Here is a 230,686-nt window from a genome sequence, read left to right on the forward strand (position 1 = left end):
TCTATTAAAACCTGTGAATGTCGAACAGCTGCGTGAGGCGGTTTCCAAAGCGCAGCGTCTGAGTAAGCCGCAGCAGCAGTTGTTAACCAAGCAGGATCTGGAGGAGCCCAGTGGCCGCAGCCGTATTAAGGCGATAAGCCGCCTGGGGGTGGAGTTGCTGGATGTAGATTCTATCCGCTGTTTGGTTGCGGACAGCAAGTATGTTGTAGCCCATCACTCCGCTGGAGAGACCATTCTGGATGAGTCTCTAAAAGAGCTTGAGAGTGAGTTTGGACAGCGTTTCGTGCGTATTCACCGCAGCGCACTGGTGGCTGTGCAATATATTGTTGGGTTGCGCAGGGAAGGTACAAATTACCGGGTAGAGCTGGATGGCGTAACAGCAGCGCCGCTGGTGAGCCGGCGCATGCTGCCTTCGGTAAAAGGATTGATCGCAGAGATGTGTTAGAGCTTAAATGCTTCCGCGGATAAAAACAGCGAGTACGGCTGCCACCATTAATACCGCAAAACATACCCTGATTATTCGCGCCTGCCTGGGTTTATGAAAAACCGGCCTCAGGCTTCCTCCTAAGCACAACCAGATAAAATCCACCGCAGCGGCTACCAGTAAACAGACCAAGCCTGTGGCTAAATAGCTCAGGCCACTCTCTTCAATCGGTAGTAAGAATTGGGAGAATATGGCGAGAAAAGCAGCATAGGCCTTGGGATTCAATAAGTTAAAAATAAACCCATCCAGCAGCGACGGAGGCTGAGCCGTCGACGATTCGCCCTGCTCCAGTACCGGGGCCGTGGCAATTTTGATCGCGATATAGCCAATATATAAGGCACCGCAAAGCTGAACCGCCAAGCGCGCTTCTGGCCAGGCTGCCAGTAGTGCGGCGATGCCGGCGGTTGCCCCGACAATGGCGACACTCAGGCCAAGCAGGATGCCGATAAGGAAACCGCCGCTTTTTCTCACTCCAAATGTCGCTCCCGATGCGGCCAGGGCAAGTGGTGCTGGACCAGGGGAGCCGAGCAATAGAGCGGTTGCTGCAATTAGTGAAAAGAGTGCTTCTAACATATTTTTTGGTCCTACTTCCCGCCTGCAACGTCAATAAATGAACCGGTAGTAAAGGTGGATTCATCACCGAGTAGCCAAGCCACAGCTTTAGCCACTTCCTCTGCTCGCCCCCCACGCTTGAGTGGAATCGCAGACTTTACTCGCTCAATTCTGTCTGCTTCGCCACCATCAGCGTGCATTTCTGTATAAATAAAGCCAGGCCTAACACCATTTACGCGAATCCCTTCATCGGCAACTTCCTGGCTGAGCCCGATGGTCAGCGTATCGACAGCGCCCTTACTCGCTGCATAGTCGATGTACTCGTTAGGTGATCCCGAACGGCTGGCAGCAGAGGAAATATTCACGATGGTTCCTCCAGTACCCCCATTTTTGATAGACATTCTTTTGATTGCTTCCCGGCAGCAGAGCAGGGTGCCGGTGATGTTGGTACGCAGGATTTCATTGATACGCTCAGCGTCCATCGTTTCGACGCGCATTTGCGGTTTAATGATTGCCGCGTTGTTAACCAGGCAGCTAATTGGGCCTAGTTGCTCGTCGACCGTATTGAATAGCTGAACAATATCTTTCTCTGAGGAGATATCGGCGCGAACGGCTATTGCTAAAACACCAAAAGATCGAAGTTCAACGATCAGTTCTTCCGCTTGCTGCTTGCGCTGCCGGTAGCTAATGGCAATCTGGTACCCCCTGTGGGCAAGTAATTTGGCTGTCGCGGCACCAATGCCCCGGTTGCCACCAGTGATCAAGGCGACTTTTTTATTCATATTGATTGGTCACTCTTTTAACGGGATATTGCGCAGGAAAATAGAGACTTATTGAAAGGCTATTTTCTTTCAATAAAAATGCTGCAGAAAAGAGCCTGCGATATCATTCAATATCGGGCGGGATCAGCTTTTGCATTGCGGAAATATCCGCAGCGGATTATACCGGGTGAAAACCGTTTACAGGCTGGGGACCTTTGATATGTCTGTAAACGGTTTTGATCTGGCTGGATCGGGGGCTAGTAGAGCTGAGGACCACCGTCTCCGTACTCTGAATCATTTTGTAGACTCAACTCGCCAGCGGCACTATTTAAGTACTCGGCATCGGATTCGGATTTGAGCTTAATCATCAGGCGCAAATCGTTGGCGGAGTCGGCGTGGGAGAGGGCATCCTCATAGGTAATTTCTCCCCCATCGTAGAGCTCGTAGAGTGCCTGGTCGAAGGTCTGCATTCCCTGCTCACCAGAGCGCTTCATCAACTCCTTGATCTTATCCACTTCGCCTTTGCGGATCAGGTCCGACATCAGCGGGGTATTGATCATGATCTCAAGGCAGGCACGGCGGCCATCGCCATCGGGGGTCGGTACCAGCTGCTGGGCCACCATCGCCTTCAGATTGAGGGACAGGTCCATAAACAACTGTTTGTGGCGGTCTGCCGGGAAGAAGTGAATGATCCGATCGAGGGCCTGGTTAGCATTGTTGGCGTGGAGGGTACACAGACACAAATGGCCGGTCTCGGCGAAAGCGATGGCGTGGTCCATGGTTTCGCGGGAGCGCACCTCACCGATCAGAATAACATCTGGTGCCTGACGCAGAGTGTTTTTCAGGGCTACATCGAAAGACTCGGTATCCAGGCCCACTTCGCGCTGGGTCACAATACAGCCGCGATGCTGGTGGATAAATTCGATCGGGTCCTCAATGGTGATGATATGGCCCTTGGTGTTCTCATTGCGGTGGCCGATCATGGAGGCGAGGGATGTGGACTTACCGGTACCGGTGGCGCCCACAAAAATGATCAGCCCGCGTTTGGTCATGGCCAGGTCTTTGAGTACGTCGGGTAGTCCGAGTCCATCGATAGTGGGGATTTTGGTTTCGATGCGACGCAGCACCATACCCACCAGATTGCGCTGGAAGAAGGCCGATACCCGGAAACGCCCCACGTTGCGCACTGCAATCGCGAAGTTCAATTCCTTTTGCTCGGCAAACTCGCGCCGCTGTTTCTCGTTCATGGTTCCCACCACCAGCTCGCGCGCTTTCTCTGGCGTGAGCGCGGTGCTGCTACAGGGCACAACTCGGCCGTGCAGTTTGATGGAGGGCGGGACGCCCGCCGTGATAAATAAATCCGAAGCGCCCTTCTCTACAACCAGTTGTAGAAGTCTTTCAATATCCATGGTGATTACCGCGTTTTATCTCGACTTTTCTTCCCCAGATTGGGGGCGGGTTTTGGCCGTTTAGAAGTTCTCCGGCATCTTGGCTTTTTCGCGAGCCACTTCGCGGCTGATGATGCGGCGTGCCACCAGGTCTTCCAGGCATTGGTCCATGGTCTGCATGCCGACGCTGGCTCCGGTCTGGATGGCCGAGTACATCTGCGCGATTTTGTCTTCGCGGATCAGGTTACGGATGGCTGGGGTACCGCGCATAATTTCGTGGGCAGCGACCCGGCCACCGCCGTTTTTCTTCATTAGCGTCTGGGAGATAACGGCCTGCAGGGATTCCGACAGCATTGAACGCACCATGGCTTTCTCCTGCGCCGGGAATACATCTACCACACGGTCAATGGTTTTGGCGGCGGAAGTGGTGTGCAGGGTGCCGAATACCAAGTGACCGGTCTCTGCCGCAGTCAGCGCCAGGCGAATGGTCTCCAGGTCCCGCATCTCACCCACGAGAATGATATCCGGGTCTTCACGCAGTGCAGAGCGCAGCGCTTCGGCAAAGCCGTGGGTATCCCGGTGCACCTCACGCTGGTTCACCAGGCACTTCTTGGATTCGTGCACAAATTCGATCGGGTCCTCGATGGTGAGGATATGCTCGTATTTATTGTCGTTGATGTAGTCCATCATCGCCGCCAGGGTGGTGGACTTACCGGAACCCGTGGGCCCGGTCACCAGTACCAAGCCACGGGGAGTATCTGAGATCTGTTTAAACACCTGACCCATTCCCAGGTCTTCCATAGTGAGAACCTTGGAGGGAATGGTCCGGAATACGGCGCCGGCACCTCGGTTGTGGTTAAAGGCGTTTACACGAAAGCGGGCGACACCGGGGACTTCAAAAGAGAAGTCTGTTTCCAGTAGTTCTTCGTAATCCTTGCGCTGCTTATCGTTCATGATCTCGTAGATCAGGCCGTGTACCTGCTTGTGCTCCATTGAGGGCAGGTTGATACGGCGCACGTCGCCGTCGACACGGATCATCGGCGGCAGGCCCGCCGAGAGGTGTAAGTCCGAGGCGTTTTGCTTGGCGCTAAAGGCGAGGAGTTCAGTGATATCCATACTGCTACCTTATGGTTCTTGTTTGGGCTCAGGTAAAATCGCCGCTCAAATCGGTAAGGGCATCAGTATATGCGCAAAGAGACAATCGTCGAAAACCTGAATGCAGTAGGTGAGCGGATTGTGACATGCTGCAACAACTGCGATCGCAACCCTGCAGAAATTACCCTGTTGGCGGTTTCCAAAACACGACCGGCGGAAGACCTGCGGATTGCTTTTGCAGCTGGCCAGCATCACTTTGGCGAAAATTATTTACAGGAAGCCCTGCAAAAACAGGATGCCCTGTCCGACCTGGATATTCACTGGCATTTTATTGGGCCGCTTCAATCGAACAAAAGCCGCGCTGTGGCAGAGCGATTCCAATGGATGCACACGGTGGATCGCTTAAAAATCGCCCAACGTCTGTCGGCACAGCGTCCCAGTAATATGGCACCACTCAATATCTGCTTGCAGGTGAATATCGATGGCGAGCAGAGCAAGTCTGGCATAGCTCCACAGGATTTGGTGGCTCTGGCGCGTGAAGTGATGACATTGCCGGGGCTATGCCTGCGTGGCTTGATGGCGATTCCCGCTGCTCGTGACAATGTATTTGAGCAGGAAAAACCATTTATCCAGTTGGCAGGGTTGCTGCAAAGTCTTCGCGAAGAATTTCCTGAGCAGACCTTCGATACTCTATCCATGGGGATGTCTAAAGATATGGAGGCTGCTATTGCCTGCGGCGCCACTATTGTGCGTATCGGCACAGATATTTTTGGGGCACGAAACTATTCTGCATGACAGAATTAGTACGCAAGTAGATTTTTTTGGGATACGGGATGACAAAATCTGGGACTGTAGATGTATTGCTGCTGCTTTTATCAGTGAGCGCGGTGCTATCTCTGTCTGTAACGAATAGTGTACTGGTGACTTGGGTGGCGCTTGAGTGGTTGGCTTTTATCTGCCTGATTGCATTTGTTTCTCCCAAAATCTCATTGGTGACCGGTTTTTTGAATTCGGCAGTTATTGGGATATTCGGAGATAAGAGCCGCTATTGGCTTTGGATATTGGCGATTGTTTTGAACTTGATTGCGATTGTGGAAACATTTCCTTTTTTGTTTAGTTAATCATCAGGGGCTCTTTACATAGTTAAGTTCTAAAAAGAAAACGGCCCTAAAGGCCGTTTTCTTTTTCTGGGAACAAATAATTATTGTTCATTCAAACTGAGCTGCTTTTTTTGATCTTCATTCAGTAGGTGTTCGGCAAAGAAGAGCGCTGTTGCCTGGGTAAAGGCATCACTGTTCTCTTTCTTGCGATAGCCGTGCCCTTCATTGAGTGCGTTCATATACCAGACTTGATTGCCATTCTCACGAAGTGCAGCCACGATTTGCTCAGCCTCGGTGACAGGTACCCGAGGGTCATTTTGTCCCTGCACTACAAACATTGGCACCTGGATCTTGTCCACATTGTTGTTGGGGCTGATTTTTTCGAGGAAGGCGCGCATCTGCGGATCCCGCTCATCACCGTATTCGACTCGACGAAGGTCGCGACGATAGCTCTTGGTATTGGTGAGGAAGGTGACAAAGTTAGAGATGCCTACGATATCCACTGCTGCTTTTAAACGATCGGAGTAGTAAACACTACTGGCCAGCACCATGTAACCACCGTAGCTGCCGCCAAACACAGCAACGCGTTCCGGATCCAGATCAGGCTGGGTAGCAATCCAATCCAGAAGAGCGCCGATATCCCTAACTGAGTCCTCTCGCTTGTAGCCGTTATCCATGGCTAGGTAGCTCTTACCATAACCAGCGGACCCGCGTACATTTGGAGCAATTACAGCAACGCCAAGTTTTTCTAGCCACAGCTGGTATGTGCTGGAAAACATGGGACGGTACTGTCCTTCAGGGCCACCGTGGATTGAAATAACCACAGGTACAGGGCCTTTGGCATTACGCGGCTTATAGACGAATGCGGGAATTTCACGCGGCTTTCCATCCACCTCGTCGAAAGTCGGATAGTGCACCAGTTCGGGTTCGACAAAGCTTTCGCTGTCGAGACCACCGACTTCACTAAATGTCCATCGGGTAAGGTCACCACTGGATAGCGGGCGGCGGCCAAGGTCCATGACAAAGGAATCGGAGGGAGTTTTAGGTGTGTTTAGGGTTAGGGCCAGCTTATCACCTTCGGGGTTAAATTCTATTCCGCCGATAAGACCGATCGGCAGCGAGTCGACCTTGCGGTAGCGGTCATTGCGTGGATCGTATAGATAGAGGGTGGACATACCATTTTCGTTGGCGACAAAAGCGCCGCGGCGACCGTCTTTACTTAGGATAAAGCTGCTGATATCCCAGGGGATATCGGAGGTAATTATCTTTTCACTGCCACTCTCCAGGTCTTTGCGGATCAGTTGGGTAAATTCGCGCCCTTTGTCAGAGATGATATAAACCGAGTGATTGTCATAACTGAAACCCGCTGGGAAATTGCGGGAATCAGCCTCTTCATCGCTCGTGCCGGCGAGTAGTGAGACTTCGCCGCTGTCGAGATCCAGCAAATGGACATTGGATCGAGTGGAGGAGATATATTGCATGACCAAAATTTGGCTGCCGGATTGTGAGAAATCACTGGGCCCCCACCAACTGCCATCCTCAGACTTAAGGATCAAGCGGTCTTCTTTTTTGTCACCGTCGAAAGTGGTTAGCCATATATCATTGGCCCTGCCATCTCGGCGAGTACTCTGGTAAGCGATAGCTGAGCCCTGCTTATTCCAGAGAATACTGCCATTGCGAGATTCACCATCGGTAATCATCTCGCTAGTGCCGTTTTCTGTATCAAACAGGAAAATCTGGGCGTATTCATTGCCACCGGCATCCATGGTGAATGCCAGCTGGCGGTGCTCCGGGCGGGTAGACATACCGCCTATCGGCTCTTCGAAAAAAGTTAGTTGTCGGCGAGCGCCACCCGCATTCTCTACTTTGTGTAATTGAGAAACTTCGCCGAAGCGGGTACTGACATAGATACCGTTACCGTCAATGTCCCAGCCCCGGAAGCTAGCTGAGCGTACGTTTTGATAACGATTGAGCTCATTGATGATAGTTTGGGGAATGTTTGGCACATCTTCGAGTACCAATTGGCCGTTATTTAGCGTGCGAGTTTCTACTGCACCAGCTGCACTGGTCGCAGTGATCAGTGTCGCTATAAGCAGTGAACGCCATCCTTTTTGCATACTGTCCTCCGTTAGGAGCCACTTGGTATGGCTCTCTTGTTATTTGAATCTGGCGGCCACATATTAGCGGAATGCCCCGAACGGGGAAAAGCGACAAAATTTTTGTAACCGCCCAAGGTGATATGAGTGAGTACAGCGAACCCTAAGATGGTTTTTATTGGTGGTGCCGGCAATATGGCGGGGGCAGTGATCGGTGGTTTGGTGGCCTCCGGTTATCCGGCGGACCGGATCACTGCTACAGGCCGTGATCGGGACAAGCTCAATGCTTTTGCCGAGAGCCACGGGGTAGCTATTAGTGACGATAATGTTGCCGCTATTGTCGATGCCGATGTAATTGTGCTGTCGGTGAAACCGCAGGTTATGCGAGAACTTTGTGAGGGACTGAAACCCCATTTGGTGGATCGCTCGCCCTTGATTATCACTTTTGCTGCGGGAATTCCGCTCGCGGCTTACCACCGTTGGATGGGAATGCACCTCCCTATTGTCAGGGCTATGCCTAATACCCCGGCCCTGGTGCAAACCGGAGTTACCGGTCTTTATGCCGATAGCAAGGTTACGGGCGAACAGAAGGAACTCGCCGGGCGCATCGTCGATGCGGTAGGCATCTCATACTGGGTTGAGGAAGAGCGCGGCATCGATCAGGTGATTGCGGTAGCGGGATCGGCGCCGGCTTACTTTTTCCAGTTTATGGAGGCCATGATTGATGCGGCTTCCGCCGGTGGCCTTGCCCGTGCAGATGCGGAGCGCCTTGTGTTGCAAACTGCCCTGGGCGCCGCCAAACTGGCGGTCGCCAGCGATGTTGACGTCGCCCAGTTGAAGCGCAATGTGATGTCACCAGGTGGAACCACTGAGCGCGCTGTTCAACGGTTCGAGAAGGGTGGGTTGCCGCAGTTAGTGGCCGATGCCATGCGCGATTGCGAGGAGCGGGCGACAGAAATGGCAAAGGAATTGGATCGGTAACAGGTTCCGGTCCAATTGGGTAGGTGCAGCGGTGGCTGCTGAAAATCTTTTTGTTTAGGGTTTATCCATGGTCAATACCTTCAGCGATATCGGCGTTTATGTCGTGGGCATACTGGGCATTTTGTTCCTTTTCGCCGTGTTATTGCGTTTCCTATTGCAGTTGGGCCGTGCGGATTTTTACAACCCCATATCTCAGGGCGTTGTGAAGGTTACCAACCCTTTGCTGCTGCCGCTGCGCAAAGTGGTGCCAGGACTTTTTGGCGTCGATATGGCCTCAGTAGTACTGGCGTTGATAGTCGGTTGGGCGATGATTATGGCTTGCGCCATGATCGCAGGTTACGGCCTGGTTAACCCCCTCAGTGCCCTGCTGTGGTCGTTGATCGGCTGTGTCTCCACTGTGATAGCGATGGTGTTTGTCGGCTTATTGGTCTCCATCGTTGCCAGCTGGATTGCGCCGAATAGCGGCCATCCAATTCTAATTTTACTGCACCAACTCCTGGAGCCATTTTGCGGACCTGTGCGACGCTTGATTCCCCCGTTGGGGGTGATTGATATCAGCCCGATTTTTGTCTTTATCCTGCTCACTGTGATTAACAGGCTGCTTATTGGTTTTGCCCAAATGGCCAACATGCCGGCTTTCGTGTACAGCCTGTTTTGGCATATCCCCGGCTTTTAACCGGACTCTGATCACCCCAAAATATCCCCTGCATCTTTCAAGCCCCGCCCTCTGGGGCTTGCGCAGTTGTTCGAAGGTTTCTTAAATTGTGACCGGCTGAACATTTCTTCACCTGTGCGCACTAGATCGTATTTGGCGCGGTGTTAGACTCTTATACTATTGACTGACGGCTCTTTCTCTTGTCTTAGTAGGGGCCGGTAGTTCCGGGTCTCAATAACAAGAACACCGTGAAATGGAAGACGCACTTTTACGCCAGCATATTTCTGACTACGACCGTTGGAAAAAGAATCTCGATCGCCAGTTTGCCCACTTCAGCCAATGGCTTGAACAGCACTTCTCTAATTCCGCTGGTGCCTGCCAGGTTGTACAGCAGGCCCGCGCCCTACTTGCAGATGATCAGTTCACCCTGGTTTTAGTTGGGGAGTTTTCACGGGGGAAAACTGAACTGCTCAATGCCCTGTTGTCGCAAACTTACGGACAGCGTCTACTGCCCTCAAGACCGGGGCGCACCACTATGTGTCCCACGGAAATTTTCAGTGATGGCGGCGAGCGCGCCAGTTTGCGGCTGCTTCCGATTGAGACCCTGGCGACGAATACCAGCCTGGAGAGCTTCCGTCGAATTCCGCAAAAGTGGGTAACTCACGAGTTTGATGCCAATGATCCCGAGGCGACCCGAGAGACTTTATTGAAGGTTGCCTCGACCAAGTCAGTAATGCCGGAAGAAGCCGCTCGCTATGGCTTCGATCGGCGCCACTTGGATGGCAAAGGGAATCTAGTTGAGATCCCCGCCTGGCGTTTTGCTTTGATTTGTCTGCCGCACCCATTGCTGGATCAGGGGTTGCGTATTATTGATACCCCGGGACTGAACGCCCTCGGCAATGAGCCGGAGCTCACATTGAGTACACTGCCTGGGGCCCAGGCGGTTGCCTTTCTGCTGGCTGCCGATGCTGGGGTAAGTGGTACCGATATGAGCATGTGGGAAACTCACCTGGCGCCACTGCAAGAGCATCGCGGAACATCCGTGATGGCCCTGCTCAACAAGATGGATGTGCTTTGGGATGATCCGGAGGAGGATGCTGAGCTGCTGCTGCGACGCATGCGCAGTGAAGTGGCCGGCCTCTTGTCTCTGCCTCAGGAAAGTGTTGCCGGAGTCTCTGCAAAAATGGCTCTGTTGGGGCGCCAGCAGCGGGATGCGGATTTGGTGCGAAGCAGCCGCTTCGGTGAGTTTGAAAGGATGCTGGTTCAGCGCCTGTTGGAGCACCGGCATAAAATGGCCGAGCACCGCTCACTGCATCAAGCTCTCACTCTGATGGCTGATACCCGCGATCTACTCAAGCGTCGTTTGAATAGTGGCCGGGCAGCGTTGGCTCACCTGCAGCGCAATAGTGGCAACACCTCAGAGCAATTGGCAGAGTTGGAACAGTTGCAGACGACCGTGCGCGAGCAGCATAAGATTTGTCATCAGGAATTGCTGACGCTCAAATCCAGCCAGAGAATGCTTACACGACAAAGCACTTCTTTGTTGGCGCCGATATCCAGACAGCAGTTGCAGGCGCTGATTGACGATACCCTGGCTACTCTCAATCGCCGTTGGACGCCCATGGGCATGGCCAGGGCTATCGATACTTTTATGGAAGGGGTAGACCATCAGATGTCTAACCTCGAGCGGGAAGTGGATCAGGCTAATCGCTTGCTCGACGCTGTCTTTGAGCGCTCCAGCTTAAAGAAAGTGGATGATGCCGAGCAGTATTTTACTATCCGCAAATTTCGCTTCGCGTTGCGTGGACTGCATCGCCAGGCCGCTCAGCTGAGGCGATCCCCGCAGCTGTTATTGGCGCGCCGCAGCCGTCTCAGCGAGCGCTTTATTACCACGCTTGCCAGTGAAGTGGGTCGGCTTTACGACGATATGGGTAACAAAGCGGAAAATTGGTTAGAGCAGGCTCTTGAGCCTCTTAAACAGCATGCGCAGTATCAGAAACAATTACTCAATCGCCATTTGATTAAGCTTACCGAGTTGAAACAGAAAACTCGCAGTCGTCGCACGGATCTTCGAACTCTCGAGGATGAGGTTCAGCGCAATGATAAGGCGCTGGTGGCGTTAGAGGATTTACTGCGGCACAACAGCTCTGCACCACAGCCGGTTGCGCCGGCGCCGCGCGCGCACAATGTAACCCCCTTGAAGGCCTCCCATACCACCTGAATTGGGTGCTAATTGATATTGGTTCTGACTGGCATTTGTTATAAGTTGCAGTGATCTTATTCACTGACTGCTTCGGCAATTTGCCAGGCAGCACCTATCAACCTGACAGATACAGTGCCTTGTCAACGGAAAATCCTATCGCTTCTGCGGAAGCCCAAACCGCAACTACCGGTGACCCAGGCTCCGTGGGCCTTGTTGAGCCTAAAAGCCATCACTTTAGTGAACCGCTGGAATTGGCCTGTGGTCGAGTACTGAAAAATTACACTCTGGTTTATGAGACTTACGGTGAACTCAATAGGGAAAAGACTAACGCAGTTCTGATCTGTCATGCTCTGTCTGGGCATCATCACGCTGCGGGGCGACACAGTATCGATGATAAGCGTCCGGGGTGGTGGGACCACTATATCGGTCCGGGTAAGCCGATAGATACTAATCATTTCTTTGTGGTGTCCGTTAATAATCTCGGCGGTTGCCACGGATCTACCGGCCCCGTATCCATCAACCCGGATACCGGCACTACCTGGGGGCCGGATTTTCCATCACTGCGTGTCCGCGACTGGGTCCACAGTCAAGCGCGTCTGGCGGATATGCTAGGTATTCGACAATGGGCGGCGGTTGTTGGCGGCAGTCTCGGTGGAATGCAGGCGATGCGCTGGTCACTGGAATACCCTGAGCGCCTGCGTAATTGTGTGGTGATTGCCTCTGCCATGAAGTTATCTGCACAGAATATCGCGTTTAATGAGACCGCACGCCAAGCGATAACATCCGATCCAGACTTTTGTGATGGGCACTACCTCCAACAGGATAAGTTACCCCGTAGAGGCCTGGCCGTTGCGCGTATGATCGGGCACATCACTTATCTGTCTGACGATGGGTTGGGGCGCAAGTTTGGTCGAGAATTGCGCAGTGGCAGCTTTCAACAAGGATCGGATGAAGAAGTGGAGTTTCAGATACAAAGTTATCTGCGCTACCAGGGAGCCAGTTTTTCCACCACCTTCGATCCCAATACTTACATTCTGATGACTCGAGCGCTGGATTTCTTCGACTTAGCTCGAGAATACGGGGATGACCCGGTAGAGGCCTTCTCCCATGCCAAGTGCCGGTTTTTATTGGTGTCATTTACTTCTGATTGGCGCTTTGCGCCGGAGCGCTCGAGGGAAATCGCCGATGCCCTGATGCACGCGGATATTCCAGTCAGCTATGCCGAAGTAGAGTCAGCAATGGGACACGATGCCTTCCTGCTGCCCAATGGTCGTTATGAAGGTGTATTTCGTGCCTATATGCAGAGAGTTGCGGCAGAAATTGCTGAGGAGGTGTACTGATGCGGATAGATTTGGATGTGATCCAGGAATGGATCGCTCCCAACAGCCGGGTTCTCGACCTCGGCTGTGGCGATGGTGCACTGCTCGATCAGCTGGGGAGAAATAAAAATGTGAAAGGCTATGGCCTGGAGATTGATCCCGAGCAAATAGAGCGATGTGTGGCCCGTGGGGTCAATGTTGTCGAGCAAAATCTGAATACAGGGCTGGGAAATTTTGCTGATGGTAGCTTTGATGCTGTGGTGATGACCCAGGCACTGCAAACCTTGAGTCAGCCTCATTTAGTGGTAGAGGAAATGCTTCGGGTTGGGCGGGATTGCATTATTACGTTTCCCAATTTTGGGCAGTGGAAGGCCCGCTGGCACCTCGCATTCTCCGGGCGCATGCCAGTATCCGACTTATTGCCATACGAATGGTATGACACTCCCAATATTCACTTTTGTACTTTTACAGACTTTGAGGTGTTATGCCGAGAAAATGGCTGGGCGATTCTGCATCGGCAAGTGGTTTCTGAGTCCACGGTTGGACGGGCATTCAAAGACTTTTTACCAAATTTGTTTGGTGAGACAGCCATCTATCATCTAACTCGCTAAACTAAGATTTGCGCCAGCTCTTTTGTGGAGGACTTTGGCGCGATAAATAGATCGAGAGAGGCACTCCTGAGGGGGCCTGACTGGAATTGACCACCAAACCTACCGGGAGAGGTGGCGCCTATAACAACTGGAGGTGGAGCGTGAAACGCATCCTTACCCTGGCTGCTTCTGTGGCCTTGCTATTTTTATCTGTCGGCGCTGCCGCGCAAGAAGCGCGTACGATTAAGAACTATGCTGATTTTGGCGACTATCGAGTAGTCTATTCAGTGTTCAATAGCGATTTTATCCAGCCGGATATCGCCCGTCAGTACCAGTTGGCTCGAGCAAAAGATCGGGCGTATGTAAATGTCTCTGTCGTCAAGAAAGAGGGCGGAACCCATGGCCTCAGCGCTGAGATGTCTGGCACAGCTACCAACCTGATCCAGCAGTCAAGACCACTTAAGTTCAAAGAAATTCGGGAAGGGGATGCTGTTTACTATCTCGCACCCCTGCGCTTTGAGGATGAGGAGACCCTTACCTTTAACGTAGATATCAAGCTGCCCAATGGTAAAAGTGAGACGATCACTTTCCGTCGCAGATTGAACCGATAGACATCTGCCAAGGTTCCGCTGGCTGAGAGCTGGTCGAAACCCCTTCTTTAAGATTCACCGCGGGCCGAGGCCCGCTTTTTGTTTGAAGCAATATGGTAAATAAAATTGTTCTTGCCAGCGGTAATGCCGGCAAACTTCGCGAATTTTCACAGCTGTTCGCCTCATGGGATATACAGGTTCTTCCTCAGTCTGACTTTGGGGTAAGTGACGCTGATGAGACCGGATTGAGCTTTATTGAGAATGCTTTGATTAAGGCCCGCCACGCCAGCCGTATCAGTGGCCTGCCGGCATTAGCCGATGACTCCGGGCTGTCGGTAGATGCATTGAGTGGTGCGCCGGGAATTTACTCTGCACGCTACTCAGGTGCCAGGGCGACTGATGAAAAAAACAATGCGAAGTTATTGGAGGCCATGGTTGATGTTGAATCTAAGCATCGCACTGCCAGTTTCCACTGCGCGCTGGCTTTTGTGCGGCAATGGGACGACCCGGTGCCTTTGGTATCTAGTGCAAAGTGGAGCGGGACAATTTTGCGGGAGCCGGCGGGAGAGCAGGGTTTTGGTTATGACCCGCTGTTCTTTGTTGAATCTGAGGGAATGACCTCCGCTGAACTGCCGAGAGACTTGAAGAATCGACTGAGCCACAGGGCCCAGGCTATGTCTCAATTTGAGCTTTTATGGCAGCAAAATATGCAGGGTGCCGACCTTGCCTGATCAGATTGCTGAATTACAGCTGCCACCACTAAGCCTGTATATCCATATCCCCTGGTGTGTGCGCAAATGTCCCTACTGTGATTTCAACTCCCACCAGGCTGATAGAGACCGGGCTAATTCGGACTACGCCCTACCGGAATCCGAGTATGTGGCGCAGTTGCGCCTGGATCTGATCAGCCAGTTGCCCTGGGTGCAGGGGCGAAAATTGCAGTCCATCTTTTTTGGTGGTGGTACGCCGAGCCTGTTCTCCCCCCAAGCAATTGGGCAGATCCTGGAGACTGCTGAGCAGGTGGTGGGTTTTGCTGAGGGGGTCGAGATAACCCTGGAGGCCAACCCCGGCACTTTTGAACAAGCCAAGTTCACTGGCTATCGATCTGCTGGAGTTAATCGTCTTTCTATTGGAGTGCAAAGCTTCGATTCCAATCAGCTACAACAGTTGGGACGTATTCACAGCGGAGAAGAGGCCGAAGGTGCCCTGGCAATGGCGCGTCGCGCGGGCTTTGACAATATTAACCTCGACCTGATGCACGGATTGCCCAATCAGACCGAGGTGGAAGCCCTTGCCGATTTGCGCCGAGCAATTTCCTTGGCTCCAGAGCATATTTCCTGGTACCAATTAACGATTGAGCCAAATACTGCATTCTACAGTGCGCCACCAGTCACCCCCGGCTCCCAGCTGATCGCCAGTATGCAGGGCAGCGGACGCGAACTACTGGCGTCCGAGGGCTATTGTCGTTACGAGGTGTCGGCTTATAGCAAACCCGAACTTGAATCCCGCCATAATATTAATTATTGGTCATTCGGAGATTATCTGGGGATTGGTGCCGGTGCTCATGGCAAGGTAACCCTAGCTGAAACTGGGCAAATTCTGCGCAGTCGTCGCACACGCACTCCGAGGGACTACTTGTCTATCGCCAGGCAACATCCCGAGCTGCTGCATAGTGCCTTGTCTGAACCCCATACTGACAGGGTTGAGAATGAGGATTTGCCACTGGAGTTTCTTATGAATGCCCTTCGCCTGGCGGATGGTGTTCCCAGTGATACTTTCACCCGCTACACCGGATTGCCGATGTCCGAGCTGCAAAAACAATGGCCTACCCTGATGGCAATGGAGCTTGTAGAGCGTCTGGATAAGCGGATTGCTGCCACGGCTTTTGGCTTTGACTATATCGATGAGATTTTGCAGCGCTTCCTGGAGCAGGCGTAAGTCTGTGGAAGGAAAGACTTGAAATCCCATTTTGCGCCCCAATTTTGAGGGCAATGGTGCATCGCAGCTGTATAACCACCGCTGTGACCGTGAGAAGATGCGTTGGCGGTGCCCACGCATCGAGTAACTAAAGAACAGGAATGCAATATGAGCGAGCACTCAATCGTCAACGTATCTGACGCTGAATTCGAAGCAGAAGTTCTCAAAGCTGAAGGCCCGGTGTTGGTAGATTTTTGGGCACAGTGGTGCGGTCCGTGCAAGATGATCGCTCCAGTGCTGGAAGACCTGGCAGGCCACTACGGCGATAAGTTGAAGATCGTAAAAGTAGACGTTGATGCGAATAAAGAGAGCCCGGCCAAATACAATGTCCGTGGTATCCCCACGCTGCTGCTGTTCAAAGGCGGCAATGTCGAAGGCACTAAAGTCGGCGCACTGTCCCGCGCACAGCTGACTGAGTTTATCGACGGTCAGCTGTAAGACTGTCGTTTCCATCCTGCAAAGGGGGTAAATTTCTTTGCAGGATTGGAAACACCCGTTATACTGGCTGTAATTCTGAAATAGTTCAGCGGTCTTGAATTAAATGAGACGAGCTGACAAAACGCCCCTCCACAGGGTCCCTGACCATCCCCGGCGCGTATACTCCTCGAGTTGAACTTGTTCTGATAATGCTCCATAAATTGATTATGGAGAGCAAAAGTTTACTGAGTACTGTGGTCTTGGTAGGAAAAGGTACCTAGGTGTATCGGGTAAATAAACGAGCTAATCTCTAATATCAAACCCCTCCTCAAAATTTCAGGCGTGTCCGCGCCATATGACAACAGAAACATTAATAAGCAATTGGTATGAATCTCTCCGAATTAAAAACCAAACCCATTGAAGAGTTGATTGAAATAGCCAAAGGCATGGGCCTTGAAAACCTGGCCCGTTCGCGCAAGCAGGATATTATTTTCAATATCCTCAAGCGCCACGCCAAAAGCGGTGAAGATATTTATGGCGACGGCGTATTAGAAATCCTTCAAGATGGTTTTGGATTTTTGCGTTCTGCTGACTCCTCTTATCTTGCGGGACCGGATGATATATATGTATCTCCAAGTCAGATTCGCCGATTTAATTTACGTACGGGTGACTCAATTTCCGGAAAGATTCGCCCACCGAAAGAAGGCGAAAGATATTTTGCCTTATTAAAAGTTAACGAAATTAATTTTGACAAACCGGAAAACGCACGTAACAAAATTCTTTTCGAAAACCTCACTCCTCTATTCCCCAACGATCGCCTCACCCTCGAGTGCGGAAACGGCTCCTCCGAAGACCTGATTGGTCGTATTATTGATCTTGTAGCTCCAATCGGGAAAGGCCAGCGCGGCTTGATTGTTGCGCCGCCGAAGGCCGGTAAAACGATTATGTTGCAAAATATGGCACAGGCCATTACGCGCAATAATCCAGAGTGCCATTTGATCGTACTGCTGATTGACGAGCGTCCTGAGGAAGTGACAGAAATGCAGCGCTCCGTGCGCGGTGAAGTTGTTGCCTCTACTTTTGATGAGCCGCCGGCACGTCACGTACAAGTTGCGGAAATGGTAATTGAAAAAGCCAAGCGCCTGGTTGAGCACAAGAAAGATGTGGTTATCTTGCTCGACTCTATCACCCGCCTGGCTCGCGCTTACAACACAACAGTTCCTAGCTCCGGTAAAGTATTAACCGGTGGTGTTGATGCTCACGCCTTAGAGCGCCCGAAGCGCTTCTTTGGGGCAGCGCGAAATATTGAAGAAGGCGGAAGTCTGTCTATTATTGCTACTGCACTTATCGATACCGGCTCGAAAATGGACGAAGTGATTTTCGAGGAATTTAAAGGTACCGGTAATATGGAATTGCAGCTGGATCGCAAAATTGCTGAAAAACGCGTATATCCAGCCATTAATGTGCGCAGATCCGGCACTCGCCGGGAAGAGCTGTTAATGCCTGAGGGCGAGCTGCAGCGAGTGTGGATTTTGCGTAAGCTGTTACACGATATGGAAGATGTTGCATCGACTGAATTCCTAGTGGATAAATTGAAAGATTTCAAGACAAATGACGAATTCTTCCTATCCATGAAACGGAAATAATTTTTGTATATAAAGTAGCGCCTAAAAAGGCGCTCTTTATTTATTAGGAGCAGAATAAGACGATTAATTGCGTCTATTACTGTTGAAAAGGCGAGCCATTAGGCATATAAAGTTCCACATTGTGGCGCTTGATATGGATTTTAGGCAACGCGCCTTACTGAATTGGCCCAGGGGTTTATTTCTCCGCAAAGGGCCAATCTCAAATGGTTAATCTGGTGGAGCTGGTTATCCATTTGTGACTGCACGACAGCCCACACACCTAGTGAGAACCTTTTGTGAATATCTATATTGGAAATCTGGCCTACGCGGTAACCTCTGACGACCTGCACGAAGCTTTTGGTGCATTCGGAGAGATCTCTCGGGCTACTGTTATCACCGACCGTGAGACTGGCCGCTCTAAAGGCTTCGGTTTCGTAGAAATGCCTAACGACGATGAAGCGCGCAAAGCTATCGAAGAGATGAACGACCAACCGCTGTCTGGCCGTAACATCCGCGTTAACGAAGCTAAGCCTCGCGAAGATCGTCCGCGTCGCCCCCGCTTCTAAGCTGTAAAAAGCTTATTATTTCCGCGGCTCGCAGCCTAGGCTTGCGAGCCGCGACTCCCTCCCGCCTCTCTCTTCATTCCAATTGGTGTGTTGTTACCCATCCTGCGCCTTCTGTTTTACACTGCGCTCTGGTTTATAGTCACGCCTTGTTAGCCCATGAAATATAAAGATCTACGCGACTTTATTAAGTTGCTGGAAAAGCGCGGCCTACTAAAACGAATCAAGCACCCTGTTGACCCCATTTTGGAAATGACAGAAATTTCCGATCGCGTATTGCGAGCTGAGGGGCCTGCATTGTTGTTTGAGAACCCGGTAGGCTTTGAGACCCCAGTTCTTGCCAATCTTTTCGGAACACCAGAGCGAGTCGCCCTGGGGATGGGAAGAGAGAGTGTTGCCGAACTGCGTGAAGTGGGAGAACTGCTGGCTTTTCTCAAGGAGCCGCAGCCACCGGAAAATCTCCGCGATGCCTGGGAGAAGTTGCCGGTCTTTAAGCAGGTCCTGAATATGGGGCCAAAAGTCGTAAAGGGTGCAGTTTGCCAACAGATAGTCCTTGAGAGGGATCAGGTTGATCTGCATCAGCTGCCAATCCAAACCTGCTGGCCGGGAGATGCCGCTCCGCTGGTCACTTGGCCCTTAGTAATTACCCGAGGGCCTGAGAAGAAACGGCAAAATCTGGGCATATACCGGATGCAATTAATCGGAAAGAACCGCCTAATTATGCGTTGGCTCAGTCATCGCGGGGGGGCGCTGGATTATCGGGACTGGTGCAAGAAGCATCCCGGTGAACCCTATCCGGTAGCTGTTGCCCTGGGTGCCGATCCCGCCACAATTCTGGGGGCCGTTACCCCAGTGCCGGATACTTTGTCTGAGTATGCCTTTGCCGGCCTGCTGCGGGGGGATAAGACAGAAGTGACCGATGCCTTACTCAGTGATCTTCAGGTGCCTGCCAGTGCCGAATATGTTCTGGAAGGGTTTATCTATCCCAATGATATGGCTGATGAGGGTCCCTATGGGGACCACACCGGTTACTATAACGAAGTGGACAGCTTCCCTGTGTTTACGGTAGAGAAGGTTACGCACCGTAAAAACCCCATTTACCACAGCACCTATACCGGGCGCCCACCGGATGAACCTGCGATTTTAGGCGAGGCTTTAAACGAGGTTTTTGTGCCAATCCTACAAAAGCAATTTCCTGAAATTGTCGACTTCTATTTGCCGCCGGAGGGATGCTCTTACCGTCTCGCTGTGGTCACTATGAAGAAGCAGTATGCGGGTCATGCCAAGCGGGTAATGATGGGTGTCTGGTCTTTCCTGCGTCAGTTTATGTACACCAAGTTTGTTATTGTCGCTGACGAAGACGTCAATGCCAGGGATTGGAAAGATGTAATCTGGGCGATGACCACGCGTATGGACCCGGCGCGGGATACGGTGATGGTAGAAAATACTCCGATTGATTATTTGGATTTTGCTTCTCCGGTCTCTGGTTTAGGCTCAAAAATAGGTTTTGATGCGACAAATAAATGGGAAGGTGAAACTAGTCGTGAGTGGGGTGTACCTATTGAGCGCGACCCGAATGTGGTTAAAAAGATTGATGAAATATGGTCTAAATTGGGTCTCGAATAAGCACGGCGTTATATTCTCAGTACTCCCGTCCGAATAAGCGCCTCTGGTGGCGCTCAGTACAGTGACCGCTTAGCGGTCACTCTTTATTTTTCCTCTTTCTCTACATATATAATTTTTATTGCTGGCGTCGCAGTTAGGTATGGGCTCGACCGTGGCTCTGAATTAACTATAAGGAATGCTTTAATGAGGAGAATTTATTTAGTACGCCTGATAGAGATAGTTGTTTTCGTATTTTGGTATTAGTACCAAGTGAGCAGGAATAAAATACTGGAAATAATAATATCGAAGAGTTTATATCTGTAGTTATTTGGTATGCAGCCATACCTTGAATAGCCATTGCCAGAATAAAAGTGTGGGGGCTAATCCGAGCGTATTTGTCGCCATTTATTTTTGAATTGGAAATTAAATATAGTTTATCTTCTTGATGAGCAGAGATATGGATATTATGTCGGCCAATGCGATGAAGCGTGTTGCTATTCGTCTCATTAAAATATAAAAAAAACAACTGTGGAATAACCACTCCTGAAATTTCTATTTTGAGGGGGCTTGTTGTGTATTTTTCTAAGGTTGGACGGGAATATGATAGGAAATTTATCAAAACTAGTAGTTCTATTTTTGGGGATAGCAATATTTCAGCCTGTGATTGCCAGCCAGGATAATGATGCAGAGGCAATTTTTGAGAAGATCAAAGGGCTAGCTGGAGAGTGGAGAGAGGAAGGGACGGAAAATGACGATTTTGTTATTAGTTTTACCGGTACAGCTGGGGGAAGTGTAGTACTGGAAAGTTGGCTCTATAACGGGCGCCAACATTCCCTGACGGCCTACCACTTGGATAACGATAATTTAATAGTGACGCACTATTGCCCCCAGGGTAATCAGCCCAGGTTAAGCTGGCAAAATAATAGTGCTGAAAATACTTTGGCATTCTCTTTCAAGGATGTAACTAATTTTACTTTGGATAGTAAGAGTCGTCTGGATAGTCTTTCTTTTACCTGGTTAGGTAACGGCAAGTTACAGCGGGAAGAGACTTACTTGAAGAGCGGGGAGCAGTTACCCTCATCCCTGACCCTGATACGTAAATAAGCTGCCAAATCGTTATTAACTGATAGTTTAGATGTATTATTTCTCAAAGCTGGAGCGAAATTCGCGCCAGCTTTTTTATTTGTGAACTTTATTGTGGTTTTGGTTTATATAAGTATGATTCGCGACTGAATTTGCATGCTGCTGCCAGTATATTGGCATGGGGTGACAATGCAGGCTATGTCCGGGTTGTGTTTTTGCTTATGGCGACATGCTGCATTAAAAACAAGTGGATATCTAATTCCTGGGGTTGGGAAACGGTAGAAGTTGGAAGTGAGTAAATAACTAAAATTAAATGGAGAGGTAACAAATGGAATTAATTATTTTTGTAATTATTATGGTGGCAGTTCTTGTTCTGCCTCTGAAGTTGGCAGCTGCCATGTTGGGGGCGAAAAATACGGGTGTATTTTATTGTCTTTTCGCTTTGCTATTAGCCCTAATTATTCAAAGAATTGTTGGCGGCATGTTGCCGGGTGTGACGGATAGCGCTGGAATTTTAATGACAATTCCCCTGGCTGCTATTGCCTATATGCTGGTACTTGGTACGGGTTTTTTAAAGGCTATTCTAATTGCCCTTTTGCAAGGGGTAATTACATATTTTGCCATGCTACTCTTTGTGGGATTGCCCTGGGCTGTTTAAAAACGAAATAAATTCTCGCAGAAAAGCTGCAAGCGGCGATTTGTTGAATGTTAAATCGCCATTTGCACTATCATTGATTGCTAATAGTCTCCTTGCGTGCAAGCTATAACTTTCTAAACAAGTGGATGCTCTACACATCAGCCTCCGTGCCAATGATATGTTTCCTAGACTGGGTTTCTACTGAGCAGCCTGGAGGTTAGGCTTTTCAACAGGGGCCATAAGAAACTTACTTAAAACATCAATATAAGTTGGAAAAGCTTCGAATTGGGGTAAATGTCCAACTCCTTCCATCTCGACTAATTCGGCTTTGGGGATTTCTGCTGCTGTACGCTTGCCTAATTGATCGTACCGGCCTAATTTTTCTTGTACAGCTTTAGGCGCGCGGGCGCGGCCAATAGCTGTTCGATCTCGGGTACCTATAATCAGTAGGGTAGGTACCTTGATATTGGCAAACTCATAAAGTACCGGTTGAGTGAATACCATTTCGGAGGTTAGGGCATCCACGGTTGCCATATGAGCTGCATCGGGTCCCAGGGTCCAGCCAGCTTGAATATCCAGTAGCGGGTTATATTCTTCGCGCCACTGCTCAAAAAAGTAGGCTTTACTCATGTAGCGTTTGATAGATTCTGGAGTTTGTTTTTTCTCGCGAGCAATGGCTTGGTCCAAAGGTTCATAGGGAACCCATCGCTTCCAGTCTTCAAGGCCTATAGGGTTTACAAGTGCTAACCTTTTGACTCGCTCCGGGTACATTAGGGTAAACCGGGTAGCCAGCATACCTCCCATAGAGTGCCCAACTACCATAACCTCTCTTATTTTCAATTTATCCAATAAAACTTTGGTATTGTTGCTAAGCCCCTGAAAAGTATATTGGGTAAGCGGTTTACTGGATTTTCCGAAACCGATCTGGTCCGGTGCTATAACCCGGTACCCCAGCTGACTGAGTTGGGAAATAGTCTCCTTCCAGTAGGCCGCCGAAAAATTCTTACCGTGCAACAGGAGTACCGTGCCTTTTGCATCTCTACCCTCTGCAGGTGGTACATCCATAAAGGCCATTGCCAGTGGTTGTCCCTGTTGTTCGAAATGAAAGTGATGAACTGGATAGGGATATTCGTAATCAGTTAAGGCTTTATCTTGAGGCGTTACTGAATATTCAGCAGATGCATGGCCGGTAAAAAACACACTGGCGGTAAAAAGTAAGGCAACTATGTAGCGCACACAGAGGGTCACAGCCGTGTCCTTATTGGTAAACGGGAGTTTACTATAGGCGCAATTGGGGAGTGGCTGAAAGGCCCGTCGGCCTTTCAGGGGGAATGACTCAAGCGTGTGCGCCTAATAGGGGAGTGCCTTGGCTGGGCATAGGCAACTGGGGCAAGTCCTTGACTGCTTGCAGCAAACCTTCCTCATAGAGTTTTGCTGCTTTGTCTTTTTCCCCAAGGGATTGAAATAGGCGAGCTAGTTCAGCGGAGGTAGCGGGATCTTGGCGCAACAACAGGCTTTTCTCGAAATACTGCTGCGCTTTGCCCCAAAGTTCATTGCGCATTGAAAGGCGTCCGAGACAGGTTAGCAGTGCGGCACTCTCCCCATACTCTTTCAGCCAACCTTCAGCTGCTGATATTTGTGCCGCAGGGGCGGCCCCCACCAGGCAGCCGTATAGTTCGGCAAGCTTGGGGTCCCAGGCTCGATTGAGTAGCCAGCGCAAATGCTTCTCTGCCTCTGCGTCTTCACCAATCCGATGCAGTTGCTGTGCGTAGAGACTGCGCAGGGCTTCGTTGCGTTGCCAGCGGCCACTCAGGCTTTGCCAGGTATCGTGTAATTTATCGATATCTTTGCGATTAGCTGCTTCGGTCAGCTGATGTTGATAGACCTCGAGTTCAAGCTGGTGCAGCTCAGCTTCGGGCATGTTCGCATGTTTCTCCAATTCGGGCAGTAATGCGCGAAGACGGCTCCAGTCACCCAGAAGGTAATAAGCCTGCTTGAGAAGTTGTAACAGGGCAGGATGTTTCGGCTCGAGCTGCTTGGCGCGCTCCAGGCTGGCAATACACTGCTCGTAATGTTTATCGAGGAGCTGCATACGAGCTTGGCTTAGGGCTACAGCCAGGCGGGTATCTTCACCACAGGCCTCCGCCTTGGCTAGCAGCTCATTGGCCTCCTCGCGAAAGCCCAGCTCAAAGGCGCTGCGCGCTGCCGCCAAATAATTGATCAGCGGGGCTTCAGATCGAGGGGCGCTCTTCAGCAGCTGACGGCGCGCCCGGGACCAGTTGCCCTCCATAAATTCCACCAAGCCGCTGGTCAGGCGTCGGCGCGCTACACGCTGGCGACCAAATCTCAGCCGGTCGACACTACCTCGGAATCCGCGAAAGATACTGCGAGCCAGCCAAATGGCAAAGAACAGGATAATTAGAGCTACTGCCAGCGAGAAAATTGCGAACCAGAGGTTCATCTCGTAGCCTTTATTCAGCTCACCGCCAATACCGATTACCAGGTAGCCGGGATAATTGTTAATAGCCTCCGGTAGAAAAGCGCCGAGCAGCAGTAGTACCAGGGCGGTGAAGAACAGTTTTTTCACTGGTTCTCCTCCTGTTGCGAGGCAGTTGGTGCGGCGGTGCCGGATGTTTTGTGTAAGCGCTCAATGTAATTGCGGAGGGCAAGTTGGGAAGCGCTGAGATCGGGCATTTCGACCTGGATGCGCTGTTTGCTAAGGTCCGCTAGTTGTTGGGCCAGTGCATCGCGCTGCGGACTGGCAGTGCCGTAACTGAGTAGTAGCGACCGCGCACTATCCAGAGCGTCTCTGTAAACCGTGGTATCGCCGCGAAGCAATGCCAGTTGGGCCTGCTCCATATAAAGGCGCAGAGTCTGGCGAAAGCGAGCTTCACTCTGAGGGGACAGCATTACCGGGTTGATGTCTCCATCAATGGGGCGTACCGATTCGCGCATAAAGCGGGTGAAGTTGTGCCACTCCCGCTTCCACAGGGGGGCACTCTCCTCAATGCTGGGCTGCTCTTCACTGGGTTGTTGTTCTGCCGAAGCCATATCGAATTGCGGTTGAATATTTGTGCGGACTAGCTGTTCTTCCAAGGCGCTGAGACGGAGGTATAAACCCTGGCGATCGATGTTTTGGACCAGTTTCAGTGAGGTGATATCGCGGGCAAGTTGTTGGCGTACTCCGTATAGATCCGGTAAGTCCACATCGCGTAATATCTCGTCCACGCGCTCGACAAGCCCCAGCGCAGTGCGACTATCGTCTTCGAGAAGCAGGCGTTGGTTGGCTAGACGCAACAGGTAATCTGCCTCAGCCAATTGCCAATCGTCGCGGCTTACATTTCCCAGCTGACCCAAACGGTTTCCCTGTGCGGTGACACTGCGCTGCATGGAAGCCAGTTGCTGCTGCAGTTGGGCGATAGTGCGATTTTGTCGCTCCAGTTGATTGCGTAAATTGGCATCGGCCTGCTCCAGCTGACTGAACTCCCCGGAATAATCGGGGGTTTGGGGTTCAGTTGGGGCTGGGGTAGCTGCAGGGGTTTCCGAAGTGGTATTGGAGGTCGGCGCTTGGGTGGTGTTTTCAGCGGCAGCCGGCACTTCCGTTGCAGGGGTAATAGTGGTGGTGCTCTCCGGGACTGCCGTTTTTCCGGGTAGATAGTCGAGGTAAGCGCCAAGGTGTTCGCGCAGCTGCGGAGAGTTGAACCAGGCCAGTGAGGCCACAGCAATCAAAATGATGATGAACAGTAGCCACCACCACAGTCCATTGGATTTACTGGCCGCAGCACCGCCGCTGGCTTTACCCGTAGAGGCTTTTTCCTCTGAGGCTTTGGCGAAATTACTTTTGCCTTTTACAGGCTTTGTGTTTTCCGGGGGCTCATTGGTCGCGGCTACATTTTGATCTTTTTTATCGGTCATGGGTATGGCGGCGCAGGTGGAAAATGTCGTCAGATTATAACGAGTGGCGCGAGCCTTAATAGCGGGCTAAACGCCGTTTTAAGATTTTTAGCGCAAAGCGATCGAGAATTCGATTGCAAATCAGCCGAGGGCTTTACACAGTGTTTCCAGCATAGCGTTATCGCCGGCATTTAGCGCGCTATAGCAATGGGCAAAACCAAGCTCATTTGCCCGATTGGCAACTCGTATACTCGGGCAGATAAGAGCGGTTTCAAAGAGTGTATTGCGGTTTATCTGGCGGATACAGGTAACCAGGTTATCGAGTGTTTCACCGCTGTGCACACTGATAATATCGGGTTGGAATTTATACTCAGCCAGGGAGGTTGCAGCCTCCGGTGGCAGCACTCGCCGATAGAGTTCGCAATAAGTTACTCGCGCACCCCTATGACTCAAGGTGTCGCCGATAAGAGGGCGGCCACCGGAGCCGCGAAAAATAAGAACTCTTTTCCCGTCCAACTGCTGTAACCAGGGTAGGCGCAGCAACTCCTCGGAGTTCATCGTATTGCCACTTTGCTCGCAGGGTATACCGCGCTTCTCCAGGGCGCTTGCGGTTGCCGCGCCGATCGCCAGAAAGCGAGGACCCTGGGGAAACTGTGGCCAATAATCTTCAAGCCAGTCTATGCCGTAGCGCACGGCGTTCTGGGAAACAAAGATCGCGACATTCGTTTGATCGAAATCGAGAATTGAGTTTTTTAAGGCCTGTATGGCAGCTTGATCCTCAATTGGCTCTATGCCGAGCATGGGGATGTTATCTACCTGGGCCCCCAGGCCGCGCAGTAGCGCACACCAGTTATCAGCCTGCTGCGTTGGCCGCGTACTGAGAATACGTTTACCCTGCAGCAGGTCGGAGGTGAGATCGCTCATATCAGATAGCGGCGAGGATTTTATCGGCACCATCGGCCAGTAACTGTTCCGCGAGCTCAGTACCCAGGCGCTCTCCCTCAGCGGCAGGGCCACGATTGTCGGCATGTATCATGGTTTTGCCATCGGGACTTCCAACGAGTCCGCGCAACCACAGGGTGTCACCATCTAGCTCGGCGTAGCAGCCGATAGGCACTTGGCAGCCGCCGTTGAGGCGCTTAACTAGGGCGCGCTCCGCACTGAGTCGGGCTGCGGTTTCCGGACAGTGGAGCGGTTGGATCAAGGCTTCCAGTTCGCTATCGCGGCGCGACTCGATACCCACTGCGCCCTGTCCACCTGCGGGGAGCAGGATGTCCGTTGCCAGGAAGCTGCGGATGCGTTCCGGCATTTCAAGTCGCAGCAGTCCGGCCGCAGCGAGGATGATAGCGTCGTAATCGCCGGCATCCAGTTTGGCCAGTCGAGTATTCACATTACCCCGTAAAAAGGTGACTTTGAGGTCCGGGCGACGGGCAAGTAATTGGCATTGTCGGCGCAGGCTGGAAGTGCCGACTACTGCTCCCTCGGGCAGGTCATTAAGGCTGTCATAAAGATTACTGACAAAGGCATCGCGGGGGTCTTCACGCTCGCAAATAATCGGCAGGTGAAGTCCTTCGGGGAATTCCATGGGGACATCTTTCATCGAGTGAACTGCGATGTCCGCACGGCCTTCGAGCATCGCCACTTCCAGTTCTTTAACGAACAGGCCTTTGCCGCCCACTTTGGTTAGTGGGATGTCCAAAACCTGGTCACCCCGGCTGGTGAGGGGCAGTAACTCGATAAGAAGTTTGGGATGCGCCTGTTGCAGGCGGTCTTTGACATAGTTGGCTTGCCACAGAGCCAAAGCACTCTGTCGGGTGGCAATGCGAATACGATCTATAGACATGCGGCTCAATCACTTATTGGTTGAAGCGGCTATTCTAACAGAGTCGCAATGCCATGAGGTTCTCTGTAGCCGAGGGGCTAGCCCCTGGTGCGCAGCCAGTCTTCGAGAATTATCCGTGCGGCTATTGAGTCCACTGGGTCTTGTGCGTAGTTGCCACGATGTCCGCGTTCGTTGGCCTCTTCTTTGGCGGCTCGGGTGCTTAAACGCTCGTCAATGAGCTCTACCGGTAGGCCATAGCGACCGTGCAGGCGCTGGCTGAATTTGCGCGCACGTACGCCAAATTCACTTTCGCTGCCATCCATATTGAGGGGGAGGCCAACCAGTAAAAGGTGGGGCTGCCACTCTTTGATCAGGCCTTCGACGGAATCCCAATTGGGTTTGCCATCTTTGGCGGGCAGTGGGGCCAGTTCCCGAGCTCCACCGGTAAGGCTCTGGCCGTAAGCTACGCCAATAGAGCGGGTTCCAAAGTCAAAAGCTAGCGCTGTGACGGGTTTATTCATAGAGGTCAGTAGTTTTTCTGTTAGGCGTGGCCAGCTTGGGAGCCGAGGCCGGAAAGATCGATGCCGTGGCGGGCGGCGGCGCTTTGCCAGCGTTTTTCGACCGGTGTGGCGAATAGGGTTTCGGGCTCTGCCGGCAGTGTCAGCCAGGCGTTTTCTGTCAGCTCTTGCTCCAACTGACCGGGCCCCCAGCCTGCGTAGCCGAGGGCGAGTAGTACATCGTCAGGGCCGCGCCCTGCGGCGAGGGATTCGAGGATGTCCTTGGAGGCAGTTAGGCTGATATCTGAATTGATTTCGGTGGTAGAGTCGAAGTGCATGCCGGTGCCGTGCAGTACAAATCCCTGCTCTGGTGACATGGGGCCGCCCAGTAGAACTGGTTCGTCACCGCGCAAGCTGAGATCCTCCAAAGACAGCTGCTCGAATACCTCGTGCCAGTGCACTTTACTGGGCATATTGATCACTATGCCCATGGCACCGTCGCTATTGTGCTCAACAATCAGTGCGATAGCGTGTTTGAAGCGCGGGTCCTCCATACCGGGCATAGCCAGAAGGAACTGGCCGCGCAGGTTTCCGTGAGTCAGGTCGCTATCGATATTCGAATTAGGCATAGATCAGTAATAAACCGCCAGTTGAAAGCCCATTTTAGCCTCGCTCGGGCAGATCTCCCTCAGAAGTGGAGAAACCAGTCAAGTCAAAATGCAGTGTTCGGACAATTTCCAGAATATCAGCCTTGTCCTTGATCTCTTTTGGAAAGGGGGCGAAAGGTGCGGCTAAACGGACAATTTGTTGTGCAGCATCATCTAGGATGCGCTCGCCGGAAGACTCAGTGATAACAATTTTCTCGACAGCACCCGTGGACAATAGTCGCACCATTATACGCAGCTTCCCTGTAATTTTATTTTCCAATGCTTTCGCCGGAAAATTATCGTTACCGGTCGCTTCTATTTTCTGGCGCAAAGCATGCAGATATGCAGCATCTGCAGAAGCTTTGGTTGCTACCGAGGTGAGGCGGCGGACCCGAGGGCGCTTGGCATACTTCTCCCGCTGTTTAGCTAAGGTTGCGTTTAAACTGGCAACTTCTTTTCTTATCTGAGCTAGATCGGAAGGAGCACTGCCGCGCTTTTCTTCAGAAAACTTATCTTCCGCTGGAAGTTCAGGGGCTTGAAAAGTGCTATCGCCAATTGTGGTAATCAACTGGCGGCGTTGTTCAGCCGGTCGCGCAGCCTGTTGCTGTGGTAAAGGATTGACATCTTGAATTTGTGTGTCGGTAAACTCAGCACGCCGATTTGTGGATAACTCTTTAGGGGAGTCGGTAGTACCGCTGGCTAATTGGTTATATTGTGCCAGGTAGTCTGCGTCTTCAGGAGCCCGCGTGGAGTGGTATTGGGCCAGGGTAACCTCTAGTGTCGGTGGCGCCTGTGCACCTTTCGGAGCAGCAAAAGCCACTCCGAAAACAATTAGCGCATGTAAAGCGGCGGCTAAAAATAATGAGAACACAAAGCGTTCACGCTGCATTGCATGAAATTGTGTCGCGTTGGCAGAGGAATTCATTATCTATTATCAACTACTACTTATTCGAGCGTGCGTTTCACACAGCCGTGTTCTCAGTGGTAAACCGCCCTGAGAGTTTATCAAACGCCCAGTTTACCTTTTTTGTGCCAGCAGGTGTGTGATGCCGCTCATTAGTCGCGCGCCTATGTCCGTATTGTAAGCGGCATCAATTTCCCGTACACAAGTGGGACTGGTGACGTTAATTTCTGTTAGATAGTCACCAATAACGTCCAACCCGACAAATAACAGGCCTTTCTCCTTCAAAGTGGGCGCGACTTGCTCAACGATCCAACGATCTCTATCGGTCAGGGGGCGTGCTTCGCCGCGCCCGCCGGCTGCAAGATTGCCGCGAGTCTCGCCCGCTTCCGGAATTCGCGCCAAGCAATAGGGAATCGCTTCACCGTTAACGACCAGGATACGCTTGTCACCGTCTTTGATTTCGGGGATGTAACGTTGCGCCATAATCTGCTGGCGACCGTGGTCGGTAAGCATTTCCAAAATTGCTCCAAGGTTGGCGCCATCTGGTTTGCAGTGGAAGATTCCTGCGCCACCCATGCCATCCAGAGGTTTATAAATGACATCTTGGTGAGTTCGGTGAAATTCCCGCAGCTTGGCCATGTCGCGACTAACTAGAACCGGTGGGCAACACTGGGGGAAACTTGTTGCAAAAATTTTCTCATTGCAGTCGCGTAGAGCCTGGGGCTTATTGACTACCGTCGTACCTTCGCGCTCTGCCGCTTCGAGAATATAAGTGGAATAAACATATTCATTATCAAAGGGAGGGTCGACGCGCATCAGGATTACATCCAGGTCGCCGAGTGGCATTTCTCTAGACTCTTCCAGAGAAAACCAACGATTCTCATCATCAAAAACCTGCATAGGGCAGCCGCGCCCAGTTGCGCGTCCATTCTCAAGGTAAAGATGGCTCTGCTCGAAATAAAACAGCTGGAAACCACAATCTTGTGCGGCTTGTAACAGTGCAAGCGTCGTATCTTTTTTAAAATTGATCTGGGCGATGGGGTCCATCACCACACCGAGGGAATAATTCATACGGGTTTCCAAATCGTTGGGTATTTCTATCCCAGTTATCACTGGTTTTGCTCCCAAATTTGTGGCGGCTACCAGCGTTGTTGGATAGATAAGGTAAGAGCAGCTTTGCGAAGGTGCAACCTTCTTAACGCAATACCTCCAATGAATGTATAAGTGGTGATAATTTGAACTGCGTCGCCTGCAGTGTGTCGACTCAGCTAGATTCGCCTGGGGTTCTGTGATAAAAGTTCGTCTCAGCGTGCGACCTTCGCCAGGCTAGGCGCCCGGACCCCGCAAGCGGTTTGAAAAAAGGGCGCAACTAAAGTTTTCGCGTGCCCGAAAATAAGTAAACAGGGGATTCAAAAAAGACTATGGAGCTTAACTGGGAAAGTCTGACTGTCATGGTGATCGACGACAGTAAGACAATTCGCCGCACTGCGGAGACGTTGCTGCAAAAGGCGGGCTGTACCGTGGTCACCGCGACAGACGGTTTTGATGCGTTAGCAAAAATCGCGGACTCCCGTCCGGATGTCATTTTTGTCGATATTATGATGCCGCGCCTGGATGGCTATCAAACATGTGCGTTAATAAAAAATAACAGCGAATTCCGCTCCACCCCTGTTGTAATGTTGTCGAGTAAGGACGGTTTGTTCGATAAGGCAAAAGGGCGTGTTGTTGGTTGCGATCAATATCTGACCAAACCTTTTAGTAAGAGCGAGCTGCTGGGTGCTATTTCCGCTCATGCCAAGCCGCACCATGCCGCATAAGTGGCCTACAGAAAAAGAAAATATAGATAACGGACTCCATTGTGGGCATTGTGCCCACAAGCTCGGTACCAAAATTTAATTAGAGTACAGATTTTCCGGTTGTTACAGACCGGTTGATTTTTGTACCCACACTATCGGTAGTCATAGTGCATCTCGGCACATGCTAGCGAGGATAATCACAACAAAAACCGCCGAGCGCAGTAGTTGTTGCCGAAAAGATGTCATGGGGGAAATGATGGCAAGAGTACTAATAGTTGATGACTCTCCTACAGAAACACATAAGCTGACAACCATTCTTGAAAAAAATGGCCACGCAGTAATCACCGCTCCCAACGGTGAAAGCGGAGTTGAAGTAGCCCGCGCCGAGCGCCCCGATCTGATCCTGATGGATATTGTGATGCCGGGTCTCAACGGTTTCCAGGCCACCCGCCAATTGAGCAAAGACAGCAATACCGGTGAAATTCCGATCATTATGGTAACTACCAAAGATCAGGATACAGACCGTGTCTGGGGTATGCGCCAGGGAGCTAGGGCTTACCTGACCAAACCTGTCGATGAGAGCAAATTGCTGGATGCGATCGGGGAGGTGTTGGCCTAATAGCCAGCTGCGAAAAGTGCAGTCACAAACACCTTATTTAGCTCTGGTTGATATTGCACGGCGCGCCAAAGCGCAGGCCACTGGCCTGCCTGGCCGCCGGGAAATCAAACCCTACTGGACCGGTATCGGTTTCTCTCTTCTGGATAACCACTTTGTCGCCTCCATGGATGACGTTGTGGAATTGCTCGAAGTGCCACAGCACACCTTTATTCCCGGCGTTCAGCCTTGGGTAAAAGGCGTCTCTAATGTTCGTGGTCGCCTGCTCCCCCTTATTGATCTCGCAGCTTTTTATGGCGGCTACCTCTCAGGTCCGCGCCAGCAACGTCGCGTTTTGGTGCTCGAGAGGGATAAGACCTACGTGGGGCTTATCGTGGATAAATTGTTTGGGATGCAGCACTTGGCGTTTGAGTATGCCCGTGAGGCACCGACAGATTTGAGTGAACCATTTGCACCAATGGTGCACGGCCAGTTTGTTTTACAGCAGCATCGTTGGCTCGTTCTCGATATGCGGGCACTGATCAAGGATGCGCGTTTTATGGATGCAGCTTTACGCTGACTAATCCAGTTCTTTCTTTCCGGTAGCCGAGGGTGGTCGACCGGATGGCCCGCAATTAGTGCAGGGATGTACAGCACTGACTGAGGGGTCTTGTCATTAAAGCGTTAAAACTAAAGTGGTATTAAACCGGCCTAATGCAATGGCCCGCTAGGAGTAAATTATGAAACCAGGCTCCCAGAGTTCCTTTTCCGCGCTGCGCAGTAACCCTGCCGCGCTGGTATTAGGTCTACTGGTACTCGCCACGCTGGCGGGGCTTATTGTCAGTATTTATTTGGTACAGACTCGAGACGAGCAGGATAAAGAGTACCTGCAGCAAGTCGCCGAGCTGCGGGCCCTTTCCTATCAGGTAGTTTCCTATGCGCCGGCGGCAACCGCAGGCGATAGTGAGGCCTTTACCGAGCTGGAAAATGTTACCGAAGAAATGGCTAATGCCTGGAACCAGCTTCAGCGAATGGATGACAATAGTCGCCGCGCCCTGGGTGCTCAGCTGTCTGCTTACGATCAGGTTTGGCGCAGCTTGCGCGAGCAGGTCGACACGATTATCGGCAACCAGGAAACCATCGTATTTCTTAACGATATCGCTTCAACGCTGAGTGACTCGCTTCCGGAATTACAGGCTGAGCACAACAATATTGTAGAAATTCTGCTGGCTAACAATGCCCCGGCAAATCAGGTGGAACAGGCCCAGTTGCAGGTTTGGCGTGCGGAGCGTATTGGTCGAAATATCGATAAAATGCTCCAAGGTGGCGATGATGCTGAAGCCGCCGCTGACCAGTTTAATACCGACGCCAGTCTTTTCGGTAAGGTGGTTGACGGTATGAAGAGCGGCGATGTGGTGATGGGGATTTCCCGTATCACCGATGAAGAGGCTCGCCACTCATTGGATGAAATTACTGAGCTGTTCGGCTTTGTAAGCACCTCCGTACGAGATATCTTCGAAGCAACTCCGGCCCTGTTTGCTACCCGCCAGGCCTCTGACGGCATTATCGCGTCATCTCCCCAGCTGATCGAAGCATTGAGTACGCTGAATGACCGAATCGTAAACCTTTCAGATGATCGCCAGCCCAACAACTTGACCATTGCTGCACTGGCTTTGGTCTTCGTTTTGTTGATCTTCGGTATGATGGCGATGGCCTTCTCCGGTACCCGCCGAAACCTGAAAAAAGAGGAAGATACCAACGAGCGTAACCAGCACGCGATTATGCAGCTGCTGGACGAGCTGGCCGACCTCGCCGACGGTGACTTGACCACCTCTGCAACGGTAACCGAAGCCTTTACTGGTGCGATTGCCGACTCCATTAACTTTACTATTGACCAGCTGCGTGTGCTGGTATCGCGGATTAATGGTGCTGCACAGGAAGTATCTGGCTTGTCCCAGGAAACCCAGCAGACTGCCCTGCACCTCGCCGAGGCCTCTGAGCACCAGGCACAGGAAATTGCCGGAGCTTCTGCCGCGGTTAACGAAATGGCGGTCACCATTGACCAGGTATCTGCCAACGCCTCCGAATCTGCCCAGGTAGCCGAGCGCTCGGTACATATCGCAAGTAATGGCGCCAAGGTGGTACAGAACACCATTAAAGGCATGGATAACATCCGCGAGCAGATTCAGGATACCTCCAAGCGAATTAAGCGCCTGGGTGAATCCTCCCAGGAAATTGGCGATATCGTAAGTTTGATTAACGACATTGCCGACCAGACCAACATTCTTGCATTGAATGCTGCGATCCAGGCGAGCATGGCCGGTGATGCCGGTCGAGGCTTCGCGGTGGTTGCGGATGAGGTACAGCGACTTGCGGAGCGCTCTGCAGCTGCAACCAAGCAGATCGAAGGTCTGGTAAAAGCGATTCAGTCCGATACCAACGAGGCGGTAATCTCCATGGAACAAACCACCAGTGAGGTGGTACGTGGAGCTCGTCTGGCCCAGGATGCGGGTGTTGCACTGGAAGAAATTGAAAGTGTATCCAACAACCTGGCATCGTTGATTCAGAACATTTCTAACGCTGCTCGTCAGCAGGCTTCGTCTGCAGGCCACATTTCCAACACGATGAACGTGATTCAGGAAATTACCTCGCAAACTTCTGCGGGTACCCAAGCTACCGCCCAGTCCATTGGTAACCTGGCGCAGACCGCGAGTGCACTGCGCGAATCCGTTGCCGGCTTCAAACTTCCGCAAGAGGAAAGTGTTGAAAGCAACAGCGAGCTGTATGACGTGGAGTTGCCGGAAATGGATACAGATACTTTCGCTATTGAAGGTGAAGATACTCATTCATTGGAGTCCCGCGAAGACCGGGCCCTGGCCTAACCCACACAATAATGCCCGGCCATTATGAAAGTTGGCCGGGCGCAAAAGGGGCGCACGGAATTGCTTCCGATAAATCCGCGAGTTTTTCTCGCAGAAAACTGTAGCGCTTGAGTACTGAATAAATTATTGGGGACTTGGCGTGAGTCACGACAATCCGAACTTCATGGCCTTGGATTGGCTGATCGGTGAAATTAACGAGACTTTGGCACAAGCGCGCCAATTTCTTGAGACGTTCGCTGTAGAACCCGATGCGGGTGCCTCTCTTCTGCAAAACAGCTTGTCGCTAGTGCACCAGGTGCACGGTAGCTTGCATATGGCACAGCTCAGTGGTGCCGCGATGTTAGCAGAAGAGATGGAGCAACTTATCCAGGCCCTGGCTACTGGTGCGGTTGAAAATACTGACGAGACGCGCGAATTTTTGATGCGTGCATTGCTGGAGTTGCCCCTTTATCTCGAAAAGGTTTCTTTTCAGCGTCGTGACAATGCCGTTCTCTTACTTCCCCTGATGAATGACTTGCGCGCAGTGCGCCGCGAGCGATTGATCAGTGAAGGAGCACTTTTCTCGCCAGAATTGTCTTCATTGGCAACGGTGATTGGAAAGCGCCAGCCCCTCGTCGCCGATAGCGCCCGCCTAAATGACCTGGTCACCAAGTTGCGCAAGATGTATCACGTTGCGGCTGCAGGTCTGATCCGCGATGTAAACAGCGGCGAAAGCCTGGCTTACCTCACCAAGATTATTGAAAAAATGCAGCTGCTCTACAGTGGCAGCTGTCGCCAATCCCTCTGGGAAGTACTGTTCGGTATTTTGGAGGCGCTCGGCGAACACCGTATTAATGTGCAGCCCGCACTGCGCCATTTACTGCGCAAGGTGGATATTGAATTCAGGTTGTTACAGGGGCGTGGCGCAAAGGTATTGGATGCACGCCTGGATCAGGACTTTCTGCGCAACCTACTTTTTTATGTCTACCTCGCCGGTCCGAATGGGCCGCACTGCGAGAAACTCTACCAGCGCTTCGCACTAGATAAGGCGGTTCCCGGTACGCCTCGCCCGGATACTGAAGATGTATTGGCGATGGGGCCTGAAGCCCTGGGCAGTGCAATTGCTGCAGTGCGCGATGAACTGCAGTTGGTGCGTGAAGCACTGGAGCCCAGTACAACCGATACAGAACAACCCTCGCTGTCAGATACGGCCGCTGTGGCCAAGCGCCTCGCGGATACACTCGGTATTTTAGGATTGGAAGCGCAGCGGGTTCGCGCTCGCAGTGTCTACGAAGACCTTCGCGACGCCTCCCGTGGCACTGACGTTGAAGAGTACCTGATGCGTGCCGCCGGGGAGTTGGTTCAGCTTGATTCAGCGCTTGCCGCCACCGTCGATCGCAATAAAAAAGTCGACGATGAGCAGCCCATTATGGGCGACGCCACTGACTCTGTATTACGCGAGGCCAGACTGGGTCTGGAAGCGGTAAAAGAAGCAGTCATGGAGTATGTGGCCAGCCACTGGGATATCAGTTACCTGAGTCGTGTGCCACAGCGTTTACAGGAAGTCTGTGGTGGTCTCGAAATGGTGGGTTACCAGCGAGCGGGTGAAATCATCTCCGCTTGCAACCGCTATATTGGCAGCTCCCTGATTGAGGCTGGAGAACAGCCCGAATGGACAATGCTGGATACTCTGGCAGATGCCATTACCAGTGTTGAATACTACCTGGAGCGTCGTGCGGAAGGTCTGGCTGATGCAGAAATGCTTTTGGCACTGGCTGAAGATAGCGTAGAGGCTTTGGGCGTTTCGCTGAAGATCGTCGACGAGAGTGAGGCCGACGCCAGTCTGGAAGCGTCCCCGATATCAGAACCCGAACTGCCAGATCTTATTGATTACGATTTAATCCCCGATGACGAAGCCACTGCGGTTTCTGACGAATCTCTGGACTCTCAAGCTGAAATAAATGCGGAAGAGTCATCTGCCATAACTTTGCAGCTGCCTGTCGATGAAGCAGATTCTGTTGTGGAGTCCGAGCTGGAAATCGATGGAGAGTCTGTTCCGGAAGAGTCTTGGTTCTCTGATGGGGCTCCTCAGGTTGAAGCTGCTCCGGTACTTGAAGTTGAAACTGGGATAGAGGCTCCTGAAGCTGAGGAAGCGCCTGCTGAGATTGCTGACTTCATTGAAGCTGCACCGATGGTAGAGTCTGCTGAGGTTGAGCCGGTTGCTGCAATTGCAGAGGTCGCGGATACGACGGAGGAACTCGGTGATGACACTGAGAGCCTGATTGACGATGAAATTATCGAGATCTTCCTGGAAGAAGCCGGGGAAGTTCTTGCGCATATCAGTTGCTACTTCCCGGAGTGGGCTGCCAATTTTGCCAATCAGGATGCCCTGGTAGAGTTTCGCCGGGGCTTCCATACCCTGAAGGGGTCGGGCCGTATGGTCGAGGCCCTGGATATTGGTGAACTGGCCTGGTCTGTGGAGAATATGCTCAACCGGGTTATCGATGGCAGTGTGAAACCCGGGCCTGCCCATGTATACCTGATTGAGCAGGTGTATCAGAAGTTCCCCTCAATGATTGAGGCGTTTAAACACGGACAGAGCGACCCCGATCAGCAGCTTACCCTGCAGTTACAAGCTTGGGCTGAGCAGCTGAGTGCGGGAGAGATGCCCGCTGATCTGGAAGCCCAAAGTGCAGGCGGTGTCGCGGCAGTTGACGTTGTTGAGGACACCGGAGAAGACCTGGCTCAACTCTGGGAAATTTTTGCCCAGGAGGCAGAGACGCACCTCAATGTCGTAGATGAGTATCTGCTGGATATGCAGGCTGCCGCGCCTTTGTATGGTGTTCCGAGCGATCCAATGCACCGGGCACTCCACACACTAAAAGGCTCTGCACATATGGCGGAAGTCAAAGTGGTTGCCGAAATTATGGCGCCACTGGAGCGCTTCGCTAAAGAGCTGCGTATTTATCAGGTGCCTATCGATGCAGATATTTTTGATCTGATCAATGATAGCGCCACCTATGTGCGTGAAGTGCTGGAACAGATTAGCTCTTCAGAGCCTCTCGCAATAGAGAAATCGGAACAGTTCCTTGCTCGCGTTGCTGAATTGCAGGAGCGCTCTGTAGGCCACTTGATTCGCGAGCGCGAGGCGAATGAACCTCGCGCGGTCGATCCCCAGCTTCTCGAAGTCTTGATGGCTGATGGCATGCGGGTGCTACTTGATGCAGACCAAATGCTGACTGAGTGGCGCGCCGACCCGGCAGATAAAAGTCGTGTTGTATTGGTCGCTGATGAGCTCAATGTTCTGCAGGAGGCGGCCAGCCGAGCGCAGTTGCCGATCCTGGCTGAGCTCGCTGAGCTGTTGCTGAATGTTTATCGCAAAGTCCTTGCTGGTGACCTTGAGCAGGAGCCCGCGCTATGGGCCTCTCTTGAGCAGGGACACAACGAGTTGCTCGATTTAATCGATGCAGTAGCAGCAGCACAAGACCTCCCTGAAGTCAGCGAAGCTGTGGAAGAGGCGCTTCGCTACCTGGCTCAGGGTGAGGAAACCAGTTCATCAGCAGAAGATGACTACGACCTCGATGAACTGGGAATCGATAGCGAAGCACTGGCTATTGCCGAGCCTGAAGAGCAGGCGCCGGAGCCCACGGAAGTAACCGAGCTTCTGGTTTCAGAAACATCCCCTGATGAGTGGATTGAGCCACCTGTATTACAGGTGTCGCACGACGGGGAATCTCTCGATGGCGAGGCTGAGGATTCGGAAATTCCTCAATTGCAGGCCATAGAAGTTGAGGCCGCCGTTGAGGACGTTTCTCAATTTGAAGAACCCTTCTCTGCACCTGATGTTGAACCTGCTGGCGACCTGGCTATCGAGCAACCGGGTAGCGAGGTGTCATCACAGGATTCCGCTCAATCAGTCGATTTACAGAAGTTGTTGGCAGACATTGACCCGGATGTTGTCGATGTCTTTATGGAGGAGGCGGGAGATCTTACCGATGAGCTGGAGGAACTGATCCAGAGTTGGGAAGAGGAGCCGGAAGGCCGCGAGCAAGGTGAGGCCCTGAAGCGTGTATTGCACACCTTTAAAGGTGGTGCACGTATGGCTGGCCTAATGGGGTTGGGTGAAGTAGCTCACCGTTTTGAAACGGTGATCGAAGGCATGCGCGACAACGATCGGCCCTCCGCAGATTTCTTCGCCAATGCCCATGGTATCCACGATCGTCTCGCCGATGGAGTAGAGACAGTTCGCGCCTGGATGGCTGGTGAACAGCTTGATGCTTTTGTACAGCTGGTCAGCACCGATTGGGCGGATCAGAAGCCGGCTAACTCGGCAGCCGCAGAAGCAGTGATTGAATCTGAAGTTTCAGACGAACAACCTCAAGAAACTGTTCTCGTAGCGGATGCGGAACAAGATGATGAAGTCACTGCGGCCGAGAGTACTCAGCCGGATGCTGATGTAGTTGCTACGCAGCTGCCCGAGATCGCTGTAGGTCAGGAAAGCGATAACGTTTTGCCGTTTATCCGCAAGGCCGGTAATGCAGAGCAGGAGGTAGCGGCACCGACCCGGAACCAGCCCCAGGAGATGGTGCGTGTCGCTGCTGAACTTCTGGAGGAGTTGGTAAACCTCGCCGGTGAGACTGCAATTTCCCGTGGTCGTCTTGAAGAGCAGATGAGTGAGTTCGGTCTCGCCCTAGACGAGATGGATGTGACGCTGGTGCGTCTCAACGAACAGCTGCGCCGCCTGGACCGCGAGACCGAGGCTCAGATCCTGTTCCGCCAGGAGCAGTTGGCAGAACAGGACGGCGACTTCGATCCGCTGGAAATGGACCGTTACTCGTCTATTCAGCAGTTATCCCGTTCCCTGCTGGAATCCACATCTGACTTGATGGAGCTGCGCTCCACTCTGAATAACAAGGCGCGGGATACAGAGACCCTGTTGCTTCAGCAGTCCCGAGTAAATACCGAATTGCAGGAAGGTCTGATGCGCAGCCGCATGGTACCTTTCTCCCGTCTGGTACCGCGCCTGCGTCGCATCGTGCGCCAAGTAAGTGCTGAGCTGGGCAAGCAGGTCGAGTTGGGATTCTCCAACGTTGAAGGCGAGCTGGACCGGTCCATGTTGGAGCGTATGGTTGCACCACTGGAGCATATGCTGCGCAACGCTGTGGACCACGGCATTGAAATGCCAGAGGAGCGTTTGGCTGCCGGCAAGTCTGAGCGTGGGCGTATCGATGTGGCGCTGAAAAGGGAGGGCAGTGAAGTTGTCCTCACCATCCGCGATGATGGTGCCGGTGTCAATTTGATCCGGGTGCGTGAAAAGGCGGTGGAAAATGGCCTGATGAGGCCGGATGCTGAGCTCTCGAATAATGAGATTCTTCAGTTCATTCTGCAGGCCGGTTTTACCACTGCAGAAAAAGTTACCCAGATCTCTGGCCGGGGTGTGGGAATGGACGTTGTATCCGCCGAGCTGAAGCAGATCGGTGGCAGCGTCCATATCAACTCAGAGGCAGGCGCAGGAACAGAATTTGTCGTTCGTCTGCCGTTCACAGTTTCGGTTAACCGCGCTTTGATGGTGCGAATTGGCGATGACCTGTTTGCACTGCCGCTGAATACTATCGAAGGTATTGTGCGCCTCAGCCCATTTGAGCTGGAGCACTACTATCGCTCAGATGATGCGCGTTTCGAATACGCTGGAGAACTCTATCAGGTTAGCTATTTCGGTACTCTGCTGAAGTCTGGCGCCCAACCTAAGCTCAGTGTCGATGATATGCAACTGCCCGTGCTGTTGGTGCGCTCTGAAGGGCACGCTATGGCGTTACAGGTGGATGCCATTAAGGGCAGTCGCGAGATTGTAGTGAAAAGCCTCGGCCCGCAGTTCTCCGGGGTTCAAGGGGTATCAGGTGCAACAGTAACTGGTGATGGTAGCGTCGTGGTGATTCTCGACGCTCACGCCCTGCTGCGTCGCCAGGCCACCCAGCTGGCAAGGCCGGAAGTGCCGCAGCTTCAAATTCAGGAAGAGCCTGAAGTGCAGTCCGAGCAGGAGGCGCGCCAGCAGACCGTTATGGTTGTGGACGACTCGGTTACGGTACGCAAGGTAACGACGCGCTTCCTGGAGCGAGAGGGCTATCTGGTTAGCACTGCAAAGGATGGTCAGGATGCTGTTATCCAGCTGCAGGATAAGATCCCCGATCTGATCTTGCTGGATATTGAGATGCCGCGCATGGATGGCTTCGAAGTTGCCCGCCATATTCGCTCCAGCAGCCGCCTGCGGGATATTCCTATCGTAATGATCACCTCGCGTACCGGTAATAAGCACCGCGATCACGCTATGTCCCTGGGAGTTAACCACTACCTGGGTAAGCCTTACCAGGAAGATGTACTGTTGGCGGCTATTCGTGAGTACGCGGATGCCGAAGCTGTAGGAAGCTGAAACGGCAAATATCAGGAATAATATAGAGATAGGCAATGAGTGAAGTTGAAGCGCTGCCGGTAGATGTCCCTCAGGAAGTGAGCAGCCTGTTATTGCCCCTTGAACAGGGGCAGCTGCTGGTGCCGGTGGACAGCCTCTCAGAGGTTGTTGCAATGCAAACGCCGATGGCAGTTCAAGATGTGCCCGAATGGTATTTGGGAGATCTGATCTGGCGGGAACAGCGCCTGCCAGTGGTATCTTTTGAAGTGATGCGTGGCGGTGCCTTGGGAGCAGTTGCAGAAGAGGGGCGTATTGCGGTGCTGAGCACGGGAAATCCCGATGGCGAGCTGCCGTATTTTGCATTGCTCTTGCGCGGCACTCCGCGCCTGGTGCGGGTTACCCCTGAGGAGTTAGCGCTGCGAGAGCAGCCACTAAACCCTGGAGAGTTAATGCATGTGGCGCTTTCTGGTGAGGAGGCGGTTATTCCCGACCTGCAGGGATTAGAGCGGGCCTGCCTGCGCTATCGCAGTGACTGACTTGTTTTGCAGTGTATTATCAAAAAAGGGGCCTGAGGCCCCTTTTTTTTTGATTGGGCTGTTCGTTTAGAACAGCTCTTCCGGTAAAGAATCCTCCCGGCTATCGTGGCTGGGCATATCCATATCTTCATCGGTGTAGCGATTGCGATATGGGTTATACACTTCGCGGCCGGGCACCCGGTTGGTCCTGAATATCTCAAACATGCCCCCGTAAGAGGTGCGCAAGCCATTTTGAGGGTTGATGCGTACCGTAACTATGCCATCTGGTTGAGCCAGGTGGCGCTCGGGAAGACCTTCGAGGGCACTGCTCATAAAATCGATCCAGATAGGCAGGGCGGCTGAGCCACCGTATTCATTTTTACCCAGTTCGCCATAGGAATCGAAGCCAACCCAGGCACTGGTAGCCAGGTAGGGGCTATAACCCGAGAACCACGCATCCCGTGGACCATTGGTGGTACCGGTCTTTCCGGCAATATCACCGCGCTTCATCGCCAGAGCGCGGCGCCCGGTACCCTTTTTGATAACATCTTTAAGCATTGAATCCATTATGTATGCCGTCTCTGCAGACATGGCTCGCGGAGCGCGAGGACGCGCTTGGCTCTTGCTTGGGTCGAGGGGGCCAACGGGCAGTACGTGTAGCTCCGCAGGCTCTTCACCCTGATCGACCCCTTGCCCTTCCAGCTGTAATTCCGCGAGATCGACGGGTTCAGCGGACAGGGTTTCAGAGCCGGTGCCCGGCTCGGGACAGTTATCGCATACCGTGAGAGGCAGTGCCTGGTACAGGACTTCGCCATTAACATCCAATACCCGGTCAACCAGGTAGGGCTCCACTCGGTAGCCACCATTGGCGAAGGCGGCATAGCCTCGCACCATCTCCAGGGGCGTGAGAGCGGAGCTACCCAGAGCAATGGTCAGGTTGCGGGCGAGCTTGCTGCGCTCAAACCCAAAGCCTTCGACAAAGCCAAGGGCGTAGTCCAACCCGAGGGATTGTAGCAACCGGATTGAGACCATATTGCGGGACTTGTACAAAGCCATACGCAGGCGGGTTGGGCCGAGGAAGGTCCCCCCGTCATTCTCAGGCCGCCATACATCTTGCAGGTTGGTTTCCTCAAAGATAATCGGGGCATCATTGATAATGCTCGCCGCTGTATATCCGCGCTCGATCGCCGAGGCGTAAATAAAGGGCTTGAAACTGGAGCCGGGTTGCCTGGCAGCCTGAGTGGCCCGATTGAAGTGGCTCTGGCGGAAGTCATAACCACCGACAAGGGCGCGGATAGCCCCATCTTCCGGCTCAATAGATACCAGGGCGCCCTGTGCTTCCGGGACCTGGGCTAGAACCCACTCCTCGGTCACCTGGGGTTCAGCAGGCTCGGTATCACCGCTCTCGGGATCCGCAAATGGATCGGCGTTAAGAGGCTCATCTACAGCGGTGGCGATCATCTCGCTACTGGAGTTGCTCCCTTTCTTTTCCTTAACGACCTTGCGCAGCCGAATAACATCTCCGGGAGCAAACATTTTTTCAGCGGACTGAAGGCGGGCGCCTCGGGCGCTCTCAGAAATATAGGGCCTGATAGAACTGAGCCCATTGCTCCAAGGCAATTCAATTACGCGCCGATCTCTCAGTTGAACCTGAAGTTTCTTGGGTTCTACTGCAGTGACAACGCCGGGTTCCAGACCGCCGAGAATCGGAATCTCGTTGAGTAAATCGATAAGTTGGTCGCTATCTTGCAGCAATTCCGGTGCAAGACGCTGTTCTGGGCCGCGATAGCCGTGGCGCGCATCGTAGGTTTCCAGACCGTGCTGAAGCGCATTGCGAGCCGACTCCTGCAGGCGACTGTCTACCGTTGTTATGACCTGGTAGCCATCGGTATAAGCGTTGTCGCCAAAGAGGTCTACTGCCTCTTTCCGTGCCATCTCGGCAATATAGGGTGCATCCAGGTCGAGGTCGCGGCTGTGATAGCTGGCTGTTACTGGCGCAGTAATAGATTGGTTATATTGATCCTGATTGATATAGCCAAGGTCGAGCATCCGCATCAGGATCCAGTTGCGGCGTACCAGGGCTCGGGAGGGGTTGGCGAGAGGGTTGAAGGTCGATGGCGCTTTGGGAAGCCCCGCCATCATAGCCCACTGGGCCAGATTGAGGTCCTTGATATCTTTGCCGTAATACACCTGGGCTGCAGCCTGGAAACCGTAGGCGCGGTTTCCGAGGAAGATCTTATTGATGTATAGGGCGAGGATCTCGTCCTTGGTCAGCTCTTGCTCAATTTGCAGTGATAGCAAAATTTCATTGAACTTGCGCACAAAACGCTGTTCTCGGCTGAGAAAGAAGTTGCGCGCCACCTGCATTGTCAGTGTACTACCACCAGACTGGATAGAACCGGTCTTAATCAGCTGCGAGGCGGCCCGCATCAAACCTTTGATGGAGACACCATTGTGGGAGTAAAAGCTGGCATCCTCAGCGGCAAGAATCGCTTTGATAAAGGGTTCTGGCGTTTGCTCGATCGTGATAGGGTTGCGCCGCTTTTCACCGAACTCACCGATCAGTTTCATATCCCGTGAGTAGACCCTCAGAGGGGTCTGTAAGCGGATATCGCGGAGGCTCTCCACTGAGGGCAACCCCGGTTTGAGGTAGAGGTAGATACTGGCTAGGGCCATTGCTGTAGCGGCCACACCGGCAAGGCCGAGCCAAAGCAGTGCGAGCAGACGATTGCGGGCTTTTACGGTCATGAAACTGCTTCTGTGTACTTCATCAAAGTGATTAGGTGAATAATTATACGAATATTGTGCGCTATTACCTATGCAAATGCAGGTTGAAGCGTTAATTTAAAGTGCTATAACATCAAACCCTCATAACCCACGGAAAAGATAAGAAAAAATGGGAATTTTCCCTTTTCTGAGCAAAGGCCCCAAGGCCATGTTGGGACTCGATATTAGCTCTACTGCAGTCAAGTTGCTGGAGCTAAGTCGCAACGGCGACAAATATCGTGTCGAAAGTTATGCCGTGGAACCTCTACCACCCAATGCCGTAGTTGATAAGAATATCAACGATGTGGGGGCGACGGCTGAGGCTATCCGCAAAGTTGTACGACGCTCCAAGACGCGCTTACGCGAAGCTGCCGTTGCTGTGTCTGGATCAGCGGTGATCACCAAGACCCTCGAAATGCCGGCGGACCTCACTGAGGAAGCATTGGAAGCCCAGATCGCAATCGAGGCTGACCAGTATATTCCTTATCCGCTTGAAGAAGTCAGCCTGGACTTTGAGGTGCAGGGGCCTTCCGAGAAGGGGGAAGGTCAAATGGAGGTCCTGCTTGCGGCTTGCCGCACAGAAAACATTGAACAGCGGATCTCTGCGTTGGGTGAGGCCGAACTGGAACCCGGTGTGGTGGATGTTGAGGCTTACGCAATAGAGCGAACTTACACATTGCTGGAAGATCAGCTCCCTCCTCAAGAGCAACTAGTCGTAGCCGTTATTGATATCGGAGCGACGATGAGTGCCCTGTCAGTTCTTGTGGATGGCAAAACAGTGTATACCCGCGAACAACTCTTTGGGGGGCGTCAGCTCACCGACGAGATACAGCGTCGCTATGGGCTCTCAGTAGAAGAAGCTACTCTGGCGAAACGCCAGGGAGGTAGTGGCTTACCAGATGATTATTTTGCTGAAGTGTTGGAGCCTTTCAGAGACGCGGTAGTTCAACAGGTAACCCGTTCTTTACAATTCTTTTATTCCTCTACCTCATATAGTGATGTGGACCATATCCTTCTCGGCGGTGGAGTTGCGGCGATGGAAGGAATTGGTGAACTTGTTAGTGAAAAGCTGGGTCGACCGACATTGATTGCTAATCCATTTCACAAAATGAGTGTGTCTTCACGGGTTAATCGCCAGGCTTTGGCAAATGAAGCCCCCTCACTAATGATTGCCACAGGGTTGGCGATGAGGGAGAAGGACTACTGATATGGCAAAGATTAACCTTCTGCCTTGGCGTCAGGAATATCGTGCACAAAAGCAAAAAGAATTTCAGCAAATAATGGTAGTCGTTATTTTTGCTGTGGCTGCCGCCGTTTTTGGCTGGATGAAAACAGTTGATAAGCAAATAATCTATCAAAATGACGGCAATCAAATCCTGAAAAACAGGATAAGTGAGTTGGACATCCAGGTAAAAGAAATTAAAAACCTGAAAAAACGCCGGCAGGAATTGATTGATCGTATGCGGGTGATCCAGGAGTTACAGGGTAACAGGCCGCTTGCTGTGCGTTACTTTGATGAGTTAGTTCAGGCTACGCCTGAAGGTGTGTGGCTCAGCTCTATGGAGCGAGTGGGCAATAAGTTATCCCTGTCAGGTGTGGCAGAATCTAATAATCGGGTTTCTTCTTTTATGCGAAATCTGGATCAATCTGATTGGTACGAGTCTCCAGCTTTAGCAGGGGTTACTGCTAGTCCGCGACATGGCGAACAAGCGAGTGCTTTCGAGTTGACGGTTAATGTCACAGGTAGAAAGCAGGAAGATGACCAAGGCGCTGCAAAAAAATAAGGGACCGCACCATGGCACTGGCAGATACGCTGAAGCAGATCAATGAGCTTGACCTCAATGATATCGATTTTTCCCGTATGGGAATTTGGCCCTTACCTGGGCGCATAGCCCTGCTGGTTGTTATTTCGGCAATCATTGTTGGACTTGGTTATCACTTTTTAATTAGTGATCGATATCAGCAGCTTGAGCTGGCTGAGAGTAAAGAGCAGCAGCTGTTTTCGCAGTTTGAAGTGAAGCAAGAGCAGGCCCACAACCTAGAGGCCTATAGAGCTCAATTAGAGGAAATGAATCAAACTTTTGGTGCATTGCTTAAGCAGCTACCCAAAGACACCGAAGTTCCTGGTTTACTCGAAGATATTGATGAGTATGGACGGGGAAGTGGCTTAACGATAAGTGATATTGACTTGCAACAGGAGCGGGTTGGTGAATTTTACGTAGAGTTACCGATCCAGATATTCGTTAAAGGTGGGTATCATGAATTTGGTGCTTTTGTGAGTGGTATTGCTGGTATGCCCCGAATAGTGACTTTGCATGATTTTAAGATAGTAAATGATAAAGAAGGCGGTTTGCTCAGTATGACAATTAACGCCAAGACCTATCGCTATAAAGATCAAGGTGAAGAGGGATGATTAAGTACCTCTCGGTTGCAGTTGCTCTGCTATCAATTGTCGGGTGTGAATTAAACTCAGATCACAGTGAGTTGCGTAAGCGAATGGCTGAAGTGGAACGTAGGCCGAAAGGTCAAATTGAGCCGATACCGACATTTACTCCTTACAGCCCCTATGTTTATGTTGCCACTGCCCAGCGAAGCCCCTTTACCAAGCCAGTTCTTGAGTCCGAACAGCGTATAGTGGGACGCAGGTTAGATGTTGCTCCAGATTTAACTCGTCAGCGAGAGCTACTGGAGGGCGTTAATATTGATGTGCTATCTATGGTTGGTAGCTTGTCGCGTGATGGACAGATTTGGGCTCTGATAGACGATGGCGCAGGCGGAATTCATCGCATAACTGTTGGCAATTATCTCGGAAAAAATCATGGCCGAGTAGTGAATGCCACTGATGCACAGCTCGATATTTTAGAAATTATACCGGATGGCACCGGAGGCTGGATTGAACGGCCGCGGGCTCTGGCGTTGGAAGAGAGGGACAACGGATAATGAACAATAAACAGTTCGCCTTTTTAATGACTCGATTCCAGCTGATGCTGCTGGGTTTGTTGTTATTTCCAATTGCGTCGAATGCTCAGGTAAGCCAGCTCAATGACATTCAATTTGCTGAGCTGCCTGGTAGTCGGGTTCAGCTTCGTCTTACCTTCAGTGATACACCTCCAGAACCAACGGGTTACACAATAGAGCAACCCGCGCGAATAGTTTTAGATTTTGCTGGAGTAGAAAGTGTGCTTCCGCAAAAGAAATACTCTCTAGGCATTGGAGCCGCGCGGAGTGCTGTCATTGTGTCCAGCGAAGACCGCACACGCCTTATTGTTAATCTAGATGAATTACCAGTGTACTCTAGTGAGCGTCAAGGTAATCAGCTGGTAATGGAGATAGGAGCAGATTCTTCTGAAGGTGAAGCTAGTGTTGCTGCGGCTCCGCAACACGACGCTGGCATGAGCTTGGGCGGTGACAAACAGTTCCGAGCGTCAGGGAGTGTGGCTGTAAATAATGTTGATTTTCGCCGTGGTGAAGAGGGTGAAGGCAAGGTAATAGTCAGTCTCACAGACCCTGCAGTAAATATTGATGTTGAGCGTACAAACGGAAAAATCTATTTGACTTTCCTTGGGGCTGAACTGCCCGAGTCTTTACGCCAAAGGCTGGATGTTACAGATTTCGCGACTCCTGTTAGCTCAATTACTGTAGATTATGATGGGCGCAACACTGTTATTTCAGTTGATCCAAGCGATGTTGAGTACGATTACTTGGCATATCAGGCGGACACCGAATATGTATTAAGTGTTAAGCCGCTCTCTGCTCAAGAAATTCGTGAAAAAGAGAAAGAGTTTCAGTTTGATGGTAAGAAGCTTTCGCTCAATTTTCAGGATATCGAAGTTCGCTCAGTACTGCAGGTAATTGCCGACTTTACCGACCTTAATTTAGTGGCCAGTGATACTGTTGAAGGTCGTATTACACTTCGATTAGATGGTGTACCTTGGGACCAAGCATTAGCCCTTATTCTTAAGGCTAAAGGCTTGGATAAGCGCCAGGAAGGCAGTGTCATTATGGTTGCGCCAGCGGCTGAGATCGCTGAACGAGAGCGCCAGGAGCTTGAAACCCGAAAGCAGTTAGAGGAATTGGCTCCGCTGCGAACGGAATACATTAGTGTCCGCTACGCTGACGCAGGGGAGTTGTTTGAACTCTTCTCTGGGGGACAGAGCGGAGGTGCTGGCCAAGGTGGATTTGCGGGAGGTGGTAGTAGTGGAAACTCAAACACTCCTACAATGCTTTCTGCCCGTGGTAGTGCAATTGTGGATGAACGCACTAATACAATTATCTTGACGGATACTGAAGATAAAATTGTACAGTTTAGAGCATTAATTGAGGCAATTGATATCCCGATCCGGCAAGTGATGATCGAGGCGCGAATTGTAACTGCTACTAGTGACTTCCAGAAAGAACTAGGTGTTCAGTGGGATTATGCTGATCTTACCGAAATTGGTGATGGTACTTATGGCCTAACCTCGGCGAGTAACTGGTTGGAAGAAGACACTTCCCTGGCAGAGCTAAGTACTGAATTTGACCCAATGTTGGTTGATCTTGGAGTCACTAACCCAGCCGGTAGTCTTGCCTATCATATTTTGAAGGATAACTTCTTCCTTGGCTTGGAATTATCCGCCTTAGAGGATAGTGGACTCGCAGAAGTTGTTTCCCAGCCAAAAGTTGTTACCGGCGATAAACAGGAAGCCACGATACAATCTGGTGTCGAGATTCCTTATCAGGAAACCACTTCTTCTGGAGCTGCTTCTATTACCTTCCGAGAGGCGGTATTGGAGTTGAATGTGACCCCTCAAATTACTCCAGACAATAACATTATTATGTCTCTAAATATTGAGCAGAATAGTGTGGGTGAGTATGTAAGTGTGGGGGCTGGTCAGGTTCCCTCTATTAATATCAACACACTGGTGACCAAAGTATTGGTACGCAATGGTGAAACAATTGTTCTAGGTGGTATTTTTGAAGGTACCGCTGTAGAGAGTGAAACCAAAGTTCCCTTGCTGGGCGATATTCCTTATATCGGTAACTTGTTTAAGCAGACTATACGCACGGACGATAAACGTGAGATCCTGATGTTTATCACACCGCGTATTCTTGAAGATGAGGCTTTTTACTCTAAGTGATCACCCGCTCTATTTTCCTGGTCGGCCCCATGGGGGCCGGCAAGTCTACTATCGGCAGGTTGTTGGCAGCGCAATTGCAGCTGCCTTTTGCCGATACCGACAAAGTGCTGGAAGAGCGCACTGGTGCGGATATTCCCTGGATTTTTGATGTGGAAGGCGAAGCGGGATTTCGCCGCCGTGAGACTGAAATATTGGAAGAGCTCTGCCAGGGTGAGTGCCAGGTTATTGGTACCGGTGGTGGAATAGTTTTGCTCGAGGAGAATCGACGCCAGCTACAAAAATATGGCCATGTAGTTTATTTGCAGGCCAATATCGATCAGCTTCTGGAACGCACTTCAAAGAATACCAATCGCCCGTTGCTTCGTGTACCCAACCCCCGTCAGCGTATTGCGGAAATTTTGCAGGAACGCGAGCCTCTGTATCGTGAGGTTGCAGATATTATTTGCGACACCAATGACCTCTCCCCCAAACAAGCATCCCTCCTGGTCGCAGAACACTTAGGCAGCCTGCTGTCCGATTAGTCCCAAGCGTCTGTGCTAAAGTGCGTCTCACTTCTGTTGAGATAAGCACTAGGGGATTGAGAGCAGTATGCAAAGCCTTAACGTAGAACTCGGCGAGCGTAGTTATCCGATAATTATTGGTTCAGGTTTGCTCGGTGACCCGCAATATATCCTCCCTTACATTAAAGGCCGGCAAGTTTGCATTGTTACCAATGAAACTATTGCTCCTCTTTATTTGGCGACATTATTGGAAGGGCTAAAAGGGCTCGATAAAGTGGATGTTGTCGAGCTTCCCGATGGGGAAGCTTTTAAATCACTCGACACAGTGAATCGAATTTTTGATGTGCTGCTGGAAAAGCGTCACAACCGCACTACGACACTAATCGCGTTGGGTGGGGGTGTTGTTGGAGATATGTGCGGTTTTGCTGCAGCCTGTTATCAGCGCGGGGTTAACTTTATTCAGGCACCGACTACCCTGCTGTCTTTGGTTGACTCCTCTGTTGGGGGAAAGACCGGCGTTAACCATCCCCTTGGTAAAAATATGATTGGCGCCTTCCACCAGCCCCGCCTTGTCCTTGCGGATACCGATACCCTTGCCACATTGCCTGCACGTGAATTTTCCGCAGGCCTCGCCGAGGTCATTAAATACGGATTGATCTGTGACAGCCCATTCTTCGAATGGATCGAAGAGAATTTACAAAAGTTATTAACTCGGGAGCCCGATGCACTGGCTTACGCTATTGAGCGCTGCTGCGCCGACAAGGCGAATGTTGTTGCCAGTGATGAGCGCGAGAGTGGTCGTAGGGCGATACTGAATCTTGGTCATACCTTCGGCCACGCCATTGAGGCAGTGCAGGGGTATGGCAGTTGGTTACATGGTGAGGCCGTTGCCGCCGGAATGGTTATGGCGCTGGAGTTATCCAGGTTGCGCGGAGATATCGATGCAGAGCTGGTGGAACGGTTGCGAGCGATGCTAGAGGCAGCTGATTTGCCGCAGCAGGCACCGCAGGGCATGACAACCGATGAATTTCTCCAAGTAATGCAGGTGGATAAGAAGGTGCTGGACGGAAAATTGCGCTTGGTGCTGCTAAAGGCACTGGGAGAAGCAATTATTGTCGATGATACCCCCAGAAAAATGATTATAAATGCACTGAAAAACTGTGGTGCCGAGTGATAACCCTGCTCTTATTGTCTAAAAAATAGGACTGAGTACCAGAAAGGTTAGCTGCTAGAAGATAAGTTTGGTTTTGTTTGATTTGACAGACTAATACACTGCTAAAAGTTGAAAATGTAGTGTTGGACAAGTAATATTGCGCCCCCCCGAAAGGAAAGGCGGGGCAAAAAACCGCCAATAACAACAAAAAAAGCCCCAGCAGAGGGCTTTTTTTATCTCGGGATCTTTTTCCAAGGGACCGCAGGAGAGCGTAGCGCGAAGCTTAAAGTGACATTCGCCCATAACAGGCACTTCTTTTTTTAAGCGCCAGTGGTCCCCCAATCGATAGCGACGAGGAATTCTATGGGTAGCAGTCTGTATCAGTTGGATGAGTTTAAGGACAACTGCGGTTTTGGTCTGATCGCTCATTTGCACGGTGTGGCAAGTCACAAATTAGTGCAGACGGCCATTGAATCCCTCACTTGCATGACCCACCGGGGTGGTATTGCCGCCGATGGTAAAACCGGTGATGGTTGCGGTCTTTTGCTGCAAAAGCCGGATGCTTTCCTCCGCGCAGAAGCCAAGACCCTGTTTGGTGCTGAGCTGACAGCAACCTACGCCGTGGGATCAATCATGCTCCCACTAGATCAAGCCGAAGCCGATAAAGCCCGCAAAATTATCGAAACTGAGTTGCAAGCTCAGGGCCTAAAGACCGTCGGCTGGCGCACCGTACCGACTAACCCGGAATGCCTGGGCCCTATTGCCCGGGATTGCCTGCCACACTTTGAGCAGTTGCTGATCAACAATGCAGACGAGCCCCTCGGCGAGGCGAAATTCAATGCCCGTCTCTATGTGGCCCGTCGCAAAGCCGAGTTGCGCTTAAGTAGCGAAGTCTATATCGCCAGCCTTTCAACCAGTGTCCTCTCCTACAAGGGTCTGATGATTCCGGCTGATCTGCCCAAGTTCTTCCCAGAACTGGCCGACCCGCGCCTGGAAACCGCGATCTGTGTTTTCCACCAGCGTTTCTCTACCAACACCATGCCCCGCTGGCCCCTGGCTCAGCCATTTCGCTTGCTGGCGCACAATGGTGAGATCAACACTATTACCGGCAACCGCAACTGGTCTGTTGCCCGCACCAGTAAATTTGCCACTGACCTGATTCCAGAGCTGAATGAGCTGGTGCCCCTGGTTAACCGCGAGGGTTCCGACTCCTCCAGCCTGGACAACATGCTGGAGATGCTGTTGGCGGGCGGCATGGAGCTGCACCGGGCCGTGCGCATGCTAGTGCCGCCGGCCTGGCAAAATGTTGAAGGAATGGATGCGGATCTGCGCGCCTTTTACGAATATATCTCCATGCATATGGAGCCCTGGGATGGGCCGGCTGGATTGGTGATGACCGACGGCCGCTACGCAGTGTGTACCCTGGACCGCAACGGCTTGCGCCCCTCGCGCTGGGTGATTACCAAGGATGACCTGATCACCGTGGCTTCTGAAGTTGGCGTGTACGACTATGCCCCTGAAGATGTTGTGGCTAAGGGCCGCCTTGGACCGGGGCAGATGCTGTCGGTAGACACCCAAGAGGGCAAGCTCTACCACACCGCTGACATCGATAATATGCTCAAGCGGGCACAGCCCTATAAGCGTTGGCTCAAGAATAAAGCACGCCGTATTCGCTCTACTTTGGTTACCGCGCCGGTGGACAACAACTTCTCCCACCAGCAATTCAAGGTCTACCAAAAGCTGTTCAGCTCCTCCCTGGAAGAGCGCGATAAAGTCGTCCGGCCCATGGCTGAAGCGGGCCAGGAAGCGGTCGGTTCAATGGGCGATGATACGCCGATGGCGGTTTTGTCCCGCTACAACCGCTCGCTCTACGACTACTTCCGCCAGCAGTTTGCCCAGGTAACCAACCCGCCAATTGACCCCCTGCGGGAAACCGTGGTGATGTCCCTGGAAACCTGCCTGGGTCGAGAGAAATCCGTATTTGAGGAAACCCCCGAGCACGCGGATCGGGTGATCCTGTCTTCGCCAGTACTTTCCCATATGAAGTACACGGCACTCTTATCCCTTGATCGCCCGGGCTTCGAAGCGGAGATCTTCGACCTGAACTACGACCCCGCTGAACAGGACCTCAAGTCGGCGATTGAACAGCTCTGCGCCAAAGTTGAGGCCTCAGTGCGGGCGGGGGCTGTGATTGTAGTACTGTCCGATCGCGATATTCGCGAGGGGCACTTGCCAATCGATGCACTGCTGGCGACGGGCGCGGTGCACCACCACCTGGTACATGCGGGCTTGCGCTGTGACTCCAATGTTGTGGTGGATACCGCCAGCGCCCGCGATGCACATCAGTTGGCCTGTTTGGTTGGTGTCGGTGCCACCGCAGTACACCCGTATTTCTCCTACAGCATTATCAATCACCTGATCGATACCGGTGAATTGCTGCTGGATGCCGCTGAGGCGCAGAAAAATTACCGCAACGGCATTATCAAGGGCCTGTTAAAGATCCTGTCCAAGATGGGCATTTCCACCGTTGCCTCTTATCGCGGCGCACTGCTGTTCGAGCTGGTGGGTATTTCCAAGGATGTGGTGGACCTGTGTTTCCCCGGAGCGCCCACTCGCATTGAAGGTGCCGGCTTCCCCGAGCTGCAAGCCGATATGGCGGCCCGCTCTGAAATTGCCTGGAAAGCCCGCAAACCTGTTTCCCCCGGCGGCCTGCACAAGTTTGTCTACGGCCAGGAGTATCACGCATTTAACCCGGATGTGGTGACTACCCTGCGGCGCGCTGCCAGCACCGGTGACTATGCCGCGTGGCGGGACTACGCGGAGCTGGTTAACCAGCGCCCGGTGGCGACATTGCGGGATATGCTGGACTTCAAGGAGAACATCGAACCGGTAGCTCTGGAAGACGTGGAGCCGGCAGAGCAGATTTTGCGTCGCTTTGATACGGCGGCCATGTCACTGGGGGCCCTGTCCCCCGAAGCCCATGAATCCCTGGCCCAAGCGATGAATCGCCTGGGTGGGCGTTCAAACAGTGGCGAGGGCGGTGAAGATCCAGCCCGTTTTGGCACTGATAAAGTCTCCAAGATTAAGCAAATTGCCTCCGGTCGTTTTGGCGTAACACCGCACTACCTGGTAAATGCGGAGGTATTACAGATTAAGGTAGCCCAGGGCGCCAAGCCCGGTGAAGGCGGCCAGCTGCCCGGCGGCAAGGTCAACGAATTGATCGCGCGGCTGCGTTATTCGGTGCCCGGCGTGACCCTGATTTCCCCGCCGCCGCATCACGATATCTATTCCATCGAGGATTTGGCGCAGTTGATCTACGACCTAAAACAGGTCAATCCCGATGCCTTGGTCTCGGTAAAACTGGTATCGCGGCCTGGGGTTGGCACCATTGCTGCGGGTGTTGCCAAAGCCTATGCGGATTTGATCACCATCTCCGGCTACGACGGCGGCACAGCAGCCAGCCCAATTACCTCGATTCGCTATGCCGGGTCGCCCTGGGAGCTGGGATTGGCGGAAACCCACCAGACCTTGCGTGCCAATGATCTGCGCGGCAAGGTTCGGGTACAAACCGATGGGGGGCTGAAAACCGGCCTCGATGTGATTAAGGCGGCAATTCTCGGTGCAGAGAGCTTCGGCTTTGGAACGGCACCCATGGTGGCGATCGGCTGTAAGTATCTGCGCATCTGTCATCTGAATAACTGTGCCACCGGTATCGCCACCCAGAAGAAGGACCTGCGTGACGAGCACTATATCGGCACCGCAGAAATGGCGATGAACTTCTTCCGTTTTGTCGCCGAGGAGACCCGCGAGTGGATGGCCAAGCTCGGGGTGCGCAGCCTGGAAGAGTTGGTGGGGCGTGTGGACTTGCTGCGCGTACTGGATGGCGAAACTGACAAGCAGAAAAAGCTGGATCTCGCGCCTCTATTACATACGGATGAGCTGTTGGACAGCAAGCCGCAAACCTGTCAGTCCGCGACGAATGATCCCTGGGATAAGGGTGAACTGGCGGAGCGGATGGTGGCGGATATCCTGCCTACCATCGAAGGCTTTAAAGGTGGCGAGTTCAGCTACGACGTGACCAACTGTGACCGATCCCTGGGGGCGCGCCTGTCTGGTGAGATCGCCAAGCGCTACGGTAACCAGGGCATGGTTGAAGCTCCGGTGAAACTGCGCCTCAAAGGGGTCGCCGGCCAGTCATTCGGTGTGTGGAATGCCGGTGGTTTGGATATGTATCTGGATGGCGATGCCAACGACTATGTGGGTAAGGGCATGGCCGGCGGCAAGCTGGTTATACGACCGCCGCAAGGTAGCTCATTCGCCTCCCAGGAAACCAGTATTGTCGGCAATACCTGTCTCTACGGTGCCACTGGCGGCAAGTTATTTGCGGCGGGTTGTGCCGGTGAGCGCTTCGCCGTGCGTAACTCCGGTGCCTTTGCGGTAGTCGAAGGGGCTGGAGATCACTGCTGTGAATATATGACCGGGGGTATGGTCGCGGTTCTCGGGCGCACCGGATTTAACTTCGGCGCCGGTATGACCGGTGGTTTCGCCTATGTCCTGGATATGGAGCGGGATTTCTTCGATCGCTGCAACCATGAGTTGATCGAGCTGCGCCGAATCAGCAGCGAAATTCTCGAGCCACACCAGAGTCACCTGCGCGAAGTTATCGAAGAGTATGCGGCGGAGACCCAGAGCGCCTGGGGCGCCGAGTTATTGGATAACTTCGATGATTACTTGAGCCGTTTCTGGCTGGTTAAACCAAAGGCGGCGAGCCTTGCAGATCTTCTTTCCGACGTGCGCAAGCGCGGCGAATAAAGGCGGGGTGGAGAAACAGTATGAAAGACAGACTGAACAACGACTTCCAGTTTATCGACGTAAGTCGCATCGACCCGCCGAAGAAGGACATCATCACCCGCACCGGCGAGTTTGTTGAAATTTATGAGCCTTTCAGTGAGCGGCAGGTGGCCAGCCAGGCGCACCGCTGCCTGGATTGTGGCAACCCCTATTGCGAATGGAAGTGCCCGGTACACAACTACATTCCCAACTGGTTGAAGCTGATCAGCGAGGGCAATGTTATTGAGGCAGCTGAACTCTGCCACGAAACCAATACACTGCCGGAAGTCTGTGGCCGGGTGTGCCCCCAGGACCGCCTCTGTGAGGGCGCATGTACCCTCAATGATGGCTTTGGTGCGGTCACCATCGGCAATGCGGAAAAGTACATTACTGATACAGCCTTCGCCCTGGGTTGGCGTCCAGACTTAAGCCATGTTGAGAAAACGGGCAAGCGAGTGGCGGTGATTGGTGCCGGCCCGGCGGGTCTGGGCTGCGCTGATATTTTGGTGCGCAACGGCGTGCAGCCGGTGGTGTTCGACAAGCACCCGGAAATTGGCGGCCTGATTACCTTTGGTATTCCCGAGTTCAAGCTGGAGAAGTCGGTAATGCAGCAGCGCCGGGAAGTGTTTACTGAGATGGGCGTTGAGTTCTGTCTCAATACTGAGGTGGGTAAGGACATCAGTTTTGAGCAGCTGCTCAATGACTACGATGCTGTCTTTATGGGGATGGGCACTTACAACTACATGAGGGGCGGCTTCCCCGGTGAAGATCTGCCTGGTGTTCACGATGCTTTGCCATTCCTGATTGCCAACGTAAATCGCAATATGGGCTGGGAGCGCGACGCCTCGGAATTTGTTTCGGTTGAGGGCAAGCGCGTGGTGGTTCTCGGTGGTGGTGATACCGCCATGGACTGTAACCGCAGCTCGATTCGATTGGGCGCTAAGAGCGTAACCTGTGCCTACCGCCGCGATGAGGAAAATATGCCCGGCTCGCGTCGGGAGGTGGCCAATGCCAAGGAAGAGGGCGTACAGTTCCTGTTCAACCGCCAGCCGGTTGAGATCGTTGGGGATGGCAAGGTGGCCGGAGTTAAAGTGGTAACCACGGAGCTCGGTGAGCCCGATGAAAACGGCCGCCGTCGCCCTCAGGTGGTGCCTGGCTCTGAAGAAATTATCCCGGCGGATATTGTTCTGGTGGCCTTTGGCTTCCGTCCCAGCCCGGCAGAGTGGTTTCCGCAGCACAATATTGAAGTTGCCGACTGGGGTGGCGTCGTCGCTCCAGAAAAACAAAAATACAAATTCCAGACCTCCAATGAGAAGGTATTTGCCGGCGGCGATATGGTGCGCGGCTCCGACTTGGTAGTGACCGCTATCTGGGAAGGGCGCCAGGCCGGTGAGGGCATCCTCGATTACCTGGAGATTTAATCGTTGCTGATTTGCAGTGAGGGCACCGCCCCTCACTGTCCTATTTTCCCGTGCACATTTGTGCCAGTCTCAATAAGCACCCCGCAATATCTTTGCCACCCTGTGTATAGCGGCCAAGCCCCTGTACAATGCCCGTTTTTTTAGCCCGCTCGGTGTGCCTATGTCTGATACCAAACCGTCCGAATTGAAAAACGATCGCTTTCTTCGCGCCCTGCTGCGCCAGCCAGTGGATCGAACGCCTGTGTGGATGATGCGACAGGCGGGACGCTACCTGCCGGAATATCGAGCCAGCCGTGCCGAAGCTGGCAGCTTTATGGATCTGTGCCGCAATACCGAGCTGGCCTGTGAGGTAACGCTGCAACCCCTGGAGCGCTACCCGCTGGACGCCGCTATTCTGTTTTCCGACATCCTGACTATTCCCGATGCCATGGGCCTGGGTCTCTATTTCTCTGAAGGAGAGGGCCCGAAGTTCCACAAGCCCCTGCGCACGGCGGCCGATATCGAAGCCCTGGAAGTGGTGAACAGCGAAAAGGATTTGGACTATGTGATGAATGCCGTGTCCACCATCCGCCGCGAGTTGAATGGTCGCGTGCCGCTTATCGGCTTCTCCGGCAGCCCCTGGACGCTGGCGACTTATATGGTTGAAGGTGGCTCCAGCAAGGATTTTGCCCGCTGTAAGGAAATGCTCTACAATCGCCCTGAGCTGATGCACCAGTTACTCACGGTGCTGGCCGACTCTGTTACCGATTACCTGAACGCCCAGATTCGCGCTGGTGCCCAGGCCGTACAAATCTTTGATACCTGGGGCGGGGCACTCAGCCACAGTGCTTATCGTGAATTCTCCCTGAAATATATGCAGAGAATTCTCCAGGGGCTGATTAAAGAAATCGACGGTCGTCGAGTGCCGGCCATCCTGTTCACTAAGGGAGGCGGTCAGTGGTTGGAAGCAATGGCTGATACCGGCGCTGACGCCCTGGGCTTGGATTGGACTACAGACATTGGCAGTGCCCGCGCCCGAGTGGGAGACAAGGTGGCCCTGCAAGGTAACTTGGACCCAGCTGTTCTCTACGCGAGTCCCGAACGAATTCGCACAGAAGTGGCGGCTGTTTTGAAGTCTTTTGGTCAGGGTAGTGGCCACGTTTTCAATTTAGGTCACGGAATTACCCCGAAGGTAGATCCCAAACATGCCGGAGCCATGATTGAAGCTGTGGTAGAGCTGTCAGCCCAATATCACGCCTAAACTGGCCACTGATCTCTGAGTCTGTGAATACAGTCTCACTTTGGGCGGGTGAACCTTAATATCTCTCCATGATATAAAGGTGAGCTTGCCCAGAGGACCGAGGATCTTACGCCACGGGGTCTTTCAGGGCAGCGTTTTAGCGTTAACTACAGTTGTCGGCACCTTCCCCAGTGGCAATCGAACAAGCAAAAATTTCTGTCGGTGATTTACAGCGCGGCATGTTTGTCTCCAAGCTTGACCGGCCTTGGACGCGAACCCCATTTGCGCTGCAGGGTTTTTATATCCGCGATTTGGAAGAAATCCGTCAACTACAGAAATACTGCCGGTTTGTTTATGTCGATGTCCACAAAACTGTCGGTAGTGCCGGTGTCACCCTGCGCCGATTGCTCGGAGGCAGCGACACTTCCGCAAGAGGTCGTTCTTCTGGCCGCACAGCGGTCACTATCCCTTGTAAGCCTGTCACTGTTTCCCATAAAAAATACCCCCCTCCGCAGCCGGCGCAGCGAGAAGCCAGTAATGCGCGTAAGCTTCACGGCCAGATCCTCTATGGTATGAGTGAAGTGATGGGGCTTGTCGCTAACAACAGGCCCATACCGGTACAGCAGGTCAACCAAGTCGTTGAGGATTTAGTAGAAAGTGTGCTGCGCAGTCCCGATGCGTTTGCCTGGCTGGCTCGTGTACGAGATAAGGATGAGCACACCTACAGTCACTCGGTACGTGCCAGTATTTGGGCGGTGCTATTCGGCCGCCATATCGGTCTTTCACGCAGTGATTTACTAAAGCTCGGGGTGGCTACTCTGCTGAAGGATGTAGGCAAGCTGGCTATCGACGGGGAAGTGCTGCAGATGAAGCAGCGCGATCCGCGCAGTGAATTAGAGTATCGAAAGTTTGTGCAGCATAGCGTCAAGATGCTGTCGGCAGACCCACAAATAGATCCGAAGGTTATCGAGGTCATTAGTGCCCACTGCGAGCGCCACGATGGTAGTGGTTACCCTGAGGGCTTGCGCGGTGACAGGATTTCAGTGTTGGCGCGCATGTGCGGAATAGTGACTTTCTATGATGAAGCCACTAACCCAAGAGGTTCCAGTGAGCCGGTAGCGCCATCCCGGGCAGTTGCCAAGTTATATGACCTGCGGGGTATCGCCTACCAGGAACAGTTGGTAGTGGAGTTCATTCAGGCTATTGGCCTCTATCCCACGGGTACCCAGGTAGAGTTGTCCACCGGAGAAGTCGGCGTGGTCGTGGAACAGACCTACGACCGGCGCTTGCGACCAAAGGTAATGATCGTTCTCGATGGGCAAAAACAGACGCTCAGCAAGCCTCGCCTGTGTGACTTAGCTGAAGTTGAGGATCGAGAACAGAAGCTTATCGAGCGTGGCAAGATGAGTGTCGAGGAAAAGGTCAGTATCCTCAGGGATATAGAACCCGGAGCTTACCCTCAGGTGGATGCGGCGAATATTCGCGACAATTATTTATTCCGCGGTGGTCGACTGGGGCAGCTGCTGACGCGCCTGACAAAATAAGCTCCCTTTTTCAGAGGCGGCTGTTAAAACTGCCGCCTCTCCTTATTAATATCAGTCCTTGCCGGATAGTAAATTACCGAAATGCTCACCCATGCGGACAGGCGACTCGGCTTCCAGCTGGTCGAGCCAGCTCACCTGGTCCGCACCAAATAACATAATGACGGTAGAGCCCAACTTAAAGCGTCCCATCTCCTCACCTTTCTCCAGGTGAATGGGTGCCTTATCCAGATAATCCGTGCTGATGACTTTGCGCTGGATAGGAGCGACTTGTCCGGCCCAAACGGTTTCGATACCGGCGACAATCATTGCACCCACCAGAATCATTGCCATGGGGCCTGCTTCCGTATCGAATACACAGACTAGGCGCTCATTGCGAGCGAACAGGCGCGGAACGTTTTCTGCCGTTACCGTATTTACAGAGAAAAGCTGCCCGGGCACATAGGTCATGCTGCGCAGGGTGCCTGCCATGGGCATATGCACCCGGTGGTAATCCTTCGGTGACAGATACACAGTGGCGAAGTGTCCGTCATTAAATTGCGCCGCTACCTTGGGATCACCGCCCACCAGTTCAACCAGGCTGTAGTCGTGACCTTTAGCCTGGAAAATACGGCCGTTATGGATCTGGCCCAGCTGGCTGATGGCGCCGTCGGCAGGGCTGGCAAGGGTGTGTTGCCCTTCGACAATGGGGCGGGCTCCGTCCACCAGTTCGCGGGTAAAGAATTCATTGAAGGTGCGGTAGGCAGTGCAGTCGCTCTCTTTGGCCTCCTGCATATCTACACCGTACTTCTCAACAAACCAGCGGGTGAAAGGATCTTTGATCCACTTGAGCTCTGTATTCGCCAACCAGCCGGCAGCGCGGGAGAGTGCATGTTGCGGCGTTAGGTATTGCAGGGCGGCAAAAAGTTTAGGGTTCATAAATCTACGTCTTTTCTCAATGTATCTACTGCTGTACCGGAGTATTGGGCAAATTGCCCCACTCACTCCAGGAGCCTGGATAAGCGCGAATATCCAATCCCAGGGACTTGCCCACTAACCAGGTAAAAGCGGAGCGGTGATGGCTTTGGCAGTGGGTGACAATCTTGTGTGAGCTATCAATTCCCAGTGCAGCGAGGAATTCGCGGGCATCCGCTCTAATGCGCAGATCTTTTTGCGGGTCCATCAATTGGGTCCACTCGCAATTGATTGCTCCCGGGATATGACCGCCCTTCATGGCCAGGACCCGCTCACCGCGATATTCCTGGGGGGAGCGAGCATCCCAAACTAGGAATTCATCATTGCCCAGTTGATCCTGGATTTGCTGGGCGTCCATCGCAGCTGTGCTGTTGACGGTGATTTGAATATCACTCGGCTCAATATCCGGTGCCTCGGTAGTGAGAGGAAGGCCGGCGCCTCGCCAGGCCAACATGCCACCATTCAAGTAGCTGTAATTGCGGTGGCCTATCATTTCCAAGGTCCACAAAAAGCGCCCAGCCCAACCGCCACCTTCGTCGTCACAGGCGACCACATGTTGTTCCGGCTTCAAGCCGATAGCTTGAAAAATCTGGGTCAGCTGTTCGATACCGGGAAGTTTGCCTGGTGCGGGCGCGGTGCCAGCCATCAGCGCCTGGAACGGCAGATGAATAGCACCTGGAATATGACCGTTGAGGTAATTGTGGGGTGAGCTGAGGTCTACAATCAGCAGTTCTTCGCGCTCAAGCTGAGTCGCGAGTTCTTCCGCTTCGATGATCAGTTTCAAAACTTGTTCTCCGATTCCAGGCTGTTGCGCAAATGCAGAAAACTATTCATGCGGCGCTCGCTAATTTTTCCATCGGTCAGAGCCTCCTGGATAGCGCAACCGGGTTCGCCCTGGTGACGGCAGTCGCGAAAGCGGCAGTGTCCTATAAATGGTCGGAATTCGACAAAACCTTCCAATAGGGCGGACTCCTCCATATGCCAGAGTCCAAACTCGCGAATCCCGGGGGAGTCTATCAGATCACCCCCACTGGGCAGGTGAAACAGTTCCGCCGCTGTAGTGGTGTGAGTCCCCTTTTGGGTTGCCTCTGACAAGGCACCGGTGCGGGCGCCGGCACTGGGAAGCAGAGCGTTGACCAGGGATGACTTGCCCACCCCGGACTGCCCTACAAAAACGCTACATCCCTGCGCAAGGGTTTCCAGCAGCTCCGGCAGGCCCTCGCCAGTTTTGGTGGATAACCGTAAAACCGGATAGCCGAGCTCCGGGTAGGGGGCGAGTAGCTCCTCCAATGAATCGCGATTGCGTTCATCGATCAGGTCGGTTTTGTTGAGCAGCAGCATGGGTGCTATGCCGGTGGTCTCTGCGGCTACCAGGTAGCGGTCTATGGCATTGGCAAAAGGTTCGGGGTAAGGGGCGATAACGATCAATATGCGATCGATATTGGCTGCGACAGTTTTGAGGTCGCCGTAGCGATCGGGTCTTTGCAGCTCGGAATTGCGCGGCAGGCGCGCGCCGATAACACCAATGCCCCCATCGCTGTCTTCGCTGGCAGGGTGCCAGGCAACGCGATCGCCGGTCACCAGGGTTTCGATATTGGCGCGCAAATGGCAGCGCTGGCGCAGGCTCGGATCACTCTCGCTCTCCACTAAAACCTGTGTGCCATAGTTGGCAATAACCAGACCGATCTGTTCCTGCCCCAGTTGCCCCTCTTCCAGGGCCTCTTCGGCAGATTGCTCGCGCTTGCGGGCGCGGGCTTCGCGTTCCTGCTGGATTTTGTTGATACGCCACTGTTGGCGGCGATTTAATTTGCGTTTACTCATGCACTAGCACCTGGAGACTAGCGGCGGATTATAGCTATTGCAGGGTAGTTGCGGTAACTTGCGCGGAAAGTTTGAGGAGACCCGTTGTGGATCAGAACAACCTGATCTGGATTGACCTGGAGATGACAGGCCTGAATCCGGACAAAGAGCGCATTATTGAAATTGCCACAATCGTGACGGATTCACGCCTGGAGATTCTCGCCGAGGGTCCTTCAATGGTCATCCACCAGAGCGATGCCTTGCTAGATGCAATGGATGAATGGAATACCGAACAGCACGGTGGTTCCGGGCTGGTAGCTCGGGTCAAAGAATCCAGTATTTCCGAAAGGGACGCGGAGAGGGAGACCCTGGAGTTCTTGCGACAGTGGGTCCCTGAGGGAGCATCTCCCATGTGTGGCAACTCTATCGGCCAGGATCGCCGGTTCCTGGTGAAATATATGCCGGAGTTGGAGTCCTATTTCCACTATCGCAACTTGGATGTCAGCTCGGTGAAGGAATTGGCTCGTCGCTGGCGCCCGGAGGTTTTGGATGGAGTTAAAAAACACAGCAGCCATTTGGCGCTCGACGATATCCGCGATTCTATTGAGGAATTGCGCCACTACCGCGAGACTTTTTTCCGCCTCTGACCCCCACTCCCGATTAGCCAGCGGGCTTGCGTTTGATTTTACGCTTGCGCCTGCGCCCGCTGCGCAACCGCTCCAGCGCCCAATCGATATGCTCCAGAACCAGGGGCGTGGCGCCGGCGCGCGCACTTTCCAGGGTATTGATGACTTCGGGCGTGGCCTCCCCATTGCCTAAGGCAACAGCCAGGTTGCGCAGCCAGCGCTCGTGGCCGATTCGGCGAATGGCCGAACCCTCAGTCTTGCGCAGGAACTCCTCTTCGCTCCAGGTAAACAACTTCAGTAGCTCACCATTGTCCAGTCCGTGTCGGGGATGAAAATCTTTTTCCTTGGTGGGCTTGGCGAATTTATTCCAGGGGCACACTATCTGGCAGTCGTCACAGCCGTATATTCGGTTGCCGATGGGCTCGCGAAATTCCTCAGGGATTGGGCCTTTGTTTTCAATAGTGAGGTAGGAGATGCAGCGCCGCGCATCCAGGGTACGGTCATCGATGAAGGCATCGGTAGGGCAAACCCTGAGGCAGGCGACACAGTCGCCACACTGATCATGCTCCTCGCTGATATCTATGGGGAGTGGCAAGTTGGTGTAGATTTCGCCGAGGAAAAAGTAAGAGCCGGCGGTCGAATTCAGTACCAGAGTATTTTTACCAATCCAGCCCAGGCCGGCCTTGGCTGCCAGGGCCTTCTCCATTACCGGGGCGCTGTCGGTAAAAGCCCGACCTTTCGATTCAATGCCCCGCTCGGCGCAATAGGTATCAATTTGCTTTGATAGATTGGCCAGGCGTTTGCGGATCAACTTATGGTAATCGCGGCCATTCGCATAGCGGGATACATAGGCCTTACTCGAATCCTTCAACACTTTAATCGGCTGGGTGTCCGGCGGCAGGTAGTCCAGACGCACGCTGATTACCCGCAGTGTTCCCGGCTCCAATAATTCGGGGCGCCAGCGTTTCTCACCGTGAGCGCCCATCCAGTCCATATCAGCGTGATAGCCCGCATCAATCCAGGCGCGCAGGCGTTCCCCTTCCTCCTCCAGCTGGCAATCGGTAATACCCACTTGTTGGAAGCCCAGTTCTCTGCCCCAAATTTTGATCTGTTGGGCTAAGTCGGCGAGCAGTGATTCGGTCATAGATAAAGCGGCTCGATATTCCCTGCAAGCACAATGCCTGGCCGGGGCGGTATACTTTGCGGTTGGCGCAAACGATGGCGATGTAATTGCCTATTTTGCCACAGATGAATTCTTGACCACATCGCGGGAGCTGCATGGACACGCCTCAACCTCTATACAGTGCCGAGTCGGTACGTGAGCTGGATCGACAGACGATTGCTGCACTGGAAATCCCCTCCATTCAACTGATGAAGCGCGCCGGTCGCGCGGCTTTTTCACATCTACGCAGGCACTGGCCGGAGATCGGCCGCCTCCAGGTTTTCTGCGGTGGTGGGAACAACGGTGGGGATGGCTATGTGATTGCCGCCCTCGCCGCGCAAAAGAAAATCCCGGTCACCGTTTATGCGTGTACCGATCCTCAGCACCTGAGTGGCGATGCCTGGGAGGCCTATGAGTACGCCTGCCGGGAAGGTGTCCAGGTGGTGAACTCTCTCGCAGAACTGGATACGGCGGATGCCAATACACTGATTGTGGATGCATTGCTGGGAACGGGCTTTAGCGGTGAGCTGCGCTCCGGCGTGGCGCATGCGGTTGAGCGAATCCGCAAAAGCCCTGGCCCGGTGTTGGCTGTGGATATCCCCTCCGGTCTGAGTGCCGATACCGGCAGTGCCGGCGAGGCGGTCAGTGCCGATATAACGGTGACTTTTATCGGCCGCAAAATGGGGCTCTACTGCGGTCGCGGCCCGGCGCTTTGCGGAGAGGTAATTTTCGAAGGCTTGGGGGCACCTGAGGCTGCCTACCGAGCAGTTGAGCCTTTGGCTATGCGATACGAGGCTGATGCCATCCGTCGCCTGCCAGCACGTGCCGCCGATAGCTTTAAAAACCAATTTGGCCATATTTTGGTTGTCGGCGGTGATACCGGATTTGGCGGTGCCGCATTGATGGCTGCGCAATCCTCAGCGCGCTGTGGGGCCGGGCTGATTTCCCTGGCGACCCGCCCTGAGCATTTGTCCGCAGCGTTAACTCGCAGTCCGGAAGTGATGGCCCACCCGGTGATTTCCGGGCAGGAACTGGAACCGCTGCTCGAAGGCCCCAGCGTGATTGCAGTGGGTCCCGGTTTGGGACGCTCCCCCTGGAGTGAGCAGCTTCTGGCGCGAGCCGGCCGAGCTGAAGCGCCCTTGGTCGTAGATGCCGATGCATTGAATATTCTCGCCGAGGGCCGGGTTCTGGCCGGGGTCCGGCGGGATGACTGGGTGTTGACCCCACATGTGGGGGAGGCCGCCCGCCTCCTGGGTTGTGATACCGCCGAGGTGCTCGCCGATCCGCGCGCAGCTGCTATTGCAGTTCAGCAAAAATTCAGTGGCGTGGTGATATTAAAAGGCGCCGGCACCCTGATTGCACATGATGGTGGTGTTGACCTGATCAACAGCGGTAACCCGGGCATGGCTTCCGGTGGTATGGGAGACCTCCTCACCGGTATTGTTGCAGCATTGATTGGCCAGCACTTGCCGCTGGTGGAGGCTGCCCGACTGGCGGTGTGGTTACACGGAGAGGCGGGTAATCGCGCTGCCGAAGAGGGTATGCGGGGATTACTCGCTACGGACTTATTGCCCTGGATTAGACGTTTGGTAGATTGATGGCGAGTGAATTCAAATTACATTTGGCTGATGAAGCAGCCACCGTATCCGGCGGCAACTTGCTCGGGCAGGCCTGTCTCGCGGCGGGCCTGCAACAGGGGCTGACGCTGTATTTAAATGGCCAGCTGGGTGCGGGAAAGACAACTTTCTGTCGGGGGGTACTGAGGGCCTTTGGGCACGAGGGTGCGGTAAAGAGCCCCACTTACACCCTGGTGGAACCCTACGAACTCGAGGCTCACCGGGTTTACCACTTCGACCTCTATCGTCTGGGTGACCCGGAAGAGTTGGAGTTTATGGGGGTGCGGGATTATTTCTCTGCGCAGAGTTTGAGTCTTGTAGAGTGGCCCGAGCGGGGCGAGGGCATATTGCCCGATCCAGACTTGGAAGTTGAGTTGGAAGTACCGGAAAGTGGTCGCCAGCTCAGGTTAATTGCGCACTCGCCCGAGGGTGAGCGCGTAATAGACCTGCTGCAAAAGCTGCTGCGAGCATCCTGAAAACGCCTGAACACAGGGAAATACTGATACCAATAAGCAAAGGGGCTGGGAAGTAATGAGTTTTATGTGGCGGTCTCTGTTAGTTGTCGCGCTGTGGTTGGCAGTTTTCCTGCCGGCTTCTGCGACGCAAGTGGAAGGTGTGCGCGTCTGGAGAGCACCCGACCATACGCGTCTGGTTTTTGATTTAAGCGACCCGGCAGAGCACAAGTTATTTACCCTCAAGGACCCCCACCGGGTGGTTGTCGACCTCTCTGATACCGAGTTGAAGGCCGAGCTGGACAAGTTGGATCTGGACAAGACGCCGATCGCCCGGGTGCGCCATGCCCGTCAGAATAAAAAAGATCTACGGGTTGTATTGGACCTAAAGCAGCAGGCCAATCCGCGTAGCTTTGCTTTGCGGCGCCATGAAAACCTGCCGGATCGATTGGTGATCGACCTTTATGACGAGGTTAAAGGCAGCGAGAAGACGCTGGAGCAGGTCAGTAGTGAACGCAATATCATTGTCGCTATTGATGCAGGGCACGGCGGGGAAGACCCCGGGGCTTCCGGTCCCGGTCGCTTGCGGGAAAAGGATGTAGTGCTGGCGATTGCCAAACAGCTGCACAAAAAGATAAACGGTGAGAAGGGCTTTACTGCCAAACTGGTGCGCACAGGGGATTACTATATCCCTCTGCGGGAACGGGTAAAAATTGGGCGCAATATGCGTGCGGACCTTTTTGTGTCGATCCATGCCGATGCCTTTACCCGTAAAGATGCCCGTGGCGCTGGGGTCTACGCGGTCTCCTCCCGGGGTGCAACCAGTGAAACCGCCCGCTTTTTAGCCGCGCGGGAAAACGAGTCCGACCTTATCGGTGGCGCCGGCAGTTTGAGTCTGGGCGATAAGGATGACACCCTGGCCGGCGTATTGCTCGACCTCTCTATGACTGCCACCATGAATGCCAGCCTGGATATCGGCGCCAGTGTGCTGTCACAGATTGGCACCGTCACTCACCTGCATAAAAAACAGGTGGAGCAGGCCAATTTCTCGGTGCTGCGTTCGCCGGATGTGCCTTCAATTTTGGTGGAGACGGGTTTTATTACCAATCCCCAGGAAGCGAAACGCCTGCGCGATCCCAGTTTCCAGCGCAAGCTGGCGCAAAAGCTCAGTGACGGTATAGTGGCGCACTTTAAGAGCCGCCCCCCGGCGGATACCTGGCTCGCCGCCAACCAGAGCGATAAGTCTCGCAACCACGTTATCGCTCGCGGGGAGACCCTTTCGGGTATCGCGGCGCGATATAATATCTCCGTCGCCGCCCTGATGAGAGCGAATGGCATCAAGAACTCCGTGATTCGAGTGGGGCAGACCCTGAGTATTCCTTCCGGCTGAGACCTCAGTGTCGAGCGGTCCTTGCAGCATTAACAGGCCAGATTCATGCACGATAAAATCCAGCAACTCTCTCCCCGCCTCGCCAACCAGATTGCAGCTGGTGAGGTAGTTGAGCGCCCGGCATCAGTAATCAAGGAGTTGCTGGAAAACAGCCTGGATGCGGGCGCTACACGGCTAGAGGTCGATGTGGACGGCGGTGGTAGCAAGCGCATGAAAGTGCGCGATAACGGCAAGGGCATAGAGCGGGAAGACCTGCCAATGGCCCTGGCCCGCCACGCGACTTCCAAGATTCATGCATTGGAAGATCTGGAGGCGGTGGCCACCCTGGGCTTTCGCGGTGAGGCCCTCGCCAGTATTTCCTCGGTGGCGCGCCTGGCATTGACCAGCAGCCGCGATGAAAGTGGCAAGGGTTGGCAGGTAAGTGCGGAGGGCCGCGACATGCAGGCGCAGCTCGCGCCCTCGGCTCACCCCCGTGGCACCACGGTGGATGTGCGCGATCTGTTCTTCAATACGCCCGCTCGGCGGAAATTCCTGCGCACAGAAAAAACAGAATTCAATCGCATTGACGAGACGATTAAGCGCTTGGCGCTGTCCCGATTTGATGTCTCTATCAGCCTGCGCCACAACGGCAAGGGTGTGCATAATCTGCGTGCGGGCACCGGGCGGGTGGAAATGGAGCGCCGTGTGGCCCAGGTGTGTGGGCCGGCGTTTATGCAGAATGCGCTGCATATCGATGTGGAGCGCAGCGGCCTGCGCCTGTGGGGGTGGGTTGCGGAACCCGCATTCTCGCGCTCCCAGGCCGACTTACAATTCTTTTATGTCAATGGCCGGGCTATTCGCGACAAGGTGGTCAGCCACGCGGTGCGCCGGGCGTTCGCCGATGTTTTGTACCATGGTCGCCATCCGGCATTTGTACTTTATCTGGAGCTGGACCCGGCTTCCGTCGATGTGAATGTGCACCCGACCAAACACGAAGTGCGTTTTCGCGATAGTCGCCTGGTACACGACTTCCTGTTTGGCAGTTTGCACCGGGCCCTGGCGGATGTGCGCCCGGGGCAGAAAGAGGAAACAGAAAGCGAGCCAGAGCAGGAGCGCCAGGAACAGGTCACGGGTTTGCAGGCCGGTGAATTTGCCGGGCAGCATAAAATGCCACTCAGCAATCGTCCCTCGCCCTCAAATTTGCGCGAGCAGATGAATGCTTACGGCGCTCTGCACCAACCGTATCAGGACTCATCCCCGGCGACACAACAGCCGCAGGATGCTCCTACCAGCCGGCCAGTGCCCGTGCCCCAAGCATCTTCCGGGACGACCATAGGGGCCGGTGCGGGCATTGAAAGCGAATCCGAAGTGCCGCCGCTGGGCTTTGCTCTGGCGCAGTTGCATGGAATCTATATTCTCGCGCAAAACGAGCATGGGATGGTTGTTGTCGATATGCACGCTGCCCATGAGCGCATTGTCTATGAGCAGATGAAAGTGGCTTATGCGGCCGGTGGAATTCAGGCTCAGCCCCTCCTGGTTCCAGTGAGTCTGGCTGTCAGCCAGCGGGAAGCGGACTGCTTCGAGGAGCGCAGCGAGGTGTTTACCGCGCTTGGTTTCGTATTGCAGCGGGCCGGTCCGGAGACCTTACTGGTGCGCCAGGTACCCACAATGCTGCACGGCGCGGAAGTGGAACAGCTTGTGCGCGATGTACTCTCGGACCTGCTCGGCGAAGGCGACAGCGCCCGTATTGGTGAGCGCATCAACGAAGTGCTGGGGACAATGGCTTGTCACGGTTCTGTTCGCGCAAACCGACGTCTGACAATCCCGGAAATGAATGCTCTGCTGCGGGATATGGAGCGCACGGAGCGCAGTGGCCAGTGCAATCACGGTCGCCCGACCTGGACCCAGGTTAAACTGGCAGATATGGATAAGTGGTTTATGCGCGGCCAATAGGTACGCGGCAGAAGTGGGTGGTAGTTTGAATAACAGCTTGCCGGGTGATAAGCCCCGTGTAATTTTCTTGATGGGTCCAACGGCCTCCGGCAAAACGGATCTGGCCATGGCGCTTGCCGATCGTTTGCCCGTGGAACTAATTAGTGTTGATTCTGCTCTCGTATATCGAGGCCTTGATATCGGCTCGGCCAAGCCCTCAGTAGAAGAGCTAGCTGCATACCCTCACCGTTTGATCGATGTCTGTGACCCGTCTGAGTCTTATTCGGCAGGTCGCTTCCGCAAAGATGCGCTGGAAGCTATGGCAGAAATTACCGCCGCTGGTAAAGTGCCATTACTGGTTGGCGGAACTATGTTGTATTTCCGTGCTCTGTTGGAAGGCATGGCAAAATTGCCTGAAGCGGATGCAGCGGTGAGAGCAGAAATTGAAGCACGCGCAGAGCGTGAAGGGTGGCCTGCACTGCATGCGGAGCTGGCCCAGGTGGACCCGCAGTTGGCGGCTGAGCTACATCCCAACCATTCGGTACGTATCGAAAGGGGGCTGGAAGTTTACCGCCTCACCGGTGTTCCGCTTTCGCAGTTGCGTCGCGAGCAGGAAGCTGGGGGAATACAGGAGCAGTACCAAGTGTGTCAGATGGCCATTATGCCCCGCGATCGATCCCTGCTTCACCAGCGTATTGAACTGCGTTTTCGCAAGATGCTCGCGGCGGGCTTTATTGATGAAGTCCAGGGCCTGCTGGACCGGGGAGACCTGCACGAGGACTTACCGGCAATTCGCGCGGTGGGATATCGGCAAGTTTGGCAACACTTGCAAGGCCAAACCGATTACGATGATATGGTGGCCGCTGGAATTGCGGCGACGAGGCAGCTTGCCAAGCGCCAGTTAACCTGGCTGCGGCGCTGGCCAGACCTGCTAACTTTGTACACTCAGGATGAGCAAGGTGGGGTGCGTGAGAATGACGAAATATTGGCAGAAGCCTTGAAATTTCTCGCTTAAGCATCCATAACGTGGTTGGGCTATTAAACGACAAGCCCGTTCAGTCAGTTTTCACAGAGTCCGGCCTTTTCCGGCTCGCTACTACACTACTTATACGCGTATTCAACCTCAGTCGTTTTTTGATCCGCGCTCTTCGCGGGTGCGATTGCGGCCTGCATACCGCATTCAGCTTTTTGACAAGGAGAAAAAAGATGTCAAAAGGGCACAGCTTACAAGACCCTTACCTCAACGTATTGCGCAAAGAGCGTATTCCGGTTTCTATCTATCTGGTAAACGGCATCAAGCTCCAAGGGCAAATTGAATCCTTCGACCAGTTCGTGGTGTTACTCAAAAATACTGTGAGCCAAATGGTGTATAAGCACGCCATTTCTACGGTTGTTCCGTCGCGTGCAGTGCGCGTACCGCTATTGAATCCCGCAGCCCAGCATGGCGGCGAGGGTAATGGTGAAGGCGGTGAGCGCGAATCCTTTAGCTAAAAGATCCGTATCAATTTCACCTGCACCCCGTTTTGCCGGGGCGCCAGCAGCTCGGTGAGCCCCTTGCAGGGCTTGCCGGTTGTCACCTCAGTCAGGGCTTATCGCGCCCTTTTCGCAATAGAGAATTCCCATTGTTTTTCGATCGACCGGAATCCGGTGAGCTCGCAGTACTGGTACACCTAGAACTCTCCGCCATCGACAGTCCCGACGACCCTCGTGAATTTGAGGAGTTGGCCCTATCTGCCGGAGCAGATCCTGTCAGTTTTATTTTCGGCCAGCGCGCCACTCCAGACCCAAAGACCTTTGTTGGCCGAGGTAAATTGGAGGAGATTCGCCAGGTGGTCAAAGATCAGGAAGCCGCCCTGGTTATCTTTGATCACATCCTGTCTCCGAGTCAGGAGCGCAATATTGAGCGCGAATTAAAGTGCCGGGTGCTGGATCGCACAGGGCTTATTCTGGATATTTTTGCCCAGCGTGCGCGAACTCACGAAGGTAAGCTTCAGGTGGAATTGGCCCAGCTGCGCCATATGGCAACGCGGCTGGTGCGAGGTTGGACCCACCTGGAGAGGCAAAAGGGTGGTATCGGCCTGCGTGGACCCGGTGAAACCCAGTTGGAGACAGACCGGCGATTGCTGCGCGCGCGCATAGACTCCATCGAGAAGCGGCTGGAAAAGGTACGCCGCCAGCGGGAGCAGGGGCGCCGCGCGCGTTCCCGGGCAGAAATGGCCACCGTATCTCTGGTCGGCTACACCAATGCGGGCAAGTCGACTCTGTTTAATCGCCTGACCGATGCAGATGTCTATGTCAGGGACCAATTGTTTGCCACCCTCGACCCGACCATGCGCAGGGTTGAATTACCCAATGTTGGCGCCATGGTATTGGCTGATACGGTGGGATTTGTCTCTCACTTGCCGCATAAACTGGTAGAGGCATTCCGGGCAACCCTGGAAGAGGCCGCCAGTGCGACGTTGCTTCTACATGTGGTGGACGCTGCGGCAGATGATCGATTACACCTGATGGAAGAGGTGCAAACGGTTCTGGAGGAAATTGATGCTTCAGAACTGCCGCAACTGGTGGTTTATAACAAAATTGACCTGCTGGCAGATTTTGAACCGCGTATAGACCGGGATGATCAGGGTGTACCCCGAGCAGTTTGGCTCTCTGCGGTAACAGGCGCGGGTTGTGAACTTTTAATTGAGGCTATTGCCGAGCGCCTGGGCGAGCAAATGGTGCGCGGGCAATTGGTAGTGAAGCCCCATCAGTCCAGGCTGCGAGCGCAGCTATTTGAAATTAATGCGGTGCAGTCGGAAGTCTACCGCGACAATGGTGACTGCGAATTGCAAATATTATTGCCGCGTAGTGATTTCCAGCGTCTGCTGGCGCCACATATTGCTGGCAATGACGCGCCGGAATGGGTTTTGGAAGAACCCATTGCCGAGTAGTTGTCGTATAAACATTGATTTTAAAATTCAGGTCATATTGCGACCTTTAGTCGAATTTGTTCGGGGTTGGTCTCCGCAGACTGCCCACTTGCCTCAGGCTAGGGCCTGTCGGCAATATTTTGTCGGCAATGGATGCTAGAATCCGCCGAAGTAAAAGATTAAGTGATCATAGTTGGAGTAAGTTAAATGGCCTGGAATGAGCCGGGTGGTAACAATAAAGACCCCTGGGGTGGTGGCGGTAACCGCAATAACGGAGGCCCGCCCGATCTCGATGAACTACTGCGAAAAATTCAGCAGAAACTAGGTGGCCTGTTTGGTGGTGGTGGCAGCGGCAGCCCAAGTGGCGACTCTGTCAAATTTCCCTGGGTACTGGTTATTGGTCTCGCCGTATTGATTTATGGCGGCCTGGGGATTTACCAGGTCAACGCCAACGAACAGGCGGTTGTTTTGCGCCTGGGCAAATACCACTCCACGGAATCTGCCGGCCTGCACTGGAATCCGCCGCTTATCGATAACGTCACCAAGGTCAATATGACTGAGGTGCGTACCGAGCGCACTACCGGTCAGATGCTGACCGAAGACGCCAATATCGTAGAAGTGGTACTCACTGTGCAGTGGCAGGTTGGGGATGCTGAGTCTTTTGTACTGCGTGTTCGCGATCCGGTGAAGAGCTTGCAGGAAGCCACCGACAGCGCCCTTCGTCACGTGGTGGGCTCTCTCACTTTAAACGGTGTGATTTCCCAGAACCGGACCCAAGTATCTGCCGATACGCAGGAGCGATTACAGGAATACCTGGACCTGTACCAGACCGGTATACGCATTGATGTGGTTAACCTCACTGATGCTAAGGCGCCGCGCGAAGTGCAGGATGCGTTTGACGATGTGACCAAAGCCCGTGAGGACGAGGTGCGTCTGCAAAATGAAGCTCAGGCTGATGCTAACCAGATAATCCCGGTTGCCCGTGGTCAGGCTCAGCGCATTATCGAAGAGGCCGAGGCATACAAAGCCCGCGTCATCGAGAGTGCCCGAGGTGAAGCTGTACGCTTTGAGAAACTGCTGGCTGAATATGAGCGTGCCCCGGAAGTTACCCGCGAGCGTCTCTACCTGGATGCGGTACAGGATGTGATGGCCAACACCTCCAAAGTGATGGTGGATGTAGAGGGTGGCAATAACATGATGTACCTGCCGCTTGATAAATTGGCGCAAGGCGGCGCTGGAGCAGCGCGAGCAGCCCAAAGCCAGGACACCTCGCCTGTAATGATTGAGGAAGTCTATCAGCGTGTTATTGAGCGCCTTCGTCGGGATGACGCCAGCACCCGTCGCAGTCAGACTATTCGCTAGGAGGGGATGATATGAATAACAAAACACTGGGTATCATTGTTGTCATCCTGGTTGGAGTATTGGTACTTTCTTCCAGCGCCTTTGTAGTGAAAGAGACTGAAAAAGCCGTGTTACTGCGCTTTGGTGAGCTGGTGCGCACCTACACCGAGCCGGGTCTCTACTTCAAAATCCCTTTTGCGGAAAGGTTGCGCAAGTTTGATGCGCGTATTCAGACGGTGGATTCCAGCCCCGTTCGTATGCTCAACAGTGAAAACAAATTCATGATGGTTGATTCGTATGCCAAATACCGAATCTCTGATGTGGATAAGTTTTATATCGCCACTCGTGGTGACGATCGCAATGCGGTGCGCCTGCTGTCGGAGCGGATCAATGATCAGCTCCGGAACGAGTTTGGTGTGCGTGATCTGCATGAGGTAGTCAGTGGCGAGCGCGATGAGTTGATGGCGGAGATCACTAAAAACCTGAATAAGGTGGCTCAGGATGACCTGGGAGTGCATGTGATTGATGTGCGCGTCAAGCGGATTGACCTGCCGCCGGAAGTCTCCGAGTCTGTGTTCCAGCGTATGCGCGCTGGTCGTGAGCTGGAGGCGCGGGATCATCGCGCCAAGGGTCAGGAGGCCAGTGAGCGTATCAAGGCTAATGCCAATCGCCAAAGAGTGGTGATTGAGTCTGAGGCCTACCGCCAGGCGGAAGAGTTACGCGGTGCGGGTGATGCAGAGGCGGCAGCTATTTACGCTGCGGCCTACAGCAAGAATCCGGAGTTTTACCGCTTTACCCGCAGTTTGCAGGCTTACAAGGAGTCCTTCCGGAGCAAGTCAGATATGATGCTGGTCGATCCAGATAGCGAATTCTTCCGCTACCTGAAAGACCCGAAAGGAGAGTAGGGCTGAAAATGCTATGTAGCACTGGGCAACTGGTGCTACAGGCGCCGGGTTAGATTCGATAACCCTACCTTCCTGTTAGCACTTGATGCTAAAATCACGCAAACCGGGCCCAGCCCGGTTTTTTTGTGGGAAGTGCTGCGGCTCGTTTGTGGCAAGCGCTGTGGCACCGCAATTTCTTCGCTGACGAATTCATTTCATCATGACTCAAGCCGATCGCTGGATGTTACCGGATGGCATTGCAGAAATTCTGCCTGCGGATGCCGTGCAATTGGAGACTCTGCGCCGTCAACTACTGGACCTCTACCACTGCTGGGGGTACGAGTTGGTGATACCGCCGATGTTGGAATTCACCGAGTCCCTCTTGATTGGGATGGGCCATGATGTAGATCTGAGCACCTTTAAGGTTACCGACCAGATATCTGGTCGCACTTTAGGTATACGCGCGGATATGACTCCGCAGACTGCTCGGATTGATGCCCACAGCTTTCCCCGCAGAGGCGCTAACCGCCTCTGCTATGCCGGTCAGGTGGTGTACACCAAGCCGCGAACCCCGATGGGTTCGCGAGCGCCGATACAGGTTGGTGCCGAACTGTTTGGTGTGGACAACCTCGGTGCAGACCTCGAGGTGATCTCGCTGATGCTGCAAAGCCTTCAGGTAGCGGGTGTCAGCCAAGTGCACCTGGACCTGGGCCACGTCGCGATTTACCAGAGTCTGGTTGAAGCGGCAGGCCTCAATGACGAGCAGCGCAGCGCCCTGTTGGCCATGTTGCAGAGCAAGGCGACTGCTGATCTGTGCGAGTGGGTCGAGGAGAATGTTGGCGACCAGAAGGCTGCCGAGTGGCTGAAGGCGCTCCCGGGGCTGGTTGGGGGACGGGAATGCCTGGATAAGGCCCGCGAACTCTTTTCTGGAGCCCCGCAAAATTTGCTGGCGGCAGTCTCCGATTTGAGGCAGGTAGCTGAGGCTCTGAATGAGCGCTATCCAGAGGTGACACTGTTCTTCGATTTGAGTGAAGTACGCGGCTACGACTATGAAACAGGTCTGGTATTCGCCGCCTACACACCGGGCCACGGCCAGGCATTGGCCAACGGTGGACGCTACAACGGTATCGGGGCCGTGTTTGGGCGCGATCGCCCGGCAACAGGGTTCAGTAGTGACCTGGTGGCATTGAGTAATCTGGGCAGCGCTGCCGTTGAAGAGGGCGCTGCGATATTGGCGCCAGATGTCAGAGGCTCCCAGGGCGCTGAACTGTGGAAGGCGATTCACGAGCTGCGGGCTCAAGGTGAAGTGGTCATCACAGCCCTCGCTGGTGGTGCCGATAGTGAACTGGATTCCCGCTGTGACCGAGAGTTGGTTGCTGAGGGTGATTCGTGGGTAGTAAAACCACGAGACTGATTTTTCGGGCGCAGTGGATGTGCCTATTATCGCGCGGGCCTACCCGCAGACATCCATTTATGTGGGGCCCCCGGCTTCCGCAGAGAAAAACCTGAGTTTAGAGATTTATACAGATGGGCAAGAACGTAGTAGTACTGGGTACCCAGTGGGGCGATGAGGGCAAGGGCAAGATTGTCGATTTGCTAACCGAGAAGGTCTCGCTGGTAGTGCGTTTCCAGGGTGGTCACAATGCGGGCCACACCCTGGTTATCGATGGCGAAAAAACCGTACTGCACCTGATTCCCTCCGGTATTCTGCGCCCCAGCGTAACCTGCTTGATCGGCAATGGTGTGGTGCTCTCCCCGGAGGCGCTGCTGAAAGAGATGGCTGAGCTGGAAGAGCGTGAAGTTCCTGTTCGCGAGCGCCTGCGTCTTTCCCCGGCGTGTCCGCTGATCTTGCCAGTACATGTTGCCCTCGATCAGGCCCGTGAAAAAGCACGCGGCGCCAAAGCGATCGGTACTACAGGTCGCGGTATTGGTCCCGCTTACGAAGATAAAGTTGCTCGTCGCGGTCTTCGCCTGGGTGATCTGTGCAACTGGGATAACTTCTGCCACCAGCTGAAAGAGCTGATTGATTACCACAACTTCGCTCTGACCGAATACTACAAAGTTGACCCGGTCAGTTATGAGGACACCGTTGAGCAGGCCAAGATCTGGCGCGAGCAACTGGTGCCGATGATCACCGACGTTGCCGATCACCTGCACAAAGCGCGCGAGAACGGAGAGCATATCCTGTTCGAAGGCGCCCAGGGTTCCCTGCTGGATATTGACCACGGTACCTACCCGTTCGTAACTTCCTCTAATACCACTGCTGGCGGTACCGCTACTGGTTCTGGTTTTGGTCCTCTGTACCTGGATTATGTATTGGGCATTACCAAGGCCTATACCACCCGCGTTGGCGGTGGTCCTTTCCCAACTGAGCTGGACTGCGAAGTTGGTCGTCACCTGGGTGAAAAAGGTCACGAGTTTGGCGCTACCACTGGCCGCCAGCGCCGTACCGGTTGGTTTGACGCTGTTGCTGTGCGCCACGCGATCCGAATCAATAGTATTTCTGGCCTGTGCCTGACCAAACTGGATGTTCTCGATGGCCTCGAGGAGGTAAAGGTTTGTGTGGGCTACCGCAACAGCGCTGGTGAAGAAGTACCAGTACCTTTTGATGCCGCAGGTTGGGAAGGTGTCGAGCCGGTTTATGAGTCTATGCCCGGTTGGACAGAGAATACTTTCGGTGTGCGTCGTGAAGCGGATTTGCCGGCCAATGCACGCGCCTATATCGCTCGAATCGAAGAGCTGGTGGGCGCTCCGGTAGACATTGTTTCTACAGGTCCCGATCGCAACGAAACCATTGTTCGCGAATCTTCCGCTTTGTGCGAAATGGGTATTCACAACGCTAGCGTTTAAGCCCTGACCGCCCGGTTGTGAATGTGCAGTCTGGTGATGGCCTTGCTATTTTAAGTGAGGCCTCTGATCATTAGACCTGTTCCAAGTTATTGGTCGTGCACTACACGCAGGCTTATGACCTGAATTTAACCGGGCTAATTTATGTCATCTTCCGTTTCCGTTGCCAGTCGTTACAGTTTTGCTGAAGAGATCGCCAACAGTGTGACACATGGTGTTGGAGCGCTTCTGGCGATTGCCGGTCTGGGTGTATTGACCGGATTTGCTGCCCTGCGCGGGGACGCTTGGCATATTGTCAGCTCCAGCGTCTATGCCTCCACCCTGATACTCTGTTTCCTAGCCTCCACGCTGTACCACGCAGTCAGCCATATCGGCGCCAAAGCGATACTGCGGACCCTGGACCACTCGTCAATCTTTCTATTGATTGCTGGAACCTATACTCCCTTCACCCTGGTCACCCTGAGGGGCCCTTGGGGTTGGTGGCTGTTCGGTATTATTTGGGGGCTCGCGCTGATCGGATTGATTATTCAGTTCACTCCGCTGAAGAAGATTCGAGCTCTGTCTATCACTCTCAGTGCCTTGATGGGATGGGTCGTGGTGGCTGCTATCAAGCCGCTGTCGGATAGCCTGGAAACTGGCGGTTTGTGGCTGTTGGTTCTCGGTGGTCTCTGCTACACCGGCGGAATCGCTTTTTACCTCTGGCGCAGCCTGCGCTTCCACCATGCAATTTGGCATCTCTTTGTGCTGGCGGGCGGTATATTGCACTTCTTTGCGGTGCTGTTTTACGTCATTCCCTAATCTTCCCGTTTTGCGGCAGAGCTCACCCTAAAGGTGAGCAGCACGAACTTCCCTCTCATGTGACTGTCCAGTTTAATAGCAGGTGGGAAGTTCAACGGTTACCGGCCAATCCACCTTTCGGATAAGAGTGGCTCGTTCTACCCTTGAGCGAGCAAAAGTTGTGTCGAAGGTAACTCCATGCCCAAATTGCAATGGTTTCAATATCTGTCTGCCATCCTCGCGATAAGCGCGGTTCTCCTGGTTTCCAGTACCCATGCACAAGAGAAGGCCGATCCGGCCTTCGAACAGTGGGTAAAGGAGTTCCGTAAAACCGCGATCAAGAGTGGAATCTCTGCGGAGGTTTACGACCAAGCCTTTAAAGGAATCACTTCTCCAGACCAATGGGTTCTGGATCGCGCAGCCTATCAGCCCGAATTCAAAGCACCGGTGTGGCAGTACTTTGATAATCGGGTGCAAAAGAGAGCGATTGAACGAGGCAAGCGGGAAAAAGAAAAAATGAAGCCCTGGTTGGACAAGATCCAGAAGCGCTTTGGGGTGGACCCCAATATCCTGCTTGCGATCTGGTCTGTGGAATCCAGTTTTGGCGGCATCCTCGGTAATGACAAGGTAATGCGCAGTGTCATTCGCTCACTGGCAACACTCGCCTACGCGGATCCCCAGCGTAAAAAGTTTGGCCGTCAGCAACTGCTGGCCGCGCTAAAAATATTACAGGCAGGAGATATCGAGGGTGAGCACTTGTTGGGCTCATGGGCTGGAGCTATGGGGCATACCCAATTTATTCCCACCAGTTATCAAGCCTATGCGGTGGATATCGATGGTGATGGTAAACGGGATATCTGGAACTCCATTCCGGATGCGCTCGCGACTGCCGCCAACCTGCTATCCAGTAACGGTTGGCAGCGAGGAAAACCCTGGGGTTATGAGGTCAATATTCCCGCTCGTAAAATGCCTGCGGGAAAGATGTCGGTAGCCGAATGGGAAAAGCTTGGTGTCAAACGGGCTAATGGTGAGCCCTTTCCCAGCAAGAAAGCCATTGCCGAATTAAAGTTACCAGACGGCCGCAATGGCCCGGCATTTTTAGTGTTCAAGAACTTCTTTGTCCTCAAGCGTTACAACAATTCAGATCGCTATGCGATAGCTATAGGCCTGTTGGCAGACCGGATTGGCGGCGGTGCGCCTTTGGTAAATGATTGGAAGCGCCCATTTACTCCACTGGATAGTGTTCAAGTGGAAGAGTTACAGAAGTTGCTCAAACAAAAAGGGTTTTACACCGGAGAAATTGATGGCAAGGCAGGTCCGGGTACCCGCAAAGCGGTGAGTGAATTTGAAAAGAGTGCCGGCGTTGAAGTTCAAGGCTACCCGAGCAAGGAAGTCCTGGAGTTGTTGAAGAAACAATAGGGACTCCCTAAAAGTTCTCATCCGGTAGGAGCGTATCCTGGAGTAGCTCCAGGTTCTCGACAACACCCTCGGGTTCACGGAAGTAGGCGATGTGGTACATCGCCTCGCCTTCCTGAACCAGGGGGATATTCTGTCGCCCAATAATGATTCCATCCTCATTGCAGATCAGCTGGTCCAGTTCCTGGCCGTATGGATCTGCAATGGTCGCCAGCAGGTCGCCCCGGTAGACCTGATCCCCGAGTGCCTTAAGATGATTGGCGATGCCGCTATCCCCCGCGCGAAGCCAACCGCTGCGTCGAGCAACAAATGGCTCTATCACATTTGTCTTTCGGGTTTGCGGCAACATCTCCAGGTGTTTCATCACATTGATCACACCTTTAACACCGGCGCGGATACTGAGTTCATCAAAGCGCAGGGCTTCACCAGCTTCATACAGTAATACTCTCACCCCGAGATCCGCGGCTGCTTGGCGCAGGGATCCGTCGCGAATAGAAGCATTGAGTAGCACGGGAACACCAAAGGCCTTGGCAAGTTTTCGGGTTTGCTCATCGTCCAAGTTAGCGCGAATTTGGGGGAGGTTACTGCGATGTACGGCCCCTGTGTGTAAATCGATGCCATAGTCGCATTTGGTGACAATCTCCTTGAGAAAGACGTGAGCCATACGTGCGGCGAGAGAGCCCTTTGCCGACCCTGGAAATGAGCGGTTTAGGTCGCGCCTGTCAGGTAGGTAGCGAGTGTGTTGCAGTACCCCGTAAACATTAACCATTGGAACTGCAACCAGGGTTCCGCGCAATGACTTTAGGCGGCCGCTTTGGATAAGCCGGCTTATTACTTCAATACCGTTGAGTTCGTCACCGTGTATGGCGGCACAAACGAACATCTTGGGACCATCTTTTTTACCGCGCTGCACATAAACTGGGATTGCCATTTCTGTGCTTGTGTAAAGCCGCACAACGGGCAGATCAATATGGCAGGACTCGCCCCTGGCGACATGGACCCCACCGATCTCAAAATCCGAGCGCTCTTCCATAACACTCACGGGCAAATAGATATACCCATAGTGTATAGGCAGATAAGAGTTGACCCGGGCAGCAAATGTTGATGCAGCTGCCCGAGTACTTCGCTACAGCTGCCCGATTGATTGGGCAGAAGTCGCCAAGTTATGAGAGCGGTCCCCATTTAGCCAGATACCGAGGGCAGGGCTCCAGTAGCCTGAGGGGTGGTACCACAGCCCAGTCTCTACATCTGCGAGCAAGTTAGTTCCCCGCCAGGCACTCGGCCCTTGATTGTGGGGGTCTTTTCCTTTCTCTCCAGCCTCCCCACCTTGTGACCACTGAGCGGCACCTTGAGTATCAAAAATCGCGAGTGGCTTGCCGTCGGGGTTGGAAAGGTAATGCTCGATATTGTCGGCAGTCCATTGGCAGAGAATGGCATTGGTTTGGGGTTGGTGAATCCAATGGCTTAAACCTCGGGACTTGCCGTCAATATTGTGAATTTCCCCCCAGATACCCAGGCTGCTCCAAATAGTGACAACGCGGCGCTGCCGGGTTGATTTTCGGTGGGTACATGTCTTGCTTAACCGACGACCGAAGGGGTCGTAGCGGAAATAGGTTTTAAATTCTCCGCACTCCGCGTGGCTCATCAGGCCCCAGCCGTCGTACTGGTATTGATAATCCTTGCGGCCTGGTATGTTGCTTTCACTAATAATATTGCCGCGCTTGTCACTTTCTGTTTGAGGTTGAGTCGGACTTTGCTGTGCCCGCAGCGGGTTGGTCATTTGCAGGGGAGGGGATTTCTCAAAGTGCCAGGAAAGTGCTTGACCGGACTCCATACCTACCAGGCGCCCAAATAAATATTTGTGATTACTGCGAACCTCCCCTTGAACCTGGAGGATATCTTGGCCTTTGGATTCGGTGCGAACAATGGCTTCACCATTGGCATCGATTCCATACAGGGCTCCACAAGGGGCGAATGTATAAGACAAGTCGAGATTGTCGGAGCTGGCACTCTTTAACCAGCCGCGTTTGTCATATTGATATTGAAGACTGAAATCCCGGATATCGGCACTGTCGTGATGCTCTGCGGTTACCCGACCGCGGCTGTCGTATTTAAAGCGCACTGAGGAAAGGGCATTATCTGCCTGTACCAGCCTGTTATGTTGGTCGTAGTGGAACTCACTATTTTGGCCACTGTTATTGCGAATACCGGTTAATACACCGCTGTTGTTATAATTGAAGTACCAGCGAGAGTCATTATCACAATATTCATGCAGGCTGCCGTCTATATTGTAATGCCAACGCCAAGTTCGATCCTGTGGTGCCTTGTGGCTAACTAATTGTCCGTAGTGATCATATTCCCAGTAGTAATTCCCTACGGGGCTCTCCAGGCAGGTCAGTTCATCCCTAGGGCTATAGATTAATTCCCAGTTGTTACCATCAGCGAAATTGATATGGCACGGGCGGCCCGCGTTGTCATAATCACAAAGAATACTCTGGCCACTGTCTCCGTGGATAGCATTGGGCAGGCCGCGTTCAGAGTAGTCTAGACCGTACTGGTGAATACCCAGGTGGGCTTCACGCAATTCACCCGCATTGCCATAACTCCACTCACGCCATATTTCGCCATTCATTTTAAGCGAAGTGATTCGTTGCCAGTGGTCGTACTCAAAGCTCAGGACTTTATCGTCTCTACGAACGGATTGCAGCTGGCCTTGCCCATCCCAGCTGAAGTCCACTTTGCCTCCCTCTGGGTCCTGAATCTGTGTGATCTGCCCCCTATCTGTATAGAGAAACAGCCAAACTTGTTTTGCCGGGTCGACAATACGTTCTGGGCGTCCCTTCTCGTTAAACTTGTATTGCCATAGGGTCTCTCCATTGATAACTGCCGCTTGTAAGTAGCCGCGATCGTCATAGAGATATCGATTACTAATATTGTGAGAGGTGGATCGGACAAGCCGGCCGAATTCATCGTGACGGAAGAAAAGCCTATGGCCGTTGGCCTGAATTTCTTCACTGAGATTGCCGTAGGAATCAAAAAGCCAGCTAAGGCTACGAGATTGCTGCTGTTCAGAAATTCTCTGGCCGAACTTGTTAAAGCGTATATAAATGGGACCGGGCAGCTCTGACTCGATCGTGCAGGTATTATGACTTGCGTGCCAGTTTAGACTGGTGATTAATTCATTGGACTGTATTAGCTGGCACCGGTCGTGTGTATCGTAGGTAAATTGATGAATTCCAGACTGGCTATTATTTAACTGTACCAACTGTGTATTGTTATATTGGTATCTTTCTCTTTTAAGGCCGCTACAACTTTCGAGTAGTTGACCATCTTGATAATTGTAGTTGCAGAGGTCGCTTTGACCTTCGGCAGCGTGGCTATTTATTAAATTATGGATATGACCGTTCTGGCAGTTAAATTCAACAACACGACCCCAGGAGCTGACCATTTTCTTAGGCAGGCCCTCCTGATAGTCGATTGTTATGGCGTTACCAAATTGATCCCTGATTTCTACAAGTGGTAGAGCGCTATTTACACCATCAGCGCGAAATATTTTGTGATGCTGATTGAATGTCGTCAATCGATAACTGTGCAGGCTTTGCCTGAATAACATCAACCGCTCAAAGCGGTTGTAGCACCCGTGACCAATGGCGGGTAATTTGAATTTTACAGACCTCCCTTCGGCAGTAACCAGCTTTACAACGTTATCGTGTACAACAAGCTTTTCACTGAGAGAGTGCCGCCAGCCCACACCAATGCCAGTATCCTCATTGAGAGAGGAGCGAAAATATCGTTTCCATTCAAACGGCAGCGGTCCAGGAATAAGTACGTCTGTTCGCTCGAAAGCGACTTCCCCTGTTGCGGTAACGACGTGCCCGTTAATTCGATGGCAACGATCTAAAGCTGGTACCACCTCGTTCTCGGGGTTAATACCAGGGGTATTGGTGAATTGCGTGGGGTTGTCTTCAGCTTCATACAGGAGGGGTAATATTGGTGCTGAATCGATACTAAAGCGATTAGACGTGATACTTGGCAGCTTTGGCCAAAAGCCCTCACTCACTGGAGTGGATGAGATGTTTTTTAAAGTATGTTCGACCTGAGAGAGCCAGCGCACAGCCGATGCAGGGCTCTCATGAGAAAGAGTAATTGTCGGAGGGGTAAGCGTATTGAGTAAGTTAGGTATTAGCTGGGTTAGACGTTCCGGTGTCATATTACAGTATCCGGTAAATCAAATTAGCGGTGTAACTTTCTAATTGTTACGTCAGAAGAACTGGGACGTTCGGTAACACTTTGTTCGTGGGGGAGTATTTGACGCAATGATTGTGAAGAATATTCCAATATTCCTGCAGTAATATTGTCGCGCCCACCTAGGCGATTAGCATCGTCAATAAAACGATATACACACTCTAATGCCGGACGATGAGTGGCCAGTACGCGCTCTATCGCATGATCATCAAGATATTCAGTGAGCCCGTCGCTACATAACAAAAGGAGTGCGTTTTGCGTGAGTTTCCAGCTATTTATATCCGCCTCTACACTGCTGGAAACCCCCAAGGCACGGGTAATATGGTTGCGGACATTGGACTCTTTGGCTTGCTCGGGGGTTAATTGACCTGAATCAATCATCTCCTGTACAACGCTGTGATCTCGTGTAAGGCGCTGCAATCCATAATTGTTCCACAGGTATGCGCGAGAATCGCCAATATGTGCAACGATTAAAAAGTCGCGCCACATGACCGCGGCAACCAAAGTTGTTCCCATATTGGAAAACTGGGGGTTCAGGTTTTTGGTATTGATTAGAGCTGTATTTGCGCTGTTGACTGCATCGATAAGGGTGGCGCGCAATATAAGCTGTTGCTGTTCAGACGTGCAGGAGAAAAAAGTGTGTTTCAGCAGGTCATCGAGATGGGCTTGAACTGTCTCAGCTGCAATTTTACTGGCGGTGGCGCCACCGGTGTAACCGCCCATCCCGTCGGCTACCACAATATAGGCAAAAGGCTGCTCCGCCGACGCATACCAGCGAATGCTATCTTCGTTTTCCTCACGAACCTGACCAATGTCAGTGCGCCCGTTGACCGCCAGACTAATTTGATCCATGTCTGGTGCAACTCCCCTTTAATAAAAAGCAATACAATGCGGCGTAATATTATTACAACCGATCACCGAGGCTAATGTTAACTTGCTCGCATACCAAGTTTGAAATACTTTTCACTGATTTGCGATAATAAGAGCCTTACCTCTCTACAGAAAAGGCTTTAAGCCAGCTAAAAAAGGACCCATAGGCAAAATGCCCCGTTTGCCCAGGCTCAATTTGATAAATGTTCCCCAGCATATTGTGCAGGTAGGCCACAACAATCTGCCCTGCTTCTTTGATGAGGAGGATTATCAATATTATTTGATTAGTTTGCGTAACGCGTCAGACCAATATGGCGTTGATGTTCACGCATATGTTTTATTGCCCAATATGATCCAGATCATAGCTACGCCCACGATACCGGATGGGATATCATCTATGATGCAATCCCTTGGGCGTCGCTATGTGCAGTTTGTCAATCACCGTTACAAGCGCTCCGGAACACTATGGCGAGGACGCTATAAGTCCAGCTTGATTGACTCTGATGCATATTTGTTGACCTGTTACAGATACGTAGAGTTGCGCCCACTGTATTTGGGGTTGTCAGACTCCCTTGAGGATTACGAGTGGTCAAGTTTTAACCATCATGCAAACATTAAGAAAGATAATTTGATCAAGGATCACCGCTTGTATCTATCTCTTGGGGATACAGTGGTGGAGAGAGCGCAATCTTACAGGAAGTTATTTCAGTATAGCTTTGATCGAAAGTTGCTCGACTATATCGCTGAAACGATTAAGTTAGGTCATGTGCTCGGCGGGGATGCGTTTAAAGAGAAAATTGAGCAGATTGTTAACCAAAGAGTACGACCGCTTAAGCGTGGTCGCCCTAAAAAAGCAAATAAAGTCGAAAAAGAACCAAAAGAAACTGCCTAGCTAAAACCTAATGTCGGGTTGAGGGCGTTAAAAGGCCATAAGAAGTAGGGTAATTAAGCCCTGTCAGCAGGTGACAAATTGTGAGTAGGCCCAGCATTTCAACGGGATTTCAGATCCTTGGCGATAACAATAAGGAAAAACCAGTTATGGATTTTGGCACTGATAGATTGAAAGTTGCGATCCTGGGTGATTTCAGCGGGAGAGCGAGTCGCCGCCAGTGTGAACCCGAAACGATTTCCAGTCGAAGGGTATACCTGTTGAACCGCGATACCTTTGAGGGCGTTTTTGCTGATCTAGGCGTGAGTTTGCAGTTGCCCGTACTGGATCGCCCTCTGGGATTACCATGCTTTGATGATTTGCACCCAGATTACCTTTATAGCCGTTTGCCATTGTTTAAGAAGTTTATTGAGCTGGAGCGCAGGCTGCTCGATCCGCGTCAGTTCCAGCAGGCTGCTGAGGAAATTCAACAGTGGAAACCAGAGTTAGCCACTCAGCAGGGCTTGGGTCAGCGCGATAGCGAGCAGTCGATATTGGATGAAATCCTGGCTGCCGGTCGAGAGCGTAATGCAAAGGAAGGTCAAAATACTTTCCAGGTTGACCAGCTAATCAAAGATATTGTCGCTCCTTACGTGCAGAAAAGTGAGGACCCTCGCCAGGGTGAATATCTAAATGCCCTGGCTGAAGCTACGTCTGATGCGATGCGTAAACTGATGCATCACAGTGATTTTCGTCAGTTAGAGGCTAGTTGGCTGAGTCTGCAACTTTTGCTGAGACGTGTCGAAGAGCACGGGAACCTGGATTTTTACTTAATAGACGTTAGTAAAGAAGAGCTTCTAGCTGATTTTGCTGAAGCCGAAAGCGACTTGGAAAAGTCGCAGACATTTAAGTTACTGGTTGAGCGTGAAACAGCTTCTGGAAATATCCCCTATAACTTAGTCATAGGGGATTACTTTGTTACTGATGAGGAGCGAGACCTTCACCTGCTGATAGATTTATCCACGATTGCAGAAGCTGCGGGAAGTGCACTTTTATTGGGTGGGGATCCAAAATTAGCAGGCTGTCCAAACTTGTCAGGTTCAGTAGATCCTGATGATTGGTACTATCCGTTGAGCGATCAGTTTGCGGAAAGTTGGCAGGCGGTCCGTGAATACTCTGCTAGTGAGCATGTTGCGTTGGCAGCTCCCAGATTTATGCTGAGACTCCCCTTTGGGAAAAATACTTCTACAACAGAGTATTTTAATTTTGAAGAATTAACCCCAGAGCAGGGTCATGAATATTATCTTTGGGGGAATAGTGTTTATTTGTTGGGGTTAGCGGTTTGCCAAGGCTTTTCTCAAACTGGCAAATTACAGCCCCCTTCGTCTGCAAGTTATGAAGACTTACCCCTTCATTTACGCAAGTTACCCAATGGCGAATTATTGACGCCCTGTGCAGAAGCGCTCCTGACAGATAGGGCGGCTGCAAAATTTATGCAGGCTGGTATTAGCACTATGCGTTCGGTGCAAGGGCGGGATCAAGTCATTCTTCCGAGCTTTAGTTCTTTGAGTGGCGGTACACTCAAAGGCCCTTGGGCGTAAGTGTAGGGGTTGGATCTTTACAGGAATATGCGGGCAAAAATCTACCTGAAGACTATGAATAAACCACTATTGTGAGTCAGGAATAAATGGATCTAATTCTATCAGTATTGGCCGACCCTTCTGGCGCCAATATGCTTAAACATACAAAACTGTTCACGAAAGCTGGTGGCAGTTTGGGTCGCTCTGCCGATAATTATTGGGTTTTACCCGATCCAGATCGAGTGGTTTCCTCAAAACACGCACAGATTTCCTTTACCGATAATCAGTTTTTTCTGGTAGATACTAGTACTAATGGAACCTATTACAATGATTCAGAAAATCCGTTAGGAAAGGGAAATCAAGTCCCATTAAAAGAGGGCGACATGATCGTTCTCGGGGAATATAAATTGAAAGTTTCACTGCGACAGCCTAAGGAAGAGGGAGATCTTCCCAAAGGTCTGGGAAGTGCAGATTTTCTCGATACCTCGGATCGAACAACATTCAGCGCGGATGCCATGGCAAAAATGCAAAGCCAGGCAGAAGCGAAAGAATTGGATAGTTGGCTTGAGCCGGGTTCCAGCCCGCAGTCAGATGTGGCTCAAACTGGGGAGTGGGGCTCGATTGGGCTGGGTAATCAGGCTAATACCCCAACTAGCGATAGTCTTCTCACCTCGGAATCGGGCCCTCTGGACCCACTTGCTGCCTTTGGCCAATCTGACCCGTCTGGTCTTGTTGGTGGTGCTCCTGAGATGTCACCCGTCGGTGGCTTAGTGGGTTCTACGGGTCAGCAGCAATCCAGTAATCAATGGTCTGATGATGAGTGGTGGAAAGATGGTAGTGACGATGATCATGTGCCAGCTGACCAGCACTCAATGCAAATAAATCCCCAGCCGGTACCGGAACCTGTCGTTGAGACGGTTGCGGTGCCTGAATCTCAAGTGGTATCTCCGCAGCCGCAAGTTCCTATGGGTGGTTTCCAGGGGATTTCACAGCAACCTGTCGCAACTCCGATACCACAACCTCAGGCTATGCAGCCACAGCCACAGCCACAGCCACAGCCACAGCCACAGCCACAGCCACAGCCACAGGCAATGCAATCTCAGCCGTTAGGGCAGCCCCAAGGGTTTAATCAGCAACCAATTTCTCCGCCTGCTCAAGATAACCCCTTTGCAGACTCTTTCGCTGCTATGCAGGGGCAACAAGTTGATGGTGCTCCAGGGTTTGGTTCCGGGCAACCGTCCTCGCAACCGCAACCGCAACCGCAACCGCAACCGCAACTACAGCCAAAACCAAATCCACAACTGGATTTGGCTGCCCAAGCTCAGCAGTTTTCGCATTTACAGCAATCCCCAGTAACTCAGCCCACAGGTTCTTCAGGGGGGAGCGTTTTTGCATCTACTCTCGGCCTGAATATGAACACGGTCCAGTTGCAACAGGCGGACCAGCAAGCAGCTGAAATTGTCCGGGAAACAGTAGCTCGTCTTATTGACCTTTTGCGCGCAAGAAACAGCATAAAGAATGAGCTGCGTGTGCAGCGAACCATGATTCAAACGGAAGCTAATAATCCGCTGAAATTTAGTGCTACGGAACGGGATGCATTGGAAGCCATGTTTGCGGGTACCGGTGCTTTTATGAATCCCGCTGAGGCAGTGAAGGATAGTTTTGATGATTTGTCGGATCATCAAGTTGCGGTTTTGGCTGGAATGAGAGCAGGTTACAACGCCATGCTCAAATTCTTTAGCCCGGAAAATATTGAGCGCAGACTGGGGAATACTTCCGGCGTTTTTGGAAACAAAAATGCAAAAAAATGGGAAGGATTTACTGCAATTTACAGGGAGCTAGTTGGTGATCCCGATAATTGCTATCGCAAGTTGTTTGGTGATGAATTTGCAGTTACTTATGAAAATCAATTATCAGAGTTAAAAAATGCGCGAAGCATTAAAAATTAATAAGTTGACGGAAAAGAGGGAATTGCTTGTGTCGATAAAAAAATTATTTCAGGTCAGTTTAATCGCTGTTTTGGCAGTTGCAGTTGTTGGTTGCCAAACAACGAGGCGGACTCTAAATCTGGATACCAGTCTCGAGTTGGTTGTAGAGACACAGAATGACGTGAACCCAGATGATGATGGCCGAGCTTCTCCCGTTGTTATACGAGTGTTTATGCTCGCGGACGAGCGCCAGTTTGCCCGTGAAGATTTTCTTAACCTTTACGAGAATGCTCAATCCCGCCTCGGCAAGGATTTGATTGATACTGTAATCCTTAAAGAGTTTGCTCCAGGGGAACAGCGTATAGAAGAACTGGCTTTAACGCCGGACGTAAAATATATCGGGCTTCTAGCTGAGTTTGTACAGTATCAGGATGCAGAGGCACTAATGGTGCTGCCAATTACAGACCACAAAAAAAATGAATATGAAGTATCGCTGGCTGATGTACGAATTGGTTCACCAGATGATATTGCCAAGCGTCGTCGAGCAAAATTGACTACTCGTGGCAGTGAAGATGATAGTGGGGAAACAGTAACAATCTCCAAAGAAGATTATGAAAGAATGAAAAAAACGCTCCCTGATATGCAGCGGTCTCAATAGGGCAGAAATTATTGCCCGGGCAATAAAAATTGCTGCCCTGGAAATATTACGAGAGCTTTTTAAGGAACATTTATGTCGGCAAACAATAAAGTGATCTGGAGCGAGGGCATGTTTTTACGCCCTCAGCATTTTCAACAGCAGGATCGCTATCTCGAACAGCTTGTCGAAGCGCGCACAGCTCCGCTCGGGCCTTATACCTGGGGGATTGTAGAGCTGGCGATCGATAGTGAGCCATTATCGATGGGAAAAATTTCTCTATCGAGAGTGAAAGCTGTTTTTCCCGATGGTACCCCGATACTTGCCCCTGAAAATGAGCATTTGCCGGATGTTCTGGATGTTCCGGTTAATACTCGTGATGAAATAGTCTACTTATGTGTGCCGATGAAGCGCCCAGGTAGCCAGGAGTCGATTCGAGATCAAGAGGACTTCCCGCAGGCACGTTATCAGGCTTCGAACTTTGATGCCCGTAATAGTGCGGCGTCTTCTGGTGAGTCCGCGCGTATCCAAGTCGGAAAGTTAAGAGCTTGTCTCAAATTAGGTAGTGATGATCTGAGTGGCTATGCTGCGGTTGGAGTTGCCCGAATTAAAGAGCGCCAACCAGAAAAGCCGGTAGAGCTTGATTCCGACTATATCCCACCGCTGTTAAATGCGGAGACTTCTGCGGTTATCAATGCATATATTGAAGAAGTAAAAGGATTGCTCGACCATCGAGGCTCGGCTCTGGGTCATCGTTTGAGCGACAGCGGAAGAAGCGGATCTGCAGAAATTGCTGATTATTTGTTACTGCAGGTTATTAACCGCTTTGAACCCTTATTAAAGCAGATCACGGCTCAGCCCCGATTACATCCGCACAACTTATTTCTTGAATTATTGCAGTTGGCAGGCGAACTTTCGACGTTTACTGCTCAGTCTAAGCGCCCTCCAGAAATTCCGGTGTATGCACATGAGGATCTGCAAGTAAGCTTTGCTGGGCTGTTTTCAGCACTTAGGCAGTCGCTCTCCACAGTACTGGAGCAAACAGCGATTGCAATGGAATTGGTGCAGCGCAAATTCGGGATATATGTTGCTCCGGTTACCGATCCTTCATTATTAAAATCAGCCAGTTTTATTATGGCCGCAAAAGCGGATATGCCTGGCGATCTATTGCGCAGCCGCTTCCCCACGCAGGCAAAGGTTGCCCCAGTTGAGGCGATTAGAGAACTTATCTCTGCGCAGTTGCCTGGCTTGACTCTGCGCCCACTTCCCGTGGCTCCTCGACAAATCCCCTATCACGCAGGGTTCACTTACTTTGAGGTGGAGCGCAGTGGAGAGTTATGGCAGGCCATGACTCGCTCGGGTGGTTTTGCAGTGCATCTGGGCGCAGAGTTCCCTGGATTAACTATGGAACTCTGGGCCATAAGGAATAATTAATATGAGTAATGACAGCTTTACTCCTCCACGGGCCCCTAATGCTGGGGATAGAACGGTTTTGATACCGACACCCGGTGCTGCAGCGGCACCGGCAGCAGCTCAGGCTCAGCCACAATTCTTTGCCAGCCAAGATGCCCCGGTCGAGGCTCAGGTCCGCAACAGTCTTAATCCATTGGTGTCTGCGGCTTCAAAATTGTTAGGCGTAATTATCAAATTGCGCACAACGATGAACCACGCCAACGTACCAGATCTGCACAAGCGACTTACTACGGAAATCCAAAGCTTCGAGCGTGAGGCAAAGCAGCTGGCTTTAACACCTGAATCAGTGCTAACAGCCCGTTACTTGCTATGTACTGTCGTGGACGAGGTTGTTTTGACCACGCCTTGGGGTACAGCTAGCGGTTGGAGCCAGCACTCTCTACTTAGCCTATTTCACAAAGAGACTTTTGGAGGGGAGAAGTGTTTTGTCATTTTGCAGCGCATGCTGGAAACTCCCGCAAGTCATTTGGAACTCCTTGAGCTTTTTTACCTGTGTTTGAGCTTGGGCTTTCAGGGTAAATATCGGCTCGTACAGCGTGGACACGAACAAATAGAACAGATTCGTGATGAGCTCTACAGAACAATTGAACAGCATAAGCAGCCAATGGACCGAGATCTTTCGCCGCGTTGGCAAGGATGCGTAGAGCGAAAATCCCGGCTGATTCACTATATACCCCTCTGGGTGATTATGAGTGTTGTTCTGGGATTGTTACTTGCAACTTATAGTGGTTATCGCTGGTGGCTCTATGAAACGACGACACCGGTCGCAGACCAGATTTTAGATTTGTCCAAAAGTGATGATGAGTCTCCGCAAGGAGAAGGGTAACACTCGGGCTGATATTGATCCTGGGTATGGTCGATACCCTGGAAGACGGAGCAATTCATGAAACGCTTGCGTAACTTTTTTACCAATAAGTGGGTGTTGGGGCTCATAGGGCTCTCAGCTCTTTCCCTCCTCATTTGGTTTGCGGCTGATTACATTAAGTTTGGTAGTGATAATGCCACGCTTTCTCACTCTGTCCGACTAACTATTATTGTTTTTATTTTTGCTATTTGGCTTGTGTGGAATATAAGCCAGTGGTTGGTAGAGAGACGCCAAAATCAGGCTTTAATTAAAGGCATTGAGGAATCACAAGAAGCCGATTCTACAGATCCAGACGAAGAACGCTCGCTGGAAGAGTTGAATGCTCTTTCTGGTCGCTTCCGTGAAGCGATGGGTGTATTACGTAGTGCTCGGTTTAAATCTGACAAGGGACAAGTTTCCCTTTATCAGCTTCCCTGGTACATCATTATTGGGCCTCCCGGTTGTGGTAAAACAACAGCCTTGGTGAACTCCGGGTTGGAATTTCCGCTGGCGCAGAGTCATGGGAAGGAAGCCCTGGGTGGGGTAGGGGGCACCCGTAACTGTGATTGGTGGTTTACCAATGATGCAGTTTTAATTGATACCGCAGGGCGTTATACGACTCAGGACAGTCACCGGGTTTACGATAATAGCGCTTGGAAAGCTTTTCTGAGCTTATTGAAAAGATACCGCCGCCGCCGCCCGATCAATGGTGCTCTGGTTGCAATTAGCTTGCAAGATTTAATGGTGCAAACTGAAGAGCAGCGCCAACACCAGGCAAAAATTATCCGCCAGCGTGTAAATGAACTGCAACAAGAGTTGGGTATTCGCTTCCCGATCTATCTCACTTTCACAAAATGTGACTTAGTTGCAGGTTTTACAGAGTTTTTCGACAACCTCTCTCAAGCTGAGCGTGAGCAAGTTTGGGGAATGAGTTTTCCCCGTGAAGCTAACGCCACTGTAGGGGCCCCTCTCGATAATTTCAAAGCAGAATTTGAGCAGCTGATAGAGCGTTTGAACCAGCGCGTATTGTGGCGTGTTCATCAGGAGAGGAATGTAGAGAAGCGGGCGTTGTTGCAAGGTTTTCCTGCCCGAATGGAAAGTCTTACAGATATTCTGACAGATTTTGTAAAGCAGACTTTCGGTCCAAATCGTTACGAAACCGTCCCTATGGTCAGAGGGGTCTACTTTACTAGTGGCACTCAGGAGGGCAGTCCTGTTGACCGTATGATGTCCTCCGTAACTGCTGATTTTGGACTAGAGCGTAGCGTCGGGCCAAAATTCCAGGGTGTTGGTAAGAGCTTTTTCTTGCATCGACTATTGAAGGATGTCGTTTTCCCAGAGGCTGAATTAGTGGGCGTTAATCGCCGGATTGAGTCAGCCAACCTTTGGTTGCGCCGGGGAGTTTTTGCTACTTTGGCGGGAGGCTTTGTCGGAGCTATTTTCTTATGGAGTGGCAGTCTCGCACAGAATAAATTATCCATGGGAGAGGTTAGCGATAATCTCAGCGCGTACCAAGGTGCAGAGAGTGAGCTGAAAGGTAAAAATATTACGCCCATCAGTGCCTTAAATTTGTTAGAGCCTTTGAAGCGGGCTAGTGCGGTCTACGATCGTGAGGAACATCCGTGGATTGGCAATTTGGGACTTTATGACACCAGAATTGATACCGCGGCAAATGATCTCTATCGCCATAAATTAGAAACTATTTATCTTCCCGCTTTACTTCGTGATATAGAGAGTGACTTAAGTCGTCTCGGAAGTAATGATCCCGCTTTGGTAAGTACTCTCAAAACCTATTTGATGTTTTTTAATCCAGATAAAATGGATTTGAAAACCATAGAGGCTTACTACACTGCTCGCTGGGAGCGTCAGCTACCCGGTGAAGCTGGGAGGCAGGAAGAACTGCGCTACCACCTAGATCAACTATTTATTCAGCCTCTACCCAATTCAATTGAAGAGAATGAGAGGGTGGTAGCTCGCGCGCGACAACAGCTGCGTCGTATCCCTGTGCCTCAGCGGTTATTTGCTCAACTACAAAATAGTGACTTCGGATTGACTCCTGTAGATCTCTACCAGGAAATTGGTGGAGACACTCAGCAAATTTTTGGTATGGGAGCCAATAATCCAAACTTCACGATTCCCTTCCTCTATACAAAGGCGGGTTATAAAGAACTGGACTTTGGAGCCGACTCTCAGCTGATGACAAATATGGCTGAAGAGCGCTGGATTTATGGAGGAGATCTGAGCGGTGAGGACTTTACCGAAGCCGACCGTGAAAAGCTTGGTGAGGAAGTAAAACGAATCTATCTTGGGGAGTACTTACAGCGTTGGCAGGGCTTCCTTGGCGGGTTCAAAATACAGAGGTTTGGTAGCACTTCACAGGCATTGGATGTGTTGTCAAAGTTGTCTGATCCTATTTATTCACCCCTGCTTGCGATTACCGAGATAACTTCAGATAACACTCGTCTGACCCTTCGTCCTGAAGTGCCAGTCGATGCTTCTGGGGTACCTCTACCTGTATCCAGTACTACTCGAAAGCTGGGACAAGCCGCACTGGGTAGTGCAACCAGTGCCTTGCAGGATCATTACAAGCCAAACATTGTTGATGTTAGGTTTGAGGAGGTTCAGCGAATCACTCAGAGTGAGAAGGGGCGGCCAGCGCGTATCCAAGAATACCTGGATACTATTAATAAAATTCAGGAATACCTCACTGAGATCGACAGCGCTCCCGATTCGAATCAAGCGGCCTTTGGACGTGCCAAAGCGCGTTTTGCCGGCGGTAGCGATGCGATTAAACAGTTAAGGGTTAAGGCTGCCAATGCGCCAGCACCCTTTGACCAGTGGCTGACAGATATTGCTGACAGCGCTTGGGGGCTGGTAATGGCCAAGACTAAGGCGCATATCAACCGTGTCTGGCGTGAAGAGGTGTATCAAAGCTATAGCAATAGCCTGGCAAACCGGTACCCACTGCGTAGCGACCGTGATCAGGAAGTGCCGGTGATGGAGTTTAACCAGTACTTCAAGCCAGGTGGTATTGAGGAGAAATTTGTCAATCAGTATCTGAAGCCATTTGTGGATACCAGAAACTGGAAAATCAAATACGTTGAAGGGCAGGGTATTAGCCTTTCAAGGGAAGCCCTTTCCCAGTTGCGTCGAGCTGAACGTATTCGAAAAACTTTCTTCAGTGCCGGCGAAGGAGCTTCTTACTCTTTCCGTATTGAGCCAACGAAACTGGATTCCAGTGTTCGTTTGTTTGAACTTGAACTTGGAGAGCAACGAGTTCCTTACTCCCATGGCCCTAAAACCACTAAAAAGCTGACTTGGCGTGGTGGTGAAAGTAATCGCGTCCGCATTATCTTTGAAGATCTGAATGAGACTGTTCATCGCAAGCATTTTGAAGGGGACTGGGCATGGTACAGGCTGTTAGCGAGCTCAGATTTGGAAGCCGGGCGAAGTAACGCAGAACACTTTGTTACTTTCTCTGAGGAAGGGCGAAAGGCTCAATTTAAATTGATTGCATCTAATGTAAACAATCCGTTCGACCGCAGTTTACTGCGCGGATATCGATGCCCTGAGACCCTGTAGACGGAGTAGATGATTTGCAAAATACAGTTGGTATTTTTGGTAAGTTGCCGGGTCACGGGGACTTTGTTCAGCGACAGCTGCCGGGTAGTTTTGTCACTGTATGGGATGGCTGGTTACAACGAGCGGTATTCGGTTCTCGCGAACTCGTAGGTCAAGAGTGGTTGGACTACTACTTGACCAGTCCTGTTTGGAGGTTTGTCCACAGCAAAGGCATCATTGATACCAATGCGTGGGCCGGAATTTTAGTACCTAGTGTGGATAGTGTTGGGCGCTATTTTCCGTTGACATTTGCTGCTCCGCTATCCCCGGTAGTGGATGCATTTGCTTTTATGTCTGATGCTAAGAGCTGGTTCCAGAGCTTGTCTGAATTAGCAATTACATCGCTGCAAAATATGCTACATGCAGACCAGTTATGTGAGGCATTTAGTGCTCCCCCTGACAGGGCGGGCATTATCTCTCTGCCTCCAGCACAGGGAGACTTTGTCGTCTCCACAGGCCAATCGAATAGTCTGGAAAGAGGTTTTGCAGGTCTATTAGGGCAGATGAGCAAAAGTAGCTACTCTGCATATAGTCTGTGGTGGAGTGAGGGGTCTCAACACTTGGCCCCGACAACCTTGCTGTGCCCATCATTGCCAAGCCCTGAGCTCTATAGCTCAATGCTTGGTGTGCAGTTACAGAAGAATATAAGTTAGGATTGAGGGCACAGCGTGAGACAGCTGGTTATCTTGGATAAGAAGAAGCATCGTAATTGCAAATTAATCAAAAGTGATCTTTCCCACAGTAAGAATTCGCATATTTGCCCAATCTTATTGCCTGAATTCATACCGGTGGCGCGTGCCTGTCCTATTATATTTACTCGATCAAAAGAGACGGGAAAGCTTGAGAGCTGTGCATTACTTGGCGTAACACCTGGAGAAAACCTTTTTTGGCAAGAGGGACAATGGCAGGGTGATTATATTCCCGCATCTATTCGCTCTTATCCCTTCTATTTGAAATATAAAGAAGGTGACTCTTCCAATGCATTTGTTTGCGTTGAATCGTCTCTATTATCTGAAGACGGAAATAGTTCTTTAGGTGTTAGGTTGTTTGAAGAGAATGGGAATCCAAGTGGTCACTTATTGGAAGCGCAGCGCCGCTTAGAGGATATCCATCTTAAAAAGACACAGGTTTGGAAGTTTGTCAGTATTTTGCAGCGGAATAATTTGCTGGTAGAAAAAGAAATAAATATAGACTTGCCAGGTGATGTTAAGCATAAATTAACAGGTGTTTATTGTGTTTCAGAGAAGAGATTGGGAGAGCTTAATTCTGCAGCTTTCCTGGAATTGCGTGAATCAGGTTGTTTGCCTTTTATTTATGCACATCTTTTCTCCTTGCAGAAGTCGACAGCTTTAAGTGCGCTGCATAAAAAATTTCATGCGAAAATTCTTCACTGATATTAAGAGTGGACTTTTACTTTTCATCTATGGATTTGTTGATCAGAACGTTAATTTAAGAAGACCTATAAAGTTTGATTGAATTGAGATAATTGTATTAGAGGTTCTGGTTGTAAAGTGAGTATCAGAGCAGGAAGCTAAGGTTACTGATATGTCTTACAGAATAATTTTTACTGGGGAGATAAGAGGTTCTGTAGAGCGGCGCTATGCAATTGCTGCATTGGGGCGTGAATTTGGTTTGGGCTTTAGTCAGATAAAAGGACTGCTGACCGGGGCAAAATCTCAAATCAAAGCTACGGAAGATAGAAGGGAAGCCTGCCAGCTAATGAAAAAGTTCTGGGAGGCGGGATGGCATACACAGCTCTGTTTGGGTGATCAATTAATACACTGTACTGAAAAGTCTAGTAATTGTGGCGACCCTCCGTTACCTCCTGCCCTGGAGTTTTTGGAAAGTACTGATGGAACAGCTTCTATTGGTATTCCAGCCGGTTGGCAGGGGTTTGACAATCTGAATAAGGAAGCTGTGATTCAGGCTGGAAGTTCAGAGTTAAGTCGCTATTTGATAGTACTAAAGCAAGATCGATCCCTGCTTCCCCACGATTTGTCGATTGAGCATTTTGGTAAAGCACAAATACAGCAGTGTCTGACTAGAGTGGAAAATGGCGTTATTATATCTGGGCCTGAACCACTGATAAGTAACAGTCAAAATGGCCATATTTATGAGATGTCTGCTGAGGTTGTAAAAACACCAGTTCGCTATTTGGTCACTTTCTTTCAGAGCCCGGATAGTTTCTATTCTGTGTTTTTGTGGTCATCTCTTGAGAACTTTGAAAAGAGTAGGTCTGAGTTTTTGCATATTTTTGCCACATTTAAACTTGTGACTAGTATGGGGAGTTGCGATTCAACAGCGGTTCCTATGTAATGGCTTGGAATAAGAAGCCAAAATCTAACAAAAATAAATAGCGTAAAATTGTCAACTGAACATGTTTTTTAAAGTAATAGGTACCAAGCGCATTATTTGCCTTGATTAGATATCTACAACGTGTACTCTTCTCAGAATTCTGATTAAAGGATTTGATTCGGTATAAGGGCCTTTTTTGATGGCATTCCCAAACACGATAAATATCGATGAATTAGTTGCTCCAATCTCAGAGGATAATCCCGTAGGGGAAGATATCCGAGAGGATCGTTCGCCAACTTCTGATTATTACTCGATCAAAGATGCTCGCAACAGTGCAAGAGCTGCTGAACGCTCCGCAATGTTCGATGATGCAGACACAGACCTACTCGCACCTTGGAGGGATGTAGCAAAAGCTGCAGAAAATATCCTAGGGAAAAAGAGTAAGGACTTAGAGGTTGCCAGTTGGTATACCGAGGCCTTGATTCGCTTACATGGCTTTATTGGCTTGAGAGATGGCCTGCAGGTGATCGACTCGTTAGTAGAGCAATATTGGGAAGGTCTGTATCCCTTACCAGACGAAGATGGCCTTGAGACAAAAGTAGCACCCCTGACAGGTTTGAATGGTGATGGTGGTGATGGCACCTTGCTAATGCCTATTCGCAGTGCCGGTATTACTCCCGAAGGGGATTATGGGGACTATTCATTCTTCCAATTCCAACAGGCTCGGGATGCTGACAGAATTGCAGATGACGATGCCAAGGCTGCTCGAATAGAAACGCTGGGTTACAACCTTGAGCAGATTGATCAATGTGTAAACAGTGCGAGCGGTGAATGGGCTCAAAACCTCGTTCAGACAATCGAGGCAGCGCTGGGGCACTTTAAGACCATAAATGATAGCCTGCGACAAAGCTGCGGTCATGATGCCCCCCCATCCACGAATATTTCATCTCTATTGGATGAGGTGTTGCGGACAAGCCGTTTTATTTATAAGACGCACTTGGAGTCTATGGAGCAGACTCAAGAAGATGTGGCGCCTGAATCGTCAGAAGAGCCTGCTGGGGAAGTTCAAGCTGGAAATGCAGCTGCAGCAGCGGTTACTTCTGTGGCTGCCTCTGCTGTAGCTGTCCCTACCGGTCCGGTAGTGTCCAGAGAAGATGCCTTAAAATTGCTTGAGCAGGCGGCAAAGTATTTTCGTACCTATGAGCCGCATACGCCGCTGGCGCCCGGCCTGGAGAGGCTGATAGGCTGGGGACGAATGACCGTTTCACAATTGATGTCTGAATTGCTACCTGATGATCAGTCGAAGGCGCTTTACTCCCAGTTGACGGGAGTTCGTCTCGATGGCACGGATACACAAAAATATATAACCCCACCAGTGACTACAAGTGGCACGTCATCAGCTCCTGCGGTTGCCGCAGATACACCTACTGAAAGTGTATCCGCGCCAGTCTCTGATGAAGGTTGGGGTGAGCAACCGCAAGAAGAAGCCAGCACTGGTTGGTAATTAACTGAGAACAGCAGTCCCTAAAGTCGGAAAGGAGACCTTAGATGTCTGAAAGCATCCACAACAAACTTAAGCGCGTGCGTAAGCCGCGTGTACATATCACTTACGATGTTGAAACTAACGGAGCCGAAGTCAAAAAGGAGCTTCCTTTTGTGGCGGGTGTTATGGGTGATTACTCTGGTGATAATGCCGAGAATCGCAAAGCTCTGAAAGATCGTAAGTTTATCCAAATTGACCGCGATAACTTCAACGACGTAATGGGTAAAGTAAACCCAAAGTTGAACTTGCAGGTGGAAAACACCCTGACTGGTGACGGTAGCAAGATGGCTGTTGATCTCGACTTCAACAACATGGACGCCTTCTCGCCGGAGCAGATTGTTGAGCAGGTTGAGCCTCTCAAGCAATTGCTTGAAGCTCGCAGCAAGCTGCGTGATCTGCTGAGTAAAGCTGATCGCTCTGAGGAGCTTGAAAAAGTACTTGAGGATATTCTCAAGAGCACAGAAAACGTCAGCGCTATCTCTGACCAGTTGGGCTTGAATGAGGATAAAGGAGAGGACTCAGAATGAGCACTGAAGTAGAAAATGTTGCAGGAAGTGAAGCTGAAGAGCAATCGGCCAGTCTCCTAGACCAGGCGATTGCAGCAACTAAACAAACTGAGCCTCAAGAAGCACAAGACTTGCTTGCGAATTTGACAGAGCAAGTAATGAAAGGGACGGTCACCTGGGATCGCAACCTGACCCAGACCATCAAGAAAGCTGTTAGCGCGATTGATAAGGCCATGTCCCAGCAGCTGTCTGCGATTTTGCATGACGAGAAATTCCAGAAGCTGGAAGGATCATGGCGTGGTCTGAATCACCTGGTCATGAACTCGGAAACTGGCGCTACCATGAAAATCCGCATGCTCAATCTGAGCAAGCGCGAGCTCTTCCGCGACCTGGATAAGGCAGTTGAGTTCGACCAGAGCCAGACCTTCAAAAAAATCTATGAAGAAGAGTTTGGTACTGCGGGTGGTGAGCCATACGGTGTAATGATCGGGGATTTCGAGTTCACCAGCCACCCTGAGGATATCGAGCTTCTGAGCAAGATGTCTAATGTTGCTGCGGCTGGCTTCTGTCCGTTTGTTGCAGCTGCCGGTGCCGGCATGTTTGGTTTTGATGACTACACAGAACTTTCCAAGCCGAGAGATCTGGGTGGTATTTTTGAATCCGCCGAGTACATCAAGTGGCGCAGTTTCCGTGACAGTGACGACTCCCGTTTTGTCACCTTGGTAATGCCGCGTACCCTGGCCCGTACCCCTTATGGTGCTAATACCAAGCCGATCGAAGCTTTTGACTTCGAAGAGTTTGAAGTGGATGAAGACGGCGTTTCCCGTCCAGCAGAGCACGATCAATACTGCTGGATGAATGCTTCTTATGTTATGGGTACCACCATGACTCAAGCATTCGCTGAGAACTCCTGGTGTACTGCAATTCGCGGTGCTGAGGGTGGTGGTAAAGTAGAAGGACTGCCATCTCACGTGTTCAAGAGTGACGATGGGGATCTCGATCAGAAATGCCCCACAGAGATTGGTATTACCGATCGCCGTGAAGCGGAGTTAAGCGCTCAAGGCTTCTTGCCTCTGTGTCACTACAAGAATACGGATTACTCGGTATTCTTTGGTGCTCAAAGTGCGCAAAAGGCGAAGGCATACGATGACCCTGACGCTACTGCTAACGCAGCTATTTCTGCTCGCTTGCCTTATTTGATGGCGACCTCTCGTATTGCACATTACCTCAAGGTAATGGCACGCGATAAAGTGGGCTCCTTTATGGAGGCTGGTGATTGTGAGCGCTGGTTGAACAAGTGGATCTCCCAGTACACTAACTCCAACCCCGACGCGAGCCCTGAAATGAAAGCGAAGTACCCGCTTTCTGAGGCGCGTGTAGAAGTAAAAGAGATTCCGGGTCAGCCTGGATGTTACAGTGCGATTGCCTATCTGAGACCCTGGTTACAGATGGAAGAGTTGACGACGTCCTTGCGTATGGTGGCAAATATCCCATCTGCGGGATAAGGCTCCGGGCCCGCCTCTAGGGGCGGGTTCTCTCTTCACATGGCCTTGTTCAAGGCCTGCGTTTTACCATTATTTATTCAAATAATAATTCTTGTTGGAGTATACCGGTGCCCCGTGCAGCACATGACCAAATATCGGAAGATCAATCAGATGTTCTACCGGAGAAATTGGCGAGAGGGCAGCAGAGAGAGCTTCATAAATTTCTGCAGGAACCGGATGACCTTTTTGCATTTGAATATTGGCTCACAGAATTATCCCCCTGTACAAATAGGGGTAATTATTCCGTTCGCCACTATCTGAGTCGAATTATCGCCGAGTTGGACGAACTGATCTGTGACCAGCTGAATTGTATAATTCATCACCAGAAGTTTCAGAGACTGGAAGCGAGCTGGCGGGGGATATCCCTATTGGTGTTTGATACACCCCACGCTGAAAATATTAAAATCAAACTCTTGGATGCCAGCTGGAAAGACCTCGCGAAGGATATAGAGCGGGCCCCGGATTTTGACCAATCTGGTCTGTTTCATCTTATATACAATGAAGAGTTTGGTACTCCAGGCGGCGAGCCATTTGGTTTGCTACTTGGAGATTACTATGTATCCCATCGGCCGCTGCCTGACCACCCTTATGATGACGTCTTTACTTTGCAGGGTATCGCACATACTGCAGCCGCAGCCTTTGCACCGTTTGTTTGTGCATCAGCACCGCAACTTTTTGGTGTAGACAACTTTTCAGATCTAGCAAAGCCTATCAATTTTTCAGAAGTGTTCCGCCAAAAAGAATACATTCGATGGAATGGCCTTCGGGACCTGGAAGACAGCCGATTTATCGCTTTGACACTTCCTCAAGTTTTGATGAGAGAACCTTATAATCAGGAATTTTCATCCTATCGCGGTTTGAGGTTTCAGGAGCAGGTACGGGCATCCCATAACCAGAATTATTTGTGGGGGAACGCCTGCTTTGCATTGGGTGCCGTACTGTTAAGAGAATTTAGTGAAGTTGGCTGGTTTTCACATATTAGAGGGGTTGCACGTGACCATCTTGGGGGAGGGCTGGTAACCCAGCTACCAATGGTGCCTTATAGGCCAGACAGTACTCCTGGCATGATCCGAATGGCCACGTCAATTTTGGTAACTGATTTTGCTGAGCGGGATTTAAGTGACTTAGGATATGTATGCTTGAGTCATTGTTACGATACTCCTTACAGCGCCTTTAATAGTGTTCCATCACTTCAAAGGCCGAAGCAATACACTTCTAAAGCAGCCACGGCTAATGCGCGTATTAGCTCTATGTTACAACAAATACTTTGCGCATCCCGCTTTGCTCATTATATCAAAGTAATGATACGGGATAAGGTGGGTGCGTATATGAATGCTGCAGACTGCGAGCGGCAGTTGCAACATTGGCTGGATGAATACACAACGGGAAGGGATGACCTTTCCTGGGAAATGCAGGCTCGATACCCTCTACGGGAGTCCCGGGTGCAAGTAACGGATGAGCCAGGCAAGGCGGGTAGCTATCAAAGTGTGATTCATCTCAAGAGCCATTACACCGTTGACCATCTTGTATCTGAGCTAAAACTTACAACCGCATTGGCAACAATCGGCGTCGGAGCTACCTAATTATTATGGTTAGAGAAAAGCGATTATTGGCCCCGGTATTGGATCGATTATTACAATCATCTAGTAAATTGGATGTACATCAATCCCATCAAGTGTTGAGACAGTTGCGTGAAGGGGTGCGTCGTGATTTGGAATACTTGTTCAATACAAGATTTAAATGTATTTCCGCACCTTCAACTCATGAAAATTTAGAACAGTCGAATATTAATTACGGGTTGCCAGACCTATCAACAGTCAATCTTTCCTCTGCCGCTAGCCGAAAACAATTTTGTCGAGATATTGAAAAAACAATTTTAAATTTTGAGCCCAGAATACGTTCGGTAAAAGTAACCACCCAAGACAAAGTGGATGTCGAAGATCCTAGTATACGCTTTCGTGTTGAAGCTGTATTACATGTAAATCCAGCATCGGAAGTAATTGTATTTGATTCGGCACTCAACCCAGTTACCCAACTGGTGGATGTCTCTGAGATTATGTGATGAGTGAAAAATTAATAGATCTCTACGAGCGAGAGCTCGCATTTATTCAGCAAACTTCTGCTGAATTTGCAAAGATGCACCCTGCTGCCGCATCCCGGCTTCAGCTGGATGCAGACACAGTTGATGATCCTTTAGTAGGGCGATTGTTGTCTGGTTTCGCTTACATGAACGCTCGGGTGCAGCAAAAGCTGAGTGATGATTTTCCGGAGTTAACAGATGCAATGCTGGAAACTCTGTATCCTCATTATCTTCGTCCTATTCCCTCTTGTGCCATTGTCCAGTTTGAACCGGAAAAGGACTTGGATGCGATAACCAGGGTAGAAAGAAAGACGTTACTCGAAAGTGATAGCTTTCAAGGGCAAACCTGCCGCTTTACAACTTGTTACCCGGCAGAAATTTGTCCATTTCAGGCGGTGAGTGCCACCCTGATGCCAAGGCCATTTATTGCCCCGGGCTGTAATGATATTCAGGGCGCTAATGCAGTTTTAAAATTGTCCCTTAAAACTTTTAGCCCAAGCATTAAATTTTCTGAGTTAAACCCTGAGAGTCTCCGCTTTTTCCTTCGTGGCCAACCATCTCATATCTATAGTTTATATGACTTGCTATTAAGTAAGTGTGTAAGGTTGGTTGTTGCCAATGGGGAGAGTGATCCAAAGCCAACTTTTCTCTCTCCTGATGAAATAAGTCAAGTAGGGCTAAGTCCAGAGGAGGGTTTATTACCATATCCTGATACCGCATTCGTAGGATATCGACTCCTAACTGAATATTTTGCTTTTCCGGAAAAGTTCCTTTTCTTGGATATATTAAATATTGGTGAGGCGTTAAACGAGAGCTTTGACGATACTTTAAATCTGTATTTTTATTTATCCGAAACTCATGAAGAGTTAGAAAAACAGATTTCTCCAAGCATGTTTGCCTTGGGTTGTGCTCCGGTTGTTAATTTATTTAAACAAAGTGCAGATCCTATTCCACTTAATCACTCGCAGTATAGTTACCATGTGGTCCCTGATGCTCGTAGAAGTGATGGCTTAGAAATATACTCAGTGGATGAAGTAGCGGCAACTAATGGTGATGGAGAGACAACCAGTTACCGGCCTTTCTATGGAATTCGACACAGTCAACATCATGCTGATCAATCTGCCTTTTGGTTTAGTCGTCGCAGAGATGTGATCGAAGGAGAGCATCGGAATGAACAAGCATCTGAGATTGATATAAGCTTAGTCGATCTGGACTTTAATCCGCATAGAATTAGTGATCAGACATTAGATATTAAGTTAACTTGCTGTAATCGAAATCTGGCCAAAAAATTACCTAGTGGTAGCGCCCAACCATATTTAGAGGTTGTTGATGGTGATTTGCCAGTTAGCCGAATTAGCTGTGTGGTTTCCCCAACAGCAACTATACGGCCGCCTCGACGAGAGCGAGGGTATTGGAGGTTAATTTCCCACCTTAACTTAAATCATCTTTCCCTTTCAGGTGCAGAGGGATGTAATGCGTTAAAAGAAATTTTTAGGCTTTATGACTTCCGTGACTCTGCTAGTACGCGCAATTTAATCGAATCATTGTTAAAGCTTAACACTAAACCAGTTACTGCTCCGATTCAAATAGATCAAAGTGTAGTTTTATGTCGCGGCACGGAAGTTGAGATTGAACTTGATTCCATGATGTTAACAGGAACAAGTCCATTGTTATTTGCTAGCATCATAGAGCGTTTCCTGGGCTTATACTGTTCAATTAATTCATTTACAAAACTGATTGCCACTATGAGTGGTCGAGATGGGGAGTTGAAGCGATGGCCACCTCGCGCCGGCGAAAAAGCTTTACTGTAATTGAGCGTTTACGCCGAGAGCCTTATAACTTTGATTTTTTTCAAGCGGTAAGGCTGGTAGAGCGTGCAGTACATCTGGCAGGTACAGGTTTTAGTAAAGAACCTATAGCTAGCGCTGCCCCTCCGACTAAAGAACTGATTCGGTTTAGTGCTCAATCTGGTTTGTCTTTTGTTAGCTCGGATGTTTTACGTCTAGAGAAAAAAAATGTTGTACATGAAGAGCCCGATGAAAATGAAACTCATCAGTGGCATATGGAGGTGGGTTTTACAGGGTTAATCGGTAGTCAGGGGGTGATGCCGTATTACTTGACTGAGTTAGTGCAGAGGGAGCTTAGGGAGAACAATACGGCACTGCGTGATTTTCTGGATATGTTTAATCACCGGAGTATCTCTCTCTTTTATCAAGCTTGGCATAAATACCAGTTGCCTGTGAATTATGAACGGCAACGGCTGCAGAATTCGCGAGAGCCAGACAAGTTTACCCAGGCTCTTGCGTCCCTTGCAGGGCTTGGTACAAATGAAATGCGCTATCGAATGCCGATACCGGATGAAGCCCTTGTTGGAATGGGGGGACACCTTTCCAGTGGACGCTGTTCCGCTACCGCTTTATCCAGCATGATCAAGCATTATTTTGATTTAACGGTAAGCATCGAGCAATTTCAGGGACAGTGGGATGAGTTGCCGGATGATATTTTGTGCCGATTGCCCAGTGCTCAGGTGCCGAAGGGTATTAATAATTGCTTGGGAGTAAATACCATTCTGGGGATGCACTGCTTCCAAGCCCAGAATAAATTTCAGGTAATTATAGAGTCAATGCCTTATGAGCAATTTATGACTATTGCTCCCGGTACGAAAAAGTTGGAATCGCTTAAGGAGTTTATTCGCTTTAGTGCTGGTATTGAACTGGATTTTGAGTTGTCGGTGACACTTTCAACCAGCCAGGTGGCACCTATCCAGCTAAATAGAAAAGCTGAGAATGAACCTTTACTGGGATGGAATACTCACATGGCTAGTGAACAAGATGGTGAAAGGTTAGTACAAATAACCTTAAGTGCAGACAATATTTCACCTGATGAAGCTTTACCTGCTGCATAAGTAAAATTAACAACATTATTATTTAGGAAAGGATATTCAACGTGATCAATATCGATTTGAAGCGATTGGTTGATACCATGACTCCGCATATGCGTGACTCACTAGAGGGCGCTGCTGGGCTTTGTCTGTCACAGAACCAGTACAATGTTGAATTAGAGCATTGGTTACTGAAACTTTTGGATCAGTCTGATACTGACCTTTACCATCTATTGGAAAAACACGACTGTAATCCAGCAAATTTTGCCAAGCAGCTGGCTACAGCGATTGCTGGATTTCGGGCCGGCAGCAGCCGTCCACCAGCCCTGTCCCCAACTATCGTAGAAGCAGCGAAGAATGCTTGGATGCTGGCTTCTATTGATTATGGACATAGAGCAATCAGTTCCGGACACTTTTTGGCTGCGCTTTTACTGGAAGAAACTTCTCGTCGCCAGATTTTAGAATCCTGCCCAGAACTGAAAGAGATAGCTCCAGAATCAATCCGCGAAACCGCTCGTGCAATGTTTGGACAAAGTGGAGAGTCTAGCCATATTAGCGCTACGGCGGATATGGATGATGGCGCAGCTGCAGTTGCTGCAGCTGCTTCTAAAGCTCCGGCTCTGGACAAATATACAATCAATTTAACTGAAAGAGCGAAGAAGGGAGAGATTGACCCTGTACTTGGTCGTGATGAGGAAATACGCCAATGTATCGATATCCTAACCCGCCGGCGCCAAAATAATCCAATCCTGACTGGTGAAGCAGGTGTTGGTAAAACTGCTGTCGTTGAAGGTTTTGCTCTTCGAATAGCTAGTGGTGATGTACCTGAGCCATTGCGCGGTGTAGCCGTACGCACGCTTGACTTGGGACTTCTCCAGGCTGGCGCCAGTGTAAAAGGTGAGTTTGAAAACCGCTTGAAGTCTGTAATTTCAGAAGTGCGAGCATCTGCAACGCCAATTATTCTATTTATTGATGAAGCACACACCATGATTGGCGCGGGTGGTAAAGAAGGGCAAGGAGATGCTGCTAACCTCCTGAAGCCTGCACTGGCACGCGGTGAATTACGTACTTTAGCCGCCACAACCTGGGCGGAATATAAGAAATATTTTGAACGAGATCCTGCTCTGACCCGTAGATTCCAGGTAGTAAAAGTTGAAGAGCCTGATGAGAGCAACGCGATTGATATGATGCGTGGTATTGCAACCTCGTTGGAGGAGCACCATAAAGTACGCATACTGGACGAAGCTGTCATAGCTTCGGTCAAATTATCTCATCGTTATATTCCCGGGCGCCAATTGCCAGATAAGTCTGTTAGCTTACTGGATACGGCCTGCGCGCGTGTCGCTCTCAGTCAGTCTGCTACTCCTGGGGCGATTGAAGATGCTCGTATCAATATAGATCGCACTAATACTACCCTGGCTAAACTTGAGCGTGAAAACGCGGCAATGGGTGAGCATGAGGAGCAACTGGCAGAGCTAAAAGAGTTTAAAGCTTCTGAAGAAAAGCGTTTGGAAGTTCTCGAGCAGCAACTGCTTAAAGAGAACGAGCTAATCGGACAGATTCAGCAACTCCGCGATCAGATCGATATAGAGTTTATGAAGGCCCAAGGTGGCGAAGGTGAAGATACACCCGACGAGGCCTTATTAGCCGACTATCAGCAGCAGCTCAAAACATTAACTGCGGACTTGGAAGTTATCCAGGGGGATACCCCGTTAATGCAGCCAGCTGTTGATGAACAGGCTATTGCCGCAGTAGTTGCCAACTGGACTGGAATTCCTGTCGGCAAGATGGTTAGCGATGAAATTATTGCTGTGAAAACTTTGGCAGAGCGCCTGAATAAACGTGTTATTGGTCAGCCCCATGCTATCGAGGCTGTCGCTCAGGCAATTCGCACTTCTCGAGCAGGCTTGACAGACCCACGTAAACCGGTGGGTGTATTTATGTTCTGTGGTACTAGCGGTGTAGGTAAAACAGAGACAGCCCTTGCCTTGGCTGATGAGCTGTTTGGTGGTGAGCAAAATATCACGACCATCAATATGGCTGAATTCAAGGAAGAGCATAAAGTATCTATGCTGTTGGGCTCTCCTCCCGGCTATGTAGGTTACGGAGAGGGCGGTGTTCTTACCGAAGCTGCACGCCGTAAGCCTTATTCGGTAATCTTATTGGACGAGATGGAAAAAGCTCACCCAGGTGTACAGGATGTCTTCTATAACCTGTTTGACAAGGGGACCATTAAAGACGGTGAAGGAAGGGATATCGACTTCAAGAATACCGTAATAATTATGACCTCCAATGCAGGGGAGGATGCAATTAGAGCTATCTTCAATCAGGTAGAAGAAAAGCCCGAGCCAGATGTATTGATGGACAATATCCGCCCACATCTGCTACAAAAATTCAAGCCGGCTTTCCTCGGTCGAGCAAATGTGATTGCTTATTACCCTCTCGATGATGAGAATCTGGTAGAGATTTGCAGAATCAATATGCGTAAGATTGAAAAGCGCGTTCACGAGCATTACGGAGCTTCCTTTAGCTATGACGAGGATGTTTTGATTAACATTGTTGCTCGTTGCCACGAAGCTGATACAGGTGCTCGTAATATTGAAGTTATTCTGAACAAAACATTATTGCCGGAATTGGCTAGTGAATGTTTGGATAAAATGGCGCGTGGTGAAGAAGTGAAGGCAATTAAAGTATCCGCAACGGAAGAAGGGGACTTTAGTTACACAGTAGAATAGAGAATTGTATATAAGCCCGGCAGTGATATTGATGAAAAATCATTGCTGGGCTTGGTACCACTAATAACCATATAGATACAACTGGTCTTAAGAAATAATTACTGGTTTGGCCTTCCTGCCCTCATTACTAAGTCAGAAACAGCGCGGTGCATACGTAGAAATACCATACGAATAAAGGAAACCGTGATATCAGTACCTTCAACAATAGTAAGTCCGATTAGCTGTGCCAGCCTACGGATAAGTCGTAAAATCCAAAAAGAGATATCCTTACTAATCTGGTAAGCTTTGTGTAGAAATATTGCAAGTCTATCTAGAAGTGTAAAGGTTGTCCCACCGGTCACGATTAAAGAAATTCCTGCAAGATGAGTGATCTTCTTGAGCACCCAAAGCAATGCCTCCCCAGCTATCCATGCCGTATTCATAGTTAGTGAGAGAATACCATCAGATCTCAACCATGCTTCAACACTTTTTTCTAGGCTACCTTTAGGTTTTCTGAGTTTTACATCATCCCAATCCAAACCTGTTCCGTTGGGAGAAACAGACTTTATATAAGTCTTACTGCTATGGTTTGTTCCTGGGTTGAGGCTTGGGGTTGGCAGTTCAAAGTCTCCAGTCCCACCATTTGGAACGTGGATAAATGGCCAGGTAGGCACCATAGGAACAGGATCAGCACGATGATAAACGCGATAAATATTCTCAGCCTTCAGTTTCCTTTTGCAGCCACTGGCGAAGTGATCAAGTCCCACTCGAGGGCTGCCAAATGTATACAGCTTTACAGATTTACCTGTATGTGATGAAAGCCAGTCTGCAGCAAGAGTTGCTAATGCACCACCAAGACTATGTCCAACGCAATGGATTGTATGAATGTCTTTTGGAAGATTTCGAGCAAAGTTTTCCAGTTTAGGTAAAAAAGATTCAAAAGTATAAAAAAAACCTTGATGGACAGCCCCCCCAGTATGAAATCTTTTCACACCAGCATTTAAGTCTGTTAATACATCATATAGGCTGTCAGTACCTAGTATGCTTACAAAAGCTTGTCCTTTATATTGTTTTTTTCCCGAAAGTACTATGCCTCTTGTGTCTGTACTTTTTATTAGGACAAGAGCACCGGCTTCCCCATTGAATTTGCTTGACAATTCTTCATCAATTTCAAAATCATCTTTATAGGCATCAAAGAAAAGTTCCCGGGTATTAGGTTCTTTAACAAGATATGTGTCAGCAGCAAGTTTAGCGCTGTATTTTGGGCTGAGCATAGTGTTGTCATCCTTGTTTCTAAGTTTAGGTAAATTTGCAGGAGGTTTTTAAATATGAATCAAAAACCTCTTCTAGTTGTAATTCGTCTGAAAGTTCACAGGTTAAGTTAAAGGGCTTTCCATCAAGTTCTGAGTTCTCTTCCGGGTGTCTTTTTGCGTATACCCAGATTTTGTAGGAATGATCATTATGCTCAACTGTGATTTTCTGGGCAGACACAAACTCAACTGGCAATACCTGAGTTAAAGAGCTAGCAAATTTGGATGGAAGAATTGCTACTCCATCCTCATCGGATGTAAATGTATCTATCCATTCTTTTTGCCATTGTATGGAGCGTGTGATCTTAGCCCCTGATACAGGCTCGCCATTTAGTGTTAACTTGATTTTCATTTCTGAAAATGTACAAGCTTTAAAGGGGTTGAATGAAGCCATAGCGTTAGTCCCTCCAGGTGATATGGCAATTAATAAAAAAGATATTAAAAATAATTTAAATTTATGTTTCTTTTGCATGGTAAAAACCCTCTGGCCATTTTGGCTAAAGTGATTATTTTCTGGTTGGTTGTAATCTTTACTTATATTTCGGTCCTAGGCTAAGTTCTTTAATAAAGAGTCATCGAAAATATATTGTTAATGAAAATTTATTGTGTGAAATATTTTAATTAGTGATCCGTAGGTTATATAAACATATTGTTTATATTTGATTGGTAATTCTGTGCTATTTTTAGCTGAATAAAGTTGTTTAATATTTCCGGTTCTTAGGTAGGTTTTCCTAAGCCTATGCAAGACATGCGTTAATGTACGAGTAACGATTTTTGGATTTAAAATAATTGTGCTAGATAGCTAGCTTTACCATTGCGGTCGGCTAAATATCCTAATAAAAGAGGGCGTCACTTTTAGTACACAGAAATATTGTCTTGTGTACTAGGGCATATATTTTAAGCCGTTATCTTTATTCAGCAGATATGGTGTGGCAGAGAGATGCCCACTCGATAAGAGTGGACTTGTGTGAGTACTCTTAAGCATAGATATGGGATGATCTTAATTGGATAACACCAGTTTCCAATTTTATCTATGCCGACACACCGTACTTAGTTAGTACGCGGGATGGACCTATTTTATCCGCCTATCAATACTGTAGGGCAACCAATAACTATTTTTCCACCATGCCCTGTGGTGTCTCCCATTCTTGCTGCAGGTTTCTTTTGCAGCATTACCGTTGTACTTCCCATGGCGACCGTATCGGGCGGTCCAACACAGGTACAAGTGCTACCAACGGTTGCTGAAGGCATCCCACCGATGATAACGGTGGGTGCTCCTGGGCTTACTACTGGGCCACCCACATGAGGTACTGTGCCGGTGACCATTGGGCATACGTGCATATCACCAATACGGGAAGCTGGCTTACCCATAGTTTATCCCTCAACCCTACCGTTTCCGCCTCGTGCTAGATCGAGACCTTGCTCCATATAGCGCATGAACCTTTTGTTTGGATCGACTGGGTCAGATAGCACGGCAGCAAGGGTAACACTGCCTGCGACTGCATGAGCATAAAGGTGTTCTGGCGGCTCTACTACCGGCTCACCTTCGGCTGCTAAGCTGCCATGACACCAACTCGCTGCAGTAGCCGCCCAGCTCGCTGGAGTTTTATGTTTTGTTTTATCGCCGAATAGTTTGCAGCGTAAGCGGGCTTCTTCACTGGGCTTTTTGGCCCAAGTCTCTGCTGCATTTAGCGCATTCACATTGTCATCGTCAGTTTGAGGGCCCTGGATATCTCGGGCCGCGAGGCAAGCCCACCACACGGCTTCCCGCTTTGGTAGGCCATGAGCAAGCAACTTGATTGCGTCTGGAAATAGGCCTGCTTCCACAAGGCGGTTTATGCTGACTTCTGGTGCTGTATCCGGTACCAGATGATCTTCTGCCTCGTCACTAACTTCAAAGTTCTTAAGTAGCTCATCTGCGGTGAGAGCTTCTACTTTAATGAGGTCTGTCATTGGTATATCCCCCATCAGTTAATCATGGTTACGCCGCCTTTCAGGGTCAGCATCCCGCCACCTTTAACTTCTGCAGTAGCGTCGCCCTTACAGGAAAGCATTGTTCCTTTGATGGTGATACCAGCTGGAGTCAGTTTAATACTGCTACCGCCGACTTTTAATTCAATGGATGCTTTGGAGGAAATCTTAATTGCACCCATTGCATCAGTAGTTTGAGAACCTTTACTGACCTTGAGTGTGTGATTTCCTGACCCGATAGTTACAACTTGATTGCCTTTACTGACATTGAGTTTCTGATCACCTTTTGAGATGGTGACAACTTCACTGCCATCGGTAACCGTAATAGTCCGGTCTTGCTTAACCTCAAGGGTCTGTTTGTTCTCTATCTTACCTGTTTGGTCATTATGGACGACAAAGTTATGGTCTTTGCCGGCTTCCATATAAAGCTCTTCGCTTCCGCCTTTGTCATCAAATCGAAGTTCGTTAAAGGCGCTACCTTCATACTCAGTTTTCCAGCCGCTTTGAGTCGCAGTGTAGTTGGGACCAGGATTATCACCGTTATATACGGCTCCAGTTATCAGTGGTCTATCTGGATCACCATTAATATAAGTAACAATAACTTCTTGATTGACTCTGGGGACAAAGTTGGCGCCCCAGTTTTTTCCGGCAAATGACTGCATCACCCGTACCCAACAGCTGTTCTGCTGTGAATTCCATGGGAACTTGACTTTGATTTGGGTGTAGGGGTCTTGTGAACTATCAGAAGTGGTGGCCTTAACTTCAAGAACGCGTGCGACTTGCGGAGAGTGTACCTTCTTCGCAAAAATATTTGGCTCAGGTCTTGGAGTTACTGATGATGGAATGCAACTGAAAGTATTGTGGAAATGTGTTTCCGCACTATTGCCGTCTGTAGCAGAGATATGTACGGAAGTAATCAGGTACTTCCCTTTTTCTGACGATAATGTGTGGTCAAAATTAAAGCGACCGCCAGCTGTGAATGAGGGGCAGTCACTGCGCCCATGGCTCACATCAAATAAAGCTTCTTGTGCTTCCATTGAGCGCTCGGCTAGCGCCTTATGGTAGCTATCTGTAAATTTGTGCTTATTTTCACCGTCAGCCTGAAAATGATTTAGCCCATAAAGGCCGCGCATGTAATTGCTGACATCATTTAGTTGGCTGGTGGTTTTAACTTGCTGCTTATTATCTTTTGTTGCGGTGAACTCACAATAATCTTTCAGTTCAAAGCCGCCACCATGATAATTGAAATTTCGCTGCCAGCTACTTACGGTATTTTTTGTCGGATGACTACCGCTCCCATCGTATTCTATCTGTTCGCTTTCGCAGTCATAGAAATCCTGGCTATCATCACAAAGTACAAGTTCGTGTTGCCCATTTGAGTGCTTGAAGTAATAGGAGATACCCTCTTCAGCCATAAGGCGATTGATGAATTCAAAATCACTTTCATCAAACTGCACACAATATTCACGAGTTATATATTCAGCATTTAATTTAACGCTTAGTTTTACAACTTTGCTGTACTCGCCCAAAACTTCTTCAAGAATCTGTTTAGCAGATTTCTTTTCAAAAATTCTGTTGGAACCCCCGAGGCTGGTAAACCAAAGGCCTGGTTGAATCGTGGCGCTATAACTTCGTACTCCCTCAGCATTTACATCGCGCAGAGACAGTTGAGTAACGTAACCATTGATATAGCGAGGAGTTTCTGAGTGGTGTACAGAAACGGTAACAGCCTTGCCGACGATATCTTTCTGGCTTATTGCATGGTCATCGGACAGGAGCTGAAGTTCATAGCGGAAGAGTTTGGATATGTGCTCTTCGCCTTGCAGGCTGGTAGCGATTACCGCATCCGTGCCGAGCGGGCTGTCGACTTTAATCAGTCTTCTATCTTGATTTAATGTAGTCATGGGCAGCCCCTACTATCCCTACGGTGCCTTGGAGAATAGTACTAGTTATTATACATTCAGTTATTTAGCTGAAAACTCAATAAGCGCTCAGCTAAATAACTGCTAAATAATGGTCTGCAGAATTTCCTGCAGACCATTGTATATGCAGATCAGGTTCTGCTGGCTTACAGCGGCTTGGCTGTTTCCAGGTCGTATCCAACACGCATATTTTTGGGGTTCTTGTTGGTCTTGTCTGCGTGGTTGAGGTCCGCTTCGATTTTAGCGTAGCTCAGGGATACAGACTCAGCCGGAGCGCCACCAGCGGAAGCACCGATGCTGTAGGAGGAAATCAGGGTGTTTTCCAGTTTGTAAACAGCGTACTTCTCTACAGAGTTAGCACCGGTTTGTACTACGTGGATCTCAACGGTAACACCTTCGTCACCGGTTACAGAAGATTTGAACAGACCGCCGGAAGCAGCGTCGATGCGCTTGGTGAAGCTTACTTCGCTCAGGCTTGGGCGAGAAGCTTCGCGGTTTGACATGGCGCCAGCTTCCATGGTAATGCCGCGGCCAACACCGAAGTTGAAGCTGTCAATTTCGATCCAGTCCTCGTAGCCGGAAGCAGTAACATTGCCTTTGATGGCTTTGTTGTTGTAGTTCATGTAGATAGCCATGGGATGTCCCTCATTAGTTGGCGTGTGATGTTGGTGGTTAATCCCTTACCACCGCGATTCGCAGTAGTTCAGGTGGTCGTCGCGGTGGCAACTGTGATGATTTAAACAAAGAGAAAGCTAAAAACAAACTAATTTTCGAGTTATTTAATCGACTCTGGCACTAATTTCGAGAGGCAATTTTATGCTGTTACGATTTATGCCCGTTTGCCCTAATTGACTCTGACACTAATTTAATATTGCTAAAAAGTAACAAACCTCTAATGGGGATAAATAAGTGGTTTGAGTCATGGATATCGATTGACAGTCAAATATCTATTTGAAAGCATTTACTGGTATTTTTTTGATAAGCTTGCTTTGTAATAATATGTAATTCAGCCATATAGAGAAGTGATACTCAGTGTTTTCGGGGGCTGGATCAAAATAATAGTTTGATGGCGTGTTAAGGCAAATTTATTTGAATATTGATTCATTGTTGCCACATAGGCTGTTCGATATACTTCGCACCCTACTTTATTGCCTTGCCCATTAGATCAATAACAAAGTTTTTGCGGATTTGGATGTGTCGTAATGGTTTCCCATGGAGGCGGAATTGAACGATAAGACGCGTATTGTTCGGCCGAGTGACACTCCGCCGGGCTCAGGCCAATCAACCAGCGGGCTGACAGAAGATGGTGATATCACCGTTGTTGTGCAGCAGGATAAGACTGGAGCAAATGATCACCCTCCGGTTAAAGGTGCCCAACCGGTAATCCCTTCGGCTGCTGCCAGCTTTAGCTCAGATGCTACTGTCTTTGCGCCTTCCCCTAATCCTAATCGGATGGGAAGTGGGGCTGGGGCCAATGAAGTTTTGGGTGGGGTTTCTGCCGATTCGGCAGTAATACCTGAACCCTTTGAAGCTTCCGGCTCAAATGCAGTGACCAAAACTGTAATCAAAGGTCGATTTGAGCTTGACAAACTCCTGGGTGTTGGGGGAATGGGGGCAGTTTACAAAGCCCTTGACCGCCGTAAATTAGAAGCCAGTGACAGCGAGCCCTATGTCGCTATCAAGCTGCTTAATGATGATTTCCAAAAGCACCCCGATGCTTTTATTTCTCTCCAGCGGGAAGCGCGCAAGTCACAAACGCTTGCTCACCCAAATATCGTAACGGTTTACGATTTTGACCGCGATGGAGATCGCGTATTTATGACAATGGAGTTCCTTGAGGGTGCTCCATTGGACAAGTTGTTGCGCGATCATGCCGATGTTGGGTTGGAGCCCGAGCGTGCCCGCTCGGTATTTTGGGATATCTCCCAAGCCCTGATATATGCCCACTCCCATAAAATTGTTCACTCGGACTTTAAGCCAGGCAATATTTTTGTCACCAATAAGAAAGGTGCAAAAGTATTTGACTTCGGTATTGCCCGAGCTGTTTCTGAAGGGGGAATCGCAAATAAAGCTGGCGAAACGACAGTATTTGACGCTGGCACTCTTGGAGCCCTAACTCCGGCATATGCGAGCCTTGAGATGCTCAAGGGAGCTGAACCGGCACCAAGTGATGATGTATTTGCGTTGGGTTGTGTTGCCTACGAACTATTCTGCGGGCGCCACCCTTATGACAAGACACCTGCCGATAAGGCCATGGAGCAGGGCCTGCGGCCCAAGCGGATCAAAGGGCTTAATCGCAGGCAGTGGCGCGCACTTGAGTCAGCACTCGAACTAAAGCGCGAAAACCGCACTAGTACCGTAGAGAAGTTTGTACAGGCGTTCTTTGTTAGCCATGCCTGGAAGTGGGTACTAGGCAGTGCGTTTGTCATGGTGTTGGGCGGTGCTGTAGTGGGTTATGGCCATCTGCAGCAGCAAAATGCTGTAGAGCAAGAGCGAGTCAGAATTGAGCTCGAACGCAAGCACGAACAGGAGCTATTGGCCAGGCGTATTGCTGATAAGAAAGAGGCCATCACTCGCTTGATTGGCCTGAGTATTTTGACCCCAGCCTGGGAGCGAGACCTTCAGCTGGAGTTAGAGGAGTACTCTGAGCTGAACCCTACGGATAAAGAGTTCCTGGATTCCTCCCGTCGCCAGGTATCAGAGCTTTTCCTGGCTGCTGCAACCGGCCAGTTAAACCTGGGTAACCTTGATCAGGCCGATGTCATGCTGGCGGGGGTTGCCAACTGGTATGGTGAGTCTAAAGAAGCTGAGGCTATCAAAACCCAGCTGGCGAATGATAGAGAGAATCTTCGCGCTCGCCTTGAAGCGGAGCGGATTGCTGAAGAGCGTGAAGCCGAGCGTATCCGCCTGGCGGAAGAGCGGGCGGAGCGTCGCCGCCTGGCTGCGCAAAAGCAACAGCAGATTGATGCTGTGCTCGATGATATGGAAGTAGCACTCACCTGCAGCTTTTCCATGAGTGCCACTGCAATAGGTTCACAGTTGTCCAGCCTGGCAAAGCTGGACAGTGCAAAAGCCTTGAAGATCCGTCCAGTGGTGGGCGAAGAGTTGGTAAATTGCGCATCCAATCTCGGAACCAAGGATCCGATTCAGACGGAAGCCCTGGTTGATCAATTCAGGGCTCTACTGCCTGCATACCAACCACTGAAAGACTTTAAGCTGGATTTTTGTGGGCACCTGGTTCCGGGCAGCGGTCGGCGTGGTGATCGTTACACCTGTCGTGATCGTCTTGCGGATGGCAGCAAGGGGCCTGCAATGGTGGTGATTAAAGGTTTGAGTGGCCGGCCACTGGCTGTGGGTAAATATGAGGTGAGCAGTACTGAGTTGGCTCAATTCTGCCGCATTGCTGGTCAGTGCGGAGAGCAGACTCCAGAAGCAACGGACTTGCCGGTAAATAACTTATCCCTGGCGACTGCAGAGGCTTATTTAAGCTGGCTCAGTGATGAGACCGGCTATCGCTACCGCCTACCTTCTGAGCAGGAGTGGTTTGCTGCTGCAAGTGCCAGGGGGGAAGACGAAGTAGCGGATCGAAACTGTCATTTGAAGTATGGCGGTATTGAAAAAGGTGCTGAGTTAGTACCTGCCCGAGCTGGCTCCTCTAACGGGTTTGGATTGCTTAATGCTGTAGGTAATGTCCAGGAGTGGGGATTAGGTACAGAGGGCGAATTGCTCGCTTTGGGAGGTAGCCGCATTGATCCAATGAGCCGTTGTCTGGCAACAACCAAGAAGCTTCATAATGGCCAGCCCGATGAGTTTACTGGTTTCCGTGTTGTTAGAGATGTTAACTAGATTAAACAATTACCAGCGAATATCGATACGATAGTTGAGTTGGTTAGATTAAAGATTAAGAGATTAAAACTGGGGGAAATATGCTTGGGCTAGGAAAAAGTAAGTTGGCATTATTTGTAGGTGCTGGCTTTCTTGTATCGCAAGTACCGGCTTTTGCCCAGGAGGATGGATCTAGTTTTCGCAACCGAGTGCGGGAAGCTTTTAATCAGGATACGTCTACTATTAATGAAGTGGATGTAACCCAAGACTTTCTCCAGCGTACTTATGAAGCTGAAGACCCCAACTTAAATACAGAAATTCCTGAAATCTCTCAGAGAAATCAGGGGCCGCGGATTACTGTAAAAGAATTTAAGTTTCATCGCTTAGAAGAGTATCCCGAATTTGGTATTTCCCGGGAAACCGTAGAGGAAATGGCAGAGGAACTTCGGGCTAAATTTATGAAAGAGGATCAAATCCTCGCTAGCGGTTATACCGTAGACAACCTGGAAGAGCTGGCAATATTACTGGGCAATATGAATGCTCAATTTAATCCTGGTGGCTTGGGGCCTGCTGAGCTTAAGAAGCTGGTAAGTGTAATTGAAAAACAAAATAAAGAGAGAGGCTTAAGCTATGGCGATCTCGAAGAGATTGCTGCTGAATTGACAAGCTTCTATCGTCGCCAGGGGCTGTTTTTGGCCCAAGTGCAAATTCCCGCTCAAGACGTAGAAAATGGAGTGGTCACTCTTACGGTACAGGAGGGGCTTCTAGGGCAGGTTGTTGCTGAAGATAACGAAGAGTACACAGACGAAAAACTGGCAGAACCCTTTGAAGATCAGCGTGGCCATCTGGTAAATCACGAGAATATCGAGGAAGGGTTATATTTACTTAATGACCTGCCAGGCTTAAACGTTACCGGCTACTTTAGTGCGGGCGACAACCCCGGTGAAACCAAGCTTAATTTAAAAGTACGTGAGTCGGATTCCTGGCGCGCTTCATTTAGAGCTGATAATCACGGTTCTCTGTATACCGGTAGTGAAAGGGTTTATGCAACCGTAGACTGGTTGAATCCTCTAGGAATCGGTGATGCTTTAACTTTAGGGTACCTAAAGTCAAATCCAGGGTCTAACAGCTATTATGGCTCTGACCTCGGACAGTTTAGGTATAGTTTTCCTTTATTTGGCCCACGCACTCGACTGGAAATATCTGCAGATCACAATGAGTTTAATCTTTTTGATGAAGAAGATGACGATAACGTAATTAACTTACTGGAAATTTCGGGTGTAAACAAAAGTTACGCGCTGTCTTTAGATCATAAATTTCGGCGTTCAAGGGATTTTAACTTCACAGGTTCCTTTGGCCTAACAGAAAAGAAATCAGATTTGGAAGGGATTATTGAGTTCACCAGCGATCACGTCTATGGGGGTGAAGTTGGTGTCTATATGGATAGTCTCTCTAATGGTTTCCTTTCCATGCTGAATATATTGAGTGCGACCGCGCAGTATGGTGAGCATCAAAATACGGTTGAGGAAGGAAGGGGAGATGAATTTAATAAGTTGGCAATTAATACCAGCTCTCTGATCTTCCTTCCAATGCCCTTTACTGATGACCATTCAAGGCTGATCGTAAAAGGAAGAGCACAGTATAGTGAAAGCAGCCTTCCTGGATTTGAGCAATTGTCTCTCGGTGGTGCTAATGGCGTGCGTGCTTTCTCTGCAAGAGATTTTTCTGCTGATATGGGAGCCGTCGTTTCTGCAGAGTGGTATGTCAATTTTCCTGAGTTCATGAATCCAATTCTGTTCAATCAGCGTTTGAATGATATTTTCCAAGTTGCACTGATCGCTGATGTTGGATATGGCTATGTAAATAATTATGAAGATTCCCTTGAGGATGATTGGGCTCGATTTTCTGGAGGCGGAATGCTGTTTAAGATGAATTGGAGTGACAGCTTCTCGAGTAAGGTCTCTGTAGCCTGGCCAATTATGTCGAGTTCCTCGATAACGAATATAGCAATTGGTAAAGACGAACCCACCGTCTACGCTGATTTCTCCGTTTTTTATAACTGAACAAATACTGTTTCCTAGAAACCTATAAGTAGCAAGGTTCCTCTTCGCAAGGTGCTGGTATGAAAGCCAAAAACAAAAAGCTTGAGTTAAGAAAATTAGCAAGTGCCATTAAGGTGTCAAGTTTTGCCTATGCTGGTCTGTTTGCAGGGCTAATTAGTCCGATTGTTCATGCCGGACCTGAAGGCGGAGTGGTAACCGGCGGTAGCGGCACTATTGATGTTGACGGGGCTACAACAACGGTTGATCAGGTAACAGACCTGTTATCAATTGACTGGGATTCTTTTAACTTAAGCGAAGAAGAGCTGATCCAATTCCTACAGCCGGACTCCTCTTCTATCGTACTTAACCGAATTCTGGATCAGGATGTCACTACCATTCAAGGTGCGATAGAGGCCAACGGACACGTTATCCTGGTGAATCCGCGAGGAGTTCTTTTTACTGAAACAGCCACAGTTAATGTCGGCGCTATAACCGCTTCTGGGCTTGATATGAGCCCAGAAGACTTTATGAATGGTGATTTTGCCTTTAAAGGTGAGTCGGGTTCTTCTGGTGTTGTTGTTAACCGCGGAGTAATTAATGCATCCAGCGCGATCCTGGTAGGTAAGCAGGTTACAAACTCGTCTACCGGCTTGATCAGTGCTGAGCTCGTCAGCTTGGCAGCAGCCGATGAAGCCTTATTAACTTTTGATGCCGATGGAATGATAGGTATCAAAGTCACCAAAGAGGTTATGGAAAATGACCTAGGACTTGACAGTGCTGTATTAAATGAAGGAGCCATTGAAGGCGCTCAGGTTTTAATGGAAGCCAGCGTGTCCGGTGACTTGTTTACTGCTGCAGTGAACAATGAGGGTACGATTACCGCGCGTGGTATCGATACCAGTGGTGGAAAGATTCGTCTATTTGGTTCTGGCTCTGGTGTTGTTAGTAACGGAACCCTAGATGCATCAGGTAGCGCTGGTGGTGAGGTTGTATTGGAGGGCGATTTTGCCGAGCTCCGCGGAGATATTTCAGTAGCGGCTGACTCTGGCAATGGTGGTGATGTTGCTGTTTTAGGTGATGAAGTCATTGTCAGCGGGAATATTAATGCTAGTGGCACTTCCTCTGGTGGCAAAGTCCTTATTGGTGGAGATTATCAAGGAAATAACGTTGATATTCGCAATGCTGAAACAACTACGGTTACAGCGGACGCTTATATCGATGCTAGTGGCGTTGGTAACGCCGATGGCGGTACTGTCATTGTTTGGTCCGATGTCACCACAAAGTTTGGCGGTACAGTTCTTGCGGAGTCAGGGACTGATGGCGGTGATGGTGGTTTGATAGAAACTTCTGGCAAGATCTATCTGGATCTGGATGAAGGGAATATGTCTATCTCTACCCTTAGCCATGGCGATGGGGAGAATGGTCTCTGGCTGTTAGATCCAGGCTGGATGGATATTATTGAAGATGACTGTTCCTCAGCAAACTGTATTTCAGTAACTTCTCTAGTGACTGCCCTTAGCGGTTCTGACGTAGAAATTCTGCTAACCGATGAAGATTCCGGAAGCGGTCCTGATGGAAGCGTGACTCCGGCAGACCCTACTACAAGTGATTTTTCTGACGGTATTCGAGTTCTCGCTGATATCGATTGGGATGAAGACACCACACTTACTCTGAACTCTTATAGTAATGTATTAATTGAAAGTGGATATAGCATTACTAATGATACAGCAGGCGGACTTGAAATTTTGGCGGGAGGAGATTTCACGAACGCCGGAAATATAGCTTTTGATGCTGGTCTGCTTGATGTGAAGGTTGGTGGGGCATTTACCAATTCTGGCACCATCTCAGCTGCCGACTTTCTATTGAATGTGGGTTATCAAACGGGCTCTAATACTACCAATACGTTAGGTGATATTTTTGTAACAGGTACAGGTACAGTTACAGGTGGAACCGGCACTGATATTTTCACTTTGTCAGATAGTGATAATGCAATAACCATCACTGGTGATAATGCATTTACGCTCGATACTCTTTCTTTCAATAGCGTTGAAGAGGTCGATTTAGGTGGCGGTGATAATAGTATCGTTGCGATCGATGCTACGACCCTGACAGGAGTGGATAACGAAGCCGAAACGAGCTTAATTACGTTTAGTAATATTGACAGTATCAGCACTAGCGGCAGCCTCACAGGCTCTGAAAATGACGATACCTTTGTCGTGATAAGCGATACAGAAATCACTGCCAATGAAATTAGTGTGGAAAATACGGCAGGGTTTAGCGCTATTAATGCCGCAGGTGGTGAAGACAATGTTATTGGAGAGGATGGTGAAAGGTGGACTCTGACCTCCAACGATAACGAAGCTGAAAGTAGCGATATTACTTTTAGCGATGTAGAAATCCTGGAGGCTACTAATACCTATCTACGGGGTACCTCTGGTATAGAAGAGTTCGTTCTGACCTCAGGCGGTGATGTCGCAGTCAATGGCATGACCGTTTCAGGTATGACTGAGGTACGCGGCAGAAGTGGCGATGACACTCTTGATGCTACAGCTTTTGATGCTGGTTTAGCCCTCAATGGCGAATCTAGCCAGGTTACTGCTGGCTCTTTGCTCTTTAAAGGAATTACTGACGCAGAGACATTAACGCTGACCGGCACTAGTGGTAACGAAAGCTTCACCGTGAATAGTGATAATGCGGTCACGGTGAACGGTATTGCCTTTACCGATGTAATTACGGTCGATGGAGGAACGGGCAGCGATAGCGTTACCACGGCTAGCACGGTGACCCTGACAGGTACCAGCAATGAAGCGATCTCTAGCTTAATTACTTTCAGCGATATTGACAGTATCAGCACTAGCGGCAGCCTCACTGGCTCTGAAAATGACGATACCTTTGTCGTGATAAGCGATACAGAAATCACTGCCAATGAAATCAGTGTGGAAAATACGGCAGGGTTTAGCGCTATTGATGCCGCAGGTGGCAATGATAGTGTTACAGGCGCCAGCGGTGAAAGCTGGACTCTGACCTCTAACGATAACGAAGCTGAAACTAGTAGCGGTATTACTTTTAGTGATGTGGAAACCTTGGTGGCCAACAGTGCCAGTCTTCAGGGTACTGCCAGTGTAGAAGAATTCGTTTTGACCTCCGGTGGCAATGTCGAAGTTAATGGCATGACCGTTTCCGGTATGTCCGAGGTGGTTGGCAATAACGGTGATGACACCTTGAATGCCAGTGCTTATACGGCTGGCCTGACCCTTACTGACACAGCGAATAAAGTCACCGCTGGGTCTCTCAATTTTAGCGGTATTGTGAGTGCCGTGACCTCTCTACTCACTGGTACCAGTGGCGACGAAAGCTTTACCGTAAATGGAGATAATGCGGTTACGGCCAATGGCATCGCCTTTACCGATGTAATTACGGTCGATGGAGGAACGGGCAGCGATAGCGTTACCACGGCTAGCACGGTGACCCTGACAGGTACCAGCAATGAAGCGATCTCTAGCTTAATTACTTTCAGCGATATTGACAGTATCAGCACTAGCGGCAGCCTCACTGGCTCTGAAAATGACGATACCTTTGTCGTGATAAGCGATACAGAAATCACTGCCAATGAAATCAGTGTGGAAAATACGGCAGGGTTTAGCGCTATTGATGCCGCAGGTGGCAATGATAGTGTTACAGGCGCCAGCGGTGAAAGCTGGACTCTGACCTCTAACGATAACGAAGCTGAAACTAGTAGCGGTATTACTTTTAGTGATGTGGAAACCTTGGTGGCCAACAGTGCCAGTCTTCAGGGTACTGCCAGTGTAGAAGAATTCGTTTTGACCTCTGGTGGCAATGTCGAAGTTAATGGCATGACCGTTTCCGGTATGTCCGAGGTGGTTGGCAATAACGGTGATGACACCTTGAATGCCAGTGCTTATACGGCTGGCCTGACCCTTACTGACACAGCGAATAAAGTCACCGCTGGGTCTCTCAATTTTAGCGGTATTGTGAGTGCCGTGACCTCTCTACTCACTGGTACCAGTGGCGACGAAAGCTTTACCGTAAATGGAGATAATGCGGTTACGGCCAATGGCATCGCCTTTACCGATGTAATTACGGTCGATGGAGGAACGGGCAGCGATAGCGTTACCACGGCTAGCACGGTGACCCTGACAGGTACCAGCAATGAAGCGATCTCTAGCTTAATTACTTTCAGCGATATTGACAGTATCAGCACTAGCGGCAGCCTCACTGGCTCTGAAAATGACGATACCTTTGTCGTGATAAGCGATACAGAAATCACTGCCAATGAAATCAGTGTGGAAAATACGGCAGGGTTTAGCGCTATTGATGCCGCAGGTGGCAATGATAGTGTTACAGGCGCCAGCGGTGAAAGCTGGACTCTGACCTCTAACGATAACGAAGCTGAAACTAGTAGCGGTATTACTTTTAGTGATGTGGAAACCTTGGTGGCCAACAGTGCCAGTCTTCAGGGTACTGCCAGTGTAGAAGAATTCGTTTTGACCTCCGGTGGCAATGTCGAAGTTAATGGCATGACCGTTTCCGGTATGTCCGAGGTGGTTGGCAATAACGGTGATGACACCTTGGATGCCAGTGCTTATACGGCTGGCCTGACCCTTACTGACACAGCGAATAAAGTCACCGCTGGGTCTCTCAATTTTAGCGGTATTGTGAGTGCCGTGACCTCTCTACTTACTGGTACCAGTGACGACGAAAGCTTTACCGTAAATGGAGATAATGCGGTTACGGCCAATGGCATCGCCTTTACCGATGTAAGTACGGTCGATACTGGCAATGGCACAGATAGTGTTACCGGTGCTACTGGAGTAGATTGGACTCTAACCTCCAACGATAACGAAGCAGAAAGTAGCGAAATTACTTTTAGCGGTGTGGAAACTCTGGTGGCCAGTAGTGCCAACCTTCAGGGCACTGCCAATGTAGAAGACTTCGTTTTGACCTCCGCTGGCGATGTCGAAGTCAATGGCATGACCGTTTCCGGCATGTCCGAGGTAGCTGGTAACAGCGGTGACGACACCCTGGATGCCAGTGCTTATAGTGCTGGCCTGACTCTTACTGACACAGCGAATAAAGTCACGACTGGTTCTCTCAACTTTAGCGGCATTGTGAGTGCCGTGACCTCCCTGCTTACCGGTACCAGTGACGACGAGAGTTTTACCGTAAATGGAGACAATGCGGTTACGGCTAATGGTATCGCTTTTACTGATGTAAGTACGGTTGATACTGGCAATGGCACAGATAGTGTTACCGGTGCTACTGGAGCAGATTGGACTCTAACCTCCAACGATAACGAAGCAGAAAGTAGCGAAATTACTTTTAGCGGTGTGGAAACTCTGGTGGCCAGTAGTGCCAACCTTCAGGGGACTGCCAATGTAGAAGACTTCGTTTTGACCTCTGCTGGCGATGTCGAAGTCAATGGCATGACTGTTTCCGGTATGTCCGAAGTGTTTGGCAACGATGGTAGTGACACCCTAGATGCCAAGAGTTTTGATGATGGCCTGACACTCACCGACACGGATAATAAGGTCATCGCCGACACATTAGTGTTTTACAACATTACTGATGCGGTTTCTTCAGCACTTATCGGTACTAGTGGTGCAGATAGTTTCACAGTCACTGGTAATAATGCCTTGAATGCCGCAGGTATCAGCTTCACTGAAGTGGATACAGTTGATGCAGGCACGGGTAGTGATAGTCTCACTGCGATCGACACAGTGGTTCTGACAGGAACTGACTATGAAGCGACTTCAAGCCTAATTACTTTCAGCGATATTGAAAGTGTTAGTGGGGGTAGCCTGGAGGCTTCGTCAGGGGACGATACCTTTGAGGTAACTGGCTTTGAATCCCTGAAGGCTAATCAGATTGCATTCAGCGATATAGACAGTGTTGATGCAATGGGTGGCACAGATAGTGTTACTGGGGTTAGTGGAGAAGACTGGACACTGGGAAGCAGTGCTAATGAGGCGACTAATAACGGCATTACTTTTACTGATGTAGAAACCCTGGTGGCTAGCAGTGCCAATCTTCAAGGTACTGCCAGTGTAGAAGAATTTGTTTTGACTTCCGGTGGCGATGTCGAAGTTAATGGCATGACCGTTTCCGGTATGTCTGAGGTGGTTGGCAATGGCGGTAATGACACCTTGGATGCCAGTGCTTATACGGCTGGCCTGACCCTTACTGACACAGCGAATAAAGTCACCGCTGGGTCTCTCAATTTTAGCGGTATTGTGAGTGCCGTGACCTCTCTACTTACTGGTACCAGTGACGACGAAAGCTTTACCGTAAATGGAGATAATGCGGTTACGGCCAATGGCATCGCCTTTACCGATGTAAGTACGGTCGATGGAGGAACGGGCAGCGATAGCGTTACCACAGTTGGCACGGTGACCCTGACAGGTACCAGCAATGAAGCGATCTCTAGCTTAATTACTTTCAGCGATATTGACAGTATCAGTGCTGGTGGCAGCCTTGTAGGCTCTGCAAATGACGATACCTTTGTAGTGGTGAGTACTACAGAAGTCACTGCCAATGGGATCAGTGTGGAAAATACGGCAGGGTTTAGCGCTATTGATGCCGCAGGTGGCAATGATAGTGTTACAGGCGCCAGCGGTGAAAGCTGGACTCTGACCTCTAACGATAACGAAGCTGAAACTAGTAGCGGTATTACTTTTAGTGATGTGGAAACCTTGGTGGCCAACAGTGCCAGTCTTCAGGGTACCGCCAGTGTAGAAGAATTCGTTTTGACCTCCGGTGGCAATGTCGAAGTTAATGGCATGACCGTTTCCGGTATGTCCGAGGTGGTTGGCAATAACGGTGATGACACCTTGGATGCCAGTGCTTATACGGCTGGCCTGACCCTTACTGACACAGCGAATAAAGTCACCGCTGGGTCTCTCAATTTTAGCGGTATTGTGAGTGCCGTGACCTCTCTACTTACTGGTACCAGTGACGACGAAAGCTTTACCGTAAATGGAGATAATGCGGTTACGGCCAATGGCATCGCCTTTACCGATGTAAGTACGGTCGATACTGGCAATGGTACAGATAGTGTTACCGGTGCTACTGGAGTAGATTGGATTCTAACCTCCAACGATAACGAAGCAGAAAGTAGCGAAATTACTTTTAGCGGTGTGGAAACTCTGGTGGCCAGTAGTGCCAACCTTCAGGGCACTGCCAATGTAGAAGACTTCGTTTTGACCTCCGCTGGCGATGTCGAAGTCAATGGCATGACGGTTTCCGGCATGTCCGAGGTGGCCGGTAACAGCGGTGACGACACCCTGGATGCCAGTGCTTACAGCGCTGGCCTGGCACTGACAGGCACTAACAATCAAGTTACGGCCGAATCCGGAAGCCTGACTTTTGACGGTATTGTGAGTGCAGTGACTTCTGCACTGACTGGTAGCAGTGGTGCGGATAGCTTCACGGTTGATGGTGATAACGAAGTTACCAGTTATAACATCGCCTTCACTAATGTCAGCACTATTGACGGTAGTGGTGATGTTGACAGTGTCACCGGTGCTAATGGCGAGAACTGGACTCTGACCGGCACAGATAACCAAGCCACTGGCAGTGGTATTACCTTTAATAGCGTGGAAGCCCTGACAGCAACCAATGCAAGTTTGGTTGGTACTGCGGGTGCGGACTCCTTCATTCTGCAGTCTGATGCGGATGTTGAAGTTTACGGCATGACAGTATCCGGCATGTCGGCGGTAGAAGGTAATGGCGGTAGCGATAGTCTGAATGCCAGTGCTTATAGTGATGGATTAGCCCTGACGGGGACGGACTATCAAGTTACAGCTGAATCCGGCAACCTGGTTTTCAATGACATTGCCAGCGCTGTAACTTCAGCTCTAACGGGTACTAGCGGCGCGGATAGCTTTACCGTTGATGGTGATAATGAAGTTACCAGTTATGAAATTGCCTTCACCGGTGTTAGCACCGTTGATGCGGGTAACGGCACAGATAGCGTTACTGCACTCAGTGTTGTCACCCTGACCGGTACAGATAATCAAGCCACAACAAACTCGATTTTGTTTAGCAATATCGACAGTGTGAGTGGAGGTAGCCTGCAGGCATCAAGTAGTGATGACTCGTTTGAAGTCACCGGTACCAATGCACTGACGGCGAATGAAATTGCGTTTAGCAGTATTAGCAGTGTGGATGCACTGGGTGGTGATGACAGTGTTATCGGTGCTGATGGTAAAGATTGGACCTTAACCGGCACCAACTATGAAGCTATTAACAATGGCATTACGTTTAGCAATGTAGAAATCCTAACCGCGGTAAATGCAAACCTGGTAGGCACAGCCAGTGCAGATGCTTTTGTGCTGCAATCGGATGCAGATGTCGCCATCTACAACATGACTATTTCCGGTATGTCTTCTGTTGAAGGCAATGGCGGTAGCGACAGCCTGGATGCCAGTGCTTACAGCGATGGTTTAGCTCTGACAGGAACGGACTATCAAGTTACGGCTGAGTCCGGCAGCTTAGTTTTCAATGATATTTTTAGCGCAGCAACCTCAACTCTAACCGGCACCAGCGGTGCAGATAGCTTTACCGTTAACGGTGATAACGAAGTTAGCAGTTATGAAATTGCCTTCATCGGTGTAAACACAGTCGATGCGGGATCCGGTTCTGATAGTGTTGTGGCGCAGAGCGTTGTAACTCTAACCGGGACGGGTAATGAAGCTACAACCAACTCGATCGATTTTCTTGGCATCGACAGTGTGACGGGCGGTAGCCTGGAGGGGTCTGATAATGCAGATACCTTCGTAGTGACCAGCAGTACCAGTGTTACTGCTAACGATATCAGCTTCAGTGGCTTTTCTGGCGATATCGATGCGAAGGGTGGTGTCGATAGCGTTACTGGTCTTAGTGGTCAAAACTGGATTTTAACCGGCACAGATTACCAAGCCACTGGCAGTGGCATTACCTTTAGCAGCGTAGAAGCCCTAACAGCAACCAATGCAAGTTTGGTTGGTACTGCGGGTGCGGACTCCTTCATTCTGCAGTCTGATGCGGATGTTGAAGTTTACGGCATGACAGTTTCCGGCATGTCGGCGGTAGAAGGTAATGGTGGTAGCGATAGTCTGAATGCCAGTGCTTATAGTGACGGATTAGCCCTGACCGGGACGGACTATCAAGTTACAGCTGAATCCGGCAATCTGGTTTTCAATGACATTGCCAGCGCAGTAACTTCGGCTCTAACGGGTACTAGCGGCGCGGATAGCTTTACCGTTGATGGTGATAATGAAGTTACTAGTTATGAAATTGCTTTCACCGGTGTTAGCACCGTTGATGCGGGTAACGGCACAGATAGCGTTACTGCACTCAGTGTTGTCACCCTGACCGGCACAGATAATCAAGCCTCAACAAATTCGATTTTGTTTAGCAATATCGACAGTGTGAGTGGAGGTAGCCTGCAGGCATCAAGTGGTGATGATTCGTTTGAAGTCACCGGTACCAATGCACTGACGGCGAATGAAATTGCGTTTAGCAGTATTAGCAGTGTGGATGCACTGGGTGGTGATGACAGTGTTATCGGTGCTGATGGTAAAGATTGGACCTTAACCGGCACCAACTATGAAGCTATTAACAATGGCATTACGTTTAGCAATGTAGAAATCCTAACCGCGGTAAATGCAAACCTGGTAGGTACAGCCAGTGCAGATGCTTTTGTGCTGCAATCGGATGCAGATGTCGCCATCTACAACATGACTATTTCCGGTATGTCTTCTGTTGAAGGCAATGGCGGTAGCGACAGCCTGGATGCCAGTGCTTACAGCGATGGTTTAGCTCTGACAGGAACGGACTATCAAGTTACGGCTGAGTCCGGCAGCTTAGTTTTCAATGATATTTTTAGCGCAGCAACCTCAACTCTAACCGGCACCAGCGGTGCAGATAGCTTTACCGTTAACGGTGATAACGAAGTTACCAGTTATGAAATTGCCTTTACCAATGTAAGTACGGTTGATACTGGCAATGGTACAGATAGTGTTACCGGTGCTACTGGAGCAGATTGGACTCTAACCTCCAACGATAACGAAGCAGAAAGTAGCGAAATTACTTTTAGCGGTGTGGAAACTCTGGTGGCCAGTAATGCCAACCTTCAGGGCACTGCCAATGTAGAAGATTTCGTTTTGACCTCTGCTGGCGATGTCGAAGTCAATGGCATGACGGTTTCCGGCATGTCCGAGGTGGCCGGTAACAGCGGTGACGACACCCTGGATGCCAGTGCTTACAGCGCTGGCCTGGCACTGACAGGCACTAACAATCAAGTTACGGCCGAATCCGGAAGCCTGACTTTTGACGGTATTGTGAGTGCAGTGACTTCTGCACTGACTGGTAGCAGTGGTGCGGATAGCTTCACGGTTGATGGTGATAACGAAGTTACCAGTTATAACATCGCCTTCACTAATGTCAGCACTATTGACGGTAGTGGTGATGTTGACAGTGTCACCGGTGCTAATGGCGAGAACTGGACTCTGACCGGCACAGATAACCAAGCCACTGGCAGTGGTATTACCTTTAATAGCGTGGAAGCCCTGACAGCAACCAATGCAAGTTTAATTGGTACTGCGGGTGCGGACTCCTTCATTCTGCAGTCTGATGGGGATGTTGAAGTTTACGGCATGACAGTATCCGGCATGTCGGCGGTAGAAGGTAATGGCGGTAGCGATAGTCTGAATGCCAGTGCTTATAGTGATGGATTAGCCCTGACGGGGACGGACTATCAAGTTACAGCTGAATCCGGCAACCTGGTTTTCAATGACATTGCCAGCGCTGTAACTTCGGCTCTAACGGGTACTAGCGGCGCGGATAGCTTTACCGTTGATGGTGATAATGAAGTTACCAGTTATGAAATTGCCTTCACCGGTGTTAGCACCGTTGATGCGGGTAACGGCACAGATAGCGTTACTGCACTCAGTGTTGTCACCCTGACCGGCACAGATAATCAAGCCTCAACAAACTCGATTTTGTTTAGCAATATCGACAGTGTGAGTGGAGGTAGCCTGCAGGCATCAAGTAGTGATGATTCGTTTGAAGTCACCGGTACCAATGCACTGACGGCGAATGAAATTGCGTTTAGCAGTATTAGCAGTGTGGATGCACTGGGTGGTGATGACAGTGTTATCGGTGCTGATGGTAAAGATTGGACCTTAACCGGCACCAACTATGAAGCTATTAACAATGGCATTACGTTTAGCAATGTAGAAATCCTAACCGCGGTAAATGCAAACCTGGTAGGCACAGCCAGTGCAGATGCTTTTGTGCTGCAATCGGATGCAGATGTCGCCATCTACAACATGACTATTTCCGGTATGTCTTCTGTTGAAGGCAATGGCGGTAGCGACAGCCTGGATGCCAGTGCTTACAGCGATGGTTTAGCTCTGACAGGAACGGACTATCAAGTTACGGCTGAGTCCGGCAGCTTAGTTTTCAATGATATTTTTAGCGCAGCAACCTCAACTCTAACCGGCACCAGCGGTGCAGATAGCTTTACCGTTAACGGTGATAACGAAGTTACCAGTTATGAAATTGCCTTTACCAATGTAAGTACGGTTGATACTGGCAATGGTACAGATAGTGTTACCGGTGCTACTGGAGCAGATTGGACTCTAACCTCCAACGATAACGAAGCAGAAAGTAGCGAAATTACTTTTAGCGGTGTGGAAACTCTGGTGGCCAGTAATGCCAACCTTCAGGGCACTGCCAATGTAGAAGATTTCGTTTTGACCTCTGCTGGCGATGTCGAAGTCAATGGCATGACGGTTTCCGGCATGTCCGAGGTGGCCGGTAACAGCGGTGACGACACCCTGGATGCCAGTGCTTACAGCGCTGGCCTGGCACTGACAGGCACTAACAATCAAGTTACGGCCGAATCCGGAAGCCTGACTTTTGACGGTATTGTGAGTGCAGTGACTTCTGCACTGACTGGTAGCAGTGGTGCGGATAGCTTCACGGTTGATGGTGATAACGAAGTTACCAGTTATAACATCGCCTTCACTAGTGTCAGCACTATTGACGGTAGTGGTGATGTTGACAGTGTCACCGGTGCTAATGGCGAGAACTGGACTCTGACCGGCACAGATAACCAAGCCACTGGCAGTGGTATTACCTTTAATAGCGTGGAAGCCCTGACAGCAACCAATGCAAGTTTAATTGGTACTGCGGGTGCGGACTCCTTCATTCTGCAGTCTGATGGGGATGTTGAAGTTTACGGCATGACAGTATCCGGCATGTCGGCGGTAGAAGGTAATGGCGGTAGCGATAGTCTGAATGCCAGTGCTTATAGTGATGGATTAGCCCTGACGGGGACGGACTATCAAGTTACAGCTGAATCCGGCAACCTGGTTTTCAATGACATTGCCAGCGCTGTAACTTCGGCTCTAACGGGTACCAGCGGCGCGGATAGCTTTACCATTGATGGTGATAATGAAGTTACCAGTTATGAAATTGCCTTCACCGGTGTTAGCACAGTTGATGCGGGAAATGGCGCTGATAGTGTGACTGGTGTAGATGGTGCCAGCTGGACTTTGACTGGTGCTGATAATGAGGCAATTAGCAGCAGTATAACTTTCAATGATATAGAGAGTATCGCCGCGACCAATTCTGACCTCTTAGGTAGTGCTGGAGCCGATGAATTTGTATTGCGGTCTGATGCCGATATTGAAGTTTACGATCTGCTGATATCTGGTATATCAGAGGTAGATGGTAATGGCGGTAGCGATAGTCTGGATGCCAGTGCCTATAGTGATGGATTAGCTCTGACGGGAACGGACTATCAAGTTACAGCTGAATCCGGCAGCCTGGTTTTCAATAATATTGCCAGCGCAGTAACTTCGGCTCTAACGGGTACTAGCGGCGCGGATAGCTTTACCGTTGATGGTGATAATGAAGTTACCAGTTATGAAATTGCCTTCACCGGTGTTAGCACCGTTGATGCGGGTAACGGCACAGATAGCGTTACTGCACTCAGTGTTGTCACCCTGACCGGCACAGATAATCAAGCCTCAACAAACTCGATTTTGTTTAGCAATATCGACAGTGTGAGTGGAGGTAGCCTGCAGGCATCAAGTAGTGATGATTCGTTTGAAGTCACCGGTACCAATGCACTGACGGCGAATGAAATTGCGTTTAGCAGTATTAGCAGTGTGGATGCACTGGGTGGTGATGACAGTGTTATCGGTGCTGATGGTAAAGATTGGACCTTAACCGGCACCAACTATGAAGCTATTAACAATGGCATTACGTTTAGCAATGTAGAAATCCTAACCGCGGTAAATGCAAACCTGGTAGGTACAGCCAGTGCAGATGCTTTTGTGCTGCAATCGGATGCAGATGTCGCCATCTACAACATGACTATTTCCGGTATGTCTTCTGTTGAAGGCAATGGCGGTAGCGACAGCCTGGATGCCAGTGCTTACAGCGATGGTTTAGCTCTGACAGGAACGGACTATCAAGTTACGGCTGAGTCCGGCAGCTTAGTTTTCAATGATATTTTTAGCGCAGCAACCTCAACTCTAACCGGCACCAGCGGTGCAGATAGCTTTACCGTTAACGGTGATAACGAAGTTACCAGTTATGAAATTGCCTTTACCAATGTAAGTACGGTTGATACTGGCAATGGTACAGATAGTGTTACCGGTGCTACTGGAGCAGATTGGACTCTAACCTCCAACGATAACGAAGCAGAAAGTAGCGAAATTACTTTTAGCGGTGTGGAAACTCTGGTGGCCAGTAATGCCAACCTTCAGGGCACTGCCAATGTAGAAGATTTCGTTTTGACCTCTGCTGGCGATGTCGAAGTCAATGGCATGACGGTTTCCGGCATGTCCGAGGTGGCCGGTAACAGCGGTGACGACACCCTGGATGCCAGTGCTTACAGCGCTGGCCTGGCACTGACAGGCACTAACAATCAAGTTACGGCCGAATCCGGAAGCCTGACTTTTGACGGTATTGTGAGTGCAGTGACTTCTGCACTGACTGGTAGCAGTGGTGCGGATAGCTTCACGGTTGATGGTGATAACGAAGTTACCAGTTATAACATCGCCTTCACTAGTGTCAGCACTATTGACGGTAGTGGTGATGTTGACAGTGTCACCGGTGCTAATGGCGAGAACTGGACTCTGACCGGCACAGATAACCAAGCCACTGGCAGTGGTATTACCTTTAATAGCGTGGAAGCCCTGACAGCAACCAATGCAAGTTTAATTGGTACTGCGGGTGCGGACTCCTTCATTCTGCAGTCTGATGGGGATGTTGAAGTTTACGGCATGACAGTATCCGGCATGTCGGCGGTAGAAGGTAATGGCGGTAGCGATAGTCTGAATGCCAGTGCTTATAGTGATGGATTAGCCCTGACGGGAACCAGTAACGAGGTAACGGCAGAGTCTGGCACTCTTACCTTCGACGGTATTTTCAGTGCGACTACCGCGACACTTACTGCTACTAACGGTTCAGATAACTTTACGGTAGACAGTGATAACGCAACCACTATTTATGGCATAGCCTTTACGGGTCTGAACAGCATCGACGCGGGAGAGGGGGCAGACAGTGTCACTGGTGCAAGTGGTGCTGATTGGACTTTAACCGGCAATGATTATGAGGCCACTAACAGTAGTATTACTTTCAGCAATGTAGAAACTATCACTGCTGTAAATGCCAACCTTGTCGGCACGGCCAATGCTGACACCTTTGTATTACAGTCTGTTGGTGATATCGAAGTTTACGGTATGAACGTCTCCGGTATGTCTGCGGTGGACGGGAATGGCGGTGATGATAGTCTGGACGCTAGCGCCTATAGCGACGGGTTGACACTGACGGGCAGTAACGGCCAGGTAACTGCCGGTTCTCTTGCGTTCAGCAGTATTGCGAGTGCTGTGACATCATCGCTAACCGGTACTAGTGGCGCAGATAACTTTACCGTCGACGGCGATAATGCTATCTCTAGCTACGATATTGCCTTTACCGGTGTAAGCACCTTGGATGCAGATGGCGGCACGGATAGTGTGATCGGCGCCGATGGGGCTGACTGGACCTTGAGCGGTACAGACAATCAGGCTGCGAGCAGCGGGATCATCTTTAGCAATGTAGATAGTCTGACTACTGTGAATGCAGAATTGGTCGGTACGACAAGTGCTGATGCCTTCGTGTTGCAGTCTGGTGGTGATGTTGAAGTTTACGATATGACTATCTCTGGTATGTCCGCAGTGGACGGCAACGGCGGCGGGGATAGTTTAGATGCCAGTTCCTACAGTGATGGATTGAAACTTACTGGCGCTTCTAATCAGGTAGCGGCAGGCTCCCTGACTTTTGATGGTATTGCAAGCGCGGTAGCTTCGACACTGACCGGTACGAGCGGTGCGGATAGTATTACTGTGAATGGTGACAACGCCGTCACCAGTTATGACATTGTTTTTGCCGGTGTAAGTACAATTGATACAGGTACTGGCACAGACAGTGTGACCGGTGCCGATGGTGAAGATTGGACTCTAACGGGCTCAGATAACCAGGCCACTGGCAGCGGTATTACCTTTAGTAATATAGATAGCCTCACAGCCGTGAATGCGGATTTGATTGGCACTACAGGTGCTGATGACTTTGTTCTGCAATCGGATGCCGATGTTGAAGCTTATGGCATAGCGGTTTCTGGCATGTCTTCGGTCGAGGGCAATGGCGGTAATGACAGCCTGGATGCCAGTGCTTACAGTGATGGCTTGGCCCTGACAGGAGTAAATAACCAGGTTACTGCAGAATCTGGTGCTCTGATATTCAATAGCATCTTCAGTGCAGAGAGTTCAACGTTAACTGCAACCAGCGGCTCGGATAATTTCACTATAGATAGTGATAACGCCACTACCATCTATGATATTGCCTTTACTGGCCTGAGCAGCATTGATGCAGCTGGTGGTGCAGATACTGTGACAGGAGCTGATGGTGCCGATTGGACTCTGACGGGCAATGATAGTGAGGCTACGAATAGTGGAATTACTTTTAGCAGCGTAGAAACACTTATTGCTACCAATGCCGACCTGCAGGGAAGCAGCAATGCGGATGCCTTTGCACTGCAATCGACTGGAGACATCGAAGTCTACAGTATGACGGTCTCAGGCATGTCGGCAGTCTATGGTCAGGGGGGTAATGATAGCCTGGATGCCAGCGCCTATAGTGATGGTCTGGCGCTCACCGGCACTGACAATCAAGTAACGGCAGGTAGCCTGACTTTTGATGGCATCGTCAGCGCTGTAACTTCGGCGTTAACAGGCACTAGTGGAGCGGATAGCTTTACTGTAGACGGGGATAATGCAGCGACCAGCTACGATATCGCCTTTACCGGATTGAGCACTATTAATGCTCTAGGTGGTAACGATACTGCTATCGGTGCAGATGGTGCTGATTGGAGCCTGACGGGAGCTGACAACGAGGCTGTTAACAGCAGTATCACTTTTAGCAATATCGAGAACCTTACTGCCGTAAATGCCGATTTGGTTGCTACAACTGGCGATGACGCATTTGTGCTGCAGTCTGATGCAGATGTGGAAGTTTACGGCATGACCGTATCCGGCATGTCTGCGGTCGATGGTAATGGCGGTGACGACAGCTTGGATGCCAGTGCCTACAGCGATGGGCTTTCTTTAACTGGTGTTGATAATCAAGTAGATGCCGGCTCACTGTCTTTCTATAGCATTTCCAGTGCGGCCACTTCTATCCTGACAAACACCCATGATTCTGCTCAGTTCGAATTGCAGGGTGACCAGGCATTAGCAACGGCAGGTATCAGTTTTACTGGCCTTGAAGAAGTGAATACTTCGGGCAGTAATGACACCTTGGTGGCTACAGACAGTGACGATAACTTTACCCTCAACTCCGATGGCGATATCAGCGTTGCAGGCATCGACTTCAGTGGGCTGGAAACTGTGGATGGCGCAGGTGGTAGCGACACGGTTAGTGCAGATGGAGCTACCTGGACCTCGACCAGCTCCGGCAACTCCCTTGTTGAAGGCAGTGTGGAGGCTGAAGTTAATGGCCTGACCGTCTACTTTGATAACCTCGAACTCGTAGAAGGGGCGGGAAGTTATACTGGCCAGGATATCGATGGTGAGTATGAGTTTAGCGCTCTGGATACCATGACGATTGGCGGAGTAACTTTTGCCAACCTGGATAGTGTTGCTGCGGGTTCCGGCACAGATACCGTTTACGGTGCAGATATTGATACTGTCTGGGATATCAATGACTCTGAACACACTGTTTCCAGTGGTGGAACATCACTCACGATTACTGGCATCGAGTCTATTATTGCCGGTTCAGGTGCTGACGAGTTTAATTTAAATGGTGGTGAACTCGCAGGGATTGATACTGGAGCTGGCAGCGATACCGTCACCTTCTCTGGCACTGTGATTGACAGTATTTCCCTTGGTGCCGGCAATGATTTCTTGACGGTAGAAACTGATATTGGCCAGGAAGTAGAGCTTGCTGGTGGTGGCGGATCTGATGATTTCCAATACAACTTGTCCGGTGCGACCTGGGAGCTTTATAACAGTGGCAATCAGGTAGGTAACTTCAGTTTTGCTGGCTTCGAATACCTGGATAACACCTCTGACAGTATTACCGTCTTGACCGATCGGGCATTTGATTTTGAAGATGGTGGAAGTAGATCTGAAAGCTTCAATAAAAATGGTGCCGGGCTCCAGTTCAGCGATATGCGGTTGGGCTACGATGGCGAGGGCGATATTTATGTTACCAGCAGCTCAACAGATACTATCGGTGGCAGCCTGACCGCTGATCGTGCCGAACTGGTTGTTGGTGGCGATGTAGATATTGAGACAGATGTGAGTGTCTTGGCTGTTGCCACCTCGGGTGCGGATATCAATATCAGTGTGCAGGCTGCAGGGGATCTCGTTATTGACGAGATCGATGCAGGGCGGGGCACAGTTTCCCTGGCCAGCTCCAGCTTTGGCACCCTGACTGCTGAAACTTATGGAGATACCCATATCACAGCATCCGCTGTGACCTTGGGAACGGAAACTGAGTTGTGGACCATCATTGGTGAGGCGACTAACCCTCTCCGCATGGATGTCACCAATACAGTGGATATCTATTCCGTCAGTTACTATGAGCCTGACTTTATTGGCCAGATCCCGACGGTTACCAGCACTGGTGACGAGCTGCAGTCAGTTGCCGGTGCTCAGGCATCCCAGGGCCTCAAGTCAGCAGTTCAAAATGCGGTAGAGGATTTCAGTCATGTAGACCCTGCGATCTTTAGCGCTGTGAAGCCTTACAGTAGTGGTGTCGATGCGGTGAACTCCCCTGAGATGCGTCTCAGGTCCGGGGAATTGAGTCCCGCCGTAGCTTCAGCTGCTGAGGAGGTCGAAGCTGCACCTAAGTTTGACGCTGAACTCGAACTGGGCACCAGCGATGCGCCCAGCGATATTACTGTAGATCTTGGGGAGTTTAATGGAGGTAGTGCAGGACACTAAAGTAAACTCCCCTTTGCAAAAAAGCCGGTCTTTAGGGGCCGGCTTTTTTTATGTCCGGAATTTTTATGGTAGGGATTTGAAAAGGAAAGAGTTAAAAGCGAGGGCTGGAAAATTAAATCACCCAAACGAAAAAAGGCCGACTCTTTCGAGTCAGCCTTTTTGGAATTGGTGCCCAGGAGAGGACTTGAACCTCCACGACCGTTAGGTCACTAGCACCTGAAGCTAGCGCGTCTACCAATTCCGCCACCTGGGCAAATCAACGTGTGCTCCGTTGAGGACGCGAACTATAGAGATCTGCCCCCCTTGTGTCAACGGCTGCGTTGCGCTTTTTTCATCATTTTTTTCTTAGGTCGGGAAAATTGGCGAAATCGCTTATAATGCGTGCAATAGCGGCGAATTATTGACCAGGAATCCACCACCAACGCCGCCTTTCTTTATGGCCGGATAATCTCCGGAGGTTGCCAACCCTGGCAACTGCCCAACAACGGATGCTGTTTTGACTCAAAAAAATACCTCAGACCCTTTCAATGCTGACCCTCATGCCCAGCGCGAGGCAGAGAAATACGAAAAGCCCGTGCCCAGTCGGGAGTACTTGCTGCAAATTCTGGAAAAACAAGCGGAGCCTGTACCCTGGGAAACGGTGGCTGATTTACTCGAATTGGCCGACGAGGATCGCCGCGAAGGAGTCAGGCGCCGTTTGATCGCCATGTCCCGGGATGGGCAGATTGCCAGCAACCGCGCCGGTGATTTTGGTGTACTGGATAAAATGAGCCTGATACGCGGCCGGGTTATGGGGCACCGGGATGGTTTTGGTTTTGTTATCCCCAGTGATGGCGGCACCGATCTATTTTTATCCCATCGACAGATGCGTAAAGTTTTTGATGGTGACGAGGTATTAGTTCGGGAAACCCCCGGAGGTTTTCGCGGTAAACGCGAGGGCGCTGTTGTTCGGGTGATCAAGCACAATACCGAGCAGCTGGCTGGGCGCCTGTATCGGGAAAACGGTATTTGTTTTGTGCGCCCGGACAATCCTCGTATTAACCTGGATATTATGGTGGCCTCTGAGGATACCGCCGGAACCGATCACGGCCAGTATGTCGTAGTAAAAATTGTTACCCAACCGGGCCGGGATAAAGTGCCGCAAGGTGAGGTTAGCGAAGTTCTCGGTGACCACCTTGCCCCGGGTATGGAGATTGACGTTGCGATTCGCAATTACGGAATTCCCCACACCTGGCCCAGTGCACTGACGGCCGAGGTCAATGAAATTGCCGATGAAGTGCTTGAGGACCACAAGAAATCCCGGGTGGATCTTCGCCAGTTACCATTGGTTACTATCGATGGTGAAGACGCGCGGGATTTTGATGATGCGGTCTACTGCGAACTTTTACCCGATGGCAATTGGAAATTGCTGGTAGCCATTGCCGATGTTTCCCACTATGTACGTCCGGGTAGTGCGTTGGATGAGGAAGCGCACGGCCGTGGAAACTCGGTTTATTTTCCGGATTTCGTTGTACCCATGCTGCCGGAGAAATTGTCCAACGGCCTTTGCTCCCTGAACCCCGATGTCGATCGGTTGTGTATGGTGTGCGAAATGCACATCAACCGAAGCGGTGAAATTCAGGATTATCGTTTCTTTGAGGCGGTTATGCGCAGCCACGCGCGCCTGACTTATACCCAGGTAGGGCAAATACTCGATGAGCGGGATAACCGCGACAGTGGTGCCCGCAAGCAATTTGCGACCCTCACCCCACACCTGGACAATCTCCACGACCTCTACCTGGCGTTGCGCCAAGCGCGGGAGCGCCGGGGTGCTATTGATTTTGAGACGACCGAGACCCGGATAATATTTGACGCCCAACGAAAAATTGAGCGGATTATTCCGGTGGTGCGCAACGATGCTCACAAGCTGATCGAAGAGTGTATGCTCGCGGCCAATGTCAGCGCGGCGAGTCTGATGGAGCTATCGGAACTGCCCGCACTCTACCGGGTACACGATGCGCCCAAAGAGGAAAAACTCAGTAATTTGCGCGAATACCTGGGTGAATTGGGATTGCGCCTTCCCGGTGGTGGTGAGCCCCAGCCCAAAGACTTCCAGGACCTGATGGAGCAGATCGAGGGCCGTGCAGATGCGCATATTATTCAGGTGATGCTGCTGCGCTCTATGAACCAGGCGGTTTACCAGCCGGAGAATCGAGGACACTTCGGTTTGGATTACCCGGCCTATGCCCATTTCACCTCCCCGATTCGCCGCTATCCGGATTTGCTCCTGCACCGGGCGCTGCGCTGGTTGATACGCAACGGCAGCGCCAACCAAGCTGCGGTGGCAAAAAAAGTTCACTCTGTGCCCGGTGCCAAACCGATTGCTCGAGAGCAGATTTTACCCTACGACATGCCGGCCATGTTGCAACTTGGGGAACAGTGTTCGCTGACCGAGCGGCGCGCCGACGATGCGACCCGGGATGTGCTCAGCTGGCTTAAGTGTGAATATCTGCAAGACCATGTGGGCGAGACCTATTCCGGTGTTATCAGTGCGGTAACCGGCTTTGGATTATTTGTGGAGTTGGATGAACTCTACGTGGAGGGCCTGATACATGTCACTGCCCTGCCCAAAGACTATTATCGCTTTGAGCAGGCGCACCAGCGTCTTATCGGGGAGCGCAGTGGCAAGCGTTATCATTTGGGTGACTCTGTCACCGTGCAGGTTGCACGGGTGGATCTCGAAGAGCGCAAGGTGGATTTCACCTTGAATGAACTGGTCCCACGCGCAAAGCGTGAGTCGAAGAAAAAGAAAGAGAGTACGCGGGTGAGTGCCCGCGCTATGGAAATGGCAGTAGAACATCAGTTGGAACGCGAGCGCCGGGGCCGCGATAAAAAAGAAAAACCCAGCAATACCAGTGCTAACCCCTGGGCCAAGCATACCGAGACCACAGCCAAGTCCTCGCCTTTCCGCAAGCGCAAGGTGGGATCAGATGAGGCTGTGCCAGTGGAGGCCAGTGTTGAAGCCCCTGTAGCAAAACCGGAAAAAGAGCCGCTCAATAGGCGAGGTGAAGGCAGGCAAGGTGAAGATGCCCAGCCCAAACGCAAGATTAAAAAGCGTACCCCGACACGCAAGGGCGGAAAGCGGCCTGCAGTGGCTGCCCGTAAAGCCGCGCAAAAGGCTGAAAACGCCAAAACCCGTTCGGGTAAACTAAAAAAGAAGAAAAAGATTTCTTCTAGCAGTAAAAAGAAAAAGTGATCGAGGAATAAATTGAGTCAGGAAGTTATCTATGGCCTGCACGCGGTGCAGGCCCTCCTAAAAGGTTCTCCGCAGAATGTATCGGAGCTTCTGTTACTGCGTGGCCGCAAGGATCAGCGCCTGCAAAAAATAATCCAGCAGGCGGAAAAAAATGATATTGCCGTGCGCTTTATCGACCGGCGAGCGCTGGATGAGAAAGTAGAGGATGGCGCTAATCACCAGGGTGTCGTTGCCATCTGTTCTGGCAAAACAAAAGTCCACGATGAGAAATTCCTGTTCGACCTGCTGAAAAAACTGGATCAGCGCGGGGAAGCACCTTTCTTATTAGTGCTGGATGGAGTGACTGATCCCCACAACCTGGGTGCCTGCCTGCGCTCGGCAGAGGCTGCCGGAGTACATGCGGTGATTGCGCCGAAAGATAAATCTGCCGGGCTGACGCCAACAGCCCGCAAAGTGGCCTGCGGCGCTGCCGAAGTATTGCCCTTTGTCACCGTGACTAACCTGGCTCGCGCGTTACAGCAGCTGCAGCAGGCGGGAGTGTGGATTTATGGTGCAGCCGGTGAGGCGAAACAGGATGTATACCAAAGCCAATTAACCGGCCCCTTGGCACTAGTCATGGGGGCCGAGGGCAGCGGCTTGCGGCGTCTGACTAGGGAACATTGCGATCATCTGATCAAAATTCCTATGGCGGGAGAGGTAAGTAGCTTAAATGTTTCTGTTGCCACAGGTGTTTGCTTGTTTGAGGCCGTGCGTCAGCGCAACGGCTAATAGTTGATCTATTCTGCGCGTGCTAGGGATGATCTTCACTGGCCGTGCAATCTAGAGATTATAACAAATCTGGCCTCTATAAAGCTTTCCAAATAACCTCTGGATGGTGATGAAAGTATCTACCATGACTTTTATTGTTAATTGGATTCTCGAATCGCTTAGTTATTCGGAGCCCCTTAGGGCTTTCTTATTAATATTTGCTGAGATAAAAAGCAGCAATTTGACACTGCTCTAAAAGTTAAATTGTCATGGCACTTATATCAGAGGCATAGAATGATACTAGGAAAATAACATATTTCTGAGAATGAAAAGTATTTGTGGGTGGCTGATAGTAGTACCATTTGTTGTCCTGGTAGATGTTGCTAAGTGGGCAGGTTGGCAATCGAAATAAATAATGGTAACTGGCTCTTACCTAATAGATGTAATGGTTTCTTTAAACTCATCAGTTGGGTCGTATAAATATCTACAGCTAATTTTCCACAATTTAAGATTTAGAGAATTGCTTAATATTTAAACTTGCGGTGTTCCCATATTAGGTTGGTGAGCGGAGATTTATTTAGTTCTTTCGAAACTTTGATCCACGGGGTTACTGCAAGTCCTTACAATCCGGGTATAGAAATACCCGGACATAAAACTTCTTTCCACATCCTTTAAGTAAATGCAGAGTTCAGTGTGCCGTAGTCCAACGCCTTACTAAACAAATTAGTGTCACTTTTAACCGCTGCCAGCTGTTTTAATGATTCGTTTAAATGGCCGTAGACAGACTGGAATAATGCTGGTCCGGTACTAAAACGTTTTATACCTGCGGCAGAAAATTCCGATAGAGGGGCCATATCCGGAAGCAGCATAATATTTATTGGCAGGTCGATACCCGTTGCCAAACTCCTTGCCTCCTCAATTGAAGAGAGCCCAGGCACAAAGCCGCAGTCAGCACCGGCACTCTTATAAAGCTCTAACCTCTCTATGCACATATTTACCGCTTTATCACCGCTTGCGAGTGCATTGAGATAAACATCGGTACGGGCATTAATAAAAAGCGGGCGGCCGTTCAGTGCTTTACGAATAGCGCTGATTTTTTTGCCGAGAGATCCGGAGGTGTCGTTACCATCTTCAATATTGATGCCTGCGACTCCCAGCGCAACCATTTTACAGGCCAGCTCAGCTACCTGTTTGGGGTTTTGGGAATATCCATCTTCAATATCCACACTCAGAGGTAATGAGGTTACCCGGGCAATCCGCGCGATAGCATTTAGGTGTTCCTCAACTGGCAGGGCACCACCATCGGCATAACCCAACGACCAGGCGACGGCGGCACTGCTGGTACCTACCGCTTGGGCGCCTGTGTTTTGGCAGATTAAAGCGCTGGCAGCATCCCAGGCATTTGGCAGGATCAGTGGGGTGTCAGTTTGGTGCAACTTGGTGAAGGTATTGAATGGGCTGTTGTTCATGGGGATAACCTACTTGAGCGATGTCGTTTGAGTGGTGAATTTACCGCTCAAGAGATTGATTCACTGGCCACAAACGGAACTGAACCGTGAAAACCGGAAAGACAAATAAGATTGTTGGCTGCGATGTGGGAGGGAGGTGGAGCGGGCAGTTTTTATTAATACATGGCTAAGAAAGCTATGAATTGCTTTCTTGGCCATGCAGGAAAGACAGAAAAAAGGAAAATCAGTTGAGAGCGGGATCTTTATGTAGCCACTGCTGTACTGCCTCAACTACGGGGGCGGGATTCTTGATCCAGCTGAGGTGAGGGTTGCCCTTGGGATAAGTGGGTTTCATCTCCCGGGTTTCGCCGCCGACGATCGCCGCTAATTTACGGGCGGCCTGAATAGGGGCGAAGGGGTCGCCGTCAAGTGCAATATGCAGGGTGGGCTGGCTTGTCTTTTCCATTTGCCCAAAGCGATCCTCTGGAGCAAAGCGGCCGCTAAATATGGATCGGGCCCAGTCTTTCATTAGCCTGCGCGCTTCGCGCCAGCCGAATCCCATGCGCGCACCGGGGAAATAACCCAGCAGGCTTGAGGTCACACTGGCAATTGAGGCGAAGAGCAGGATGGCGTACTTGTGCAGACCACTCCAGCTGCGGTGGTCCACATGGCCGGAGGCGATGCTGACAACCTTGGCGTTACCAGTGAGGCCGGCGCGGGCTGCCAGGGTGCTGGTTTGACCGCCGATACTGTGGCCGAGAATCAGCGCTGGCCCCTGGGGGAATTGCTGTTCCAGCAGTTGGATTAACAGCGGGATAAACGAAAACACCAGATCGTTGTAGCCGTAGTCGGCATTTCGGTGGGGGCGCGGCAGGCTCTCCCCGGTGCCGGGCAATTCGCTGATGGCGGTGTTGTAACCGAGCTTTTGCAGCTCTTCCAGAAGCAGGCGGTAGCGGTTGGCCGGTACGCCCATCGCGGGAAGCACCAATACCAGGGGGCCTTCGCCGTTGTGTACTGTGGTTACTGGTACCTGGAAGGCGCCAAATTCTAATTGGTGGGTTTGTTGGGGCATGGTACTTCTCCCTTTAACAGTCCGGCATCATAGGCGAAGCCAGCTTGCCAAACCCATGACCAGACCGAGCAGTGCTGTGTCCCAATCCGCCAAATCCCAGAAACAAGGCGAGTGGCAGGGTAGTCATTTTGATCAACTTCTAACTTGGAATGCGAATGCACTTGCTTGAGGTAATTGATCAACTTGCAACCGGGTGGGCGAAGGCACAGGGCCTGATGCAACTGGTTAACTTGCAACCGGGATAGCGAAGGCATTGGGCTGAAGTAATTGATCAACTTGCAACCAATCCCACAACTGCCTAGAATACGCCGCCCGCAATGGGCCCGGTTTATCCGTGCCCGTTGTACTCCTTGCCTCATCGGACTGTCCGAGAGGCTGATTAACCCGTAAGGAGCTAAAATGCGTCATTACGAAATTGTATTCCTGGTTCACCCGGACCAGAGCGAGCAGGTACCTGGCATGGTGGAGCGCTACACTGCGTCCATCAAGGAGAGCGGTGGACAGGTTCACCGTCTGGAAGACTGGGGCCGTCGCCGTCTGGCTTACCCGATCAACAAGATCCACAAGGCTCACTACATTCTGATGAACGTAGAATGTTCTGAAGAAGCCCTTGAGGAACTGACTACCAACTTCCGTTACAACGATGCGGTTATCCGTAATCTGGTAATTCGTGAAGACGAGGCGATCACTGAAGAGAGCCCGATCATGAAAGCGGAAAAAGAAAGCCGTGAGCGCAAAGCTGCCCGTGCAGAGCGCACCGAGCGTCGCGAGCGCGCCGGAGAAGAGAAAGCTTCTTCCGACGCTGCAGAAGCTTCTTCCGATAACGCTGAAAGCGAAGAGTAAGGGGATTATCAGATGGCACGTTTTTTCCGTCGTCGCAAGTTCTGCCGTTTCACCGCTGAAGGTGTTAAGCGTATCGACTACAAAGATCTCGATACCCTGAAAGCCTACATCTCCGAGACTGGCAAAATTGTTCCTAGCCGTATTACCGGTACCAAAGCCAAGTATCAGCGTCAGCTGGCCTCTGCGGTCAAGCGCGCTCGCTACCTGGCCCTGCTGCCGTACACGGACAGCCACGAAGCCTAAGCCGCAGTTTGCTTAGACTCATTAATAGAGAAGCTATCTAGATATGCGCGCCGTAGCTGAATTTATTATGCGCGGACGCGTCAGGGCGGTAATCCTCACCATGTTGGGGATTCCGCTGATAAGCCCGGCAATTCTCGCTCTGGTGAGTTTGCGCCGAGGCAGCAGTGACGGCCTGATGGTTTTGGCCTGGGCTCTGTTGCCGATTGTCGTTATGGGTATGAGTGGTCATGTACCACCACTGGTGACTGGTATATCCGCAGGCCATTTTGTTGCAGTTTTTTGCGGCGCCATGGCATTGCGCAGCAGTCGCTCCTGGGCCGCTGGCCTGGTGGCTGTAACGGCGGCATCAGCAGCAGGCATATTGCTGACCTCTCTCTTCAGTGGAGGACTGATGCAAGGGTTCTTGCAGGCAGTCGAGAATGCAGCGGAACAGCCCAATACTGTTCCAATGGATGAACTGAAGCAGATATTTTCGGGTGAATTGCAAATTACCGGTTACCTGGGCCTGATATCGGCGATGAGCGCCACATTGGCTCTGGTACTGGGGCGTTACTGGCAGGCCCTGCTGTACAACCCCGGCGGTTTCCGCCAGGAGTTCCACCAGCTGCGCCTGCCCCTGTGGCTGTCAGCGACAAGTATGTTGTTGTGGGTAGTCAGCTTGGTAACCCCAGGCTACGCATTTTGGGGAGCGGTGATTGCGTTCCCGATGGTGGTAGCTGGTATTGCCCTGGTCCACTGGCTGGTTGCCAGTCGCGGTTGGGGGGTAGGTCCCCTGGTGGCGATGTACATCATGCTGGTGATTGGAGGGCTGCCCCTGGCAGGCTTCCTCTGCGGCCTGGCCCTGGTAGATAGCTGGATAGATATTCGCGGACGCTCTTCCAAATAAGCGCGCCCGCACAATACAGAAATTGAGGAAACCGAGATGGAAGTTATTCTGCTCGATAAAGTAGGCAAACTGGGCAACGTGGGTGACCGCGTTGATGTTAAAGCCGGTTTTGGCCGCAATTTCCTGCTGCCGACTGGTAAGGCAATTGCTGCTACCGCCGCTAACATTGCTGAGTTCGAAGCTAAGCGCGCTGAACTGGAAGCCGCTGCTGCCGCTAAGCTGGCTGAAGCTGAGAGCCGCGCTACCAAGCTGGCCGATCTGGTTGTTACCATCGCTGCTAACGCTGGCGACGAAGGCAAGCTGTTCGGTTCTATCGGCACTCGCGACATCGCTGAAGCGATCTCCGCTGGTGGCGTTGAAGTAGCTAAAGCTGAAGTTAAGCTGCCGGAAGGCGCGCTGCGCGAAGTGGGCGAGTACGACGTAGACGTACAGCTGCACTCCGACGTAATTGCTGCAGTTAAAGTCGTTATCGAAGCCGAGTAAGGTTTTGCTGACGAACGGTTGGTGCTTCGGGCGCCAGCCGCGCTACAATCGGGCGCTGCACCCTATCGGGTCCAGCGCCTGTTTTGTTTTTACTATCCAGTAAAGTCCCATGATCGACGAATACGCCGCCCCTGAAGAAGAGATCCACAGCGAAGAGAGTTCACCCCTGCCGCATTCGGTAGAGGCGGAGCAGTCTGTGCTCGGCGGCCTGATGCTGGACCCGGGCCGTATTGATGCCGTTGCCGAACAGCTGAGTGAAGAGGATTTCTTCAGCGCCAGTCACCGCAAGATCTTTGCGGTTATGGGCGAGCTGAGTAATGGCGAACAGCCCCTGGATATCGTTACCCTCGCCGAAGGCCTCGCCAGCCGCGACCTGCTCAGTGAAGTGGGTGGCCCTGCCTACCTGGCGGAATTGGCCGAAAACACTCCCTCCGCAGCGAATATCGTCGCCTACGCCAAGATCGTGCGTGAGCGCTCCATGCTGCGCCAGCTGATCGCCGCTGCCGGTGAGATCAGCCGCACCAGTTTTAATCCCGGTGGCCTCGCCTCCGCCGACCTGCTGCAGATGGCTGAGCGCCGCGTGGCGGAAATCGCCGAGGGGCGCGCCAAAGAGGGCGGCTTTGTCGGCGTGGATACCCTGCTGAAAAAGACCGTCGAGCGCATCGATGAGCTGTTCAAGACCGAGGGTGATATCACCGGTATCAGCACCGGTCTGACCGAACTGGACCAGCGCACTTCCGGCTGGCAGCCGGGCGAACTGGTTATTCTCGCCGCGCGTCCCTCCATGGGTAAGACCGCGCTCGCATTGAATTTTATCGAGAGCGCCATGCTCTGCCAGGAGAGCCCGACGCTGGTCTTCAGTATGGAGATGCCCTCGGACAGCCTGGTGATGCGGATGTTGTCCTCTATTGGTCGTATCGACCAGGGGCGCATCAGGAACGGCAAGCTGCAGGAAGAGGATTGGCCCAAGCTGTCCAGCGCCGTGCAGAAGATGAAAGGCAAGTCCCTGTATATCGACGATACGCCGGCACTGAGTCCCAGCGAGGTGCGCGCCCGTACCAAGCGCACGGTGCGCGATCACATCAACAAATTGATGCGCGAGAACCCCAAGTTAAGCCGCGAGGACGCCGAGGCCAAGAGTATGCCCGCCATGATTATGGTGGACTACTTGCAGCTGATGCAGGTGAAAGGGTCTACCGAGGGCCGTACCCAGGAGATTTCCGAGATCTCCCGCTCTCTCAAGGCGCTGGCGAAAGAATACGAGTGCCCGGTGATTGCCCTGTCGCAGCTTAACCGGGGAGTAGAGCAGCGCCCCAACAAACGGCCGATGAACTCGGACCTGCGGGAATCCGGGGCGATCGAGCAGGATGCTGACGTGATCCTGTTTATCTACCGCGATGAATACTACAACGAGGACAGCCCGGATAAAGGCATGGCCGAGTTGATTATCGGCAAGCAGCGTAACGGTGAGATCGGCACCTGCCGCGCAGCCTTTGTGGGCAAATACACTCGCTTCGATAATCTGGCGCCGGAATACTACCAGGGCGAATAAGCCTTTCTGCTAGGTTTGCGGCTGTCGAATATCCGAGCCTAGGGGAGCCACTTCTTGTTATCCGAGCAAGAGATCCGCGCACTGGTGCTGCAACGCCAATTTATCCACAGCTCCTGGACTGAAGGATTGTCGGGGTTGTTGCAACATCTTGGCGCCCTACAGTTGGATGCTATCCAGCGAATTACCCGGGCCCACCACCACCAGCTCTACAATCGCCTGCCCCGTTACCGCGAGTCACACCTGGCTGAAGCTGAAGAGCGCCGCGAAATTTTCGAGTACTGGTCCCACGCCGCTGCCTACCTGCCAATGGCCCACTACCCCTATGCGCGGGTGCGTATGAATCGTATCCGCGCCGGTCAGCGCCACTGGTTTGAAAAGAATGCCAAGCTGTGTCGCTATGTTCTCGATCGTGTGCGAGAGGAGGGTGCCCTGCGGGCCAGTGATTTTGTGCGCACCAAGAGTGGATGGTGGGAGTGGTCCGATGAAAAGAAAGCCCTGGAGCAGTTGTTTCATGAAGGTGAGCTGATGGTCAGCCACCGGGAGGGCTTTCAAAAAGTCTTCGATCTCCCGGAGCGGATACTGCCAGCAAAAATCTCGACCAATGCTGCCTCGGAAATTGAGTATGGTAGCCATCTGGTGCGCACTTTTCTGGGGTGCCAGGGGATTGGCCGAGTGGAGGAAATGGCTTACCTGCGCAGGGACGACAAACCCCTTATCCAGCTGGCAATTAAGCGCATGTTGGCAACCGGTGAGCTCACTCAGTGGGGGAAAGAGCTGATACTCACCGAGCACCTGGACTGGGAGCCGGTACGACCATCGCGCAAAGTGCGCCTGTTATCCCCATTCGACCCAGTGATATTGCAGCGCAAACGCCTGCGCCGGCTGTTTGATTTTGAATATCAATTGGAGTGCTATGTACCGGCGGCCAAGCGTCGCTATGGCTATTTTTGCCTGCCGATTTTATACGGCGATCAATTCGTGGGGCAGGTGGATTTGAAGGCTGATCGGGATGCGGGTGTATTGCGGGTAGAGGCCCTGCACTGGGACAAGAAGCCCGGTGTCTCGCTGGAGGCGAGTTACCACCGGGCTCTGGGGCAGTTTGCCCGTTTTCACGGGCTGGAAAGCGAAGCCGCGCTTACAGCTTGACGACTACGTAGACTTCCTGGCCATCGCGCTGGGTCGGCATAAAGTAATTGCCGCCATAGCGGTAGTACTGGATGCCATTGATAATTTCAGCGGCATAGCCATTGGGTAGGGTTTCCACCACTTGTCCGGGCTGGAAGCCCTGCGGGCCAGGGTCCGGGGTTGCAGGCACAGTAGCGGGAGCTGCTGCCGTTGCAACAGGAACGGCTACAGCCGGCGCAGGCGCTGGAACAACGGCTACGGGTGCTGGAGCTACAGCCACTGCAGGTGGTGCTACTACGACATAAGTTCGGGTAGCCGGGTGCCACTGATAGTAGGCATCGGCGTACTGGTAATAAGTAATTCCGCCTACATGGACTCTGACAGCACTAGTTGGCAGGGTGACTACCGAGGCGCCCAGAGGGGCAGCGACAACGACGTAACCACGGGGACCGTGGCGGTAGAAGTGCCCGCCATGGTAGTAAAAAGGACGTCCACCAACTGCGACACGCACATGGCCAACGGGTAGTACGGGCGCAACAAATCCGATCGAAACACGTGGTCCGCGATAAACACCGCCACGGTGGTGATGGCGATGATCTCCCCCGCGCTCATAACCGCGCGCATCGGCCGGTGGGCTAAAGGCAAAAGCGGCCAGCGCCAGGAACGCACTGGCGCCAATTACGACATTCAGTTTATTCACAGTCTCTCCAGCGAAGTGATTACTCACATTTGACATACTAACCCTTATCCTGACATTAAAGACAGGTTAATTGGTTAAGAATTGTCAAAGTGCCGGAGGCTGGATCAGTGGTCAGCGGTTGCGCTGGATGATTCCCATCAACTTATACATCAGCTGTGCGGCGGCAAAATCATAGGCGTGAAAGCCCTCGATCGGTGCAAATTCCAGCAGATCGAAGCCGATAATCTCCCTTTGTCGCGCAACGGATTCGAATAAGTTGAGGGTCTGGTACCAGCCGAGACCACCGGGTACCGGGGTGCCGGTGGAAGGGAAGACCGATGGGTCCATACCGTCCACATCCAATGTAAAGAAGACTTTCTTGGGGAAATTCTCCGGTAACTGGAATTCCTGCACGTTGTTGGGCACCAGTTGGTGGGCATCCAGGTAGCCCACGTTGTGGTCCTTGCGGGCCTGCACTTCCTCTTCGCAATAGGCGCGGATACCCAGCTGGAACAGGGGGACACCGGCCTCTACCACTAGACGCATCACGCTGGCGTGGCTGTGTTTGTGGCCCTCATAGCGATCGCGAAGGTCAGCGTGGGCATCGATCTGCACCACGCCAAAATCGGTTTCACCGGCGTCCAGTAGCCCTTTGATAATACCCCAGGTCACCGAATGCTCACCGCCGATACCCACCGGCATCTTGCCAAGCGCCAACACTTCTTTGGTGGCGGCGGCGATATTCTCCATCACCTGTTCTGCAGGGCCGGAAACCGAGACCGGCGAGCGGGTGTAGATGCCCAGGTCACAGGGGTTGGAGAAGTTGTCAAAAGTTTCCAGTTGCCAGGATGCCTCCAGGATGGAGGCCGGGCCCTTGCCGGTGCCGCCACCGTAGGAGACGGTTTCCTCATAGGGGATGGGAATAATGTGAAAGAGGGCGTCTTCCGGCTTCGGCTGCTCGATTTCGGAGCCGAGAAAAATGGGGTATTCGTTTTCTGACAACATCTACTGGTCCTCTGGCGGAGGCAATAACTCATTGCCTGCCGCATCTATCTCTATCGGCACTGTTTAGGAGAGGCGTTCCTTAAAATCTTCGTAGCCGAAAGTTTTGATCATCTTCAGGTCGTCGGTATCCGAATTCCACAGGGCGATAGCCGGTAGGGGGATACCGTTAAAAGTATTGGTTTTCACCATGGTGTAGTAGGCCATTTCCTCGAATACCAGTCGCTCGCCAATCCGCAGTGGTTGACTGAAGCTGTATTCGCCGATGCTGTCGCCGGCCAGGCAACTCTGTCCGCCCAGGCGATAGGTGTGGGGTAAGTCACCGGGGCGAGCGGCACCGGTAATTTCCGGTCGGTAGGGCATTTCCAGCACATCGGGCATATGGCAGGTGGCAGAGGCGTCGAGGATGGCTTGGTTTTCACCATTCCAGGCGATATCCACTACCTCAGCCACAAGGACTCCGGCGAACAGGGAGATGGCCTCACCGGGTTCCAGGTAGACCTGTACATTGTGCTTGTCGGAAAAGCTGCGCACCGCTTCGACCAGCTCATCCACCTGGTAATCCCGGCGAGTAATATGGTGGCCGCCGCCGAAATTAATCCATTCCATTTGTGGTATCAGATCGCCAAACTTCTCCTCCACGGCAGCGATTGTGCGCTGCAGAGGTTTGAAATCCTGTTCACATAACGTGTGGAAGTGCAGGCCACTGATGCCTTCGAGGGACTCTCCTTCAAACAGCGAGCGCACGATGCCCAGGCGCGAACAAGGGGCGCAGGGGTCGTAGAGATCGGTGTGGCCCTCGGAGTGCTCGGGGTTGATACGCAGGCCAAAACGCAGCTCTGGCCGCTGCTGTTGCATATCCAGGCACAACTCCCGAAAACGCTTCCACTGGGAGAAGGAATTGAAAATTACATGGTGGGCAAATTGCAGTATTTCCCGCAGTTCCTCATCCTTGTAAGCGGCACTGAAGACATGAACTTCCTTGCCTTTGTCGCGACCGCCGTACTCTTCGAACCCCAGTTTGGCTTCGTGCAGGCCACTGGCACAGGTCCCGGATAGATATTCAGCCACGATGGGCCCGGTGCTGAACATGGAAAAGGCCTTGAGCGCTGCCAGTACCTTGGCACCGCTGCGTTCCTGTACATCGGCGAGCAATGCTAAATTATTGCGCAGGGCAATTTCATCGATCACAAAACAGGGAGAGGGAACGCGGTAGGGATCGAAGCTGCCGAAATAGTCAACGGGGGGAGTGAGGTCCATGGTGCGTTATATCCTGGTGCGGCGGGGCGGGCACTGGAGTCCGCCCCGCTAGGTCGGGAAAGAAGCGATTTACTGGAAGGGCTTATCCAACCAGGTTTCCTGCCAGGGCAGGCCGTACTTGTTCAGGTCATCCATAAAGGGATCCGGATCCATCTGCTCCATATTCCACACGCCGGGCTTCATCCACTTGCCTTCCAGCATCATCTTGGCACCGATCATGGCCGGTACGCCGGTGGTGTAGGAGATCGCCTGGGACTGAACTTCCTGGTAGCAGTCCTGGTGGTCGCAGGTGTTGTAGACGTAGTAGATTTTCTCTTCTCCGTCTTTGGTGCCCCGAATAATGTTGCCGATGCAGGTCTTGCCCTTGGTCAGCGGACCGAGGCTGGCGGGATCTGGCAGCAGCTCTTTAAGGAACTGGATAGGTACAATTTCCTGGCCCTGGAATTCCACCGGCTCAATGCCAGTCATGCCGACGTTCTGCAGAACTTCCAGGTGTTTCAGGTAGCTCTCGCCAAAGGTCATCCAGAAACGCGCGCGCTCAATTTCCGGGAAGTGCTTGGACAGGGATTCCAGCTCTTCGTGGTAGAGCAGGTAGATATCCTTATCGCCAATGCCTTCGGGGAAGTTGAACACGCGTTTCTCTTCCATCGGCTTGGTGGTAATCCACTGGCCATCTTCCCAGTAGCGACCGTTGGCGGTGATCTCGCGGATATTAATTTCCGGGTTGAAGTTGGTGGCGAACGGCAGGCCGTGGTCGCCGGCATTACAGTCGAGGATATCCAGGGTGTGGATACGATCGAAGTGGTGCTTCTTGGCGTAGGCGGTAAATACGCTGGTGACGCCGGGATCGAAGCCGCTGCCCAGCAGTGCCATTAGGCCGGCTTTCTCAAATTTCTCCTGGTAGGCCCACTGCCACTTGTACTCGAACTTGGCCTCTTCCGGCGGCTCGTAATTGGCGGTATCCAGGTAGTGCACGCCGGTTTCCAGGCAGGCATCCATAATGTGCAGATCCTGGTAGGGCAGGGCCACATTGATGACCAGGTCCGGCTTCACTTTTTCGATCAGCTTTACCAGTTCAGGCACATTGTCCGCATCTACTTCAGCGGTGTCGATTTTGCGCGGCAGCATAGCGGCAATCTTGTCGCACTTGCTTTTGGTGCGGCTTGCCAGGGTGATATTTTCAAATACCTCAGCAACCTGTGCGCACTTGTGCGCAACCACCTGGCCGACACCGCCGGCGCCGATGATCAGTACGTTGGCCATAAAGATCTCCTTAAATCTGCGGCTAATGTTACCGCTATATTCTCAAAGGCGTTGGCGCCTCATTTTTAAAATTTATTTTTCAAAGTAGGTGTAACCGCTCATGCTGGCGGTATAGGTTTGCAAAATCTGTTTGCGTTGGGCGGCGGTAATCAACCCCTGCTTGACGGCGCGTTCTGCCAGGCGGCGGAAGCGCTCAAACAGCGCCTTGGGCTGGTATTCCACGTAGCTTAACACGTCAGAAATACTGTCACCGTGAATCTCGTGGCTGAAGTCTATGCTCCCGTCTTCCTGGATGCGCACACTCACAACATTGGTGTCCCCAAACAGGTTGTGCAGGTCACCCAGGGTCTCCTGGTAGGCGCCAATTAAGAAGGTGCCGAGAATATAGTCCTCGCCATCCTTTAGCTCGTGTAAAGGCAGGGTTTTCTGCTCTTTTTCCCGGCCAATAAAGCGGTCGATCTTACCATCACAGTCACAGGTGATGTCGGCGATGATGGCGGAGCGCGTCGGCGCTTCGTCCAGGCGGTGGATCGGCAGCAGTGGGAATACCTGATCGATAGCCCAGATGTCCGGTACCGATTGGAATACGCTCACATTGGCGTAGTAGATATCCGACAGTACCTCCGGCAGGGCTTGCAGGTCTGCGGGAATCTCTTCGGCCTCATCCAGTAATTTGCGAATATCCTGGGCGCTCTGCAGGAACAGGTTTTCCGCATTGGCGCGTTCGCGCAGGCTCACCTGGCCGTGCAGATACAGAGAGCGCACTTCATCGCGGTAGTAGAGTGCGTCGTTGTAACTCTCTTGCAGGTTTTTGGGGGTGATACTGCGCACTGCGTCCTGCAGGTTGAGCAGCATCTGGTGGTCGCCTTCGCTGATCTTGGTGTGCTCCAGTTCCACCGGCTCGAAACGGGTAGTGTCGAGAATATCGAATAGCAGTACAGAGGAGTAGGCTACAGTGGCGCGGCCGGATTCGGTGATAATCACCGGATGTTCGACTCCCTCGCTATCGAGGGTGCCCATAATGGCTTCCACTACATCGACACAGTACTCGTCCAGGGAGTAATTCTTTGAGTGGGTGTAATTGGTCTTGCTGCCATCGTAATCCACCGCCAGGCCACCGCCCAGATCCAGGTAGCCCATGGGTGCGCCTTCTTCCACCAGATCGGCGTAGTAGCGGCAGGCTTCCAAAACTCCGGTGCGGATGTCGCGGATATTCGGTACCTGCGAGCCCAGGTGATAGTGCAACAACTTGAGACAGTCGAGCATATCGTGGTTGCGCAGTTGATCGACCATGGCGATCAGGTCGTTACTGCCCAGACCGAAAATACTGCGGTCGCCACTGGTCGCATTCCAGTAGCCGCCCACCTTGGAGGCGAGTTTTACCCGTGCGCCGATATTTGGGCGCACCTGCTCGCGCTCGGCGCAGCGGATAATGGTCTCCACTTCCGAGGGCGTTTCCACGACGAAGAAAACCTGTACGCCCAGGCGTTGGGCCTGCAGTCCGAGGTTAATAAATTCCTCGTCCTTATAGCCGTTGCAAACGATCAGGGATTCGGTGTTATCCAGAATGGACAGGGCAGCGATAAGTTCTGCTTTACTGCCCGCCTCCAGGCCGTGGTTAAAGCGGCGGCCGGCATTGGCAATTTCTTCAATGACCTGACACTGCTGGTTCACCTTAATGGGGAACACGCCGCGAAAAACATTGCCGTAGCCGCAATCGTCGATAGCGCGAGCAAAGGATTCGTTAATCCGGGCGATCTGCGCTTCGAGTAAATTCTCAATACGCAATAGCAGGGGCATACCCAGGCCGCGCTCGGTGGCGCCTCGGGCAATGTCCATCAGCGAAACACTGTGTGTTACCCCGTTGGGGCCGTCGACTTGCAGTGAAACTTCACCATTTTCGTTCAAATCGAAATATCCGGCGCCCCAATTGCGGATGCCGTAGAGCTCGGCCGAATCTTCGCAAGTCCAGTCTTTTACTTGTTGCTTTTTCATGGCGCCTTTCTGTTGATATTGGCGGGCGCGAATCTTGGGCCCAGCAGGGCCGGAAAGCAATAACTATAGATAAAAAAACGCTAATTTTTGCGCACTGAAAAGTAAATGGGGAGCGAGTGGATGGCCAGCTCTTTTGCACTCTGCGACAGGGGGCTTAAGAAGGTGATTGATCTGCGCAAATTTGAGTAAAAAAAGGCGGCCCGAGGGCCGCAGGGAGGGGGGGATTGGGTAATCAGTAATAGGTCGGCTTGGGGACAACCCGGTAGCCGCGGTGGCTATGGTCCCACAGGTAGTAGGTGTCATAGGCCACGTAGTAATTGTGTCCACCGGCTACCACGGTCAGTGCTGATGCTGGCAGGCTGTGCACGATGGCGCCGTGGGGGGCCTGGGCTACTACGTAGCCGTGAGAAGCCGGGCGATAAAAAATTCCATCGCTATAGTAGAAGCCCGCTGTTCCGATACTGATACTGACGAAATTACGCGGCAGGTGGCGCCAGCGGTAGCCATAACCGTAGTGCGAGGGACGGTAGTGGGGGCGGTGGCCGCGATAACCGTGGCGGTAAACCGGTCTGTGTGCCGCGCGATATTCGTGGCGGTGGCCCTGCTTGTGGCCTTTTCTATGCCCTTTGTTATAGCCTTTGTTGTAGCCCTCTTTATAGGCGTGGCGAACTTCGCGGCGGTGCTGGCGCTCCTCTCTGCGTTCACGTCTGCGCTCTTCTTTCTTGCGCTCTTGTCTGCGGCGTTTCTTTTCCTGCTGGCGGTCGTGATGCTTGTCGTGCTGTTTCTTTAAGTGGCGCTGCTCGCGTTCGGCTCTTCCATATTTGTGGTGGTCGTCCATGGCGCGCTGGTGCCCGCGATGTGACTCGGACAGGGCGGGTGCTGCGATCAGCAGCAGGCTTAGGGTGGCGATGGCAGTAGTGAGGTGTTTCATAACATCTCTCCCGAGCGTGGGGCTCTTTTCTTTCAGATCAGGTCTTTTGTGTATCTTGGCGTGAAGTTTGCCCTGGCGGGTCTGAACACTTCCTGAACTGAATGGGGTAAAATTCGGCGGCAATCGACGGCATAGATTGTGACTAATAGTTCAGATATGGGCAGAGATTGTCTGGCGGGGCCACAGGCTGGATTCTGCGGCGAAATCTTATTGAGAGCGGCAATTTTGCTATGTTGAGACACCTGGTCTCAGCGAGTATGATGCCGCGCTGATTCATAGTGAGCGGTAGCAAGATGCAAGTCTTCCACCACGTAGCAAGTCTGCGCGAGGCGCTGGCCCAGGCCCGCAAAGACGGCAAGACCGTCGGCTTTGTGCCAACCATGGGCAATCTGCACGATGCCCATATAGAACTGGTCAAAATCGCCCAGCAACACTGCGATCTGGTTGTGGTATCCATCTTCGTCAACCGACTGCAATTCGGTTTGAATGAGGATTGGGATAAGTATCCGCGCACTATGGAGCGGGATATGGCCAGCCTGCGGGAAGCGGACTGTGACTTCCTGTTCCATCCGGATGAGAGTGAGATTTACCCCAACGGCATGGACCAGCAGACCCGCGTGGTTTGTCCGGCGATGACCGATGTCCTGTGCGGCGCCAGCCGACCGGGTCACTTTGAAGGGGTCACCACCGTAGTTTCGAAGCTTTTCAACATTGTGCAGCCGGATAAGGCTATTTTCGGGATTAAGGATTTCCAGCAGTTAGCAGTGATCCGCCGTATGGTGGAAGACCTGTGTATGCCGGTGGAAATTGTGGCGGCGCCGGTGCATCGTGAGGAAGATGGCTTGGCAATGAGCTCTCGCAATGGTTATATCACTGCGGAAGAGCGACCGAAGGTTGCTGTACTCAACCAGTTACTTAACTGGGCTAAGGATGAAATTGTGGCTGGACGCCGGGATTTCGCCGACCTCGAGACAGAGGCGCGCAAGCGAATTGAAGAGAGTGGCTTTCGAGTTGACTACTTCTCCATCTGTTACAGCAAGGATTTACAGCCAGCGGCAGATGACGATAAAGAAATCACGATCCTGGGAGCTATGTACACCAGTGCAGCGCGCCTGATCGACAATGTTTCCCTGAAACTCTGAGGGGCATCCAACTATGCAAATTGAAATGTTGAAGTGCAAGTTGCACATGGCCGCAGTGACTCAGGCCGAACTCTGGTATGACGGTTCCTGTGCAATTGATGAGGACCTGGTAGAGCTGGCTGGCCTGCGCGAATTCGAGAAGATCGATATTTACAATGTGAGCAATGGTGAGCGCTTCCACACTTATGTGATCCTCGCCGAGCGCGGTTCCGGTATTATTTCCATGAACGGCGCCGCTGCACGTAGAGTGCAGGTGGGTGACCGCATTATTATCGCTTCCTATGCGCAGATGACAGAGGGCGAAGCCGATAACCACAAGCCCAAGCTGGTCTACCTGGATGAGAACAACAAGGTAGAGCGCAGCACTAATACTATTCCGGTTCAGCTAGCCGAAGCCTGATTCTTTTCGCTACGGGGCGTTGTGCCCTGTAGCATCCCCGCCGCTTATTGACCAGACATTAATAACACTTCCTGATTAAACCTCTTTTCCAGGTAGGACTCGTCCAGGGTGTAATGCCAGAGATTTTTCTTTTGTCCCTTAGCTAAAGCGATTTCGCCGATTCTGCCAGGGTTATATTTAATCGGTTGGGCGAGTTGGTATTTGGCGATGGGGTCCCGATAGGCCTCCTCTAAAGGAATTATCTCCCAGCCTTCCTTCCTCAGTCGTTCAGCCAGATCACCAATAAACAGGGCTGAAATATCCATTTCATGCAACAGTATGACGTGCTTTGGGGAGCGCCCGAGATATTTAATTGCCATATCGTCGTAGTACTTAATGCTCGCCATAAGAACGTCGACATAAAAGTTGGAGAGTCTTTCCATATCAACTGCTTTCCCATCTTTTACTGCCGTTTGGAAAAGTTCTTCGATATACCAGTCGTAGTTATTTAAGGTGATATAGGCGTTTTGATAGTTATTTTTCTGTAGTAGATCTCGGATACCATCGCGTTTTTCGACAGTTTCGCCCTCGCGCAGATAGGGAAAGCGAAAATAGGGTTTAAAGTTGTCAAACTGTTGAAGCAGCTGGTGGGCCTGCAAAAAATCCGCTTGATAAGTGGATAGCCCTGTTTCCAGAAAATTGGGATGGCTATGGGTGTGATTGCCAATAATATGCCCAGCCTTATCGTAGCGGTTCATCCGCTCCACCCCTTCCTTATCGAAGGATTGAGTATTGGAAAAGAAGGCTACTTTGCCAACTTTATATTCTTCTATGTTTTCAATTAATGTTTTGGCCCGAGTTGGTCCATCAAAATAACCATCGGCTTTACGGGGGGCATCATCGAAAGTAATTGCCAGTTGTTTGGCGTTAGCGACTGGGATTGCCAATAAGTAAATTATCAATAATATGACTGAACGCTGCATGGTTTATTACTCTAATGAGTTTAATTACGAGCTGTTCGCCAGGCTAGGATTTAGTTGTCCTTCTATTCAGGTTTTCTGTCTTAATTTACTGGTCAGATAACCTGCGTTGTCCAGTAGCCTAGGCTCAGTTGCGGTAGAGTTCGGCTTCCTATTGTGTCCACTATAGCTTCAGATGTATATGGCCAAAATACTTGTTAGTTCCTGCCTTTTGAACTGCGCCGTGCGCTATGACGGTAGTAGTGTTGAGGCTTGTAGCGATGATTTTGAGTGGCTTGTGGATACTCAGGAAATTGTTTCCTTGTGTCCGGAAGTGGCGGCGGGATTGCCTATTCCGAGGGTGCCGGCTGAGATCTGTGGCGCAAATGGAACAGAGGTGTTAGATGGAACTGCCGGGGTTATAGGTAGTGATAGAACAGATCTAACTGAGCAATTTATGCTGGGGGCCAAACTGGCTCTGGAATTATGCAGGAAACACAATATCCAGTATGCAGTGCTTACGGAAAATAGTCCCTCTTGCGGAAGTAACTATATTTACGATGGCAGTTTTTCAGGAACAAAAATAATGGGTTCTGGTGTTGTATCTGCGCTTCTTCAACGGGCGGGAATAATAGTTTTTAGTCAACATACTGTTGGGCAACTTAGAGAATTGATAAGTGCATCCAGAGCTAACTAAGTTGTTAGCATTAATAAAATTAGATCGGCAAAAAGGGCATTGGTCACAGTTAGGCCCTGTAGGTTGATTAATACCGGCGAAGCCGGTGGCTGCCAGATGTCGGTACGATTAGCGCAGTGTCCCTGAAAATTATCCTTTTGTGACGCAGCACCCAGCCTGTTAGGTTTTGTCATTTTTAGGGTCCAGATTGGCAGTGACTGCTGTGGCAATAAACAGGTAAGACTGAATACCCTGTTGGCTATTTAAATGGCTGCAGGAGGCAGTGGTGGAAGGCAAGTTTTTTAAAGCCGATAGCAAGTTTATCAAAGCCGCATTGGTACTGGCGATCAGTTCCGCGTTTTATGGCTGCAGCGGTGGCAGCGGTGGTGGTGAAGATCCTGCGCCTGTGGATACCACTCCGCCGAGCCTGACACTGACTCCCGCCAGCGGGGCCTCTATTGCAGCAACCGACACCCTACTGCTGGATTTTAGCGAAGCGGTGGCATTGGAGGATGTGTCCCTAAGTGGCGCCATGCAGGAAATGGGAGAGCTCTCTCAAGTCGATCAGGACACCCTGATCTTAACCCCGATAGCGGAGTGGGCAAAGGGACTAGAACTCTCCCTGACAATTGCCGCGCAGGATGCGGCTGGCAACCAGATGGCAGAGGTTGATGCTCACTATACCGTGGATGAAATTGCCCCTTCCGTAGTCAGTGTATCCCCAGCACAGGAGCGTTTGGAGAAGGATGGCGCAATCACGGTACAGTTTTCTGAGTCGATGGATCGCGACAGCCTGCAAATTAGCGGTTTGTTGCTGAATGATGAATACACTTTGACCTGGTCCCAGTCGCGCTTTAATGACGACACCTTGGTGATAGCTCCCAAGAGCCGCTGGCTGTCCGGGCAGGATCGCAGCCTGCACCTTGAAGCCAAAGATCCCGCTGGCCTGGATCTCCCCGCTGAACAGCACAATTTTACTGTGCCATTGTACTTTGAGAATTTTGACAGTGCGCAGGTCGTGATAGGCCAGGATGATTTTTCCAGTACTTTGACGGCCATCAATGCAAAAAATCTTGGCGAGGGGCCCCTGGGTTCCGCTGCCGTTACTGATGAGGGGAAGTTGTTCGTACCCGATTATACAAATAATCGGGTGTTAATTTTTAATTCGGTCCCCACAAGCAATGGAGCGCCGGCCAATGCGGCGCTTAACAAAGATAGTCTTGACGATAGCAGCGGGGGAGAGTTTGGTGGCGGGCCCACAAGCATAAGTTTTGATAGTGGAAAACTTTTAATAAATTACTTGTTTGGTACTCGGGGCCACAGTATTTTTGTTTACGATACTATTCCCGAAGATGGTCGGGCACTGCCTAGTGCCAAACTGCCGCAGGACAGCTGCCAGGGTAACGGCTCCGTATATTCCAGTGCAATGATTGCGGAGGGACGCGTATTCGCGGCCTCGTGGTCTAAAGCTCGAATGGTGGTGTGGGATGACTTGCCCTCAATGGAAGATGCGGCACCGGATTGGCTGCTGGGCCAATCCACACTGGAAAACTGCACCCCTAACGACCGTGAGCAAGATGGCTCGGTTATGCAGGCCAGTGCTCGCACATTGGCTACGCCAGGAGATGTGTGGAGCGATGGAGAAAAGTTAGCTATCACCGACTCGGAAAATAACCGGGTACTTCTGTGGAACTCAATGCCTACTAGTAGCTTTGCTCCGGCGGATATAGTTTTGGGGCAAGCAGATTTTGTCAGTGATGAAAGTCAGCCCCCGAGTCGACAAACCCTGAGTTTGTTAGAGCGGGGTATCTGGTCTAACGGCATTCAGCTTTTTGTGGTGGACGGCGAAAATAACCGAGTGTTGATCTGGAACCAGTGGCCACAGGAAAATTTCGCTCCAGCAGATGTTGTCTTGGGGCAGGGAGATTTTGATCGCAGTGCCTTCAACGACAGCAACCAAAATGGGGTTGCTGACGAGGGGGAGTTGTCAAGTGCTGCTACGCTGAAATGGCCCGACGGAATTACCGCTTATGAAGATAAGTTGATTATCAACGACTCAGGTAATAACCGCTTTCTTATTTTCCAATCTCGCTAGTTTTCTCTGTTAAATGTACCGGGCTGGTAACCCGGTACAGGCAAACTTAAGTTGATTTGTTTTCTATTGTTGCGGTCTGGCCCCAGCGCAATACCTTTAAGTTTTTCATCAGTTCTTGTTGGATGTTTGCTTTCTCCCCCGCCCCCGCCACAGTGCAGTGGATTTAAAACCGCAGTGCATGTCCGCCCCGTTCCCTCCAATTTCGCCGACCTTGAGAAAGGGACGCGCAAGCGAATTGAAAAGAGTGGCTTCTGAGTTGACTACTTCTCCATCTGTTACAGCAAGGATTTACAGCCAGCGGCAGATGACGATAAAGAAATCACGATCCTGGGAGCTATGTACACCAGTGCAGCGCGCCTGATCGACAATGTTTCCCTGGAACTCTGAGGGGTATCCAACTATTCAAATTGAAATGTTGAAAAGCAAGTTGCACATGGCCGCAGTGACTCAGGCCGAACTCTGGTATGACGTTTCCTGTGCAATTGATGAGGACCTGGCAGAACTGGCTGGTCTGCGCGAATTCGAGTAAATCAATATTTACAATGTGAGCAATGATGAGCGCTTCTACACCGATGTCAGTACGATTAGCGTAGTGTCCCTGAAAATTCTCTTTTTTGTGACGCAGCAACCAGCCCGTTAGGTTTTGTCATTTTAAGGTTTCAGATTGGCAGTGACTGCTGTGGCAATAAACAGGTAAGACTGAATACTCTGTCAGCTATTTAAATGGCTGCAGGAGGCAGTGGTGGAAGGCAAGTTTTTTAAAGGCGATAGCAAGCTTATCAAAGCCGCATTGGTACTGGCGATCAGTTCCGCGTTTTATGGCTGCAGCGGTGGCAGCGGTGGTGGTGAAGTTCCTGCGCCTGTGGATACCACTCCGCCGAGCATGACACTGACTCCCGCCAGCGGAGCCTCTATTGCAGCAACCGACACCCTACTGCTGGATTTTAGCGAAGCGGTGGCACTGGAGGATGTGTCCCTAAGTGGCGCCATGCAGGAAATGGGAGAGCTCTCTCAAGTCGATCAGGACACCCTGATTTTAACCCCGATAGCAGAGTGGGCAGAGGGGCTAGAACTTTCCTTGACAATTGCCGCGCAGGATACGGCCGGCAACCAGATGGCAGAGGTTGACGCTCACTATACCGTGCAAAAAATCGCCCCCTCGGTAGTCGGTGTATCTCCAACGCTGGAACGCTTGGAGAAGGATGGCGCAATCACGGTACAGTTTTCCGAGTCGATGGATCGCGACAGCCTGCAAATTAGCGGTTCCTTGCTGGATGATGAATACACTCTGACCTGGTCCCAGTCGCGCTTTAATGACGATACCTTGGTGATAGCTCCCAAGAGCCGCTGGCTGTCCGGGCAGGATCGCAGCCTGCACCTTGAAGCCAAAGACCCCGCTGGCCTGGATATTCCCGCTGAACAGCACAATTTCACTGTGCCATTGTACTTTGAGAATTTTGACAGCGCGCAGGTCGTGATCGGCCAGGATGATTTTTCCAGTACTTTGACGGCCATCAATGCAAAGAATCTTGGCGAGCGCCCCCAGGGTTCCGCTGCCGTCACTGATGAGGGGAAGTTGTTCGTACCCGATTATGCAAATAATCGGGTGTTAATTTTTAATTCGATCCCCGCAAGTAATGGAGCACCGGCCAATGCAGCGCTCAATGAAGATAGTCTTGACGAAAGCAACGGGGGAGATTTTGGTGGCGGACCCACAAATATCAGTTTTGATAGCGGAAAACTTTTAATAAATTATTCTATTGCCTCGATTGTTAATTATGGCTACAGCGTTTTCGTTTACGACACTATTCCTGAAGATGGCCGGGCGTTGCCGAGTACCCAGGTGATACAGGATTTCTGCTTTGGTCCTAGCACCTATTCCAGTGCGATTATTAACGAGGGACGTGTTTTTGCGGCTTCACCGTATATGGCTCGAGTGGCGGTATGGAATGACTTGCCCTCGTGGGAAGATGCGGCACCGGATTGGCTGCTGGGCCAATCCACAATGGAAAACTGCACCCCTAACGATCGTGAGCAAGATGGCTCGATTCTGCAGCCCAGTGTCCGCACATTGGATATGCCCGAAGATGTGTGGAGCGATGGGGAAAAGTTAGCCATCACCGACTCGGGTAATAACCGGATACTCCTGTGGAACTCAATGCCGACTAGTAGCTTTGCTCCGGCGGATATAGTCCTGGGGCAAGCAGATTTTGTCAGCAGTGAAGGCTTGCCCCCAAGTCGACAAACCCTGAGTTTATTCGAACGGGGTATCTGGTCGAATGGCATTCAGTTATTTGTGGCGGACGGTGGTAATAACCGAGTGTTGATCTGGGACCAGTGGCCACAGGAAAACTTCGCTCCGGCAGATATTGTCTTGGGGCAGGAAGACTTTGATCGCAGTGCCTTCAACGACAGCAACCAAAATGGGATTGCTGACGAGGGGGAGTTGCCAAGTGCTGCTACGCTGAAATGGCCCGACGGAATTACCGCTTATGAAGATAAGTTGATTATCAACGACTCAGGTAATAACCGCTTTCTTATTTTCCAATCTCGCTAGTTTTCTCTGTTAAATGTACCGGGCTGGTAACCCGGTACAGGCAAACTTAAGTTGATTTGTTTTCTATTGTTGCGGTCTGGCCCCAGCGCAATACCTTTAAATTTTTCATCAGTTCTTGTTGGATGTTTGCTTTCTCCCCCGCCCCCGCCACAGTGCAGTGGATTTAAAACCGCAGTGCATGTCCGCCCCGTTCCCTCCAATTTCGCCGACCTTGAGAAAGGGACGCGCAAGCGAATTGAAAAGAGTGGCTTTTGAGTTGACTACTTCTCCATCTGTTACAGCAAGGATTTACAGCCAGCGGCAGATGACGATAAAGAAATCACGATCCTGGGAGCTATGTACACCAGTGCAGCGCGCCTGATCGACTATGTTTCCCTGGAACTCTGAGGGGTATCCAACTATTCAAATTGAAATGTTGAAGAGCAAGTTGCACATGGCCGCAGTGACTCAGGCCGAACTCTGGTATGACGTTTCCTGTGCAATTGATGAGGACCTGGTAGAACTGGCTGGTCTGCGTGAATTCGAGAAAATCGATATTTACAATGTGAGCAATGGCGAGCGCTTCCACACCTATGTGATCCTCGCCGAGCGCGGTTCCGGTATTATCTCCATGAACGGTGCCGCTGCACGCAGAGTACAGGTGGGTGACCGTATTATTATTGCTTCCTATGCGCAGATGACAGAGGGCGAAGCCGATAACCACAAGCCCAAGCTGGTCTACCTGGATGAGAACAACAAGGTAGAGCGCAGCACTAATACGATTCCGGTTCAGCTAGCCGAAGCCTGACTCTTTTAGCTACAGGGCGTTGTGCCCTGTAGCATCCCTCCGCTTAGTGGTCAGACATTAATAACACTTCCTGATTAATCCTCTTTTCCAGGTAGGACTCATCCAGGGTGTAATGCCAGAGATTTTTCTTTTGTCCTTTAGCTAGAGCAATTTCGCCGATTCTTCCAGGGTTGTATTTAATCGGTTGGGTGAGTTGGTATTTCGCGATGGGATCTTTATAGGCTTCTTCCAGGGAAATTATTTCCCAGTCCTCCTGCCTCAGCCGCTGGGCCAGATCGCCAATAAACAGGGCTGTGATATCCATTTCATGCAGCAGTATGACGTGTTTGGGGGAGCGCCCGAGATATTTAATTGCCAAATCGTCGTAGTACTTAATGCTCGCGATAAGAACGTCGACATAAAAGTTGGAGAGTCTTTCCATATCAACTGGTTTTCCGTCTCTCACTGCTGTTTGGAAAAGTTCTTCGATATACCAGTCGTAATTGTTTAAGGTGATATAGGCGTTTTGATAGTTATTTTCCTGTAATAGACCCCGGATACCATCGCGTTTTTCGACAGTTTCTCCCTCGCGCAGATAGGGAAAGCGGAAATAGGGTTTAAAGTTGTCAAATTGTTGAAGCAGCTGGTGGGCCTGCAAAAAATCCGCTTGATAAGTGGATAGTCCTGTTTCCAGAAAATTGGGATGGCTATGGGTGTGATTGCCAATAATATGCGCAGCCTTGTCGTAGCGGTGCATCCGTTCCAATCCTTCTTTATCGAATGATTGGGTATTGGAAAAGAAGACTACTTTGCCAATTTATGCTGTTCCAGGCTTTCAATGAGCGTTTTGGCCCGAGTGGGCCCGTCAAAGTAGCCGTCGGCTTTGCGGGGAGCGTCATCAAATGTGATTGCCAGTTGTTTGGCATTAACCACAGGAATTATTGACAGGTAGATTATCAAAATAAAGATTGAGCGCTGCATGGTTTATTTTTCTTGTCAGTTAATATAGAGGCCGTTTGCTAAGTTTGGATTTATTTGTCTCGGTTCGCCGGTTTTCTGTCTTAATTTACTTGCTGGGCAATCTATTTGGGCAATCTATTTGGGTAATCTAATCATCGTTTAAACATTGTTTTCTATTGTGTCCACTTTGGTTGCAGGTGTATATGGCAAAAATATTAGTGAGTTCTTGTCTGCTGGGGTGTGCTGTGCGTTAAAATGGTAGTCATGTTGAGGTCCATAACAATCATTTCGATTGGATTATAGAAACTCAAGAGATAGTACCTCTATGTCCAGAGGTTGCAGCCGGACTGCCTGTTCCCAGGGTTCCGGCTGAGATTAGCGGCGGTAGAGGTGCAGAGGTTTTAGCGGGCTCAGCCAAAGTTTTAGGGATAAATAAAGAAGACTTAACTGAGCAATTTATACGGGGAGCTAAACGGGCATTACAGCTATGTCTGCAGCACAATATTAAATACGCAGTACTTACGGAAAATAGCCCATCATGTGGTAGTGATTATATTTACGATGGTAGTTTTTCTGGTGCGAAAATAGTTGGTTCTGGCGTTGTGTCTGCACTACTGAGGAGGGAGGGTATACAGGTATTTAACCAGGATATTGTGGGCAGGCTTAGGAAACTTTTGGAAGTATCCAGAGATAACTAAGCTTTCCAGATATATAGTCATATTAAAGGTAGGTATAAAAGTGAATTCTAAAGTTATCAATTTTAAAGAAAAATTGAACCTGTTCTCGGAGCACTGGTCCCCTAAAGTGATTGCCGAGATGAACGATTACCAGTTTAAATTGGTTAAGATCCAGGGTGAATTTACCTGGCATGATCATCCCGATACCGATGAGGTGTTTGTTGTAGTTTCCGGGCATATGCAGATCGAGTTTCGCGATAGTGTCATATCCCTTGGACCTGGTGAGATGACGGTAGTACCAAAGGGTGTGGAGCATAAACCCAGAGCTGAACAGGAATGTGAAGTACTATTGATTGAGCCTAAAGGGGTCGTTAATACGGGCGATGCCGGTGGAGATCTAACTGCGAAAAATGATGTCTGGATCTAAGTGATTGAGCTGTTAATCAACTATCTTTTACTGTTTGCTTGTCTGATTAACTTGCACCTTTCAGGCCTGCGTTGGATTGTCCTCGCCCCATGCCAAATTTCGAGATGAGGGATTGTTTCGCAGCGGCTATGTTATAAAGTGACAAGAATAAAGCTCTAATAAACTCAGATTTCTCTAGGCTAGCCATGCCACGCTAATAATAAAGGAGAAGATGATGTCTGAAGTGCATACCCGCCCAGTCTCCCCCGGTTTTGCTGCCAATGCGCTTATTAGCGCCGAAGACTACGAGACAATGTACCGCCAGTCGGTAGAGAGCCCAGAGGCGTTTTGGGCACAACAGGCCAAGGACTTTTTGCAATGGGACAAGCCGTTCACCCAGGTTCTTGAGGAGGATCTGCACAAAGGCCATACCGCCTGGTTCTCCGATGGCCAGTTGAACGTAACCGTAAACTGCATCGATCGGCACCTGGCCAGCCGTGGCGAGCAGACCGCAATTCTGTGGGAGGGAGATGATCCCGCTGATAGTAAGGCAATCAGCTATCAGAGCCTGTACGAAAATGTGTGTCGCTTGGCCAACCTGCTGAAATCCCGGGGGGTTAAAAAGGGAGATCGGGTGTGTATTTATATGCCGATGATCCCGGAGGCGGCCTACGCCATGCTCGCCTGTGCCCGTATCGGCGCTGTGCACTCGGTAGTATTTGGTGGTTTCTCCCCGGTGTCCCTGAAAGACCGTATTCTCGATTCCGATTGTCGCCTGGTGATCACTGCTGATGAAGCGGTTCGCGGCGGTAAGCGAGTACCGCTGAAAGCCAATGTGGATAAAGCGCTGGTGGACTGCCCTAATGTGCATACGGCCATTGTGGTTAAACACACGGGCACACCGGTAGACTGGGATAGCAAGCGGGATATCTGGTATGGCGAATCCATAGGTGAGATGGAGCCGGACTGCGCGCCTGAAGTGATGGGAGCGGAGGACCCGCTGTTTATCCTTTATACCTCGGGCTCTACCGGTAAACCCAAAGGGGTCCTGCATACCACTGCCGGCTATCTGCTGATGGCCACCATGACTTTCAAATATACCTTTGATTATCGCGAGGGTGAGATTTTCTGGTGTACTGCCGATGTGGGCTGGATCACTGGGCACAGCTATATCGTCTATGGACCATTGTGTGCCGGGGCCACCAGCCTGATGTTTGAGGGAGTGCCCACTTACCCGGATGCTTCACGCTTTTGGCAGGTTGTGGATAAGCACCAGGTCAATATTTTCTACACCGCGCCGACAGCGATTCGGGCGTTGATGGGAGCGGGTGACGAGTTTGTAAAAGCCGCCGAGCGCAGCTCCCTGCGACTCTTAGGCACCGTGGGTGAGCCGATAAACCCGGAGGCCTGGGAGTGGTATTACAGCGTAGTGGGCGATGAGCGCTGCCCGATTGTGGACACCTGGTGGCAGACTGAAACCGGTGCGCAGATGATCACTCCACTGCCCGGTGCCATGGCTCTGAAACCCGGGTCGGCAACCCGGCCCTTTTTTGGGGTACAGCCCGCGCTGCTGGATAGTGAAGGGCGGGAGATTGAAGGGGAGGGCGAGGGCTCTCTGGTGATTAAAAAGAGCTGGCCCTCGATGATTCGGGATGTGTACGGCAATCGCCAGCGAATGCTGGATACTTATTTTTCCGCATTCCCCGGCTATTACTTTACTGGCGATGGTGCCCGCCGCGATAGTGACGGTTATTACTGGATCACGGGGCGCATTGATGATGTGTTAAATGTCTCTGGACACCGCCTGGGAACAGCTGAGATTGAGAGCGCCCTGGTACTGCACAATGATACGGCGGAGGCAGCGGTGGTAGGTTATCCTCACGATATCAAGGGGCAGGGGATCTATGCCTTTGTGATGCTTAAATCCGGTCATGAGCCCAGTGATGAGCTTAAGGCAGAATTAATTGAACTCTGTCGCAAGGAGATAGGGCCAATTGCCAAGCCTGACTTTATCCAATGGGCGCCAGCACTGCCAAAAACCCGTTCTGGCAAAATCATGCGGCGTATCCTGAGGAAGATTGCCTGCAATGAGTTGGACAATCTGGGAGACGTTTCCACTCTTGCCGATCCCACTGTGGTTGACGCATTGATTGATCACCGCGAAAATCGCTGACCATAGGTGTGGCGCGTGAAGGTTTTATTGGCCGGGCATAGCCCGGCCTTTTCATTGGGGCAAGAGGTTAAATTCCTCCCCGATTTTTGCGCCATTTTCAGCTAAATAGACAAGTAAATGCCTGCTGGTTTGCGCAGTTAGTAACCCTCTAACTCCGGATATTGTTTTAAGGGTATTTACAGTTAAGGAGATTCCGTTTGGAACAGGGACAGTACCTCTGCGATCACTACCGCTTCGCCGCCGATCAGCGCCTCAAGGTTTTTAATTTTTTTGTTGTGTTAACCATGTTTGTTGAGGGCGGAATTTTCACTGCTATGGAGAAAGACTTCCACCCTCTAATCCTGGCGTTGCTGGGAGGGTCTGTGGTCATACTGGTAACCGTATTTTGGCTGATGGACATTCGCAGCCGCCAGCTTATCAAGCTTGCTGTTCCGGCACTGAAAACCCTGGAAATGGGATTCCCTGAGGAAGCGAGAATTTTTTCCAACGATGCCATTCGCCGAGGTGACTTGGCCCGATACACTTTCGCTTTCAGGGTTTTGTTGGTGGGGCAGCTGTTCTTTGGTCTGGGCGTCGCTTCTTACGGTATTTATCACTGGTATATCGCCCCTTAATCCCAACCTTGCAGTGGCGGGTATGACTGCATGAAGTGAACTACCTGCCACAACCTCCTGTTTGTCTCGCACGTCTAAAAGTCGGCGTGACTCCCCTCGCTAGGCTATCTTGCAGAAGTATCCGCTTCCCTCCCAAGGTTTATACGATGCTTGATCATATCCGCCTTTATGTGCACAGCTATGAACGCAGTAAGGACTTCTATCAGCAGGCGCTGATGCCACTGGGATACCAGTTGGTGATGGAGTTTGACGATTGGGCGGGCTTTGGTTGGGCAGATAAAGCGGAACTCTGGATTCGTGGGGGGACCAGCACCACTCCACAATTGCATATCGCCTTTCGCGCTGAAGAGCGGCAAGTGGTCAGGGAATTCTATCGCTTGGCCCTGGAGGCCGGGGGCAAGGACAATGGCGCACCGGCTGTCTACGAACAATATCACCCGGATTATTACGCCGCCTACGTACTTGATCCCGATGGACACAACCTGGAAGTAGTGTGTCATTTACCGGGGGACTTACAGGAATAAGTCGATCGAGATTTGGGAGTAAATTATGAATGAGACAGCCCGGGCAAAATGCCTGCCAATAGCACTGGTCGTTGTAGGAGTGCTTTTTATTCTGGCGATTTACCCGATGATGATGTGGATTTGGCCGGAAGGGTGGGGCTGGACCCCACGGCAGCCAGAATACGAGCAAATGATTATCGGTATTTATGTCACCCTGGGGGTGTTCTTGATACGCGCTGCAAAAAATCCCGCCGCAAATACCAGTTTAATTTGGTTTACCATATGGTCCAGCCTTGTACATGCCGTCATTATGTTGGTGCAGGCATTGGTGGATAAAACAGAACGGATTAATTTGATGGGAGATATTCCCGCACTTTTTTTGATTGCTGCTGTGCTTTGGTATCTTATGCCCAGGCAAAAAAAATCTGATTAAACTTTTTTCCTTTTCCGATTTCTCAGAAATTCTGAATTGCTCCTCCTGACTCATTATTATTGATCTCTGCTATAAGAGCGATAACAAGGTCTAATTTCCCGCTTATTGTTCTCCCCTATAAGCTCTACTCCTGTAATAGAGATGGCAGTAGAGATAAATAATCCCATGAAATACTTACCCTTATTTGCATTAACTATCGGTCTGATAGGCGGTGCCAATGCAGAGACATTGACTCGCGATAATGGCGCCCCAGTCGGAGACAACCAGAACGCACAAACCGCCGGAGAAAATGGTGGTAATTTGCTGCAAGATGTTCAATTGATTCAAAAATTACAGCGTTTTGCCCGTGAACGTATTCCCGAGCGTGTAGTACATGCGCGCGGTACTGGTGTTCACGGTGAATTTGTTGCGACGGCTGACCTCAGTGATTTAACCCGCGCAGCGGTGTTTGAGCGCGGTAGTAAAACGCCAGTGTTTGTGCGTTTTTCAACAGTAATCCACTCAAAAGGTTCCCCGGAAACCCTGCGCGATCCCCGTGGATTTGCCACCAAGTTTTATACGGAAGAAGGCAATTGGGATTTAGTGGGTAACAACCTGCCGGTATTTTTTATCCGCGACGCGATTAAATTCCCGGATATGGTTCACTCCCTAAAGCCCTCCCCGGTGACTAATCAACAGGACCCCAACCGTTTCTTTGATTTCTTTAGCCATGTGCCGGAATCTACCCATATGCTGAGCTGGGTCTATTCCGATTACGGTACACCGGCTAACTTGCGCCAGATGGATGGCTGGGGTGTTCACGCCTATAAATTTATCAATGACAAGGGTGAAGTGAACTATGTGAAATTCCACTGGAAAACTCGCCAGGGCATTAAGAACCTGACTGCGGAAGAGGCAGCAGAAATTCAGAGCAAGGACTTCAGCCACGCAACTCGCGATATGTATGCCGCGATTGAAAAAGGCGAGTACCCCGAGTGGGATCTGTTTATTAAAGTATTGAAGCCCTCCCAGCTTAACAGCTTCAATTACAACCCCCTGGACGCCACCAAAATGTGGTTGGACGTGAAGGAAACCAAAGTTGGCACCATGACACTCAATCGTGTGCCCACAAATTTCTTCCAGGAAACTGAGCAATCCGCGTTTGCGCCAGCTAATATTGTGCCGGGTATTGAGCCTTCGGAAGACCGCTTGTTACAGGGCCGCGTATTCTCATACTCCGATACGCAAATGTATCGCCTGGGGGCTAACCACCAGCAATTGCCTATCAACCGTCCCCGTGTTGCCGTAAATAACTGGAACCAGGATGGGGCGGGTAATTACGGCCAACAGACTTCAGATGTGAACTATCAGCCGAGCCGTATCGATGCGCGCACCGAGGACCCCAAAGGTCTTTATAGCAACAAGGCGTTGAATGGCAGCACCCAGCAAAAGGCCATTGAAAAGAAACTGCCTTTTGCCCAGGCGGGTGCTTTCTACCGCAGCCTGAGTCCTGAAGAGCGCCAGAACCTGATTGAAAACCTCGCTGGTGATCTGGGTAAAGTGAGTGATGAAAACACTAAGCACATTATGCTGAGCCACTTCTACCAAGCGGACAAGGACTACGGACAGCGCTTAACCAAAGCGGTTGGTGGCGATCTGAGTCGCGTGAAAAAACTGGCCCGGTAATTTTTACCCAAGCGCGGGCGACCTCTGTCGCCCGCTAAATTTATACAGGTGAAATTATGAGATCATTTTTATTCGCACTACTCTTTCTTACCCTGGGGGTTCAAGCAGGGGAGCCGGAAAAAACGGAATCTGATTTTACCGAACTCTCCCAGTATTATTTTGCCGCAGCCAGGATTGGTGATACCGAGGTGCTGCGTGAATTTTCGCAAGCGGGTTTCCCCCTGGATGTACGCAACCCGAAAGGTTATACGGCACTGATGATTGCCACTTACAACGGCAACGGGGAAGCTGTGGATTACCTTTTGCAGAGAGGTGCAGATGCCTGTGCCCAGGATCGCCGTGGCAATACTGCCCTGATGGCAGCGATTTTTCGCGGTGAGTTTGCCCTTGCACGAACCCTGCTAAAGCAGGATTGCGATTCACAGCAGGTGAATAAGGCCGGCCACTCCGCAGAGGATTTTGCCGAAGTCTTTGGTCGTGACCAAATGGTTCAGCTATTGCAGCAACAGCGGGCAAATGGCGGTTAAGCCAGTTTTTTGTGCGGTTGGCATTGGGTGGTGTCACCGCTCCTGTCCTGCGTGAACTCCCCTTGAGTTGGCCGCTTTAGCTTGCGGCACATTTCTCAGTTTGTCCCCGCCCCCGCGACCGCGTTAGCATAGCCAGCTGCAATCCAGTTGGTACCCACTATGACCTCGAATCATCATCCCTATGAAGCCCTCACGCCGGACGTGGTGATCGACTGTGTCGAGACTACCGGGCTGATTTCCGATGCGCGTATTTTCCCTTTAAACAGTTATGAAAACCGCGTCTATCAGGTGGGTATTGAGGATGCCGAGCCGTTGATTGCCAAGTTCTATCGCCCGGGGCGCTGGAGTGATGAGCAGATAATGGAGGAGCACCAGTTCACCCTGGAGCTGGCAGAGGCCGAAATTCCTGTGGTGGCACCGATACAGTTTGATGGGCGCACCCTGATGGAGTCCGCTGGATTCCGTTTTGCGCTTTTCCCCCGACGGGGCGGTCGCCAGTTGGAGCTGGATAACTTTGACCACCTGGAGCAGGTGGGGACCATGTTGGGTCGCATTCATGCGGCCGGCAGCGCTAAACCTTTCAGCTATCGCCCATCCCTCACTTTGCAGCGATTCGCAATCGATAGCCGGGAATTTATCCTGAATGGAGATTTCCTGCCACGTGAGAACCAGGAGGCCTACGCTTCCGTCACGGGCCACATTATCGAACAGATAGCCCCGCTGTTTGAGCGGGACTGGGATATGCTGCGCCTGCACGGTGATTGTCACAGTGGCAACTTCCTGTGGCGGGATGAGACTCCCTGGTTTGTGGACTTGGACGACTGCTTGATGGGGCCGGCGATCCAGGATATCTGGATGTTGATTTCCGGCAATCGCGCAGAGCAAACCGCTTACCTGGATGCAGTGTTGGAAGGCTATGAAACCTTCTATAGTTTTGATCCCCAGCAGTTGCAGCTGGTGGAGCCTCTGCGCTGCCTGCGGCAGATGCACCACGCTGCCTGGTTGGCGCGACGCTGGCAGGACCCGGCTTTTCCCCAGGCGTTTCCCTGGTTTAATACTGCCCGTTACTGGGCAGAGCATATACTGGCATTGCGCGAGCAGCAGTCTGCGCTGCTGGAGCCCCCGTTGACCCTGGGGGCTGTGTAACATGGAGAAAGCAATAATGGATGCGACATGCACCGAGGCTGAGGCGGATCTGATCTGGGAGAAAATTCGTATAGAGGTGGCGCAGCAGGTAGAGCGGGAGCCGATCCTGGCCAGCTTTCTACACGCGACCATCCTGAACCACAATTCCCTGGAGGCGGCGCTCAGCTTTCACCTGGCCAACAAGCTGGACAATGCGGTGGCACCGGCGCTGTTAATTCGCGAGGTTATCGATGAGGCGCTACAAGCTGACCCTTCCATAGGGCATGCGGCGCGAGCGGATTTGAACGCAATTTACCTGCGGGATTCCGCCTGCCACTCCCTGCACGAGCCCTTCCTGTACTTTAAGGGCTTTCACGCCTTGCAGGTTCACCGTGTGGCCCACTGGCTGTGGCAGCAGCAGCGCCGCTCCCTGGCTATGTTCTTACAGCACCGTGTCTCTGTCGTATTCAGTGTGGATATTCACCCGGCTGCGCGTATGGGTGACGGTATATTGCTGGATCACGCGACCGGTATCGTTATAGGTGAAACGGCTGTAGTGGAAAACAATGTTTCCATCATGCAGTCCGTTACACTGGGCGGCACTGGCAAAGAGAGCGGGGACCGCCACCCGAAAATCCGCCACGGGGTTTTAATCGGTGCGGGCAGCAAGGTGCTGGGCAATATTGAAATTGGCGAGTGCGCCCAAATTGCTTCCGGAAGTGTGGTTCTTAAAACGGTACCGGCAAAGGTGTTAGTGGCCGGAGTGCCGGCAAAAGTTGTCGGGGCAGCCACCTGTGCTGAACCGGCATTATCCATGGATCAGTGTGCCCTGTCGCAAGTACAGAAGTAAGGCTTGTCGCCCCGTAGCGAACACCGGCTGCGGGGCTGGGATCACTGGGGAAATGATGCAACGGCACTGTTCTTGGCACTATCCTTTGACCCATGAAATATAGTCTCAGCGCTAAAAATCTTACCTGCCGAAATTTGGAGGCTTATGCGGATTACCGCGCGAGCCTGGTAACTCCGGATTGCACCAAGGAAATTACAGGTATTGTCCGCAGTGATAGCGGCCTGCCTTCCATTGGGCTCAATCAGGTGATTTCCAACATGGTAATGCCGCCGCGCATTATTCAGCGTTTTGCGCTGGATTATTTTGCCGAGCGGCACAGCCCCTTCACCCTTTGGCACAGTGCCTCCAAACCCCTGGACAATGACGCTTTGGATGAGCTTGGACTAAAGCGGCGCCAGTCCCAGGTAGCTATGGCTGCCGAGATACCCCGACTCAGCGCTGCCGAGGTTCCGGTAGTGGAACAGTTAGCCATTAGTGCGGTGAAAAAAGAGGCCTTGCCTGATTACGGCGCGGTGCAGGCTGCGGCGGCAGGGGAGCAGGAGGGGGCGCAGTTGGCGCACTTTTATCAGGGACTGCAGGAAATTCCCGAGCAGCGACGCGGGCGACTGAAATTATTCCTCGCTAAGCTGGATGGTGTGCCGGTGGCCGCCGGTTGCCTGTTTGCGGCAGCGGATGCATTGGGACTCTATGACCTGGTGACGCTTCCGGACTACCGGGGTCGCGGGGTTGGCCGGGCTCTGTTCAAGCATTTGCTAACCGCTGCCCAGGGCAGCCACCATAAAAATCTGGTGGCTTTGGTGCCGGCGGATCGCCAGCAGTTATTACTCGATAGTGGCTTTTTTGCAGTTGGCGAGGTTGCCCGCTATCAATACACTCCGGCGCAGACGGCTGCTAAGCCCGACTGAAAGGGAAGGCGATAACTTCCTCAATCGATTGGTAACCGGCTTTTAGCATCAGCAGTCGGTCGACTCCCAGCGCGACCCCGGCGCACTCGGGCATGCCTTGATCCAGGGCCGCAACCAGACGCTCTTCAAAGGGGTGTACAGGGCGCTGGTTAGCATGGCGGTATTCCAGATCCTTTTCAAAGCGGCGCTGCTGTTCCGCGCTGTCGGTCAGCTCCCAATAGCCATTGGCCAGTTCCAATCCACCCACATAGGCTTCGAAGCGCCTGGCGACGGGGGTCCCCTGTTCGTCCGCCACCACTTTTGCCAGTGCCGCTTGCTCTGCGGGGAAGTCGTAGAGCAGGGTGATGCCCTCACTCATGGTGGCTTCCAGGCGGTGGCTCATCAGCAGGTCCAGGCACTCACTGCGTTCACGGGGTACAAAAGACAATTCCATTTCCCGCTTAACGCAGGAAATCAGCTCAGCTTCGCTGGCACCGTGGGGGTCCAGTTGAAGTTCCCTTAAAAACAATTCCCGGTAACTGAGGGACTGAATCTGGTCCGTCGCCAAAATACCGCAGAGCAGCTTGGCGACCTCCTCCATCAGTTGGTGATCATCCCAACTGCAGCGGTACCACTCCAACATGGTGAATTCGGGGTTGTGTCGACCGCCGGATTCGCCCTGGCGAAAAGCCTTGCCCAAGTAGTAGCAATCTCCGAGTCCTGCGGCGAGTAAACGCTTTAAACCAAATTCGGGGCTGGTGGCCAGGTAGGCGCTTTCGCCCCGGCATTCGGTGGTGATGGACTCGATATGGGGATCGCTGGTGGCGCGCTGGGATAGCACCGGAACTTCGGCTTCCACAACGTTTCGTTCAGCAAAAAATGTGCGTATTTCAGCGAGTAGCGCAGCGCGTTGGCGCAGGGCTGCAATAGTGGCGGTGGGGCGCCAGGTATCTGTGCTCATGGGGGGTAGCTCTGGAGACGAGCGGCCGTAGGCCGCTCGAGGGGAGGAGGTACTTAGTCTTCCTTGGCACGGCCCAGGTATTCGGCGGTGCGGGTGTCTACCTTGATGGTTTCACCGATTTCCAGGAACAGAGGAACCTTCACAACGGCGCCGGTAGCCAAAGTGGCCGGCTTGGTGCCGCCCTGGGCGGTGTCTCCGCGCAGGCCCGGATCGGTATCGGTAATTTCCAGGATAACGTGGTTGGGCGGAGTAACTGCCAGCGGAGAGCCGTTGTACAGGGTTACAGTGCAGATATCCTGCTCTTTGAGCCATTTTGAAGCATCGCCCACAGCGTCGCTGCTGGCTTGGTGCTGCTCAAAAGTCTCGGGCTCCATGAAATGGTAAAACTCGCCATCGTTGTACAAGTATTCCATTTCGCGATCCATCACATCCGCCGCTTCCAGGCTTTCACCGGAGCGGAAGGTGCGTTCCCATACACGACCGGTTTTCAGGTTGCGAAGCTTCACGCGGTTGAATGCCTGGCCCTTACCAGGTTTGACGAATTCGTTTTCCACGATTGAGCAGGGGTCGCCGTCCAGCATCACCTTGAGGCCGCCCTTGAATTCGTTAGTGGAGTAACTAGCCATAGCAAATAGAGCCCTTTAAGTCATTTATCTATATGATTTTTAACGAGTTTTTTGTTTCTAGCCGATTCCGGCCAAGGCTGGGCTAACGCCCTCCGCTTCCGCCACAAATGGTAGCCGCAGGTAACTCGTCTGGCTGGGGAAAAGAGACTTCACCGCCAGCCCTGCATGATGGAGCGGGATTATACAGGAGGGTGGGAGCTTGAACGAATACCAGAGAGAAATGGAGGGGAGGCGTTCCGGTTGTTATAGCCAAGCTGCAATTATTGGGGCAGCCGGCAGTGCAATGGGCCTTGGCCCATTGCACAAAAGCACTTAACTTAATGGGTCGTCCCCGCCGCCATAACCTTTTCTCTGCATGCGGCGCACAAAGTAAGCAAAAGTCGCTTGCGTGCGTTTTTCCTGGAGGATCCAGTCGTGGGCTTCGCGGCCCAGTTCGGGATCAATATCCTGGATGGTGCCGGCGGATTCAGCCAGTATTTGCAGTTTGGCAGCGCGCTCACACTGAACCGCCATTACACAGGCTTCCTCAACAGAGCGACAGGCCATAATCAGGCCGTGGTGTCCCAGTAGGATTGCGCGCTTGTCCCCAATAGCGGCGGAAATCAGCTCGCCCTCGCTGTTACCCACGGGTACACCCGGCCAGTCTTTGAGGAAGGCAATATCCTCATACAACATGCAGGCGTCCATATGGGAAATCTTTAGCGGGCGCTCCAGCATGGAAAGTGCACATACGTGCATGGGGTGGGTATGCACGATGCAGTTCACATCGGGGCGCGCCCGGTAGATCCAGGAGTGAAAGCGGTTGGCCGGATTGGCCATGCCCTCTCCGGACAGTACTTCGAGGTCTTCGTTGACCTCCAATAAGTTGGATGAGGTAATTTCATCGAAGCCGAGGCCCAGGCGTTGGGTGTAATAAGTACTGGGTTTTTCCGCGCGGGCGGTAATTTGCCCAGCCAGGCCGGAGTCGTGACCATCGTTAAATAAAATTCGGCAAGTCAGCGCAAGCTTTTCTCTCAGAGACCACTCGGGGGTGCTGAGGTGCTGTTTCATTGCTTCACTGGCTCGTTCAACCAGTTCGTTTTTTGCCAGTGATAGTGTTTCAGCCATTGTTATCTCCAATTCTCACAGCAAGTCATATTAATTCTGCGATATTTAATAAATTTTCCTTTTTTATTTTCTTATCGCAGAATAATTTTTAAAAACCTAACTCAAAATGATTCGATCTCTGTCGAATTTATGTTGGTGGCATTTCCCTATGCCCGTGCTTTCTCCAACAACACCTGTGAGTGGGTTGATAAGTGCTTGCTAATTAAGCTGTAACAGCTTCAACTTTTTTATGTTTAGTGGAGTGGTAGGCGGTTTCAATAGAATCGAAGAATTGTAAGCGGGCCTCTACAAGGTGGCGCCCGGCTTCGAGCATTATGTCCAGTTGGCTGGGATCCTTGGAGCCGATATCTACCATAATATCGCGAATGGTTTCTGCATGGCCGTCATCACATTCAATATGCAGCAGGAAAAATTGCATTTCTGCATCGGTTACGCCGCAAGAGCGGAATCCGGCAACAATATCTGTATATAAATCGGGTACCAGGGCTTCGGCTCCCAGGCATAGGGCGCCCAATCCTGCACTGGCCCTGAGGTCCCGGCAGTTTTTGAACATGGTATCGATCAGGTGCTGAGTGCCTGGTAAAACTTCTGCGTTTTCCAGGGTCAAACCAAAATGCTCGAGGGTTTCGCGATAGATTTCTGCGTGGGGTTTGGGGCTGTCTGGTTCCAGGCCCAGCTCTTCCATTAGATTTTCGGCAAGCTCCAGGACTTCGTGGTTACTCGGGAGGTTTGCCATCATTGCACAGAGATATCTAACAAAGAATCCACTGTAAATACCTTGTTGAACCAAAAATATTTTTAATTCGTCCAGCGTAATGGAGCCTTCACGGCAACGCTTCAAGAAAGGATGTGCGCGAGTTTGCTCAATCAGTAGGTCTTTATTGGCTTCAAGCAATTCAAGCTGCATTTCCATTGGGTAATTCCTTTTTGTAATTCTAAACTTACTGTTTGAACACCTTTTAGGTGTTTTATTTATTTCTTGATAGTGCCCGCCTTTGGCGGGGTCGACAAAATGGTTTTCTTTGCCGGCGTTTAAATTAACACCGAATTATCCCTATTGTGAATAAGGGAATTATGAATTTTTTGATATTTGTTGATGGTTTTTGGAAGATGTTTTTTCTAGTGATAAAAATTTTATTAATAAATAATTTTTGCTTTGCTTTATCCTTGTTGGATTTATCAAAGAAAATGTTTTTTGCTCCCTGAATTCACTGTGGAAATGTCGACTGTGTAGATTTTCTTTATTGCAGTGGAGTGTTTTGTGGGGTAGGGGTTTTTATTGGTAGGTAGAGTGAACACTTGCTTCGCCGATAATGAGTCTACTCCTAAATTCAGGTAAAGAAGAGTTAAGGCTCTGGTTGCTTAAAGATACAGTCCAACTATCCGATATTTTTCCACAGAAGATTGGTGAAGATTTTTTGATTATGTTTACAGGGTTTCTGCAAAAATAAATTCAGTTTATGTAATTACCCTAGGGAATCGATTTGAGGGTTCAACTAACTCACTAGATAGGGTCTGAAACAGATGCCATTTCTCTAATGGGTTTGTGCGAATTATCATGTCTACCTGGTCACGGAACCCTTTGTGGGGCATCACTGTCAGTGGTGGCGGGAGATTGCAGTGGGGGATCTGATACAATCTCTTATTTTGTAGTGTATCTCCATGATGGCGTCATCATCGGCCCCCGGTATAGAGCTTATCGACACACAGGAATCCCGCTGCTGGCAGGATGAGTTGTCTGATCTGGTCACTGATCCGGCAGAGTTGATTCAATTACTACAGCTAGACCCGCGTAACCTCCCCAAGGCCTTGCAAGCGGCTTCTGGCTTTTCCCTACGCGTGCCGCGCCCCTTTGTCCGGCGCATGCGTTGCGGCGATCCCGAAGACCCATTGTTGTTACAGGTTTTACCCGGTGCGGATGAGTTGAAGAAAGTGCCGGGATTTAGTGCAGACCCCCTTGAAGAGGCAGAGGCTAACCCTCTGCCTGGAGTTGTTCACAAATACCACGGGCGCCTACTACTGATCACTGCGGGCCAGTGTGCGGTCAATTGTCGTTACTGTTTCCGACGTGAATTCCCCTACGGCGACAACCATCTAACTCGCAGACAGAGCCTGGCAGCTCTTGACTACATTCGCGCGCGCACTGAGCTGCGCGAAGTGATTCTGAGCGGCGGTGATCCTTTGGTTATGAGTGACCGTCAACTGGCCTGGCTCACCGATGAGCTGGCCGAGATTCCCCATGTGGATAAGCTGCGAATTCACAGCCGCCTCCCGATAGTTGCTCCCAGCCGGGTAAACCAGAAAATGTTGGATTGGTTTACCGGTTCCCGCTTGAAGCCCGTGCTGGTGTTGCACTGCAACCACGCCAATGAAATTGATAGTGAGGTGCGGGAGTCTCTGCAAAAGTTGCGAAGCGCAGGGGTCACCCTGCTCAACCAAGCGGTGCTATTAAAAGGCGTCAATGATAGTCGCGAGGCGCTGGGTGCGTTGAGCGAAGCCCTCTTTGCAGCAGGAGTACTTCCGTACTATTTGCATCAGCTGGACCGAGTAAATGGTGCCGCACATTTTGAAGTCTCTGATGCGAAAGCGCTGGAGCTAATCGAACATCTCCGCCAGCAGTTACCCGGTTATCTGGTACCAAAACTGGTGCGTGAAATCCCCGGCGTCCCATCAAAATCCCCGATAGTTGCTGAACATAACTAAACCTCAGCTGATAGCTGTAAGGGTTATCTTTGTATATTCGACAGGGATTTTCATAAAGAGAGATAGGTTGGGCGAATAAATATCGCCAAATTGATCTAGGCTAACCCCGTAACGCCAGTGCCAGATATAGTTGGCCGGTCGACCTATTCAGCAGCTGCTATTTCGCTTTATAGCGCTGTATCCAGGGGCTTCTTAGGTTGGGAAAGTTTGATTAGCGGCTGTGGTTTCGCAAATGGGAAAGGCGGAAGCTTTTATAGGGGAGCGTTGTGTGATTTAGATCACAGGTACCAGTTTGATCTACCCTTGTATGCCATCCTTGACGCCCCCTAAAATTACCGCCAGCGGTAGCTGTGTGCCGCCATTAAAAAAATAGAGCAAATAATGAGTAGCAACGACACAATACGACTTCTCCTGATTCACGATACCCCGTCGGAAGCCCAGCGCCTTGTGAGTATGCTGCACAACGCAGGCCGCCCCAACCGAGCACAGCATGTGGCCAGCGAGGCTGTGTTTAACCGCCTGCTCCAGGATAAAACCTGGGATTTAGTGATCGCGGCTGAAAGCAGTACTCAGGTGCCCCCCTCAGTGGCGTTGCGCACCATCAGCAAGCTGCAAAAAGATGTCCCGGTAATTATGCTGACCGAGCGCACCGGTGCCCAACCCGTGGTGGAAGGTTTGAAGCTCGGAGCCCGCGATGTTGTAGTGGTGGATGAAGACCAACACCTTCTCTTTGTGATACAGCGGGAGCTAGGGGCGCTCGCCAATCGCCGCCAGGCTCGCCTACACGACCGCCGCTATCACGCGACCCTTAACCGTGCCAAGGAGCTACTCGATAGCTCCAAAGATGCCATCGCTTATATATCTGATGGCTTGATCGTCTACGCCAATGACTCCCTTGCAGAGCGCTTTGGTTACGACTCTGGCGAGGACATCGAATACCAGCCACTGATTGATATGCTGGCTGAAAATGAGCAGGAAGAGGGGCGTGAATTCCTCAAAAGCTGCGCTATCGACAACAATGAGCTGGAGGCGAAAGAGTGGAAATTTACCGCTAAGACCGCCTCTGGCGAATCCCTGCCCACTCGCGCAGAGGTACTCAGTACCACCTACGACGATGAGCGCTGTCTGCAGGTGCGTATTGCCTCGCGCCGGGGTGATACGGAGCAATTGGAAGCGCAGCTCAGCGATATCAAGAATCGCGACCCGCTGACTGGGCTTTTCAATCGTCAGCACTTCTTGCAGGTATTGGATTCCAGCATCAAATCTGCAGCGGACTCCCACAATACTGGCGGTCTGATGCTGATAGAAGTGGATCGCTTTGAAGATGAAGTGTTGAAAGTTGTTGGAGTGGCAGGTGCCGATGCCCTGCAAAAAGGCATGGCGGAATTACTCAAGTCCTGCCAACGCAGTGGCGATACCCTGGCCCGGTACAGTGAAGATGCCTTCTGCCTGCTCAGCCCGAATACAACTCCGGACAGCATCGAGCAACGCGCGCAGGATATATTGAAGAAGATTTCCGATACCATCTTCGATGCAGATGGCAAAACCCTGCAAATTACTGCCTCTATCGGTATTTCCCTGATGAGTGAGGCCTCCAGCGGTGCGCAACAGGTGCTGGACCAAGCGCTATCTGCTCACAAGCAGGCCTTGGGTGAAGAGAAGAAAGGTGGGAATTTTGCGCTCTACGAGCCGGATACTGAAGGTGGTGCCGACGCCGATACCTACCACCGTGCACGGGTGGTACAAGCGCTGGAAGCTGGCAGTCTGAAGTTGCTCTACCAGCCAATCCTCAGTTTGCAGGGAACTGGCGAGCAGCTGTACGAAGTATTGGTGCGTATGCTCGATGATAAGGAAGAGCTGGCGCCGCTGGCCTTCCTGCAGGAACTCGGCGATGCGGGACTGTCGGCGAAAATGGATCGCTGGGTAATTATTACCGCGATCAAGGCCGCCGCAGCCGCCAGGGCTGAGGGTAAGAATATTTCTTTGATGCTGCATATCACCACTGCTTCACTGGTGGACAGCAGCTTACCCGGTTGGCTGGGGGTTGCCTTCAAAGCTGCCAAGGTTGCGCCGGGAACGGTGATCTTCCAGTTGCGTCAGGAGGATATCAACAGCAACCTGCACGCGGCCCGGGACTTTACCACTCAGGTCCAGCAATTGGGTTGTCGCGTTTCGGTCTGTCATTTCGGCACCGGACTCAATCCGTTCAAGGCTCTTGAGCATGTGAAAGTGGATATCGCCAAGATCGATCCCTCCTTCGTGCGCGAGGTCCAGGATGAAGGCGAGAGCAGTGACTCCCTGGCAGGATTGGTACAGCGCTTGGGTGAGGCGGATACCAAGGTGATAGTGCCCCATATTGAGCAGGCCAGTATGCTGCCGACTTTGTGGCAGACCGGTACTGATTATATTCAGGGGTACTATGTGCAGGCGCCGGCGGAGGATATGAACTTCGATTTCAGTCTCGAATAATTTCTCTCTGTAAGCTTTTTAAAAAACCGCACCGCCTTAACAGGGGTGCGGTTTTTTATTGCCTGCAAATCAGACGTTGTAGCGGCTGCGTAGGGCGGCGATGGTATTGCGCGCTAGGGCGCCGTACTGCGGTGCCGGTGTCGGTACCAACTCATCAGCTGTGCTTTCACTCCAGGCGCGCTGGATATGGTTCTGCCCCGCTTCCTGCTTATAAATCCTTGCCAGGCTGGCGTTGTAATTCTGACTGGTGACTGTATCCACGTGATACCAGTGGGCCTTGGCGCGGGAGTGGGAAACATCCATCAACAGGTAACCGCGCTGGGTGATCTCCACCCACTTGAGGTGTGGTATTAACCCGTCCATAGCAATCGCTGCAACATCCGTCAGGTGGGATTTGTCCAGGAAGCTGGAGGTTACTCCGGGGGTGACAAATTCTCCGCCGAGGGCGCCACGTCCGGTCAGGCGCCCGTATTTCAAAATACTGAAAGGATTGCTGGCCAGGTCCCAGGCCCAGGAGCTGTGGATATCTCCAGTGAGGACGACAAAATTGTCGATATTATTGTCGGCAATGTGGTCGAACAGACGCTCGCGGGATGCGGTGTAACCATCCCACTGGTCCATATTCACAGACAAATCCCGAGCCAGGGTGAGTTGCGCCATCATTACTTGTTGCCCTAATACCCGCCAGCGTACGCCATCCGACTGGGACTGGGTCAGGCTACTGTGCAGCCATTGTTCCTGCTGGGTACCGAGGATGCTGCGCTCCGGGTCGTCGGCGGTCTGCTGATCGAACCAGTTGGCCTGCTCGGAGCGCGCGGCGATGCGGGTATCCAGCATCATCAGGTCCATCAGATTGCCGAAGCGGAAGCTGCGGTAGATGGCCCTGTCACCAAATAGATCAAAGATGCCGTTATCGCGGATGGGCATCCACTCGAAGTAGGCCTGGTTGGCTACCGAGCGGCGTACAAACCAGTCGCCCTCGCCATCTTGGACATTGTGGTTCTCAGCACCGCCAGCCCATGCGTTGTTAGTGGTTTCATGGTCGTCCCATACACAGATAAATGGGTGTTGGCGGTGTACCTCCTGTAAATCCGGGTCGGAGCGGTACTGGGCGTAGCGCAGGCGGTAATCCTGGATATCCACCATTTCCTTGGCGGGGATTGGCTCTCGCCCCAGGCCCGTGCCGGTACCGTAGCCACCGGGTCCGTACTCGTAAATGTAATCTCCCAGGTGCAGTACCACATCCAGGTCTGCACGCAGGGCAATTTCCCGGTAAACATTGAAATAACCCATGGGATAGTTGGAGCAGCTGGTCACCGCGAAGCGCAGCTTATCCACATGGCCGATGGGCAGTGTGCGAGTGCGGCCTATGGGCGAGTCGATACCGTTAGAGTAGAAGCGGTAGTAGTAACTGGTGCCGGGTTGCAGACCGCTGGCATCCACTTTGATGGTGTAGTCCACATCGGGCCCGGTAATACCGCTGCCGCTATTGACCACCATGGCCATTTCCGGGTCCAGAGCGACCTGCCAGGTGTAGGGCACCATGGACTGGAATTCTGGATCGGCGGACGGAGTGATACGGGTCCAGAGAATTACGCGATCTGCCAGGGGGTCACCGCTGGCTACGCCGTGCTGGAAGGGCTCCTGGCCGGAACCGTAGGCTTTCAGTAGGGGCAGGGCCGCCAGGCTTGCGCCGGAAAATTGTAGAAACCGCCTCCGGGACAGAGACATGGGGTTCTCCTTATAGTGCTTGTTATAAAAGAGCCGCAGTCTGAATCTGGAAAGTGAACGATGTATTAATTCCCGGTCAGTATTTTTCTTCCCTCGCTGCTATTAGTCATGAAATTCGTCCTAAGGCGACGAAACTGAGACATTAATCTGGTTTATTGGCAAAACGCGGCATGACCGTCGGTAGCTGTGGCTCGAGCGGGGGATCGGTGTGCCCGCTTACGGTGGGTGCAGAGTCCCCTGTCGTTTCTCATCTGCGCTCTGTCAGGTATCCTGTGGCGCAAATTGAAAAGCTGAACTCAGGGAGTAGACCCATGTTGCCCCGTTTACTGTGTACCAGTCTGATCGTTGGCGGCCTTGCCGTTGCCGGTGGCTGTTCCAAGTCGGAGCCTTCCAAGGCCGAATTAGACAGTGCGAGCGCGCCGATAAAGGCGTCCGCTGTGATCGAGAAGAAGCCGGGTGTTGAAAAAGCGCCCCAGTCCGGAGTGGATTACCACTCTTTTGCCAACAGCAATGATTACCAGGTTCAGCACCTGGATCTGGACCTGACTGTCGACTTCTCCCGCAAGGTTCTTGAAGGTGAAGCCAAGTTGGACTTCAAGCGTCTCAACGACAAGAACCTGCCGATGGTACTGGATACCCGCGAACTGGAAGTGGTTTCTGTATCCGCTAATGGCGCGCCAGTAAAATTCTCCATGGGCGAGAAAGACAGTCACCTGGGCACTCCGCTGAATATTGAGCTGCCGGAAGATGCCGACAGCATTACTATCCGCTACCGTACAGCGCCGGGCGCCTCCGGCGTTCAGTGGCTGGAGCCTCAGCAGACTGCGGGTAAAAAGCATCCGTTCCTGTTTACCCAGGCCCAGGCGATTCACGCGCGCAGTTTTATTCCACTGCAGGACTCCCCGAAAGTTCGCATCACTTACAACGCCACTGTACGCACTCCGAAAGAACTGCGCGCAGTCATGAGTGCGAACAATGACCCGCAGGCGGCCAAAGATGGCGTCTATGAGTTTGAGATGCCCCAGCGCATTCCCTCCTACCTGATTGCCCTGGCGGTTGGTGACCTGAAGTTCAAGCCCATGGGCGAGCGCACTGGTGTCTATGCCGAGCCTTCCATGCTGGAATCTGCAGCGGCGGAGTTTGCCGATACCGAATCCATGCTGGAAGTGACCGAAAAGGCGTATGGCCCCTACCACTGGGATCGTTACGACCTGCTGATTCTGCCACCCAGCTTCCCCTTCGGTGGTATGGAAAACCCGCGCCTTAGCTTTATCACTCCGACGGTGATCGCCGGTGATAAGAGCCTGGTAGCCCTGATTGCCCACGAACTGGCCCACTCCTGGTCCGGCAACCTGGTGACCAATGCCAGCTGGCGAGACCTTTGGCTGAATGAAGGTTTCACCACCTACCTGACTAACCGCATTATGCAGTTCGTCTACGGTGATGAGCGCTATCAGATGGAAATGGCCCTGGGCTATGACGACCTGCAAGCGGACCTGGCTGATAAAGAGCCCCGCGATGAGATTATGGCGATCGACCTGCGCGGACGTGACCCGGATGAAGTTTTCTCCAATATTCCCTACGAGAAAGGCTCCCTGTTCCTGTATGAGCTGGAGCAGAAAGTAGGTCGCGAAGCGTTTGACCGCTTCCTGATGGAGTACTTCAACCACTTCTCCTTCCAGAGCATCACCACCGAGGACTTCGTTAAGTATCTAGACAAGACCCTGTTGGTTGAGCACGCCGATAAGCTGGACCGCGAGCGTATCCTCGAGTGGATCTTCGATCCGGGTATTCCCGAAGGTGCGCCGCATCCGAAGTCCGATGCCTTCACTAAATTGGATCCAGTGCGTCAACAGTGGTTGGACGGCAAACTGGCGGCGAAGGATATCGATACCAAAGGCTGGACTTTCCACCAGTGGAAGTACTTCCTCGATGGTATGCCGGAAAAACTGACGGAAGCTCAGTTGAAGGAATTGGACGGCGCCTTTGGCCTGACCGAATCTCGCAATAACGAGGTGGCTTTCAGCTGGCTGATGATTGCAGTGCGCAACGACTACGAGCCGGCCTTCGAGCGCCTTGAGAATTTCCTCACCAGTATCGGCCGCAACAAGTTCCTGCGCCCGCTATATCGCAATATGGTTGAGACTGGTAAAAAAGACGTGGCTGCACGCATTTTTGAGCGCGCCAAGGTGGGTTATCACCCGCTGACGGTAAAAGTAAATAGCCTGGTTATTTACGGTAAAAAAGAGAGTTAATCGCTCTCTTTTCCCGGTTGTCGCAATTCCCATAGGTCAATATGAGAGTTGCGGCAACTCTCCCCTTTCTTTTTCCCTTCCACTTTGGCTAATGCTAAAGTTTGCTCCACAAAATATTTTTTATGGGCATTCTTTCAGTTTGTTTTTATAGTTAAGTGAACTGGTACGATAGCGTGATTAATACGCCAGATTTCTGGCATAAAAATCATTAAACGGCTGTTCAAATGGATTGCCTTTGCGTACTCTGCTGCCCAGAGATTTTACTCAGGAAGGGAGGCACCTATGTATAAACGGGCTTTACTAATAGTCGTCCTGGGGCTTTTTCTTGCCAGTTGTGGGCAGAAACCCGGGCCCAGTGCTTGCACGGATCACAACAAGCGGCCGAGTTTCCCTTTTCCTCACGCGATGCTTTAAGAGCTAAGCCGGGTTATACCCCGAGCTTGGCAATTTGTTGGTCATTGAGACCAAATAAGTAGAGGGCGGCGTCCAGGCCAAACAGATTGATGGCCTGGGGGGCCTGTAGCCTAACCTTGGGCTTGGGGTGAATGGCGATACCCATTTCCCCTAAATTCAACATGGGAATATCGTTGGCGCCGTCACCCATAGCGACCACACTTTCCAGCGCCAAATCTAAGCTTCCGGCAATTTCCTGCAGTAACTTGCGTTTGCGATCGCCATCAATAATGGGTTCCACTACTTCGCCGGTGAGGGCCCCTTCGGCAAATGTCAGTTGATTGGCATGGATATAATCCAGGGGCAGGCGCTCTCGCTGTAGGAATTTCGCGAAGTAGGTAAAGCCGCCAGAAAGCAGTGCCGTTTTGCAGCCCAGTGCGCGCAAGGCTGCCAGCAATTCATAGGCCCCTTCTTTTAACGGCAATTCCCGGGCAATTTCTGCCAAACGCTGCTCGGAAAAACCTTTTAGCAGGGCCATTCGCCGTTTAAAACTCTCGCAGAAGTCTATGTCCCCGGCCATGGCAGATTGGGTGATAGCGGCAACCTGATCACCGATACCAGTAATTTTTGCCAGCTCGTCAATGACTTCAGCATCAATCAGGGTTGAATCCATATCAAAGCCCGCCAGCTTTGGCACCCTCTGGGTAACAGAAGCCTGGATTGTTAGGTCTACTCCCAACTCATCGGCCACTCCAAGGCAGGCCAGGCGCGCGCTGTCAAAATCGAGGTCGCCATCAATTTGGAAGCGGATAACGGTGCGATCGCGTCTTTGTGCCAAAGTATCAGCGGCGAATAGGCTCCACTGTTGTTCATCAAAAAATCGCAGAAGGTATTGGAGTTGGGATAGGGAGGCAGAGGGGCTCAGCAGGGTGATACACCAAATGGCTTCAAGTGCACTCGGTTCTTCGGGGGGCGGGGTAAAGTCCGTAGCCTCACCGGGAAAAGGGGCTGCACCGGAATACTCCAGGCCGAGCTTGGCGACTTGATCTCGGAAGCTCAGGTAGCGCAGGGTGCCACTTCCTGAAGCCTGGGAAATCTGTTTCAGGGAGAGGTGGAATTCCTGTGAATTTATTTGATCACCCATAAGCTCTGTCCCGATTGAATTAAATGTCCGGCGCATTATAGCTCTTATGAGATTCTTCGCTAAAATTGCCGGGCTTTAATTTCATTGATTGCCGGTCAGCAGGGTTTTAATGGGCTCAGTTCGAATGGTGAGTAAAATTCCTTTTCGAATTGTGCGAGTTGAATTGAACTATTTCGTCGTCTGCTTTACCAATCGCTCAGGAATTAATTGGGTATGCACAATTTTGGTGCCTACCGTTAAAATGCTCGCTGCTCCAAAACAGCTGGGGCAATAGTAAAAAAACAATACGCAAGATGTCTGCCGCCGTTTATGTCAGTTTCCATTGTATCTATTCTTCGCAAAATACCGGCTCAATTAGCACAGTTGTCCAAACGCGCCCGTCAGCGCCTATTGGCACTGGTTATCTGGGTGACACTGGCAATATTCTGTGCGGCGGCACTGGGGCATTTTTATGGTCAGCAGCGCGATGGTCAGATAGAGCGAGACAGAATTACTGCAAAGGCGGCTGCGACTATTCTCGCGGGGCAGAGCCTGGAGAGTATTGTGGCCGGGGATCGTATCAGCTTACAGCTGATCGCTCGCCAACTGCTGGAGCTTCCAATGGTTTCCGGCATTTTAATTGAGGATGTGGAATCGAATTCCCTGGCCGAAGTGGGGGACCTGAAAGAGGGGGAGACGATCACCGAGCCAGTGGTCCTGCACGATAGTATTGCCGGCAATATTACCGTAGCGTTTGAGCCCGGTAATTCCGTTACCTTCCCTTGGGCCAGCTTGTTGCTGACCCTCGTTTTTGCCCTGCCATTTAGTGCAGCTGCGGCCCTGCTTACCGGTAGCTTGTCCCGGGAGCGCAAATTGCCCGCACAAGTCACTGAGTCTGCTCAAGCTGTAGCTGAAGTTACCGAGCCCAGCGTTGGGCTTTATCTTCGCCCCCTCAACTGGGCGCAGTTGGGCAACCAGTTAAGTCGCAGCGCCCTGGAGGGTTTGCAGCGGGAGCTAGATGGACGCATGCGTTTGCTGCAGCGCATATACGGTGCCACCCCCCTGAGTTGCGCCGGGCCACAGATCGGCCTGGATTTCTCTGGCACCGATGCGGCCTTCCGCGCAGTCTGCTGTGGTTTATTGTTGCGGGAGATGCAGAGCGTTAGCCGTGCTACCGGTTTGAAGCTGGCTTTGGCGGTAGTCCCATCCCAGCCACAGAGTCCGGATTTCTGTGCCGATCAGTTACTCAACCAGTCCCGTGGCTTGTTTTTGCACCCGGAACTTCTTGAGGACAGTTCCCTGGTGGGGCGAATTGAGCACCACGGTGCCGGTTGGGCATTGGAGGTGACTGGCCTAACCCCTTCCTATCAAAAACTTCTCAACAATCAGCTGCAACAACTGCTTGGCGCTGAGGCTACTCCCCACAGGACCCCCGTGGGCTAAGTGACTGGAAGTGCCTCAGGGTTCTTTTTTGGCGCGTGCTTTACGTTTACGTTAACGTAAACTCTTGCTAGGCTTGATGGCATCTTGAGGAAGTCGTTATGAAAGCAGAAGCAAGCCAAATGGAGCCCCATAGTTACAGCATTTCCGAGCTGGCGCGGGAGTTCGATATCACTACTCGCGCCATCCGTTTCTATGAGGACAAGGGCCTGCTCAATCCGGAGCGTCGCGGCCAGACTCGAATCTATAGTCCCGAGGAGCGAGTGCGGTTAAAGCTGATCCTGCGGGGAAAGCGGCTGGGATTCTCCCTGGATGAGAGCCGCGAAATTATCGATATGTACGACCCGGCCCACGGCAATGTAGAGCAGTTGCACCGTCTATTGGAGCGCATCGCGCAAAAGCGACTGCAGTTACAACAGCAACTGCGGGATATCGAAAGCCTGATGGAAGAGTTGGATGAAGCTGAATCCAGGGCCCGTGAGTCCCTGGCGCAAAGCGATGACAGCAGCGCTTCCTGAACAGATTTCGGCACTGCGCCAAGAGTGGCGCGGTTGCCTCATGTGGTATTGAACAGCCGCCAAGGCGGTCATTTGAATTAAAGACATTTTAAATATCAGTGGAGCCGTTATGAACACCTCCTACCCAACCCTGAATTTCGGTCTCGGTGAAGACATCGATATGCTCCGTGACATGGTGTACAAGTTCTGCCAGGCGGAGCTGGCCCCGCGCGCGGCACAGATCGATGAAGACAACCTGTTCCCAGCGGACATGTGGAAAAAGTTTGGTGAGCTGGGCCTGCTGGGTATGACCGTGGAAGAGGAGTTCGGCGGTTCCAATATGGGTTACCTGGCACACGCTGTGGCCATGGAAGAAATTTCCCGCGCCTCCGCTTCTGTGGGCTTGTCCTACGGTGCCCACTCCAACCTTTGTGTAAACCAGATTCGCAAAAATGGTACCCGCGAGCAGAAGCTCAAGTACCTGCCCAAGCTGTGTTCCGGTGAACATGTAGGCGCCTTGGCCATGAGTGAACCCAACTCCGGTTCCGACGTGGTAAGTCTGCAACTGCGCGCCGAGAAGCGCGGTGATCGCTTTATTTTGAACGGCAATAAAATGTGGATCACCAACGGTCCCGATGCCGATACCTATGTGATCTACGCTCGCACTGAGCCGGGCATCAGCTCCGGTGGTATCACTGCATTTATCGTTGAGCGCGGTTTCGCCGGCTTCTCCCAGGCGCAAAAGCTCGACAAGCTGGGCATGCGCGGTTCCAACACCTGTGAGCTGGTGTTCGAAGACTGTGAAGTGCCGGAAGAAAATATCCTCGGTGAACTGAACGGCGGTGTACGCGTATTGATGAGCGGTCTCGACTACGAGCGCACCATTCTCTCCGGAGGCCCTGTCGGAATTATGCAGGCCTGCCTGGATGTGGTGGTTCCCTATATTCACGAGCGCAAGCAGTTCGGCAAGGCCATCGGTGAGTTCCAGCTGATGCAGGGCAAGATCGCCGATATGTACGCTGACCTGAATGCCAGCCGCTCTTACCTGTACGCTGTGGCCCGGGCTTGTGATCGCGGTGAGGACTCGCGCAAGGACGCCGCCGCTGTAATCCTGTTTACTGCGGAGCGCGCAACACAGATGGCCCTGCAGGCTATCCAGACACTGGGCGGCAATGGCTACATCAACGAGTACGCCACTGGTCGTCTGCTGCGCGATGCCAAGCTCTACGAAATCGGCGCGGGCACTTCTGAAGTGCGCCGTATGCTGATTGGTCGCGAGCTGTTTAAAGAGACCCGCTAAGGCTGGGCATTTCTTCTCGCCGCCGGCGCCTGCCGGCGGCAGCTGTCTCCAGCCGGGCACTGCGGCAATAAGCTGCGCCCTGTGGAGGTCTTTTCTCCGGGAAAGTGAATCGGACTTTATGAATCAGTTGCAGAGCAAAATAAACACGCGCGATACCGCCTTTGGCGAAAACCGCGAGCAGATGCAGGCGCTGGTGGCAGACCTGCGCGAGAAAGTGGAAGCCATCGCCCAGGGCGGCGGCGAGCGCGCAAGGGAAAAACACCTGGCGCGAGGAAAATTATTGCCACGGGACCGTATCGATGCGCTGCTCGATCCGGGTAGCCCTTTTATGGAATTTTCCCAGCTGGCCGCTCACGAGGTTTACGGTGAGGATGTTCCGGCTGCGGGTATTATTACCGGCATCGGCACCGTCTCCGGTCAGCCCTGTGTGATAGTAGCTAACGATGCCACTGTAAAAGGTGGAACCTATTATCCCCTCACAGTAAAAAAACACCTGCGCGCGCAGACCATCGCCGAGCAGAACAATCTGCCGTGCATTTACCTGGTGGATTCCGGTGGTGCTAATTTGCCGCGCCAGGACGACGTTTTCCCAGACCGTGAGCACTTCGGTCGCATCTTCTTTAACCAAGCCAATCTCTCTGCACAGAATATTCCGCAGATCGCGGTGGTTATGGGTAGCTGCACCGCCGGTGGAGCCTATGTGCCGGCCATGGCAGACGAATCCATTATGGTGAAAGAGCAGGCCACCATCTTCCTGGCGGGCCCGCCCCTGGTGAAAGCGGCCACCGGTGAAGAAGTTTCCGCTGAGGAGCTCGGCGGTGCCGAGGTGCACTGTCGCACTTCCGGGGTTTCCGATCACTACGCCAATAATGATGTACACGCCCTGCAGTTAGCGCGCCGCTCTGTAGCTCGCCTGAACCGTATCAAAAATCCTGGTCTGGATATCCAAAAGCCTGTGGAGCCGATTTATCCACCGGAAGACATTTACGGCGTGGTGCCCAAAGATTCGCGCCAGCCGTTTGACGTGCGTGAGATTATCGCGCGGGTTGTGGACGGATCTGAGTTCGATGAATTTAAAGCGTTGTACGGCACCACCCTGGTAACCGGTTTTGCCCGTATCCAGGGCTATCCGGTGGGAATTGTTGCCAATAACGGCATCCTGTTTGCGGAGAGTGCGCAGAAGGGCGCGCACTTTATTGAGTTGTGTGCGCAGCGCAAGATTCCATTGGTTTTCCTGCAAAATATCACCGGCTTTATGGTGGGCAAGCAGTACGAGGCGGGCGGTATCGCCAAACACGGCGCCAAGATGGTGACCGCTGTCGCTACCGCCAAGGTGCCCAAAATTACCATCCTTATCGGCGGCTCTTTCGGCGCCGGTAACTACGGTATGTGTGGCCGCGCCTACGATCCCAACTTCCTGTTTATGTGGCCCAATGCGCGCATTTCGGTTATGGGGGGTGAACAAGCTGCTGGCGTATTGGCCCAGGTGAAGCGCGACCAGATGGTCGCCCGAGGGGAATCCTGGAGCGAAGAGGAAGAGCGCCAGTTTAAGCAGCCGATTGTGGATAACTACGAACACCAGGGGCACCCCTACTACGCCTCCGCGCGCTTGTGGGATGACGGCGTTATCGATCCGGCGGATACCCGCCGCGTGCTCGGTCTGTGCCTGGCGGCGGCCAGCCACAAGGAACCGGAAGAGACCAAGTTCGGCGTGTTCCGCATGTAAGGAACCGTGGTTGCGGCGCCAGCGAAATGTTCCGGTGCCGCTTTTGATAGACGCCCCAATCGAGGAATTACAATGAGCGATAAATTGCTGTGCGAAGTGGATAGCGAGGGCGTGGCCACGGTCACCCTGAACCGGCCGGAAATCCACAACGCTTTTGATGATGAACTGATCCACGAGCTGGCCACCACCTTTGACACCCTGGCGCAAAACCCCGCTGTACGTGTGTTGGTACTAGCCTCCAATGGCAAGAGCTTTTCTGCCGGAGCCGACCTCAACTGGATGAAGCGCATGGCGACTTATTCAGAAGAGGAAAACCGCCGCGACGCAGCTGCGCTCGCCGCCATGCTGTACAAGCTCGACACTTTTCCTGCGCCCACCATTGCGCGAGTACAGGGCGCCGCTTTTGGCGGGGCCGTGGGCCTGGTGAGCTGCTGCGATATGGCCGTGGCCTCTGAGCGCGCCAGCTTCTGTTTGTCCGAAGTCAAAATCGGGCTGCTGCCCGCCACCATCAGTCCCTATGTCATCAATGCTATCGGCACTCGCCATGCGCGTCGTTACTTTGTCACAGCGGAACGTTTCCCCGCCGAGCGCGCGGAACAGATCGGTTTGGTATCCGAAGTCTGTGCCGAGGCTGATCTGGACCTGCATGTGCAGAAATTAGTGAATGCCATTGCCGACAATGGCCCCAAGGCAGTCGCCATGGCCAAGCAACTGGCTATGTCCATGTCCAACCGGGTTATCAACGATGAATTGCAGGGCCAGACCAGCGCGCTGATCGCTGCCGTGCGTGTGTCGCCGGAAGGACAGGAAGGGTTGAGTGCGTTTTTGGAAAAGCGTGCACCCAGTTGGATGAATGGTAGCGAAGGGTAATTTTTATGATTCGCAAACTGTTAATAGCTAATCGCGGCGAAATTGCCTGTCGCATTATCAAGACCGCGCGCCGCCTGGGGGTGGCCACTGTCGCCGTTTATTCCGATGCGGATGCCGACGCCCTGCATGTACAGATGGCGGACGAAGCGGTGCACCTGGGTCCGGCCCCGGCCAGGGATTCGTATCTGAATATCGACAAAGTATTGGGTGCTGCCAAGCAGACTGGTGCCGATGCCATCCATCCGGGTTATGGCTTCCTGTCGGAAAACGCGGAGTTTTGCCGCGCCTGCGATAGCAACGGCATTATTTTTGTCGGCCCACCCACCGGCGCGATTGAGGCGATGGGCTCCAAGTCCGCAGCCAAGCGTATTATGGAAGAGGCCAATGTGCCCCTGGTGCCCGGTTACCATGGCACCAATCAAAATGAAGAGCTGTTGGAAGGCCATGCCAATCGCATCGGTTACCCGGTATTGCTGAAAGCTGCTGCCGGCGGCGGTGGTAAGGGCATGCGCCGTGTCGACAGTGCCGATGAATTCCACGAAGCTCTGGCCGCTGCCAAGCGTGAGGCCATGAATGCCTTTGGCGACGACATTATGTTGCTAGAGCGCTATGTGGTGAGTCCCCGCCACGTGGAAATCCAGGTGTTCTGTGATCAGCAGGGCAATGGCGTCTACCTGTTTGAACGGGATTGCTCGGTGCAGCGCCGCCACCAAAAAGTAGTGGAAGAAGCTCCCGCACCGGGCATGGCTCCGGAGCTGCGCGCCCGCATGGGTGAAGCGGCCCTGCGCGCGGCCCACGCGATTGGTTACGTGGGGGCCGGCACGGTGGAGTTCCTGCTGGATGCCAGCGGTGCCTTCTACTTTATGGAAATGAATACCCGCCTGCAGGTGGAGCACCCGGTGACGGAAATGATCACCGACCAGGACCTGGTGGCCTGGCAGCTGTCAGTTGCCGCTGGCGATACCCTGCCCATGAGCCAGGATGAGCTGCAGATCAACGGCCACGCCATGGAAGTGCGGATCTACGCCGAAGACCCGGACAATGATTTCCTGCCGGCAACCGGCGTGTTGGTGCGCCACCAGCCCCCGGCGGAAGGCGAGGGTGTGCGAGTGGATACCGGTGTGCAGACCGGCGATGAAATCAGCGTGCATTACGACCCGATGATCGCCAAATTAATCTGCCACGGCCGCACCCGCAAAGAAGCCCTGGCCAAATTGGATCGCGCACTGCGTGATTATCAAATTGCCGGTGTGCGCCACAATATTGAATTCCTGCGCCGAGTGATCAATCACCAGGCATTTGCCAGCGGTTGTATTTCGACGCACTTTATCGAGGACTACGAGGCGGAAGTACTGCACCAGGAGCAGACACTGACGCCGCTGAAATGTGCTGCTATTGCCGGTTATTTGCAGCAGCGTGAAGAGCGCGATCTGCGCAATAGCGCACCTCAGCGGGATCCTTTCTCTCCTTGGCACAATGGTGATAACTGGCGCAATGCTCTGGCTGGCAGTCGCACCCAGACGGTGGACTACCGTGGCCAGCACGCTCAAATTCGCTTTGTTGCGGAGGGCGATAGCCTGCGCTGGACTTGCGATGCCTTGCCTGAGGAACAAAACAGCGGTGAGATTCGCCTGCTCCTGGGACGTGACTTGATGTTGGTGGATGGCCGCCGCATGAGTTTCTCCGCCGTGGATACCCGCGATGGCGGTGCTGTATTTATCGATGGCACTCAGGTGGAATTCAAGCTGTTGCCACCGGATATCGGTGAGAGCAATGACCAGGCCCACGGCCTCGATGCCCCCATGAACGGCACCATAATTTCGTTGCTGGTTGAGCCCGGCTCTACGGTGGAAAAAGACCAGCCGCTACTGGTAATGGAAGCCATGAAAATGGAACACACCCTGCGGGCTCCAGCCGCCGGCACCGTGCAGCAGTTCTTCTGTGCCGAAGGTGAATTAGTGGATGGCGGTAGTCTGCTGGTGGATTTTGCCGGGGAGGAGCAATAATGACTTTGCCCAAACAGGTCAAAATCGTCGAAGTGGGCCCCCGCGATGGGCTGCAAAATGAAAAGCAGCCTATCTCTGTGGAGACCCGTATCGCTCTGGTGGACAAGCTCAGTACCAGTGGGCTGTCGGTTATTGAAGCCGGCAGTTTTGTCAGCCCCAAGTGGGTACCGCAAATGGCCGCCAGCGAGGAAGTGCTGGCGGGTATCCAGCGCAAAGACGGTGTTATCTACAGCGCACTCACGCCAAACTTAAAAGGCTATGAGCGCGCAGTGGAAGCCAAAGCGGATGAGGTCGCCGTATTCGGCGCGGCCTCAGAAGCCTTCACCCAGAAAAACATTAATTGCAGTATTGCAGAGAGCCTGGAGCGCTTCCGCCCGCTGGTGGAAAAAGCGAAGCAAGACGGAATACCCGTGCGCGGTTACGTGTCCTGCGTGCTCGGTTGCCCCTATGAAGGCGATATTGATCCGGCCAAAGTGGCAGAAGTTAGTGCTGCTCTATTGGAAATGGGCTGCTACGAAATCTCTCTCGGCGACACCATTGGTGTCGGCACCCCGGAAGCCGCCAAGCGTATGCTGGAGCAGGTGATGGCCCGCGTGCCCGTGGAAAAACTTGCTGTGCATTTCCACGATACCTACGGCCAGGCACTGGCCAATATCTACGCGGCCTTACAAATGGGTGTTGCAGTAGTAGATTCCGCCGTAGCCGGCCTGGGCGGCTGCCCCTATGCCCGCGGCGCTTCCGGTAATGTTGCCAGTGAGGATGTGCTTTATATGCTCAATGGCATGGGTATTGAAACCGGCGTGGATTTACAGTTGCTGGCAGAGGCTGGGAACTTTATTTCTGAACAGCTGGGGCGGGAGACTAACTCCCGTGTGGCCAAGGCTTTGGAGTCCTGCTGAGTTTTTTGAATGCCCCCTACAGAACAAAAGCCTTTGTCTTGGAGAGGGGCATGATTTTACTTTTCACCAAAACTCGAATTTGGCCAAGATATTACCAATCGGTAGGAGCATAGTCTTTTAAAAATACTCCATATAGAGCTTTATCGCCGTTGATGGTATTGAAGATGGGGGCTAGGATTCTGGATGCCCCATCAATACAGTCCAATGGAGGAACAACCCCTTTTGCTCTATTTTTTTGCCGTATTGGGAATGGATGTTCTTCTGTCACCCACCCCGTATCTACGCTAGTGATATAAATATTGTCCTGGACATAGTCTTTGGCACTAGTCCGAGTAATCATATTTAAGGCTGCCTTGGCCATGTTGGTGTGAGGATGCCTATGGGTCTTATTTTTTCGGGAGAACTGCCCTTCCATAGCTGAAACATTTACGATGAATTTATACTTATTCTGTGATTTCAGCAGTAGTGGTTTTAGTTTTGCACAGAGAATACCAGGGGAAGTTGCATTTATAATCATTACTTCTACCATCTCTAAAGGGGCTATTTCGTCCAAAGCTAAGCACCAAGAGTTTTTTGAGGCAAAGTCAATGGGCTCATCATTTTCATCCAAAAATTCAATCTCTTGAATAGAGCCTAGCAAGAAGCGAGAGTGATTTTTCTTTAGATCTGGATCAGAAAATCCAGCGATAAGTTCGCATGGAGTTTTACTTTTTAGCTTAAGCTCTTGCCTAGCCATATAAATATAGTATGAATCAGGTTTTCTAATCGTTTGCGCTGCATTATTAATCAGTATGTCTAGGGGCTTTCCTATATCAATAAGATACTGGATAAAAGATTCCACCGAGGGTAGGTGTTTTAAGTCTAAAGCGTATATGGATAGCCTGTGTTTCCATTCTGAGAAGTCATTTTGCTGCTGGAATCGCCTGGCTGCGTCATTGGTAAACCTTGTTGTGATCAATACTTCAGCGCCACCTCTAAGCAATTTAAGTGCTGTCTCGAAACCAATTTTTATACGACCTCCAGTTATTAGGGCACGATATCCTTGCATGGAGGGGGTATAATTTCTCTTTCTGATGTTGTAATCAGCACAAGAGGGACAAAGGGAATGATAGATTTCTCCAATTTTTCGATACGGCTCTTTGCAAATGTAACATTTCTTTGATTTGAAAAGAGTTCTAGTACCTTTTAATTTAGGAGGAAGGCTGATCAGCCTTTTTCCTATAGGTGAAAAAATCTGACTTTTCCTAACTATTTGTGTACTAGCTAGAAGAAGTGAATCATGGGATTTTTGTTTGAGCTTCCTTGAAAACATGCTTAAGCCTCCCTCGCCTTTGCAAGTAATGACTTCATTCGCTTGAAATGGGAGCCTATCCAATAAATTTGTTTACACGTTTGGCACTGACTGAACTCTTTCTGTGTTTCAAGGATACTTGTAGGAATTTTGTCAACAATACTTTCAGTCGTCACCTTTTCAATTTCACCATTACACTTAATGCACCGGCTAAATGGCTTGAACTCTTTCGAAAGTCTATAGTGTTTTATAACTTCAAGAAACTGAGTTTCAGGATCTTGACTCCGTAACCAGCGACCATAGTTGACTTTAGCGTGTTTAAGTAGACCTATATCTCTGGTAAGAAGTACGCAATTTTGAAGTGCCGCTACTTCTGCTAAAAGTTTATCACATTGATCTTGTGGATTATAAAGAGTGTCAAATCCTGCCATTCGAAGGTATCGGGCAAGAGTTCCTAAATGAACGTCTAGTAAAAAAGTAATTTTTGATGGTTTGTAGGAAAAATAACTATCTTGGTTACAGGGAAAGACTTCAATATAGTCTTTGTCTTGAATCAATATATCGAAATTAGAGGAAACTCCATTAATACGAATACTACCTACTTCGGTGTGAGGAACGCCTAAGGATTCAATGCAATCCTTAACACTAGGACTAGCATCAAAATGATAGATAAGTGATTCTTTATTGTCAGTAAAGTCTAGGCACTCACCGTAGAGGTGAACTTTACTTTGGTATAAAAGAAGATCTTTGTACTCTTTTAAATATCCATACCAAAGCTTGATGATAAGTTGCTTTGATTGGGCCTGATTCATTTTTCCGAGTGTGGCAAGCTTGGCCGACCACTCAGGTAGATTCATTGCGACAATTTTGGCATCTAAGGGCTTCTTATCGCAGCTAGTTTGTGATTCTACTTTTTGAAAATGGTGGTAGTTTTTATAACCGTATAGGATGCACAGGATTTCTCTTGTGCGCGAGGCTTTTGCACCTGCGAAGGGCCAAAATTTGGTTGCAGTCTTGACTTGCTGTTTGAGGGTTCGGCTTGTTATAGCGTACAACATCTTATTTCTCAACCTTGCGATCAGTACCTGTCCCACTCTATGGTATTTCGCGTTGATTTTTGAGAATAAGCTATTGATGAACTAATTCTTATTGAGAGTTCAGGCTTCGTGATCTATTGATCTGCTCTTGTGGGAAGAAAGGGTTGAAGCTACCTTGAGGTGATAATAATCAATCATTATGGTTGATGTAAAGAGTAATTTATCAGTTATGTTGCTCACTTATCCAGTGAAGCGAGGTGCTTAGCGTATTCTTAACACAAATAGGTTGGCTGATCAGCTTGTCGATTGCCCTCAAGCTTCGATAAATTTTGAAAGCGATTTGCCTCAAAGAACAAAGATAGCAAAGTCATTAAGGGGGCATTTTAATATGTTTAATGCTCAAACTGCATGGATTGATATTTGAGTATGATCTATTTTTCTATATATCTGGCATCATTTTCAGTTTTCGGTTATTTATCTTTTAGTGATTTATAGAGTTTTTGTGTCGTAGCTTTTTGTTCTATTGTCTACTATTCACTTCATCAATTAAGTTTTAACTTCTTGATGGACTCTTTAGATTAAAGAATGACTATTTAGTGTTTATTTTCTGATTTGGGCGCTAAAACTCTAAACGGCCTCATCATATCGTAATCCTCATGGGAGAGCAGATGACAGTGCCATACATAGAGGCCTTCTCGATCAAAGCGCGCAATTACCCGTGTTACTTGGCCGGGAAGGGCGATGACCGTATCTTTGGGGCCGCTTTCTTCTGGTTGTGGTGGAAGGGGTTTCCCTTGTAGAGATTCTATTTCCAGGCGTGCACCCTGAAATATCTTATCTGTATGCATAAATTTCTGCTGCTTGGCAATAAGTTTTCCTTTAAAAGGCTGGCGATCCAGTACCTGGAATTCCACCAGATGAATATGGATTGGATGAGCCGATACTGTAGGGTTGTATATTTCCCAGATCTCAACGGCGTTGTGTTGGATTATTTCTGTAGTAGGGTCTTCAAAAAATAGGGAGCCCTCCTTTACTGGACCTAACATGAGCAGATTGCGGCCATAGGGATCATCCAACCGATAGGTGGCAAGTTGTCGTGTGCGGCTGGCATGGTTAAGCCTATTAAGTGGGGTGCGCAAGGGAGTATTTAGGCTGAGTTTTAAGTCTCGAGTGGTATTTTTAATCTCTGATTTCTGTTTATTAGAAGGGGGGGGTATCGGTGTTGAAGCAATATGAAATTGTAGGATCTGGCCTGTAGTATTTGGATCGGTAGTTGGTGTGATGCCGCCGCGTCCATCGCTTAATACGCGTTTACCTCCCGGGTTGTAGACAAGTGGAATCGAACTCTTTGGGTCATTGGCCTCTACAAAGCCTTTAAAAGGGACATCCGGTCCAAAGTTTCGCAGTGTTAGTTCACGCCCTTCATAACCGCTGAAATCTACTAAAACATCTGCTCGCTCTGCGGGTGCCAATATCAACTCGTTCAATTTTACAGGGTAATCGAGAAATCCGCCGTCACCGCCGACTTGTACAAAGGGTGTATTTTCGTCGATCCTGAGTATCAGTGTGCGGGTATCGGATGCGTTGAGTAATCGCAATCGATAGACGTGTGGAGTGACACTGACTTTGGGCCAGGTCATACCGTTTACCAGAATAAAATTGCCAAAAAATTCGTCGAGATGGGACGGATTGGGCCAATTGGCCTTAACCACCTCATGGGAAACCGGTGATGGAGGCTGGTCCCTCCAGCCAGGAAAATACAGCTGCCCATCGGAGCTAAACAAGCTGTCTGTAATAGCGGCTACAAAAGTGCGCTCTTCTGCAGGGAGCAGCTTCTCCTGTATCAAATGGTCTTCATTGTCATCGCCAACCAGGTAAAAACCGAATAGACCTGCGTAAACATTAAGGCGCGTCATGCCCAGGGTGTGGTCGTGATACCAGATAGTGGCGGCATCCTGGGAGTTGTCGTATTCGTAAATCCTTTTCTCAAATAATGGTCCCGTCTCACGATAATTGCGGGTGTACCAAGCGAGGGGATTGCCGTCACTTTTCCACTCTGTATGCCCGCCGTGAAGGTGGATAACCATAGGTACAGCTTTTGGATCTTTTACGTCGGCGAGGTGAATGGATCGATCCACAGGAAATAGATGTGGACCCGGTAGCTCATTGGCCCAGTGTACAAATACCGGTTGGCCTTCTCGGGCGCGAATAGTAGGGCCAGGAGAGTGGATGCGACCTGCATATTCAAAACCCCAGGCTTTTGTCATTAAACGTTTGCCTTCCTTATCCCGTAGCCCCATCCAAACTTCAGTGGGGCGGGCGGGTAGTTTAATCGGGGCTGAGCCCTGAGGGCGGATTTCTGCGGGTATTGGCAGTTCATTGATGAACTTATCCACAGTTGCTGGATCCAGCAGCCGCAGGGGAGTGGCTTTAGCTACATCTTCAGCAGCAGTCAGGGCAAGGGGAATTAACAACAGCAGGGAAAAGATTACCCGAAACATTGGCTGTTTTTAGCAGTAAGTATTTAACAGTCAAGTATAGGTAAACAAGCGGTATCGGTGGCGTTAACTTGGGGGCAGGGAAGGGTGTACAGGGCCCTTCCCAGATGCGACCCTTCATTAGATAAAGCGATTGATCGCCGTTTTGGCATTGTCTTGATAGGTAGGATTGTCCAGGTCCGGGAAAAGCTTCCACTGTTCACCAAGAGGTCCAGTCAATCCGCGTTCACTGCCGTAAAAAATACCTGTGCGGAAGGATGTTGTATCCAGTAGGGCATCGATATAGCGCTTGGCGCCTACTTCTACTTTGTGGACTTTGCCAAGTAGCAGCATAATCCGCATCATGCCCTTCATCATATATTGCTTGAATAACGACAGTGTATTGAAGCCCTCTGTGCCTACAGTAGCCCCTGGACTCATGGTTACGAAGCGGATATGGGGGAATTCTCGCGCCATGGAAGACATCCATAGGGCGCCCATATACTTTATCGGACCATAGGGTACCGTAGCGTCTTTGGTACTGGCATAGAGCTCTCCTTCGCAGATCTGCATAAACTCCTCCACAGAGGCGCTTTTCAGCTCTGGTCGCTTCATACCCATCTCTTTTACACCGCGAGCGGCCTCGGAGCCGGCATAGATAGCAGTCTGGGTTAATTTATTGGCTTTCAGTAACTCGTTAGTCAGTAGAGCATGTCCAAGCAGGTTGACGGCGAAAATTTGTGTGACTCCTTCGGGGGTCTTGTTGTAAAACTCTTTCCCCCCGGTACCGCCAGCATTCATAACCAGCGCATCAACTGGGGAGTCCAGGTTGTTAACTGCCTCTTTCACAGATTGTTGATCCGCGACATCGATCAGCAATACTTCGAAGATATTCCTGCCTGTTTCCGACACTAGCTCGGCCTGGGCTTCCTTGGCTTTGTGCAGATTGCGGCAGCCGAGATAGATCTTGTTAATCTGCTGGTATTCCGCCAGTTGCTTGGCGCACTCCCTGCCTAAGCCTGCATTCGCTCCGGTAATCAAAACACTCTTAATCATCTTTCTGTCTCTGTGGATATTGGGAACTGGTGCCCGGATATGGATATACCCGGCTGTTGGAGGGAAAGATAAGCGGTTAAGCGCCTCGTCTTTTGACATTTCTTGCTGTCTTAGTGGGATACCAAGACCGCAAGAAATATCAAAAATAGGGCCTTACTGGCCAATATGATTAGGTCATCTCTTCAAATACGGCAAACTAAGGTGACACTATGAATCAGGCGAGTTCTATAGAAAGAAAAATTTTCCAATTGTTAGTGGTAGCGCTGGCGGTGATCTGTTTTGTACCCGGTGGTATCAGTGCATTTGGAGGGCTGAATGGCAGTGCTGCCCTGAGTGGTGGCGCTATGATTTTTGGCCCGGATAGCCCCTTGAGAGGATTTGGGGATAATCAATATCGATTTGCCTTTGGTGTTTTCTTTGCCCAGGGGTTGGTTTTACTGTATTTCCTGAGCAATATCGAAAAACATAAAGCATTGTTTTACTTCGTGGCTTTATCCCTCTTCATTGGCGGTCTGGGCCGTTTAAGTAATATTCTGGAATTTGGATTGGTGGATGATCAGGTCTTACCGCCTACGATTATTGAGCTTGCGATAGTTCCACTTCTGGTTTTTTGGCATAGGCGAGTAGCCTCTCAAAGTTAGTCATTAGAAGCTCTTAGTTAAGCAACTAAAATTTATTTACACTTAAGAGGTTATTACTTTGTTACCAGTATTTTTACATATAGAGTCTTCACCAAACTTACAGGAATTGCAGGCTCTTCAGCAGTATATAGGTCTGGCACCGCAATTAATGCAACAGTATGGGGGGGTGCCTATTGCTTCTTATGATGTGGAAGAGGCCCTGGACGGGGGGCGGTCACCAAGGGCATTTGTTGTGGTATCTTTTCCGGATCGGGAGGCGATCTATGCATTCTTTAATGATCCAGCCTACCAGGCGATTATTCCTTTGAGGGACAAAGCATTTGCCCATTTACGCTTTTTTATCACTAGTGAGCGAATTTAATTTAAAGGCATACTAAACCGGGAAGGTATTGTTCGAAAATTTCACCGTCCCAACGTAGACTGGCAGTAAAGGAGCCTCTCATGCAGCGATTTTTTAAAAGTATTAACTTCGTAGAGCAGCATCTATATGACAAAATTTCTGTTCACGAAATTGCTGCTGCCTCTCATTACTCCACCTACCACTTCAGCCGTATTTTTAAGGCATTAGTGGGGGACTCACCGAAAGAGTATTTGCGTAAGCGCCGATTGACCGTCGCCGCAAAGAGGTTGTTGAGTGAAGATATTGGTATTCTTGAGCTTGCCATGGAGTGCCAATTTGACTCCCAAGAAGCGTTTACTCGCGCGTTTAAAGCTTTATTTAACGTAACCCCGGCACAGTATCGAAAGCAGCAGGATCCTTTTCGGTTGTTGTATAAGGATCAATTTAGCCCTCATATGCTGCACTTCTTGCAAAATGAGTTGTCCATGGAGCCACAAATTATTTCGCGGCCAGCGATGCAATTGGTGGGGGTAGCGCAGGAATACGACCATGAAAATCTCAGCTTGCCAAAGCTCTGGTCTGCATTTCGGCCCTACAGGGATAAAATCCCCAATCGTATCAGCGATGAATCTTTTGGTATCTATGAATGTTATGAGGAAGCGGGTGATGAAATTCAGTTTAAGTATGTCTGCTGTGCGCCGGTTGCCGACCTGACTCAGGTACCCGAGGGAATGGTGGCGCGGGAACTACCGGAGCAGCTATATGCAAAATTTGTTCACCGCGGATCTATTACCACCCTGGAACAGACATTGAAGTATATTTGGGGAAGCTGGTTGCCAAAGTCCAATTACGACTATATTGAGAGGCCAGACTTTGAGCTGTACCCACCCAGATATCAGGTTACCAGCCCGACAGCAGAAATGTTTCTCCATATCCCGGTCAAAGAAAGGCCGTAATCGCTTGGCAATAGCGTAGTTTTTTCGCTACTCAATCTTTTCGGTTGCCTGACCTGCGTTGTATCGGTAATGCCCGGTAATTTTAAAGGAAAACAGCATGTCTTCCAGCACGGGTCCAGCCCCGATATTGTGTGCGACCAAGTACCGGTTGGTCTTTAGAGAGCGTTTCGCAGTCACAATACCGATATGTGGTAAATTACCGGGCAGCATCCAGGTAACGATGTCCCCTGGTAGATAATCCTCTGCCTTGTCACTTATTGAGAGTGATTGTCCTTTGCGAGTAAAAAAAGCCTGTAGATTGGGTACTCGCCGGTGATCAATATTTTTATCTGGCCTGGAAAGTCCCCAAATGCGTTTAGATGGGTAGGCTTGAAAATGACCCGATATGTCCTCGTGAACTTCTTTTTGCAAATCGATCCCCAGCTTCCTATATGATCGAATCACTACGTCGGTACAAACACCGGTATCAGCCGGCACATCTCCATTTGGATAGGGAATAGACACATAAGCAGGATCGTAGCGTACCTTATGATAGGTTCGCTCCAGAGCAGCTTCGGCCAAAGTTATATTTTGTGCATAACTGGCGGCAGAAATCAGGGTACCCAAAAATAGAAATATCCGTTTCACTAGGGCTCCAGTTTTTTTGAGTCTAGGTTGAAATCCTATACTATCGTTTATTTACCCTGCAACACATCAATAACTATTTTACCTTTGGCTCTTCCCTTATTTAGGTAGTCGAGTGCGGCTTGAGTTTCATGTATGGGGTAGACTCTATCAATAACCGGTTTCAAAAATCCTTTCTCAAGTAATGAAGCAAGTTCTGCGAGAGTAGTGCCACTTGGCCATGAATAGACTAGTTGGAGACGCTGCCTCATCTTTTCAATTAAGGTATCTGCTCCTTTAGCTTTGACGGAGACTGATACTAATAGACCATGTTTGTTAAGAACTTTGGCAGACCTTTCTAATACTTCTCCGCCTAAAGAGTCGAGTACAAGGTCATAATCCTCGAGTAATTCCTCAAATTTTTCGGTTTTATAATTGATAACAGTGTCGGCACCGAGTCGTTTGACTAATGTAAAGTTGGCATCACTGGTGGTTGTGGCAACGAAGGCGCCAATATATTTGGCTATTTGTATAGCGATAGTACCGACTCCGCCGGAGCCAGCGTGGATAAGAACTCTTTGCCCTTTCTGTAATTTTCCCGCTTCAATGAGAGATTGCCAGGCTGTTAAACCCACGAGAGGGAAAGCGGCACACTCATTGTTGGAAAGATTGCAGGGGCGGATAGCTGCGTCCATTGCTTTGATTGAAGTGTATTCGGCAATCGTACCCGCTTGATTTGTATCGGGGCGTGCAAATATCAGATCGCCAATTTTAAAATTTCTGACAGCGCTGCCAATTTCTACTACTTTCCCAGTAACATCGTACCCGACAATATGCGGCATTTTTACAGGCATTACGTTTTGTAAAGCCCCCGATATTGCCCAGTTATCGAGGGGGTTGATACTGGCCGATTGTACCTTTACTAAAATACTATTTTTATCCGGTGAAGGTTTAGGCATCTGTGCAATTTCGATGGGGCTGCCATAAGACCTGATAATAGCGGCTTGCATATTTCACAGCTCTAAAATTAGAGGATTGATAGCTTTAGTGTGTTGAAAGACTTGCTAGTTTAGTAACTGTAAAAAAATAACGATTGAAAAAAGGGGCCCGAAGGCCCCTTGTAGCAGTAAATATAGCCACAATGGCTAGCGCAAGTTACTGATACAGCGGTTATATTCGCGAATATAAATCTTACCACCTACCGCAGGGTTAGCATTTGCCATATCTGCAGCGGCATTCATACAGCCTTCTACCTGGTCTCTAGTCAGACCCCAAGTTTGGGGGCGAGGTTGTGAGCCGCGGATATACATATCCCGGGGATTCTCATAACTACGAATAGAGGTGGGGGGCTGTACTCTGTAGAAATAACGGCCCTGCTCATTAAAGGCATAGAAAGTATTACCACTTTGATAATAAGTCTTGCCGAGAATTTGCACGGGTTCAGCGTTGGATGGGAGGCGCGTCATGCGGTCATCTGCATAACTGAAACCTGCGAGAGAACACAAGAGCACCATTGAAACAAGATATCGCATAACGTCTTCTCCTTCTCCTAGTTTGGCCACAAGTCTACTCAAACTGGGGGAGTGTCCCAACGTGCGGTAATGGAAGTTTCGGTTGTTGTAAAGGTATCTTTTAAGATCCGATCGAGATAACGGTTATGAATTCAATAATTATTTTTTACATGAATAGGTAGAAAACAAAAAAATTTCCTAGATAGCGGTTTTCTTATAGTAATCAGGACCTTTATTTTGCGGAGGTATTTGTAAGAAAGCTAAATCGTGGAGATAAGAATCTGGGTTAGATTGAAATACAAGAAAAATAGATTGTTACCTACCATTTTAAATTTCTCTGATTAAGGGGAAGTTAAAGGGTGGTTTAAAAAATTACATTGTTGTTTAAAACTGTCATCGAGCCATAAAATTACTCAGGCGTGCCACAGGAGATCAAGAGACTTGTGAGCTGATCTCTAGCGATAATGGTCAATTTCAATTTATGGCCGCTTACAACCCCCTCTTCTTAGGCTTGATCAGAGCTTTTGAAATATTAGATTTACTAATTTACAAGCCGAGATTCTGCTCTTTAGAGATGGGTCGTAGGTCCTTATGCCGTGGTTGATGAATGTTCAGCATTCGTACCAAGTAACGAGGCTCATGTCGCACTAATAGCCTCATAATCTGATACCATCGGCGCAAACCCCTTCGCTAGATGATTTTTTATGAAACTACTGCGTTCGCTTCTATTTATTGTGCTTGCCCTAATGGTGATATCTGCGCTGGCTGCGCCGGGTTTTATCGGCCCCAAAGTAGAGGAAATTTGGAAGCAGCAGTTGGGCCGCTTGCAGGGGGGGAATTCCACGGGTTACGAACGCGGATGGTTTGGTGCTGAAACCAATACTGAGGTGGCATTGCCGGATGGCACTACCCAGCTCAATACAGAGATCCATCATGGGCCGGTGTTGCTTACCTCTAAGGGGCCGCGCCTGGGTGTGGTTTATACCGAGACCCGGCTGGAGCTGGATCAACTACAGCCTGAATTGCGCGCTCAATTGGAGTCCATTTATGGCGCTTTACAGGCGAGTCCGGTAGTTCTGGAAACCCTGGTTACCGCCGACAACCGGGTGCTGAATACCCTGCGCTTAGACCCTTTCAAAAATACCGGCCCACTCGGGGAGCTGGAGTTTGACGGTGGGGAGATTGCCGTATCTACGGATTACAGCGGTGCTGTGCTGAACGGTGTCGTGGAGCTGGGAAGCTTGCGCCATATTCGCGAAGGTATCGAAGTACTGTTTACCGAGCCCCTTGAAGGCGAGTTTGAATATATGCCCGGCGAGGGCGGTAATGCGGAGCTGCGCTTGTCGTTGCTGAGGGCAGAATCAGATTCCGGGCCGGTTCAATTGCGCGATGTTACCCTGGACCTGACCTTGGAAGAATTGGCGGCACAGACCCTGAAAGTTATCAGTGACCTGAAGCTCCCCACCGTGGACTCGGCAACACCGATTACCTCTGTGCGCCAACAGATGACCTTGCCGAGAATTAAGACTGCGGATCTGGGGCACTACCTGCGCGTATTGTTGCCGGCCCCTGAGCGGAATTGGGCCCGTGAAATGAGCCGCCCGCTGCGCCTGGAGCAACAGCTGGCGATTCAATCTCGCAATGGCCCTGTGTTAGTAGATGCTGATATCGATTGGCGGGGTATGCGCAAATCCTCCCGCCGAGGTGCCAGTGAGATCGATCAGTGGCTCAAACCGCTGGTAGGTAGTATGACCGTTAGCGCTGCAGAGCAGGCGCTTTTGCAGTCTCCCCTGGTAGGACAGGCAATGCTTTTGCGAGATTATGGCCTGCTGATCGAAGACAATGGCGAGCTGCAAATGTACCTCAAGGTCAACCGTGGCCAGCTGGAGGTGAATGGAGAACAGTTGCCGGCAGACCTGTTCGTGATGGCACTTACCGGCAGGTTCTGATTGCTTGGGGGCCTGCTGTTGTGAAAAGAGCAGGCCTCAAATCCCAGTATCAGGGTCTTTTAACCCGTATTGCGCATGCCCGCTGCAATCCCCGCGATAGTGACCATCAGCGCGCTTTCCAATACCGCATCACTTTCCCGTTCGCGCAAACGTGCCATCAGCTCGGCCTGCAATAGGTGTAAAGGGTCAGTGTAGGGATCACGCACGCGGATGGACCAGCGCATTACGGGATTGTTATCCAACAAGCTCTCCCGCCCGGTAAGTTGTTTTAGGGCCTCTACGGTGTGAGCCAGTCGCTCTCGCAAACTGACACCCAATTGGATTAGTTCTGCATCCTGGGTGAGTCGTTCTTCGTACCAGGAGGCAACGCGGGGATCGGCCTTGGCCAGTACCATTTCTAGCATATCCACAACGCCCTGGAAAAAGGGCCATTGGCGACTCATATCCCGCAAGATATCGGTTTCATCTGCATGCTTGAGGGCATTCTCCAAGGCGGCGCCAGTGCCCAGCCAGGCCGGTAGCATCAGTCGTATCTGGGTCCAGGCAAACACCCACGGAATCGCCCGCAGTGATTCGACACCGCCACCGGGTTTACGCCTTGCCGGGCGACTGCCCAGGGCCAGGCGGCTCAGCTCGGTTTCCGGGGTGACAGTGCGCAAGTAAGCCACCAGGGCTGGATCATCCTGCACGACTTCCCGATAGTTGCCGACGGAGACTTCCGTGAGCCGGTCCATCTCCGCGCGCCACTCCGAACGCGGCTCTGCCGGGGGCATCAGTGTTGCCTCCAGAGTTGCGGCGACATACTGCTCCAGATTGTAGGCGGCTACAGAGGGACGGCCGTATTTGAAGCGAATCATTTCTCCCTGTTCGGTAACGCGAATACGCCCGGCTATTGATCCCGGTGGTTGCGACAGCAGGGCCATACGAGTAGGCGAGCCGCCCCGGGATATGGAGCCGCCACGGCCGTGAAACAGAGTTAGGGGGATACCGTGGTTGCGGAATATTCCGGTGAGTGCTTCCTGTGTGCGGTACTGGGCCCAGGCGGCGCCCAGGAAGCCAGCGTCCTTGGCGGAGTCCGAGTAGCCGATCATCACTTCCTGGCCATCTAGGACACGCTGCTTGTAGAGGGGGATATTCAGCAGGGTACTCATAGTGGTAGCTGCACCATCGAGATCGTCGAGGGTTTCAAACAGGGGAACCACTCGCATTGGCACCTGCACCCCGGCAATTTTTTGCAGCAGCATTACTGCGAGAACATCGGAAGGTGTGGTTGCCATTGAGATAACGTAGGCACCTAATCCCTCGGGACCCTGTTCGGCAATGACCTTGCAGGTCTGTAAGACCTCGCTTACCTCTTCGTCACAAAAGTCACTGCGGTAAAAGCTTTCGTCCACCAGTGGGCGGCGGCTGTCTAGCTCGGACACCAGGAACTCCTGTTTCTCCTCTTCACTCCAACTGCTGTAATTGCCCATACCCAGATAGCGGGTAATGGCATCCAGGGTGTCAGCGTGGCGGGTGGATTCCTGTCGTATATCCAAGCGCAATAAAGTGATGCCGAAGCAGTTGAGTCGCCTCAGGGTATCTTTAAGTTGGCCATCGGCGATGGCTGAGAGGCCCACAGCGCGCAGGGAGCGGTCGATCAGTCGCAGCTCGTCGGCCAGCTGCTCGCTGCTGCTAAACGCGAGGCCGGAAGGCTCTGCGCGTCGACCAATGCGGGCCTCCATTTTTTCCCGGGTTATTTTGAGACGGTCGCGAACCTGGCGCAGCACCAGGCGATAGGGCTCGTGGCTGGGCCCAGTGCGCTGTAAAAGTTCTTCGCTGGCGCGATGCATGGACAAATCTGCGAGCAGGTTTTCCACATCGCGCAGATAGAGGTCGGCGGCCATCCAGCGGGCTAGGTGCAGGACTTCCCGGGTGACGCTCGCGGTGACATTGGGGTTGCCGTCCCGGTCTCCCCCCATCCAAGAGGCAAAGTGGATGGGAACCCAATCCACCGGTAATGGGGGCAGCTTGGCCAGGGCCAATTCACTGTCTATTTCCCGCATACTTCTGGGAAGTGCCTGCCACAGGGATTGTTCAATGGTGGCAAAGCCCCACCTGGCTTCATCAACTGGGGTGGGCCTGGAGCGGCGGATCTCGTCTGTGCTCCAGGCAGAAAGGATCTGCTCTTGTAGGTGGCGACGTAAATCCTGGGATTCTTCTGGGGTCAGGTCGGGCCTGTCCAGTGTGTTGAGCAGGTCTGCGACTCGATCGTATTTGCGAATTAGGGTACGGCGTGTCACTTCGGTGGGATGAGCGGTTAGGACCAGTTCTACGGATAGCTCTTTAAGTGTTCCGTGGATTTCCTCGGGAGATTTACCCGCTTTGCTTAACTCCGCCAGTACCTGTCGCAGGCCGCGGTCAGTATCGGGATCTCCGGGAAAGCGCTGGTGCTGGCGGTGCAGTCTCTCGCGGTGGCGCTGTTCGGCAATATTGGCCAGGTTTAGAAATTGGCTGAATGCCCGGGCAACTTCCAATAGGGTCGCATCATCCAGGGGGTCGAGTAGCTCTCGCAAATGATCGGCCTGCATAGCCCCTTTGCTGCGGCTTTCAACGGCCGCCTGACGAATATTTTCAACGGTATCAAATAGTGGCTCGCCAACTTGGTTTCGTAATACTGCGCCGAGTTCTTCACCCAGCAAGCGTACATCTTCCCGCAAGGGGGCATTCTGGTCCTGGTTCACGAATCTATTTCTCCCTGTTAACAACGCGGTGAAAGTCAATCGGATAGGCATATTCGCACACTTTGCGCTGAAGCATGCAATGTTGCAGCTGCAACTTTTGGCGGAAAAATAACGGGAAATATCGGTGCGTTAATGTCCAGCCAGATTGTGGCGGTTTTAAAGTGTCAACATTTCGGACAGTTTACTGAATTCGCTATATTCAGGTACAGATTCGGATTTCAGCCGATAGATCCATAGCTGCATAGGCATCATTGGATCTTTAAGCAGCAATCTATAGCGCCACAGCCACCATGCGGAGCATTGCCCACAAGAGCGATAAGTAATGGCTCAAAACCAGTTTAAGCTGCTCGGTACGCGGCGTTTTCTACCGCTGTTTGTAACCCAGGTTCTTGCAGTTTTCAGTCGTAATATGTACAAGAATGGGTTAATAGTTCTACTCGCATTCCGTATGGCTGAAGAAGAAGCTAACACGCTGATCAATATTGCCTTTAGCCTGATGATTCTGCCCTACTTCCTCTTTTCCTCCTTGGCAGGCCAAATCTCCGATAAGTTCGATAAAAGTAAGCTCATCAGAATCTACAAATTGGCCGAAATAGGCATAGGTATCGTGGGTATTATTGCTATGTTTACCCAGCATTATGCCCTGAGCATGGTGGTCTTTTTCTGCTATGGCACTTCCTCTACACTTTTCAGTGCGGCAAAATTTTCCCTGATACCCCAGCAATTAAATAGAAGTGAGCTACTCGCTGGCAATGCGTTAATCCAAATGGGGTCTTTTATTGGTACCCTGACCGGAACAATTGTCGGTACTATATTGGTCGGATTCACCCATCCCGGCCAACACGGATTGACATTTATCGCGGTCATTTTGGTATTCATGGCCGTCATTGGTTTTCTGGCAAGTTGTGCAATTCCTAAGGCCCCGCCTTCATCTCCGAAACTGCACATCAATTGGAACCCGGTGGCACACGTCGTGCGTGTCATGTACTTGGCATGGCAGACACCTCCAGTGTTTTACTCCATTTTCGCTATTTCCTGGTTCTGGCTGACAATCACCGCATTCCTTGCGCAGATTCCCAACTTTACCCGCGATACTCTTGGTGGAAATGAAGATGTTATCACTTTGTTGTTGAGCAGCCTCACTGTGGGCACTGCCTTGGGGTCGTTGCTGTGCAACTGGCTATCCCGAGGTCGTATCGAATCGGGTTTAGTGCCATTGGGTGCTATTGGCATCACTTGCGCTGGATTGGCGCTGGGTCTCCAATCCAATAGTTTTCATACACTTCCCAACGCAAACCTGACTCAATTTTTTAATCATCATGGTTCCTATTGGATCCTTCTCAATATGGCGCTCCTTGGTATTTTTGGCGGTATTTTTACTGTTCCTTTGTACGCAATGATCCAAGACCGCTCAAGTGTAAAGATCCGCTCGCAGATTATCGCGATCAGCAATATGGTCAATGCACTGTTTATGGTGGCCGCTACTCTCGTGAGTATCACTTTCCTGGATATCCTAAAGATCTCTATCCCCACATATTTCATCATTATCGCTTTACTAAACCTGATTGTGGTCGCCCTGATTTTTGCCAAGCTACCAGAGTTCATCATGCGCGGGCTGCTATTGCTGCCTGCACGAATCCTCTATCGGGTCAGCCTAAAAGGATTGGATCAAATCCCCAGAGAGGGACCCGCCCTCATTATCAGTAACCACATCAGTTTTCTAGATCCAGTAATATTAGCGGACACCATCGAGCGTTATGTGCGCTTTATCGCACACCCTAAAATCTATAAATCCCGCTTACTGCGATGTATATTGCATATGAGCGATGCTATTCCCATAGGTTTGGATCTCGATGATCCAAACAGCCGTGAACGCACTTACAAAACCATAGTGGAGAGTTTTGAAAATGGGGAATTACTCTGTATTTTTCCTGAGGGAAAAATCAGCGAAGATGGCGAGTTGCAGCCATTTCTGAAAGACCTTGAGGAAATTTTAAAGCGCAAGTCTGTTCCGGTTATTCCCATTGCCTTACATGGAGCCGGTTCCCAAGCCGAGAATTCAGTGCAGCAGTTTAAAAAGAAAAGAAAACGACGCTTATTTCCCGAAGTTCTTGTTATCGCAGGGCAACCGGTAGAAAGTATTAATACAGATTCGGAAAGCCTACAAAAACAAATGCGAGATCTTAAGGAAAATTAATAAGAAAGGAACGATAGAAACGAGAATGCGTACAGAGGCTTAGTTATTCTTAGCTCAGAAAATCAATAATTCCTTTATATTACCTGAAGCCAAGTTGTATATTTAACTGACTCATACTCACAGTAGGAAGCTACGCGCGCTCCTTCTATAGCATTCTCATGAGAGAAAGTGCTTTCTAGAGTTCGCCAATTTTCTATGTCTCGATCACTCTCATCACGGTGAAGCCACTTATAAAACTCCTGGGGTGAATCGCTCAAATATCTACATAGGTACCTGACACCAATTCCCTACGGATTAAGGGCTGCCCACGCGAATCTTTCAGAAATACTTCCCACTTTTTAGGGAAGCTTCCTCCTTCTATAATTTCTTAACCTATTTTCTTAAACATTTTATCTCATTATCATCATTTTGAGATTGAGATTGAGATTGAGATTGAGATTGAGATTGAGATTGAGATTTCGCTGCCTTTGTCATACTTATTCTACGGCTGGGCCTCTCGACCAATTTGCCTTCTCTACTTTCAGTTGATTAATGAGAACTACCACTCTAACTTTGAAATCTCTTGTGTATTCAATATACATGTTCTTCACTCTGTATTTTCACCATTTTTTTCCTACCCTATCCAAAAGGTTGGCGTCTACTCAATAGAGATAGATTTCCCACGCCCACGCCATAGCGTTGTAAATGTGGGCTACTAACCCGTTGCTGGGCGCGCATCTGTATCGCGGCTTTTGAATAAAACCTGCAAGAATGGCAATCCCTGCGACATTGGGCCCTGTTCATAGATCCATAGGACTTTGGTGGCCTGTTCACTGCAGAGGCGGCAGACAAAGTGGAGCCCTGTGTGTGCGCACTACCGTAGAGAGTTGCAGCCAAGCCTCTATCATTGATGTGATCAGTAGCAATGAGAAGCTACACCCAAAGGTAAACCTGCGTAGAAATGGCTAATGACGGCAGTTACTTACCCGCGATAACGAAGCGGAACACAGCCAAGTGTGATAATCCCGTACTAGCCTAAATTACTTTATCGCCGTTAATTCTGAGTTTTATGACGTCAAAATTGACGCCGACAAGCACCTATATACAACAAGAGTTATAAAAAGATTAGTGAGTCAACTTTTTAAGTAATAAACAGGATGACCAACCTTCATGAAAAAGATTGTGATCATCGGTGGCGGAGCCAGCGGCCTTCATTTAGCAACTCGACTTGGACGCCATTTCAATTCTACTCGGATGTTTGGGCTTAAGCGTAAGGCCCCATCTGCTCAGATCACTTTAGTCGATAAGAATCGCACCCATATCTGGAAGCCCCTAATCTATCAGGTGGCCACTGGCACATTAGATACCAGCATGGATGCTCTTAACTACCAAATTCACGCCAGCTCTAATGGCTATGAATTCCAGCTCGGCTCACTACAATCCCTCGACAGGAAGCGCCAGATTTTGACCCTAGGGGCGGTGCTGAATGACAAAGGCTGCGAACTAATACCTCCGCGCGAGCTAGAGTACGACTATCTCGTGATCTGCGTTGGCAGCATAAGCGATGACTCCAATACACAAGGAGTGCGCGAGCACTGCATTCCTCTCGACAGCATTGAGCAGGCACACAAATTTCACAAGCAACTGCTCGATTACTTTTTATGCCTAGAAACACACCCCGATAGAACATTACAAATTGCCATTATCGGCGGTGGCTGTACTGGGGTGGAGCTTTCTGCGGAGCTGATGGCTGCTAGTAGACAGGTTAGTCAATATGGTCGTATCCGAACCGGTGCCATTGACATTACATTAGTCGAGGCCGAGCCTCAGTTACTACCGGGATTACCGGCAAGATTAGGCAACAGCGCCGCGCGAGAACTATCTAAAATGGGGGTTCGTATACTTACCAACTGCCATATTGAGACTGCAAGTGCCAACAGCCTCACTACCGATGACGGCAAAGAGATCCCCGCAGCAATTCGAGCCTGGGTCACCAGGGTTAAGGCACCGGAGTTCCTCACTCAGTTGGATGGTCTCTTCACCAACCAACTCAACCAGATAGAGGTGAAAACCACCCTGCAAAGCAAAAATGACCCCCATGTCTTTGCTATAGGGGATTGTGCCAGCTGCATCGACGGTAACAAACGGCGTGTACCATCACGCGCACTCGCCGCACAACAGATGGCCAAGCTCTGTTCCACCAACCTGATCGCCCTGATAGAAAAAAAATCCCTGGGGCACTTCTATTACCGGGATCGTGGTTCGCTGGTTTCTCTTAGTACAAACACTGCTGTAGGAAACTTAAGGGGGTCTTTTGTAAGAAGAAACCTTACTCTTGAGGGCCGTATTGCCAGTTTGGCCTACCACTCCCTTTACCAAATGCACTTGGCGGCAATCCACGGCTGGCCCAAGGCCATACTGCTCTATTTACTTAGTCAAGCCAATCGAGCAGTGAATCCCGGTCTTAAATTGCACTGATAAGGATAAATAAAAAACTATCACGACAAAAAGATGGCTACACACCGAAGTCGCCCTGTTTAAGGTTAATCCTCACCGGGGGGCACTGAAGTAGTGACAATGCATAGGATACTGAGACGCGAGCAGGGCAAAAGGTCTTCAGAGATCGGGGAGTTGGCTTATTAGTAATATCGACAGGAAGACAACCTCCCCATGAAAAAAATTGTGATTTCTTTCTCCATACACAACTGCTTTACCTCACGTCGCAGGTATTGGTTCCTACAGCCTCTGCAGTCCTAGAAAATGAATATCCTTGCTCAGAGACTAGAGCTCAGACACCTTTCTTGAATTCCAGCTTGAATTTCCTTCGTGTACTTTTTGTTTTCATACTTAACCTCGCTTGACAGTTTTACTATCTTAGCGAGATACCCGGAAGGGTCGAACCTTATTTTCCTCAGGGTCTACCCAAGGGCCGGCCTGTTTTACAGCCTAAAACTGCGCGAAATTTTTAGGATATGGCAAGCTATTCGAAATAGTTTAGACAGAAACCTAAATTCAAGATAAACCAACTCTAAAATATTGTTTATGGAGAGCCATGTGATACCCCCACAAAATACAAAATCTTGTGGTCAGCGATATAACCATAACCATCTTTAAATATTGAAAGTGCATGCTTAGCAAGCTCACAATTGGCACTCCAAACAGCATCTTCAAAAACATACGTCTTGAAGCGAAATGAAGCACTTTGTGCAGTAGCCAGGACACATATGTGTGTTTCCACACCGACAATAAAAACTGTATCAACCCCTAAACTTAGTAATTCCTCTTCCAGGGAGGTACCAACAAAGCCGTTATAAACATGCTTTTCAACTACAATTACCCCCTCTTCTGCCATCTGCCAAATAGGCTCTATAATTTCCGCACCCCAAGTACCTAACTTACACGGATAGTAACACCTACCTCTATTTTCCTCGCCACGAAGAAAAGAATTAAGATATTTATGATCTGGCTTAATAACTGTCTTTAACAGAAGAATAGGAATCTCTCTCTCTTTGGCAACCCTCATACATAAAATAATATTATTAACTACCTTTTTCAGATCATCACCTTTGCGGATGATCCGCGGACTCCAATCTCTACTTGGTGACGGAGTTTCAAGCTCAATATTGCTGGAACCCTGTCGCCTACGGTCGTAATAGCCCCCCGCGCAACAAAAATCGTTTTGCATGTCGACAACAACCAGAGCCGCGCTGATATTCGTTGACAGATAATTTACCACATTGTCATCTCCATCATCAGCCATACTCAAGTCTTAGTTGTTGGGGTTATCGATGAGACAAAACTGTTATAGCAGCCCCACAGAACCACAGCAGTACTATCTTGTAATTCTTAAATCGTAACACTTCGGAAGGCTTTATCCAGCTATAGCCCCGTAGTCACTATACCGTTCATAAATACTGGCAACTTTTCTGCATCTTAGACCTAGATCCAAGTCGTTGAAAGTTGTGTCCATGAGACGTTAGGCAATACCTGCCCATAATTCCTACCCATTTCATCTCTTAAAACTGTCCGAAGTATTGAAGTGTGAAAGTGGATTAAATATTCGAAGCGGGGAATTTATTTAAATAACTCAGAATTTTACAAGGGCCCACAATCACTCGGGCCCCAAATTGAAGGCTTACTTTTAATAGGTCGGACGTCTGTCTACCAGCATCAGCCAGCCGCGAATAACCCGATAGATTACCCACACCCAGTTAATTGCCAGAATCAGATAGCCCAGCCCCAGTACCCAAATGGTTAGGGAGCCAACAATGGTCCACAGCAGCCAAAACCAGAAGGTGCGAATCTGCCAGCGGAAATGAGACTCGGCCAGGGTTCCGCGAACATCGCTGCGCTTAAAGTAATTGATTAATACCCCGATAAAAAATGGTACTGCGGTAAATAAGCTGATCGCCTGGATCAGGTAAACCATGATGGCCAGGTCGCGCCCGCTTTGTTCTCGGGCTTCGTGGCTGCGTTCGGGATACTGCTCTGACATAACTTGTTCTCTCTACTATTCACTCCAATATAGTGTGGTGCAAATAGTGCATTTCAACTTAGCTGCGCTGGGATGTGTTATTTGCGCGGTGGACTGCAGACGCCTCTTCCGCCCCATTGTTTCCCAGTAAGAGTACTGTGACTCGAAATCGGGCCACAGTAGGGTGGTTTATTTTAATGCCCACTCAGTGTGAACATTGCGCTCGCGCCAGGCCTTTAGTTGGCGCACAGATTCGCGCATAAGCTGTAACAGCTCTGTGCGCTGTTGGCGACAGTGTTCTCTTTCACTATCGATAGAGAGGTTTGCGGCCAGGGTACGTAAGCGAGAAGCTATTGTTTCGAGGCCGACCTCAATAGCTGAGCGAGCCAGTCTTTGTGCCTGCTGTTCTGCATCAAGCCAATGGCGTCCAGTAATAGCGCTGGTTAATGACGTTATTTGTTTTGGCAGGGTAGCGGTGCGCTCACTGAGTAATTCGGCAAACGTATGGTGGTCCAATGTATCCCGCAGGCGAAATAGAGTATTGGTATTAAGGAGTCGAGTGGGCTTTGCTCCCTGGGGGCCTGCAATGCCCTGGCTTCGGCGAACAGCCCAGCTCAATAATTGCATCAGCTGTCGGTCGCCGATCGGGTGGGTCAATACCCCGGTAAAGCCTCTGGCCTGGTAGCGCTCCTTATCGCCAGAGCTGGCATTTTGTAAAAGGGCAAAAATAGGTAGTTCTGCACCTCTCTCCCTACGGATTTCCCGCACTGCTTCAACACCATCCATCAATGGAAGATGGGTGTCTGCCAAAATAAGATCGAAGTTTTTTTGCAGTGCAGCGCTGCTCCCATCGATCCCATTGCACTCCCGCTGTACGTTATGGCCCATGGTTTCCAGGGTGGGTTGAAGGGAGTCATGCTTACTGTTTTCAACGAGTAAAACAGAGAGCTGTTTGCCGGGCGCACGATGGCTTTCAGTGGGGAGTTTTAATTCTACTGTCTCAACATTACCGCACTGATGTAAGTTCTCCAGGGATTTAAGGGCGCTGTTTAATTGTCTTTTCCCGATTTCTACCAGGGCGCGTGTATTATTGTCTTCGCTGCGAGCCAATAAATTCAAAGTGCCGAGAAGTGTATCCAAGGGATGTTGTAAGTGGTGCCGGGTTATGGTGAGGAGATCAGATTTTTCCTGGCGCAATTGTTCAAGCTCACTAAGGGCATCAGCAAGTTGTTTTTCCAGTGCGACAAATTCGCTGTTACGACTGTGTACCTGTTGGAAAAGATTGCTATTTTCCTTGCTCAAATTTTTAAGCCGAGCATTGGTATCGAGGGTTAATTGGCGTAAGTTAACTTGCCTATTTATTGCAAACGCACAAATTAGCAGTACAAGTACAGCGGGTATTCCCACCCAAAAGAGCGGGACCTGACTTTTTAGTGTGGTAATAACATCGGCCTGTGCAGTACTCGATAAAAATACCGAACCCGAGACCAATAGGCCGAGGCATATGACACGCAAGAATACGTGACGAGAGGGAATTCCCCCAGACAAAGTGGTTTCTATCATCCTTGTAACCAACGTTATTTAAATTGGACTAAATCCTGCAGTCCAAAAAGGTTTTAATACGACTTGTTGTAATGGATACCCAGGTACATCGGAGATTTTTGATACTGCAATAAGCCCGCTTTTGGTACAAGAAAAATTTTCCTTCTGCTGTGGGGGGAGCAGAGGCGCTTCAGTGAACGTACCAATAGAGAAGTAGCCTGCCAGCCCCGTCTGTTCAGCCCTTGGATCGGGTAGCCGGGTTGTTGGCAGGGAGTTAATCCACAGATTGCATCTGATTACATAGAGGGATCTAGCAGCAATTTACTAGGTTGGATGGGTAGTTTAGCGACAGCTCCAGAACAAATTACGCCGGAGCTGCTGTGAGGAAATAGTATTCAGGCAGCCTGGGGAATGCGCTCTTGCAGCAATTGCAACATACGCTCTGAGGGAAGGAAAAGGCGAATGCCATCGCAGTGTGCGAGCAATTCCCGATAAAAATAATCGAAATGGGTGCAGCCCAAAATCAGGATCTGTACGCCGCTTTTCACCAATGCCGCGACCAAGTCATCAAGGGCATGTTGGCGAACAATCATTTCTGCGGCGAGGCCGTCCTCGATATCTTCCACAATTTGCAAGTTGCCAATACCGATGACTTTGGCGGTTGTATTGCGCTCGAGTATTTCCCGCTCGATATTGGCGCAGCTCTGGCAGTTGGCGGCCAGCAGTCCAAAGTTGCGATAGCGCTGGGTAAGCTCAGCGTAGACCTCTAGAGGGGATACCACCTCAATGGGGGAGGAAGCTTTTACCGCCGCCATATCCACAGCACCGGAAAGTGAGTTGCAATAGATCATGGCCGCTTCTGCACCGGCCTGGTACAGCTGCTCTATGGCTTCGATCAATTGTTGGGTAAGGGCGTCGCGCTCCAGCGCCTGCAATTGAGTCTGGGCCTGGGGAGAGGAAGATAGGGACAGGCCCACGCCACGAAGTTGGCGCGCGGCGAGGAAGTCCAACCCGAAGCGGGTATCTGTGGGGGTGCCGGCGACCACGCCAACGGTCATGGAACTGTTTTCAATGGCGTTATCGGTCAACACAGTCATGTTCCTCTCTCGTAATGCCTAATCGAGTATCGGTGCCCCCTCAGGCAGCGCGTTTGCTCCACAGGGGGACAAGCGTATTAATCCACACTCGGCGCACCCAGTCGAGATAAATTCCGTAGGGGCGGCCAAGAGCTCCCGCGATGAGCATAAAAGTAATACTGGCGGTGGCAATTTCGTCCCAGCTGGCCCCACCGAGGCGCATATTGGCCATATATAGCGGGAACTGGAAGCTGAGGAATACAAAGGTGTCTACCAGATAGGCATTGATAAAGCCGCCACCCCCAAAACGGTTCACAATCCAGTTGCGATACATACTGAATGGACGGGCGATAAGGGTATTGAATACCAGGGCCATCAGGCGAACTTTCAGGTGTTCGTTCCAACTCATACCCGCCAGAACCAGCTCGATGGGGATCGCTACAGCCCAAGAGAAGCTATTCATGGCGAAGATGTCCAGCATAAAGTCCCAGCGGCGCGCACCAGAAGCCTTTTCATCTGGGGCATCTGGACTGGATGGGGATAGTGCGGGCGCGGACATTGGGCAAACAACCTCGTAGACAGTGGCCGCCTAAACGACTTTGGCGACAAGCCGGCGATTATATCTCCAATTTGCATAAAAGCTAGCCTTACATCTCGACTGTTAGTTTCTGTCGATACATTTGTCCTATTTTTTAATGTTTTATTAATCTAATTATCTTGCTATGAAAACCCGGCAGCTGGTCATAAATGGCTGGCTCCGGTTAATATGCAACTCTTTGCATAAGATGAGTTGGAGTTTTCATGTCTCTGCGCTTTGCCGTTCTCACCTTGCTGGATATTGAGCCCGGCAGTGGATATGACCTTAAGCGGCGCTTTGAGCGCAGCGTCTCCCACTTCTGGAGTGCCAGCCATCAGCAGATGTATCGCGAGCTGCACAAGTTACATGAGGAGGGCCTGCTGGACTGTGAGGAGCAGGCCCAAGAAGGCAAGCCGGACAAGAAGGTCTATAGCCTCACGGATCTAGGTCGCGCCGAGCTGCGTGACTGGGTCACTCAGCCCAGTGCGCCGCAGAAGATTCGCGAGCCTTTCCTGGTGCGTATGTTCGCCGGCCACAACCTGAGCAAGGATGAAATGCGAGATGCTCTGGAGGCCCAACTGCGCCAACATCGCAGCTCTCTGGAAAGTTACCAGGAGCAAAATGAGCGGGTATTAAAGAGTGATACAGCGCTCCAGGAGCGCTACTGGTTGGCACATCAAACCCTGCTTTTGGGTATTGAGGCGGAAAAGACCTGGATCAGTTGGGCGGAAGGTCTGCTGAGTGAGCTTGAAGAGTCCGTAAAAAAATAACCGCTACTCGCTTGGAATGACGCGCCCGAATCTGGCCAGCGATGCTGTTTGGTGTTCAGTAACCTCGCTCTTTTAGCAAGTGGGGTGACCTTAGCCATGACTTTTACCGTAACACCTATCCGCGAAGATTTTTTAGAAAAGGTTCGTCAAGCAGGTCTAGATGATCTAGGGCAGCCGGTACGGCAGCTGAGCGCCCAGGGCGGTGAGCCATGTCGTGATGTGCGACGGCGCGCACGGCCGGGGGAGAAAATCCTCTTGGCGAGCTACTGCCCTTTCTCTTTTGCCGGTCCTTACCGGGAATACGGGCCTGTATTTGTACTGGCGCAGCCGCAGCCGGAACAAGACTTCAGAGCACAGAATAGCTTCCCCCCGCTAAATAATAATGCGGAAGATTATTTCAAGAGTGGTGTGCCACTAGTGCTTCGCGCCTATAGCGCTGAAGAGCACATCGTGTCTGCGAAATTGGTGGGCCCTGAACAAATAAAAACAGAAGTGAGTGAATATTTTATGCAGGATGAGATTGATTTCGCTCTGCTGCGCTTCGCTGCTTATGGTTGCTATGCGCTGCGGCTGGATCGCGCATAGTTTTAATAGATATTTGTGAAGGCCAGGTCGCCGGTTAATAAAATCCTGGTGTCAGTGGTAGTGAGAACCACCGGTCTTTTTGGTGGTTGTTTCGGAGTTCAGTATTTATTCCCGAACTCCGAAAATATTTCAAAATTAAATGGAGATTTTTTCCAATACCAAGCTGCCAATGGAATAGCCCGCGCCAAAGGAACAGATAATTCCCCGGTCACCGACCTGCAAGTCATCGCTGTGTAAATTAAACGCGATAACTGAGCCGGCACTTGCCGTGTTGGCGTAGCGGTCCAGAACGATGGGCGCGCGCTCAACGCTTGCATTGTCACCCATTAGCTTCTTGGCGATCAGGTTGTTCATATTGATATTGGCCTGATGGAGCCAGTAGCGGCGCACGCTGTGAGGATCGGTGTCCGTCTCTTGCAGGTGGGCTTCAATATGAGACGCCGCCATGGGGCAAACTTCTTTAAATACCTTTCGGCCATTCTGGCGGAACAACTTACCGGGACCAAATGGGTCCACATCGGCGGCGCGAGCGGTGTAGCCAAAGTTCGAACGGATATTGTTGGAGAAAACGGTTTTCGCTTTGGTGCCGAGAATTTCCCAGGCGCTTTCGACAGTACAGGTTTCTCTGCGCTCGATAATGCTGGCTACGGCTACATCGCCAAAGATAAAGTGGCTGTCTCGGTCGGTGTAATCCACTTGTGGTGAGGCCAGCTCAGCATTGATGACCAGTACAGTTTTGGCTGAGCCTGAGCAGATCGCATCCACCGCACGCTGAAGTGAGAAGGTGGCTGAGGAGCAAGCCACTTCCATATCAAAGGCAAAACCATCGATACCCAGTGCACCTTGGATTTCAATAGCAATAGCGGGGTAGGCGCGCTGCATATAGGAGGCACCGACAATGACCAAATCAATGTCAGACGCCTGCTTGCCGGCTTTCTCCAGGGCTAGTCTGGCGGCCTTTAAGCCCATTTCGGCTTGTACACTCAGCTCGTCATCTGCGCGCTCGGGAATAAGGGGGCGCATGCGCTTCGGATCAAGGATGCCATCGCGGGTCACCACATAGCGGCTCTTGATGCCTGAGGCCTTCTCGATAAATTCTGCAGAAGAGAAAGGTTTTGCTGCGCGCTCACCGGCCTCAATCTCTTGAGCATGCTCAAGATTGTACTGCTCGGCATGGGTGTTATAGGCATCTACCAACTCTTCATTGCTAATAGATTCCGGTGGGGTCCACAGGCCTGTGCCGCTGATGACAATGCCCCGTGGCAACTTGTATTCACTCATCGCTGAATTCCTGGCCCGCGACAACAGAAATGCGGGCAATTTAGTCGCTGTTAGAACCTTAGCAGTGCTGGCAGATGAGGGACTGAGGCGCCAGAACGGCAAGGTAAGCTATTGTGACGTTGGGGTGACTATGGGTCTATTTGTAGTCGCGCCGAACAGTCATGGCGTTCTGGCCAAAACGAAGGCGCTGACCTGTTTTGCCCCGGCTGTGAGTAGCTGGCGAGTGATGATTTCAAGGGTCGCTCCCGTGGTTACAACATCGTCTACCAGGCCGATATGGGCACCCGATATTTCTCCGCGCACGGCAAAGCTATCAGACAGGTTTTTCAGCCGTTGGTTGCGGCTGAGTTGAGACTGGGTTTTGGTGGAAGTTGTTTTGCGCAGTAGTTGCAGATCTACTGGCAGGCACCAGTTTTGCCCCAGCCCACTGGCAATAAGTTGAGCCTGGTTGTAACCGCGTTGCCAATAGCGACGCCAGTGCAGAGGAACCGGGGTAAGTATGTCAGGCATATCCTCTGGAAGCCCCAATTGGCGGGCCGCTAGCTGTATAAGGCTGTGTCCGGCGGCCAGGTCCCGGTGGTATTTGAAATGTTGGATTAGGTGGTTGATTGGGTAAGCGTATTGCCAGGCAGCACTGATCTTCTTTAAGGCGGGTGGCCTCTGTAAACAGGCCGCGCAAATATTATCTTTTGCCGCCGCCAAGGGTAGGGCGCAGTAGCGGCAACCACGGCCTAGCGCCGGTAGTTCCTGAGTGCAGGCAGAACAGATTCCAACCTCTCCCGATGCTCCGCCGCACAGCAGGCAGCGGGCCAGACTTTGGGCAAGTTTTCTACTGAAAAGCTTGTAAACCATATCGTCTCTTCCGAGTTGACAGCGGTTTGGCCGTGGCTAAACTGGCCAGTCTGGTGGATTGAACGGCAGACGCTGAATTAGAGCCCGCTGATCGATTCCACTAGAGCCTGCTAACAGGCTGTGAGTATCCGATTTTAATAAGCAACAGAGAGAGTACGCCCTGTGACTGCCGCCCAGCAAATGCCCGCCGCAGAGATCCGCCACGACTGGACCCGCCAGCAGGTACTGGACCTCTTCGCCATGCCGTTTAGCGACTTGATGTTTACCGCGCAGCAAGTGCACAGAGCTTATTTTGACGCTAATCGGGTACAGGTCAGTACCCTTTGCTCTATCAAGACCGGTGCTTGCCCTGAGGACTGTGCCTACTGTCCCCAAAGTGCCCGCTATGACACCGGGCTGGAGCGGGAAAAACTGATGAAGGTTGAAAAGGTGTTGCAGGAGGCAAGGGCAGCTAAGGCCGGCGGTGCTACCCGCTTCTGCATGGGGGCCGCCTGGCGCTCCCCCAAGAAAAAAGACATGCCTTACGTGACCCAGATGGTACGTGAAGTAAAGGCGTTGGGTATGGAAACCTGTATGACCCTGGGCATGTTAAATGATGATCAGGCCCAGGAGTTGGCGGATGCAGGCCTCGATTACTACAACCACAATTTGGATACTTCGCCGGAATATTACGGTGAGATTATTACCACTCGCACTTACCAGGATCGCCTGGAAACCTTGGGGCGAGTGCGCTCAGCGGGAATGAAGGTCTGTGCTGGTGGCATTGTGGGAATGGGTGAAGGCGATAAAGATCGCGCCGGGTTATTGATGCAATTGGCGAACCTGCCGGAGCACCCCGAATCAGTGCCCATCAATATGCTGGTAAAAGTCGCAGGTACCCCGCTGGAAGAACAAAAGGACCTGGACCCCTTCGAATTTATTCGCTGCATTGCTGTGGCCCGTATCATGATGCCGAAATCCCATGTGCGCCTATCCGCCGGTCGCGAGCAGATGAGCGATGAGATGCAGGCAATGGCCTTCCTCGCCGGCGCCAACTCTATTTTCTACGGTGAAAAACTGCTGACGACTGCGAATCCGGAAGCTAACGAAGATATGCAGTTGTTCAGTCGCCTGGGTATTAAGCCAGAAGAGTATCAGCAGTACGCCGATGAGGCTGAGGTGGAAGCGGAATTGAACGCGCAGATCACCGAACAGCAAAATGATGCCTTCTTCTACGACGCGGCCAAATGACCCTGAATGAAGTCCTGCAACAGCGCCTCGCCGAGCGCCGCCAGCAGAATCTGTACCGGGAACTAAAAACCCTCGATCGCGCACCCGGGCCGCGAGCCCGGGTCGATGGGCGGGAGCTACTGGTATTTAGCAGTAACGACTACCTGGGGCTTGCCAGCCGCGAGGAAGTCATCGCAGCACAGAAGGCGGGAGCAGAGTGTGGTGCAGGCGCCACAGCCTCTCACCTGGTTAATGGTCACCTGGATATTCATCACCGCTTGCAGCAGTGCATCGCCGAAGTAAGTGGGCGAGAAGCGGCGCTGATATTCTCGAGTGGCTACATGGCGAATATCGGCACTATTTGTGCCCTGTTGGGGCGAGCCGACAATATTGTTTCGGACAGGCTTAATCATGCCTCACTGATTGACGGTGCCCGCTTGAGTGGCGCCAACAGTCTGCGCTTTGCCCATAACGATCTCGCTGGCCTTGAACGCCAATTGCAGCGCGCTACTAGCCGGGGTGGCGCTACTTTAGTAGCGGTGGATGGCGTTTACAGCATGGATGGTGATTTGGCCCCTCTGGCTGAGATTGCCACTCTGTGTAAGCAATACAACGCCTGGTTAATGGTTGATGAGGCCCACGGCTTTGGCGTAATGGGTAGTGAAGCATACCCGCTGGCGGGCAGCTGTGCCCTGGCGGGGCTGACCCAGGAACAAGCCCCGGTTGTGATGGGTACCTTGGGTAAAGCGGTTGGCAATGCCGGTGCCTTTATTGCGGGCTCCCGGGCACTGATAGATTTCCTCACCCAGTTTGCGCGGCCCTATATCTATACCACCGGAATGACGCCAGCAGTGGCTGCCGGTGCCTTGGCTGCTATCGAATTGATTCGCGATGAGCCTCAGTTACAAGGGCGCTTGCGGGTAAATATCGCTTATTTCCGCCGCAGGGCACTACAGCTCGGCTTACCTCTACAGGCGTCGGCCAGTGCGATACAGCCGCTGGTGTTGGGCTGTGAAAACACCGTGATGGCGGTTGCCAGAGAATTGCAGGAGCGTGGATTCCTGGTGGGTGCCATTCGCCCGCCTACAGTGCCGCTGGGCACTGCACGCTTGCGCATTACCCTGAGCGCGGCTCATCTGGCCGAGGATATCGATGAGCTACTAGGCGCACTGCAGCAGATTTTGCAGGGCGCAGGGGTACTGGATAAGTGACACGGGTTGAACACTTGGTTTTCCTGCACGGGTGGGGCGGGAGTGCAGACCTTTGGCAGCCGCTTATAGAATCCCTGGCGCGTCGTACAGAAGTGCAACTCCACTGTATTGAGTTACCTGGATTTGCTACACAAGGTGCTGAAGACTGGCCCCCACTAGAAGCTTTGCTGCAGAAGCTTTACCAGGAACTTCCCCCTAGCTGTATCCTGGTTGGCCACTCCCTCGGCGGTATGCTGGCCGTTCGCCTGGCTTCTATAGCGAAGCAGGACAAAGTTCTGGGTTTAGTGACCATAGCTGCCAATGCCTGCTTTGTGGAACGAGACGGCTGGCCAGGCATGGCCGAGAGCACTTTCAAGGCATTTTTCGATGCTTTTACATCATCTCCGGAGAGTACCTGGGAGCGTTTTTGCTCACTACAGGCGCGGGGTGATAGCTCCATGCGCTCTTTGCTTAAAGACCTAAAGGCACAAAAACCACAAATAAATAGTGATGCCTGGCGGGGAGCATTGTGCTGCTTGGCAGAGCTGGATAATCGCCAATACTTGGAACATCTGTCCGTGCCGGCACTGCACCTGTTTGGTGACAGGGATGCCCTG

At 51.1% G+C, this 230,686-nt stretch carries 176 protein-coding genes, 1 tRNA gene and 1 pseudogene (2 of these 178 cut by a window edge); 117 read left to right on the forward strand and 61 right to left on the reverse strand.

Features of this window, described 5'->3' with window-relative positions; all coding sequences use genetic code 11:
* Positions 1 to 445, forward strand: the 3' portion of a protein-coding gene (locus ACG1BZ_RS01085) for a LytR/AlgR family response regulator transcription factor (protein WP_413664050.1). Its footprint begins 302 nt before the window's first position; only the last 445 of its 747 coding nucleotides appear in the window; the start codon falls outside the window, past its left edge; the stop codon is at positions 443 to 445.
* A 3-nt stretch (positions 446 to 448) separates the two neighbouring features.
* Here ACG1BZ_RS01085 and ACG1BZ_RS01090 read toward each other — a convergent pair whose 3' ends face one another.
* The 4 genes from ACG1BZ_RS01090 to ACG1BZ_RS01105 form a co-directional block, all read right to left on the reverse strand.
* Entirely contained in the window at positions 449 to 1,057 is a 609-nt protein-coding gene (locus tag ACG1BZ_RS01090; RefSeq protein WP_413664051.1) for a LysE family translocator, read from the reverse strand.
* Between the two features lie 11 nt (positions 1,058 to 1,068).
* Positions 1,069 to 1,818 carry an SDR family oxidoreductase gene (locus tag ACG1BZ_RS01095; protein ID WP_413664052.1) on the reverse strand — a complete coding sequence of 250 codons (750 nt, stop codon included), beginning with the start codon at positions 1,816 to 1,818 and terminating at the stop codon, positions 1,069 to 1,071.
* Between the two features lie 236 nt (positions 1,819 to 2,054).
* On the reverse strand, positions 2,055 to 3,206 hold the full coding sequence (locus ACG1BZ_RS01100; RefSeq protein WP_108731394.1) for a PilT/PilU family type 4a pilus ATPase: 1,152 nt from the start codon (positions 3,204 to 3,206) through the stop codon (positions 2,055 to 2,057).
* 60 nt (positions 3,207 to 3,266) lie between these two features.
* The gene (locus ACG1BZ_RS01105) at positions 3,267 to 4,301 is read right to left on the reverse strand and encodes a type IV pilus twitching motility protein PilT (RefSeq protein WP_108731395.1); all 1,035 of its coding nucleotides are present in this window, start codon (positions 4,299 to 4,301) and stop codon (positions 3,267 to 3,269) included.
* A 69-nt stretch (positions 4,302 to 4,370) separates the two neighbouring features.
* Here ACG1BZ_RS01105 and ACG1BZ_RS01110 point away from each other — a divergent pair, with 69 nt between their 5' ends.
* Positions 4,371 to 5,075 carry a YggS family pyridoxal phosphate-dependent enzyme gene (locus ACG1BZ_RS01110; protein WP_413664053.1) on the forward strand — a complete coding sequence of 235 codons (705 nt, stop codon included), beginning with the start codon at positions 4,371 to 4,373 and terminating at the stop codon, positions 5,073 to 5,075.
* A 38-nt stretch (positions 5,076 to 5,113) separates the two neighbouring features.
* Entirely contained in the window at positions 5,114 to 5,401 is a 288-nt protein-coding gene (locus ACG1BZ_RS01115; protein WP_413664054.1) for a hypothetical protein, read from the forward strand.
* An 80-nt stretch (positions 5,402 to 5,481) separates the two neighbouring features.
* Here ACG1BZ_RS01115 and ACG1BZ_RS01120 read toward each other — a convergent pair whose 3' ends face one another.
* Positions 5,482 to 7,497 carry a prolyl oligopeptidase family serine peptidase gene (locus ACG1BZ_RS01120; protein ID WP_413664055.1) on the reverse strand — a complete coding sequence of 672 codons (2,016 nt, stop codon included), beginning with the start codon at positions 7,495 to 7,497 and terminating at the stop codon, positions 5,482 to 5,484.
* Between the two features lie 126 nt (positions 7,498 to 7,623).
* Here ACG1BZ_RS01120 and proC point away from each other — a divergent pair, with 126 nt between their 5' ends.
* The 14 genes from proC to ACG1BZ_RS01190 all read left to right on the forward strand — a co-directional run bounded on the left by proC (position 7,624) and on the right by ACG1BZ_RS01190 (position 21,742).
* Complete coding sequence (gene proC, locus ACG1BZ_RS01125) at positions 7,624 to 8,457, forward strand: pyrroline-5-carboxylate reductase (RefSeq protein ID WP_413664056.1); 834 nt, start codon at positions 7,624 to 7,626, stop codon at positions 8,455 to 8,457.
* A 67-nt stretch (positions 8,458 to 8,524) separates the two neighbouring features.
* Positions 8,525 to 9,133, forward strand: a complete 609-nt coding sequence (locus ACG1BZ_RS01130) for a YggT family protein (protein WP_413664057.1) — start codon at positions 8,525 to 8,527, stop codon at positions 9,131 to 9,133.
* A 232-nt stretch (positions 9,134 to 9,365) separates the two neighbouring features.
* A complete protein-coding gene (locus ACG1BZ_RS01135) occupies positions 9,366 to 11,333 on the forward strand; it encodes a dynamin family protein (RefSeq protein ID WP_413664058.1) in 1,968 nt (655 codons plus the stop codon).
* Positions 11,334 to 11,470: 137 nt separating this feature from the next.
* A complete protein-coding gene (gene metX, locus ACG1BZ_RS01140) occupies positions 11,471 to 12,655 on the forward strand; it encodes a homoserine O-succinyltransferase MetX (protein ID WP_413665826.1) in 1,185 nt (394 codons plus the stop codon).
* Entirely contained in the window at positions 12,655 to 13,245 is a 591-nt protein-coding gene (gene metW / locus ACG1BZ_RS01145; RefSeq protein WP_413664059.1) for a methionine biosynthesis protein MetW, read from the forward strand. The genes metX and metW overlap by 1 nt, the downstream gene beginning before the upstream one ends.
* 140 nt (positions 13,246 to 13,385) lie before the next feature.
* Positions 13,386 to 13,835: a DUF4426 domain-containing protein gene (locus tag ACG1BZ_RS01150; RefSeq protein ID WP_413664060.1), complete on the forward strand. Its 450-nt coding sequence runs from the start codon at positions 13,386 to 13,388 to the stop codon at positions 13,833 to 13,835.
* Positions 13,836 to 13,927: 92 nt separating this feature from the next.
* Entirely contained in the window at positions 13,928 to 14,545 is a 618-nt protein-coding gene (rdgB, locus tag ACG1BZ_RS01155; RefSeq protein ID WP_413664061.1) for an RdgB/HAM1 family non-canonical purine NTP pyrophosphatase, read from the forward strand.
* Positions 14,538 to 15,752, forward strand: coding sequence for a radical SAM family heme chaperone HemW (gene hemW, locus ACG1BZ_RS01160; RefSeq protein ID WP_413664062.1), 1,215 nt, complete (start codon positions 14,538 to 14,540; stop codon positions 15,750 to 15,752). Before rdgB ends, hemW begins: the two co-directional genes overlap by 8 nt.
* Before the next feature lie 147 nt (positions 15,753 to 15,899).
* Entirely contained in the window at positions 15,900 to 16,229 is a 330-nt protein-coding gene (gene trxA, locus ACG1BZ_RS01165) for a thioredoxin TrxA (RefSeq protein ID WP_282930316.1), read from the forward strand.
* Between the two features lie 365 nt (positions 16,230 to 16,594).
* Positions 16,595 to 17,854 carry a transcription termination factor Rho gene (gene rho / locus ACG1BZ_RS01170; protein ID WP_108731406.1) on the forward strand — a complete coding sequence of 420 codons (1,260 nt, stop codon included), beginning with the start codon at positions 16,595 to 16,597 and terminating at the stop codon, positions 17,852 to 17,854.
* 275 nt (positions 17,855 to 18,129) lie between these two features.
* Complete coding sequence (locus ACG1BZ_RS01175) at positions 18,130 to 18,399, forward strand: RNA recognition motif domain-containing protein (RefSeq protein WP_020413665.1); 270 nt, start codon at positions 18,130 to 18,132, stop codon at positions 18,397 to 18,399.
* 156 nt (positions 18,400 to 18,555) lie between these two features.
* Positions 18,556 to 20,022: a 4-hydroxy-3-polyprenylbenzoate decarboxylase gene (gene ubiD / locus ACG1BZ_RS01180; RefSeq protein WP_413664063.1), complete on the forward strand. Its 1,467-nt coding sequence runs from the start codon at positions 18,556 to 18,558 to the stop codon at positions 20,020 to 20,022.
* 579 nt (positions 20,023 to 20,601) lie between these two features.
* Complete coding sequence (locus ACG1BZ_RS01185; RefSeq protein ID WP_413664064.1) at positions 20,602 to 21,105, forward strand: hypothetical protein; 504 nt, start codon at positions 20,602 to 20,604, stop codon at positions 21,103 to 21,105.
* Between the two features lie 307 nt (positions 21,106 to 21,412).
* Positions 21,413 to 21,742: a hypothetical protein gene (locus ACG1BZ_RS01190; RefSeq protein WP_413664065.1), complete on the forward strand. Its 330-nt coding sequence runs from the start codon at positions 21,413 to 21,415 to the stop codon at positions 21,740 to 21,742.
* 177 nt (positions 21,743 to 21,919) lie between these two features.
* Here ACG1BZ_RS01190 and ACG1BZ_RS01195 read toward each other — a convergent pair whose 3' ends face one another.
* From ACG1BZ_RS01195 to gshB, 9 genes are all read right to left on the reverse strand, one after another.
* Positions 21,920 to 22,969, reverse strand: a complete 1,050-nt coding sequence (locus tag ACG1BZ_RS01195; protein ID WP_413664066.1) for an alpha/beta fold hydrolase — start codon at positions 22,967 to 22,969, stop codon at positions 21,920 to 21,922.
* An 88-nt stretch (positions 22,970 to 23,057) separates the two neighbouring features.
* Positions 23,058 to 24,308: a heme biosynthesis HemY N-terminal domain-containing protein gene (locus ACG1BZ_RS01200; protein ID WP_413664067.1), complete on the reverse strand. Its 1,251-nt coding sequence runs from the start codon at positions 24,306 to 24,308 to the stop codon at positions 23,058 to 23,060.
* Positions 24,305 to 25,636 carry a uroporphyrinogen-III C-methyltransferase gene (locus ACG1BZ_RS01205; protein WP_413664068.1) on the reverse strand — a complete coding sequence of 444 codons (1,332 nt, stop codon included), beginning with the start codon at positions 25,634 to 25,636 and terminating at the stop codon, positions 24,305 to 24,307. The genes ACG1BZ_RS01200 and ACG1BZ_RS01205 overlap by 4 nt, the downstream gene beginning before the upstream one ends.
* Before the next feature lie 120 nt (positions 25,637 to 25,756).
* On the reverse strand, positions 25,757 to 26,539 hold the full coding sequence (locus tag ACG1BZ_RS01210) for a uroporphyrinogen-III synthase (RefSeq protein WP_413664069.1): 783 nt from the start codon (positions 26,537 to 26,539) through the stop codon (positions 25,757 to 25,759).
* A 1-nt stretch (position 26,540) separates the two neighbouring features.
* Positions 26,541 to 27,458 (reverse strand): hydroxymethylbilane synthase, encoded by a 918-nt coding sequence (gene hemC, locus ACG1BZ_RS01215; RefSeq protein WP_413664070.1) that lies wholly within the window; start codon positions 27,456 to 27,458, stop codon positions 26,541 to 26,543.
* Between the two features lie 77 nt (positions 27,459 to 27,535).
* A complete protein-coding gene (gene ruvX, locus ACG1BZ_RS01220; RefSeq protein WP_413664071.1) occupies positions 27,536 to 27,958 on the reverse strand; it encodes a Holliday junction resolvase RuvX in 423 nt (140 codons plus the stop codon).
* 20 nt (positions 27,959 to 27,978) lie between these two features.
* A complete protein-coding gene (locus ACG1BZ_RS01225; protein WP_282930307.1) occupies positions 27,979 to 28,563 on the reverse strand; it encodes a YqgE/AlgH family protein in 585 nt (194 codons plus the stop codon).
* Positions 28,564 to 28,597: 34 nt separating this feature from the next.
* A complete protein-coding gene (locus tag ACG1BZ_RS01230) occupies positions 28,598 to 29,506 on the reverse strand; it encodes an energy transducer TonB (RefSeq protein WP_413664072.1) in 909 nt (302 codons plus the stop codon).
* Between the two features lie 93 nt (positions 29,507 to 29,599).
* Positions 29,600 to 30,556, reverse strand: a complete 957-nt coding sequence (gshB, locus tag ACG1BZ_RS01235; RefSeq protein WP_413664073.1) for a glutathione synthase — start codon at positions 30,554 to 30,556, stop codon at positions 29,600 to 29,602.
* A 350-nt stretch (positions 30,557 to 30,906) separates the two neighbouring features.
* Between gshB and pilG the strand changes: the two genes are divergently transcribed.
* From pilG to ACG1BZ_RS01265, 6 genes are all read left to right on the forward strand, one after another.
* Positions 30,907 to 31,302 (forward strand): twitching motility response regulator PilG, encoded by a 396-nt coding sequence (pilG, locus tag ACG1BZ_RS01240; RefSeq protein ID WP_020413651.1) that lies wholly within the window; start codon positions 30,907 to 30,909, stop codon positions 31,300 to 31,302.
* Between the two features lie 235 nt (positions 31,303 to 31,537).
* Positions 31,538 to 31,900 carry a twitching motility response regulator PilH gene (pilH, locus tag ACG1BZ_RS01245; RefSeq protein ID WP_108731421.1) on the forward strand — a complete coding sequence of 121 codons (363 nt, stop codon included), beginning with the start codon at positions 31,538 to 31,540 and terminating at the stop codon, positions 31,898 to 31,900.
* Between the two features lie 16 nt (positions 31,901 to 31,916).
* Positions 31,917 to 32,456: a chemotaxis protein CheW gene (locus tag ACG1BZ_RS01250; protein ID WP_413664074.1), complete on the forward strand. Its 540-nt coding sequence runs from the start codon at positions 31,917 to 31,919 to the stop codon at positions 32,454 to 32,456.
* Between the two features lie 160 nt (positions 32,457 to 32,616).
* On the forward strand, positions 32,617 to 34,758 hold the full coding sequence (locus ACG1BZ_RS01255) for a methyl-accepting chemotaxis protein (RefSeq protein ID WP_413664075.1): 2,142 nt from the start codon (positions 32,617 to 32,619) through the stop codon (positions 34,756 to 34,758).
* Positions 34,759 to 34,921: 163 nt separating this feature from the next.
* Positions 34,922 to 41,164 carry an Hpt domain-containing protein gene (locus ACG1BZ_RS01260; RefSeq protein WP_413665827.1) on the forward strand — a complete coding sequence of 2,081 codons (6,243 nt, stop codon included), beginning with the start codon at positions 34,922 to 34,924 and terminating at the stop codon, positions 41,162 to 41,164.
* Positions 41,165 to 41,199: 35 nt separating this feature from the next.
* Positions 41,200 to 41,679, forward strand: coding sequence for a chemotaxis protein CheW (locus tag ACG1BZ_RS01265; RefSeq protein WP_413664076.1), 480 nt, complete (start codon positions 41,200 to 41,202; stop codon positions 41,677 to 41,679).
* Positions 41,680 to 41,745: 66 nt separating this feature from the next.
* Here ACG1BZ_RS01265 and ACG1BZ_RS01270 read toward each other — a convergent pair whose 3' ends face one another.
* Positions 41,746 to 44,406: a penicillin-binding protein 1A gene (locus tag ACG1BZ_RS01270; RefSeq protein ID WP_413664077.1), complete on the reverse strand. Its 2,661-nt coding sequence runs from the start codon at positions 44,404 to 44,406 to the stop codon at positions 41,746 to 41,748.
* Positions 44,407 to 44,554: 148 nt separating this feature from the next.
* Here ACG1BZ_RS01270 and ACG1BZ_RS01275 point away from each other — a divergent pair, with 148 nt between their 5' ends.
* From ACG1BZ_RS01275 to ACG1BZ_RS01325, 11 genes are all read left to right on the forward strand, one after another.
* Entirely contained in the window at positions 44,555 to 45,631 is a 1,077-nt protein-coding gene (locus ACG1BZ_RS01275; RefSeq protein WP_413664078.1) for a pilus assembly protein PilM, read from the forward strand.
* Between the two features lies 1 nt (position 45,632).
* Positions 45,633 to 46,208 carry a PilN domain-containing protein gene (locus ACG1BZ_RS01280; RefSeq protein WP_413664079.1) on the forward strand — a complete coding sequence of 192 codons (576 nt, stop codon included), beginning with the start codon at positions 45,633 to 45,635 and terminating at the stop codon, positions 46,206 to 46,208.
* Between the two features lie 11 nt (positions 46,209 to 46,219).
* Positions 46,220 to 46,837: a type 4a pilus biogenesis protein PilO gene (locus ACG1BZ_RS01285; protein ID WP_413664080.1), complete on the forward strand. Its 618-nt coding sequence runs from the start codon at positions 46,220 to 46,222 to the stop codon at positions 46,835 to 46,837.
* Positions 46,834 to 47,364, forward strand: coding sequence for a pilus assembly protein PilP (locus ACG1BZ_RS01290; RefSeq protein WP_413664081.1), 531 nt, complete (start codon positions 46,834 to 46,836; stop codon positions 47,362 to 47,364). Before ACG1BZ_RS01285 ends, ACG1BZ_RS01290 begins: the two co-directional genes overlap by 4 nt.
* A complete protein-coding gene (gene pilQ / locus ACG1BZ_RS01295) occupies positions 47,364 to 49,541 on the forward strand; it encodes a type IV pilus secretin PilQ (protein WP_413664082.1) in 2,178 nt (725 codons plus the stop codon). The genes ACG1BZ_RS01290 and pilQ overlap by 1 nt, the downstream gene beginning before the upstream one ends.
* Positions 49,541 to 50,062: a shikimate kinase AroK gene (aroK, locus tag ACG1BZ_RS01300; RefSeq protein ID WP_413665828.1), complete on the forward strand. Its 522-nt coding sequence runs from the start codon at positions 49,541 to 49,543 to the stop codon at positions 50,060 to 50,062. The genes pilQ and aroK overlap by 1 nt, the downstream gene beginning before the upstream one ends.
* A 67-nt stretch (positions 50,063 to 50,129) precedes the next feature.
* Positions 50,130 to 51,215: a 3-dehydroquinate synthase gene (aroB, locus tag ACG1BZ_RS01305; protein WP_413664083.1), complete on the forward strand. Its 1,086-nt coding sequence runs from the start codon at positions 50,130 to 50,132 to the stop codon at positions 51,213 to 51,215.
* Between the two features lie 342 nt (positions 51,216 to 51,557).
* Positions 51,558 to 56,006, forward strand: a complete 4,449-nt coding sequence (gltB, locus tag ACG1BZ_RS01310; RefSeq protein WP_413664084.1) for a glutamate synthase large subunit — start codon at positions 51,558 to 51,560, stop codon at positions 56,004 to 56,006.
* A gap of 20 nt (positions 56,007 to 56,026) precedes the next feature.
* Positions 56,027 to 57,445 (forward strand): FAD-dependent oxidoreductase, encoded by a 1,419-nt coding sequence (locus ACG1BZ_RS01315; protein ID WP_413664085.1) that lies wholly within the window; start codon positions 56,027 to 56,029, stop codon positions 57,443 to 57,445.
* A 160-nt stretch (positions 57,446 to 57,605) separates the two neighbouring features.
* Complete coding sequence (hemE, locus tag ACG1BZ_RS01320; protein ID WP_413664086.1) at positions 57,606 to 58,685, forward strand: uroporphyrinogen decarboxylase; 1,080 nt, start codon at positions 57,606 to 57,608, stop codon at positions 58,683 to 58,685.
* 170 nt (positions 58,686 to 58,855) lie between these two features.
* On the forward strand, positions 58,856 to 60,208 hold the full coding sequence (locus ACG1BZ_RS01325) for an HD-GYP domain-containing protein (protein WP_413664087.1): 1,353 nt from the start codon (positions 58,856 to 58,858) through the stop codon (positions 60,206 to 60,208).
* Between the two features lie 51 nt (positions 60,209 to 60,259).
* On the opposite strand, the gene asd is transcribed toward ACG1BZ_RS01325, so the two are convergent.
* The 3 genes from asd to rsgA are packed head-to-tail and all read right to left on the reverse strand — an operon-like array spanning position 60,260 to position 62,980.
* Positions 60,260 to 61,123 carry an archaetidylserine decarboxylase gene (gene asd, locus ACG1BZ_RS01330; RefSeq protein ID WP_413664088.1) on the reverse strand — a complete coding sequence of 288 codons (864 nt, stop codon included), beginning with the start codon at positions 61,121 to 61,123 and terminating at the stop codon, positions 60,260 to 60,262.
* A 25-nt stretch (positions 61,124 to 61,148) separates the two neighbouring features.
* Positions 61,149 to 61,943, reverse strand: coding sequence for a sulfurtransferase (locus tag ACG1BZ_RS01335; protein WP_413664089.1), 795 nt, complete (start codon positions 61,941 to 61,943; stop codon positions 61,149 to 61,151).
* A complete protein-coding gene (gene rsgA, locus ACG1BZ_RS01340) occupies positions 61,940 to 62,980 on the reverse strand; it encodes a small ribosomal subunit biogenesis GTPase RsgA (RefSeq protein ID WP_413664090.1) in 1,041 nt (346 codons plus the stop codon). Before rsgA ends, ACG1BZ_RS01335 begins: the two co-directional genes overlap by 4 nt.
* 86 nt (positions 62,981 to 63,066) lie before the next feature.
* Here rsgA and orn point away from each other — a divergent pair, with 86 nt between their 5' ends.
* On the forward strand, positions 63,067 to 63,606 hold the full coding sequence (gene orn, locus ACG1BZ_RS01345) for an oligoribonuclease (RefSeq protein ID WP_413664091.1): 540 nt from the start codon (positions 63,067 to 63,069) through the stop codon (positions 63,604 to 63,606).
* Between the two features lie 13 nt (positions 63,607 to 63,619).
* Here the strand turns inward: orn and queG are convergent, their stop codons facing one another.
* Positions 63,620 to 64,729 (reverse strand): tRNA epoxyqueuosine(34) reductase QueG, encoded by a 1,110-nt coding sequence (queG, locus tag ACG1BZ_RS01350; protein ID WP_413664092.1) that lies wholly within the window; start codon positions 64,727 to 64,729, stop codon positions 63,620 to 63,622.
* Between the two features lie 134 nt (positions 64,730 to 64,863).
* Here queG and ACG1BZ_RS01355 point away from each other — a divergent pair, with 134 nt between their 5' ends.
* The 13 genes from ACG1BZ_RS01355 to ACG1BZ_RS01415 all read left to right on the forward strand — a co-directional run bounded on the left by ACG1BZ_RS01355 (position 64,864) and on the right by ACG1BZ_RS01415 (position 80,296).
* A complete protein-coding gene (locus tag ACG1BZ_RS01355) occupies positions 64,864 to 66,345 on the forward strand; it encodes an NAD(P)H-hydrate dehydratase (protein ID WP_413664093.1) in 1,482 nt (493 codons plus the stop codon).
* Positions 66,345 to 66,839, forward strand: coding sequence for a tRNA (adenosine(37)-N6)-threonylcarbamoyltransferase complex ATPase subunit type 1 TsaE (gene tsaE / locus ACG1BZ_RS01360; RefSeq protein ID WP_413664094.1), 495 nt, complete (start codon positions 66,345 to 66,347; stop codon positions 66,837 to 66,839). The genes ACG1BZ_RS01355 and tsaE overlap by 1 nt, the downstream gene beginning before the upstream one ends.
* A gap of 55 nt (positions 66,840 to 66,894) precedes the next feature.
* Positions 66,895 to 68,205: an N-acetylmuramoyl-L-alanine amidase gene (locus ACG1BZ_RS01365; RefSeq protein WP_413664095.1), complete on the forward strand. Its 1,311-nt coding sequence runs from the start codon at positions 66,895 to 66,897 to the stop codon at positions 68,203 to 68,205.
* A gap of 45 nt (positions 68,206 to 68,250) precedes the next feature.
* Entirely contained in the window at positions 68,251 to 70,137 is a 1,887-nt protein-coding gene (gene mutL, locus ACG1BZ_RS01370) for a DNA mismatch repair endonuclease MutL (protein ID WP_413664096.1), read from the forward strand.
* Positions 70,138 to 70,207: 70 nt separating this feature from the next.
* A complete protein-coding gene (gene miaA / locus ACG1BZ_RS01375; protein WP_413665829.1) occupies positions 70,208 to 71,131 on the forward strand; it encodes a tRNA (adenosine(37)-N6)-dimethylallyltransferase MiaA in 924 nt (307 codons plus the stop codon).
* 191 nt (positions 71,132 to 71,322) lie between these two features.
* The gene (hfq, locus tag ACG1BZ_RS01380) at positions 71,323 to 71,607 is read left to right on the forward strand and encodes an RNA chaperone Hfq (protein ID WP_020413623.1); all 285 of its coding nucleotides are present in this window, start codon (positions 71,323 to 71,325) and stop codon (positions 71,605 to 71,607) included.
* Between the two features lie 131 nt (positions 71,608 to 71,738).
* Positions 71,739 to 73,049, forward strand: a complete 1,311-nt coding sequence (hflX, locus tag ACG1BZ_RS01385; protein ID WP_413664097.1) for a ribosome rescue GTPase HflX — start codon at positions 71,739 to 71,741, stop codon at positions 73,047 to 73,049.
* A 186-nt stretch (positions 73,050 to 73,235) separates the two neighbouring features.
* Complete coding sequence (hflK, locus tag ACG1BZ_RS01390) at positions 73,236 to 74,390, forward strand: FtsH protease activity modulator HflK (RefSeq protein WP_282930282.1); 1,155 nt, start codon at positions 73,236 to 73,238, stop codon at positions 74,388 to 74,390.
* A gap of 11 nt (positions 74,391 to 74,401) precedes the next feature.
* The gene (gene hflC / locus ACG1BZ_RS01395; RefSeq protein WP_413664098.1) at positions 74,402 to 75,274 is read left to right on the forward strand and encodes a protease modulator HflC; all 873 of its coding nucleotides are present in this window, start codon (positions 74,402 to 74,404) and stop codon (positions 75,272 to 75,274) included.
* 199 nt (positions 75,275 to 75,473) lie between these two features.
* On the forward strand, positions 75,474 to 76,667 hold the full coding sequence (locus ACG1BZ_RS01400) for an ATP phosphoribosyltransferase regulatory subunit (RefSeq protein WP_413664099.1): 1,194 nt from the start codon (positions 75,474 to 75,476) through the stop codon (positions 76,665 to 76,667).
* Positions 76,668 to 76,780: 113 nt separating this feature from the next.
* On the forward strand, positions 76,781 to 78,103 hold the full coding sequence (locus ACG1BZ_RS01405) for an adenylosuccinate synthase (RefSeq protein ID WP_413664100.1): 1,323 nt from the start codon (positions 76,781 to 76,783) through the stop codon (positions 78,101 to 78,103).
* A 141-nt stretch (positions 78,104 to 78,244) separates the two neighbouring features.
* Complete coding sequence (gene trhA / locus ACG1BZ_RS01410; protein WP_282930278.1) at positions 78,245 to 78,898, forward strand: PAQR family membrane homeostasis protein TrhA; 654 nt, start codon at positions 78,245 to 78,247, stop codon at positions 78,896 to 78,898.
* 177 nt (positions 78,899 to 79,075) lie between these two features.
* Complete coding sequence (locus tag ACG1BZ_RS01415) at positions 79,076 to 80,296, forward strand: lytic murein transglycosylase (RefSeq protein ID WP_413664101.1); 1,221 nt, start codon at positions 79,076 to 79,078, stop codon at positions 80,294 to 80,296.
* A gap of 7 nt (positions 80,297 to 80,303) precedes the next feature.
* On the opposite strand, the gene ACG1BZ_RS01420 is transcribed toward ACG1BZ_RS01415, so the two are convergent.
* The 3 genes from ACG1BZ_RS01420 to ACG1BZ_RS01430 form a co-directional block, all read right to left on the reverse strand.
* Positions 80,304 to 81,326 carry a succinylglutamate desuccinylase/aspartoacylase family protein gene (locus tag ACG1BZ_RS01420; protein WP_413665830.1) on the reverse strand — a complete coding sequence of 341 codons (1,023 nt, stop codon included), beginning with the start codon at positions 81,324 to 81,326 and terminating at the stop codon, positions 80,304 to 80,306.
* A 93-nt stretch (positions 81,327 to 81,419) separates the two neighbouring features.
* A complete protein-coding gene (locus ACG1BZ_RS01425; RefSeq protein ID WP_413664102.1) occupies positions 81,420 to 84,503 on the reverse strand; it encodes a DUF6531 domain-containing protein in 3,084 nt (1,027 codons plus the stop codon).
* A gap of 23 nt (positions 84,504 to 84,526) precedes the next feature.
* On the reverse strand, positions 84,527 to 85,390 hold the full coding sequence (locus tag ACG1BZ_RS01430; protein ID WP_413664103.1) for a Stp1/IreP family PP2C-type Ser/Thr phosphatase: 864 nt from the start codon (positions 85,388 to 85,390) through the stop codon (positions 84,527 to 84,529).
* Positions 85,391 to 85,580: 190 nt separating this feature from the next.
* On the opposite strand from ACG1BZ_RS01430, the gene ACG1BZ_RS01435 reads away from it, so the two are divergent.
* The 18 genes from ACG1BZ_RS01435 (at position 85,581) to tssH (ending at position 109,940) form a co-directional block, all read left to right on the forward strand.
* Positions 85,581 to 86,300 carry a transposase gene (locus tag ACG1BZ_RS01435; protein WP_413664104.1) on the forward strand — a complete coding sequence of 240 codons (720 nt, stop codon included), beginning with the start codon at positions 85,581 to 85,583 and terminating at the stop codon, positions 86,298 to 86,300.
* 80 nt (positions 86,301 to 86,380) lie between these two features.
* Positions 86,381 to 87,877: a type VI secretion system contractile sheath domain-containing protein gene (locus ACG1BZ_RS01440; RefSeq protein ID WP_413664105.1), complete on the forward strand. Its 1,497-nt coding sequence runs from the start codon at positions 86,381 to 86,383 to the stop codon at positions 87,875 to 87,877.
* A gap of 86 nt (positions 87,878 to 87,963) precedes the next feature.
* Positions 87,964 to 89,805 (forward strand): type VI secretion system-associated FHA domain protein TagH, encoded by a 1,842-nt coding sequence (gene tagH / locus ACG1BZ_RS01445; RefSeq protein ID WP_413664106.1) that lies wholly within the window; start codon positions 87,964 to 87,966, stop codon positions 89,803 to 89,805.
* Positions 89,783 to 90,442, forward strand: a complete 660-nt coding sequence (tssJ, locus tag ACG1BZ_RS01450) for a type VI secretion system lipoprotein TssJ (RefSeq protein ID WP_413664107.1) — start codon at positions 89,783 to 89,785, stop codon at positions 90,440 to 90,442. The genes tagH and tssJ overlap by 23 nt, the downstream gene beginning before the upstream one ends.
* 72 nt (positions 90,443 to 90,514) lie before the next feature.
* Positions 90,515 to 91,852, forward strand: coding sequence for a type VI secretion system baseplate subunit TssK (gene tssK / locus ACG1BZ_RS01455; protein WP_413664108.1), 1,338 nt, complete (start codon positions 90,515 to 90,517; stop codon positions 91,850 to 91,852).
* A 1-nt stretch (position 91,853) separates the two neighbouring features.
* Positions 91,854 to 92,717 carry a type IVB secretion system protein IcmH/DotU gene (gene icmH, locus ACG1BZ_RS01460; protein WP_413664109.1) on the forward strand — a complete coding sequence of 288 codons (864 nt, stop codon included), beginning with the start codon at positions 91,854 to 91,856 and terminating at the stop codon, positions 92,715 to 92,717.
* A gap of 57 nt (positions 92,718 to 92,774) precedes the next feature.
* Positions 92,775 to 96,317, forward strand: a complete 3,543-nt coding sequence (tssM, locus tag ACG1BZ_RS01465; RefSeq protein WP_413664110.1) for a type VI secretion system membrane subunit TssM — start codon at positions 92,775 to 92,777, stop codon at positions 96,315 to 96,317.
* 14 nt (positions 96,318 to 96,331) lie between these two features.
* Positions 96,332 to 97,009, forward strand: coding sequence for a type VI secretion system-associated protein TagF (gene tagF / locus ACG1BZ_RS01470; RefSeq protein ID WP_413664111.1), 678 nt, complete (start codon positions 96,332 to 96,334; stop codon positions 97,007 to 97,009).
* Positions 97,010 to 97,042: 33 nt separating this feature from the next.
* On the forward strand, positions 97,043 to 97,750 hold the full coding sequence (locus ACG1BZ_RS01475) for a SapC family protein (RefSeq protein WP_413664112.1): 708 nt from the start codon (positions 97,043 to 97,045) through the stop codon (positions 97,748 to 97,750).
* 151 nt (positions 97,751 to 97,901) lie between these two features.
* Positions 97,902 to 98,672 (forward strand): hypothetical protein, encoded by a 771-nt coding sequence (locus ACG1BZ_RS01480; protein ID WP_413664113.1) that lies wholly within the window; start codon positions 97,902 to 97,904, stop codon positions 98,670 to 98,672.
* Positions 98,673 to 98,850: 178 nt separating this feature from the next.
* The gene (gene tssA / locus ACG1BZ_RS01485) at positions 98,851 to 100,155 is read left to right on the forward strand and encodes a type VI secretion system protein TssA (RefSeq protein ID WP_413664114.1); all 1,305 of its coding nucleotides are present in this window, start codon (positions 98,851 to 98,853) and stop codon (positions 100,153 to 100,155) included.
* Between the two features lie 44 nt (positions 100,156 to 100,199).
* Positions 100,200 to 100,721: a type VI secretion system contractile sheath small subunit gene (gene tssB / locus ACG1BZ_RS01490; protein ID WP_413664115.1), complete on the forward strand. Its 522-nt coding sequence runs from the start codon at positions 100,200 to 100,202 to the stop codon at positions 100,719 to 100,721.
* Positions 100,718 to 102,205 (forward strand): type VI secretion system contractile sheath large subunit, encoded by a 1,488-nt coding sequence (gene tssC / locus ACG1BZ_RS01495; RefSeq protein WP_413664116.1) that lies wholly within the window; start codon positions 100,718 to 100,720, stop codon positions 102,203 to 102,205. Before tssB ends, tssC (ACG1BZ_RS01495) begins: the two co-directional genes overlap by 4 nt.
* A gap of 107 nt (positions 102,206 to 102,312) precedes the next feature.
* Positions 102,313 to 103,827: a type VI secretion system contractile sheath large subunit gene (gene tssC, locus ACG1BZ_RS01500; RefSeq protein ID WP_413664117.1), complete on the forward strand. Its 1,515-nt coding sequence runs from the start codon at positions 102,313 to 102,315 to the stop codon at positions 103,825 to 103,827.
* Between the two features lie 5 nt (positions 103,828 to 103,832).
* Positions 103,833 to 104,306: a type VI secretion system baseplate subunit TssE gene (gene tssE, locus ACG1BZ_RS01505; protein ID WP_413664118.1), complete on the forward strand. Its 474-nt coding sequence runs from the start codon at positions 103,833 to 103,835 to the stop codon at positions 104,304 to 104,306.
* Positions 104,306 to 106,135 (forward strand): type VI secretion system baseplate subunit TssF, encoded by a 1,830-nt coding sequence (tssF, locus tag ACG1BZ_RS01510; RefSeq protein ID WP_413664119.1) that lies wholly within the window; start codon positions 104,306 to 104,308, stop codon positions 106,133 to 106,135. The genes tssE and tssF overlap by 1 nt, the downstream gene beginning before the upstream one ends.
* Entirely contained in the window at positions 106,099 to 107,229 is a 1,131-nt protein-coding gene (tssG, locus tag ACG1BZ_RS01515) for a type VI secretion system baseplate subunit TssG (protein ID WP_413664120.1), read from the forward strand. Before tssF ends, tssG begins: the two co-directional genes overlap by 37 nt.
* A gap of 41 nt (positions 107,230 to 107,270) precedes the next feature.
* A complete protein-coding gene (gene tssH, locus ACG1BZ_RS01520; RefSeq protein WP_413664121.1) occupies positions 107,271 to 109,940 on the forward strand; it encodes a type VI secretion system ATPase TssH in 2,670 nt (889 codons plus the stop codon).
* A gap of 98 nt (positions 109,941 to 110,038) precedes the next feature.
* On the opposite strand, the gene ACG1BZ_RS01525 is transcribed toward tssH, so the two are convergent.
* The 6 genes from ACG1BZ_RS01525 to ACG1BZ_RS01550 all read right to left on the reverse strand — a co-directional run bounded on the left by ACG1BZ_RS01525 (position 110,039) and on the right by ACG1BZ_RS01550 (position 115,757).
* Positions 110,039 to 111,193: a lipase family protein gene (locus ACG1BZ_RS01525; RefSeq protein ID WP_413664122.1), complete on the reverse strand. Its 1,155-nt coding sequence runs from the start codon at positions 111,191 to 111,193 to the stop codon at positions 110,039 to 110,041.
* A gap of 25 nt (positions 111,194 to 111,218) precedes the next feature.
* Positions 111,219 to 111,701, reverse strand: coding sequence for a DUF6795 domain-containing protein (locus ACG1BZ_RS01530; RefSeq protein WP_413664123.1), 483 nt, complete (start codon positions 111,699 to 111,701; stop codon positions 111,219 to 111,221).
* Between the two features lie 605 nt (positions 111,702 to 112,306).
* Positions 112,307 to 112,600, reverse strand: coding sequence for a PAAR domain-containing protein (locus ACG1BZ_RS01535; RefSeq protein WP_413664124.1), 294 nt, complete (start codon positions 112,598 to 112,600; stop codon positions 112,307 to 112,309).
* A 3-nt stretch (positions 112,601 to 112,603) separates the two neighbouring features.
* A complete protein-coding gene (locus tag ACG1BZ_RS01540) occupies positions 112,604 to 113,182 on the reverse strand; it encodes a DUF6931 family protein (protein WP_413664125.1) in 579 nt (192 codons plus the stop codon).
* 14 nt (positions 113,183 to 113,196) lie between these two features.
* Complete coding sequence (locus tag ACG1BZ_RS01545; protein ID WP_413664126.1) at positions 113,197 to 115,104, reverse strand: type VI secretion system Vgr family protein; 1,908 nt, start codon at positions 115,102 to 115,104, stop codon at positions 113,197 to 113,199.
* 164 nt (positions 115,105 to 115,268) lie between these two features.
* The gene (locus ACG1BZ_RS01550; protein ID WP_413664127.1) at positions 115,269 to 115,757 is read right to left on the reverse strand and encodes an Hcp family type VI secretion system effector; all 489 of its coding nucleotides are present in this window, start codon (positions 115,755 to 115,757) and stop codon (positions 115,269 to 115,271) included.
* Between the two features lie 589 nt (positions 115,758 to 116,346).
* Here ACG1BZ_RS01550 and ACG1BZ_RS01555 point away from each other — a divergent pair.
* The 3 genes from ACG1BZ_RS01555 (at position 116,347) to ACG1BZ_RS01565 (ending at position 139,492) form a co-directional block, all read left to right on the forward strand.
* Positions 116,347 to 118,968 carry a bifunctional serine/threonine-protein kinase/formylglycine-generating enzyme family protein gene (locus ACG1BZ_RS01555; protein WP_413664128.1) on the forward strand — a complete coding sequence of 874 codons (2,622 nt, stop codon included), beginning with the start codon at positions 116,347 to 116,349 and terminating at the stop codon, positions 118,966 to 118,968.
* Between the two features lie 104 nt (positions 118,969 to 119,072).
* Positions 119,073 to 121,010: a ShlB/FhaC/HecB family hemolysin secretion/activation protein gene (locus ACG1BZ_RS01560; RefSeq protein ID WP_413664129.1), complete on the forward strand. Its 1,938-nt coding sequence runs from the start codon at positions 119,073 to 119,075 to the stop codon at positions 121,008 to 121,010.
* A gap of 59 nt (positions 121,011 to 121,069) precedes the next feature.
* Positions 121,070 to 139,492, forward strand: a complete 18,423-nt coding sequence (locus tag ACG1BZ_RS01565) for a filamentous hemagglutinin N-terminal domain-containing protein (RefSeq protein WP_413664130.1) — start codon at positions 121,070 to 121,072, stop codon at positions 139,490 to 139,492.
* Between the two features lie 166 nt (positions 139,493 to 139,658).
* Here the strand turns inward: ACG1BZ_RS01565 and ACG1BZ_RS01570 are convergent.
* A tRNA-Leu gene (locus tag ACG1BZ_RS01570) sits at positions 139,659 to 139,745 on the reverse strand.
* Positions 139,746 to 139,988: 243 nt separating this feature from the next.
* On the opposite strand from ACG1BZ_RS01570, the gene rnr reads away from it, so the two are divergent.
* Entirely contained in the window at positions 139,989 to 142,727 is a 2,739-nt protein-coding gene (gene rnr / locus ACG1BZ_RS01575) for a ribonuclease R (protein WP_413664131.1), read from the forward strand.
* A 12-nt stretch (positions 142,728 to 142,739) separates the two neighbouring features.
* A complete protein-coding gene (rlmB, locus tag ACG1BZ_RS01580; RefSeq protein ID WP_413664132.1) occupies positions 142,740 to 143,495 on the forward strand; it encodes a 23S rRNA (guanosine(2251)-2'-O)-methyltransferase RlmB in 756 nt (251 codons plus the stop codon).
* Between the two features lie 650 nt (positions 143,496 to 144,145).
* On the opposite strand, the gene ACG1BZ_RS01585 is transcribed toward rlmB, so the two are convergent.
* Both ACG1BZ_RS01585 and ACG1BZ_RS01590 read right to left on the reverse strand, forming a co-directional pair.
* Entirely contained in the window at positions 144,146 to 144,943 is a 798-nt protein-coding gene (locus tag ACG1BZ_RS01585; RefSeq protein WP_413664133.1) for an isocitrate lyase/PEP mutase family protein, read from the reverse strand.
* 223 nt (positions 144,944 to 145,166) lie between these two features.
* Positions 145,167 to 145,994 (reverse strand): alpha/beta fold hydrolase, encoded by an 828-nt coding sequence (locus ACG1BZ_RS01590; protein ID WP_413664134.1) that lies wholly within the window; start codon positions 145,992 to 145,994, stop codon positions 145,167 to 145,169.
* A gap of 399 nt (positions 145,995 to 146,393) precedes the next feature.
* Between ACG1BZ_RS01590 and rpsF the strand changes: the two genes are divergently transcribed.
* From rpsF to ACG1BZ_RS01620, 6 genes are all read left to right on the forward strand, one after another.
* Positions 146,394 to 146,837: a 30S ribosomal protein S6 gene (gene rpsF, locus ACG1BZ_RS01595; RefSeq protein WP_282930240.1), complete on the forward strand. Its 444-nt coding sequence runs from the start codon at positions 146,394 to 146,396 to the stop codon at positions 146,835 to 146,837.
* Positions 146,838 to 146,849: 12 nt separating this feature from the next.
* Positions 146,850 to 147,080 carry a 30S ribosomal protein S18 gene (gene rpsR / locus ACG1BZ_RS01600; protein WP_108731487.1) on the forward strand — a complete coding sequence of 77 codons (231 nt, stop codon included), beginning with the start codon at positions 146,850 to 146,852 and terminating at the stop codon, positions 147,078 to 147,080.
* A gap of 43 nt (positions 147,081 to 147,123) precedes the next feature.
* Complete coding sequence (locus ACG1BZ_RS01605; protein WP_413664135.1) at positions 147,124 to 147,966, forward strand: hypothetical protein; 843 nt, start codon at positions 147,124 to 147,126, stop codon at positions 147,964 to 147,966.
* A 36-nt stretch (positions 147,967 to 148,002) separates the two neighbouring features.
* Positions 148,003 to 148,449 carry a 50S ribosomal protein L9 gene (gene rplI / locus ACG1BZ_RS01610; RefSeq protein WP_282930238.1) on the forward strand — a complete coding sequence of 149 codons (447 nt, stop codon included), beginning with the start codon at positions 148,003 to 148,005 and terminating at the stop codon, positions 148,447 to 148,449.
* Positions 148,450 to 148,558: 109 nt separating this feature from the next.
* On the forward strand, positions 148,559 to 150,001 hold the full coding sequence (gene dnaB, locus ACG1BZ_RS01615; protein ID WP_413664136.1) for a replicative DNA helicase: 1,443 nt from the start codon (positions 148,559 to 148,561) through the stop codon (positions 149,999 to 150,001).
* A gap of 54 nt (positions 150,002 to 150,055) precedes the next feature.
* Positions 150,056 to 151,147, forward strand: a complete 1,092-nt coding sequence (locus tag ACG1BZ_RS01620) for a winged helix-turn-helix domain-containing protein (RefSeq protein WP_413664137.1) — start codon at positions 150,056 to 150,058, stop codon at positions 151,145 to 151,147.
* Here the strand turns inward: ACG1BZ_RS01620 and ACG1BZ_RS01625 are convergent.
* From ACG1BZ_RS01625 to ACG1BZ_RS01650, 6 genes are all read right to left on the reverse strand, one after another.
* On the reverse strand, positions 151,137 to 151,826 hold the full coding sequence (locus ACG1BZ_RS01625; RefSeq protein WP_108735126.1) for a DUF6515 family protein: 690 nt from the start codon (positions 151,824 to 151,826) through the stop codon (positions 151,137 to 151,139). The two genes, ACG1BZ_RS01620 and ACG1BZ_RS01625, sit on opposite strands and share 11 nt — an antisense overlap.
* Positions 151,827 to 151,937: 111 nt before the next feature.
* Positions 151,938 to 152,810 (reverse strand): agmatinase, encoded by an 873-nt coding sequence (gene speB / locus ACG1BZ_RS01630; protein ID WP_413664138.1) that lies wholly within the window; start codon positions 152,808 to 152,810, stop codon positions 151,938 to 151,940.
* A gap of 63 nt (positions 152,811 to 152,873) precedes the next feature.
* Positions 152,874 to 154,067 carry a carboxynorspermidine decarboxylase gene (gene nspC / locus ACG1BZ_RS01635; RefSeq protein ID WP_108731493.1) on the reverse strand — a complete coding sequence of 398 codons (1,194 nt, stop codon included), beginning with the start codon at positions 154,065 to 154,067 and terminating at the stop codon, positions 152,874 to 152,876.
* Between the two features lie 69 nt (positions 154,068 to 154,136).
* Positions 154,137 to 155,330 carry a saccharopine dehydrogenase family protein gene (locus ACG1BZ_RS01640; protein ID WP_413664139.1) on the reverse strand — a complete coding sequence of 398 codons (1,194 nt, stop codon included), beginning with the start codon at positions 155,328 to 155,330 and terminating at the stop codon, positions 154,137 to 154,139.
* Positions 155,331 to 155,402: 72 nt separating this feature from the next.
* Entirely contained in the window at positions 155,403 to 157,325 is a 1,923-nt protein-coding gene (gene speA / locus ACG1BZ_RS01645; RefSeq protein ID WP_413664140.1) for a biosynthetic arginine decarboxylase, read from the reverse strand.
* 232 nt (positions 157,326 to 157,557) lie between these two features.
* Positions 157,558 to 158,256, reverse strand: a complete 699-nt coding sequence (locus ACG1BZ_RS01650) for a DUF6515 family protein (protein WP_413664141.1) — start codon at positions 158,254 to 158,256, stop codon at positions 157,558 to 157,560.
* Positions 158,257 to 158,549: 293 nt separating this feature from the next.
* On the opposite strand from ACG1BZ_RS01650, the gene panC reads away from it, so the two are divergent.
* On the forward strand, positions 158,550 to 159,398 hold the full coding sequence (gene panC, locus ACG1BZ_RS01655) for a pantoate--beta-alanine ligase (RefSeq protein ID WP_413664142.1): 849 nt from the start codon (positions 158,550 to 158,552) through the stop codon (positions 159,396 to 159,398).
* Between the two features lie 13 nt (positions 159,399 to 159,411).
* A complete protein-coding gene (panD, locus tag ACG1BZ_RS01660) occupies positions 159,412 to 159,798 on the forward strand; it encodes an aspartate 1-decarboxylase (protein ID WP_413664143.1) in 387 nt (128 codons plus the stop codon).
* A 44-nt stretch (positions 159,799 to 159,842) separates the two neighbouring features.
* On the opposite strand, the gene ACG1BZ_RS01665 is transcribed toward panD (ACG1BZ_RS01660), so the two are convergent.
* Positions 159,843 to 160,760: a polysaccharide deacetylase family protein gene (locus tag ACG1BZ_RS01665; protein ID WP_413664144.1), complete on the reverse strand. Its 918-nt coding sequence runs from the start codon at positions 160,758 to 160,760 to the stop codon at positions 159,843 to 159,845.
* 178 nt (positions 160,761 to 160,938) lie between these two features.
* Here ACG1BZ_RS01665 and ACG1BZ_RS01670 point away from each other — a divergent pair, with 178 nt between their 5' ends.
* From ACG1BZ_RS01670 to panD (ACG1BZ_RS01695), 6 genes and pseudogenes are all read left to right on the forward strand, one after another.
* Positions 160,939 to 161,433, forward strand: a complete 495-nt coding sequence (locus ACG1BZ_RS01670) for a DUF523 domain-containing protein (RefSeq protein ID WP_413664145.1) — start codon at positions 160,939 to 160,941, stop codon at positions 161,431 to 161,433.
* 265 nt (positions 161,434 to 161,698) lie between these two features.
* Entirely contained in the window at positions 161,699 to 163,507 is a 1,809-nt protein-coding gene (locus tag ACG1BZ_RS01675; protein WP_413664146.1) for an Ig-like domain-containing protein, read from the forward strand.
* A gap of 270 nt (positions 163,508 to 163,777) precedes the next feature.
* Complete coding sequence (locus tag ACG1BZ_RS01680; RefSeq protein ID WP_413665831.1) at positions 163,778 to 163,894, forward strand: hypothetical protein; 117 nt, start codon at positions 163,778 to 163,780, stop codon at positions 163,892 to 163,894.
* 13 nt (positions 163,895 to 163,907) lie between these two features.
* A pseudogene (locus ACG1BZ_RS01685) lies at positions 163,908 to 164,033 on the forward strand (aspartate 1-decarboxylase); the annotation flags it as partial.
* 216 nt (positions 164,034 to 164,249) lie between these two features.
* Positions 164,250 to 166,064, forward strand: coding sequence for an Ig-like domain-containing protein (locus ACG1BZ_RS01690; RefSeq protein WP_413664147.1), 1,815 nt, complete (start codon positions 164,250 to 164,252; stop codon positions 166,062 to 166,064).
* A gap of 400 nt (positions 166,065 to 166,464) precedes the next feature.
* A complete protein-coding gene (gene panD, locus ACG1BZ_RS01695) occupies positions 166,465 to 166,851 on the forward strand; it encodes an aspartate 1-decarboxylase (protein ID WP_413665832.1) in 387 nt (128 codons plus the stop codon).
* A gap of 43 nt (positions 166,852 to 166,894) precedes the next feature.
* On the opposite strand, the gene ACG1BZ_RS01700 is transcribed toward panD (ACG1BZ_RS01695), so the two are convergent.
* Both ACG1BZ_RS01700 and ACG1BZ_RS01705 read right to left on the reverse strand, forming a co-directional pair.
* Positions 166,895 to 167,587: a polysaccharide deacetylase family protein gene (locus ACG1BZ_RS01700; RefSeq protein ID WP_413664148.1), complete on the reverse strand. Its 693-nt coding sequence runs from the start codon at positions 167,585 to 167,587 to the stop codon at positions 166,895 to 166,897.
* Positions 167,588 to 167,634: 47 nt separating this feature from the next.
* On the reverse strand, positions 167,635 to 167,811 hold the full coding sequence (locus ACG1BZ_RS01705) for a hypothetical protein (RefSeq protein ID WP_413664149.1): 177 nt from the start codon (positions 167,809 to 167,811) through the stop codon (positions 167,635 to 167,637).
* A gap of 293 nt (positions 167,812 to 168,104) precedes the next feature.
* Here ACG1BZ_RS01705 and ACG1BZ_RS01710 point away from each other — a divergent pair, with 293 nt between their 5' ends.
* From ACG1BZ_RS01710 to ACG1BZ_RS01760, 11 genes are all read left to right on the forward strand, one after another.
* Positions 168,105 to 168,488 (forward strand): DUF523 domain-containing protein, encoded by a 384-nt coding sequence (locus ACG1BZ_RS01710; RefSeq protein ID WP_413665833.1) that lies wholly within the window; start codon positions 168,105 to 168,107, stop codon positions 168,486 to 168,488.
* Positions 168,489 to 168,528: 40 nt separating this feature from the next.
* Positions 168,529 to 168,894 (forward strand): cupin domain-containing protein, encoded by a 366-nt coding sequence (locus ACG1BZ_RS01715; protein ID WP_413664150.1) that lies wholly within the window; start codon positions 168,529 to 168,531, stop codon positions 168,892 to 168,894.
* A gap of 214 nt (positions 168,895 to 169,108) precedes the next feature.
* Positions 169,109 to 171,046, forward strand: coding sequence for an acetate--CoA ligase (gene acs, locus ACG1BZ_RS01720; protein ID WP_413664151.1), 1,938 nt, complete (start codon positions 169,109 to 169,111; stop codon positions 171,044 to 171,046).
* A 197-nt stretch (positions 171,047 to 171,243) separates the two neighbouring features.
* Positions 171,244 to 171,660, forward strand: coding sequence for a hypothetical protein (locus ACG1BZ_RS01725; protein WP_282930221.1), 417 nt, complete (start codon positions 171,244 to 171,246; stop codon positions 171,658 to 171,660).
* A gap of 146 nt (positions 171,661 to 171,806) precedes the next feature.
* Positions 171,807 to 172,184 (forward strand): VOC family protein, encoded by a 378-nt coding sequence (locus ACG1BZ_RS01730; RefSeq protein ID WP_413664152.1) that lies wholly within the window; start codon positions 171,807 to 171,809, stop codon positions 172,182 to 172,184.
* Between the two features lie 25 nt (positions 172,185 to 172,209).
* The gene (locus tag ACG1BZ_RS01735) at positions 172,210 to 172,596 is read left to right on the forward strand and encodes a DUF6632 domain-containing protein (RefSeq protein WP_413664153.1); all 387 of its coding nucleotides are present in this window, start codon (positions 172,210 to 172,212) and stop codon (positions 172,594 to 172,596) included.
* Between the two features lie 165 nt (positions 172,597 to 172,761).
* A complete protein-coding gene (locus tag ACG1BZ_RS01740; protein ID WP_413664154.1) occupies positions 172,762 to 174,261 on the forward strand; it encodes a catalase in 1,500 nt (499 codons plus the stop codon).
* A 56-nt stretch (positions 174,262 to 174,317) separates the two neighbouring features.
* Positions 174,318 to 174,788, forward strand: a complete 471-nt coding sequence (locus tag ACG1BZ_RS01745; protein WP_413664155.1) for an ankyrin repeat domain-containing protein — start codon at positions 174,318 to 174,320, stop codon at positions 174,786 to 174,788.
* A 159-nt stretch (positions 174,789 to 174,947) separates the two neighbouring features.
* Entirely contained in the window at positions 174,948 to 175,934 is a 987-nt protein-coding gene (locus ACG1BZ_RS01750) for a serine/threonine protein kinase (RefSeq protein ID WP_108731507.1), read from the forward strand.
* A gap of 1 nt (position 175,935) precedes the next feature.
* Positions 175,936 to 176,763: a serine O-acetyltransferase gene (cysE, locus tag ACG1BZ_RS01755; RefSeq protein WP_413664156.1), complete on the forward strand. Its 828-nt coding sequence runs from the start codon at positions 175,936 to 175,938 to the stop codon at positions 176,761 to 176,763.
* 92 nt (positions 176,764 to 176,855) lie between these two features.
* The gene (locus ACG1BZ_RS01760; protein WP_413664157.1) at positions 176,856 to 177,668 is read left to right on the forward strand and encodes a GNAT family N-acetyltransferase; all 813 of its coding nucleotides are present in this window, start codon (positions 176,856 to 176,858) and stop codon (positions 177,666 to 177,668) included.
* Here ACG1BZ_RS01760 and epmA read toward each other — a convergent pair.
* The 4 genes from epmA to ACG1BZ_RS01780 all read right to left on the reverse strand — a co-directional run bounded on the left by epmA (position 177,655) and on the right by ACG1BZ_RS01780 (position 181,254).
* Positions 177,655 to 178,608: an EF-P lysine aminoacylase EpmA gene (gene epmA, locus ACG1BZ_RS01765; RefSeq protein WP_413664158.1), complete on the reverse strand. Its 954-nt coding sequence runs from the start codon at positions 178,606 to 178,608 to the stop codon at positions 177,655 to 177,657. The genes ACG1BZ_RS01760 and epmA overlap by 14 nt on opposite strands.
* 53 nt (positions 178,609 to 178,661) lie before the next feature.
* Positions 178,662 to 179,234, reverse strand: coding sequence for an elongation factor P (gene efp / locus ACG1BZ_RS01770; protein ID WP_108731510.1), 573 nt, complete (start codon positions 179,232 to 179,234; stop codon positions 178,662 to 178,664).
* A gap of 312 nt (positions 179,235 to 179,546) precedes the next feature.
* Positions 179,547 to 180,341, reverse strand: coding sequence for an aldolase (locus ACG1BZ_RS01775; RefSeq protein ID WP_413664159.1), 795 nt, complete (start codon positions 180,339 to 180,341; stop codon positions 179,547 to 179,549).
* 202 nt (positions 180,342 to 180,543) lie between these two features.
* Positions 180,544 to 181,254, reverse strand: coding sequence for a TenA family transcriptional regulator (locus ACG1BZ_RS01780; protein WP_413664160.1), 711 nt, complete (start codon positions 181,252 to 181,254; stop codon positions 180,544 to 180,546).
* Between the two features lie 749 nt (positions 181,255 to 182,003).
* On the opposite strand from ACG1BZ_RS01780, the gene epmB reads away from it, so the two are divergent.
* Together epmB and ACG1BZ_RS01790 are read left to right on the forward strand one after the other, a co-directional pair.
* Positions 182,004 to 183,044: an EF-P beta-lysylation protein EpmB gene (epmB, locus tag ACG1BZ_RS01785; RefSeq protein WP_413664161.1), complete on the forward strand. Its 1,041-nt coding sequence runs from the start codon at positions 182,004 to 182,006 to the stop codon at positions 183,042 to 183,044.
* Between the two features lie 381 nt (positions 183,045 to 183,425).
* On the forward strand, positions 183,426 to 185,513 hold the full coding sequence (locus tag ACG1BZ_RS01790) for an EAL domain-containing protein (protein ID WP_282934550.1): 2,088 nt from the start codon (positions 183,426 to 183,428) through the stop codon (positions 185,511 to 185,513).
* Between the two features lie 69 nt (positions 185,514 to 185,582).
* On the opposite strand, the gene ACG1BZ_RS01795 is transcribed toward ACG1BZ_RS01790, so the two are convergent.
* Positions 185,583 to 187,244 (reverse strand): alkaline phosphatase D family protein, encoded by a 1,662-nt coding sequence (locus tag ACG1BZ_RS01795; RefSeq protein ID WP_413664162.1) that lies wholly within the window; start codon positions 187,242 to 187,244, stop codon positions 185,583 to 185,585.
* Between the two features lie 311 nt (positions 187,245 to 187,555).
* Here ACG1BZ_RS01795 and ACG1BZ_RS01800 point away from each other — a divergent pair, with 311 nt between their 5' ends.
* Complete coding sequence (locus ACG1BZ_RS01800) at positions 187,556 to 189,499, forward strand: M1 family metallopeptidase (protein ID WP_413664163.1); 1,944 nt, start codon at positions 187,556 to 187,558, stop codon at positions 189,497 to 189,499.
* A 427-nt stretch (positions 189,500 to 189,926) separates the two neighbouring features.
* On the opposite strand, the gene serB is transcribed toward ACG1BZ_RS01800, so the two are convergent.
* Complete coding sequence (serB, locus tag ACG1BZ_RS01805; protein ID WP_413664164.1) at positions 189,927 to 191,036, reverse strand: phosphoserine phosphatase SerB; 1,110 nt, start codon at positions 191,034 to 191,036, stop codon at positions 189,927 to 189,929.
* A gap of 309 nt (positions 191,037 to 191,345) precedes the next feature.
* Here serB and ACG1BZ_RS01810 point away from each other — a divergent pair, with 309 nt between their 5' ends.
* From ACG1BZ_RS01810 to ACG1BZ_RS01840, 7 genes are all read left to right on the forward strand, one after another.
* Entirely contained in the window at positions 191,346 to 192,458 is a 1,113-nt protein-coding gene (locus ACG1BZ_RS01810) for a hypothetical protein (protein ID WP_413664165.1), read from the forward strand.
* 98 nt (positions 192,459 to 192,556) lie between these two features.
* Positions 192,557 to 192,973 carry a MerR family transcriptional regulator gene (locus ACG1BZ_RS01815; protein ID WP_413664166.1) on the forward strand — a complete coding sequence of 139 codons (417 nt, stop codon included), beginning with the start codon at positions 192,557 to 192,559 and terminating at the stop codon, positions 192,971 to 192,973.
* A 109-nt stretch (positions 192,974 to 193,082) separates the two neighbouring features.
* Positions 193,083 to 194,252 carry an isovaleryl-CoA dehydrogenase gene (locus ACG1BZ_RS01820; protein WP_108731530.1) on the forward strand — a complete coding sequence of 390 codons (1,170 nt, stop codon included), beginning with the start codon at positions 193,083 to 193,085 and terminating at the stop codon, positions 194,250 to 194,252.
* 118 nt (positions 194,253 to 194,370) lie between these two features.
* Positions 194,371 to 195,978, forward strand: a complete 1,608-nt coding sequence (locus tag ACG1BZ_RS01825; RefSeq protein ID WP_413664167.1) for a carboxyl transferase domain-containing protein — start codon at positions 194,371 to 194,373, stop codon at positions 195,976 to 195,978.
* A gap of 72 nt (positions 195,979 to 196,050) precedes the next feature.
* Entirely contained in the window at positions 196,051 to 196,848 is a 798-nt protein-coding gene (locus tag ACG1BZ_RS01830) for an enoyl-CoA hydratase/isomerase family protein (protein WP_282934596.1), read from the forward strand.
* A gap of 5 nt (positions 196,849 to 196,853) precedes the next feature.
* Positions 196,854 to 198,854: an acetyl/propionyl/methylcrotonyl-CoA carboxylase subunit alpha gene (locus ACG1BZ_RS01835; RefSeq protein WP_413664168.1), complete on the forward strand. Its 2,001-nt coding sequence runs from the start codon at positions 196,854 to 196,856 to the stop codon at positions 198,852 to 198,854.
* Positions 198,854 to 199,753 (forward strand): hydroxymethylglutaryl-CoA lyase, encoded by a 900-nt coding sequence (locus tag ACG1BZ_RS01840; RefSeq protein ID WP_413664169.1) that lies wholly within the window; start codon positions 198,854 to 198,856, stop codon positions 199,751 to 199,753. Before ACG1BZ_RS01835 ends, ACG1BZ_RS01840 begins: the two co-directional genes overlap by 1 nt.
* 91 nt (positions 199,754 to 199,844) lie before the next feature.
* On the opposite strand, the gene ACG1BZ_RS01845 is transcribed toward ACG1BZ_RS01840, so the two are convergent.
* The 4 genes from ACG1BZ_RS01845 to ACG1BZ_RS01860 form a co-directional block, all read right to left on the reverse strand.
* Positions 199,845 to 201,065 (reverse strand): SDR family NAD(P)-dependent oxidoreductase, encoded by a 1,221-nt coding sequence (locus tag ACG1BZ_RS01845; protein ID WP_413664170.1) that lies wholly within the window; start codon positions 201,063 to 201,065, stop codon positions 199,845 to 199,847.
* Positions 201,066 to 201,067: 2 nt separating this feature from the next.
* Positions 201,068 to 202,102, reverse strand: coding sequence for a Mut7-C RNAse domain-containing protein (locus ACG1BZ_RS01850; RefSeq protein WP_413664171.1), 1,035 nt, complete (start codon positions 202,100 to 202,102; stop codon positions 201,068 to 201,070).
* 572 nt (positions 202,103 to 202,674) lie between these two features.
* Positions 202,675 to 204,582, reverse strand: coding sequence for a multicopper oxidase family protein (locus ACG1BZ_RS01855; RefSeq protein WP_413664172.1), 1,908 nt, complete (start codon positions 204,580 to 204,582; stop codon positions 202,675 to 202,677).
* A 117-nt stretch (positions 204,583 to 204,699) separates the two neighbouring features.
* The gene (locus ACG1BZ_RS01860; RefSeq protein ID WP_413664173.1) at positions 204,700 to 205,614 is read right to left on the reverse strand and encodes an SDR family NAD(P)-dependent oxidoreductase; all 915 of its coding nucleotides are present in this window, start codon (positions 205,612 to 205,614) and stop codon (positions 204,700 to 204,702) included.
* A gap of 209 nt (positions 205,615 to 205,823) precedes the next feature.
* Here ACG1BZ_RS01860 and ACG1BZ_RS01865 point away from each other — a divergent pair, with 209 nt between their 5' ends.
* The 3 genes from ACG1BZ_RS01865 (at position 205,824) to ACG1BZ_RS01875 (ending at position 207,551) form a co-directional block, all read left to right on the forward strand.
* On the forward strand, positions 205,824 to 206,255 hold the full coding sequence (locus ACG1BZ_RS01865) for a DUF4345 domain-containing protein (protein ID WP_143729557.1): 432 nt from the start codon (positions 205,824 to 205,826) through the stop codon (positions 206,253 to 206,255).
* Positions 206,256 to 206,313: 58 nt separating this feature from the next.
* Positions 206,314 to 206,616 carry a DUF1330 domain-containing protein gene (locus ACG1BZ_RS01870; RefSeq protein ID WP_282934534.1) on the forward strand — a complete coding sequence of 101 codons (303 nt, stop codon included), beginning with the start codon at positions 206,314 to 206,316 and terminating at the stop codon, positions 206,614 to 206,616.
* A gap of 80 nt (positions 206,617 to 206,696) precedes the next feature.
* Entirely contained in the window at positions 206,697 to 207,551 is an 855-nt protein-coding gene (locus ACG1BZ_RS01875; RefSeq protein WP_413664174.1) for an AraC family transcriptional regulator, read from the forward strand.
* A 27-nt stretch (positions 207,552 to 207,578) separates the two neighbouring features.
* Here ACG1BZ_RS01875 and ACG1BZ_RS01880 read toward each other — a convergent pair whose 3' ends face one another.
* The 3 genes from ACG1BZ_RS01880 to ACG1BZ_RS01890 all read right to left on the reverse strand — a co-directional run bounded on the left by ACG1BZ_RS01880 (position 207,579) and on the right by ACG1BZ_RS01890 (position 209,686).
* Positions 207,579 to 208,178 carry a DUF1287 domain-containing protein gene (locus ACG1BZ_RS01880; RefSeq protein WP_413664175.1) on the reverse strand — a complete coding sequence of 200 codons (600 nt, stop codon included), beginning with the start codon at positions 208,176 to 208,178 and terminating at the stop codon, positions 207,579 to 207,581.
* A 47-nt stretch (positions 208,179 to 208,225) separates the two neighbouring features.
* Positions 208,226 to 209,164, reverse strand: a complete 939-nt coding sequence (locus tag ACG1BZ_RS01885; protein WP_413664176.1) for an NADP-dependent oxidoreductase — start codon at positions 209,162 to 209,164, stop codon at positions 208,226 to 208,228.
* Positions 209,165 to 209,299: 135 nt separating this feature from the next.
* Positions 209,300 to 209,686: a hypothetical protein gene (locus tag ACG1BZ_RS01890; protein ID WP_282934530.1), complete on the reverse strand. Its 387-nt coding sequence runs from the start codon at positions 209,684 to 209,686 to the stop codon at positions 209,300 to 209,302.
* Positions 209,687 to 210,369: 683 nt separating this feature from the next.
* Between ACG1BZ_RS01890 and ACG1BZ_RS01895 the strand changes: the two genes are divergently transcribed.
* Entirely contained in the window at positions 210,370 to 211,614 is a 1,245-nt protein-coding gene (locus ACG1BZ_RS01895) for a DUF945 family protein (RefSeq protein WP_413664177.1), read from the forward strand.
* A gap of 59 nt (positions 211,615 to 211,673) precedes the next feature.
* Here the strand turns inward: ACG1BZ_RS01895 and ppc are convergent, their stop codons facing one another.
* Complete coding sequence (gene ppc, locus ACG1BZ_RS01900; RefSeq protein WP_413664178.1) at positions 211,674 to 214,337, reverse strand: phosphoenolpyruvate carboxylase; 2,664 nt, start codon at positions 214,335 to 214,337, stop codon at positions 211,674 to 211,676.
* Positions 214,338 to 214,659: 322 nt separating this feature from the next.
* Between ppc and ACG1BZ_RS01905 the strand changes: the two genes are divergently transcribed.
* Both ACG1BZ_RS01905 and ACG1BZ_RS01910 read left to right on the forward strand, forming a co-directional pair.
* A complete protein-coding gene (locus ACG1BZ_RS01905) occupies positions 214,660 to 216,534 on the forward strand; it encodes an MFS transporter (RefSeq protein WP_413664179.1) in 1,875 nt (624 codons plus the stop codon).
* A 1,149-nt stretch (positions 216,535 to 217,683) separates the two neighbouring features.
* Positions 217,684 to 218,991 carry an NAD(P)/FAD-dependent oxidoreductase gene (locus ACG1BZ_RS01910; protein WP_413664180.1) on the forward strand — a complete coding sequence of 436 codons (1,308 nt, stop codon included), beginning with the start codon at positions 217,684 to 217,686 and terminating at the stop codon, positions 218,989 to 218,991.
* 562 nt (positions 218,992 to 219,553) lie between these two features.
* Here ACG1BZ_RS01910 and ACG1BZ_RS01915 read toward each other — a convergent pair.
* The 5 genes from ACG1BZ_RS01915 to alaE form a co-directional block, all read right to left on the reverse strand.
* On the reverse strand, positions 219,554 to 220,273 hold the full coding sequence (locus tag ACG1BZ_RS01915; RefSeq protein WP_413664181.1) for a cysteine hydrolase family protein: 720 nt from the start codon (positions 220,271 to 220,273) through the stop codon (positions 219,554 to 219,556).
* Positions 220,274 to 220,654: 381 nt separating this feature from the next.
* Positions 220,655 to 221,008, reverse strand: coding sequence for a DUF4870 family protein (locus ACG1BZ_RS01920; protein ID WP_413664182.1), 354 nt, complete (start codon positions 221,006 to 221,008; stop codon positions 220,655 to 220,657).
* 168 nt (positions 221,009 to 221,176) lie between these two features.
* Positions 221,177 to 222,550 carry a response regulator gene (locus tag ACG1BZ_RS01925; RefSeq protein WP_413664183.1) on the reverse strand — a complete coding sequence of 458 codons (1,374 nt, stop codon included), beginning with the start codon at positions 222,548 to 222,550 and terminating at the stop codon, positions 221,177 to 221,179.
* A 374-nt stretch (positions 222,551 to 222,924) separates the two neighbouring features.
* Positions 222,925 to 223,626, reverse strand: coding sequence for an aspartate/glutamate racemase family protein (locus ACG1BZ_RS01930; protein ID WP_413664184.1), 702 nt, complete (start codon positions 223,624 to 223,626; stop codon positions 222,925 to 222,927).
* A 40-nt stretch (positions 223,627 to 223,666) separates the two neighbouring features.
* Positions 223,667 to 224,164, reverse strand: coding sequence for an L-alanine exporter AlaE (gene alaE / locus ACG1BZ_RS01935; protein ID WP_413664185.1), 498 nt, complete (start codon positions 224,162 to 224,164; stop codon positions 223,667 to 223,669).
* Between the two features lie 242 nt (positions 224,165 to 224,406).
* Here alaE and ACG1BZ_RS01940 point away from each other — a divergent pair, with 242 nt between their 5' ends.
* Positions 224,407 to 224,952, forward strand: a complete 546-nt coding sequence (locus ACG1BZ_RS01940) for a PadR family transcriptional regulator (protein ID WP_413664186.1) — start codon at positions 224,407 to 224,409, stop codon at positions 224,950 to 224,952.
* A 96-nt stretch (positions 224,953 to 225,048) separates the two neighbouring features.
* Positions 225,049 to 225,537, forward strand: a complete 489-nt coding sequence (locus ACG1BZ_RS01945; protein WP_413664187.1) for a DUF1203 domain-containing protein — start codon at positions 225,049 to 225,051, stop codon at positions 225,535 to 225,537.
* 135 nt (positions 225,538 to 225,672) lie between these two features.
* Here ACG1BZ_RS01945 and ACG1BZ_RS01950 read toward each other — a convergent pair whose 3' ends face one another.
* Positions 225,673 to 226,818 carry a beta-ketoacyl-ACP synthase III gene (locus ACG1BZ_RS01950; RefSeq protein WP_413664188.1) on the reverse strand — a complete coding sequence of 382 codons (1,146 nt, stop codon included), beginning with the start codon at positions 226,816 to 226,818 and terminating at the stop codon, positions 225,673 to 225,675.
* Between the two features lie 159 nt (positions 226,819 to 226,977).
* A complete protein-coding gene (locus tag ACG1BZ_RS01955; RefSeq protein WP_413664189.1) occupies positions 226,978 to 227,670 on the reverse strand; it encodes a ComF family protein in 693 nt (230 codons plus the stop codon).
* Positions 227,671 to 227,850: 180 nt separating this feature from the next.
* On the opposite strand from ACG1BZ_RS01955, the gene bioB reads away from it, so the two are divergent.
* The 3 genes in view from bioB to bioC are tightly spaced (each overlapping or abutting the next) and all read left to right on the forward strand, a layout consistent with a single transcriptional unit that may run on beyond the window.
* Positions 227,851 to 228,900 carry a biotin synthase BioB gene (bioB, locus tag ACG1BZ_RS01960; protein WP_413665834.1) on the forward strand — a complete coding sequence of 350 codons (1,050 nt, stop codon included), beginning with the start codon at positions 227,851 to 227,853 and terminating at the stop codon, positions 228,898 to 228,900.
* Complete coding sequence (gene bioF / locus ACG1BZ_RS01965) at positions 228,897 to 230,090, forward strand: 8-amino-7-oxononanoate synthase (RefSeq protein ID WP_413664190.1); 1,194 nt, start codon at positions 228,897 to 228,899, stop codon at positions 230,088 to 230,090. The genes bioB and bioF overlap by 4 nt, the downstream gene beginning before the upstream one ends.
* Positions 230,087 to 230,686, forward strand: partial view of a malonyl-ACP O-methyltransferase BioC gene (bioC, locus tag ACG1BZ_RS01970; protein ID WP_413664191.1) — the 5' portion only. It continues 945 nt past the right edge of the window; 600 of the gene's 1,545 nt are visible here — the first part of the coding sequence; its start codon is at positions 230,087 to 230,089; its stop codon lies beyond the right edge, outside the window. Before bioF ends, bioC begins: the two co-directional genes overlap by 4 nt.

Origin of the sequence: Microbulbifer sp. CNSA002 (genome assembly GCF_047324085.1) — a bacterium.
Classification (GTDB): domain Bacteria; phylum Pseudomonadota; class Gammaproteobacteria; order Pseudomonadales; family Cellvibrionaceae; genus Microbulbifer.

Bases quoted from the DNA above. Each gene is read 5' to 3' on its own strand.
- ACG1BZ_RS01090 (WP_413664051.1), bottom strand. From the start codon at position 1,057: ATGTTAGAAGCACTCTTTTCACTAATTGCAGCAACCGCTCTATTGCTC.
- ACG1BZ_RS01095 (WP_413664052.1), bottom strand. From the start codon at position 1,818: ATGAATAAAAAAGTCGCCTTGATCACTGGTGGCAACCGGGGCATTGGT.
- ACG1BZ_RS01100 (WP_108731394.1), bottom strand. From the start codon at position 3,206: ATGGATATTGAAAGACTTCTACAACTGGTTGTAGAGAAGGGCGCTTCG.
- ACG1BZ_RS01105 (WP_108731395.1), bottom strand. From the start codon at position 4,301: ATGGATATCACTGAACTCCTCGCCTTTAGCGCCAAGCAAAACGCCTCG.
- ACG1BZ_RS01110 (WP_413664053.1), top strand. From the start codon at position 4,371: ATGCGCAAAGAGACAATCGTCGAAAACCTGAATGCAGTAGGTGAGCGG.
- ACG1BZ_RS01115 (WP_413664054.1), top strand. From the start codon at position 5,114: ATGACAAAATCTGGGACTGTAGATGTATTGCTGCTGCTTTTATCAGTG.
- ACG1BZ_RS01120 (WP_413664055.1), bottom strand. From the start codon at position 7,497: ATGCAAAAAGGATGGCGTTCACTGCTTATAGCGACACTGATCACTGCG.
- ACG1BZ_RS01130 (WP_413664057.1), top strand. From the start codon at position 8,525: ATGGTCAATACCTTCAGCGATATCGGCGTTTATGTCGTGGGCATACTG.
- ACG1BZ_RS01135 (WP_413664058.1), top strand. From the start codon at position 9,366: ATGGAAGACGCACTTTTACGCCAGCATATTTCTGACTACGACCGTTGG.
- metW (WP_413664059.1), top strand. From the start codon at position 12,655: ATGCGGATAGATTTGGATGTGATCCAGGAATGGATCGCTCCCAACAGC.
- rdgB (WP_413664061.1), top strand. From the start codon at position 13,928: ATGGTAAATAAAATTGTTCTTGCCAGCGGTAATGCCGGCAAACTTCGC.
- trxA (WP_282930316.1), top strand. From the start codon at position 15,900: ATGAGCGAGCACTCAATCGTCAACGTATCTGACGCTGAATTCGAAGCA.
- rho (WP_108731406.1), top strand. From the start codon at position 16,595: ATGAATCTCTCCGAATTAAAAACCAAACCCATTGAAGAGTTGATTGAA.
- ubiD (WP_413664063.1), top strand. From the start codon at position 18,556: ATGAAATATAAAGATCTACGCGACTTTATTAAGTTGCTGGAAAAGCGC.
- ACG1BZ_RS01185 (WP_413664064.1), top strand. From the start codon at position 20,602: ATGATAGGAAATTTATCAAAACTAGTAGTTCTATTTTTGGGGATAGCA.
- ACG1BZ_RS01190 (WP_413664065.1), top strand. From the start codon at position 21,413: ATGGAATTAATTATTTTTGTAATTATTATGGTGGCAGTTCTTGTTCTG.
- ACG1BZ_RS01205 (WP_413664068.1), bottom strand. From the start codon at position 25,636: ATGACCGATAAAAAAGATCAAAATGTAGCCGCGACCAATGAGCCCCCG.
- ACG1BZ_RS01210 (WP_413664069.1), bottom strand. From the start codon at position 26,539: ATGAGCGATCTCACCTCCGACCTGCTGCAGGGTAAACGTATTCTCAGT.
- hemC (WP_413664070.1), bottom strand. From the start codon at position 27,458: ATGTCTATAGATCGTATTCGCATTGCCACCCGACAGAGTGCTTTGGCT.
- ruvX (WP_413664071.1), bottom strand. From the start codon at position 27,958: ATGAATAAACCCGTCACAGCGCTAGCTTTTGACTTTGGAACCCGCTCT.
- ACG1BZ_RS01225 (WP_282930307.1), bottom strand. From the start codon at position 28,563: ATGCCTAATTCGAATATCGATAGCGACCTGACTCACGGAAACCTGCGC.
- ACG1BZ_RS01230 (WP_413664072.1), bottom strand. From the start codon at position 29,506: ATGAATTCCTCTGCCAACGCGACACAATTTCATGCAATGCAGCGTGAA.
- gshB (WP_413664073.1), bottom strand. From the start codon at position 30,556: ATGAATTATTCCCTCGGTGTGGTGATGGACCCCATCGCCCAGATCAAT.
- pilG (WP_020413651.1), top strand. From the start codon at position 30,907: ATGGAGCTTAACTGGGAAAGTCTGACTGTCATGGTGATCGACGACAGT.
- pilH (WP_108731421.1), top strand. From the start codon at position 31,538: ATGGCAAGAGTACTAATAGTTGATGACTCTCCTACAGAAACACATAAG.
- ACG1BZ_RS01255 (WP_413664075.1), top strand. From the start codon at position 32,617: ATGAAACCAGGCTCCCAGAGTTCCTTTTCCGCGCTGCGCAGTAACCCT.
- ACG1BZ_RS01260 (WP_413665827.1), top strand. From the start codon at position 34,922: ATGGCCTTGGATTGGCTGATCGGTGAAATTAACGAGACTTTGGCACAA.
- ACG1BZ_RS01265 (WP_413664076.1), top strand. From the start codon at position 41,200: ATGAGTGAAGTTGAAGCGCTGCCGGTAGATGTCCCTCAGGAAGTGAGC.
- ACG1BZ_RS01270 (WP_413664077.1), bottom strand. From the start codon at position 44,406: ATGACCGTAAAAGCCCGCAATCGTCTGCTCGCACTGCTTTGGCTCGGC.
- ACG1BZ_RS01275 (WP_413664078.1), top strand. From the start codon at position 44,555: ATGGGAATTTTCCCTTTTCTGAGCAAAGGCCCCAAGGCCATGTTGGGA.
- ACG1BZ_RS01280 (WP_413664079.1), top strand. From the start codon at position 45,633: ATGGCAAAGATTAACCTTCTGCCTTGGCGTCAGGAATATCGTGCACAA.
- ACG1BZ_RS01285 (WP_413664080.1), top strand. From the start codon at position 46,220: ATGGCACTGGCAGATACGCTGAAGCAGATCAATGAGCTTGACCTCAAT.
- ACG1BZ_RS01290 (WP_413664081.1), top strand. From the start codon at position 46,834: ATGATTAAGTACCTCTCGGTTGCAGTTGCTCTGCTATCAATTGTCGGG.
- pilQ (WP_413664082.1), top strand. From the start codon at position 47,364: ATGAACAATAAACAGTTCGCCTTTTTAATGACTCGATTCCAGCTGATG.
- aroB (WP_413664083.1), top strand. From the start codon at position 50,130: ATGCAAAGCCTTAACGTAGAACTCGGCGAGCGTAGTTATCCGATAATT.
- gltB (WP_413664084.1), top strand. From the start codon at position 51,558: ATGGGTAGCAGTCTGTATCAGTTGGATGAGTTTAAGGACAACTGCGGT.
- ACG1BZ_RS01315 (WP_413664085.1), top strand. From the start codon at position 56,027: ATGAAAGACAGACTGAACAACGACTTCCAGTTTATCGACGTAAGTCGC.
- hemE (WP_413664086.1), top strand. From the start codon at position 57,606: ATGTCTGATACCAAACCGTCCGAATTGAAAAACGATCGCTTTCTTCGC.
- asd (WP_413664088.1), bottom strand. From the start codon at position 61,123: ATGAACCCTAAACTTTTTGCCGCCCTGCAATACCTAACGCCGCAACAT.
- rsgA (WP_413664090.1), bottom strand. From the start codon at position 62,980: ATGAGTAAACGCAAATTAAATCGCCGCCAACAGTGGCGTATCAACAAA.
- queG (WP_413664092.1), bottom strand. From the start codon at position 64,729: ATGACCGAATCACTGCTCGCCGACTTAGCCCAACAGATCAAAATTTGG.
- ACG1BZ_RS01355 (WP_413664093.1), top strand. From the start codon at position 64,864: ATGGACACGCCTCAACCTCTATACAGTGCCGAGTCGGTACGTGAGCTG.
- tsaE (WP_413664094.1), top strand. From the start codon at position 66,345: ATGGCGAGTGAATTCAAATTACATTTGGCTGATGAAGCAGCCACCGTA.
- ACG1BZ_RS01365 (WP_413664095.1), top strand. From the start codon at position 66,895: ATGAGTTTTATGTGGCGGTCTCTGTTAGTTGTCGCGCTGTGGTTGGCA.
- mutL (WP_413664096.1), top strand. From the start codon at position 68,251: ATGCACGATAAAATCCAGCAACTCTCTCCCCGCCTCGCCAACCAGATT.
- miaA (WP_413665829.1), top strand. From the start codon at position 70,208: ATGGGTCCAACGGCCTCCGGCAAAACGGATCTGGCCATGGCGCTTGCC.
- hfq (WP_020413623.1), top strand. From the start codon at position 71,323: ATGTCAAAAGGGCACAGCTTACAAGACCCTTACCTCAACGTATTGCGC.
- hflK (WP_282930282.1), top strand. From the start codon at position 73,236: ATGGCCTGGAATGAGCCGGGTGGTAACAATAAAGACCCCTGGGGTGGT.
- hflC (WP_413664098.1), top strand. From the start codon at position 74,402: ATGAATAACAAAACACTGGGTATCATTGTTGTCATCCTGGTTGGAGTA.
- ACG1BZ_RS01400 (WP_413664099.1), top strand. From the start codon at position 75,474: ATGACTCAAGCCGATCGCTGGATGTTACCGGATGGCATTGCAGAAATT.
- ACG1BZ_RS01405 (WP_413664100.1), top strand. From the start codon at position 76,781: ATGGGCAAGAACGTAGTAGTACTGGGTACCCAGTGGGGCGATGAGGGC.
- trhA (WP_282930278.1), top strand. From the start codon at position 78,245: ATGTCATCTTCCGTTTCCGTTGCCAGTCGTTACAGTTTTGCTGAAGAG.
- ACG1BZ_RS01415 (WP_413664101.1), top strand. From the start codon at position 79,076: ATGCCCAAATTGCAATGGTTTCAATATCTGTCTGCCATCCTCGCGATA.
- ACG1BZ_RS01420 (WP_413665830.1), bottom strand. From the start codon at position 81,326: ATGGAAGAGCGCTCGGATTTTGAGATCGGTGGGGTCCATGTCGCCAGG.
- ACG1BZ_RS01425 (WP_413664102.1), bottom strand. From the start codon at position 84,503: ATGACACCGGAACGTCTAACCCAGCTAATACCTAACTTACTCAATACG.
- ACG1BZ_RS01430 (WP_413664103.1), bottom strand. From the start codon at position 85,390: ATGGATCAAATTAGTCTGGCGGTCAACGGGCGCACTGACATTGGTCAG.
- ACG1BZ_RS01435 (WP_413664104.1), top strand. From the start codon at position 85,581: ATGCCCCGTTTGCCCAGGCTCAATTTGATAAATGTTCCCCAGCATATT.
- tagH (WP_413664106.1), top strand. From the start codon at position 87,964: ATGGATCTAATTCTATCAGTATTGGCCGACCCTTCTGGCGCCAATATG.
- tssJ (WP_413664107.1), top strand. From the start codon at position 89,783: ATGCGCGAAGCATTAAAAATTAATAAGTTGACGGAAAAGAGGGAATTG.
- tssK (WP_413664108.1), top strand. From the start codon at position 90,515: ATGTCGGCAAACAATAAAGTGATCTGGAGCGAGGGCATGTTTTTACGC.
- icmH (WP_413664109.1), top strand. From the start codon at position 91,854: ATGAGTAATGACAGCTTTACTCCTCCACGGGCCCCTAATGCTGGGGAT.
- tssM (WP_413664110.1), top strand. From the start codon at position 92,775: ATGAAACGCTTGCGTAACTTTTTTACCAATAAGTGGGTGTTGGGGCTC.
- ACG1BZ_RS01480 (WP_413664113.1), top strand. From the start codon at position 97,902: ATGTCTTACAGAATAATTTTTACTGGGGAGATAAGAGGTTCTGTAGAG.
- tssA (WP_413664114.1), top strand. From the start codon at position 98,851: ATGGCATTCCCAAACACGATAAATATCGATGAATTAGTTGCTCCAATC.
- tssB (WP_413664115.1), top strand. From the start codon at position 100,200: ATGTCTGAAAGCATCCACAACAAACTTAAGCGCGTGCGTAAGCCGCGT.
- tssC (WP_413664116.1), top strand. From the start codon at position 100,718: ATGAGCACTGAAGTAGAAAATGTTGCAGGAAGTGAAGCTGAAGAGCAA.
- tssE (WP_413664118.1), top strand. From the start codon at position 103,833: ATGGTTAGAGAAAAGCGATTATTGGCCCCGGTATTGGATCGATTATTA.
- tssF (WP_413664119.1), top strand. From the start codon at position 104,306: ATGAGTGAAAAATTAATAGATCTCTACGAGCGAGAGCTCGCATTTATT.
- tssG (WP_413664120.1), top strand. From the start codon at position 106,099: ATGGCCACCTCGCGCCGGCGAAAAAGCTTTACTGTAATTGAGCGTTTA.
- ACG1BZ_RS01525 (WP_413664122.1), bottom strand. From the start codon at position 111,193: ATGCTCAGCCCAAAATACAGCGCTAAACTTGCTGCTGACACATATCTT.
- ACG1BZ_RS01530 (WP_413664123.1), bottom strand. From the start codon at position 111,701: ATGCAAAAGAAACATAAATTTAAATTATTTTTAATATCTTTTTTATTA.
- ACG1BZ_RS01535 (WP_413664124.1), bottom strand. From the start codon at position 112,600: ATGGGTAAGCCAGCTTCCCGTATTGGTGATATGCACGTATGCCCAATG.
- ACG1BZ_RS01540 (WP_413664125.1), bottom strand. From the start codon at position 113,182: ATGACAGACCTCATTAAAGTAGAAGCTCTCACCGCAGATGAGCTACTT.
- ACG1BZ_RS01545 (WP_413664126.1), bottom strand. From the start codon at position 115,104: ATGACTACATTAAATCAAGATAGAAGACTGATTAAAGTCGACAGCCCG.
- ACG1BZ_RS01550 (WP_413664127.1), bottom strand. From the start codon at position 115,757: ATGGCTATCTACATGAACTACAACAACAAAGCCATCAAAGGCAATGTT.
- ACG1BZ_RS01565 (WP_413664130.1), top strand. From the start codon at position 121,070: ATGAAAGCCAAAAACAAAAAGCTTGAGTTAAGAAAATTAGCAAGTGCC.
- ACG1BZ_RS01585 (WP_413664133.1), bottom strand. From the start codon at position 144,943: ATGAACAACAGCCCATTCAATACCTTCACCAAGTTGCACCAAACTGAC.
- ACG1BZ_RS01590 (WP_413664134.1), bottom strand. From the start codon at position 145,994: ATGCCCCAACAAACCCACCAATTAGAATTTGGCGCCTTCCAGGTACCA.
- rpsF (WP_282930240.1), top strand. From the start codon at position 146,394: ATGCGTCATTACGAAATTGTATTCCTGGTTCACCCGGACCAGAGCGAG.
- rpsR (WP_108731487.1), top strand. From the start codon at position 146,850: ATGGCACGTTTTTTCCGTCGTCGCAAGTTCTGCCGTTTCACCGCTGAA.
- ACG1BZ_RS01605 (WP_413664135.1), top strand. From the start codon at position 147,124: ATGCGCGCCGTAGCTGAATTTATTATGCGCGGACGCGTCAGGGCGGTA.
- rplI (WP_282930238.1), top strand. From the start codon at position 148,003: ATGGAAGTTATTCTGCTCGATAAAGTAGGCAAACTGGGCAACGTGGGT.
- dnaB (WP_413664136.1), top strand. From the start codon at position 148,559: ATGATCGACGAATACGCCGCCCCTGAAGAAGAGATCCACAGCGAAGAG.
- speB (WP_413664138.1), bottom strand. From the start codon at position 152,810: ATGTTGTCAGAAAACGAATACCCCATTTTTCTCGGCTCCGAAATCGAG.
- nspC (WP_108731493.1), bottom strand. From the start codon at position 154,067: ATGGACCTCACTCCCCCCGTTGACTATTTCGGCAGCTTCGATCCCTAC.
- ACG1BZ_RS01640 (WP_413664139.1), bottom strand. From the start codon at position 155,330: ATGGCCAACGTACTGATCATCGGCGCCGGCGGTGTCGGCCAGGTGGTT.
- speA (WP_413664140.1), bottom strand. From the start codon at position 157,325: ATGAAAAAGCAACAAGTAAAAGACTGGACTTGCGAAGATTCGGCCGAG.
- ACG1BZ_RS01650 (WP_413664141.1), bottom strand. From the start codon at position 158,256: ATGAAACACCTCACTACTGCCATCGCCACCCTAAGCCTGCTGCTGATC.
- panC (WP_413664142.1), top strand. From the start codon at position 158,550: ATGCAAGTCTTCCACCACGTAGCAAGTCTGCGCGAGGCGCTGGCCCAG.
- panD (WP_413664143.1), top strand. From the start codon at position 159,412: ATGCAAATTGAAATGTTGAAGTGCAAGTTGCACATGGCCGCAGTGACT.
- ACG1BZ_RS01665 (WP_413664144.1), bottom strand. From the start codon at position 160,760: ATGCAGCGTTCAGTCATATTATTGATAATTTACTTATTGGCAATCCCA.
- ACG1BZ_RS01670 (WP_413664145.1), top strand. From the start codon at position 160,939: ATGGCCAAAATACTTGTTAGTTCCTGCCTTTTGAACTGCGCCGTGCGC.
- ACG1BZ_RS01700 (WP_413664148.1), bottom strand. From the start codon at position 167,587: ATGCACCGCTACGACAAGGCTGCGCATATTATTGGCAATCACACCCAT.
- ACG1BZ_RS01705 (WP_413664149.1), bottom strand. From the start codon at position 167,811: ATGCAGCGCTCAATCTTTATTTTGATAATCTACCTGTCAATAATTCCT.
- acs (WP_413664151.1), top strand. From the start codon at position 169,109: ATGTCTGAAGTGCATACCCGCCCAGTCTCCCCCGGTTTTGCTGCCAAT.
- ACG1BZ_RS01730 (WP_413664152.1), top strand. From the start codon at position 171,807: ATGCTTGATCATATCCGCCTTTATGTGCACAGCTATGAACGCAGTAAG.
- ACG1BZ_RS01735 (WP_413664153.1), top strand. From the start codon at position 172,210: ATGAATGAGACAGCCCGGGCAAAATGCCTGCCAATAGCACTGGTCGTT.
- ACG1BZ_RS01740 (WP_413664154.1), top strand. From the start codon at position 172,762: ATGAAATACTTACCCTTATTTGCATTAACTATCGGTCTGATAGGCGGT.
- ACG1BZ_RS01745 (WP_413664155.1), top strand. From the start codon at position 174,318: ATGAGATCATTTTTATTCGCACTACTCTTTCTTACCCTGGGGGTTCAA.
- ACG1BZ_RS01750 (WP_108731507.1), top strand. From the start codon at position 174,948: ATGACCTCGAATCATCATCCCTATGAAGCCCTCACGCCGGACGTGGTG.
- cysE (WP_413664156.1), top strand. From the start codon at position 175,936: ATGGAGAAAGCAATAATGGATGCGACATGCACCGAGGCTGAGGCGGAT.
- ACG1BZ_RS01760 (WP_413664157.1), top strand. From the start codon at position 176,856: ATGAAATATAGTCTCAGCGCTAAAAATCTTACCTGCCGAAATTTGGAG.
- epmA (WP_413664158.1), bottom strand. From the start codon at position 178,608: ATGAGCACAGATACCTGGCGCCCCACCGCCACTATTGCAGCCCTGCGC.
- efp (WP_108731510.1), bottom strand. From the start codon at position 179,234: ATGGCTAGTTACTCCACTAACGAATTCAAGGGCGGCCTCAAGGTGATG.
- ACG1BZ_RS01775 (WP_413664159.1), bottom strand. From the start codon at position 180,341: ATGGCTGAAACACTATCACTGGCAAAAAACGAACTGGTTGAACGAGCC.
- ACG1BZ_RS01780 (WP_413664160.1), bottom strand. From the start codon at position 181,254: ATGGAAATGCAGCTTGAATTGCTTGAAGCCAATAAAGACCTACTGATT.
- epmB (WP_413664161.1), top strand. From the start codon at position 182,004: ATGATGGCGTCATCATCGGCCCCCGGTATAGAGCTTATCGACACACAG.
- ACG1BZ_RS01790 (WP_282934550.1), top strand. From the start codon at position 183,426: ATGAGTAGCAACGACACAATACGACTTCTCCTGATTCACGATACCCCG.
- ACG1BZ_RS01795 (WP_413664162.1), bottom strand. From the start codon at position 187,244: ATGTCTCTGTCCCGGAGGCGGTTTCTACAATTTTCCGGCGCAAGCCTG.
- ACG1BZ_RS01800 (WP_413664163.1), top strand. From the start codon at position 187,556: ATGTTGCCCCGTTTACTGTGTACCAGTCTGATCGTTGGCGGCCTTGCC.
- serB (WP_413664164.1), bottom strand. From the start codon at position 191,036: ATGGGTGATCAAATAAATTCACAGGAATTCCACCTCTCCCTGAAACAG.
- ACG1BZ_RS01810 (WP_413664165.1), top strand. From the start codon at position 191,346: ATGTCAGTTTCCATTGTATCTATTCTTCGCAAAATACCGGCTCAATTA.
- ACG1BZ_RS01815 (WP_413664166.1), top strand. From the start codon at position 192,557: ATGAAAGCAGAAGCAAGCCAAATGGAGCCCCATAGTTACAGCATTTCC.
- ACG1BZ_RS01820 (WP_108731530.1), top strand. From the start codon at position 193,083: ATGAACACCTCCTACCCAACCCTGAATTTCGGTCTCGGTGAAGACATC.
- ACG1BZ_RS01825 (WP_413664167.1), top strand. From the start codon at position 194,371: ATGAATCAGTTGCAGAGCAAAATAAACACGCGCGATACCGCCTTTGGC.
- ACG1BZ_RS01830 (WP_282934596.1), top strand. From the start codon at position 196,051: ATGAGCGATAAATTGCTGTGCGAAGTGGATAGCGAGGGCGTGGCCACG.
- ACG1BZ_RS01835 (WP_413664168.1), top strand. From the start codon at position 196,854: ATGATTCGCAAACTGTTAATAGCTAATCGCGGCGAAATTGCCTGTCGC.
- ACG1BZ_RS01840 (WP_413664169.1), top strand. From the start codon at position 198,854: ATGACTTTGCCCAAACAGGTCAAAATCGTCGAAGTGGGCCCCCGCGAT.
- ACG1BZ_RS01845 (WP_413664170.1), bottom strand. From the start codon at position 201,065: ATGTTTTCAAGGAAGCTCAAACAAAAATCCCATGATTCACTTCTTCTA.
- ACG1BZ_RS01850 (WP_413664171.1), bottom strand. From the start codon at position 202,102: ATGTTGTACGCTATAACAAGCCGAACCCTCAAACAGCAAGTCAAGACT.
- ACG1BZ_RS01855 (WP_413664172.1), bottom strand. From the start codon at position 204,582: ATGTTTCGGGTAATCTTTTCCCTGCTGTTGTTAATTCCCCTTGCCCTG.
- ACG1BZ_RS01860 (WP_413664173.1), bottom strand. From the start codon at position 205,614: ATGATTAAGAGTGTTTTGATTACCGGAGCGAATGCAGGCTTAGGCAGG.
- ACG1BZ_RS01865 (WP_143729557.1), top strand. From the start codon at position 205,824: ATGAATCAGGCGAGTTCTATAGAAAGAAAAATTTTCCAATTGTTAGTG.
- ACG1BZ_RS01875 (WP_413664174.1), top strand. From the start codon at position 206,697: ATGCAGCGATTTTTTAAAAGTATTAACTTCGTAGAGCAGCATCTATAT.
- ACG1BZ_RS01885 (WP_413664176.1), bottom strand. From the start codon at position 209,164: ATGCAAGCCGCTATTATCAGGTCTTATGGCAGCCCCATCGAAATTGCA.
- ACG1BZ_RS01890 (WP_282934530.1), bottom strand. From the start codon at position 209,686: ATGCGATATCTTGTTTCAATGGTGCTCTTGTGTTCTCTCGCAGGTTTC.
- ACG1BZ_RS01895 (WP_413664177.1), top strand. From the start codon at position 210,370: ATGAAACTACTGCGTTCGCTTCTATTTATTGTGCTTGCCCTAATGGTG.
- ACG1BZ_RS01905 (WP_413664179.1), top strand. From the start codon at position 214,660: ATGGCTCAAAACCAGTTTAAGCTGCTCGGTACGCGGCGTTTTCTACCG.
- ACG1BZ_RS01910 (WP_413664180.1), top strand. From the start codon at position 217,684: ATGAAAAAGATTGTGATCATCGGTGGCGGAGCCAGCGGCCTTCATTTA.
- ACG1BZ_RS01915 (WP_413664181.1), bottom strand. From the start codon at position 220,273: ATGGCTGATGATGGAGATGACAATGTGGTAAATTATCTGTCAACGAAT.
- ACG1BZ_RS01920 (WP_413664182.1), bottom strand. From the start codon at position 221,008: ATGTCAGAGCAGTATCCCGAACGCAGCCACGAAGCCCGAGAACAAAGC.
- ACG1BZ_RS01925 (WP_413664183.1), bottom strand. From the start codon at position 222,550: ATGATAGAAACCACTTTGTCTGGGGGAATTCCCTCTCGTCACGTATTC.
- ACG1BZ_RS01930 (WP_413664184.1), bottom strand. From the start codon at position 223,626: ATGACTGTGTTGACCGATAACGCCATTGAAAACAGTTCCATGACCGTT.
- alaE (WP_413664185.1), bottom strand. From the start codon at position 224,164: ATGTCCGCGCCCGCACTATCCCCATCCAGTCCAGATGCCCCAGATGAA.
- ACG1BZ_RS01940 (WP_413664186.1), top strand. From the start codon at position 224,407: ATGTCTCTGCGCTTTGCCGTTCTCACCTTGCTGGATATTGAGCCCGGC.
- ACG1BZ_RS01945 (WP_413664187.1), top strand. From the start codon at position 225,049: ATGACTTTTACCGTAACACCTATCCGCGAAGATTTTTTAGAAAAGGTT.
- ACG1BZ_RS01950 (WP_413664188.1), bottom strand. From the start codon at position 226,818: ATGAGTGAATACAAGTTGCCACGGGGCATTGTCATCAGCGGCACAGGC.
- ACG1BZ_RS01955 (WP_413664189.1), bottom strand. From the start codon at position 227,670: ATGGTTTACAAGCTTTTCAGTAGAAAACTTGCCCAAAGTCTGGCCCGC.
- bioB (WP_413665834.1), top strand. From the start codon at position 227,851: ATGCCCGCCGCAGAGATCCGCCACGACTGGACCCGCCAGCAGGTACTG.
- bioF (WP_413664190.1), top strand. From the start codon at position 228,897: ATGACCCTGAATGAAGTCCTGCAACAGCGCCTCGCCGAGCGCCGCCAG.